Here is a 176029-nt window from a genome sequence, read left to right on the forward strand (position 1 = left end):
TGCTGTATCCGGGTTTCCAGTTCGACGGGGACACCGGGCAGGTTCTCCCCCTGATCGGCCAGGTCGCGTCGATAGGGCTCAAGGGGGGCTGGAAGGACCGCGCACTGCTTCACTGGTTCTGCCTGGCGAACGTGCATCTCGGCGGGGCACGGCCGGTGGACAGGATGGCGAATCCCGAGCAGGTGCTGACTGCCGCACGCCGGGACCTCGGACGGTGACGGGTCCGTCCGATCGTCTCCCGCCACGCCGTAACATGATACCGGCACATTCTGCGGAACCCAGGAGAAACGGCAGCAGTGAACAACCCCATCCCGCTCGATCCGGCTGACCCCGGCGAGCTGACCATCCGTCCTGTCCGGCCCGAGGACTACGAGGACGTCCGGCGCATCACCCGCGGGGCCTACCTCGAGGCGGGCTACTTCGACGACGAGGCCCACCCCTACATGGCGATCCTTTCCGACGTCGAGCACCGCGTGGCGCACGCCGAGGTGTGGGTCGCCGAGCGCAACCGCGCGGTGGTGGGCTCGGTCGCGCTCACCTTCGAGGGCCAGCGCTACACCGACATCGCCGTCGCCGGTGAGCTCGAGTTCCGGATGCTCGCCGTGGATCCCGTCGTGCAGCGTGCGGGAATCGGGCGCCGAATGGTGGAGCGGATCATCGAGCATGCCCGCACCCTGCCCGACATCGAGGCGGTGAGCCTCACGAGCGGCTCGGACATGGTCCGGGCCCATCGTCTCTACGAGTCGATGGGTTTTGCCCGGGTACCCGAGCGGGACTGGTGGGTTCCGAACGAGGACATCCTCCTCTGGGTCTTCCGCCTGCAGCTGTAGTTCGTGGAACGGGGTGCGGGCGCTGCCCGAAGGCTGCCGATGCGGCCCTGCAGTGCGCGCCCGTGAGCCCACGCCCGTAGACTGGGGACAGCTACCCACCACCACTTCCAGGGGAGATCCATGGCCGAGATCAACCGGGACGACGTCGCGCACCTCGCACGTCTTGCCCACATCGACATGACCGACGACGAACTCGACCGCATGGCCGGCGAGCTCGCCGTGATCGTCGATTCCATCAAGTCCGTCAGCGAGGTCGCCGGCGCCGACGTTCCGGCCACGAGCCACCCCATCCCGCTGAGCAACGTGTTCCGCGACGACGTCGTGGGGGACACCCTGACCAACGAGGAAGCCCTGCTGGGTGCGCCTGACAACGCCGACGGCCGTTTCAAGGTCCCGGCAATCCTGGACGGAGAATAACCCATGACGGACCTGATCCATCTCAGCGCTGATACGCTGTCCCGCAAGCTGCGCTCCGGTGAGGTATCCGCCGTCGAAGTGACACAGGCGCACCTGGACCGGATCGCCGCCGTCGACGGCAGCATCAATGCCTTCCTGCACGTCAACACCGAGGAGGCGCTGCTCGTGGCCGCGGAGGTCGACAAGGCCCGGGCCGACGGCGACGTCCTGCACGCGCTCGCGGGTGTCCCCATCGCGGTCAAGGACCTCATCGTCACCAAGGGCCAGCCCACCACCGCGGGTTCGAAGATCCTCGAGGGCTGGCAGAGCCCGTACGACGCCACCGTGGTTCAGAAGCTCCGGGCGGCGCGCATGCCGATCCTCGGGAAGACCAACCTGGACGAGTTCGCGATGGGCTCGTCGACCGAGCACTCCGCCTACGGCCCCACGCGCAATCCCTGGGACCTCGACCGCATCCCCGGCGGTTCCGGTGGCGGTTCGGCGGCCGCCGTCGCCGCCTTCGAGGCCCCGCTGGCCCTCGGCACCGACACGGGCGGCTCGATCCGCCAGCCCGGAGCCGTCACGGGCACCGTCGGCATGAAGCCCACCTACGGCGGTGTCTCGCGCTACGGCGCGATTGCCATGGCGTCATCGCTCGACCAGATCGGGCCCGTCTCACGCACAGTCCTGGACTCGGCGCTGCTGCACGAGGTGATCGGTGGACACGATCCGCGCGATTCGACGTCGCTCACCGACCCCGTGGGCGCGCTCGTCGAGGCCGCCCGCCTGGGCCAGGTCGAGGGCATGCGGATCGGCGTCATCCGGGAACTGTCGGGGGAGGGCTACCAGACCGGCGTCCTGACGCGCTTCTCCGAATCGCTCGAGCTCCTGCGCGGTGCGGGCGCCGAGATCGTCGAGGTGTCCTGCCCCAACTTCCGGTACGCGCTCGGCGCCTACTACCTGATCATGCCGTCCGAGGCTTCGAGCAACCTCGCCAAGTACGACGGCGTGCGGTTCGGGCTGCGCGTGGTGCCCGAGGGAACCCCGACCATCGAACGCGTCATGGGAGCCACCCGGGAGGCCGGATTCGGTGACGAGGTCAAGCGCCGCATCATCCTCGGCACCTATGCGCTGAGTGCCGGCTACTACGACGCCTACTACGGTTCGGCGCAGAAGGTCCGCACGCTCATCCAGCGCGACTTCACCGCGGCGTTCGAGCAGGCCGACGTCCTGATCTCACCCACCTGCCCCACCACCGCGTTCCGGCTGGGAGAGAAACTCGACGACCCGCTGGCCATGTACCTCAACGACGTCGCCACCATCCCCGCGAACCTGGCCGGCATTCCCGGGCTGACCCTTCCCGGTGGCCTTGCCGACGAGGACGGCCTGCCCGTGGGCATCCAGCTCCTCGCGCCTGCGCGCCAGGACTCACGACTGTACCGGGTGGGCGCGGTGCTCGAATCACTGCTCGAAACGACGTGGGGCGGGCCCCTCCTGGCCCAGGCTCCCGCGCTTGCCGGAGGAAAGTAAATGACTGCTGGAACGGAAGAGATCCTCTCCTTCGAGGACGCCATGGAGAAGTACGACCCGGTGCTCGGTTTCGAGGTGCACGTCGAGCTGAACACCCGGACGAAGATGTTCTCGTCGGCGCCCAACGCGTTCGGTGACGTGCCGAACACCAACGTCACGCCCGTGGACCTCGGCCTCCCCGGTGTCCTCCCGGTCGTGAACCGGGTAGCCGTGGAGTCGGCCATCAAGATCGGGCTCGCACTCGGCTGCAAGATCGCCGAGAAGTGCTACTTCGCGCGGAAGAACTACTTCTACCCGGACACCCCGAAGAATTTCCAGACCTCCCAGTACGAGGATCCCATCGCCTACGACGGGTCCATCGACATCGAACTCGAGGACGGCACGGTGTTCACCGTGGCGATCGAGCGCGCCCACATGGAGGAGGACGCGGGAAAGCTGACCCACATGGGCGGCTCGACGGGCCGCATCCAGGGCGCGGAATTCTCGCTGGTGGACTACAACCGGGCCGGTGTTCCCCTCATCGAGATCGTCACGAAGCCCATCGAGGGCGTCGGATCCCGCGCCCCCGAGCTCGCCAAGGCCTATGTCGCGGCGATCCGGGAGATCGTGAAGAACCTCGGAGTCTCGGACGCGCGGATGGAGCGCGGCAACGTGCGCTGCGACGCCAACGTGTCACTGCGCCCGTACGGCCAGGAGAAGTTCGGGACGCGCACCGAGACCAAGAACGTCAACTCGCTGCGCGCCGTCGAGCACGCGGTCCGGTACGAGATCCAGCGGCACGCCGCCGTCCTCGATTCGGGTACGCCGATCGTCCAGGAGACGCGCCACTGGCACGAGGACACGCGGTCGACGACATCTGGCCGTCCCAAGTCCGACGCCGACGACTACCGTTACTTCCCCGAGCCGGACCTCGTCCCCGTGGTCACGAACGACGCATGGATCGAGAAGCTGCGCTCCGAACTGCCCGAGCCGCCCGCCGAGCGCCGGAAACGACTGCAGGCCGACTGGGGCTACTCCGACGCCGAGTTCCGTGACGTCGTCAACGCCGGCGTGATGTCCTCGGTCGAGGACACGATCGCCGCCGGGGTGAGCGCCGCCGTCGCGCGCAAATGGTGGATGGGCGAGATCTCGCGCCGCGCCAAGATCGCCGACGTCGAACCCGCCGAGCTGGGGGTGACCCCCGAGCTGATCGTGGAGCTGAACTCGCTCATCGAGTCGGGCAAGATCAACGACAAGCTCTCACGCGACGTGCTCGACGGCGTCCTCGCCGGTGAGGGCACGCCGACCGAGGTGGTGGAGAAGCGCGGCCTCGCGGTCGTGTCCGACGACGGACCCCTGCTGGAAGCGATCGACGGCGCCCTCGCGGCGCAGCCCGACGTCGCGGAGAAGATCCGCGGCGGCAAGGTGCAGGCGGTCGGTGCGATCGTGGGCGGGGTCATGAAGGCCACCCGCGGACAGGCCGACGCCGGCCGGGTGCGCGAACTCATCCTGCAGCGCTTGGGCGTCGAGGGTTAGGTTCGCTGTCCGGGCCTGCCGGGGCAGCTGTCGGCGGGCCGGGCGGCACGAACGAGGGGATGCGCATGCCGGCCACGCCCGCTGCTGACTACATCGTGACCGCCGCCCTGGTGCGCGGGCTGCTCGAGGAGCAGCATCCGGACCTGGCCTCGCTCGGCCTCCGGTTCGCGGGCAGCGGGTGGGACAATGTGCTGTTCCGGCTCGGGGACGAGCTGGTGGTCCGGTTGCCGCGCCGCAGCATGGGAGCCGACCTCATCCGCAGCGAGCAGCGCTGGCTCCCGGAACTGGGCGGACACCTGCCGGTGGCAATCTCGTCCCCGGTGCGGGTGGGCGTGCCGTCGTCGTCGTACCCGTGCTCCTGGAGCATTGCCCGGTGGATCGAGGGGCGGGTCGGGTCCACTGTTCCGCCGGCGGGGAGGAACGGGGCCGCGCGGCAGGTGGCCGAGTTCCTCCTGGCTTTCCAGCAGCCGGCGCCAGGGGATGCGCCGGTCTCCCCGGTGGGACGTGGTGGCCCGCTGGCCGCGCGCGATGCAGCGGTGCGGGCGCGGCTCGATGCCGGACTCCCTGCGGCAGCGCCGCCCGCCGGCGAGCTGCTCGCACTGTGGGGTGAGCTCGCCGGCGTCCCGGCGTGGTCGGGCCGCCCACTCTGGCTGCACGGCGACCTCCATGCGGGGAACCTGGTGCTGGGTCCCGCCGGTAACCTGCGCGGCGTCGTCGACTTCGGCGACCTGTGCTCCGGGGATCCGGCGACGGATCTCGCGGCGGCGTGGCTGGTGTTCGATGCCGCGGGGCGCCGCGTCTTCCGGGACATCCTGGAGGGCGCCCGGCCCACCGATGCGGCCACCTGGCAGCGCGCCCGCGGCTGGGCCTTGAGCATGGGCAGTGCCCTAGCGGCAGGCTCCGATGACAATCCCGAATTCCGTGCCCTGGGCATTGCAACCCTGGAGGGTGTCCTCGAGGGCTGAGGGCTTCTTCGGCAGTGCACTGTGGAAAGGCCGTCCGCACAGGACGTTTCCCTCGGCCGGCTCTTTCGCTATCCGCAAGGACGCCGCTGATATCGTGGCAGGGGGCACATCCAGCCCCCACGACGAACGCCGATCGTGAGCAGCACACTCCCGCTGCGCGCACCGGTGAAAGGACTGTCAGTGAAGGCGCTGTACAAATCCGGGGCCCATCCCGGCTTCGAACTGGTCGACCGGCCCGAGCCGGCCGCCGGCCTCGGCGAAGTCAAGATCCGTGTGATGACCACCGGGATCTGCGGGACGGACCTCCATATCGAATCCTGGGATCCCTGGGCCCAGGGCATGATCAACGCACCCCTGATCCCGGGTCACGAGTTCTACGGTGAGGTGGTGGAGCTGGGGGAGGGCGTCCGCGATGTGCGGGTGGGCGACCGCGTGTCAGGTGAAGGGCACATCGTCTGTGGGATCTGCCGCAACTGCCGGGCGGGCCGCCGGCAGATGTGCATCCGGACCTCGAGCGTCGGCGTGCAACGGGACGGCGCCTTCGCGGAATACGTCGTGATCCCGGAGACCAACGCCTGGGTACACCAGGCCGGGATCACTCCCGAACTCGGCGCCATCTTCGATCCGTTCGGCAACGCCGTCCACACGGCCCTCAGCTTCCCTCTTGTCGGCGAGGACGTCCTGATCACCGGGGCCGGGCCGATCGGCCTGATGGCCATCGCCGTCGCCCGCCATGCGGGTGCGCGGAAGATCGCGATCACCGATGTGTCCGCTCCACGCCTCGAACTGGCACGCGCCGTGGGTGCGGACGTCGCCGTCGACGTCAGCCGGACCCGTATCCGGGATGCACAGCACGAACTCGGCATGAAGGAGGGCTTCGACATCGGCCTCGAGATGTCCGGCCATGCGACTGCCCTGCCCGAGATGATCGACAACATGAACCACGGCGGGCGGATCGCCATGCTCGGCCTGCCGTCGGGTCCCATCTCGATCGACTGGGGCAAGGTGGTCACGCACATGCTCACCCTCAAGGGCATCTACGGTCGCGAGATGTTCGAGACCTGGTACGCCATGAGTGCCATGCTGCAGTCGAATGCGGGGCTGCGAAGCGCCGTGGCCAGCGTGGTCACGGACTGCCTGCCCGCCGCCGAATGGCAGCGCGGCTTCACCACCGCGCGCGACGGCAAGAGCGGCAAAGTAGTCCTCGACTGGACTGCTCTCTGAATTCCCTGTTTCTATTCTTCCTGGATTTCCGGCACACCGAAGGAGCACCATGTACTCGTCCGTCCAAGACCAGCTCGCAGGCGAACTCGAAGAGATCCGCGAAGCGGGCCTGTTCAAGTACGAGCGCCGCATTTCCTCCCCGCAGTCCAGCCGCATCCTGGCCGGAACGTCCGACGGCGGATCCGCGAGTGTGCTCAACTTCTGCGCCAACAACTACCTCGGCCTGGCCGACCATCCCGACATCATCGCGGCGGCGAAGGACGCCCTCGACGAACGCGGTTTCGGCATGGCCTCAGTGCGGTTCATCTGCGGCACCCAGGACCTGCACGTCGAACTGGAGCGCCGGGTCTCGCAGTTCCTCGGAACTGAGGACACCATCCTGTTCTCCTCCTGCTTCGACGCCAACGGAGGGGTCTTCGAATCGCTGCTCGGCGCCGAGGACGCCGTCATCTCGGATGCCCTGAACCACGCCTCCATCATCGACGGCATCCGGCTCAGCAAGGCACAGCGGTTCCGCTACGCCAACCGGGACATGGCCGAACTCGAGGCCCGACTGCAGGAGGCCTCCTCGGCGCGGAGGCGCCTGGTTGTCACCGACGGTGTCTTCTCCATGGACGGTTACCTCGCGCCACTGGAGGCCATCTGCGACCTCGCCGAGAAGTACGACGCAATGGTGATGGTCGACGACAGCCACGCCGTCGGGTTCATGGGTGACACCGGGGCAGGCACCCCCGAGCACGCGGGGGTGGGACACCGTGTGGACATCTTCACCGGGACGTTCGGGAAGGCCCTGGGCGGAGCCTCAGGCGGTTACGTGGCCGCACGCCGCGAGATCGTCGCGATGCTGCGCCAGCGCGCCCGTCCCTACCTCTTCTCGAACTCGCTCGCGCCGTCGATCGTCGCAGCGACGCTGAAGGCCCTCGACCTGGTGCAGGACAGTGCGGACCTCCGGGCCGCCCTGACCGCCAATGCCGCCTCCTTCCGCCGCCGCATGACCGAGGAGGGCTTCGAGCTGCTGGAGGGCGAGCACGCCATCATCCCGGTGATGTTCGGCGACGCCGTCCTGGCGGGCAGGACCGCCGACGCCCTGCTGGAGCACGGCGTCTTCGTGACGGCGTTCAGTTTCCCGGTGGTTCCCCGGGGTGCTGCACGCATCCGGGTCCAGCTCTCGGCGGCCCACACGGGAGAAGACATCGAGGCCTGCGTGAGAGCGTTCGTCGCAGCCCGGGCGGAAGTCGCCTGAACACAGTTGCCATAGCAGGGTATCGGGGCTCCGGCGCCTAGGATGACGGCATGAGCCTCGAGTGCGACGTACTGATAGTGGGTGGTGGGATAGCAGGGCTGTCCCTTGCCTCGGAACTCGCGCCGCACCGGAGCATCGTGCTGGTCGAGGCCGAGCCGACGCTCGGCTACCACACGTCGTCGCGCTCGGCCCGGCAGCTCATTCCGAGCTACGGACCGCCCGCGGTGCAGGAGCTCACGCGCCGGACGCTCGGGATCCTGGCCAACCTGCAGGTCGACACGGGGCTGGCCCTGACCACACCGCGCTCCTTTCTGCTCGTCGGCACGGAACACGACGTCGCCGGAAAGGCCAGCGGCTCGATGCACCCGATCGGCCACGCGGAGGCGCTCGAGCTGTGCCCGCAGTTGCAGCCGGATTCCTTCGAGGCGGCCGGGATCGACACCACCTGCGTGGGGATGGACACCGACCTGCTGCTCGAATACCACCGGCGCACCGCCGAGGACGCCGGGGCGATGGTGCTGCCGCGGTCCCGGGTGACGGACGCCCGGTACGACGACGGCGCCTGGCTCGTCCGCGCGGGCAGTCGGACCGTCCGGGCCGGTGTCGTGGTGAACGCGGCCGGCGCCTGGGCGGACATCCTGGCCGGCCTCTGCGGTGCAGCTCCCCAGGGGCTCGTCCCGTTCCGGCGCACTGCGGCGATCGTTGCCGTCGATCGAGGGCCCGGCGCCCGCATGCCCATGGTGGCAGCGGCGGATGATTCCTTCTACTTCCGCGCCGATGGCAGTGGACTCCTGATCTCGCCGTGTGAGAGTGTTCCCGGCATCGCCGGGGACGCCCAGCCGAAACCCGGCGATATCGAGGCGCTCATCGAGCGTCTCAATGACCTCACGACGTTCGGCATCACCTCGGCCACGCGGTCCTGGACCGGTCTGAGGACCGAGACTGCGGCCGGCCTGCCGGTCGTCGGGTTCGACCCGGTGCTTCCCGGTTTCTTCTGGCTGGCGGGACAGGGCGGCTACGGGTTCCAGACGTCGTCGGGCATCGCCAAACTTGCCACGGAGTTGCTCACGGACACGAGGGCGGAGCCCTCGGGGCCCGCCGCGCTGCTCCAGCCACGCACCGCCGCAGCGGGTTCCGGGGACGCGGCGCGGGAAACCTCCTGAAGGAAGGCGGGAGCTGGCGAGTCGCGGTCGGAAAGACCGACGGCGTTCGTGGCGTATCGGCGACGCCCACAGCGAACAGCAGCGACCGTGCGGACGGATCCGCAGGAGAGACCATCCGGCAGGCCTAGGATTGAGGTATGAACGTCATCGAAACACGCCTGCCGGGCATCGGGGTGCGGCGCGAGATCATCACCAATTCCGGCCGCAGGGTGGGTATCGTCGCCCAGCGCGACGGCGATCTCGACCTCATCATCTCCAAGGCGAGCGACCCCGACGCGTGCGTCGCCTCCATCCGCCTCACCACGGACGAGGCGGCCGCGATCGGCAACCTCTTCGGTTCGCCGCAACTCGTCGGACAACTGAGGGACGAACACCGGGACCTGCCGGGTGTCAGTACCCGGCAGTTCCTGATCACTCCCGGGTCACCCTTCGACGGACGTTCCCTGGGTGAGACCCGCATGCGCTCGCGGTCGGGTGCTTCCCTCGTGGCCGTGCTGCGTTCAGGGCAGGTGCAGGCGTCCCCAGGGCCCGAATTCCAACTCGCCGCCGGTGATCTGCTGGTGGTGGTGGGTACCTCGGAGGGCCTCGACGCCGCGGCGGACATTCTGCAGCACGGCTAGCCGGGCGTGCACACCACCGCTCTGACCCTTATCGAGCTCGGCGGCGTCCTCCTGTTCCTGGGAATCCTCGGCCGGCTCGCAGGCCTCATCGGGCTCTCGCCCATTCCCCTGTACCTGATCGGCGGTCTCTTCTTCGGTTCCGGCGGCTTGCTCGAGCTCGAGGGCGTGGTGAACTTCAGCGAGGTGGCCAGTGAGATCGGCGTGGTGCTCCTGCTGCTGATGCTCGGCCTCGAGTACTCGGCGAAGGAGCTCGTGACCGGTCTCCGGCAGTCCTGGATGGCCGGCGTCGTCGACTTCGTGCTGAACTTCACGCCCGGCGTCCTGGTTGGCTTCATCCTCGGGTGGGGGCCGGTAGGTGCTCTCGTCATGGGCGGCGTCACCTACATCTCGTCCTCGGGCATCGCGGCGAAGGTCCTGAGTGACCTCGGGCGCCTCGGTAACCGTGAGACGCCCACCGTGCTGGCGATCCTCGTTTTCGAGGACCTCGCCATGGCGGTCTACCTGCCCATCCTCACCGCTGTGCTCGCGGGCCTGAGTTTTGCGGGCGGCCTCGGTACCGTCGGCGTCTCACTCCTTGTCGTCACGCTCGTCCTCGTGGTTGCCCTGCGCTGGGGCAATGTGGTGTCCGCCGTCGTCGACAGCAAGGACCGCGAGGTCTTCCTGCTCACGCTGATCGGCGCAGCGCTCCTGGTCGCGGGGCTCGCCTCGGCGCTGCAGGTCTCGGCCGCCGTCGGCGCGTTCCTGCTCGGTATCGCCATCTCGGGGGCGACGGCGGAGAATGCCGCGCGAGTGCTGGAGCCGCTCCGGGACCTTTTCGCGGCCATCTTCTTCGTGGTGTTCGGGCTGAACACGGATCCGGCGTCCATCCCACCGGTGCTGGGCGTCGCACTGGTCCTCGCGCTCGTCACCTCCGCGACGAAGATCGGCACCGGGTGGTGGGCGGCGTCCCGCCAGGGCATCGGGCGGCTGGGCCGGGCGCGTGCAGGAACGGCCCTGGTGGCGCGGGGCGAGTTCTCCATCGTCATTGCGGGTCTGGCGGTCGCCTCCGGGGCCGTCGACGGGGAGCTCGCAGCCCTCGCCACCACGTACGTGCTGCTCATGGCCGTGTTGGGACCGGTGATGGCCCGGCTCGCCGAACCGGCGATGGAGCTGCTTGCCCGCAGGCCGCGGGAGGATCCCCGCGCAGTGCCCGTTCCGTAACCCCTCCTTCTCGAGCGGGCAGTCCGGTCCGACGTGAATTCCTCCACCGGGAGCGGTACTCAGTCCTCGAGGATCCTTCCGATCGGCTCGCGCTTCTCGGCCTGGAATCGGTCCTCCGCCCGGCCGTAGGCCCAGTAGCCGGACAGCGAGACCTGTCCGCGTTCCAGTCCGCGTTGCGTGAACAGGACGTCGCGCAGTGCCTTCATCGCACCCCGTTCGCCGTGGACGAAGGCGTCCACACGACCGAGCGGCCACGTCGCTGCCGCGACGGCGTCCGGCAGGAGCCGTGTGGTCCCGGGGACGGCGCCGTTCCGCAGCAGCCAGGTGACCTGGACTCCCTCCGGCCTGGCAAGGTCCTGGACGTCGGCGTCGCTGTCCACCTCGATGAAGGCCAGACCCCGGGCCGTGGCGTCGAGCGCCTCGAGTCCCGCGCCGATGGCCGGAAGCGCTGAATCGTCGCCTGCGAAGAGGTACCAGTCGGCCGTCGGGTCGGGGGACCACTTGCCCGAGGGCCCCATCAGGACCAGGGGGTCGCCCGGGCGGGCCTGCGCAGCCCAGGGGCCGGCCACGCCCTCGTCGCCGTGCACCACGAAGTCGATGGCCAGGCGCTGCGCTTGGCGGTCCATCCAGCGGATGGTGTACGTGCGCTTGACCGGCACCTCGTCGGGGGAGCGTTCCGCGGCCAGCGCCTCGAGGTCATAGGGCGGGACGAGCCCGAGTTCCGGGCGGGCGAAGAGCAGCTTGGCGTACATGTCGGTGGCGTCGTTGTCCTTCAACTCGGAGAACCCCGGCCCGCCCGCCACCACCCGTACCAGGTGCGGTGAGAGCCAGGACGTCTCCTGGACGGTCAGGACGGCCTGCGGTCGGGGCTTCGGGAGGGAGGGAGTGGTCATGGGGGTACGTAGCTCATTTCACGTGGAAGTACGGTGTCCTATCGGCCGGTCAACGCCCCAGCCACCCTAGCAAGACTCAGCAGAGTGGCATTCCCAGCGCGTTCTCCACGGCCGAGATCAGGGTGCCGTCGTGCACCAGGACGCGTGCCGCCTCGATTTCGGGCGCCAGGTAGCGGTCCGTGCCGGGCCCCTCGACGACTTCCCGCACTCCTACCCGCGCCGCATGGATGGCGCCCGAGCTGCGGGAGGCGGCCAGTCCACCGTCACGCATGTCCAGGGCCCGCGCCGCCGTGAGGATCTCGATGGCGAGGACACGTGTGAGCCCGTCGAGGGCACGCCGCAGCTTCAGCCCCGCGGCCCAGCCCATGGAGACGTGGTCCTCCTGCATCGCCGAGGACGGGATGGAGTCCACCGAGGCTGGATTGGCGAGGCGCTTGAGTTCCGAGACGATGCCGGCCTGCGTGTACTGCGCGATCATGTGGCCGGAGTCCACCCCGGGATCGGAGGCGAGGAAGGCATTGAGGCCGTGGTTCCGTGCCTTATCGAGGAAGCGGTCGGTGCGGCGTTCGCTCATCGAGGCGACGTCAGCTACGGCGATGGCGAGGAAGTCGAGGACGTATCCCACCGGGGCGCCGTGGAAATTGCCGTTGGATTCGATGCGGCCGTCCACGGTGACCACCGGGTTGTCGATCGCCGAGCCGAGCTCGATGACCGCAACACTGCGCGCATGTGTAAGGGTGGCCCGCGCGGCCCCGTGCACCTGCGGCGCACAGCGGAGGGAATACGCATCCTGGACGCGCGTGAAGCGGTGGCGGCCGGTCTCCGACGTCAGTTCCTGGGCGATGAGCGGCGAGTCTTGGAGGAGGGATCTGATGTTCGCCGCAGAGTCCTGCTGTCCGGGGTGCGGGCGGAGCGCGTGCAGGTCGGCGGCGAAGACGGCGTCGGTGCCGAGCAGCCCCTCCACGCTCATGGCCGCTGCAAGGTCCGCCGTTTTCAGGAGCAGGTGCAGGTCGGCCGAGGCGAGGACCAGCATGCCGAGCATTCCGTCCGTGCCGTTGATGAGCGCAAGCCCTTCCTTCTCCCGCAGTTCGACGGGGGAGATACCTGCCCGCTCCAGCGCCTCGGCGGCGGGTACGAGCTCACCGTCGCTGGTTCGGACGGAGCCCTCGCCCATCAGTGCCAGTGCCACGTGGGAGAGTGGCGCCAGGTCGCCGGAACAGCCGAGTGAGCCGTACTCGCCGATGACCGGCGTGATGCCCGCGTTCAGCATTGCGGCATACGTCTTGGCGACCACGGGCCGGACCCCGGTCCGACCGGTGGCCAGCGTGGAGAGCCGGCCGAGCATGAGGCCGCGCACCACTTCGCGGTCGACGTCGGCGCCGGAGGATGCCGCGTGGCTGCGGATCAGGCTCCGCTGCAGCTGGGTGCGCTGGTCGAGCGGAATGTGTTTCGTGGCCAACGCGCCGAATCCTGTGGACACGCCGTAGTGCGGCGTGGCGTCGTCGACCAGGGCATCGATGATCAGGCGGGACGACGCCATCGCCTCGAGGGCATCGGCAGTGAGCGCAACCCGGTGTCCGTGGCGCGCGATGGCCACCACCTGTTCGGGGCTGACGGGTCCGGTGCCCAGGGGAATCGGGGTAAGGGTCATGGAGTGCCTCAATGTCTGCTCTTGCCATTGGCTGAAAATACGGTTTCAATAAGTGAAATACAAAAGGCGTTCCAACGCAAGGGGAGGAGTAGCGTGGCCGAATCATCAACCCGTACGGTCGAACGCGCACTGGTGCTGCTGGGCGCTGTGTGCGACGGCGGTTCACTCACGCTGGCGGATGCCTCCCGAAAGGCGGGGCTTTCCGCCTCGACCGCCCTGCGGCTGCTGCGCACGCTGGAAACGACGGGATTCGTGCGCAGAGACCCTGCCGGAAGCTTCCGCCCCGGACTGCGCGTGGTCCAGCTCGGCGCGCTGGCCCTCAGCTCGGAATCCCTCGTCTCGCTGGCGGAGGAATCACTCGAGCGACTCGTGGGCCTCACGGGGGAATCGGCCTACCTCAGCGTTCCCTCCCACGACGGCGCAAGCGTCTATCTCGCCATGCGCGAGGGTACGCACTCGGTGCGCCACGCCAGCTGGGTGGGCCGCAGTATCCCGCTCACGGGAACCGCCGTGGGAGCTGTCCTGACGCAGGCTGCACCTCCGGAGGGCTTCGTGGTGGTGCGTAACGGCGTCGAAGCCGACGTCACCGCGATCGCGGCCCCGGTGTCACCCGGCGGCCGCACTGTCGCCGCACTCAGCGTCGTGGTCCCGAGCTATCGCATCAGCGAGGCCGAAGCACGGGAAGTCGGCGCACTTGTGGCTCGCGAAGCTGCCGGACTGCTCCGTGCGTCGACCGGTTCCACCGCCGCCACCGGTCCCGTGGACGTGGTCGGTCCCGTGGACGTGGCCGATCCCGACCCCGCCCCTCCACCCGAGGCTGCCGTTCCCATCCGCCGAAGCATAGGAAGACCAGTATGAGTGCTCCCATCCCCACCACTTTCACCACCTCCGATCCGTCGCGTTCCATCCGGGCGGCGCGGGGCACCACGCTCCGCGCCAGGAGCTGGCAGACGGAGGCGCCCCTGCGGATGCTCATGAACAACCTGGACCCGGAGGTCGCAGAGCGGCCCGGGGACCTCGTCGTGTACGGCGGGACGGGGCGCGCGGCCCGGAGCTGGGAGGCCTACGACGCCATCGTGCGTTCACTGGAATCCCTCGACGACGACGAGACGCTCCTCGTCCAGTCGGGAAAACCCGTGGGCATCTTCCGCACGAACCCCTGGGCACCGCGGGTCCTGATCGCGAATTCCAACCTCGTCGGGGACTGGGCCACCTGGCCCGAGTTCCGCCGCCTCGAGGCCGAAGGCCTGATGATGTACGGCCAGATGACGGCCGGATCATGGATCTACATCGGGACGCAGGGCATCCTGCAGGGCACGTTCGAGACCTTCGCCGCGATCGCCGAGAAGCGGTTCGGCGGGACGCTCGCCGGAACCCTCACCGTCACCGCGGGTTGCGGCGGCATGGGCGGCGCGCAGCCCCTGGCCGTGACCCTCAACGGGGGCGCGGTGCTGATCATCGACGTCGACGAGGCCCGGCTGCGTCGCCGCGTGGCCAAGCGGTACCTCGACGTCGTCGCCGGATCCCTCGACGACGCCGTGGCGCAGGTGCTGGCGGCACGGGACGACAAGCGTGCACTGTCCGTGGGAGTCGTGGGTAACGCCGCCGTCGTCCTGCCCGAACTGCTCCGCCGGGGGCTCGACGCGGACATCGTGACAGACCAGACGTCGGCGCACGATCCGCTGAGCTACCTGCCCGCCGACATCGGCCTGGACGAGTGGAACCGCGAGGCGAAAGCCGATCCGGAGGGCTTCACCCGCAGGGCGCAGGCCTCGATGGCCCTCCACGTCGAGGCGATGGTGGGCTTCCTGGACGCGGGAGCCGAGGTGTTCGACTACGGGAACTCCATCCGGGACGAGGCCCGCCAGGGCGGCTATGCGCGGGCGTTCGACTTCCCGGGCTTCGTTCCCGCCTACATCCGCCCGCTGTTCTGCGAGGGGCTCGGCCCGTTCCGGTGGGTAGCGCTGTCCGGGGATCCTGCCGACATCGCCGTCACCGACGCCGCCCTGAAGGACCTGTTCCCGGACAACGCACATCTGCACCGCTGGCTCGATGCCGCCGCCGAGCACGTGGAATTCGAGGGGCTTCCCGCGAGGATCTGCTGGCTCGGATACGGCGACCGGGCGAAGGCGGGGCTTCTGTTCAACCGGCTCGTCGCGGAGGGCAGGGTGTCGGCGCCGATCGTCATCGGCCGCGACCACCTGGACTCCGGGTCGGTGGCCTCGCCATACCGCGAAACCGAGGCCATGGCGGACGGCTCCGACGCCGTCGCGGACTGGCCGCTGCTCAATGCGCTGCTGAATGCGTCCTCGGGTGCCACCTGGGTCTCCATCCACCACGGCGGGGGCGTCGGAATCGGCCGGTCCATCCATGCGGGTCAGGTCTCCGTGGCCGACGGCACCGACCTGGCGGCGCAGAAGCTTGAGAGGCTGCTGACCAACGACCCCGGGATGGGCGTCATCCGCCATGTCGACGCGGGCTACCCGCGCGCTGTCGATGTCGCAGGAGAGCGCGGTGTCCGGATTCCGATGCAGCAGTGACGATCCCGCCCGGTGTTCCCGTCCAACCATCGAAAGGCTCCCATGGATTCCGTTTCAGCACTGCTCGACTCCATCGCGGACGTCGGGCGTGATGCCACCCGCGGCGGATACTCCCGCGGGGTGTATACCAGCGCCGAGCTGACCCTGCGGACCTGGTTCGAGGAAGAGGCACGACGTCGGGGGCTGGCCTTCGAGACGGACCGCAACGGCATCCTGTGGGGCTGGTGGGACGCAGGCAGCGGTGGTCGCACGGGCTCCCTGGTCACGGGGAGCCACGTCGACTCCGTTCCCGGGGGAGGAGCCTACGACGGGCCGCTCGGCGTCGCGTCCGCCTTCGCCGCCGTCGACATCCTCCGAGAGCGTGGCATCCGGCCGAATCGTGCCCTCGCCGTCGCCGTCTTTCCCGAGGAGGAGGGCTCCCGGTTCGGTGTTCCCTGTCTCGGCTCGCGCCTCCTCACCGGTGCCATCGATGCCGACGCCGCCCGCAACCTGACGGACGCCGACGGCCTCACCTTCGCCGAGGCCTCCCGGGCAGCAGGCATCGATCCGGCCCACCTCGGCCGGGATGACGACACCTTGCGGACCATCGGCGATTTCGTCGAGCTCCATGTGGAGCAGGGCCGCGGACTGATCGACCTCGATTCCGCCGTCGCCGTCGGATCGACGATCCTCGGCCACGGCCGCTGGCGGCTGTCGGTGTCCGGGCAGGGCAACCATGCCGGCACCACCCTCATGGCGGACCGGGCGGACCCGATGATCGCCGCCGCGCAGATCGTGCTCGCCATCCGGAATGCCGCACGGGCCGAGGACGGCGCGCGCGCCACGGTGGGCAGGCTCCAGCCCGTGCCGGGAGGCACGAACGTGATCGCCTCCAGGGTGGACCTGTGGCTCGATGTGCGCCACGCGGACGACGCCGTTACCGCCGCCCTTGTGGAGAGGATCCACGGTCAGGCCCAGAAGGCCGCGGCTTTCGAGGGCTGTTCGGTGAGCCTCACGATGGAGTCGCAGAGCGGCACCGTCTCCTTCGATCCTGCCCTTCAGCGCACGCTCCGCAATTCCCTGAAGGGTGCGCCGCTCCTGCCCACCGGTGCCGGGCACGACGCCGGAGTGCTGGCGGGTGTTCTGCCCACGGCGATGCTCTTCATCCGGAACCCCACCGGCGTCAGCCATTCGCCGGAGGAGTTCGTGGAACGCGACGACGCGGATGCCGGAGCAACTGCCCTGGCCGACGTCCTGGAGGATCTCCTGTGACCCCTGCAGGTGGCACCGTCTGGTGCGAGTACGCCTGGCTCGGCACCGAAGGTGTTCGGGATTCGGTCCGCATCGGGGTGGACGGCTCCGGGAGGATCGCCTCTGTACAGCAGGGAAGCCCGGCGGAACCGGATGACCTCCTGCTCGACGGCGTCGTCTTCCCTGCGGCTGCCAACGCCCACTCGCATGCCTTCCACCGGGTCCTGCGGGGGCGCACGCACGACGGCGGCCTCGGGAGCTTCTGGTCGTGGCGCGAGGAGATGTACCGAGCAGCGGGCGCACTGACGCCGGCCGGCTACGAGGAGCTTGCCACCGCCGTCTACGCGGAGATGGTGACGACAGGCTGGTCGAGCGTCGCCGAATTCCATTACGTCCACCACCAGCCGGACGGCACGCCCTATGAGGGGGATCGCCATGCCATGGAACTTGCGCTGGGCAGGGCCGCGGTCCGTGCAGGAATCCGGCTCACCCTGCTGGACACCTGCTATCTCACCGGTGGTTTCGGACAGCCACCCGGCCCCGGCCAGCACCGCTTCACCGACGACGACGCTCCGGCCTGGCTGGCGCGCCTCGCCGATCTGCGGCGCACCGTCGCCTCCACGTTCGATCCGGACCAGGTCAGCGTCGGCGCTGCAATTCATTCAGTGCGGGCGGTGCCGGACGAGGCACTGGCCGTCATCGCCCGCGAACTGCCCGCCGACCTTCCACTGCACATCCACCTCTCCGAGCAACCGGCTGAGAACGAGGACTGCAGGAGATCGACAGGCCTCACTCCCACCGGACTCCTCGCCCGCCACGGCCTCCTGACCGAACGGCTCTCGGTGGTCCATGCGACACACCTGACGCCTGAGGACATCCGCCTGCTCGGCAACGCACGGGTGGGCGCTGTCCTCTGCCCCACCACGGAGGCGGACCTCGCTGACGGCATCGGACCGGCGCGTGAGCTGGTCACCGCCGGTTGTGTACTCGCGCTCGGGACGGACCAGCACGCGGTGATCGACCCCTTGCTCGAGATGCGGGCGCTCGAATACGGCGAACGGCTGGGAAGCGGCCACCGGGGTTTCTTCTCCCCCGGGGCATTGCACTCGATCGCAGCGGAGGGCGGGGCCTCCTCGCAGGGCAGGACTGCCGCCGCAATCGAGAAGGGCTCCGTCTGCGACCTCATGGCCGTCGATCCGCTGAGTACCCGTACGGCCGGCTCACGCCGGGAGCAACTCGCCTTCTCCGCGACCGCCCAGGACGTGACCGCCGTCGTCGTCGGCGGGAAGCTGTTGGCCCGGAACGGGGTCCACGAAACCCTCGGGAACCCGGCCGATTCCCTCCGTGCAGCCATCGCCGGCCTCGACGCCGCAGCCGCCACAGCCGCCGCAGCCGCCCCGGATACCGGCGATGGGCCGCGCCGGCGGTATCCCCCCGCGGAGCGTCACTGATGTCACTGCTCATCACCAACATCGGCGAACTGATGACCCAGGACGCCGAACACCGCGTCCTGCGCTCCGCCGCCGTCGTTCTCGAGGGCGAGCGCATCAGCTGGGTGGGGCAGGCAGGGAAGGCACCGGCCGCGGATCTCCTGTACGACGCCGGCGGTCGGGCGGCCCTGCCGGGATGGGTGGACAGCCATACCCACCTGGTCTTCGCGGGCGACCGCACCGCTGAGTTCGAAGCGCGGATGGCGGGAGCCGATTACACCGCGGGCGGGATCGCGGTCACCGCCGGCGCCACCCGGGAGGCCACCGACTACGAGCTCACCCGGTTGCTGCTCGGACGGGTTGCGGAGGCGCACGCGGGTGGAACAACGTACCTGGAGACGAAGACCGGGTACGGCCTCGACGTGGAGCACGAGGCCCGCAGCGCCCGGATCGCCGCATCCGTCGTGGACGAGGTGACCTTCCTCGGAGCACACCTCGTCCCGCACGGCATCGACCCGGACGCCTACACCGCGCTCGTCTGCGGGCCCATGCTCGACGCCGTCCGACCCTACGTCCGGTGGGCCGACGTGTTCTGCGAGCGGGGCGCCTTCACTCCGGAGCAGAGCCGCGCGGTGCTCGCCGCCTGCCGCAATGCGGGCCTGGGCCTGAGGGTCCATGGGAACCAGCTCGGCTCCGGGGAAGGCGTAGCGCTCGCCGTGGAGTTCGGAGCGGCAAGCGTGGACCACGTGAACCACCTGGTCCCCGCGGACATCGACGCGCTCGCCGGGTCCTGGGCTGCCTGGGAAGCGACATCCGGAACCCGCCGGGGAACCGTCGCCACCTGCCTGCCGGCATGCGACCTCTCGACCCGCCAGCCGCTCGCCCCGGCACGGGCACTGCTCGACGCCGGGGTGCCGGTGGCGCTCGCCAGCAACTGCAATCCGGGCTCGTCCTTCACCAGTTCCATGGCGTTCTGCATCACCACCGCCGTCCTCCAGATGGGGCTCAGTGTTCACGAGGCGGTGCGGGCAGCCACCTACGGGGGAGCGCTGGCCCTCCGCCGGGAGTCCGGACAGGACCTCGACGGCGCCCGCGCGGTCGGTTCGGTCGCCGTCGGACACCGCGCGGACGTCCAGCTCCTCGACGCGCCGTCGGCCACGCATCTGGCCTACCGGCCGGGCATGCCGCTCTCCGGAGCGGTCTGGAAGGCCGGACGCCGGGTCGACCGGCAGGCGGTGCGCCGGGGGGCCGTTGGGAATCCGCAGGAACCACTGGAAGGATAGCCGCATGCCTGCGCCGCTCCCCGCCCCCCGAGACACCCCCAGCAACGCCCCCGGCACTGTGGAGGAGAGCGGATCTCCGCAGCCGGCGCGGCGTATCAAGGCCGAGATCCTCGTCGTGCTCGGCCTGTCGCTCGGCCAGTCCGGGGTGTACGCGGCGGTGAACCTGCTGGAGAAACTGACCCGGGGCCCGCTGTCCGGTCAGACCACCACCCTCAACCCCGTCCTCAACGACCGCCAGTATTTCGACCTCACGTATCAGCTGCTCAGTATCTTCTTCGCGCTCGTGCCGGTGGCGCTCGTGTTGTTCCTGCTGAGCGGGCCCGGCGTCTCGGCGTTCCGCCGTCTCGGTTTCACCTTCGCGAAACCCGGCACCGATTTCGGGCTGGGCCTGGGGCTGGCCGCCGTCATCGGGGTCGGCACGCTGGGCGTCTATGCCGGCGGCCGTGCGCTGGGGCTGACGACAGCGATCGTCCCGGCTGCCCTCGACGCGTACTGGTGGACCGTGCCCGTCCTGATCCTTTCGGCCCTCCGCCATGCAGTGCTCGAGGAGGTCATCGTGGTGGGGTACCTGTTCGAGCGGTTCGGCGAGCTCCGGTGGTCGGTGCCGGTCATCATCGTCACCAGCGCACTGATCCGGGGAAGCTATCACCTGTACCAGGGTTTCGGACCGTTCATCGGTAACGTCCTGATGGGGCTGTTGTTCGGCTACGTCTACGCGAAACGGCGCAGGGTGATGCCACTCGTCATTGCCCACGCAGCAATCGACATCACCGGCTTCGTGGGGTTTGCGCTGATCGGTCCGGCGATCGGCATCGGCGGCTGAGAGCGGCAGGGTTCTCCCGACTCCTTTGGGCCACGAAAATGTGACTAAATTACCGCGAAGTTCGGTGCTAATTTGAAGGAGTCGCGGCTCATCCACAGGCCGCCAAGGAGGAACAATGACAGTCATCACGAACGTCTCAGAATGCAGCGTCGGGAATTGTTCGTTCAACCATGACGGCTGTACGGCGATCGCCATCACCGTCTCCGGGAGCACCGACCACGCGTCGTGCGCCACGTTCATCGACACCTCGGTCAGTGGTGGCCTGCCGAAGATGCTCGCACAGGTGGGAGCTTGCCAGCGGGCGGAGTGCAACTACAACCACGACCTCATGTGCACGGCGTCCGCCGTCAAGGTCGGCCCCGGTGCCGAGGACGCTGACTGCCTCACCTATACACACGCCTAGGTCGGCATTTCGGCCGAAGAGAGCAGGAGCCGCACTGGTTCCAGTCCGGCTCCTGCTCCCTGCCCGAAATTTTGAGCGTCGGTAGCGTTAGATCTCCACGCGGCCGTTCGCGGTCTCGAACGTCACCGACATGATTCCTGGGGTTCCGTTGGGCGCCACCCAGTGGACGTCGACGCCGTCGAGCGTTTCCTCGACCTGCGTGCCGAGCCATTCGGTGACGCGCTCCGAGGAACCGGCGATCGTGAGGCAGTCGAGTTTCACCGTGGCGGGGCGGGCCTGTGACGGATGCAGGGCTTCGAGCCCGTCATCCCATCGCAGGAGGTAGGGGACCTGCGGATCGGCGATCAGACCCTTGATGCCGATCTGCTGCCACGAGAGTTCCTGGCCATCCGGGAATTTCCGGTTGCCCGGAACCGCACTGCGGCCGAGGCGCTCCTCGAAGGGTTCGAGGTTCTCGACTGCGACGCACCAGCCCATCCAGCCTCCACCGGCCTCGGAGCGCGCGCGCACGGCCTGCCCGAAGGGTGCCTTGTCGGACGCTGGGTGCGAGAGCACCTCGACAACTTCCAGGTACTGCCCGTTGACCAGGGGAAAAATCATGTTCCGTGTGCCGAAGCGGGGGTGCACACCGCCCTTCACGGGTTCCATGCCGAGGGCGGTTGCAATCCGCTCGGCGGTGGCAGCCAGTCCATCGGGTTCGCAGGCGTAAGAGACGTGATCCAGGCGCATGGCTACATTTTGGCACTTTGTGATGGGCGTCTCGACTTAGGCCGCCCTTACTTCACGGGGCGTCATCTCGGGCCTTCCGGAGTTGCCTGCACCGCCGGTTTGGGCTTTCATTGACTGCAGGTCATGAGTGCCAGCGGAAAGCCCCGGCTCGCTGGCCGGCAACCCTCCAACCGCGGTGGGGTGCCCCGGGTGAAGACCAGGCGGAGCCCGCACGGGTGCTGCGCAAGCGCGGGCCGACAAGCCCTGGCCGGTCTTCCCCGGCGACGGCGAATGGGCCCCCATCGAGAGGGGACACCATGTCCAACGATTGGTCATTCGAAACACGGCAGATCCACGCCGGGCAGACACCCGACTCCGCCACGGGGGCGCGTGCGCTGCCGATCTACCAGACGTCCTCATTCGTCTTTCCCAGCGCGCAGAGCGCTGCCGACCGTTTCGCGCTGACCGAGCTTGCCCCGATCTATACGCGGATCGGCAATCCGACGCAGGAAGCCGTCGAGGTCCGCATCGCGAGCCTCGAGGGCGGTGCCGGCGCCCTGCTGCTGGCATCGGGACAGGCAGCCGAGACGTTCGCGGTGCTGAACGTCGCGGAGGTGGGGGACCACATCGTCGCGAGTCCCAGCCTTTACGGCGGCACGTTCAACCTCTTCCGGCACACGCTGAAGAAGTTCGGCATCGACTGCACCTTCGTGGAGGACCCGGACAACCTCGAGCAGTGGCGTGCGGCGGTTCGCCCCAACACCAAACTGTTCTTCGGTGAGGTGGTCTCGAATCCCCGCCAGGACGTCCTCGACATCGAAGGCATCAGCGCCGTGGCGCACGAGCACGGCATCCCACTGATCGTCGACAACACGCTGTCCACGCCCTACCTCATCCGGCCCATCGAGTGGGGCGCCGACATCGTGGTCCATTCCGCCACCAAGTACCTCGGCGGCCACGGTAACGCCATCGCGGGAGTGATCGTCGATTCCGGAAAGTTCGACTTCGCCAAGGATCCGGAGAAGTTTCCCGGCTTCAACACTCCTGACGAGAGCTACCACGGACTGGTCTACGCCAGGGACCTCGGAGTCGGCAGCGCTCTCGGCGCAAACCTCGCCTACATCCTCAAGGCACGAGTCCAGCTGTTGCGGGACCTCGGTTCCTCGGTGTCACCTTTCAATGCCTTCCTGATCGCCCAGGGCATCGAGACCCTCAGCCTGCGGATGGAGCGGCACGTCGAGAACGCCCGGGCCGTGGCTGAATGGCTTGAACAGCACGACGACGTCGAATCAGTCGCCTATGCGGGGCTGCCCTCGAGCCCCTGGTACGAACGTGGCCGCACCTACGGACCGCGCGGCACCGGTGCCATCGTGTCGTTCGACATCGAAGGGGGGATCGAGGCCGGCAAACGGTTCGTCGACGGTCTCGAGCTCCACTCCCATGTGGCGAACGTGGGTGATGTCCGTTCGCTCGTGATCCACCCGGCGTCGACCACCCACAGCCAGCTGGGCGCGGAAGCGCAACTGACGGCCGGGGTGCGTCCCGGGCTCGTGCGGCTGTCGGTGGGACTCGAGAACCTCCAGGACATCCTCGCCGACCTGGATGCAAGCTTCCGAGCGGCGAAGGGGGCGTAGGCAAACCGGTGACCACCTATTTTCCTGCGCCGTCGTCCCGCCTGCCCCGAACAGTTTCGGGGAGCGACGGCTTGCTTCGAACTGCGTTGCTGGGCCCGGTGGTGCTTGACGCCGGTGGTGAACTCCCCGACGTGCAGCTGGCCTTCGAGACCTGGGGCACCCTCAACGGGGATGCGACGAATGCGGTGCTGGTGCATCATGCACTGACCGGCAGTTCCCATGTCGCCCGAGGGGCGTCCGAGGAGGACGGGTGGTGGGATTCACTGGTCGGCCCCGGCCGCACGGTGGACACGGACAGGTACTTCGTCGTGTCCATCAACATGATCGGCGGTTGCTACGGCTCGACCGGACCGGCGAGCCTCGACCCCCAGGGATCGCCGTGGGGGTCGAGGTTCCCGTTCGTCACCATCCGGGATTCGGTCCGCACCGAGGCGCTGCTGATGGACCGCCTGGGGATCCGGCGCTGGCATTCGGTCCTGGGAGGATCGATGGGCGGGGCGCGCGCCCTGGAATGGGCACTGATGTACCCGGAGCGGGTGGAACGGTGTGCGGTCATCGCCTGCACCGCCGCAAGCTCGGCCGAGCAGATCGCGTTCGCCCAGGCGCAGCTCCAGGCGATCCGCCTCGATCCGGCGTACGCGGGAGGCGACTACTACGGGACGGACCCTCCTGTTGCCGGACTGGGCCTCGCGCGACGGATCGCCCACATTACCTACCGGTCCGAGGCGGAGCTCGGTGACCGTTTCGGGAGGGCCGCCCAGGACGTGGAGCAGCCGTTCGGCGGCGTGCTCCCCGCGGAGCGCGGACGCTACCAGGTGGAAAGCTACCTCGACCACCAGGCGGAGAAACTGGTCCACCGCTTCGACGCCAACAGCTACGTGATACTCACCGAGGCGCTCATGAGCCACGATGCCGCGCGGGACCGTGGAAGCCTTGCACAGGCGCTGAGCGGAGCCACTGCACGGTTCTTCATCGCAGCGGTGGACACCGACCGCCTGTATTTCCCCGGGCAGTCGGCAGTCCTGGCGGAGTCACTTCCGGGACACGTACCGGTGCACACGATCCGGTCCCCGATCGGGCACGATGCATTCCTGACACAGATCCATCAACTCGACCGGGAGCTGACGGAGGCGTTCTTCAGCGATTAGGACCGAATCCTGGGTACCGGACCGGAATGCAAAGGTTGGGTTTGGCGGACATCGGGCCTAGGGTTGGAGCTAAGCCTGCTTAGTATGTAGCGCAGCTGTGTTTATGCATGCCAGGCAGGCTCTACCGCAGTCCAACGCCGTCGAAGGAGCTGTTCATGGAACTCAGTACTATCGGTTGGAACGAAGAAGCACGTCAGAAGATCCTGCTCGACGCGGACCGCGCGCTTCAGTCAGCGGTGCGTGAGGCGGCGCAGACCCTCAAGGGCAGCAGCCGCGACGAGATCTACGAATTCCTGTTCCAGAAACTGCAGCCCCAGTTCGTCGACTTCAAGCCCGGCCCCGATCTCGGGAAATGCGCCGACGCCGTCGCGAACGGTGAGGTGTCGCTGAACGGCTGACGCGGTCGGGCGATCAGCTTCCGTCCGCCAGCGCCGCCGGTCCCTTCCCGGAAGGGACCGGCGGCGTTTTTCATCCTCCGGTGGGTCCGCCGTTCCCGGTCCGCCGTTCCTAGTCGGCTGATCCGGGCGGCATTCCGGGGCCGAAGATGGTGCCGGGCTCCGGGCGCTTGGCGGTCACGCCGTCGCCCGAGGACTGGTGCCGGAGCCGCCGGAGAACCCAGGGGACGAAGAATTCACGTGCCCACACGAAATCCTCGGAGCGCGCCATGCGCCAGCTTTTCGCCGGGAGTTCCTTGGGGCGCAGGGGCTCCAGGGTGTGCTCGACAGCGAGGGTGTCCAGGACCATCGCGGCGATGGTGTGGTGGCCCAGCGGCGAGAAGTGGAGGCGGTCGGCGGCCCACATCTGCGGATTCAGCAGCAGCCGCAGCGCCCACATGTCGGCTACGACGGCGTCGTGGCGCGCGGCGATGGTCCGAAGATTCTCGTTGTAGATCGCGGTCTTGGCCCGGATGCTCCCGAGTACCGTGTCCCGGACGTCGGGGCCGGTCAGCATCACCACCGTGGCTCCGTTGGTGCCGAGGATCTGCACCAGCGCATCGAGGCGTTCGGCGATCCGGTCCGGATCCCCGCCCGGACGGAGAAGATCATTGCCGCCTGCCGAAATAGTGATGAGATCCGGTTTCAGGGCGAGGGCCGGGCCCACCTGCTGGTCCGCGATCTGCTGCAGGAGCCGGCCGCGGACGGCGAGGTTCGCGTAGGCGAAGCTCGGGTGGTTACGGCTGAGCTCCTCGGCAACGCGGTCGGCCCAGCCCCGGTTGCCGCCGACGCTTTCAGGATTGGGATCACCGATTCCCTCGGTGAACGAATCGCCCAGGGCCACGTAGCGGCTCCAGGGGTGAGGCTGGGGGTAGGGGACTTCCTCGACCTGCGGTGCGGGCTGGTTGGCTGTCACGTTTTCATTCTTTCAGGCCGAGCGGTGGTTGCGCGAACACCGGCACACGGGTCGCCTCCCGAGCCATGTGCCGCCCGCCGGGCGGCGCGTGCCAGAATATTTTCATGACCGACGCTGACGAAAGCCCCTTCCCGCCCGACGCCGCCGCCTGGAATCCGACCGTGCTGTGGTCACGGCCGGAAGCCGAGCGGCAGGGAACGCCGCTGCTGGTGCTGCTCCACGGGTACCTGGCCAACGAGGAAGACCTGATGGGGCTGGTTGCCTACCTTCCCGATGAGTTCACCGTCGTATCGGTGCGGGCGCCCCTGCCCGGCGGACCGGGCTACTCCTGGTTCCCGCTCTCGCGCGAGGCCGATTACTCGGTGGACAAGGTTGCCGCTTCGGTGGGCCGGCTCGCGGCCTGGCTCGGGACTGTTCGGAGCGCCCACACCAGCGTCAGCCTCCTCGGGTTCTCCCAGGGCATGGCCGTTGCCACGAGCCTGTTGCGGCACACGCCGGAGGACTTCGCCTGCGTCGTCGGGCTGTCGGGTTTTGCCGTACCCGCGGACGGTTCCTCCTTCTTCCAGGACGACGACCACGTCGCAGCGGCCAGAGTGCCGTTCTTCTGGGGTCGGGACCAGGCGGACGAGGTGATCTCCGCCGGGATGATCGACTTCACGCACGCCTGGCTGACGTCCAACACCAAACTCACCAAGGTCCTGTATTCCAACATGCTGCACAGCATCAGCGAGCAGGAACTCGCGCACGTGCGCGAGTTCCTGACACTGACGGTGCTGGGACGGCGCTAGCTCCTCGTGATCCGTATGCTCTGGCCGTTGACGCTCACCGTGTCGCCCGGGTGGAGCTGCCTCCCACGGCGTTCCTCGATCTCCCCGTTGACCTGGACCAGACCGTTGTCGACCAGCGCTTTCGCCTCGACGCCGTCCTCGGCCAGGGAGGCGAGTTTCAGCAGCTGGCCCAGCCGGATCATGTCGTCGCGGATGGGAATCTCGTTGCTGTCGCCTGCGCTCTGCGCGGTGTCTTCGCCGGTCATGATTCCATTCTGACGTAGTTATCGCGGAAGCTGTGCCGTCGGCCCTCGGGCGGTTGCGCGGCTACGCCTACGCTTGACCGGTGGCTATACCCCCCTCGCTGTCCCCGGTCATCGGGCTTCCGCTCGCAATTGCCGTCGGCATCGCCATTCCGTTGCAGGGACGGATCAACGGAGCACTCGGTACGCGGCTCGATGACAGCCTCGCTGCTGCCCTGGTCAGTTTCGGTACGGGACTCGTGCTGATGATCGTCATCTCGCTGACGCTCCCCACCGCCCGGGCCGGGGCACGCCAGGTGATTCCTGCAGTCCGCGAGGGGCGCTTTCCGCCGTACTACCTCGGAGCCGGCGCCATCGGCGCGCTCTTCGTGTTCTCCCAGTCCCTGACCATAGCGGTGCTCGGAGTGGCCCTGTTCACGGTGGTCGCCGTCATGGGCCAGTCCCTCAGTGGCCTCCTGGTGGACCGGGCCGGCATCGGACCGGCTGGTAGACGCTCCGCAACCCCCATGCGCGTTATCGGCGTGGTCCTCACCGTGGTCTCGGTGATGTGGGCGCTGTCCCCGAGGTTCGGGGTTGTCGGGGACCCTGCGTCATCGCTCCTGCCCGTCCTGCTGCCGGTCGCAGCAGGGATCCTTCTGAGCTTCCAGCAGGCCATGAACGGGACCGCCGCCGTCCACTATGGAACACCGCTCACCGCCACACTCCTGAATTTCGTGGCAGGGAGCACGGTGCTCCTCGCGGCCTGGCTGGTCAAGCTGCTCGTCACCGGTCCTGGGAATCCGCTGCCCACCGAGTGGTGGTACTACCTCGGCGGCCCCCTGGGGTGCGTGTTCATCGCGCTCGGCGCGCTGCTGGTGCGCAGCCTGGGCGTCCTGCTGACCGGTCTCAGCATGACCGGCGGGCAGTTGGTGGGATCCCTGGTACTGGACCTCGTGTTTCCAGCCCCTGGAACGATCATCGCCGTCGCCACCGTCGCGGGAACCGTGCTGACGCTGATCGCCATCGTCCTGACGACCCTGCCCTGGCCGCGGAGAGCCACGGGCATCGCGTAACCACACCGCGCTGCAGCGCGGCCGCAAAGACGGACGCGTGGGGCGGAACCGGAAGGTTCCGCCCCACGCGTCGATGTCATGATCCACCGGCTACCGGCTACCGGCTACCGGCTACCGGCTACCGGCGGTGCAAGCTGTCGGCTAACGGCTAACGGCTACCGGCTACCGGCGGTGCAAGCTGTCGGCTAACGGTCCGCCAGTTCGGAGTCGTGGTCGTGCTCCGGGTGGAGTCCGCCGCCGCTCTCCGTGCCGCCACCCAGGGGGTTGCCCTCGAAGCTCTCCTTCTGCTTGAAGTTGCCCTTCGCCGTCCCTGCGCCGTTCACACCCACCGTGTTCATGGCGTAGGTGAGGGTGAGGTGGGCAACGGCGTCGCTCATCTGGTCCAGAGCCTCGATGCTCAGGTTCGTGTCGTCGTCGCAGGCGATGTGGTAGCAGGCATCGTAGGGCTTGCCGGCTGTTCCGCCGAAGAGTGCCGCCTGCTCGTCCGTCTTGATGCCCTCGGCTCCGGTGAAGAGGCCGCCGGCAGGGACTCCTTCGGCAATGAAGGGTCCGTAGTCGCTGCGTCCGCTGAACGCCGTTTCGCCCGAGGCGAGACCGGCCGACGCGAAGTAGTCGTGGAAGTCCTGTTCGATCTGGCCCGAGCCCTCGGGGCCTTCGGCGGCGTTCGGCCCTACCGGGAAGGCGGAGTTGTCGCCGTCGTACACGAACCGACCGAAGTTCGTCGAGCCGATCATGTCGAAGTTCAGGTAAAGCCCCACCTTGTCGAGACCGCCATTCTCCACGAGGTCTGCCACGTAGTGTTCGGCTCCGAGCAGGCCCAGTTCCTCCGCACCCCACCAGGCGAAGCGCACCTGATTTGCCGTCGTCACCTTCTGCATGCTCTCGGCGACGGCGAGGATCGCCGCGCTTCCGCTTCCGTTGTCGTTGATGCCCGGTCCTGCGACCACGCTGTCCAGGTGGGCGCCGACCATGACCACGTTGTCGGGATTGCCCGAGGCAGTCTCGGCGAGAACATTGTAGGTCTCCCGGAATTCGGAGATGGTGTCTGCTGTCACCTGTCCGGTCACGTCGTCGCCGATCAGCGAATTTCCCGCTTCGAAGCTTGCGCCGAGCACGGGGATCGTGACCACATCGGGTGCGCCGAGCGTTCCGGCGATCGGACCGGTGTTGCCTCCGACGCCGGTGTTGAAGATGATGACAGCCGTGGCTCCTGCGGCCTCGGCATTGGCGGCCTTCTGCGAGAACGCACAGCTGCCGCGCTGCACCAGTGCGATCGAGCCCGACGCAAAGCCGGCGAAGTCCGAGGCTTCGCAGCCGCTGGTGTTCGCGGCGCTCGCCGCTCCGGTGGTGTCGACCGTGGTGATGGTGCCTGAAGCCTCTCCCGCGCCGGAGTAGGTCATGGTGGCGAAGTCACCGGGCCCATACGATCTGGTCACCGGGCTTGTCTGAGTGAGGACGGGATCACTCAGCTGGGCATAGAAGGGGAACTGGAAGGTCTGGATGGTGGGGGAGTAGCCCGCGGCCTCCAGCTTGCCGACGATGTAGTCGACCGAGTCCGCGTACCCCTTCGTACCGGATGCCCGGGTGCTGCCGTTCGCCTCGGCGATGGTGTCGAGCGCGTCGAGGTGCCCGACGACGTTCTCTACGGACACCGCTGTCCGTAGCTTCTGGGTGGTGTTGTTGTTGCTGTTCTCATGGGTCGGACCTGCGTTGGCCGCAAGTCCGCCCGATGCAACGAGGGCCAGGCCACCGGCAAGTGCCAGGCCCGCCCTTGCGATGCGTGCACGCGGGTGAAGATCGTTTGGGGTCACGATTCGTTCCTTTGGTCGCGAGGAGGTCTGCTGTTGCAGACACAGAAAACGCCTGTGATGTAGGTCACGTCACGGCGCCCCCCAACCATAGGAAGCAGCAGTGCGGCGGTCAAGGGCGCGAAGGGGTTTTCGGTGGAAAACCGCGGTAATACTTGGTCCCTCTTGCGGAAACGAACCCGTACCACTAGGGTCCTGCGCTCGGCCGGCCCGTGCCGCTGGCGGTAGGCTGGCGATGTATGTTCTTCCCCGCGTGGATATCCGAAGGAATTCCCGCACACCCAACCAGCACACCCAACCAGCGGACCGCACCCAGCGGCCTGCGGAAGCCGGAGCAGTAACCCGATGGCAGCAGCGAAATCAGCGCTCGATCCGATCATTTCCCTCGCCAAGCGCAGGGGCTTCGTCTTCCAGTCGGGGGAGATCTACGGTGGATCGCGCTCGGCCTGGGACTACGGGCCGCTCGGTGCCGAGCTCAAGGAGAACATCAAGCGGCAGTGGTGGCAGTCCGTGGTGCGCGGGCGTGACGACGTCGTCGGACTGGATTCCGCGGTGATCCTTCCCCGCCAGGTCTGGGAGGCGTCGGGCCACGTCGAGGTCTTCAGTGACCCGCTCGTCGAGTGCCTGAGCTGTCACAAGCGCTACCGGGCCGACCACCTCGAGGAGGAGTTCGAGGAGAAGAAGGGCCGGGCACCGGAGAACGGCCTCAAGGACATCGCGTGCGCCAACTGCGGCACCAAAGGCCAGTGGACCGAGCCGCAGGAGTTCTCGGGCCTTCTGAAGACCTACCTCGGCCCCGTCGCGAGCGAGGAGGGCATGCACTACCTGCGGCCCGAGACCGCGCAGGGCATCTTCACCAACTTCAACAACGTCCTCACCACTGCCCGCAAGAAGCCGCCGTTCGGGATCGGCCAGATCGGCAAGAGCTTCCGCAACGAGATCACCCCGGGGAACTTCATCTTCCGCACGCGTGAGTTCGAGCAGATGGAGATGGAGTTCTTCGTCGAGCCGGGGACGGACGAAGAGTGGCATGAATACTGGATCAAGGCCCGCTTCGAGTGGTACACGGAGCTCGGTATGAACCCCGACAACCTCCGCCTCTTCGTGCACCCCCTCGAGAAGCTCAGCCACTACTCCAAGGGCACCACGGACATCGAGTACCGGTTCGGCTTCCAGGGCTCCGAGTGGGGCGAACTGGAGGGCATTGCCAACCGCACCGACTTCGACCTCTCGACCCACTCCAAGCACTCCGGAACCGACCTCGGGTACTTCAACCAGGCCACGAACGAGCGCTACACCCCGTACGTCATCGAACCGGCCGCCGGCCTGACGCGCTCCTTCATGGCGTTCCTCGTCGACGCCTACACCGAGGACGAGGCCCCGAACTCGAAGGGCGGCGTGGACAAGCGCACGGTGCTGCGGCTCGATCCGCGCCTTGCCCCGGTGAAGGCGGCAGTGCTGCCCCTCAGCCGCAACGAGGACCTGTCGCCCAAGGCGAAGGACCTCGCGGCAGAGCTGCGGCGGAACTGGAACATCGACTTCGACGACGCCGGCGCCATCGGCCGCAGGTACCGGCGGCAGGACGAGATCGGCACGCCGTTCTGCATCACCGTGGACTTCGACACCCTTGAGGACCAGGCGGTGACCATCCGCGAACGTGACAGCATGGCGCAGGAACGCGTTGCCCTCGATCAGGTGCAGGGTTACCTCGCGGCACGGTTGATCGGCTCCTGATGGCCCTCGAATACCGGGCCTGGCAGGACGGCGACGACCTCGAGCTCCTCCAGCTGTGGGGCGGAGCGGAATCGGCGCCGTCCGAGCAGTTCAGGGGTTCATTCCGCCCCCCGGCCGAGTCGCCCTGGAACCGCTGCATCACGGCGCTGGACCAGGGGATCCCGGTCGCGGCCGGATTCGTCTACGAGACCGCGCTGCATCCCGACCGCCTCTGGTGCTATGTCGAAGTCGCTGCCGACCACCGTCGCGCGGGCATCGGCTCCACCCTGCTGACGATGCTGCGCTCCGAGGCCGCGGCGTCGCCGTCGGGCATCACCGCGCTCCGCAGCAAGGTGCAGCCGGGCACCACCGGCGCCCGATTCGCGGAGGCCGTGGGTTTCTCGACGATCCAGCGTTCGCGCGTGGTCGTGGTCAGCCCGGGAGCGCTTGCCGCTCCCGGGTTCGACGACGCCTCCGGTCCCCAGCTCGAGGAAGCGGCGACGGGGTCGGTGGAACTCACCCGCGCCGTCGCCGACTTCTATACTGCAGTCCACGGCTGGGACCGCGCTGATCTGACTCTCGGCCGTGCCCAGCAGCTGCTGCTCTCCGATACCAGCGGCGCGGCCGGCGCGATCGTGCTGCGCGACCGGCCCCGGGCCGACGGCGGCACCATCGCCGCTTTCGCGGTCAGCTACACGCAGGCCCGCACCGACGGTCCGGCCGATGTCCTCCTGGGCTACGACGCCACGCTGAAGCCGTCCGAGCAGGAAGCCGCGGTGGCCACGATGATCGCGATGCTCGTGCATCAGTTCCCCGTGCAGCTCGAGGTCGACGACTCGATGGCGGCACTGGCGCGGGTCGTCGAGCCGCTGCTGGCCGGAGGCGCTGCGACGGCTGACGCCGAGGCGCACGTCATCGCCCTGGAATAGCTGCACGACACGCGCCTCGGTGATCCGGTGATCCGGCGTCGTGGCCGGCCCGGGAAGCACCCGCCCGGTGGTGCCAGGTTTAGTGGTGCCAGGTTCAGCGGATCCGGCTCGGGCGAATCGGACGACGTAACGGGCGCGGCGGGAGTGCCGGACCCGGTGCCGGAAACGTCAGCTCAACCCCGGCTGTGGCGGCCCGTGCTGAGGTCGTATGCGTCGGCCGCGACGCGTTCTTCCTCGGTCATGGCGCCGCCGCCGAGGTGGGCCGGCTGCCACCAGGCTCCCGGCTCGGGAACCACCGGAAAGTCGCCGATGCACCGGTCGATGCCCTCCTGGAGCGCTGCGCGCAGCTTCTCGGTCTCGATCGCGACGTCGATGCCCTCGCTGTGCCGGATCGGCTCGCCGACATGCACCCTTACAGGTGTGCGCCACGCTTTCCGGACCGAGAATCCGTGGCCGCGGGTGAGCAGCCGGTGTGCTCCCCACACGGACACAGGGATCACGGGAACGCCGGCCTCTGCCGCAAGGCGCACCGGACCGGTCTTGAGCCCGCGGACGGTGTAGCTGCGTGAGACGCCGGCCTCGGGGAGGATCGCTACGTACTCGCCGGCCTTCAGTTTCTCCAGCGCATCGGCGTAGGCGTCGGCGCCTGCCCGCCGGTCGGTGACCACGTGGCCGAGGCCGTAGACGAAGGGGCCCACGAACCACAGGGACGCCACCCGCTTGGTGATCAGGTACCGGGCCTGGATGCGGGCATGGTGCCACAGGGCCAACTCCGCGAAGGCGAAATCGAGGTACCCGAAGTGGGTGATCGCCACTACCGCGCCCTTCCCGGGGACCGCGCGCCGTGAGCGGCCGTTCAGCGGATCGGGTGCCGGCAGGTTTTCCGTGCCGGTGGTCCGGATCCGCAGCTGCAGCAACCACCGGATCAGCAGCCCAGTGCCGACCACGAAACGGTACAGGCGGTCGTTCTGCTTCGGCTTCCACGCCATGTCCACGCACCCTGATGCTCGGGCCGGGGGAGATCCGCCGGCGCTTGATCCTCACTCATATCACGACTTCCCGTCCACCGGATGCGCGGGAGCGATGCGCGGAAACTTTCCGGCTCGTCGCCGCACCACATTCCCGGAGAGCGAACAGCCGCCGTCGATTTGCCCGGCCTTGCGACAATGGAGGGGTGACTGCTGTATCGACACGGCCCGCGCCGGCCACCGCTCCCTCCATTGCTCCACCTTCCGCTCCCGAGGGCGGAGAGCCTGCGCTCAGGCTCGACCTCCCGCCCCTGAAGCTCGGCGCCATCACGGTGGACACCCCGGTGATCCTCGCACCCATGGCCGGCATCACCAACCGTGCGTTCCGCCGGTTGTGCCGCGAGTACGGTGGCGGGCTGTACGTGTCGGAAATGGTGACATCACGCGCACTCGTGGAGCGCAGCCCGGAATCGCTGCGCATCATCTCCCACGACGACGACGAACGGGTGCGCTCGGTGCAGCTCTACGGCGTCGACCCCGTCACCGTAGGTGCGGCGGTGCGCATCCTGGTGGAGGAGGACCACGCCGACCACATCGACCTCAATTTCGGCTGTCCGGTCCCCAAGGTCACGCGGAAAGGCGGGGGAGCGGCCCTCCCCTGGAAGCTCGACCTCTTCACCGGCATCGTCCAGACCGCCGTCCGCGAAGCGTCGAAGGGCGGCATCCCGCTCACCATCAAGATGCGCAAGGGCATCGACGAGGACCACCTGACCTTCCGGGAGGCAGGCAAGATCGCCCGTGACAGCGGTGTTGCCGCCGTCGCACTCCATGGCCGCACGGCCTCGCAGTTCTACTCGGGCAAGGCCGACTGGAACGCCATCGCGGAACTGCGGAACGCCCTCCCGGACATCCCGGTTTTGGGCAACGGCGACATCTGGAGTGCCGAGGACGCCGTGCGCATGGTCCAGCAGACCGGAGTGGACGGCGTGGTGATCGGGCGCGGGTGCCAGGGCCGGCCCTGGCTGTTCGGCGACCTGGTCAATGCGTTCGAGGGGAAGACCGAGCGCCACCGGCCGGGTCTCGGCCAGGTGGCCGAAACTGTGTACCGGCACGCCGAGCTCCTCGTGGAGACCTTCGACAGCGAGATGATGGGCCTGCGCGATATCCGCAAGCACATGGCCTGGTACTTCAAGGGCTACGTAGTGGGCGGCGAACTCCGCGCGAAGCTCGCGTCCGTCCCGACGCTCGAGGTGCTGCGCGGCCTCCTCGACGAGCTGGACGGGGATTCGCCCTATCCCGGCCCCGACGCCGAGGGACCGCGCGGGCGTGCCGGTTCACCGAAGAAGACCTCGCTGCCCGAGCACTGGCTGGACGGCCGGGTGCTGAACGCGGTGCAGCAGGCCGACATCGCGGCAGCTGAACTGGACGTCTCAGGTGGCTGAACACGCGCCGCACCCGACGCTTCAAGGCAGGAAGCAGCCATGAGTTTTCCGCACCCGCTCCCGACGGCGGGCTACCTCGCTGAGGACATGCAGCGGTGGGTCCGCGAGCCCCCCAAGAGCTCGCACCGCTCTGATTTCGAGCGCGACCGAGCGCGGGTCCTGCACTCGTCGGCGCTCCGCCGGCTCGGCGCCAAGACGCAGGTCGTGGCTCCGGATACGGACGACTTCGTGCGCACCCGGCTCACCCACTCCCTCGAAGTGGCCCAGGTGGGCCGGGAGCTGGGGCGGGCGCTGGGATGCGATCCGGACATCGTCGACGCCGCGTGCCTGGCTCACGACCTCGGCCACCCTCCGTTCGGCCATAACGGCGAGTCAGCCCTGAACGACATCGCCCACGGGATCGGGGGCTTCGAGGGCAACGCCCAGACCCTGCGCCTGCTGACGCGCCTCGAACCGAAGATCATCGGTGACGACGGCACTCCGGCCGGGCTGAACCTGACCCGGGCAAGCCTCGACGCCGCCTGCAAATATCCGTGGACGGCCGCCTCCGCTCCCGTCATCAACGCCCACCGGACATCGAAGTTCGGGGCCTACGAGGACGACCTCCCGGTCTTCGACTGGCTGCGCACCGGTGCGCCCGAGGGCCGCTCCTGCCTCGAGGCGCAGGTCATGGACCTTGCCGACGACATCTCCTACTCGGTGCACGACGTCGAGGACGCCATCGTCGCCGGTCACCTCCAGCTGAAGTGGATGGACAGCCCGGACGCGAGGGCGCGCGTGGTCGGGTACACGCAGCAGTGGTACCTCCCCGGAAGCGACCCCGCCGCCGTCGACGCGGCCCTTGCCCGCCTCGAGAAGACCCCGGTCTGGGTGAGGGAAGCGGACGGTGCGCGGCGGTCCATGGCCGCCCTGAAGAACATGACGAGCCAGCTGATCGGCCGGTTCTGCCTCAGCGCACTCGAGGCCACCCGCGGCATCTACGGGACCGATCCGCTGACCCGCTATTCCGCCGAGATGGTGGTGCCGGAGGACACCGCCCTCGAGATCGCCGTCATGAAAGGCCTGGCCACCACCTACGTGATGACCACGGATCAGCGGCAGCCCCTGTACGAACGCCAACGTGAGATCCTGATCTCCCTCGTGGCCCAGATGCACGCAGAAGGCGACCGCTACCTCGAGCCGGCCTTCGCCGAAGACTGGCGCGACGCAGCCGACGACGACGCCCGGCTGCGCGTCATCGTGGACCAGGTGGCCTCGCTGACCGACGGCTCGGCACTGGGCCTCCATGAGCGCATCGTGGGCCCGGTTCCCGCGCTCTGGTAGGGCGCCGCCGTTCGCCGGCCTGTGGCTGTGGCTCTATTATTGTCCACACGCCCAAGGAGGGCGGTCAGGCGCCGTGGCAGGGGAAGCATAGACTGTTTTCATGGCCGGACTCATCAAGCGCGAAGACATCGATGAGGTCCGCCAGCGCACCGATATCAAGGAAGTCGTCGACGGTTACGTCACGCTCAAGTCGGCCGGGGTGGGCTCCTACAAGGGTCTCTGCCCGTTCCACGACGAGCGTTCGCCGTCCTTCCACGTGCGCCCGCAGATGGGCTCCTACCACTGCTTCGGGTGCGGCGAGGGCGGCGATGTCATCTCGTTCGTCCAGAAGCTCGACCACACCTCCTTCACCGAGACCGTCGAGAAGCTCGCCGCCCGGCTCGGCTTCGAACTGCACTACGAGGACGGCGGTTCCGGGCCGAGACGCGAGGACGTCGGCAAGCGCCAGCGCCTGCTTGACGCCCATAAGATCGCCGCCGAGTTCTATCGGGACCAGCTGGTCACCCAGGGTGCCGCTGCCGGCAGGCAATTCCTCGAGGAGCGCGGTTTCGACCGCGACGCCGCGGCCTCCTTCGGTGTGGGCTACGCGCCGCAGGGCTGGGACGGACTCCTCACCCACCTCACCGGCCGCGGCTTCACCCTCGACGAATTGAAGCTCACCGGCATGTTCAGCGTCGCCTCGAACAACGCCTCCCGCCTCTACGACCGTTTCCGGGGGCGTCTCATCTGGCCGATCCGCGACATCACCGGTGACACCGTCGGATTCGGCGCCCGGAAGCTGTACGAGGAGGACCAGGGGCCGAAGTACCTCAACACTCCCGAAACGCAGCTCTACAAGAAGTCGCAGGTGCTGTACGGCATCGACCTCGCCAAGCGGGAGATCGCGAAGACGCGCCAGCTCGTAGTGGTGGAGGGCTATACCGACGTCATGGCCTGTCATCTGGCGGGAGTCGGCACCGCCGTCGCGACCTGCGGCACCGCATTCGGCGCGGACCACATCAAGATCGCACGCCGGCTGCTGTCCGACGACGGCACGGGAGGCGAGGTGGTGTTCACGTTCGACGGCGACGCCGCCGGCCAGAAAGCCGCCCTGCGGGCCTTCGAGGAGGACCAGCGGTTCGTCGCGCAGACCTACGTCGCGGTGGAACCCGGGGGCGCCGATCCGTGCGACCTGCGCCAGACCAAGGGCGACGACGCCGTCCGTTCCCTCATCGCGGATCGGCGGCCGCTGTTCGAGTTCGCGATCAAGGCTTCCTTCGGAAACTTCGACCTCTCCACCGGTGAAGGCCAGGTCAAGGCGCTCCGACATGCGGCGCCGATCGTGGCGCAGATCCGCGACGTGTCGCTGCGGTCCACGTATACCCGTGAACTCTCGCGCTGGCTCGGCATGCAGTTCGTAGGGGAGGACCAGGTGGCACGGGCAGTGTCGGCGGCGGCCCGGCGCGATGGAGCCGGGACCCCGGGACGCCGGGGAGCAGCCCGGACAGAGGACCACCGCGGTGACCAGCCGGACGGGCAGGGAGGTGACACGCTCTCGGGTCCTCAGTTCTCCCGCCCCGATCCACGGGATCCCATCGGGCGCATGGAACGTGAGGCATTGGAGGTCGCGCTCCAATATCCGAACCTCCTCGAGCCCGTCCACTGGGAGCGGCTGGCCGGGGCGAACTTCTCCGCTCCTGTGCACGCGACGCTTCGGGATGCGGTGCAGGCAGCAGGCAGCAGCGGAACGGATCCGGCCCAATGGGTCGAACGGGTTCGGCAGGAGGTGCCGGAAGTACTGCGGGGTTTCGTCACGGAACTGGCGGTTACCCCCCTACCCTCCAAGGCCGAGGACGCGCTCGCACTGTATTGCCGCGACATCGTGAACAGGCTCTTCGAGCTTCGCATCACCCAGCAGAAGGCCGAGAAGCTGGGGCAGCTGCAGCGGATGGATCCTGCCGCTGATCCTGTCCTCTACAACCAGTTGCAGCGGGACCTGATGGAACTCGAAACCCAGCGGCGGCTGCTCCGCTCCGACTAGGAAATCCCGGGTGGAGCGGCAGGAGCCGATCAGGCGCCGGGGCGCTGGTACCTGACCTGGCCGGCCTGGCGCATGGCATCCATCGCTTCATCGACGGTCAGGAGCACTGTCGTCTCGAGCGAACCCAGCGCGCCGCCACCGCTGATCGCGAGTACGACCGCCGCCATCGACACGTTGTCGGGAGCCTCCCACAGGGTGAAGCCGTCGTGGGTACCGAAGGCGTACCAGAAGCCGTGGAGCTTCCCGCCGACGGATTCGATGTAGGACTGGGCGGCCTTGCCGCGGTCCTCGGGATTGCTGATCAACCGAGCCCATGTCTCCGGCGTGTAGCTGAACCTCGAGAGATAGAGCGGCATCGACTTCCCCTTTCCCGACTGTTCCAGCGCAGGCCCCGGTTAAAGTCTAGATCCGCCCGGAAGAAAAAGACCCTGCAGCACCGGCTGCAACGGGACGCTCGCGCTGCTTCCGGGGCTGCGGTCGAAGGCATCCCCTGTCCAGCCTGAAGCGGTCGGCCGGCCAATTTCACAACGCCGCGGATCGTATGTAGAGTTGATCCTGCCGCTTTCCTCCGTAGCTCAATTGGCAGAGCATTCGACTGTTAATCGAAGGGTTACTGGTTCAAGTCCAGTCGGAGGAGCAACGAAAGCCCCTGACCAGCGTTTCCGCTGGTCAGGGGCTTTTTTCTGCGTACCCGTCATGGACAGCCGGTACTGTCGGAGGGCGGGCGTAGGCTGGGGCCATGAAAAATGACGGCGCGCTCATCCTTGTCACCGGTGCCACTGGCTACCTCGGCGGCAGGCTCGTGACGAAGCTGGTGGCCGAGGGCCACAGCGTGCGCGTCGTGGTCCGCTCACCGCAAAAACTCAAGGATGTTCCGTGGGCGGACCAGGTCGACCTCATCGAGGGAGACCTGCAGGATCGTGGGACCATGCACCGCGCCTGCGAGGGTGTGGAAACCCTCTACTATCTCGTGCACTCAATGGGTTCGGGGAAGAACTTCGACGTGCGCGAGAGCGAGATCGCCGTCACCGTGTCGGAGGCGGCCGCCGAGGCCGGGGTCTCCCGGATCGTGTACCTCGGTGGGCTCCACCCCGAAGGCGTGACCCTGTCGACACACATGCGCTCCCGTACCCAGGTTGGCCGGATCCTGCTCGATTCCGGCACACCCACCATCGCCTACCAGGCCGGGGTGGTGATCGGCTCGGGGTCGGCGTCCTTCGAGATGATCCGGCATCTCTCCGACGTCCTGCCCGTCATGCCCGCACCCAGGTGGGTCCTCAACCGCATCGAGCCGATCGCGGTCCGCGACGTCATCCACTACCTCGTAGGAGCCCTCGACCTGCCGCCCGACCTCAATCGGACCTTCGACCTCGGCTCCCGTGAGGTGCTCACCTATGCGGAGATGATGAACCAGTACGCGGAGGCAGCGGGACTGCCGAGACGCAGGATCCTCGCACTGCCGGTTCTCACGCCTCGGCTGGCGGGCCACTGGGTCAACCTGGTGACGCCCATTCCGCGCGCCATGGCGATGCCGTTGATCGAGTCACTGCAGCACGACGCCATCACCGCCGAAAACGACATCGACGCCTACCTGCCCCTTCCGGAAGGTGGTCCCACCGGCTACCGCCGGGCCGTGGACCTCGCCCTGGGCAAAATGCGGGGCGGGGAGGTCGAGACGAGTTGGGCGGGAGCCTCCCAGCTCGACGCCGCCGCCGATCCACTGCCCTCCGATCCCCAGTGGGCGGGGCATACAGTTTTCACCGACCTGCAGACCTACAGCTCGTCGGCGCCGCCCGAGAAGCTGTGGAGCGTCGTCGAGGGCATCGGCGGCGAGAACGGCTGGTACTCCTGGCCGGTGGGCTGGGCCGCGCGGGGCTGGATGGACAAGCTCGCCGGGGGAGTAGGGCTGCGACGAGGCAGGCGGGACGCCCGGGAACTACTCACGGGCGAGGCCCTGGACTTCTGGCGCGTCGAGGAGATCGTCCGCGGGGAACGCCTGCGACTGCGCGCCGAGATGAAGGTGCCCGGCCGGGCATGGCTCGAGTTCTCGGTGGACCCCGACGGCTCAGGGAGCGCCTACCGCCAGCGCGCCGTCTTCTTCCCCCAGGGGCTCTCCGGGCGGCTGTACTGGCTCGCCGTGCTGCCGTTCCACGGCTTCATCTTCAAATCGATGGCGCGCAACATCGCGAAGACTGCGGAGGCAATGCCCTAGGGACGAATCGCGCGACTGCTGGATGAGTGGAACCAGCCGCTACTGCAGGGGAGGCACGCTTTTCGGCCGGATGACGGTCCACAGGAAAACGACGGCCAGGGCGACGCAGCCTGCCATGACGGCGGCCATCGGTGTGGCGGATCTGATGCCCAGTACTCCTACCAACGGCGACACCACTCCTGCGAGGCCGAAGGTCACAGCACCGAGCAGGGATGCTGCGGTTCCCGCCTGGGCGCCGTGGTTGATCAGCGCGAGTACCTGGACGCACGGGAACATGAAGCCTGCGGCGAAAATGTAGAACCACAGCGGGATGGCGGTTCCGAGAATGCCCAACCCGAGCTGGTCGAACACGATGATCAGTGTCGACATCGCCAGCATGGCTGCCGTCGCGTAGGCCATGACCCACTGAGGCCCGATGCGCCGAAGCACCCGCGAGCTGATCTGCAGTCCGCTGACCACCCCGAGGGAGTTCACGGCGAAGAGGAGCCCGTATTGCTGTTCGTTCAACCCGTACAGGTCCTGGAAGAGGAACGGCGATGCCGAGAGGTAGGAGAACAGTCCGGAAAAGTTCATGCCGCCCACCAGCAGCACGCCGATGAAGACGCGGTCGCTGAGGACCGCCCGGTAGCGCTGGAGCGCAGTGGAACCGGAACTCCTGCGTCGCTCCGCAGGAAGCGTCTCGATGATGAACACCGACACGGCAACGATGACCAGTACCCCATATCCGGCGAGGAACCAGAAGATGCCGGGCCAGGCCGTCACCAGCAGCAGCTGCGACCCGATCACCGGGGCGAAAATGGGTGCCATGCCGTTCACAAGCGCCATGTAGGAGAGATTCCGCACCAGGGCATGCCCGCTGAAGAGGTCGCGCACCATGGCCATGGCCACTACTCCGCCGCCGGCCGCACCCACGCCCTGGAGGACGCGGAAGATCATGAGCGCCGTGATGTCATCGGCGGAAGCGGCGCCGATCGAGGCCGCCACATGGAGCGACGTCGCAAGGATCAGTGGAACACGCCGTCCGATCTTGTCGCTGAGCGGTCCGACGACCAGCTGGCCGGCAGCGAATCCGACGATCGTCCCGGTCAGCGTCAGCTGGGTGGCGGCCTCGGATATTCCGAGGTCGCTCTGGAGCGCCGGAAACGCCGGCAGGTACAGATCGATGGTGAAGGGACCCAGTGCTGTCAGCGCACCGAGGGTCGCGATGTAGATCATCTTCTCGCGCCGCGTGAGTGCATCGCCTGGGTGGGAGAGGGGGGTCAAAAGTCTGCCTATCGAAACAAGGTGGTGGGGCGGAGCGCGCGCTAGTTGCCGGAGCGAATCAACGCACCCTCCATCTTAGGGCCGATCCCGAACCCACCCGGCGGCATCCGGCCGTCACCGCATTCGCCGTGCTGTCGTTCTTCTTCGTGAAGAAGAAGCTCGAGGAGTACAGCGGCCACGATCTCGAAGACAACACCGACCTCATTGCCCGCTGAGGGATGCACTTCGGCCGGGGAGTTCCGCGAAACCGCCCATAGCGTAGAAATGAACGAACTCCGCGGGAAAGCACGGGCAACGGGCGAGGGGCGCACCGGTGGTAATTTTAGGGTCAGTGTCATAACGGTTACTTCAAACAGGAATGGAGGCGGGGCGCATGAGCAGCTCGGCTAGCACACGCGGCAGGCGGTCCACGGGATCGCTTTCCCTCTTTGGGCTCATCAAGATACTCGCGCGGCTCACCCCGCGGCAGATCAGCGACGAATTCTCGCTGGCCCTGGAGCAGATGAAGCAGAAGGGGATCAAAGCGGGCGTCGCCGCCGCCTTCCTCGTCGTGGCGCTGATCTTTGTCCTCTTCTTCGCCGTCGCACTCATCGTGGCGGCGATCCTGGGGCTCGCAGAGGTTCTGCCGCCGTGGCTCGCCGCGCTCGTGGTCGCTGCCGCCTTCCTCGTTCTCGCCGCCATCATCGGGCTCATCGGCGTTTCGCGGTTCAAGAAGGCTCTGCCTCTGCTTCCGGAAGAGGCGATCCGCGGCGTCCGCTACGACCTCGGCGTGCTGAAGGAAGGTCGGAGCTTCAACCCGGCGGTGCTCGACATCAAGAAGCCGAAGGAAGATCCGAAGGACGACGACGCCCGGGACTCCGCACCGAAGGAACCCACGCCGTCGTACGAAGAGCTGCGTGGACGTTCCGGCGAGCGCCGGACGCACATCGCGGATGCGAGGGACTCCCTCGGGAGTCGGGTGGACATCAAGTCCCGCTTCGAGAAGGTCAAGAACGATGCGAAGGCCAAGAAGGAAGCAAAAGCGGTCGACGCTGCAAGTCGCACCGGCGGAGACGCCGGCAGCGGCAGGGTTGCCGCCGTCGCCGTGGAGAAGGAAGTTCCCCACAACATCTCCCTTGCCGATCGCTGGAAGCCGCTGAGCGTGCTCGCCGGCTCGGTGGCCACCCTGGTGGTCCTGCTGAGGCGCCTGCTTTCCAGATAGCAGCCGGCCCGGTGCCTGCATAATGGGAAGGGGAGGCATTGGTGATCAGATTTATCGGCGCCGGAACGCGGCCCGGGGCGCAGAACAGGGTCCTGACGACGGCATGGACCCTGCCCAACATCGTGACGATCGTCCGTTTCCTCGGCGTGCCGTTGTTCGTGTGGTTCATCGTGCGCCAGGAGTATGGCCCGGCCGTTGGAACACTCGTGATCCTCGGCTCGACCGATTGGATCGACGGGTATCTTGCTCGACGGTTCGATCAGATTTCAACGGTCGGCAAGTGGCTGGATCCCGTAGCGGACCGGACGGCCCTGATCGTGGTAGCCGTCACTTTCGTGGTGAACGGAATCGCACCCGCGTGGCTCGTCTGGATCATCGTCGTTCCCGACGTGATCCTGATCCTGAACATGCTCATCCTCTTCCGGGGCCCGAATCATCTGCCGGTGTCGAACATCGGCAAGATCCGTACGGCGCTGCTGCTCGTCGGCCTGCCGCTGCTCCTGCTGCACCGCGTGCCCGGCTACGATCAGCCCTGGATCTTCCTGTCCGCGCATGCCCTCCTCATTCTGGGATGCATCGGGCACCTCCTCGCCTTCTACGGTTATTTCACCGCGGCCCATAGGCAATACCGTCGTCAGGAGCGCCGCCAGGGGCCCATTGACGGTATCGCCGGCTGAATGGCTTTCCTTGCGATCGTGCTGGCGCTGGCAGGTGCGGTTTTCCTCGCCTTCGGCGCCCAGCGGCAAGGCAGCGCCGTTCGGGCGCATACCGGCGGCCTCGACCTCAATACCGCCGGCTTCCTGCGGCTCCTGCGGAACCCCCGGTGGATTCTCGGTCTCGTCCTGTTGGGCACAGGCACAGCACTGAACGTGGTGGCGCTGGCGTTGGCGCCGCTGACGGTGGTGCAGCCCATCGGTGCGATTGCGCTGGTGATCACCACCGTCGTGAATTCGAGGGATCAGGGCATCCGCATCAACCGGGCAACGATCGCCGCGATCACGGCCTGCGTCTTCGGCAGCGCCCTGTTCGTCCTCCTCGCGGTCAATGTCACCCAGCAGAACCATTCGGTCGCCGTCGGGCAGGAACTCTCGGTGGTCCTGCTGCTGGTGGTCGCCGTCGTCGTTTTCGGCACCCTTGCCGTCCTCGGGAAGCGCAGGCTCAACGCCTTCGCCTATATCCTCGGGGCGGGTGTGCTCTTCGGATTCGTCGCGGTGCTCACGAAGGTCATCATGACGCACCTGTTGGATCCGAACGGCCGGTTCCTGCTGAACGTCCCGCTGTACACGGCGGTCGCGTTCCTCGCCGCTGTGGGCCTCGGGATCTGGTTCGTCCAGAGCTCCTACGCCACAGGCCCTCCCGACCTGGTGATTGCCGGACTCACTGTGATCGATCCGCTCGTCGGCATTGCCGTGGGGATCACCATCCTGGGCGAACTGCAGCCCGACGTGCAGACGATTGCCGCCGTGGGCATGGCCACGGCGGCATTGATTGCTATCGTTGGAGTCATCGCGTTGTCGCGGCACCACCCCGATGTGGTGAGACGGCAGCACTAGGAATACCGACGCCGGCACCTGCCCGCCACTCCGAACAGACCTACGTAGGGGATCCCCGAGTGAACCACCCGGCTGGAAACAAGCCACTGACCATCCTGATCGCGGCCGACACCTATCCGCCGAACGTCAATGGGGCGGCGCAGTTCGGCTACCGGCTGGCCAAGGGCATGACCCGGCGCGGCCATGACGTGCACGTTCTTGCGCCGAATACCGAGAACGGCAGGAGTCACACCGAACCAGGCGGCGAGTGGGCCGTTCACCGCCTGCGCTCCCACAGCACCCCCACGCATGAGTACTGGCGGATCTGCCTGCCGTGGGAGATCCGGCGCGACGTGAGCATGTTGTTCGACCGGATCCAACCGGACGTGGTGCACATCCAGTGCCACTACATGGTGGGTGAGTACACGCTGTACGAGGCTGCGAAGCGCGGCATCCGTGTGGTGGCGACGAATCACTTCATGCCCGAGAACCTCAACCCGTTCCTTCCCTTTCCCGCATGGTTCAAGGAGATCGTCGCGAAGAACTCCTGGCGGGACATGGGCAGGGTCATGGGAAAGGCCGATGCCGTGACCACCCCCACGCCGCTCGCGGCGAAGGCGATGCACGATCACGCTTTCCTGCGGAAGGTGCTGCCCGTGTCCAACGGGATCGATTCCTCAGCGTACGAGTTGAAGCCCGGCGAGGAGATCGAGCCCCATCCGCACCCCACTGTGCTGTTCGTGGGCAGGCTCGCGGAGGAAAAGCACATCGACGTCCTCATCGACGCGATCGCGAAGACGCCGGTGGAGCTGAACGTGCACTGCGAAATCGTGGGTGGGGGAGAAGTGAAGCCCGCTCTCCAGGCGCAGGCCGCGCGGCTGGGCCTCGGCGGACGGGTCAGATTCCTTGGTCTGGCCAGCGATGAGGAGTTGCGGATCGCCTACCTGCGGGCCACTGTGTTCTGTCAGCCGGGTACGGCTGAGCTGCAGTCGCTCGTCACCCTGGAGGCGATGTCGGCCTACACGCCGGTGTTGCTGGCTGACGCCATGGCGTTGCCTCACCTCGTGGACGACGGCGAGAACGGTTACCTCTTCCCGCCCAATGACAGCGATCAGCTCGCGGCGCGCATCACCGAACTGGTCAGCCTCCCCTCCGCGGATCGTGAGCGGATGGGCAAGGCAAGCCGCTCCATGGCAGAAAAGCACGACATCAACACCTCACTCGCCACGTTCGAGGCCCTGTACTACGGGGCACCGACCGATGGCACTGCGATCTAGCGCATCCCGGCCGTCGCCAACGGCTACAATGAACGAGCAGTCGGGCCGTTCTGCCTCACCGGGCAGGCGCAACTGCGGCAGGGGGCTGTAGCTCAGCTGGTTAGAGCAGCGGACTCATAATCCGTTTGTCCTGGGTTCAAGCCCCAGCAGCCCTACCCTGGAAAGCTCCGGAATCCGGAAGGTGAACCTTCAGGATTTCGGGGCTTCTTCTTTCTCAACGGCTCTGCACTGGCGGGCTAAGTTACTCGCGGGTAACATCTTGATCATGGGTGTCGGCCATCAGGGCGCCCGGAAATCTCCAATCAGCGCCAGGTGAAGTACCGGTCGCCGGTGATCAGAGTGAAGGAATATCCATGAGCAAGCCAGCCATCGACCCCGACAACCTGCCGTACGCGGACGGAGACTTCTTCTCATTCGAAGAATTGCTTTCCGACAAGGAGCGCTCACGGCTCGCCGAGGTGCGCGCGTGGCTGACTGCGGAGGTGCGGCCCAACGCGGTGGCGTGGTGGAACGAGGGCTCCTTTCCCAAAAGCCTTATCCCCCGTCTCGCAGAGCTGGATTCGATGAGCCCCGTCCACCGGCAGGGCTACTCGAACCTTTTCGCCGGCATGATGCACGCCGAGTTCACCAGGGCAGACACATCGATCGCCACTTTCATCGGCGTCCACGACGGGCTGTTCACGGGCTCGATCGAGCTTCTGGCCTCCAAGGAGCAGCAGGACGAGTGGCTGCCGGACATCTATTCGTTCCGGAAGATCGGCGCCTTCGGGCTGACCGAGCCCCTCGGCGGGTCCGATGTTGCGGGCGGCACGCGGACCACTGCCCGGCGCGACGGCGCCAACTGGGTCCTGAACGGCGCAAAGCGGTGGATCGGCAATGCCACGTTCTCGGACTGGGTGGTCATCTACGCCCGTGACGTCGAGGACAACCAGGTCAAGGGCTTCCTGGTGGACACATCGCTTCCCGGCTACGCGGCCACGAAGATCGAGAACAAAATCGCCTTGCGCACGGTGGAGAACGCCGACATCACCCTCCAGAACGTGGTGGTCGCAGATGACTTCCACCTCAAGGGTGCCAACAGCTTCCATGACACGAACAAGGTATTGAAGGTTACGCGGCTCTCGGTGGGCTGGCAGGCGGTGGGGCAGCAGTTGGCCGCCTTCGACGTCGCCCGCCGCTACGCGGTGGAACGCCAGCAGTTCGGCAGGCCCATTGCCTCCTTCCAGCTCGTGCAGCAGCAACTCGTGCAGATTCTGGGCAACGCCATGAGTTCGATGGGGATGATGGTCCGCCTGTCCCAGCTCGAGGACGCTGGAACCGCGAAGGATGAACAGTCCGCCCTCGCGAAGGCGTTCACGACGGCGCGGATGCGTGAAAGTGTGGCCGCCGGACGCAACATCCTCGGGGGGAACGGGATCGTTACGGATTACGAGATGGCGAAGATCTTCTCCGACGCTGAAGCCATCTACACCTACGAAGGCACCCAGGAAATGAACACCCTGGTCACCGGCCGTGCAGTCACCGGAATTTCGGCTTTCGTCTAGGTCAAGCCAAGGGCCGGATGCCCGTGGGCGTCAGCGGCGGAGCGGAAGCAGGACCGAAGGGCGGCGGTCCGAGACGTAGGCAAGCGGGTCGACATATTCGCCCTGGAGACGGACGCCCCAGTGAACGCACAGCACGGGGCAGTGGGCCGGCCCCTTGATGGTCCCGACGGCGTCCCCTGCGCCAACCCGATCGCCTTTCCTCAGAGTTGTTGCAACCGGCTCGAAGCTGCTGACCAGGCCGTCGCCGTGGTCGATCGAGAGTACCGGGCGGTCGACCACGGTGCCGGCGAAGGAGACGAAACCGTCGGCGGGACTGAGGACCGGCGCGGCCGCTCCGGCTCCGGTCGACCGCGCGGCCGAGAGATCCACGCCACGGTGGCCCGCCTTCCACCGTTCGGGTGGGGGTTGGAAGTGCCGGAGGACACCCGGTTCGGGGGCCAGCGGCCATGACCAGGGAGCGGTGAACGAACCGGGCGCCGTCGTGGTGGACGGCGCGGTTCCGCCGGTGGCAAGCGCCAGCGCGAGGACGGCGGCCTCCACCATCCGCCGCGGCCGGGGACGGACAGCAGGCCTTCGCATCCGCCGAAGGCGTCGGGGGAGATTTCCGGTCATGACGGCACTCTTCCCGATCCAGCAGGTTCGAACGCAGGACGTTCTCCTCATGTGGACATCAGGGGGACGTCGACCGGCTCGGCTGACCCGCACGTCAACCACCCCTGGGCCCTGTAGTACACTGGGCAGAGCAGTTTGCTGCATTCCCATCCCCTCCAGCCGCAAGGCTCACCCGGGTCGGTTTGAGCCGAACTGACTACGCGTGCCTGCGACCCGCCTCCGTCAAGGAGATTCGGGGTGTTCGTCCAACGGTCCGGGAAAACCGGGTAGGGCGGATGCGTTGTCCAACGGACAGGCACCAGGAGTTCCGCCCACCCCGGGCGGAATGCTGATAACCGTCAACAAGCAGAGGCAGCGCGCTGAGCCGCGCAGGAGCCCTGCTGAAAGAAAGGCAGAACATGCCAGTAGTAACAATGCGCCAGCTTCTCGACAGCGGCGTCCACTTCGGTCACCAGACCCGCCGCTGGAACCCGAAGATGAAGCGCTTCATCTTCACCGAGCGCAACGGCATCTACATCATCGACCTCCAGCAGTCGCTGTCCTATATCGACCGCGCTTACGAGTTCGTCAAGGCCACCGTCGCCCACGGCGGCACCGTACTCTTCGTGGGTACCAAGAAGCAGGCCCAGGAAGCCATCGCCGACCAGGCCACCCGCGTGGGCCAGCCCTACGTCAACCAGCGCTGGCTCGGTGGCATGCTCACCAACTTCCAGACTGTTTCCAAGCGCATCCAGCGCATGAAGGAACTCGAAGAGATCGACTTCGACGACGTCGCCGGTTCGGGTCACACCAAGAAGGAGCTCCTGCTCCTTCGTCGTGAGCTCACCAAGCTCCAGAGCAACCTCGGCGGTATCCGCAACCTGACCAAGGCTCCGTCCGTGGTCTGGATCGTCGATACCAAGAAGGAGCACCTCGCCATCGACGAGGCGAAGAAGCTCAACATCCCCGTTGTCGCGATCCTCGACACCAACTGCGATCCCGATGAGGTCGACTTCCCGATCCCGGGCAATGATGACGCCATCCGTGCAGTGAACCTGCTGACCCGCGTGGTAGCGGATGCCGTCGCCGAGGGCCTGATCGCCCGCCACAACCGCTCGGGCAACAACGATTCGGCTGCCGCCGATGAGCCCATGGCCGAGTGGGAGCGCGAGTTGCTCCAGGGCAACTCCGAGGCTCCTGCTGCTGAAGCAGCAGAAGCCCCTGCCGCTGAAGCGCCTGCAGCTGCTGAGGCCGCCGCGCCCGAGGCTGCAGCTGATGCCGCCCCCGCTGCCGAAGAGGCTCCTGCCGGCCTGCAGGCTCCCATCGCCGAGGAAGTCCCCGAAGCAGTAGCTCCCGCCACGGAAGCCGCAGCCGACGACACCAAGTAGTTCCAGCTGCGGAAGGGGTGCGGGTAAATCCGCGCCCCTTCCGCATGCTCCGCCGGTCCTTCCTTTCGAAAGCGGGCCGGTGTTTCGCTCTTCCTTCAGCAGATCAATCCCAACCTAGGAGTTCGTATGGCAAACTACACTGCCGCTGACATCAAAGCCCTCCGTGAGCGCACCGGCGCCGGCATGATGGACGTGAAGAAGGCACTCGACGAAGCCGATGGCAACGCCGAGAAGGCCATGGAACTGATTCGTATCAAGGGACTCAAGGGCGCCACCAAGCGCGAAGGCCGCTCCACGGCCGAGGGCCTCGTCGCCGCGCGCGTCGAGGGCAATGTCGGCGTCATGGTCGAGGTCAACTGTGAGACCGATTTCGTCGCCAAGGCCGGACCGTTCATCGATTTCTCCCAGAAGGTACTGGGAGCCGCGATCGACTCCGGAGCCACGGACGTCGAGTCCCTCCTGGCCTTCGACCTGGACGGCAGGCCCGTTTCGGAGCACGTCATCGAAGCCGGTGCGCTGCTCGGCGAAAAGGTCGATGTCCGTCGGGTTGCCCGCGTCGAAGGCAATATCGTCGACGCCTACATGCACAAGACGTCGAAGGACCTGCCCGCGCAGGTCGGCGTCCTGTTCGCCGTCGAGGGTGAGGGCGACTCCGCCGCTGTCGCTGCTCACGACGTCGCCGTCCACATTGCTGCCTACTCGCCGACCTACCTGACGCGCGATGAGGTTCCTGCCGAGCTCGTCGAGTCGGAGCGGCGCATTGCTGACGAGACTGCCCGCGCCGAGGGCAAGCCGGAGCAGGCCCTCACCAAGATCGTGGAAGGCCGCCTGACCGGATTCTTCAAGGAGGGGGTCCTGGTGGACCAGGCCTTCGCGAAGGATGCCAAGAAGTCCGTTGCCCAGGTGCTCAGCGAAGCCGGGGTCAAGGCAACCGCCTTCGCCCGCTTCCGCGTAGGAGCATAGCGGGTCCGAGGCAACAGGCCGTTGTACCGATGAAGGGTGGCCGCAATAGGCGGCCACCCTTTTTCGCGCCCGGTGGACGCACCGTATTCTGTTACAGGTTTCATTCTGCACGTCAAGATTCACCCGCTCGATGCCCGGGAGGCACCATGAACATCCTTGAAACGGCGACACACAGCGGGACAAAGGGCCGACGACGCGTGCTGCTGAAGCTCTCCGGTGAGGTTTTCGGCGGCGGGAAACTCGGGGTGGATCCTGAGACTGTGCGCTCCGTCGCCAAGCAGATCGCCGCCACCATCGACGAGGTGGAAGTCGCTATCGTCGTCGGCGGAGGAAACTTCTTCCGGGGCGCGGAACTATCGCAGAGTGGAATGGATCGCTCGAGGGCCGACTACATGGGCATGCTCGGTACTGTCATGAACTGCCTCGCACTGCAGGACTTCCTGGAGCAGGCGGGGGTGGAGACCCGGGTTCAGAGTGCGATCACCATGGGGCAGGTTGCCGAGGCCTACATCCCGCGGAGGGCCATCCGCCACCTGGAAAAGGGCCGCGTGGTCATTTTCGGTGCCGGCGCTGGACTGCCCTATTTCTCCACCGACACCGTCGCGGCCCAGCGCGCGCTCGAGGTCCATGCGGACGAAGTCCTGATGGCGAAGAGCGGGGTGGACGGTGTCTACACCGCCGATCCCCATAAGGACCCCACAGCAAGAAAGCTCGACACCCTGTCCTACGATGAAGCACTGAGGCGGGACATCCGGGTCATGGACCAGACGGCCATGACCATGTGCAAGGACAACGACCTGACCATGGTGGTCTTCGGCATGGAGGGTGAGGGAAACGTGACCCGTGCCATTCGCGGTGAGGCGCTGGGAACAGTCGTGACGACCTAGTACCCCCGCAGGTCGCCCGATGGATATTGGGCTGAGTAACGGGGCGTGTGAACTAGGATTGAAAACCGGACCGGTTGCCGTGCAACTGAATGCAGAGCTAAGGAGACGTCGTGATCGAAGAGACATTGCTAGAGGCCAGCGAAAAAATGGACAAGGCCGTGGACGTAGCAAAGGACGATTTCGCGACGGTCCGCACCGGCCGTGCAAATGCTTCGATGTTCTCCAAAGTCGTGGTGATGTACTACGGCTCGCCGACGCCCCTGCAGCAGCTGGCCTCGTTCCAGAACCCGGAGGCGCGCACGCTGCTGATCACGCCGTTCGACAGGTCGTCGCTCAACGACATCGAACGCGCGCTGCGCGACTCTGATCTGGGAGCGAACCCGTCCAACGACGGCAACGTCATCCGGGTGGTCCTCCCCGAACTGACCCAGGAGCGGCGCAAGGAGTACGTCAAGCTCGTGCGCACGAAGGCCGAGGATGCGAAGATCTCGATCCGCAACATCCGGCGGAAAGCGAAGGACGGCATCGACAAGGCCGTCAAGGACGGCGACGCCGGTGAGGACGAGGGTTCGCGGGCGGAGAAGGAACTCGACTCCCGCACGAAGTCGCATACCGACACCATCGATGAGCTGTTGAAGCGCAAGGAAACCGAGCTCCTAGAAGTCTGATGACCCACCTCCAGCCTCCCGAGCGCACGGGCGCATTCCCGGGTTACGGCAGGGGTGGTACCCGGTGAGTCGGCGGTCCGTCCGCGCGGGTCGTCCGCAAAAGCGAGGGTTCTCTCTCTTCCCGCGGAGGAAGGCCGGCACGCCCGGGCAGCAGTCCCGCGCCGGCCGCAATCTGCCTGCGGCGATCGGCGTCGGTGCTGCCCTCCTGATCCCTATACTCGCGGGCCTGATGTTCCTGCCCCTTGCGTTCGTCTTCACCGTTGCCGTCCTCGGTGCGGTCGGTGTGTGGGAAACGTCCCGTGCCCTCGAGGTGCGGCGCATTCGGGTTCCGCTGGCGCCGTCCCTCGCCGCAAGCATCGCCATGCCGCTCGCTGCCTACTTCGGGGGGGCGGAAAGCCTGGCCTTCGCATCCGTGGCGTCGGTATTCGTACTCCTGGTGTGGCGTTCCCTGGACCCGGCACCCGACGCGACGCGCAGCATCATGGCAGGCACCTTCACGCTGCTGTGGGTTCCCTTCCTGCTCAGCTTCGCCATGCTGCTGGTTCGGGCGGACGGCGGTCCGCTCGTCATCGCGACGCTGCTTCTCCTGGTGGTTGCCAACGACACGTTCGGCTACATCATCGGAGCCACTTTCGGAAAGCATGCCATGGCTCCGAAGATCAGTCCGAAGAAATCGTGGGAGGGTTTCGGCGGATCCATCGGCGGGGCAGTCCTCGTGGGTGTACTCTGCTCGCTCTTCCTGCTGGGCCAGCCGGTGTGGGTGGGGCTGATCCTCGCCGTCGCTACCGTGGCTTCGGCAACAGCCGGGGACCTCGCTGAGTCGATGATCAAGCGGGAGCTCGGGGTCAAGGACATGGGAACGATCCTCCCCGGCCACGGGGGTGTCATGGACCGGCTCGACTCGATCGTGTTCGCTTCACCGATGGCGTACCTTCTGTCGGCTACATTGGTTCCGGGCCTGCTGTAACCGCCCGGGCGCACCTCCCGATCCCGGATCCCGGCAGGCCGGTCTCAGTAGAAGGACACTCCATGGATTCCGCTCGACAGGGCACCCCCTTCGCTCGTGTTGCACACCAGGCGTACGGCTACAACGTCCGTCAGGTGGACAGGTTCCTGACCCGGGCGCAGCAGCATTACACGGTCGGGGGTTCGCAGGGCGATTCAGTCACGAGCGCGGTAGTCCGTTCCAAGATCTTCGCCCCGGCCAGGGGAGGCTACGAGCCGCGGGCCGTCGATGCGGCCCTGGACCGGCTGGAGGACGCCTTCGCCCTTCGCGAGCGGGACGACCTGATCGAGTCGAAGGGCCAGGACGCATGGCTTCGGCAGATCGGCCGTCAGGCGGCCGTCCTCAAGGGACGGCTGAACCGTGCTCCAGGAGAGCGGTTCCGCCGCCCGACGGGCAGGAAAGCGTCCGCCTACAACGTGGAGGACGTCGACGCCCTCTGCGGAAAGCTCCTCGGCTACCTCGACAACTCCCTACCGCTGAGCGTCGATGTGGTGCGCCGTTCGGTCTTCCGGGGAACAGCAGGTTCGGAAGGATACGAGGAAGCGCAGGTGGATGCATTCCTTGACCGGGTGGTCGAGCTCATGACTGCGATCGACTAGCAGCGATCGGTTGGCGTTAATTGGCTGGCGATAACTGGTTTGCGTTAATTGGTTGGCGGCGATCGGCTGGCGGTAAACGGCCTGCGGCGATCGGCTGGTCGGTTGGCCTACCGCCTACGGCGTTTCGGGGCTGTGCAGCCGCGCAAGGATCCGGGATGTACCTGGGGGCCTGCGGTTTCGGGTCGCCTTCGATGCCAGGATGGTCACGAGGAACGCTGCAGGAACCGTCCACAGCGCCGGTTGCTGTAGCCAGGCAAAATCCGGTGCCGCTTCAGCCCCGAGAAGTGCGGCGGAGAGGATCGCCCCGCCGCACAGCACCCCGCCGGTCAGCATGCCCGCCACCGCGCCGACGTCGGTGAGTCCGGTCCACCAGATGCCGAGCAGCAGGAGCGGACAGATCGTCGAGGCAGTGAAAGCGAAGACGGACCCTACGCTTCCCGCCAACGCCTGCGTGTCGGTCAGCAGCGCGAACACCAGGGGAATCACTGCAGAGAGGACTGCTGCCCTCCGGAACCCCCGAACACTTCCGGAGAAGAATTCCTGGCTCACCACTCCGGCAAGGGAAACCACCAGTCCGCTTGTCGTCGACAGGAAGGCGGCGAAGGCTCCTGCTGTCACGAGGGCGGAGAGCAGGTCTCCGGCGACGCCGTCGAAGATCCGGCCGGGTAGCAGGAGCACCGTGGAGTCCGCGCTGCCGGCCCCGGCGAGCTCAGGGGTGTAGATGCGGCCCAGGATCCCGTACGCCGTGGGGAGGAGGTAGAACACCGAGAGCAACCCCAACACGATCAGGGTGGTGCGCCTGGCGGAGGCGCCGTCGGGATTCGTATAGAACCTCACAAGGATGTGTGGGAGGCCCAGCGTCCCGAACAGCAGGGCGATCACCAGTGAGATGGTGCTGTAGAGGGAGGCCTGTCCGGTGATGTCCAGGTCAGTGGTGAACGCGGCGCCCTGCGCGGTGATGGGCATGCCCGCCGATCCAAGACGGAGGAGGATGAACACCAGCGGAACTGCCAGCGCGGTGAGTTTGAGCCAGTATTGGAACGCCTGGACGAAGGTGATGGATCGCATTCCGCCCGTCACGACGCTGAGGGCAACGACCACGACGACGGCGACTGGGCCCACCCAGGAGGGCAGACCCGTGGTGATTCGGACCGTGAGGGCCGCGCCGTGCAGCTGCGGAACGATGTAGAGCCACCCCACCACGATGACCAGCAGACTGGTGACGCGGCGCACCAGCAGCGAATCGAGTCGCGCCTGGGCGAAGTCGGGGATGGTGTAGGCGCCGGAGCGGCGCAGGGGGGCAGCGACGAACAGCAGCAGCATCAGGTAGCCGGCGGTGTAGCCGATCGGAAACCAGAGCGCGTCGACCCCGGAGATGAGAATCAGGCCGGCCACGCCGAGGAAGCTCGCCGCCGAGAGGTACTCACCACCGATTGCGGAAGCGTTCCACCAGGGTCGCACGGTGCGGGAGGCGACGTAGAAGTCGCCCGTGGTGCGGGAGATCCGCAGGCCGTAGATGCCGATCAGTACCGTACTCAGCGCCACCAGCACCAGGGCTGCGTAGCCCACCACGGGGTTCATGCCGATAGCGGTCGACGGGAGGAGTTCAGAATTCATCGATCAGGTCCTGGAAGCGCTTCTCGTTGCGCGAGGCGCTGCGGACATAGAGCGCCGCGCAGCCGATCACCAGCGGATAGATGCAAAACCCCAGCAGGAGCCAGGGCACGGGGACGGTGAACACCGTCACTCCACTGATCGCGGGAAAGATGGTCAACAGCACCGGGATGCCGATGAGGATGATGAGGAACCCGCCCGCCACCACGAGGGCGAGGCGCAGCTGGGACCGGATCAGTGAGGTGACGAAGAGCTGGCCCACCTCCGATTCCTCTGCCACCTCCCTCATCACGGGATAGGAGCTGCTGGTGGGCCGTGCGCTGGTACGCGGGGCGGTGACGCGGACGCGCTGGGGCGCCGAAACGGGTGGTGCAGCGGCCGGAGAGTCCGGTGCGACATCCAGCGCGCGATCCGCTCGATTCCTCCGAGGGGGGACCAGCGGGGTTTCAGGCGAGCCGTCGGTCGGGTCGTCCGAGAGGGTTGTCGGCGGGGACTCCGGCACGGACATCGGGGTCGACGGCTCCCCGGGAAGACTCATCCGCGCCCTTACTGGCCGGGCCGGAGGCGGGTGGCTTCGAGTTTCTCCCGCACATCGGGGAGGTGCCGGCGGCTGACCGGCAGTTCGGCGTCGCCCACCAGCAGGCTGGCCCGTCCGGCACTGATGCGGACCTGCCGAACCTGATCCATGGCGACGAGGTACGAGCGGTGGGTGCGGAGGAAGCCGGCGTCGGCCCACTGGCGTTCGAGGTCGTTGAGCGGGATACGGATCAAATAGCTTGCCTCCGCGGTGTGGAGCCGCGCGTAGTCGCCCTGTGCCTGCACGTAGCGGATCTCGTCGCGGCGGATCATCCGGCTGATACCGCCCTGGTCCACGGTGATGACTTCCGGAGCAGCGGTAACACCCTCCATCAGCTCACAGATGCGCCGCACGGATTCGGCGAGCCGCTCCACGCGCACGGGTTTGAGGAGGTAGTCCACCGCGCGCAGTTCGAACGCCTCCAGCGCGCGGTCCTCATCAGCCGTGACGAAGACGACGGCGGGCGGCCGGCTGAAGCGTGAGATCACCCGGGCGATGTCGAGGCCGGAGAGGGAGGGCATGTGGATATCGAGGAACAGGGCGTCGACGTCGTGCATCTCGAGCGCCCGCAGGGCCTCAGCTCCGCTCGAGGCGCGGTGGATCGTTCTGATGCGGGGATCCCGGGAAAGCAGGAAAGCCAGTTCCTCCACTGCGGGGAGCTCATCATCGGCGATGACAACATTGACCATGACTACTAGGTTACGTCCCTCAGGCCTGGTGGTCCGGCTGCGACTTGGGCACACGCATGGTGATCAGCGTTCCCGCCCCGGGCGCTGTGTCGATGATCAGCCCGTGGTCGTCACCGTAGACCTGGCGCAGGCGTGAATCGACGTTCCGCAGTCCCACATGTACGCCCTCCGTGTGGCCCGCCAGGACCAGGCGGAGATGCTCAGGGTCGATGCCGACGCCGTCGTCCTCGATGGTCACCTCGGCGAAGGCACCGGCGTCGTGCGCGGTGATCGTGATGTGCCCGGTGCCGTCCTTCGAATCCAGCCCGTGGCGCACCGCGTTCTCGACGAGGGGTTGGAGGCTCAGGAACGGGATCACCGTACTCAGTACCTCGGGTCCGATCTCGAGCTTCACCTTGAGCCGCTCGCCGAAGCGGGCCCGCTCGAGCAGCAGGTAGCGGTCGATGCTCTTCAGTTCCTCGGCAACGGTGGTGAAGTCGCCGTGCCTGCGGAACGAATAGCGCGTGAAGTCGGCGAATTCGACAACGAGCTCCCGGGCCCGTGCCGGATCGGTGTTGATGAACGAAGCGATGGCGTTCAGCGAGTTGTAGATGAAGTGCGGGCTGATCTGTGCGCGCAGGGCACGAACTTCGGCCTCGGCGAGGAGGCGCCTTGATGAGGCCAGTTCGGCCAGTTCAATTTGGGTGGACACCCAGCCGGCGAGTTCGTTGGTGGCCCGGACAAGGCCCGCATTGACGTCCGGTGCGAAGGCGCCGACCGTCCCGATGATCCGCTGGTCCACGCGCACCGGAGCGACGACGAGTTCGCCGCCGCCGGGAACGCCCGCCTCGTCGAGCTGTGTGCTGCGGAAGATCTGGGTGCGTCCGCTGTCCAGCACCCGCTGGATCAGCAGCATGACGGCGGAGGGCAGGGAGCGGCTCCCGTCCGAGGCGAGCATGGCGGCATCGTCGGTCATGACCAGTGTGTCGCACCGCAGCAGGCCCCTCAGGTGGCGGCTGGCCTTCGCGGCGCCCGACGCAGTCAGTCCCTCCCTCAGATGCTCGGAAGCAAGCGCCGCGGTGTGGAGCGTGGCGTAGGTGGCGCGGTCGGCGTCCGAGCCGAGGTCACGGGAGGAGCGTGACAAACGGAACCCGAGGGCGGCAACGATGGCGATGGTGACAACGACGACGGCGCATACCAGGGCGGTGTCGACGGCGGCGCTGAACATTCCCCAAGACTAGCGGCCGGCCGGACAAGCGCTTTCAATGTCGTGGTGATCCGCAAGAACCCCGGCAAGTCCTGATAACCGCCGGCTACCTCCGCCGTTCATGCCGCGGGCGTGGTCCATCCGGGCGACTGCTGCTCCGGACCTGACGACTGCCGCTGTCGACTCGCCGGTCACCCTGGTGTCGTCGCCGGAATGCGTCGGTCATCCGTTCGGCGCAGCGGCCGACCGTTCACCGCACTTCGGGATGCTTTCGGCGATCCGTCCTGCGGCGGAACTGGGAAACACGAGCCGGAGGCAGCACAGTGATGGGAGTCACACCAACGTGCCGACACCTGCCTGGCGACGAAAGCCGGCTGCGGTGAGGGGGAAGCGCCTAATTGGAGGAGGAACAATGGGTTCGCACCCAGTTGAACCGGCTGCTGGATCACCAGCTGCCGTGGACTTCACGGAAGTCCAGCAAACCGAGCAGTTCAGGGAACTGCGCAAACGCCACCGGAGTTTCGTCTTTCCCATGGCAGTGGTTTTCCTGCTCTGGTACTTCGCCTACGTGCTCCTGGCTGATTATGCCCACGAGTTCATGGCCACCCCCGTGTGGGGCAACATCAATATCGGAATCGTCCTGGGTCTGCTGCAGTTCGTCAGCACCTTCGGCATCACCATGTGGTACGTCAGCTACGCCAACAAGCGGCTCGACCCGATCGCAGCGAACATCCGGCACGAACTCGAAGAAGCGGCCCCCGAGGCTTTCAGTGACACACCAGGCGGAAAGAAATGATCAATACCGTAAGTGCGGGCATGCGTCTGCCGATGCAGACCGCCGAATCGACGCAGGTCGGCGAGCCGTGGCTGAACATCCTCATCTTCGGCCTGTTCGTGGCGATCACGCTGGTGATCGTGCTTCGGGCCAGCCGCAACAACAAGACTGCGGCCGACTACTACGCTGCGGGGCGGTCCTTCACCGGACCGCAGAACGGCACCGCAATTGCCGGTGACTATCTTTCGGCGGCTTCCTTCCTCGGAATCGTCGGTGCCATCGCCATCAACGGCTACGACGGCTTCCTCTACTCCATCGGGTTCCTCGTGGCATGGCTCGTCGCCCTGCTGCTGGTCGCCGAACTCCTGAGGAACACCGGGAAGTTCACGATGGCCGATGTGCTCTCCTTCCGACTGAAGCAGCGCCCGGTGCGTATTGCGGCCGCTATCACCACACTTGCCGTCTGCTTTTTCTACCTTCTGGCGCAGATGGCCGGTGCCGGCGGACTCGTTTCACTCCTGCTCGGTATCAATGACCGTGTGGGCCAGTCCGTGGTCATCACCGTGGTCGGTGTGCTGATGATCATGTACGTGCTGATCGGCGGAATGAAGGGCACCACCTGGGTGCAGATCATCAAGGCCTGCCTGCTCATTGCCGGTGCCTTCATCATGACCGTCTGGGTGCTGGCCCTCCACGGCTTCAACCTCTCCACCCTGCTGGGTGCGGCGATCGAGACCTCCGGTAATGCGGCCATCACCAGCCCGGGCCTGCAGTACGGCGTCAGTGCGATCACCAGGCTGGACTTCCTGTCCCTCGCCCTGGCGCTGGTCCTCGGAACCGCAGCTCTTCCCCACGTGCTCATGCGCTTCTACACGGTTCCCACAGCGAAGGAAGCGCGACGCTCAGTGGTGTGGGCCATCTGGCTCATCGGCGCGTTCTACCTGTTCACCCTGGTTCTCGGCTATGGCGCCAGCGCGCTGATCGGCGCGGACCGCATCACTGCGGCTCCGGGCGGCGTCAACTCCGCGGCACCGTTGCTCGCGTTCGAACTGGGTGGATCGCTGCTTCTCGGCCTGATCTCCGCGGTGGCGTTCGCCACCATCCTCGCGGTGGTGGCCGGTCTGACCATCACGGCTGCGGCGTCCTTCGCCCACGACATCTACGCCAATGTGATCCGCCGCGGCAAGGTGGATCCCGACGGGGAGGTCAAGGTTGCACGGCGCACTGTCGTCGTGATCGGCCTGCTGTCGATTGTCGGCGGCATCGGTGCGCAGGGCCAGAACGTCGCCTTCCTGGTGGCGCTTGCGTTCGCCGTAGCAGCGAGTGCCAACCTGCCCACTATCCTCTACTCCCTGTTCTGGAAGAGGTTCAACACCCAGGGCGCAGTGTGGAGCATGTATGGCGGTCTCGGATCGGCGATCCTGCTCATCGCGCTGTCACCGGTGGTGTCCGGCGGTGAGAAATCGATGATCCAGAGCGTTGACTTCTCGATCTTCCCGCTCGCTAACCCCGGTATCGTGTCGATTCCCCTGGCCTTCTTCCTCGGCTGGCTCGGCTCCACGCTGTCGAAGACCACAGAGGACCCGATGAAGCAGGCGGAAATGGAAGTGCGGTCGCTGACCGGCGTCGGTGCCGAAAAGGCTACCGACCACTAGGTCACGTACTTCAGCAGCACTGCAGCACGAAAGGCCCGGCTCCCGCTTTCGGGGGCCGGGCCTTTCGCTGTCGCGGAAGGGTCTGGCACGGAAGGGTCTGGCATGGAAGGGTCTGGCATGGAAGGGTCTGGCATGGAAGGGTCTGGCATGGAAGGGTCTGGCACGGAACTGCTGTCTGCGGAGCAGCGCTCCGGTGGGGCAGAAAACGCCCGTAGCGGCACACCGCGTGCGCTTCACGATGCCGGGCGGGGACCCCGGGCCAGCAGCGGCGCCACGCGGAAGGGAACCAGTTCCCCCATGGCGAGTGAGGTGTCGCAGCGTTCCACTCCCTCGCAGGCAAGGATCTTTCCGTTGATTCGGAAGAGGTCCTCAGCGTCAGCGGACACTACCCGGACCAGGATGTCTGCCTGACCGGTGATGCCGAATGCTTCGATGACCTCCGGAATTTCGCTGATTCTCTCGGTGATGGCGGTCAGTTTCTGCTGCTGGACGTGCACGTGGATGAAGGCCGTCAGGGGGTAACCGAGTGATGCCGTGTTGATCCGCCGCTCGAAGGAGAGGAACACCGACTTCTTCTCGAGCTGCGCCATGCGTGCCTGCACGGTATTTCGGGAAAGTCCGAGCTTCTCGGCGAGGGCCACCACCGTCCGCCGAGGGTCTTTGGCCAGGGCCAGAAGTAGGCGGGTGTCAGTACTGTCGAGGGGTTGCATACTGCACAACGCTAGCACGGCTCATGCCACTCAAATAGAGCATATTGCTCAACGAATCAAGAAACGGTTGTGCTGACTGTCTTCTGTGAGTAGGGTCACACTAACTTCAGGTAAAGGTGCCTGACGTTCTTTCGGGACGCGTCGTGCTGGCCGGAAGAGAAGCTGCAGTGGAAGGTGCGTGCGATTGTGGCCCTGAGTGAAACGAGCGATACCAGTGCCCGGCAGGGCACCGCGGACAGTGTGGACGGCACCGACCTGATCCAGCTCATCGACGCCCTGGGAACCCGGCACCCGAACCCCCATTACGATCCCCTGGTGGCCGACGTCGACGGCGCGGCACTGCAGGCGCTGTATGAGGACATGGTGGTGGTGCGGCGCATCGATGCCGAGGCCACCGCCCTGCAGCGTCAGGGCGAGTTGGCCCTGTGGCCGCCGCTCCTCGGCCAGGAAGCTGCGCAGATCGGTTCCGGCCGGGCGCTGCGCCAGGACGATTTCGTCTTCTCGAGCTACCGCGAGAATGCGGTGGCGTATTGCAGGGGAGTGGACCTCACCGATCTGCTCCGGGTATGGCGGGGCAATGCGTCGTCGGGCTGGGACCCCTATGCCATCAACATGGCCACACCCCAGGTGATCATCGGAGCCCAGACGCTGCATGCGACCGGCTATGCGATGGGCATCCTGAACGACGGCGCCGATTCGGTGGCCGTCACCTACTTCGGTGACGGGGCCACGAGCCAGGGCGATGTGAATGAAGCCCTGGTCTTCGCCGCCAGTTACCAGGCCCCTGTGGTGTTCTTCTGCCAGAACAACCACTGGGCTATCTCCGAGCCGGTGGGCCTCCAGGCCCACGTTCCGATCGCCAATCGGGCCCCGGGCTTCGGCATCCCTTCCGTCAGGGTGGACGGCAACGACGTCCTGGCGTGCCTCGCCGTCACCCGTGAAGCCCTGATCCGGGCGCGCTCGGGCGGAGGGCCCACCTTCATCGAGGCCGTCACCTACCGGATGGGCCCGCACACCACAGCCGACGATCCGTCCCGCTACCGGGATCCGAACGAGCTCGAGGACTGGGCGGCGAAGGATCCCCTGGCACGGATCGCGGCGCTGCTCGATTCGATGGACCTCCTGGACGCCGCCTACGCCGACACGGTGAAGGCGAAGGCCGACGGCGTCGCCGCGGAGCTGCGGGCGGGGTGCCTCGGCATGGCGGAGCCGGCGCCCACCGATGTCTTCCAACATGTCTACAGTGCGCCGAACTCCTGGCTCGACCGGCAGCAGGACCACTATGAGCGGTACCTCCTCTCATTCGGCAACGGAACCACCACGGAAGGGGCCTCCTGATGCCCATGATGACTTTCGGCCGCGCAATCAACGCGGGGCTGCGCCGCGCCATGGACAACGATCCCAAGGTCATCCTGATGGGGGAGGACATCGGGAAGCTGGGAGGTGTCTTCCGGATCACCGACGGACTCCAGAAGGACTTCGGTCCGCACCGAGTGCTCGACAGCCCCCTGGCGGAAGCCGGCATCATGGGCACCGCAGTGGGCATGGCGTACCGGGGCTATCGTCCCGTGGTCGAGATCCAGTTCGACGGCTTCATCTACCCGGCTTTCGACCAGATCGTCTGCCAGGTGGCGAAGATCCACTACCGCACGCAGGGTGCGGTCAAAATGCCCATCACCATCCGGGTGCCGTTCGGCGGCGGTATTGGGTCGCCGGAGCACCACTCGGAATCACCGGAAGCATACTTCACCCACACGTCGGGACTTCGGGTGGTCAGCGTCTCGAATCCGCAGGACGCCTACACCATGATCCAGCAGGCGATCGCGAGCGACGACCCGGTGCTCTACTTCGAGCCGAAGCGCCGCTACCACACCAAGGGCGAGGTGGACGAGGGCGCGGATCCGTCGTCGTCGGACATGGGTGCGGCCCGCGTGGTGACCGAGGGGAGCGACGTCACCCTGGTCACCTACGGCCCGCTGGTGCCGACGGCGCGTGACGCGGCGATCGCAGCCTCCGACGACGGCGTGTCGGTGGAAGTCATCGACCTGCGCTCACTCGCGCCGATCGACTTCGCAACCGTGGAGGCCTCCGTCCGGAAGACCGGACGCCTGGTGGTCACCCATGAAGCAGCGCAGTCCGGGGGACTGGGCGCTGAAATTGCTGCGAGCATCACCGAGCGCTGCTTCTACCACCTTGAGCATGCGCCGGTGCGGGTGACGGGATTCGACATCCCCTACCCGTATTCGAAGCTCGAATTCCACCACCTGCCCGACCTCGACCGGATCCTCGATGGCGTGGACCGCGTTCTGGGGCGGCGCAACTCACTGAGCGGACTTGAAAGGTAGTGCCCGGCATGATCAAGGAGTTCCGCCTTCCCGACCTCGGCGAGGGCCTCACCGAGTCGGAGATCGTCAGCTGGCACGTTGCCGTCGGCGACACCGTCGAACTGAACCAGGTGATCGCCGACGTCGAGACCGCCAAAGCCGTGGTGGAACTACCATCACCCTATGCCGGCGTCATCGCCCGGCTTCATGAGCAGCCGGGCACCGTGGTGGAGGTCGGGTCCACGATCGTGTCCTTCGACATTCCGGCAACCGGGGAAGCAACCGATCCTCCCGAGCGGCGCGAGCCGAACCTGGTGGGTTATGGTGCGGCCGTCGAGAAGGGTGGCAGGCCGCAGCGCAGGACGCGGAGCTTCGCGGAGGAAGGTATCAGCGCTGCGGCGCTGCAGGCCGACCAGCCGGTTCAGGTAGCTCAGCCGCCACAGCCGCCACAGCCGCTACAGCCGACGCCCGCGGTGTCGGTAGCTCACCTGCCGGCGAGCGTGGATCCTGCGACCGATCCGTCCGTGCAACCGATGCCCGCGACGGGAACTTCGGAAAATCCCGCGGCCGCCACGCGGGCCGCCAGCCGGGGGGAGAGGCCCCGATCCACGCCTCCCGTCCGGAAGCTGGCCCGCGACTTCGGCATCGCCCTTGATTCGGTGGACGGTACAGGACCCGGACAACTGATCACCCGTGAGGATGTCCTCAACGCTGTTGCGGCACGGGACGGATCGGCAGCGGGAACCGTCGGCCCTGAAGCGGGTGCGTCGGGAGGCGTCGTCGCCGTAGCCGAACGGAACTCCCCAACTGGAAGCAATCCGGCGCAGGTGAGCGGAGAGACGCGGATCCCGATCAAGGGCGTCCGGAAGCATACGGCGGCTGCGATGGTGGCCAGTGCCTTCACCGCCCCGCACGTGACGGAGTTCCTGACCGTCGACGTCACGCCCACCATGGAGCTGATCGGCAGGCTGAAGGCTTCGCGCGTCTTTGCGGATGCACGGATCACACCCCTGACGATCGTTGCGAAGGCCGTGTGTATCGCGGTCGGCCGCCAACCGTCACTCAATTCGTCCTGGGACGAGGCTGCGAACGAGATCGTGCAGTACTCCGCGGTGAACCTCGGTATCGCGGCGGCCACACCCCGTGGGCTGCTGGTACCCAACATCAAGGACGCCGGAGCGCTCAACCTGCACGACCTGTCCAGCGCGCTGAAGTCCCTGACGGATACCGCACGTTCCGGGAAGACGAGTCCGGCTGACCTGTCCGGCGGCACCCTGTCCATCACCAACATCGGGGTGTTCGGCATCGATGCGGGAACGCCGATCCTCAACCCCGGCGAAGCGGCAATCCTCGCTGTCGGCGCGGTGCGTCGTACGCCGTGGGAGTACGAGGGGCAGGTTGCCCTGCGGTCGGTGATGACGCTGAGCCTGTCCTTCGACCACCGCCTGGTCGACGGGGAACAGGGTTCGCGTTTCCTCGCGGACGTCGGCACCATCCTGTCCGATCCCGGAATGGTTCTCACGATGGTCTGATGCACCCCTGAATCGCCATCTCTGGCCAACGCAGGAGGAGCGAAGCGATAACCCGCTTCGCTCCTCCTGCGTTGCTGTTGCTGGTCGAGCGTCCCCGCCTACTGCAGCTCGAGGATCAGCTCCCTCACGACGGCGCCCCGAGCGCTGGCGAAGCCCTGGGTCTCACCCACATGCTTGAAGCCCCACCGCTCGAGGATGCGGATGGAGTTCACATTGTCCACCACAGCGCGCGCGCGCAGCGGGCGGTCCGTCACTTCCTCCAGGAACTGGCCCACTGCCGCCGTCGTGATGCCCTGCCCCCAGCTGGCCTTGTCGATCCAGTAGCTGATCTCCGGAATGTCGCCGTCGTGGTAGGCAAGGATACTGCCCACCACACGGCCGTCGGAGAGGATGGTGCGCACCGTGATCTTCGGGTCGTTCAGGATGTCCTGCCAGTGGTGGTCGAAGACACCGCGGTCGGCCGGGTTCTTTGCGGCGAAAGCCGCCATATGGTTTGCGCTGGGATCCAGCTGGTGGGAGAAGAATTCATCAAGGTCGGCAGATTCGACGGGGCGAAGCTCAATCACGGCGGAACTCAATTCGGTAATGGTCACGGTCTAGGGGAACAGCGTACTAGGTCGGGACAGCAGGGCATGGACCTGATCATCCTCAGATTCTCACTGCGGCCCACGCCATGTCCTCCAGCAGCCCGCGCAGGCCGGCGAGGTCGGGGACTGCCCTGCCGCCATGGGTGGTATGGGGTGTCGAGTTGATGAGGCCGAACACGGCGTGTGCCTTCCTTCTCAACCGGACGCGCTCGGCGTCGGGAGACAGCTCGGCAAGGGTGTCCACCCAGACTTCGAGGTAACGGCGCTGGAGGGACCGCACCAGCTGCTCATCCTCGCGCTGGAGGCTGCTGAGATCGCGGTCCTGGACCCGGATCACATTGGCCTTCGAAAGGGCGAAGTCCACCTGGAACCGGATCAGGTCCTTGAGTGCCGCTTCGGGATCCGTCGATGCTGCCACCACTGCAAGACTGCCGTCCAGGAGGTCCTCACTGACCCCGGTGAGGAGCGCGGACAACACAGCGGGTTTGCCGCTGAAGTGCCGGTACACGGCGGGTCCGCTCACCCCGGCAGCCGAACCGAGGTCTTCGATGGAAACCCCGTTGTAGCCGCGCTCGGCGAACAGCTGCGCCGCAGCGTCGAGGAGCGCCGCCCGACGGGAGGCCTTGGCGATGCTGCGGCCGGTCAGACGGTCCTCGACGGGCAGAACTTCCATGGGGATCCTTCGCTTCTTGCACTGGAATGCTCCCATTGTGGTGGACACCACGGTTAATAGCCACTAACCTAAATTCGGTTAGCGTCTGCTAACTGAAGCTATCGCGAGGATATTGGTCGATGGAGACACTGACGTCGAAGGTCGATACCACCTCGCCGGAATTCGTGGAGAACGATCGGGCCCAGCAGGGCCTGGTGGGCGAGCTGCGTGCACGGTTGGCAGAGGCGGCGCTCGGTGGCCCGGAGCGCTCGCGGGAGCGTCATGTCGCCCGCGGCAAGCTCCTGCCGCGCGAGCGGATCGACCAGCTGCTCGACGACGGCAGCCCGTTCCTCGAGATCGCGCCGCTCGCCGCCTACGAACTGTACGACGGCGAATGCCCCGGCGCGGGAGTCATCGCGGGAATCGGCCTGGTTCACAACCGGCATGTCCTCGTGATCTCGAACGATGCGACGGTGAAGGGCGGTACCTACTACCCGCTGACGGTGAAGAAGCATCTCAGGGCGCAGGAGATCGCGCTGGAGAACAATCTGCCGTGCATCTACCTGGTGGACTCGGGTGGTGCCTACCTGCCGAAACAGGACGAGGTGTTCCCCGACCGCGACCACTTCGGCCGTATCTTCTTCAACCAGGCGCAGCTCTCCGCACGGAAGATTCCCCAGCTTGCGGCGGTAATGGGATCCTGCACCGCTGGTGGAGCCTACGTTCCGGCCATGAGCGACGAGACCGTGATCGTCCGGAACCAGGGCACCATCTTCCTCGGGGGACCGCCGTTGGTGAAGGCGGCCATCGGGGAAATCGTGACTGCGGAGGAGCTCGGGGGCGGCGACGTCCACGCCCGGATCTCGGGTGTGACCGACCACCTCGCGGAGAACGACCAGCACGCACTGGAAATCATCCGGGACATCGTCTCCACCCTGCCGGAGCCCCAGCCTGCCTGGCAGTCCAAGGCCTCGGTGGCGCCGGCGCAGGACCCCGCTGAGCTGTACGGTGCTGTTCCGGTCGATGTCAACGCCTCCTACGACGTTCGTGAAGTCATCGCCCGGCTGGTCGACGGGAGCCTCTTCCACGAGTTCAAGCGGGAATACGGCACCACCCTCGTCACCGGCTTCGCGACACTCCACGGTCACCAGGTCGGTATCGTCGCCAACAACGGAGTCCTGTTCAGTGAATCGGCACTCAAGGGTGCCCACTTCGTGGAGCTGTGCGATCAGCGAGGGATCCCGCTGATCTTCCTCCAGAACCTGTCCGGTTTCATGGTGGGCAAGGACTACGAGGCTGGCGGTATTGCCAAGAACGGCGCGAAGATGGTCACCGCCGTGGCGACATGCCGGGTGCCCAAGCTGACCGTCGTGATCGGTGGTTCATTCGGGGCCGGCAACTATTCGATGTGCGGACGTGCGTATTCGCCGCGGTTCCTGTGGATGTGGCCGGCGAGCAGGATCTCGGTGATGGGCGGAAATCAGGCTTCTGCCGTGCTGAGCACAGTCAAGCGGGACCAGCTCGAGGCCCGGGGCGAAGCATGGGGTGCTGACGAAGAGGAAGCGTTCAAAGCACCCATCCGCGACCAGTACGAAGCCCAGGGAAGCCCCTACTACTCGACGGCCCGCCTCTGGGACGACGGCATCATCGATCCGGCGGATACCCGCACGGTGCTCGGGCTGGCGCTCGATGTCTGCGCCAATTCACCCCTGCCCGAAACCTCCTTCGGCCTCTTTCGGATGTGACCCAATGCACCCTGTATCCATGACCGGCAGTATTCCTTCCAGTGTTCCTTCCAGTACGACGCCGACGGGTACGACGGTGCCCGGCACGACGCCGGCGGGCACGATGGAGACGGATACGACGGTGCCCGGCACGACGCCGGCGGCGTCGCCGGATGCGCACCCGTCAGCGCCGTCAGCCCTTTTCGGAACGGTCCTGGTGGCCAACCGCGGTGAGATCGCGTGCCGCATCATCCGCACGCTGAGGAGCCTCGGCATCCGGTCGGTCGCCGTCTACAGTGATGCCGACGCCGGGGCACGCCATGTCAGCGAGGCCGACATCGCTGTCCGCATCGGCCCTGCTGCCCCCTCGGAAAGCTATCTCGACGGCGAAGCCATTCTTCGCGCGTGCCGCAGAACCGGTGCGACGGCGGTGCACCCCGGCTACGGTTTCCTCAGCGAGAACGCCGCCTTCGCGGAGAGCCTCGCCGCCGCCGGCATCATCTTCATCGGCCCGCCGGTGCACGCCCTCAACGTGATGGGCGACAAGATCCGATCGAAGAACCACGTCGCCGGCCACGGCGTCCCCGTGGTGCCGGGCATCGCCGAGCCCGGACAGAGCGACGAGCAGCTCATCCGCCAGGCTGCGCAGGTCGGATTTCCGCTGCTGATCAAACCGTCAGCCGGGGGCGGCGGCAAGGGAATGCATGCTGTGCACCATCCTGAGGAGCTGCCCGGAGCACTCGTCACTGCGCGGCGTGTCGCAGCTTCCGCTTTTGGGGATGACACGCTGTTCCTCGAACGGCTCATCCTGACGCCGCGCCACATCGAGGTCCAGGTCCTGGCGGATACCTCCGGCAACGTCGTCCACCTGGGCGAACGCGAGTGTTCACTCCAGCGGCGCCACCAGAAGGTGATCGAGGAGGCGCCGTCCGTCCTTCTCGACGACGCCACGCGGAGCCGCATCGGCGAAGCTGCCTGCAACGCCGCCCGCAGCGTCGATTATGTTGGTGCGGGAACCGTCGAATTCCTGGTTTCGGACACCGCACCTGACGAATTCTTCTTCATGGAGATGAACACCCGGCTGCAGGTGGAGCACCCTGTTACCGAAATGGTGACCGGGGTAGACCTCGTCGAATGGCAGATCCGCATCGCTGCGGGGGAGGAACTGGCTCTCCGGCAGGAGGATGTGAGGCTCAGCGGGCATGCTGTCGAGGCGCGGGTGTATGCGGAAAACCCGGAAGCCGGGTTCCTGCCGTCCACCGGGACCGTGCACCGGCTGGCAGATCCGGCAGGGGAGGGCGTCCGCGTCGACAGCGCACTCGTTGAAGGACTCGTTGTACCGGCGGCCTATGACCCCATGATCGCCAAGGTCATCGCCTGGGGACAGGACCGGACCGAGGCGCTCGACCGGCTCGACGCTGCGCTCGCGGGATCGGTGGTGCTGGGAGTCAACACCAACATCGAGTATCTCCGCCTGCTCATCAATGACCCGGATGTGCGGGCCGGACAGCTGGACACTACGCTGATCGAGCGCAAGATGCCCGGCCTCTCGTTCCGGGGAATCACTGACGCCGAACTGGCCGTCGTCGCCGTTGCCCTTGCCGACGACGGCTTCACCGATCAGGGCTTCACCGAGCAGGTCCCAGCTGACGGAGGCGCTGCTCGGGGGGACAGGACGCGCGGTTCCGCTGACCACGCTTCCGACGGAGGCAACGGGGTAGTCCGCGCTTCCGAGGTGTCCCCCTGGCAACGCCGCGACGGATTCCGGGCGGGAGTTAATCGCCCGAGGACGTTGAGCCTCGAGGTGTCTGCGGGCGATGTTCGGGAGATCGCGCTCCGACCCATGAACTCGGGCCCTACAGGGCAGAGGGTTTCCGGTGTATCCCTGGACGGACGATCCAACTACGGAGTGACGCCGGAAGCAGGACAGGAACACCAGGTGAGCCTCGACGGCACGGGTGGTGCAGTCGTCGACGGTGTGCGTACCCCGATCACCCTGATCCGACGTGGCGACACGGTATGGCTCGGTGCCGACGGCTGGTCCGTTGCCGTGAGGAAGCGGAGTCGCCGTGAGCGGCTCGACGCCCAGCTCGCCCTCATCGCGCGGGCCGACGGCGGAGTGGACCCTCAGGTCCGCAGCCCGATGCCGGGCACCGTGGTGTCGGTGTCGGTTCAGGACGGCGAAACCGTCGAGGCGGGAACAGTTCTCCTCGCCGTCGAGGCCATGAAGATGGAACACCAGCTCGCCGCCGCAGTTGCCGGCGTCGTTTCCATCAACCTCAAGCCGGGCGACCTCGTCAAAGCCGACCAGGTGGTTGCCACCATCCACGTTCCGGATGCCCTGCCGGCGGATGGGCCAGATATGTCAACATCAACAGCTAAGGAAGTGCCTGCACCATGAATTTCGAACTCAGCGAGGAATACCAGGACCTGGTGGACACTGTCCGCGAGTTCGCGGACGAAGTGGTGGCTCCGGTCTCGGCACGCCACGACGAGGAACACAGCTTCCCCTACGAAGTGGTCAAGCAGATGGCGTCCATGGGACTGTTCGGACTGCCGTTCCCCGAGGAATACGGCGGAATGGGCGGAGACTACTTCGCGCTGTGCCTCGCGCTCGAACAGCTGGCCCGAGTGGACCAGTCCGTCGCAATCACGCTGGAGGCGGGAGTGTCGCTCGGTGCGATGCCCGTGTACCGCTTCGGTACCGAAGCCCAGAAACAGGAGTGGCTCCCGTCCCTGGCAGCAGGCACCGCTCTGGGTGCCTTCGGGCTCACGGAGTCCGAAGCGGGATCCGATGCCTCGGGCACCAAGACCACAGCGGTACTCCAGGACGGCGCCGGCGGCAGTGAATGGGTTCTCAACGGAACCAAGGAATTCATCACCAACTCAGGAACCGACATCACCTCCCTCGTTACGGTCACCGCCGTGACCGGGACGTCCGAGCGCCCGGACGGAAGCGTCAAGAAGGAAATCTCGACAATCCTCGTTCCCTCGGACACTCCCGGCTTCAGGGCGGAGAAGGCGTACAACAAGGTGGGCTGGAACGCCTCGGATACCCATCCCCTCACGCTCAAGGATGTCCGCGTGCCCGAGGCCAATCTGTTGGGTGTGCGCGGCCGCGGTTATGCCAACTTCCTCCAGATCCTCGACGAGGGCCGCATCGCAATTGCCGCGCTCGCAACGGGAGCTGCGCAGGGCTGTGTCGAACAGTCATTGAAGTATGCCAAGGAACGCCAGGCGTTCGGCAACAGCATCGGGACCTACCAATCCATCCAGTTCAAGATCGCGCGCATGCAGGCCCGAGCCCACACTGCGCGGCTTGCCTACTACGACGCCGCGTCGCGCATGCTCGCCGGCAAGCCGTTCAAGACCGAGGCATCCATCGCTAAGCTGGTCGCAGGTGAGGCAGCCATGGACAATGCGCGGGATGCGACGCAGATTTTCGGTGGGTACGGCTTCATCAACGAATTCACAGTGGCACGGCACTACCGTGACTCGAAGATCCTCGAGATCGGCGAAGGCACCACCGAGGTGCAACTGATGCTGATCGCCCGCGAACTGGGCTTGTAGGGTCGGTACAGCTGACGCAGACGATTTACCCGAGTTTAAGGAGAAGCAGTGATCAACAAGGTGGTTGACAGCGCGGCCGAGGCTGTTGCAGATATCCAGGACGGGGCGTCCCTCGCCGTGGGAGGCTTCGGATTGTGCGGCGTTCCAGCTGCGCTCATCGAAGCGCTCCACGAGCAGGGCACGTCCGGGCTCGAAACGATCAGCAACAACTGCGGGGTGGACGGCTGGGGACTGGGAGTGCTTCTCTCCGCCGGGCGAATCCGCCGGACCATCAGCTCCTATGTGGGTGAGAACAAGGAGTTCGCGCGGCAGTACCTGTCGGGCGAACTCGAGGTGGAATTGACGCCGCAGGGGACGCTTGCCGAGAAGCTGCGGGCGGGCGGTGCCGGAATCCCCGCATTCTTCACGACGGCGGGGGTGGGCACGCAGGTGAGTGAGGGCGGTCTGCCCCAGAGGTACGACGACGCGGGAAATGTGGTGCTCGCCTCCCAGCCGAAGGAAGTCCGCAACTTCGACGGCGTCGACTATGTCCTCGAGGAGTCGGTGACCCCTGATTTCGCGCTCGTCCACGCCTGGAAGGGTGACCGGCACGGAAACCTCGTCTTCCATGCGACGGCCATGAACTTCAACCCCCTGTGCGCGCAGGCCGGTCGGGTGACGATTGCTGAAGTGGAGGAACTGGTGGAGCCCGGGGAGCTCGATCCCGAGCACGTGCACATCCCGGGAATCTTCGTCCAGCGGGTGGTGCTGGCGCCGTTCGTCGAGAAGCGGATCGAGAAGCGCACGGTGTCGCTCTCAGCTGCGGACGGATCCGATCCGGAAGCCTCGGCCTCCGGATCGCCGTCGAACCCAACTGCACCAACTCTCGCTGCGAAGGCGGTCTAGATCATGGCACTCACCCGGAACGAACTTGCGGCACGCGTAGCGCGCGAACTGGAGAACGGCCAGTACGTCAACCTCGGGATCGGTATGCCGACCCTGATTCCCAACTACATCGCGGATTCTGTCGAGGTGGTTCTCCACTCCGAGAACGGGATCCTCGGCGTCGGGCCCTACCCCACTGAGGACCAGCTCGACCCGGACCTGATCAATGCCGGCAAGGAAACCGTCACCGCCAACAAGGGCGCCTCCTACTTCGACTCGGCGGCGTCCTTCGGCATGATTCGCGGGGGACACGTTGACGTGGCCGTCCTCGGAGCAATGGAGGTCGCGGCGAACGGCGACCTGGCGAACTGGATGATCCCGGGGAAGATGGTCAAGGGCATGGGCGGAGCCATGGACCTGGTGTTCGGGGCGAAGCGCGTGATTGTCATGATGGAGCACGTGGACCGATCGGGGAAGCCCAAGATCGTGGAGCGGTGCTCCCTGCCGCTGACGGGAAAGGGATGCGTCGACAGGATCATCACCGACCTCGCGGTCATCGACGTGGATCCCTCGCGGGACGGCGGTGTGCTGATCCTCCGGGAAACGGCACCGGGCGTGAGCGTCGAGGAGGTTCTTGCCGCAACCGGGGCGCGGCTCGAGGTGCAGCCTGACGGGCAACCCGATGCGCAGCTCGAGGTGCAGCTTGGCTTCTGAGCAGGCCGATGCGGTGGCAGTGCCGGGCGGAGCGGAAGTGCGGACAGGGCACACGGCTGCACAGCCCGTCTCCGGGACGTCAGGGACAGCCGAGGGAGTTGCGCGGTCCCTGGACCGGACGGAAGATTTCTCCGACGGCACCGGTCGGCCGGTTATCGAACAGCGTGGCCGGTACGTCGATGAGCTCGTGGCCGGAACGGTCTACGCGCATCGACCGGGCAGGACGCTCACCGAAGCCGACAACGTCCTGTTCACCACGCTGACCATGAACACGCAGGCACTTCACCTCGACGCCGCCTGGGCGTCCCGGCAGCCGTTCGGCCAGCGGCTGATCAACTCCATGATGACGCTCGCCGTCATGGTGGGGCAGTCGGTGTCGCAGTTGACACAGGGCACGATCGTGGCGCAACTCGGTTTGACCGACGTCGCCTTTCCCCACCCGCTGTTCCAGGGCGACACCCTGTACACCGAGACGGAGATCGTCGAGGTCCGCTCTTCGGCCTCACGGCCTGGCCAAGGAATCGTGAAGATGATGCATGTCGGCCGGAACCAGCACGGCGAGGTCGTCGCCCGGGCGAGCCGGTCGGTACTCATGTGGTCCAGGGAGGGCCATGCGGCCCAGGAAAAAGAGGCAACTGATGAATGAATTCCTGCTCGGACCGTCGCTGCTGTTTTGTCCAGGGGATCGTCCGGAGCGCTTCAGCAAGGCCGAGCAGCGGGCCGATTCGGTCATCATCGATCTCGAGGACGCCGTGGCACCTGCGCAGAAAACCGCGGCGCGGGTAGCGCTCGTGGCCAGCAGTCTTGATCCAGCCCGGACTGTCATCCGGATCAACCCAGCGGGCAGCCCCGAATTCGCCGCCGACTGCGACGCCGTGAACCGGACCCGCTACCGGACAGTGATGCTCGCCAAGGTGGAATCGCCATCCGACGTGCGGCAGGTCGTCGCGCGGATTGAGGGGTGCACGGTGATCGCCCTGTGTGAAACCGCAGCGGGTGTGATCAATGCTGGTGAGATCGCCCGCGAGCCCGGCGTCCTCGGGCTGATGTGGGGGGCGGAAGACCTAGTTGCTTCCCTGGGCGGTACGTCGAGCCGAAACGAAGCCGGTGGGTACCGTGCCGTTGCCATGCATGCAAGATCGCAGGTGCTCCTCGCCGCCGGTGCCGCCGGGATCGGATCGATCGATGCTGTCTATGTCGCCATCGGCGATCTCGCAGGCCTCTCCGTCGAGGCCGACGACGCCGCAGCGTCAGGATTCAGCGCGAAGGCCTGTATCCATCCGAGCCAGGCCGACGTCGTGCGGAGGGCCTATGCTCCGAGCGCCGCCGACGTGGAATATGCCCGCGATCTCCTGCAGGAAGCTGAAAGCCAGGGCGGTGTATTCCAGTTCCGGGGCCGGATGATCGACGAGCCGATCCTGCGGCATGCGCGGCGAATGGTGGAGCGAGCCGAAAACTAGCATTGTCTACCGGTGATGCGGTGATGCGGTGATGCGGTGATGCGGTGATGCGGTGATGCGGTGATGCGGTGATGCGGTGATGCGGTGATGCGGTGATGCGGTGACGCGGTGACGCGGATGGTGAAGCGAGCCGAAAGATAGCGCCATCGACCGGTGATCCGGTGGCCGATACAGGCGCCGACCAGGCTGGCTAAGGGCAAACTGACCGCAGATGCGTTCCGAGGAAGTACCTGCCTAGAATGGCGCCGGATCGGGATCGAGAGCTTCCGCTGCATCCTTGGTCGGATGTTTCGGTTCGTTCTTCAGCCGAAACGCCGTCGGAGGCGCCGTCGAATCATGCTTCAGCGCATTGGCGGGATGCGTGGTGTACGTGCGGTGGGCGGGCGACGTCCAGGAGAGAACGCCCGCCGAATTGTCTGTGAGGTTCCATGAGGTGACTGACTTGAACCGGTGGTGCTTGCGGCACAAACGGGACAAGTTTCGGTGATCTGTGGTGCCGCCCGCTGACCAAGGAACACTGCGGTCCACTTCGCAGCGTGGAGCCGCACGGCTGCAACCGGGAAATCTGCAGGTTTCGTCCCGGAATCGAACCCAGCGTCTAAGGAGTGCCGACGGTAGTCGTGCCTTCCGTCCCATGGCCAGCACATTCTGCTCGTTGTCCACAAGCAGGGGAATGAAGTGCTTACTGACGGCAGCGAGTTCCCTCGCCGAGACCGGGCTGATGGGTCCGTAGCCCTCCAGTTGCGCGGGGTTTCCGGCGAGCCCCAGTAGTGTCTGCACGTCCATCGTCACGAGGACCTCAACGCCCGCGCTCCTCCGCGCGGACGGCAGGGGACTGCCGTCCGCGCTGCCCTGCGAGCGTGACTCGCGACCCGCCCGCGCTTCAGGTTCGGAGCCGGTGAGCAGGTCCACCAGGACGTCGGCCCGCAACTGGGTGAGGGTGCGGTGTTCATCAGGGCCCTGCACCGATCTCGCCAGACCTGTCACCATCCCGAAGACTCCGAGTGCTGCTTCGGCAGGAAGGAAGGCCGAAAGCCAACACATTCCGTCCCTGTCAGGAGCCAGCTCAACACGACGGTCGGCAGCAGCCTTTCCCTGGCGCGCCACGATCGACTCCGGATGATGCCCCTCCCGTTCACGCCGTCCGACCCGTGAGAGCTGAGCCCGGGTCCGTCCGGGAGCCGAGGCCAGCAGGCAGTCCTCGAAGTCCTTCCGCGCCGAAGGCGGAACGCCGTCCGCTTGTTCCAGAATTGCCGAGGCGTGGTGATAGGTGATGTCGCCATTGCGGAGGGCAAGCAGGGTGCTGGGGAAGTCCCTGCACAGTGCATGGCTCTCCCGGAGAAGAGCCAGAGCGGTGCGTTCCGAAAGCGAGAGGGCACACGCGATCTCGGTAGCAGTGAGACTTTCGGCCAATTCCTCGTCGGCCCGCCTCAACCGACGCAGGTAGGCCGCATCGCACACCCACGCGCCCGGTCCTGGCTCCGCAGGTACTGAATCACCTGCCGCACCACCCGGAGTCTTCGTGAGCGGGTCCGCCGCAACTCCCGCCGCCAGATCCTCCACTGCTCGGGCTGGTGAACCGGATACTCGCCGGCCGCGGCGCTCCGCCTTCGCCTCGAGGCCGTTGTGCCGCATGTCATCCTGGAAACGTTCCTCCAGAAGGTGCATGACCTCGGCCTGTTCGGCCTGTGCCCAAGAGACCAAAGTGCCGAGTTTGGCGAGAGCGGCGGTCAATTCAGGGGCATCGAGGGACTCGACGGAAAGAAGTGCAATGGCGCCACTCAGCCCGGGCATGACCGTGTGAGCGGACGCACCGGCAGGGTTGGTGGTCGGCTCTCCTACTCGGCTTGTCATACAGTCAGCCTCTCACCCGCCTCCGACATTCTTCCCGTGACTGTCGACCAGAGGATGCGGCTGATACTGAACACCAGCACCACGCAAGCCAATGGCAACAACGGTCATCCTTCCGGCGACAGGAGCGGTATGCGGGGCGAAAAGCGCAGCCCGTCGAAGCCGCGAAGAGGCCGTGATCACCAACCGACACTCGCCCGCCTCCCACCCTGCAGCGCGTTTTCAGCCCTGTGGACCGTGCGGGATACTTGGGCCATGGACTTCAGCGCCCCCTCCCGAGAGCACCGCCGTGTCGTCATCCTTGGCTCGACCGGTTCCATCGGCACCCAGGCTCTCGAGGTGATCGCGGAGGCGCCCGACCGGTTCAGCGTCGCGGCGGTCGCCGCCGGTGGCGGAAATCTCGACCTGCTCGCCCAGCAGGCGGTGTCCACCCGCGCTGCGGCAGTCGGTGCCGCCGGTGGCACTGAAGCGGATCTCGAGCGCGCCATCGCGACAGCGGCCGACGACGCCGGCGTCCGGGGCTACGCGCCCGCCCTCCTTGCCGGGCCCGACGCCGTCTCCCGTCTTGCCGCATGGCCGGACGCCGACGTCGTGCTCAACGGCATCACCGGTTCGATCGGACTGGCGCCGACACTGGCCGCCCTCGCAGCAGGGCACCTGCTCGCCCTCGCCAACAAGGAATCCCTCATCGTCGGTGGCGAATTGGTGCGCAAGGCGGCAGCGCCCGGTCAGCTGGTGCCGGTGGATTCCGAGCACTCCGCCATCGCGCAGGCGCTGAGGTCGGGCAGGGCCGACGAGGTGGACCGCCTCGTGCTCACCGCGTCGGGCGGCCCGTTCCGCGGCATGGCCCGTAACGAGCTGGTAGGTGTGACCCCGGCACAGGCCCTGGCCCATCCCACCTGGGCCATGGGCAAGGTCATCACCACCAACTCGGCCACGATGGTCAACAAGGCCCTCGAAGTCATCGAGGCGCATCTGCTGTTCGACATCCCGCTCGACCGCATCGACGTCGTCGTCCACCCGCAGTCCGTGGTGCACTCGATGGTGCAGTTCGTCGACGGGTCCACGATCGCCCAGGCATCACCACCGGACATGCGGTTGCCGATCGCCCTCGGGATCGGGTGGCCCTTCCGGGTGCCGGGGTCGGCCACGCCCTGCGACTGGTCGACCGCGTCTTCCTGGACCTTCGAACCGCTCGATGAAAACGCCTTCCCCGCCATCCGGCTGGCGAAAGCCGCAGCATTGAGGGGCGGCACGGCCATGGCCGTGTACAACGCCGCCAATGAGGAGGCCGTAGAGGCTTTTCACAGCGGAATCATCGGATTCAATGACATCGTCGACACCGTCGCTGCAGTGGTCGAGGAGCTGGCAGGCAGTCCGGCCGGGCTCCAGCCCGGCACGCCGACACTGCACGACGTACTCGACGCCGAACAGCGGGCACGCGCCTCGGCGCGCCTTCGTTGTGGACTGCAGGAACACCCGCGCAATACGAACGCCGAATAGAAGGAACCGCTTTGACCATTCTGCTTTTCGTCGGAGGGGTGCTGTTCGTGGCCGTGGGCATCGCGGCGTCGATAGCGCTCCACGAGGTGGGCCACCTCCTGCCCGCCAAGCTGTTCAAGGTGCGCGTGACGCAGTACATGGTGGGGTTCGGGCCCACCTTCTTCTCCCGCAGGAGGGGCGAGACGGAGTACGGGCTGAAAGCGATTCCGCTGGGCGGCTATGTCTCGATGGTAGGGATGTTCCCTCCCGCGAGAACGGGCGACGACGGTGCCGTGCGGCAGTCCAGCACCGGCATGTTCCAGCAGCTGACCAATGATGCCCGCCGGGCCGCCGCCGAGCAGCTACGGCCCGGTGACGAGGACCGGGTGTTCTATAAGCTGCCCATCCATAAGCGGATCATCATCATGCTGGGCGGACCGCTCATGAACCTGCTCATCGGGATCCTGCTGTTCGCCGTGCTGATCATGGGGTTCGGCTCCGCGCAGGCCACCACCACGGTTTCCGAAGTCTATGAGTGCGTTGTTCCGGCGAGCCAGCAGGCCGAAACCGGTCAGACCGACTGCTCCGAGGGGGATCCCACCGCACCTGCCTTCGAGGCCGGGCTCCAGCCGGGAGACCGCGTCACGTCCTTCGACGGCAGGGAAGTCACCAGCTGGGACGAGTTGTCCAGCTGGATCCGGGACGCCGCGGGGCGCGAGGTTCCAATCACCTATGAGCGGAACGGGTCCTCCGTCGATTCCACCATCACGCCGCTCCTGACCGAGCGGCCGGTCGCAGGCGACGACGGCGCCGCGCAGCTCGACGCCAACGGTAACCAGGTGACGCAGGAGGTGGGTTTCATCGGGGTCGGATCCACCCAGGAGCTGGTTCCGCAGCCTGCCGGTGAGGTGATGCCGGCGGTATGGGATTCCCTGGTAAGGGTTTCAGGTGTTGTGGTGAACCTGCCGCAGCGTGTGGTCGAGGTGGGGCAGGCCGCATTCTCGGATGCTCCCCGCGATCCCGAGGGGCCCATCAGCGTAGTGGGGGTCGGCCGTATCGCCGGCGAAGTGTCGGCGATGGAGGAGGTTCCGTTCGACGCCCGGGTGGCAACCCTGGTGGGGCTCGTGGGCGGCGTGAACCTTGCGCTGTTCGTCTTCAACCTGATTCCCCTTCTTCCCCTCGATGGGGGCCACATCGCCGGGGCGCTCTGGGAGGGGCTCCGCCGCACCGTGGCCCGCGTCTTCAAGCGCCCGGATCCCGGTCCGTTCGATATGGCGAAGCTGCTGCCCCTCACCTATGCGGTGGCGGTGCTGCTGCTCGGGATGGGGGTTCTGCTGATCTATGCGGACATCGTCAAACCGGTGAACCTGTTCGGGTAGTTGAGTTTCACAAGTAAAGCGAAATCGATTGAAAATCTATTATCAGCCGTTTATGGTTGATGAATGTTCGTTCTTACCATCGACCAGGCCGCGAGCCGAAGCAACCCCGACCTGATCCCAGAGCTCCTGCGCCTCCTGCGGCAGGTGCCCGCCACGGTGGGTTTCGAACGCTCGGTCGGAGACGAGGCACAGGGCGTCCTCGAGTCGCCCGACGCCGTCGTGGAAGCGGCCCTGCTCTGCCTGCGTCAGGGCCACTGGTACGTCGGCATCGGCGTCGGCGACGTCGAGCGGCCCTACCCTGTCAGCCCGCGGGAAGCGCGTGGCGGCGCCTTCGTGCTGGCCCGCACCGCCGTCGAGCGGGCGAAGAAAACGGGGGAGCGCGCGCCTGTGGCCGTCGAGGGACCTCCTGGATCCGCTGAAGCCGAGGCCGTCCTTGCACTGCTGGGACGCTCCGTCCTGAGCCGCTCCACGGCCGAGTGGCGCATCCTCGACCGGCTGGAACCCGGCAAGCGTGGGAGCCAGACCGCCGTCGCCCGGGAGCTGGGGATCACGCCCCAGGCCGTCAGCAAGGCCGTTGCACGTTCCGCCTGGGTGGAGGAATGGGCAGCGAGGCCGGTAGCCGCACTACTGTTGTCCTGGGCCGACTCAACGACGTCGGGCCGGAAGCCCGCGCCGCCCCAGGAGGACTGATGGACATATTCTGGATCTTCATCACCCTCGTCGTCGCAGGGGGAGCCGGGTGGCCGGTCACCACCTTCGTTCTTCGTCTTGCGCGCACAGTCGACGCCCAGGAGGCGCTCCGTGAAGAACCGCTTGATCCTGCGGACCAACCCCAGCGCGAATTCCCCGTTCCGGATCCGGAGGAGGTCGCCAGGCTCGTGCCGCCCCTGCCCGTCGGCGTCCTGCGGGGCGGCCTGGTGATCGGTGTCCTCGAACGGCTCGCCGTCGCGACGGCCGTCCTGACGGGTGAGCCCGTGGCGATCGCCTACGTGGTGGCCATCAAAGGCCTGGGGCGCTACGCCGAGTTGAAGGAGACTCCAGCTGCAGCGGAACGCTTCATCATCGGCACCCTTACCTCCATGCTGTGGGGAGCGGGCACGGCCATTGTTGCGTCAACTTACCTGCTCTGATCACGTAGGCTGACCCCATGAGTGTTTTCGCAGTTGAATACGTGTACAGCCCCGACCAGAACGATGTACGGGAGGAGCACCGCCCCTCGCACCGGGAATGGCTGGGCACCCTCGTGGACCAGGGCACGGTGCTCGCCTCAGGGCCGTTCGCCGACGGAACGGGAGCGCTCCTCATCTTCGCCGCGGACACCGAGAATGATCTCCATCAACTGGTCAGCCAGGACCCGTTCGCCGTGGCCGGTGTCATCTCGGCGGTCAAGACCACCGAGTGGAAGCCTGTTATGGGAGCTTTCAACCACCTCGTGTAAGACCTCACCTGCTGGTGGATAATGACAAAGAGGAAATGTACTCACGTGCGGCATAGGCCGCCACCATGGAGGATGCTTTGACTTCGGTCAACCTAGGAATGCCTGCCGCACCGCCGCCCGTCCTTGCACCACGGCGCAAGACCCGCCAGATCAAGGTCGGCTCGGTAGGAGTTGGGTCTGACTTCCCCGTCAGCATCCAGTCGATGACCACCACGCCCACCACCGACATCAACGCGACCCTCCAGCAGATTGCCGAACTCACGGCCACCGGCTGTGACATCGTACGGGTGGCGTGCCCCTCGGCCGATGATGCGGCGGCACTCCCGATCATCGCGAAGAAGTCACAGATCCCGGTGATCGCCGACATCCACTTCCAGCCCAAGTATGTCTTCGCGGCGATCGACGCCGGATGCGCAGCCGTCCGCGTCAACCCCGGGAACATCCGCAAGTTCGACGACCAGGTCAAGCAGATCGCCGCAGCAGCGAAGGCTGCCGGAACCTCGATCCGGATCGGCGTCAACGCCGGCTCACTCGACCCTCGACTCATGGAGAAGTACGGCAAGGCCACTCCCGAGGCCCTGGTCGAATCCGCCGTCTGGGAAGCCTCGCTCTTCGAAGAGCACGACTTCCACGATTTCAAGATCTCGGTCAAGCACAATGACCCAGTGATCATGGTGCGGGCCTACGAACTGCTTGCGGAGCAGGGTGACTGGCCCCTGCACCTCGGCGTCACCGAGGCCGGTCCGGCTTTCCAGGGCACCATCAAATCGGCCACTGCGTTCGGTGCCCTCCTGTCGAAGGGAATCGGCGATACGATCCGGGTTTCCCTCTCGGCGCCACCGGTCGAGGAGATCAAGGTCGGCAACCAGATCCTCCAGTCGCTGAACCTGCGCCCGCGCAAACTCGAGATCGTGTCCTGCCCGTCCTGCGGCCGCGCCCAGGTCGACGTGTACACCCTCGCCGAAGAGGTCACCGCCGGCCTCGAAGGAATGGAAGTTCCTCTGCGTGTCGCCGTCATGGGGTGTGTGGTCAATGGACCGGGCGAAGCGAGGGAAGCCGACCTCGGTGTTGCGTCGGGCAACGGCAAGGGACAGATTTTCGTCCGAGGTGAAGTCATCAAGACTGTGCCTGAAGATCAGATTGTGGAGACACTCATCGAAGAAGCAATGAGACTCGCCGAGGAGATGGGGGAGGCTGATGGCGAAACTGCTGGCCAGGGTGGCCCCATGGTTACCGTTAGCTAAAGCGCCCGCGGACCTCCCCGGGCGGTGGAACTTCCGCGTGCTCGGCAAGGATGATACCGCCGCGCTATGGGCGCTGGTCAACCGGGACGCCGTCGCGAACGTGTTCGTCGCGGCGCACCTCGAGACCATGGGCAATGCCGCGGCATCCTTCTCCGGCGGGGAGATTGTCGGGATGTTCGACGGCGACGCCTCCGACGGTGAGCTGGTGGCCGCGTGCTGGGCGGGCGTCAATCTGGTGCCCGTCGGGGTGACTGAGGAAACAGCCCCCGTTTTCGGTCATCACCTCGGACGTGCAGGGAGGACCTTCTCCTCGATCTTCGGTCCCTCGACCGGCGTGATGGGCATCTGGTCCACGTTCGAGGACTACAGTGCGGAGCCCTTCGACATCCGGCCCAACCAGCCGCTGCTCACCATCGACACCGAGCCGCTTCTGGTGCCGGCAGCCGATCTCCGCTTCACCCGGCCGGACGAACTGGATGCCCTCCTGCCGGCCTGCGCCGCAATGTTCGAGGAAGAGGTCGGCTATTCTCCCTACCTCGGCGGGTCCGAGCATTACCGGCGCCGGATCGCCTCCCTCATCACGCGCAAGCACTCGCTTGCGGCGTTCGACGACGACGGCTCGGTGATCTTCAAGGCCGAGCTCGGTACCGTTTCCTCGCAGGCGGTCCAGGTGCAGGGCGTCTGGATGAACCCCGACCGGCGCGGAAAGGGCCTGAGCGCCGGGTACATGGCCGGCGTCGTGGCTGCCGCGAGGTCCCTCGCCCCCACCGTCAGCCTGTACGTCAACTCCTACAACGCGAAAGCCCTTGCTTCCTACCGGAATGTCGGCTTCACCCAGGCAGGAACGTTCTCGACCGTCCTGTTCTAGGGGCCGCAGAGACGGTCGTGCGCCGGTCGTCCGCCTTTGATCGGTAGCGATGCCTCGCTGGACGGGACGCGGTTCCGCCCCTGTCATCCGGCTGTCAGCCATGCGACATCCGAACCGATAGATTGGTAGATGTTGTTTCCTGCCCCTGCTTGTTTCCTGCCCCTGACGGGTAGGACGGTTCGAACGAAACGGATGCCCTGCGTGGTCTTACGACTCTCCACCCTGTTCCTGCGCACCCTGCGCGAAGACCCCGCCGATGCGGAAGTGGCAAGCCACCGCCTCCTCGTCCGCGCCGGTTACATCCGCCGGGCGGCGCCGGGGATCTACAGCTGGCTCCCGCTGGGGCTCCGCGTCCTCGCGAAGGTCGAGGCGATCATCCGCGAGGAGATGGCAGCGATCGGCGCGCAGGAAGTACACTTTCCGGCACTGCTCCCCAAGGAACCCTACGAGGCCACCAATCGCTGGACCGAGTACGGTGACGGGATCTTTCGGCTCAAGGACCGCAAGGGGGCCGACTACCTCCTCGCGCCGACCCACGAGGAAATGTTCACCCTCCTGGTCAAGGACCTGTACAACTCGTACAAGGACCTTCCCGTGAGCCTGTACCAGATCCAGAACAAGTACCGGGACGAGGCGCGTCCGCGCGCGGGCCTGCTGCGCGGACGCGAGTTCATCATGAAGGACTCATATTCCTTCGACATCGACGACGACGGCCTCGAGACCAGCTATCAGCTCCACCGCTCGGCGTACCTGCGCATCTTCGAACGCCTCGGCCTCGACGTCGTTCCCGTGGCCGCGACGGCCGGCGCGATGGGCGGCTCCAAGAGTGAGGAATTCCTCCACCCCACGGAGATCGGCGAGGACACCTTCGTCCGCTCGGAGGGCGGTTACACCGCGAACGTCGAGGCCGTCACCACGGTGGTCCCGGCCGCGATCGACTACGCCGATGCGCCCGCCGCCGAGGTTCGGGACACGCCGGACACGCCGACGATCGACACTTTGGTGGAGCGCGCCAATGCGGGTGCTCCTCGCGAGGACCGGCAGTGGACAGCGGCCGACACCCTGAAGAACGTGGTGCTCGCCGCGGTCCTGCCGACGGGTGGCCGCGAACTCGTGGTGATCGGCCTGCCCGGGGACCGCACCGTTGACCTCAAGAGGATCGAGGCCAACATCGCCGGACACCTCGACGTCGGAGGAGAGGTCGCCGTCGAGGCAGCCAATGAGGACGACCTCCGGAAGCACCCCGGCCTGGTCAAGGGTTACATCGGCCCCGGCATCTCGCTCACGGCTCCGGTACTCGGCGCCGACGGATCCACCGGCATCCGCTACCTCGTGGATCCCCGCGTGGTGACGGGTACCAGCTGGATCACGGGCGCCAATATCGCCGGCGCGCACGTCTTCGGCCTGGTTGCCGGCCGTGATTTCGGCTGGGACGGAGTCATCGAAGCGGTCGAGGTGCGCGAGGGGGACGAGGCACCGGACGGATCCGGACCGCTCATCGCGGCACGCGGTATCGAGATGGGTCACATTTTCCAGCTGGGACGCAAGTACGCGGAGGCGCTGGGACTGAAGGTGCTCGACCGGAACGGCAAGCTCGCCACTGTGACCATGGGTTCGTACGGCGTGGGCGTCACCCGAGCCATCGCCGCCCTCGCCGAGTCGAACCGCGACGAGAAGGGCATCGTCTGGCCCCGCAATGTCGCTCCTGCCGATGTTCACCTCATCGCCACCGGCAAGGGGACCGAGGTGTTCGAGGCGGCTGAGACGCTGGTCGGGCAACTCGAGGGTTCCGGACTCGACGTGATGTACGACGACCGCCCGAAGGTCTCACCGGGCGTCAAGTTCGGTGACGCCGAGCTGATCGGCGTTCCCACGATAGTCGTCGTCGGGCGGGGACTGGCGGAAGGCGTGCTCGAGGTCAAGGACCGCCGCACCGGGGTGGCGCAGAACGTCCCTGTCGAAGAGGCTGCCGGGTTCATCCGCGCTCTCGTCCGGGGCTAAAGGCGGTGGTGTCGGGCCTCGAGGAGATCCGGCTCGCCACGATTCTCCTGGTGGTGGTCGCAGGGTTCGCGGCAGGCTGGGTTGACGCGGTGGTGGGCGGCGGCGGGCTGCTGCAGTTGCCCGCCATGCTGCTGGTACCCGGCATCACGCCGGTGGAGGCCCTGGCGACCAACAAGATGGGGTCGATCTTCGGTACCACGACCAGCGCGGTCACCTACTATCGCCGTGCGCATCCGGACCTCCGGACTGCCGTTCCCATGGCGCTGATCGCGCTGGCAGGAAGCTTCGCCGGGGCGGTCGTCGCATCGTCGTTGCCGTCGTCGGTCTTCAAGCCCATCATCGTCGTCGCGCTCATCGTCGTCGCGGTCTTCACGGCGCTCCGGCCGACGGTGGGAACCCTGACCCGGTTGAAGTACACCGGCCGCAGGCACCACGGCACGGCCGGGGCCATCGGAATCGTCATCGGTTTCTATGACGGCCTCATCGGTCCGGGCACCGGGTCCTTCCTCATCATCGCGATGGTGACGATGCTCGGCTACAGCTTCCTCGGGGCCAGCGCGAAGGCGAAGATCGTGAACATGGCCACCAATTTCGGCGCGCTGATGTTCTTCCTTCCCACCGGCTCGCTCCTGTGGGGGCTGGGACTCGTGCTGGGCCTGGCCAATATGGGAGGCGGCTACCTCGGTTCCCGCATGGCGATCTCCCAGGGAAGTCGCTTCATCCGCACCGTGTTCCTGTGCGTGGTGGGTGCGCTGATCCTCAAACTCGGCTACGACGTCTGGGTCGAGAACATCCGTCCCCTCGATGAGTGACACTTCCCGAACAGCCCGTCAGAATTCCGCCAGCTCAGCCGCGGGTGGCAGGCCGGGAAGGGTGCGTGCCAGCAGGGAGCTTGCCACCCAGAGGGATCGTTCGGCCTGATCCTTGTTGCCCTCTCCCAGGTAGTGCAGCGCATTACGCACCTCGCGGACCACGCTCCAGTCGCGCGCGAGCTCCGGATCCAATCCCGCGGCGTCGGCCAGGGCGGCGCACCGGAGCCGCAGCTGGGCCGTGGGGTCCGCGGCATCCAGCTCGGCGATCCTGTTCCACAGCATCGGCGCCACGGCGTATTCGGCGTCGCCGAGGACGGGTTTCGGATCGATCGCCTTCCACGCGCCGTCGTCCTGGAACGCCTCCGGCCCCGCATGCGAACGGAGGATGTTGAAGTAGTGCAGGTCCGTGTGGACCAGCACGTCGGCCTCGGCCCGTCGACCCACGATGCCGCGCTGCTGACAGGTGATCAGGGCGTGCTCCAGCAGCCACCGCGGGAAGGGTCGGTCCAGTCCTTCCCAGTCTGCGGGCAGGGTGTCGGTCCAGGTCTCGGCTTCCGCTGCGAGCAGCGGCACTGCCGCCCAGGACGCCCGGTCGTCCGGAACGAGGGCGAGGCGCCGCACCAGCGCACCCCATACGCTCACGGTCTCGTCCAGCGACAGGGAGGCAAGGGAAGTGTTGCCATCAAGCCTCTCCAGCAGCAGCGTGTAGGCCGAGCGATCCGCCCGGAGCAGGCGCACCGCACCCTCCCCTTCCCACAGTTCGAGTGCGTCGGGCTCCGGCAACGCCTCGTCGTGCGGCAGCGTGATCTTCAGGACGGCCTTGCCGCCTGAGTGCTCCAGCACCGGAACGACGACGCCGCACTGCCCGGCCCAGGGCTGTCCGCCGGATGGGAGGTCGAGGGTGAGATCCCACAGCGTGAGGTGTTCGGTGAGAATCGAACTCCAGTCCCCGAGCCACTGCCGTCCCCCGGGGAGCCTGAGCGCCGAGCGGATCAGTGCGGCTGGGAGTTCGAGGCGGGAGGAATCGATGGCTACACCACGCCTGTCGCGCCGAGGAGGTTGCCGATGAGGAAGGTGGCGAGGAGGGCAACGAACCCACCGACGACGACGCGCGCCGCAGCGCGGCGCTTCGGACTTCCTCCGACCCGGGCACCCATGCTTCCGGTGACGGCGAGGGCGAGCAGAACTGCGACGAACGTGACCGGCACCCGCGCACCGGGCGGGGGCAGCAGGATGGCAAGGAGCGGGAGGATGCCGCCGACCGTGAAAGCGGCGGCCGATGCGAACGCGGCATGCCACGGGCTGACGACGTCGTTCTCGGTGATGCCCAGTTCGGCGTCGAGATGCGCGCCGAGGGCATCGTTGCGGGTGAGCTCAACCGCCACGGTCATCGCCGTCTCGGCGCTCAGGCCCTTCGCCTCGTACAGGCCTGCCAACTCCTGCAGTTCTTCCTCAGGTTCATCCAGCAGTTCCTGCCGTTCCTTCTCGATCAGTGCCCGCTGGCTGTCGCTCTGGCTGCTGACCGACACATACTCACCCAGTGCCATCGACACTGCGCCGCCCACCAGCGCGGCGACGCCGGCCGTGAGGATCGGACCCTGCAGGGTGGTCACCCCGGCCACCCCCACGACGATGGCTGCAACCGACACGATGCCGTCATTGGCTCCGAGGACGGCTGCGCGGAGCCAGTTCAGCCGCTGGGCGAAGTCGCCGCGATGGGGTTCGTCGGCGTGGAACGTGTCGCTGGAGCTCATGGGGTGTCCTCGGGCAACGCGGTCGGCTGGTGTCGGGGAAGGGCTGCCGAACTGTCCTGGGGAAGGGCCGTTTCGTCGGCAGTGGGATCGATGGTCAGCCCGGGGAAGGCTTCGGCCAGCCCGTCCGCGGCGTGGCTGCGCTGCACCGCGGCGTTGAGCTGGGCGATGGCCCACGCACGGGTAACGCCCCCGCTCAAGCCCACCAGGTCTCCGTACATCCCGGACAGTTCCTGCTCGAGGACCGCCGTTCCGCGGGCGGGGTCGGCAAGCAGGACGGGGTCGAGGTGGAAGGCGGCAGGAACGGGAGGCACTGTCCCACACAGTCGTGCCAGGAGCACCGCGGCGGAAGCGGCCGCCTCGGCGTGCCGGCCCGACAGCTGGAGCGCCACAGCCGGGTCGGGGAGTCGTGCAGCGGCCACCTCGTAGGCATATTCCGCGCCGAGCTCGGCGCGAAGGGCCGCGGAGACCAGGGTGGTCGCGGCGACTGTCGGGGTCGCAGAGGTAGCAGGTGAGTTGGTCGCGGTAGTGGCCGGAGTGGCGGTGGTGTCGGGGGTGGCCGGTTCGGCCGGGTCGACGTCGGCACCGGCGGTCTCCGCGTCGTCGGGCCGGCCGTTGGCACAGTCGTCCCGCTGTGGGTCGGCATCGGCTGCCGGCCACGCAGCTCCAGCCGGTTGATCGAGGGTCGGCAGGCCTGATGCCACCCCCGTCCTGGCGGAGAGTTCCGCAGCGTACTGCCACTGACCGGCGGCGGCGGTGGCAAGGAGACGGGCAGGTCCCGGTTGCATCCGTGCTGCGTCCTGCAGCCCGGCCTGGGCGCAATTCGCGAGGGAAGCCGTGAAGGTCTCGACGGACGGCGGTTCCAGAGCGCCGACGGTGGCATCCGGCGTCCGTGATCGGGCCGGGTCGCCGTCGCCCTCGGCTGGAATCCTGCCAGTACCGTCGGTCGTGCTGTCAGCACTACCGTCGCCGGTACCGTCGGCGGGGGTGCTGGTAGCAGCCGCCGCACTGGCGGCCGGAGCAGGAAGGGCGAGCGCCCCGGCCTGCTGCTCCAGCATGTCGGCCGTCTGAAGGATTCGGGCCGAAAGTACCGTTTCAGGCACGACGGCGGCAAGATCCCGAGCTTGAGCGGCAAGAGCCGACGCCCGCCGAACGGCCTCGAGCTGCGCCTGTTCGGTGTCCGTATAGTCCTTTCCGACCGGATCCTTACCCGCAGTGACACCCAGGCCAAGACCTGCAACCAGGAGGAACACCGTCACCAGAGCCAGCCCTTCTGCCAGCCGGTAGCCGGCGCGGCGAAAAGAGCTGCGCCCGTGCGGTGGCTGGCTGGTCTTCACAACAATCGATGATGTCACGACCGGGTCCGATTGCCCGGGTAATACAACCGGGAGGGGTGAAAGTCGGTACTCTTGATCTACAACATCATCGAGTGGGAGGCAGCCATGGCGGTTCAGCCCGGCAACGAAAATCGGGCGGCGCCCCGCAAGACGGCGCTCGACGCTGAACTCCAGGCGGAGGCACAAAGACTCCGGACGCGGCTCCAGCCCCTGGTGGAGCAGCATGGTCTCTACCTTGAAGAGATCGATATCAAGATCGCCGGCGCCCACCGCACCGTGCACGTCGTCGTGGACCTCCCCGAGGACCGCCAGGGAAACGTCGGGCTCGACATCATCTCCGACATCTCGCTTGAGCTGTCCCAGGCGATGGACAACGACCCTGACGACGACGGACGGCCGTACAGCCTCGAAATCTCCTCGCCGGGCGTCTCCCGGCCCCTCACCGAGCCGCGTCACTGGCGCCGCAATGTGGGGCGCATGATCCTGGTCAAGCCAGTGCAGGGCGACGAGGTTCTTGGCCGGCTCCAGGAGGTCAGCGCCACCGGGATTCGGCTGGTACCGCAGTTGCCCGTCAAGAAGGGGATGAAGCCCAAGCAGGGCGAGCCCACGGGAATCGAGTTTTCCAGAATCCGCAAAGGGACCGTGCAGGTCGAATTCGCGCATGCTGACGAAGAACAACAGACAGAAGACGGTGCGGGCGATCCGGAGAACTCCGGCGCCCGGCACCCGGCATAAGGAGCCCTAGATGGACATTGATATGAGTGCGTTGAGGCTCCTGGAGCGGGAACGCGAAATTCCGCTGGACCTTTTGATCCCCACGATCGAACAGGCATTGCTCGTGGCCTACCACCGCACGCCCGGCGCGCAGGACACGGCGCGGGCCGAACTGGACCGCAAGAACGGCCACGTCACCATCTGGGCCACCGAAGTCGACGATGACGGCGAGGCCGTAGGTGAGTTCGACGACACCCCCGGCGGATTCGGACGCATCGCCGCGAGCACTGCGCGCCAGATCATCCTCCAGCGCCTGCGCGACGCCGAGGATGACAACATCCTCGGCGAGTTCCGCGGCAAGGAGGGCGAACTGGTCGCCGGAATGATCCAGCAGGGGACCAACCCGCACATGATCCAGGTCCATCTGGGATCGGTGGAGGCTGTACTGCCGCCCTCCGAACAGGTGCCGGGGGAGAAGTATCTTCACGGTTCCCGCCTGCGAGCCTTCGTGACCGACGTGCACCGGGGGATGAAGGGACCGTCCATCACCCTTTCCCGCTCCCACCCGGGCCTCGTCCGGAAACTCTTCGAACTCGAAGTACCCGAGATCGCCGACAAGACGGTGGAGATCGTGGCCATGGCCCGGGAAGCCGGCCACCGCACCAAGATCGCGGTCAAGGCGAACGTGCCGGGCGTCAATGCGAAGGGTGCCTGCATCGGAGAAATGGGCTCACGCGTGCGCGCAGTCATGAACGAACTGAATGACGAGAAGATCGACATCGTCGACTACAGCGACGACGCCGCCACCTTCATCGCCAGCTCGCTCTCGCCGTCGCGCGTGAATTCCGTCTCCATCACCGATGAGGCAACGAGGTCGGCACGCGTGGTGGTACCCGATTACCAGCTGTCGCTGGCCATCGGCAAGGAGGGCCAGAACGCCCGTCTCGCGGCCAAGCTCACGGGGTGGCGCATCGATATCGTGTCCGACGCCGCGCAGCCCGCGAAGGCCTGAAGCGGGCTTTGGGGCACCTCGTCAGCACCACCGGCGTGGAAGCGGTAGAATGGTAAGGACTGAGTCGGTGACCCACTCTGGCAGATCCACAGGTTCGACGGCGGATTCCCGCCCTGTTCGAACCTGTGTCGGATGCCGGAAGCGAGCGGGCCAGTCGCATCTGGTGCGGGTGGTGGCCCAGGAAATCGACGGCAACCTTGCTGTCGTGATCGATGAACACCGCCGGCTTTCCGGTCGGGGCGCTTGGCTGCACCCTGATCCGGCGTGTATGGAAACGGCAATCAAGAGGAAAGCGTTCAACCGCGCCTTCCGGGGCGCCGTGGAGACGAAGTTTTTGGCCTCCCAGTTCCACGCACATCCTGAAGCCTCCGATGGAGCCTTCAGCAACACACCGTCCTTCCCTGAAAGCGGGTCAGAAAACTGATGGAAACCCGATGAGTACCCAGCGATGAGTGCTCAACGATGATTTTTTCGTTGAGTTCTGCAATCAACTTCCCGGCTGCTCCGGCAGTCCGGTTCTGCAGTAGGAAATAGACGGTTCGTGCCTGGCTCGGTGCGGACCGAGACAGGAGAAATGTGGCCAAGGTCCGCGTACACGAGCTCGCCAAAGAGCTCGGCATTACCTCGAAAGATGCAGTGGCAAAACTGCAGGAACTGGGCGAATTCGTCCGTTCCGCCTCATCGACAATCGAAGCACCCGTCGTGAAGAAACTTCGCGGCGCCTTCCCCAACGCCGGTGCTTCCAAGCCGGCCGCTGCGGCTCCTGCCGAACCGACGGCGCCTTCAACACCGTCATCCCCGGCGCCCGCAGCATCAACACCTTCATCCGCAACCCCCTCGGCGCCCAAACCCCCAGCTTCCCAGGCGGCAGCACCCACGGGGCCCGAGCAGGTTTCACCATCGGTTGCCGAGGCTCCGAAGGCTGAAGCACCGAAGGCCGACGCACCGAAGGCCGAAGCATCGAAGGCCGAAGCACCCGCTCCGGCGCCCCGGAGCGCCGTTCCCGCGCCGGCCGGACAGGAGACTCCGTTCTCCAGTCCTGCGTCGTCGGATCCAGTGCCTGCGGAAACTCCTGCAGGTGACGGTTCAGCGGCAATCAAGCCAGGAGCGCGCCCGGCGCCTCGTCCGGTCACCCCTCCTGCAGCTCCGGCTGCTTCATCCCGCCCCGGCAGTGCGCGTCCCGGTGGCGCTCCGCGTCCGGGCAACAATCCCTTTGCGCCCTCCCAGGGTATGGGTTCACGTCGCGGCGACACCGACCGTCCTGGCGAGCGGTCGAACGACCGTGCCGGCGGACCCCGTCCCGGGAACAATCCCTTCGCTCCATCGCAGGGCATGCCCCGCCCGGGCCGCCGTGACGACGAGCGTGGAGCCCGTCCCGCAGCTGGTGCCGGCGGACCCCGTCCCGCGGCAGGTGCCGGCGGTCCCCGTCCCGCAGCTGGTGCCGGCGGTCCCCGTCCCGCAGCTGGTGCCGGCGGTCCCCGTCCAGGCGCGCCTCGCCCGGCCGGTCCCGGCGGGTCACGTCCGACGCCGGGCATGATGCCCAACCGCACCGAGCGCCCCGCAGCCCCCGGCCGCGGTGCACCCGGAGCAGGCGCCGGACCACGGCGCGGCCCGGGTGGCGCCCCGGCAAGCCCCAGCGGGGCTCCAGCCGGCGGCGGCTTCGGCAAGGGCGGCCGCGGACGCGGCGGCACTGCCGGAGCGTTCGGCAAGGGCGGAGCAGGGCGCGGCAAGCAGCGGAAGTCGAAGCGCGCGAAGCGCCAGGAACTCGAGCAGATGTCAGCTCCGTCGCTGGGCGGCGTCAGCGTACCCCGCGGCGACGGCAATGCCATTGTCCGCCTGAGGCGCGGCTCGTCGATCACCGACTTCGCCGACAAGATCGAGGCGAACCCGGCAGCACTGGTCACGGTGCTCTTCCACCTCGGCGAGATGGCGACCGCCACGCAGTCCCTCGACGAGGACACCTTCGACGTCCTCGGAACGGAACTGGGCTACAAGATCCAGGTCGTCTCCCCCGAGGACGAAGAGCGCGAACTGCTCAGCAGCTTCGACATCGACTTCGATGCCGAGCTCGAGGCAGAAGGTGACGAGCAGCTGGAGGCACGTCCTCCGGTAGTGACCGTCATGGGCCACGTCGACCACGGTAAGACGCGACTGCTCGACGCCGTCCGTAACACCAAGGTCGTGGAGGGCGAGCACGGCGGCATCACTCAGCACATCGGTGCGTACCAGATCCAGCACCAGCATGAGGATGCCGAGCGCGCCATCACCTTCATCGACACCCCCGGTCACGAGGCGTTCACCGCCATGCGAGCCCGTGGTGCGAAGGTCACCGATATCGCGGTACTGGTTGTCGCAGCGGACGACGGCGTCATGCCGCAGACCGTTGAGGCACTGAACCACGCGCAGGCGGCGAATGTCCCGATCGTGGTTGCCGTCAACAAGATCGACAAGGAAGGCGCCAACCCCGACAAGGTCAAGGGCCAGCTCACCGAGTACGGTCTGGTCCCCGAGGAATACGGTGGCGACACCATGTTCGTCCACGTCTCGGCCCTGAAGGGCGAAGGCATCGACGAGCTTCTCGAAGCCGTCCTGCTGACCGCTGATGCAGCCCTCGACATGCGTGCCAACCCGAACAAGGACGCACGCGGTATCGCCATCGAGGCGAACCTCGACAAGGGCCGCGGCGCGGTTGCGACAGTCCTGGTCCAGTCGGGAACGCTGAAGGTCGGCGACACGATCGTGGCCGGTACGGCACACGGCCGCGTTCGCGCCATGTTCGACGAGAACGGCGACATCATCACCGAGGCCGGGCCATCGCGTCCGGTGCAGGTGCTGGGTCTGTCGAACGTTCCCCGCGCCGGTGACACGTTCTTCGTCACCGACGACGAGCGCACCGGACGCCAGATCGCTGGAAAGCGTGAAGCGGCCGACCGCAACGCGGCCCTGGCGAAGCGCCGCAAGCGCATCAGCCTCGAGGACTTCGACCAGGCAGTGGCCGAGGGCAAGGTCGATACCCTCAACCTCATCCTCAAGGGTGACGTGTCCGGTGCCGTCGAGGCACTCGAGGACTCGCTGCTCAAGATCGATGTGGGCGAGGGCGTCCAGCTCCGCGTGATCCACCGCGGTGTCGGTGCCATCACGCAGAACGACGTCAACCTGGCGACGGTCGACAACGCGATCATCATCGGGTTCAACGTCAAGCCGGCTGAACGTGTGGCCGACCTCGCCGAGCGTGAAGGCGTGGACATGCGCTTCTACTCGGTCATCTATGGAGCCATCGATGACATCGAGCTCGCCCTCAAGGGCATGCTCAAGCCGGAGTACGAGGAAATCCAGCTCGGCACGGCAGAGGTCCGCGAAGTGTTCCGATCCTCGAAGTTCGGAAACATCGCCGGGTCGATCGTGCGCTCGGGCATCATCCGCCGCAACACGAAGGCACGTGTCACACGTGGCGGCAAGGTGATCGGCGAGGGCCTGACCGTCGACTCGCTGAAGCGGTTCAAGGACGACGCCACCGAGGTCCGTACGGACTTCGAGTGTGGTATCGGTCTCGGCTCGTTCAACGACGTCAAGGAAGGCGACTTCATCGAAACCTTCGAGATGCGGGAGAAGCCCCGCGTCTAGCAGGGAAGTGCAGGCGGGCGCCCCGGATTCCCGGGGCGCCCGCCTCGTCTCCTGCCCTGCACCCTTCGTGCAGGTCTCATTCATTCCAGTCCCAGTAGGAGAGAACAGTTATGGCAGATCCGGCCCGCGCCGCACGCCTGGCGCAACGCATCAAGGTCATAGTTGCCGAAGCCCTTCGCCGGAGGGTCAAGGACCCCCGGCTCGAGGCAGTGACCATCACCGACTCCCGGGTCACCAACGACCTCCAGCACGCAACGCTGTACTACACGGTGCTGGGTGATCCGGAAGAGCAGCAGGCCACCCGGATGGCCCTTGAATCGGCGCGGGGAGTGCTGCGGGCCGAGGTGGGCAGGAACATCACCGCCCGCCTGACCCCCACGCTCGAGTTCGTGCCCGACGAGGTGCCGGTGAACGCGAGCCACCTCGAGGAGCTGCTGCAGAAGGCCCGCGAACGCGACGCCGAAGTGGCAGCGATCGCGCAGGGTGCCGACTTCGCGGGGGACGCTGATCCCTACCGCACCTCGGAGGAAAGCGACGACGACGCCCGCTAGCGTACGCTGCGGGAGTTGACGGGAAGGCAGCCGATCCGTCGGCTGCCTTTTCCGTGGGTGGGACCTGCCCGCAGGGGCAGGCGTCGCCTCAGTCGCCGTCCCTCACGGGAAGCCGCGAGAGGCCTGTGGTGAGCGCGTCGGTCTCCCCGCACAGCGCGATCCGGACCCAGTCCTCGCCGATCGACCCGAACGCCGTTCCTGGAGCGAGCGCCACCCCCTGTTCCTCGAGAAACGCACCCACCCACCGCCGGACATCACCGTGCGCTGCGTGGGACACATCGGCCCACAGGTAGAACGCCCCCTCAGCGTCGAGGAAGGGAATGTTCAGCTTTCGCAGGACCTGCGTTGCGGCGTCGCGGTTGGTCCGGTAGTGGTCGAGGCTCGCCGCGATATAGTCCTGCGGACCCGTCAGGGCCGCCAGGGCCGCGTACTGCGAGGGTCCCGAAACGCACGAGACGCTCGCCTCCATGACGTTGTTCAGCAGGACCTCCAGGTCCGGCGGGGTCACCAGGGCGCCGACGCGAAGGCCGGTCAGCCCGTAGGTCTTCGAAAGGGTCAGCGACGTGAAGACCCGGTGCTGCGTCGCTTCCGGAAGCGCTTCGGGCCCTCCGGCGTCGAAGCGTGCCGGGCTGACGTGGGGCACATCGTAGGTGAAGGCCTCGTAGCATTCGTCGGAAACCACCCAGAGGTTCCTGCGGTGTGCCAGCCGTACGAGTTCCCGCGTGAGTTCGTGGCTGAACACTGCGCCGAGGGGGTTCGACGGTGAGTTGAGGATGAGCACCTTCGTGCGATCGGTGATCAATGCCTCAAGGTCCTCGATCCGTGGCTGGAAGCCGTGCTCGGGGCGGAGCGGATACGGCACAGGAACGGCGTGCAGCAGGGCAACCGTCATGGGATACGTCGGATACCCGGGATTGGGGACGAGGACCTCGTCGCCGGGATCCAGAAGGGTACTCAGGGCAAGGTGCAGGCCCTGCTGTGCCCCGGCGGTCACATAGGCCCGGGAAGGATCCACGTCCACTCCGTTGGAGTCGCGGAAACGGACGGCGAAAGCGCTCCGGAGCGGAGCAAGGCCCGCATTGGGCGTGTAGTTCGTGTCGTCCCGGTCCAGGGCGGCCATGGAGGCCTCGAGGATGTGGCGTGCCACGGGAGAACCCGGCTCTCCGATGCTCAGCACGATCGAGTCGGGGCGGGACCAGGCGGACTGCGTGATCTCACGGATCTGGTTGATGGGCACGCTGAGGACGTGGCGCGCTGCGGGAATCATATGCCGAATAATAGCGTCCGCGGAGCTGACCCTGCCCGGCTGCTATCCCGGTCGCGGGCCCGTCGGCCGCCGTCCGCTCCGGTGCGGCTCGCCGCGGTGCGGCTTATATACTGGGGAGCGTGACTGATGGGCAGGTCCACTCCGGGCTGATAATTGTGGACAAGCCTCAGGGCTGGACGAGCCATGACGTCGTCGGGCGCATGCGACGCCTTGCCGGTACCCGCAAGGTGGGCCATGCCGGCACCCTTGACCCGATGGCCACCGGCGTCCTGGTGATCGGCATCAACCGGGCGACCCGGCTCCTCACCTACATCGTCGGTACGTCCAAGACCTACGACGCCACGATCCGGCTCGGCCAGTCGACGCTGACTGACGACGCCGAGGGTGAAGTGATCGGAGGCAGTATCGCGGCGGCGGTGGAACCGGCGGACATCCGTGCCGGGGTCGCTGCCCTGACCGGGGACATCGAGCAGGTGCCGAGCAGCGTCAGCGCGATCAAGGTCAAAGGCCAGCGCGCCTACACCCGGGTGCGTTCGGGTGAGGACGTCCAGCTGGCAGCCCGCCCGGTAACCATTTCCCGGTTCGACGTCCACGACATCCGCCGGGTCAACTCCGGAAAGCACCAGGACGTCGATGTGACGGTCGAGTGCAGTTCGGGCACCTATATCAGGGCCCTTGCGCGCGACCTCGGTGCCGATCTCGGAGTGGGTGGGCATCTGACTGCCCTCCGACGCACCCGGGTGGGGCCCTACCAGCTGGACCAGGCGGCCACCCTCGAAGAGCTGGCGCAGGACCTGCGGCTCCTGAAGCTCGACGATGCCGCACGCGCCCTCTTCCCGGCCCGGGAGCTTTCGCCGGACGAGGCCACCGCTATCTCCCATGGCCGGAGGATCGAGCCCGGCCCGGAGACGGAGCCGGTGGCTGCGTTCGCGCCTGATGGGACATTGGTTGCCCTCCTTGAGAACCGGCCCGGTGACTCCCGTGCGCTCCTGGTGTTCGCGCCCGGCGGGGGGAACTAGGGGTGGACCCGTTCCTTCTTGCCGGGGCAGTCGTGTGCCTGCTGTCCGCCGTGCTGTGCGTCGGCGCCGCCGTCCTTCGACAACCCCCCAACGACATCACCATCCTCTCGGTCGCCGCGGTGGAACTTCTGCTGGTGGCCTATGGGGGGAGCGCGGCAGTCCGACAGCTCAGCGGGGAGCCGGTGGTGGGGGAGGCCTGGGAGTTCTGGGGGTACCTGCTGACCGCCCTGGTCGTGCCCGTGGGCGCGTTCTGGTGGGCCATCCTCGAGCGCAGCCGGTGGAGCAACCTCGTCCTCGGGGCGGTGGGGCCGACCATCTTCGTCATGCTCTACCGGATGGAGCAGATCTGGGACGGAGTGGCCGGATTATGAGACGGAAGACCCAGGAGTCCTCGCACACGGCAGCAGGCCCGTCGAAGGACCGCCGGTCGTCAGGTCCGGGCCGCCTGCTGATAGCCGTTTACGGGGTGTTCGCGTTGTCCGCCACGGCCCGCGCGGCCTTCCAGATCCTGACCAAATTCGATGAAGCCCCACTTGCCTATTCGCTGACGGCGTTCGCTGCGGCGGTCTACCTGCTGGCCACCGTCTCACTCGCACGGGCGGGCCGAAAGTGGTACCGGGTGTCGGTCGCGGCGGTGAGTGTGGAGCTCGTGGGCGTCCTCGGCGTCGGTTTCGTCGGCGTCCTCGACGATGCGGCGTTCCCCAATGAGACCATGTGGTCCGGCTTCGGCAGTGGCTACGCCTACATCCCGCTCATCCTGCCGCTCCTCGGGCTCGGCTGGCTGTACCGGAACCGGCCCGGCAACGGCTAGTTTCTGCTTTGAGCCCGGTGTGGCGCGTGAGAGTATGACGAAAGAAGCAACTCCCCGCACCGAACCCTGGAGAATCACCATGTCGGCCGTCAGCCCTGATCCCACCAACTCACCCAAGCAGCCACAGCAGCAGACCAGCCAGGCAGGCACCCCCGGCAACATCTCCGGCAGCGACCCGGGCAGGAAGCCGAGTTCACAGCCGGACGTCGGCAAGAAGGCTGCCAAAAAGGCGTCGAAGAAGGGGACGGGCGACAACGACTGGAACGTCTTCCGGACCGTCGTGGTCCTGGTCGGCCTCGTCCTCGCCGGTTTCGGGGCGTACTACCTCATCCTGGGAACTGCCGGACTGCCGGACACCGAGGGGCAACCCGTCAATCCCACCCTGGAGAACCAGTTCCGGTTCTTCTCCGCCATGATGGTGGGCGTCGGAGCGGCCTTCGTGACCATTGCGATCAAGTTCGAATGGGCCAACATGCTGTGGCTCGTGTGCCTCATGGTCTTCGCCGGGGGGATCGGTCGGGTGTTGTCCTGGGCGTTCTCCGGCACCCCGCACTACCTGATGATCATCCTGATGGTCATCGAGCTCGCCTTCCCGGCCGCGCTGCTGGTGTGGCACAAGTACATCGCCAAGACCACCCAGATGCGCAAGGACTACGACGCCCGCAGCTGACCCGCCCGCCGCAGCCCGCACGACGGCGTCCTCCTCCGATCGGCGAGCGGGCTGTTGCACCGGACGGCATGCCGCCGCCGCCCGCGCCGCCGCCGCCCGCGGATGCCTCCGCCCCGTCCGCAGTCGGCCATAATGGACAGGGCGCCGCGCATGATGAATTTTCGTGCCCGCCGAACCGGCAGCAAGCACAGTCCACAGCTTTGAAGGAGATGCGTGTTCTATTGGAGAGACCTGGCAAGCGTGCCGGAGGGATTCGGTCCGTCAGTGCTCACCCTCGGCAACTTCGACGGCGTCCACCGCGGCCATCAGCGGGTCCTCCAGCAGCTCGTTGAAGCAGCCCGGGAGCGGAACGCCGCCGCCGTCGTCGTCTCGTTCGATCCGCACCCCGCCCAGGTCCATCGACCCGAGACGGCGCCCGAACTCATCATGGGTCTCGAGGACCGCGTGGAAACGCTGGCCGAGGCCGGGATCGACGGCGTCCTGATGATGCACTACACCCTCGACCTCGCCGCGAACACCCCGGAGCAATTCGTCGGAGAAGTCTTCGTTCGCACCCTCGGCGCCAAGGCAGTGGTCGTGGGCCACGACGTCCGGTTCGGCCGCGGGAACAGCGGCGACCTCGACACCATGCGCGGACTGGGGGAGAAGCTGGGGTTCGAGGTCTTGGCGATCGACGATTTCGGCGCCAGCTTCCCCGCGGACGCCACCGACGACGACGGCGACCGCCGCTGCTCCTCCACCTGGGTCCGGGAGGCCCTGGAGAACGGCGACGTCGCGACGGCGGCACGCATTCTCGGGCGACGCCACCGGATGCGCGGTGAAGTGGTGCATGGAGCAGCCCGGGGGAGGGACCTCGGGTATCCCACCGCCAACCTCGAGCCCGATGCCCAGGGCTACATTCCGGCCGACGGCATCTACGCCGGCTGGCTGACCGATGCCTCCCGGACCAGATGGCCCGCCGCCATTTCGGTCGGCTCGAATCCCACCTTCGACGGCATCACTCGTCAGGTCGAGGCGCACGTCATCAACCGCCCTCCCGAGCAGGTCCAGGACTTCGACCTGTACGGCCAGCGGGTCATCGTCGAGTTCGTCGAGCGGCTCCGCGGCCAGGTGACGTACACCGGCGCGGAGGCGCTGATCGAGCAGATGAAGCTCGACGTCGCGCGCGCGCGAGACCTGCTTTCGACAGATCAACCGGCCAGCAGGTAAAGTTGGGACAGGATCCGGCTGCAGTCCGTGGTGGCTGGATTTTTCCGTGTCGAAAGACACTCATCTGATCACGGTACAACTCTAGGAGTTATTCGTGGCCCTTGACGCCGCTATCAAGCAGGAAATCATCCAGCAGTATGCAACCTCCGAAGGGGACACCGGTTCCCCCGAGGTGCAGATCGCGATGCTTTCCCGCCGCATTCTCGACCTGACCGAACACCTGAAGGTGCACAAGCATGACCACCACACACGTCGTGGCCTGCTGCTTCTCGTGGGACGTCGCCGTCGCCTGCTGGACTACCTGCGGGACACCGACATCAGCCGCTACCGTACGCTCCTCGAGCGCCTCGGCCTGCGTCGCTAGCTGAATTGGACGGCGGCACCTTCTTCGAGAGGAGAGGGAGCCGCCTTTCCATTTCCCCCGGCCGGTAGGCCGTCGGAACAAGAAAACAAGTAAATACCAGAGGCAACCGGCATTTCGCATTCGCGGTCCTCGGTAGTGATTCCCGGGCAGGGAACAGCAGTAGGCCCGCCCCGTGGATCTCGATCGAAGACCGGGTGCTGAACAGGTCCACGAGGGACCTGCCATCGGTGCCGTTTGCATCCCACAACAGGAAACGGAGGTGACTCTTCTATGGAGGGTCCCGAAATTCAATTTGCTGAGGCCGTTATCGACAACGGCCGGTTCGGCACACGCACAGTCCGCTTCGAAACAGGCCGTCTCGCCCAGCAGGCAGCCGGCGCCGCCATGGTCTACATCGACGAGGACACGGCACTGCTGTCCGCCACCACGGCAGGCAAGCACCCCCGCGAGGGCTTCGACTTCTTCCCCCTGACCGTCGACGTCGAAGAGCGCATGTATGCTGCGGGCCGCATCCCGGGTTCGTTCTTCCGCCGTGAAGGCCGCCCGTCGACGGAGGCCATCCTGGCCTGCCGCCTGATGGACCGCCCGCTGCGCCCGGCCTTCGTCAAGGGCCTGCGCAACGAGGTGCAGATCGTCGTCACGGTACTCGCGATCAACCCCGACGTGCGGTACGACGTCGTCGCGATCAACGCCGCCTCGATGTCAACCCAGCTGTCCGGCCTGCCGTTCTCCGGTCCGATCGGCGGCGTCCGCGTTGCCCTCGTATCCGACGGCAGCGGCAACGACCAGTGGATCGCCTTCCCGAAGCACTCCGAGCTCGAGAACTCCGTGTTCGACATGGTGGTTGCCGGCCGTGTGGCCGGCGATGACGTCGCGATCATGATGGTCGAAGCCGAGGCCACCGACAACTCGTGGAACCTCATCAAGGAAAACGGCGCCACGGCTCCCACCGAGGAGATCGTCGCCGACGGCCTCGAAGCCGCCAAGCCCTACATCCGGGCACTGTGCGATGCGCAGGCCGACCTCGCGGGACGGGCCGCGAAGCCCACCGTCGAGTTCCCCGTCTTCCTCGACTACCAGGACGACGTCTACGCGGCTGTCGAAGCCGCCGGTTCGGACAAGCTCGCGCAGGTTTTCCAGATCGCCGACAAGCAGGAGCGCAACGACGCGTCGGACGCACTCAAGGACGAGGTGACAGGCTCACTCTCCGGACAGTTCGAAGGCCGCGAGAAGGAAATTTCGGCAGCGTTCCGATCGCTGACGAAGGCAGTGGTGCGCCAGCGCATCCTCAAGGACCAGGTTCGGATCGACGGCCGTGGGCTCTCCGACATCCGCAAGCTCACCGCCGAGGTCGAGGTGCTGCCCCGCGTTCACGGTTCAGCGATCTTCGAGCGCGGCGAGACGCAGATCCTGGGCGTCACCACGCTGAACATGCTGAAGATGGAACAGCAGATCGACTCGCTGTCGCCCGTCACGCGCAAGCGGTACATGCACAACTACAACTTCCCGCCGTACTCCACCGGCGAGACCGGCCGCGTGGGCTCACCCAAGCGCCGCGAAATCGGCCACGGTGCCCTCGCGGAGCGCGCACTGATGCCGGTACTTCCGAGCCGCGAGGAGTTCCCCTACGCGATCCGCCAGGTCTCCGAGGCGCTGAGCTCCAACGGTTCGACGTCGATGGGTTCGGTCTGTGCCTCCACGCTGTCGCTCCTCAACGCCGGCGTGCCCCTGAGGGCGCTTGTCGCGGGTATCGCGATGGGCCTCGTGTCCGACGAGGTCGACGGTCAGACCCGCTACGCGGCACTGACCGACATCCTCGGTGCCGAAGACGCTTTCGGTGACATGGACTTCAAGGTGGCCGGCACATCGGAATTCGTGACGGCGATCCAGCTCGACACCAAGCTCGACGGCATTCCCGCCTCAGTGCTCGCAGCCGCCCTCAAGCAGGCCCGCGAAGCGCGCCTGCACATCCTGGGTGTCCTCGAAGCCGCGATCGACACCCCGGACGAGCTGTCCGAGTTCGCTCCGCGGATCATCTCGGTCAAGATCCCCGTTGACAAGATCGGCGAGGTGATCGGCCCCAAGGGCAAGATGATCAACCAGATCCAGGAAGACACGGGCGCGGACATCTCGATCGAGGATGACGGCACTGTGCTGATCGGCGCGACCAACGGCGAGTCGGCCGAGGCCGCTCGCGCTGCGGTCAACGCCATCGCGAACCCCCAGGTTCCCGAGATCGGCGAGCGCTACCTCGGCACCGTCGTCAAGACGACCACCTTCGGTGCGTTCGTGTCACTGACGCCGGGCAAGGACGGCCTGCTGCACATCTCGGAGCTGCGGAAGCTGTCCGGAGGCAAGCGGGTCGACAACGTCGACGAGGTGGTGTCCGTCGGCCAGAAAGTCCAGGTCGAAATCACCAAGATCGACGACCGCGGAAAGCTTTCCCTCTCCCCGGTCGTCGCTGACGAGCCAACAGAGGACGCCGGCATCGAACTGCCGGAGGTCGCCGTCGAGGACGCCGTCAGCTAGCTCCACCAGCATTCCTGTCCCAACGGCTTCGCCGGGAACTTCCGAGTTCCCTGCGGAGCCGTTGGGCTTTGCCGTACCAGCCTCAGCCACTCCCCACTGAACCGAAGGACCCGGATGACCCTGTCTGTCGTTCCACTCCCGCTTATACCCACATCCCGCCTCGATGGCGGCGCCGACCCCACCTTCATCTCCGGCGAGCCCGGAGGCGCGGTCGTCCGCAGGTCGGTGCTGCCGGGCGGAGTTCGCGTGCTCACCGAAGCAATGCCCGGCCAGCGCTCGGCGACCATCGGCTTCTGGGTGGGTGTGGGCTCGCGGGACGAGGCCGATGGTGAACACGGTTCCACCCACTTCCTCGAGCATCTCCTGTTCAAGGGCACCACGAAGCGAACAGCCATGGAGATCGCTTCGGCCTTCGACGAGGTGGGCGGCGAATCGAATGCGGCGACGGCGAAGGAGAACACCTGCTACTACGCCAGGGTCCTCGACTCCGACCTCCCCATGGCCATCGACGTCATCGCCGACATGGTGACCTCCGCCGTCCTCGACCCCGAGGAGCTCGAACAGGAGCGCGATGTCATCCTCGAGGAGATCGCGATGGACAGCGACGATCCCGCGGATGTTGCCCACGAGCAGTTCGTGGAGGCCGTCCTCGGGAACCATCCGCTCGGACGCCCGATCGGCGGGACACCGCAAGCCATTCGGGATGTGCCGAGGGAATCGGTGCTGGCGCACTATCGGCGCTATTACCAGCCGGGTGAGCTCGTGGTGACGGCAGCGGGCGGTCTCGATCACGACGTCGTCTGCACCCTCGTGCAGGAAGCACTCGAAGGTGCGGGCTGGGATCTGGTCGAGGGAGCGCTTCCGGTACCGCGTCGGTCCGCCGAACCGGTCCCGGTCGAAGGCAAGGCCGGAGTGCATGTGATCCGCCGGGCGGTCGAGCAGGCGAACATCCTTATCGGGTGTCCTTCGCTGGTGGCCACCGACGAGCGGCGCTTCGTGATGAGCGTGCTGAACGCGGTCCTGGGCGGCGGGATGTCGTCGCGGCTCTTCCAGGAGGTCCGCGAGAAGCGGGGACTCGTCTACTCCACCTATTCCTTCTCGGCGTCCTACGCCGACGCGGGGTACTTCGCGATGTACGCGGGGTGCTCGCCCGCGAAAACGGGCCAGGTGATCGAACTCCTGGGTGCCGAGCTGGACCGGTTGGCGTCCGGGGGAATCACGGACGAGGAACTGCGGAAGGCCGTGGGGCAGCTGTCCGGTGGCCTGGTCATGGCCCTTGAGGACAGCAGCTCGAGGATGTCCCGCCTGGGGAGATCAGAACTGGTCTCAGGCGAGTTCTTCGACGTCGACGAGTCGCTGGCACGTATCCGGGCCGTCACGGCCCGGGAGGTCAAGGATCTCGCGGCCGAACTCGCTGCGGCGCCGCGGACCACCGTGGTGGTCGGGCCGTTCGATCGGGAAGCCGACTTCGCCGCATAGCGGTGGTGCGCCTCCCGGTCGAGCGGACAGGTGCAACGCGGCGGGGCGCCGACGTCCCGCCGGCTCCCTGCTATGCGTCAGAGACGCCTCCCCGCGGGCCGCCGGTGTCAGCCGCCGGCGAAGGGCGGCAGGATGTCCAGCACATCGGAGGACGCGAGGGTGCGCTTCCGGTCGCGAAGTGCCACCTCGTTGAGGAGGAAACTGCTGCGCGCGAGAACTTTTCCCATGGCGGCCGGAGCGGCGCCATATTTCTGCTGAAGCACGGCAACGACGTCGTCGAGGGTGGCCCCGTCACAATCGAGCTGCTCCTCAGCTGTGCCGGCGGCGGCCTGCGCCGCGCCGAAATACCGAACCAGCATTCAGCCGCCGATCGCGCTCATGGAGCGGTCGGGCTGTACGAAGTCCGCAGCACCCAGCCCGGTATGGTCCATTCCATGGGCCTTGGGCTTGGCCCACATGGCCTCCTGCCAGCGGCGCGCCACGGCGGCGTCGTCGGCGTCTGTGCGAAGCAGGTCCCTGAGATCGGTTTCCTCGCGGGAGAACAGGCAGCTCATGATCTTCCCCTCAGCGGTTACCCGCGTCCGCCGGCAGTCCGCGCAGAACGGTTCGGTCACCGAGGCGATGATCCCCACGGTGCCGACGACAACATCGGGGGCCGACCGCCTGCGGACCTCCCACCGCTCGGCGGGTGCGCCGTCCCGGTTACGCGGGTCCGGGGTCAGCACGAACTGTGTCTCGACGAGCGTCCGCATCTCCGCGGCGGTGATCATGCCGTCCCGCGTCCAGCCGTGATCCGCGTCCAGGGGCATCTGCTCGATGAAGCGAAGTTCGAAGCCGCGTGACACGGCCCACTCCACGAGATCGGGTGCCTCGTGGTCATTGATGCCGCGCATCAGGACGGCGTTGATCTTGACGAGCCCCAGACCCGCTTCCGCGGCGGCCTCGATGCCCTTCAGGACCCGGTCCAGGAAGGGCCTGCGCGTCAGCTGGGCGAACGTGTCAGGGTGCAGTGAATCCATCGACACGTTGATGCGCGTCAGGCCGGCCTCCTTGAGCGCCGCCGCCCTGCGGTCGAGTCCCAGCGCGTTCGTCGTCATCGAGATGGGCAGGTCGGCATGGTTGGCGCGGATGTCGCGGATGATGTCGAGGAGGTCCGCGCGAACGAGGGGTTCTCCGCCGGTGAGGCGGAGTTCCCGGATGCCGAGCAGGTCGACGCCGATCCGGACCAGCCGGACGATCTCGGTACGCGACAGCACCTGGTCCTTCTGCAGCCAGTTGAGCCCTTCCGCAGGCATGCAGTAGGTGCACCGCAAATTGCACTTGTCCGTGAGGGAGAGGCGCATGTCGGTTGCTTGCCGGCCGTGGGTGTCCATCAGGCCGGTTCCAGCCGAAGCAGGCAGACGCGCAGGCATGCCGAGTTGGATTCCCATACTGATGAGGTTACGCCTTCCGGTTGTGCTTGCCCTATTCCACGATCATCGTCCATCCCGGGTTCCCGCACACCATGCACCGCCTACGGCGATTGCTCTGGCGCTCCTCCCGGCCGTGCGGTACGGAACCTCGGGAGTTGGGCGATCGTGTACTCAGGAGACATCAGCAGCAGACATCGCGGAGCTCATGGAGCACCCCGGAATTCGAAAGGTTCTCGATGAGGCGGCACCAGGCGTGGGGTGCGGTGGCCGGAGTGCTGGCCGTCGGTATCGGTGTCATCTCCGGAGAGCTCATCGCTGCCGCGCTGAGCCCCTCAGTGACGCCCGTGAGCGCGGTGGGGTCGGTGGTGATCGACGTCGTTCCGCCCGGCGTGAAGGACTGGGCTATCGCGCAGTTCGGCACAGCGGACAAGGTGGTCCTGCTGATCGCCATGGCGTCGATCATCGCGTTGGCGGCTGCGGGTGCCGGGGCCCTCGGGTCCACCCGCAGGCTCGCGGGGAGCTCCATCGTCGCAGTCTTCGGATTGCTGGGCATCGCGGCCGTGGCGTCGCGATCGCAATCCACACTGGTCTCGTACACCGCACCCGTCCTCGCGCTCTTCCTGGCCGTTGTCCTGCTCACGAAACTCCTGGCCGCGCTGCGGGTCTGGGGCGATGCCGAAGCGTCAGCCGGACCTCCGATCGGACCTCCCATCGAACCTCCCATCGAACCCGCGAGAGAGGAACAGCCCGTCACCGTCGCCGCCGCACGACGGCGGTTCCTGCAGGGCGCCGGCGGAGGAGCGATCGTCGCTGTTGCAGCCGGTGCCGCCGCCGTCCAGGTCCGCTCCACCCAGGCGGTCGTGACCGGGCAGCGGGCCGCAATCCGGCTGCCCGGGACAACAGCGTCCGTACCTCGGCCGGCCGGATCGGTGATTCCCGCCGGAGCCGACCTCGGGGTGGCAGGAATAGAACCACTGGTCACTCCGGTGCAGGATTTCTACCGCATCGACACCGCTCTCGTGGTGCCCGTGGTGGATCCGTCCACCTGGTCCCTCCGGGTCACCGGGCTCGTGGACCGCGAGGTCGAGATGTCCTTCGATGAACTTCTCGCACAGCCGTTGATCGAGCGCTATGTCACCCTTGCCTGCGTCTCCAACCCCGTCGGGGGAGACCTGATCGGCAATGCGCTGTGGCTCGGCTGGCCCATTCGAAACCTCCTGGCCCGCGCGGGCGTGCAGCCGGGGGCGGACATGGTCCTCTCCCGCAGTGTCGACGGGTTCACTGCTGGAACGCCGCTCGAGGCCCTCACCGACGACCGGGACGCCCTGCTCGTGGTCGGCATGAACGGCGAGGCACTTCCCCTGGAACACGGTTTTCCCGTCCGCCTCGTGGTGCCGGGCCTGTTCGGCTTCGTGTCGGCCACGAAATGGGTCACCGAGCTCAAGGTCACGCGCTTCGCCGATGACGCTGCCTACTGGTCCACGCGCGGGTGGTCGGAGCGCGGACCCGTCAAGACGTCGTCGCGGGTGGACGTTCCGCGCTCCGGCGCCAGTGTCCCGGCGGGGCCCGTGACGGTGGGCGGCTCCGCGTGGGCGCAGCACCGGGGGATCGAAGGCGTCGACGTGCGCGTGGACGGGGGCCCTTGGCAGCGGGCCGAACTCGGAACTCCCATCTCGGTCGACACCTGGTGCCAGTACTCGATGCAGCTCGAGTTGGCGGCAGGGTCCCACACCGTGCAGTGCCGAGCGACGGACAACACCGGTGAGGTCCAGTCCGAAAGCGTCCTCGCCCCGGCCCCGAACGGCTCGGAGGGCCTTTCCACGGTAACGTTTCAGGTGACGGAAGCCGGGTAGCATCATCGGGGCGGTCCTGCCGGCAGCTTGGTTCCCACCCCACACCTTCCCCGTGAAAGGCAGAGATGATCAGGAGCGTCGCCGATCACCAGCAGGCGGTTGAAGCCCTGCTGCGGGAGAGCAGCAGCTACGCCGCAGCTTCCGAGGACCTCGCTCTGGCCGATGCGCGGCTTCGGGTCCTCGCCGCGGACGTCTCCGCTCCTGTCAGCCTTCCGCCCTTCGACAACTCCCAGATGGATGGCTACGCGGTTCACACGGCGGATCTCGGCGGCGCCCCGCTCCGACTGCGCGTCGCAGCACCGGTTCCCGCCGGCATCGAGCCGCCGGCACTCGAACCCGGAACAGCGGCACCCATCATGACCGGAGCCATGATTCCCCAGGGCACGGGCACGGTGGTCCCGATCGAAAGGGCCGTCCCTGCCCGATTTCATACAGCCGCTGAGCACGCAGCCGGCCGGGACCTCCTGGTCGAGCTTCCCGCGGGCACCGCGCCCGGCAGCTATATCCGGGCACGCGGGAGCGACATCGCCGAAGGCAGCCTCGCACTCCCCGCAGGAACCCTGCTCTCCGCCCCGCAACTCGGCCTGCTCGCCGCCTGCGGCGTCGGGTCCGTCCCGGTCCGGCAGCGCTTCACTGTCCTGCTCCTGTCCACCGGCGACGAGGTGGCCGAACCCGGAACCGTACTGGGGCCGGGCCGGATCTACGACGCCAATACCACGCTCCTCGAGGCGGCTCTGCAGGAGGCCGGAGCCGCCGTCGTCCGCCACCGCGTGATGGGCGATGATGCGCGCCTGCTGCGGGAAGCGCTGGAGGGACTGGAGGGCGAGGGCATCAACCTCATCCTCAGCACGGGCGGAATCAGCCAGGGAGCGTACGAGGTGGTGAAGCAGGCGCTCGTGGACAGCAGCGTCGAGTTCCACTCCGTCGCGATGCAGCCGGGCGGACCGCAGGCCATCGGGAGCATCGGTGGTGTCCCCTTCCTGGGCTTCCCCGGAAATCCGGTGAGCGCGCTCATCTCCTTCGAGATGTTCCTGCGTCCGGCACTGACCAGGCTCACCGGCGCACCGGCTCCCCGCGTTGCACTGCAGGCGCGCCTGACCTCCCCTCTGGAATCGCCCGAAGCGAAACACCAGGTGCGCCGCGGATCCTATTCCGACGGCACGGTGTCGCTGGTGGGAGGACCCGCATCACATCTACTGCATGCCCTGGCCGGGTCCAATGCCCTCGTCCATGTGCCGGCCGGGCAGGCGAGCGCAGCTGCAGGGGATACCGTCACCGTCTGGCTCATCGATCCGGCAGCAGGAACAGGCATTCCGATTGCATCGTCCACACCACGCCCGAAGGAGAAGCAGTGACGGCTGACATTCCGCCGAACGAAAGCCCGCTGAGCGGGAACCCGCTGAGTGAAAGTCAGGTGAGCGGAAATCAGGTGCCGCCGGCCCTGTCCCACGTCCGGAAGGACGGCACCGCCCACATGGTCGACGTCTCGGGCAAGGCCGTCACCAAGCGCGAAGCGCGCGCGCAGGCGATCCTGCGTACCAGGCCCGACGTCGTCGCGATGATCACCGACGGCGCGCTGCCGAAGGGCGATGCCCTCGCCGTCGCCCGCGTGGCGGGCATCCTGGCCGCCAAGCAGACGTCGTCGCTCATACCCCTGTGCCACCCCCTGCCGATCAGCCGCGTCACTGTGGACTTCGGGACCGTGGAGTCCGACGGCGGCGCCGTCCTGGTGACCGCCGTGGTGGCCACGACGGCCGTGACCGGCGTGGAGATGGAAGCGCTGACCGCGGCTTCCATCGCCGCACTCACGCTGTACGACATGATCAAGGCCGTCGACCACACCGCCGCCATCGACGGCATCCGGGTGTTGGCCAAATCCGGTGGAAAGAGCGGAGACTGGAGCATATGACGTCCCTTCGGAACGCGGCCGTGGTCATTGCGTCGACCCGGGCCGCGGCGGGTACCTACCAGGACGAGTGCGCGCCGCTGATCGCGGCATGGCTCCTCGAGCACGGCTTCGCCGTCCAGGAGGCGGTGGTGGTGCCCGACGGCGCCCCGGTGGGCCAGGCGATCGGCAGGCTCCTCGAGGGTGGTCCGGCGGTGCTCATCACCAGTGGTGGCACCGGGCTCAGTCCCGACGACGCCACCCCCGAGCAGACAGCGCCGTACCTCACACGCCACCTGCCGGGCATCATGGAGGCCCTCCGCCGGGCGGGCGAGCAGCAGGTGCCCACCTCCGTGCTGAGCCGCGGGCTCGCCGGGACCGCGGGACGCACCTTCCTCCTCAACCTCCCCGGCTCCCCAGGGGGAGTGCGCGACGGCCTGGCCGTCCTTTCGCCCCTGATCGGCCACATCTGCTCGCAACTCGAAGGATCCAATGACCATGGGTGAAGTAGTACACGCGGCAGTCTCGGACCTTCCCATCAACCCCGACGCCGCGCTGGCCGCCGTCGACTCGGCAGCGTGCGGCGCGGTCGTCGGCTTCAGTGGGGTCGTCCGCGACCACGACGGCGGGAAGGGTGTCGCCTCGCTGAGCTACTCCGCGCATCCGAGTGCCGAGCGGATCATCCGGGAAGTCGCGGAGGAGATCTCAGCCCAGCACGACGGCGTGCGGATCTGGGTTGCGCACCGGACGGGGCCGCTCGAGATCGGCGACAACGCGCTCGTTGCCGCCGTCGCGGCCGGACACCGGGGCGAGGCCTTCACCGCGTGCTCCGACCTGGTGGACACCGTCAAGGAACGGGTACCCATCTGGAAGGAACAGTTCTTCTCGGACGGATCCGTCGAATGGGTCGGGGCCGGCGCGTGACGGTCCCGGTCGGCGCGGAACAGTAGTGTGGGACGCATGAACCAGGAGATACCCGTAGCAGTGCTGGGCGCCCGGGGCCGCATGGGCGCCGAGGCTGTCCGGGCCGTCGAAGCCGCCGACGGGCTGTCGCTCGTCGCCGCGCTGGGCAGGGATGACTCCCTCGACATCCTCGTCTCCGCAGGCGTGCGGGTGATGGTGGACCTCACCGTCCCCGAGGCGACGTACCGCAACGTCGCCTTCGCCGTCGACCACGGAATCCATGCGGTGGTGGGGACCACCGGTTGGACGAACGAGCGCCTTGCGGACCTCGGGGAACTTCTGGAAGGGAACCCGGCCACCGGGGTCCTGATCGCTCCCAACTTCGCGCTGGGGTCGGTCCTCGCCACGGCCTTCGCAGCAAGCGCCGCCCGCTATTTCGAATCGGTGGAGATCGTCGAACTTCATCACCCCGACAAGGTGGACGCCCCCTCCGGTACCGCAGCCCGCACGGCGCAACTCGTCAGCCGGGCACGCAGCGCCGCGGGGATTTCCCGGAGCCCGGATGCCACCAACTCCGATCCGGGAGGTGCCCGGGGAGCGGACGTCGACGGCGTCCGGGTGCACTCGGTGCGCCTGCGGGGACTGACGGCGCACCAGGAAGTACTTCTCGGCAGCCCGGGGGAGCAGCTGACCATCCGCCATGACTCCTTCGACCGGGCGTCCTTCATGCCCGGGGTCCTCCTGGGAATCCGCAGTGTGGCCGCCCATCCCGGGCTCACTGTCGGACTCGACGGTTACCTCGACCTGCAGTCCCCGGACTCCTGAGGTGAGGGCTTTGATCGACGTGGTCAGCAGGAACCGCGTGAAGATCGGCGTGGTCCTCGTGACCCTGCTGCTGGTGTTCTGGCTCGTCGTGTCCTTCCAGCGCAGCTTCCTGCTCCTGACGGATCCCGATCCGATCGCGAAAGCCCTCGGGCTCGGTTACCTGCTCCTGCCGTTGATCGGCGCCTGGGCGCTGGTGCGTGAGCTGACGTTCGGTGCGCAGACCCAACGGATGGCGCGCATCCTCGAGCACGAAGGCGGGCTGCCGGTCGATGACCTTCCGCGGACGCCGGCCGGACGCATCGTCCGCGCGGCTGCGGATGAGAGTTTCCCGCAGTACCAGGCCGAAGCCGAACGCGAGCCCGGCAACTGGCGGAGCTGGTTCCGGCTCTCCTGCGCCTACGACGCCGCCGGTGACCGCAAGCGCGCGCGCCGTGCGATGCGTGACGCTGCGAAGCTCTTTACCGGCCCCGACAGCGCTGGTCCGGGGAGCAGCTGACCGCTGGCGGCGCGCTGGTCAGAGAAAGCTGAAGACGGGCGGGAAAACGACGACGACGACGGCGGCCCAGGCGCCGTAGACCGGCAGATACCGCGTCTGCCAGTGCTCGAGCGCAGCGAAGGTGCGTCGGCCGCGCAGGAATCCGGCCGTGAGCCAGGCCGCCCGGACCAGATGGACCAGGAGCAGGAGGTTCAGGCCGAGCGCGGCGATCTTGTTGGGGCTGAAACCGAACTCGGCGATGCGGGTCAGCATCGCGGTCAGCATCACCGCGTCGACTGCGAGGGCCGCAAGGACGAGGACCAGCTGCAGGGCATCGAACAGGCCGGGTGCGGCGAGCGGGTCGCGGGCGGAGATCGAGTAGAGCAGCAGGCACAGGACGAGCACGAGGATCGCGTCCATGAGGATGAGCAGTTCGCGGTCGATGGCGGCGAGCCCGCCGGCGGTCGTGAGGACGGCCAGCAGGGCCAGCAGCATGATGATCGTCAGGGGCGTGAAGACACGGGTGAGGACGGGGGCGATGTTCTCGACGACGTTCTGCTTGGCCTCGACGAGCCATGCCGCGACCACGAGCGCCCCCGGTACGGCGAACGGCAGGATCCAGTCCTCCAGGACAGGTTCGAAATCGATGCCCATGAGTTGGAGCGTCGCGAGGGTGAGGCCGATCAGGACGGCACCGCCCAGGGCGAGGAGCGTGTAGTAGATTGCGAGTTCGCCGGTGAACCGTACGAAGTCCATGCGCCGCCGATCGGAGCGCAACCTTCCTCCGACGTACGCCACTCCGGCCAGCAGCCACAGGACCACCGGCGCGTGCAGCACGGCGAGTAATTCGGTGGAGCCGCCGGAGGCGAAGGGGTAGACATTGAGCACGACGGCCAGGGCGGCGAACGGAACGAGCAGCGTCGCCACCACGTGCACGGTGAGCCGGCGTTTCCATCCGAAGTACGCGGCGAGGAACGGAAAGACGAACAGGCCCAGATTACGCCCCAGCGCGGCTCCGTCGTCGAGCCAGGACAGGCCGGCCTTGACCGCGATGCCCGCACCGACGGCGAGGACGAGGACGAGTGCCAGTTCGCGCCATGGCGGCGCGCCGGCGTCGTCGGCCTCGTCCGGCACGAGCAGGAGCTGCTTCCACAGCCGGTCGGAGTGCTCGCGGGCGAACTCACGGGAGACGGCGTCGAGGCTGCCGAGTCGCTTGATCGCGACGAGGAAGGCCTCCTCGTCGTCGAGCCCGGTGGCCTGCCGGTCGGCGATCTGCCCGCGCAGGTGGTCCTCGAGTTCGTCGACGTCGGCGGGGGAGATCGCCTGGCGCCGCTGGACGTAGCCGCGCCACCGGTCGATCTGGGCCTCCAGGTCAGCGTGGAGTTCCATCATGCCCAGCCCTCGGCGGCGGGCGGGCGCTGCGCGGTCTGCCACACCTGGCGCAGCGCACCGGCGACAACGCTCCACTGCTCCTGCCGGTCGGCGAGGGAATCCCGGCCCGCCGGCGTGATCGCGTAGTGCTTGCGCCGGCGTCCGGCCTCGGACACACCCCACGACGACGAGACGTAGCCGAGCCGCTCCAGCCGGTGGAGCAGCGGGTAGAGCATCCCGTCGGTCCACTGCATTCCGCCGCCCGAGAGTTCGGCGACCCGTTTGAGGATCGCGTACCCGTACAGGTCGCCGTCCGACAGGATCCCCAGAACGAGCGGGGTTGCCGAAGCGGCGACCAGGTCCTTGTCGATGCGCACCGAGCCTCCAATACCTAGATCTGTAGGGTATGTAACCATAGCAGTTCTAGGTATGTTAGATGGTCCTCAAGTATTAGGTGCACCGATGAAGATTCGGAAAGGGATTCGGGAACTCAGTCACTCAGGACCTGCGAGGCTTCACCAGAGAATCCTCGAACGGCGCAGTCCCACCGTGGCTCCGGGGTCCGCGCAGGGCAGGAGTTCCTCCCACCGGACCTGCCGGTTCCCGCCCTGCGCAGCGGCAGAACGGCTAGCTGTTTGCCCGGCCGGCGCCACTGCCCGCTTCCGGCGCGAGTCCGGTGCGCGCGGCGCGTGATGCGCCCGAGGTCAGCAGTTCGAGCGGACCGCGGGCATTCAGGCGGTGGAAGACGATGCCGAGGGCAACGAACGCCAGGACCTGGAACCAGAAGACGGCCGACGGCTCGGGCAGGGGAACCAACTGGTCGGTCCAGCTCATGATCGTGATGTGCAGGGCGTAGAGCGTCAGGGTCATCGCCCCGGGACCCGACAGCGGCAGCAAAGCGCGTGGGCTCCGCCGGGTGAGCAGCAGGCAGATACCGACGACCACCGCTGCCGACCCCGCGGTGTGAACGAGGTCGAGTGTCGTCCCGGAGTGAGGGCTGATGATGGCCAGCCACCACCAGGAGGCACCCTGGTCGATCGATCCCACACCCACGTCGAGCATGGCTTCGAGCGGATAACCCGCAGCCTCCGGCGTCTGCAGCAGTGCGGCGAGGCCGCCGGCCGGTCCCAGCAGGTAGGAGCCCACCAGCTTCGCGCCGATCGCCGCCGCAAGCCCCGCGGCCACCAGCGCACCCTGCACCTTGAGGTCGGGGAGCCGAAGACGGCCGATCACCATGCCGAGGAGCACGTAGCTCAGCCACTGCAGAGCCGGGTAGTAGCCGGTGACGAGGATGTCGGCCAGAAGGGTGGCGGGCACGAGGAGGTGCTCGAACATCGGATTGCCGCCGACGTCGGCCGGGACCACCGTGGTCTCGACCCAGGGGCGCACCAGGAAGGCCACGACGGGTGAGAGCAGTGTCCACCCCAGCGCCCACGCCGCGAGCGCGGGCAGGCGCAGTCCGGTGAAGGGCAGCGCGAGCAGGAACAGGACGCCGTAGTGGAACAGGATGACGGCGATGTTCGTCTCGACCCCGCCCAGCACCAGGCCGACCATCGCGATGAGAACGGCCCGCACCGCGATGCCGCGGCGATCCATCCTCAGCACGCGCCCAGAGCGGGGTGCGTTGCCCCCGGTGAGCAGTGCAAGGCCGATTCCCGCCACCACCGCGAACAAGGCCGATGCGCGCCCTGAGAAAAGGAGGGCCACCTCCGTGGCTTCGGCAGTGCCGGGGACGTAGAGCGGAAAAATATGGGTACTCATCATCCCGAACAGTGCAATCCCGCGTGCTGCGTCGATACCGCTGAGGCGCCGGAAGGCGGGCTGGGAGGACATGGTCCGATGTTCTCACAGCCCTCTGGCAGTACCCGGCGGGACGGCAGTTCCGGACCCCGGCACCGCTGGACGCCGTGCCGGTCCTGCCCGCCGCCGCCAAAACGGGTAACGTTTTACCCATGCCTGAATCCGCGCCCAGAAACCTTCCGTTCGGCACCCTGGTCACCGCCATGGTCACGCCCTTCACTGCCGACGGCGCGGTGGATTACGACGCGACGGCGGCCCTCGCATCCCGGCTGGTGGACGACGGTTGCGACGGCCTCGTGGTGTCCGGCACCACCGGCGAGACCTCCACGCTCGAGGACTCCGAGAAGGAAGAGCTGTTCCGCGTGGTGGCGGGGGCCGTGGGCGGCCGCGCCAAGGTCATTGCCGGCACCGGCACCAACCACACCTCGCACTCGGTGGAGATGGCGCAGCGCGCCGCCCGGGCCGGCGCCGACGCCCAGCTAGTGGTCACGCCCTATTACAACAAGCCCACCCAGGCCGGCGTGCTGGCACACTTCCATGCCGTCGCAGCAGCGAGCGACCTGCCCATCATGATCTACGACATCCCCGGCCGGTCCGGCATCCCCATCACCACCGAGACGATGATCCGGCTCGCCGATCATCCGTCCATCCAAGCCCTCAAGGACGCCAAGGCCGATTACGCAGCGGTCACCCGCGTGCTGGCCAACACCAGCCTCGACGTCTACTCCGGCGACGACGGCCTGACGCTGCCGTGGATGGCAGCGGGAGCGGTCGGAGTGGTGAGCGTCAGCGCGCACGTAGCCACCGCTGCCTTCCGGGCCCTGGTGGACGCTGCCGCCGCCGGCAACTATGCGGAAGCCCGCCGCATCCACTTCGAGCTCGATCCCGTGGTGCGAGCCGTGATGACGCATATCCCGGGAGCGGTGTCGGCGAAGCAGATCCTGAAGCTCCAGGGCGTGCTGTCCAACGCCGTCGTGCGGCTTCCGCTCGTGGAGCCGACCGCCGTCGAGATGGAAGAGGTGTTCGCGGATCTCGCCGAGGCAGGCTGGGATCTCGAGCGGGGAGCAGCTGACCGGCCCGCCACGCGGTCGGAAGCATGACCGCAGGCACGGCCGCAGCCGCAGGTACAGCGGCCGGCCGGCCGGCAGCAGGGTCAGTAGCGCTGCGCCCACCGCCGGCACTGGAGCCGGGCACGCTGCGGATCGTGCCCCTGGGAGGGCTCGGGGAGATCGGCCGGAACATGGCCGTGTTCGAGATCGACGGAAAGCTCCTGATCGTCGACTGCGGGGTCCTCTTCCCGGAGGAGAACCAGCCCGGCGTCGATCTGATCCTGCCCGATTTCTCCTACCTGGAGGACCGGCTCGACGACGTCGTCGGGCTGGTGCTGACGCACGGCCACGAGGACCACATCGGTGCCGTCCCCTACCTCCTCCGGCTGAAGGCCGACATCCCGCTCATCGGATCCCAGCTGACGCTCGCCCTGATCGAGGCGAAACTGCAGGAACACCGCATCCGGCCGTACACGCTGACCGTGTCGGAGGGACAGATCGAGCAGTTCGGTCCGTTCGAATGTGAGTTCGTGGCCGTCAACCACTCCATTCCCGACGCCCTCGCCGTCTTCCTCCGCACCTCGGCCGGCAACGTGCTGCACACCGGCGACTTCAAGATGGACCAGCTTCCGCTCGATGGCAGGATCACCGACCTCCGGGCCTTCGCGCGGCTCGGTGAGGAGGGCGTCGACCTGCTCATGGTCGACTCCACCAACGCCGACGTTCCCGGTTTCACCACCGCCGAGCGCGAGATCGGTGCGGTCCTCGAGAACCTTTTCTCGCACGTCGCGAAGCGCATCATCGTCGCCTCGTTCTCCTCCCACATCCACCGCGTGCAGCAGGTCATCGACGCCGCGGAAATGCACGGGCGGTTCGTCTGTTTCGCGGGCAGGTCGATGGTGCGCAACATGGGCATCGCTGCGTCGCTCGGCTACCTCCGGGTGCCCGAGGGCATCCTGGTGGATATCAAGAATGTCGACGACCTGCCTGACGACCGCGTGGTGCTGATGTCCACGGGTTCCCAGGGGGAGCCGATGGCGGCCCTCTCCCGCATGGCCAACGGCGATCACCGGATCACGGTAGGAAAGGGTGACACCGTGATCCTGGCGTCGTCGCTCATTCCGGGGAACGAGAACGCCGTCTTCCGGGTCATCAACGGCCTGCTCAAGCTGGGCGCGGACGTCGTCCACAAAGGCAATGCGAAGGTGCATGTGTCCGGTCACGCAGCGGCCGGGGAACTCCTGTACTGCTACAACATCCTCCGGCCCCGCAACGTGATGCCGGTGCACGGTGAAACCCGGCACCTCATCGCGAACGGCAGGCTCGCCGAGCAGACGGGGGTGCCTGCAGCGAACGTCCTGCTCACTGACGACGGCTCGGTGGTGGACCTCGTCGATGGCACTGCGCGGATCGTCGGCGCTGTCGAGTGCGGCTACATCTACGTGGACGGCGCGAGCATCGGCGAGATCACCGACGCCGATCTGAAGGACCGGCGCATCCTCGGCGAAGAGGGCTTCATCTCCATCATCACCGTGGTGAACCGCACCACCGGCAAGATCGTCTCGGGGCCCGACATCCATGCCCGGGGATTCGCCGAGGACGACTCGGTCTTCGATGAGATCATGCCGCAGCTCAGCAAAGCCCTCGAGGAAGCGGTCCGCAACAACAAGGACCACACCACCCATCAGCTGCAGCAGGTAGTGCGTCGCGTGATCGGCACCTGGGTGAACCGCCGGTACCGCCGCCGTCCCATGATCATTCCCGTGGTCCTCGAGGCGTAGCTCCCCGGAAGCCGGAGCCGGATCCGGTACCGTGGAGGTATGGCCACCCGTACTTCCCCTGCCCCCCGGGGGCCCCAGCAGTCGCGCAAGAAGACTCCAGCTGCTGCGCGCCCCGCGCCGGCCAGGAGCATTCCCAAGACCAAGCAGAGCCCCAGGCAGAGCCAACGGCAGAGCCAACGGCAGAGCGCCGCACAGGGTGGCGCGCAGAATACTGCGGCCGTCCCGGAACACCCCGAGGAGAAGCCGTCGCTGCCCCTCCGTGCCGTTCGCGGTGCGTGGATGGGCCTCGCCCACGTCGCCGGGTCCGGGGTGCGCAAGTTCGGGCACGACGTCGATCCGGAACGGGACACGCGCCGGGACGGAACCGGATTCTTCCTCCTGCTGCTGGCGATGGCCGTCGCTGCGGTCGAGTGGTGGGCCCTGGCCGGACTGCTCGCGCGGGGCATCCACGCGGTGGCCGGCGGCACCTTCGGATGGATGGCGCTGCTGGTTCCCTTTCTGCTGCTGATCGGCGCCGTCCGGCTGTTCCGATACCCGGAACAGCATCGCGCCAACAACCGCATCGCCATCGGGCAGCTGGTCATCCTGGTTGCCGGATCCGGCATCGCACACCTGGTGGGCGGCAGGCCGAGCCTCTCCGAAGGTCTTGATCCACTCTGGCGCGCCGGGGGAGTGGTGGGATTCCTCACCGCCGGGCCCCTGACCGAGATCCTCACCCCGTGGCCGGTGGGCCTCCTCCTCGGCCTCGCCGTCTTCCTGGGGATCCTCATCGTCACCGCAACGCCCCTGCGACACATCCCGCGGCGCCTGAGGGCCCTCTACGAGCACCTCATGGGGCAGGACCTGATCGACGGCGACCGCGACTCCACCAACGGCCACAACGGCAGCGACAACGATCCTGACCACGACCAGAGCTACCTCTACGAGGCGCATGGCGCCACGGCGAAGCCCGCACCGAAGAAGAAGAAACGTCTTTTCGGCAAGAACCGGACCGAACAGCCCTACGACGGCGACGCCGACGCCGACGGTTACGTGGGCGATGAAGCCTTCGAACGCGCCGTGATCGAGGACGAGGAGCGGAAGGCGCGCGAAGCCGAAGCGCAGATACCGGCAGGCACGCGCCGGCCCACGCAGCAGGAGCTCGCCGCCGAGAAGATCAAGCAGGCACAGGGAATCGGATCGACCGCGGCCCGTGCTCCCGAAAGAACGCCGGAGCGGATTCCGGAGGGCGCCACCGAGGCCATCGACGTCGTGCCCTCAGCGAAGGCCCTGATCGTGCCGTCCACGCCGGTCCAGCCACAGGTCCCTCCGACCCCGATCCCCCAGCGGACCGAACAGCTCCAGCTCGCCGGGGACGTCACCTACACGCTGCCGCCGTCGGACTACCTTCCTGCCGGCACGCCGCCGAAGGAGCGTTCGGAAGCCAACGATGCCGTCGTCGCGGCGCTGACCCACACCATGGACCAGTTCAACGTCGACGCGAAGGTCACCGGCTTCTCCCGGGGACCGACCGTGACGCGCTACGAGATCGAGCTCGCGCCCGGCACCAAGGTGGAACGCGTCACGGCGCTGTCGAAGAACATCTCCTACGCCGTCGCCAGTTCGGATGTCCGCATCCTGTCGCCCATCCCCGGCAAATCGGCGATCGGCATCGAGATCCCGAACACCGACCGCGAGACGGTGTCGCTGGGGGACGTGCTCCGCTCGGGCAACGCCCGCAAGACCGACCATCCGATGGTCATGGGCGTGGGCAAGGACGTCGAGGGTGGTTTCGTGGTGGCGAACCTCGCAAAGATGCCGCACCTCCTGGTTGCGGGAGCGACCGGGGCCGGAAAGTCGTCCTTCGTGAACTCGATGATCACGTCGATCCTCATGCGGTCGACGCCCGACGAGGTCCGCATGGTCATGGTCGACCCCAAGCGCGTCGAGCTCACCGCGTATGAGGGCGTGCCGCACCTCATCACCCCCATCATCACCAGCCCGAAAAAGGCCGCCGAGGCCCTGCAGTGGGTGGTCCGCGAAATGGACACGCGCTACGACGACCTCGCGAACTACGGCTACAAGCACATCGACGACTTCAACAAGGCCGTCCGCAACGGCAAGATCGTTCCGCCCGAGGGATCCAAGCGCGTGGTCCGGCCGTACCCGTACCTCCTGGTCATCGTGGACGAACTCGCCGACCTGATGATGGTCGCACCGCGCGACGTCGAGGATTCCATCGTGAGGATCACCCAGCTTGCACGTGCCGCGGGCATCCACCTCGTGCTGGCGACGCAGCGTCCGTCGGTCGACGTCGTCACGGGACTGATCAAGGCGAACGTCCCGTCCCGCATGGCGTTCGCGACGTCGTCGGTCACCGATTCCCGCGTCGTCCTCGACCAGCCCGGAGCCGAGAAGCTCATCGGACAGGGCGACGCACTGTTCCTGCCCATGGGCGCCTCCAAACCGATGCGCGTCCAGGGCGCGTGGGTCACCGAGTCGGAAATTCACCGCGTCGTGGAGCACGTCAAGGGACAGCTGTCGGCGGTCTATCGCCAGGACGTCGCCGTCGAAGCGCCGAAGAAGCAGGTCGAGGACGACATCGGGGACGATCTCGACGTCCTGCTGCAGGCCACCGAACTCGTGGTCACCACCCAGTTCGGCTCGACGTCGATGCTCCAGCGCAAGCTCCGCGTCGGCTTCGCCAAGGCCGGCCGCCTCATGGACCTCCTCGAATCCCGGGGAGTGGTGGGACCGTCCGAAGGGTCCAAGGCACGCGACGTGCTCGTCAAGCCGGACGACCTCGCACCGGTCCTCGCCGCCATGCGTGGCGACGAACCCGCTGCCGCCGCCCCTGCAGCAGCCCCACGACCTGCGGCCCCGGTGGACCTCGTGGCCGACGACCTCGCAGCGCGTACCCAGGCGATCGACTACTCCGACGGAAGCTCCGCGAGCGACGACGACGGAGACGAGGACGCCTGGAACCTCACCGGCAGGTAGCCTAGTCGTGTGACGAACACTCCAGCCCCGGCGGTACCGGTTCTGAACATCGCGAACGTCCTCACCGTCGTGCGGATTCTCCTGGTTCCCTTCTTCGTCTGGTTCCTGCTCGCCGACAACAGCGAGGGTGGGCTGTTCCGCTGGCTGGCGGTCGCGACGTTCGTCGTCGCCATCTATACGGACAAGCTCGACGGCGACCTCGCCCGGAGCCGTGGCCTGATCACCGACTTCGGAAAGATCGCGGACCCCATTGCCGACAAGCTCCTGATCGGATCTGCGCTGATTCTCCTGTCGGTCCTCGGTGAACTGTGGTGGTGGGTGACCCTCGTGATCCTCGGTCGGGAGCTGGGCGTCACCCTCCTGAGGTTCGCGGTGATCCGTTACGGAGTGATGCCGGCTTCGCGTGGTGGGAAGTTGAAGACGGTGATCCAGACCGTCGCCATCCTCCTGTTCCTCCTGCCGCTCCAGTCGAGCCTCGGCAGTTGGGCCTGGTGGCCTGCAGCAGTCGTCATGGGCGCGGCACTCGTCGTGACTGTGGTCACGGGAGTCGATTACGTCCTCCAGGCCGCCCGGCTGCGCTCGGCAGCGAAATCGTCTCCTCCCTCTCCCGCATGAAGCCCGCCGACGTCGTCGGAAAGGCCCTGGCGGCAGGCCTCACGGTTGCAACAGCCGAATCGTTGACGGCCGGACAGGTGGCAGCTTCCCTCGCCGACGTGCCGGGCGCCTCCGGAATGCTGAAGGGCGGGGTGATCGCTTACGCCAACGACATCAAGATGAAGGTGCTCGGAGTCGAGCCGACGCTTCTGGTCCAGGCCGGGTCGGTGGACGCGGCCGTAGCCCGCCAGATGGCAGAGGGGGCCCGGACCCTGATGAACACTGATCTCGCCGTCTCGACGACCGGAGTTGCAGGGCCTGAGCCGCACGACGGAAAATCCGTGGGAACCGTTTTCATCGCAGTGGCCTCCGCTTCGGGCACCCGGGTGGTGGAATACCGGTTTTCGGGGGGCCGCGGGCAGATCCGGCAGCAATCCTGCAGCGCTGCATTGGAACTGCTGGGGAGCGGGTTGTCCATGGGAACAAAAGATCCCGCGGGTTAGTTATGAATAGTGTCGGCCGTTGATAGGGTTGACGACTAAGGCTCAAGAAAACCGGGCCGGTCATCATCTTCGCGGCATCCGCCCACCGGGCGGGGCCGCACTTATGAGGGAGCAAGGCATACCGATGGTAAAGCAACCCGTATCCGTAAACGGCGTGATCCGTTGGCGTGATGTGGGGCTGGCAGATGATGCACAACGCAAGCCCAAGGAGCGCAAAATGGTGGTACTACGCCATGAAATCGGGGACGTCCTCCGCGACGTCCGCCAGCGCCAGGGCAGGACGCTCCGGGAGGTGTCCCACAGTGCAAGGGTCTCCCTCGGATACCTCAGCGAAGTGGAACGCGGCCAAAAGGAAGCGTCATCTGAACTCCTCTCATCAATCTGCGGCGCACTGGATGTTCCACTGTCCTCGATGCTGCGGGAAGTCAGCGATCGGCTCGCAGAGGCGGAGGGTGTCTCGATCCCGGACACCATTCCGCAGGAATTCTCACGCGAATTCGAAGACAACCTACCCGATGACCTCACCAACGACTTCCGCAGGGGACTTGCAACCACCAACCGGTAGACGCTGCCCCGCGTCAGAAAGCCCGCCCCGACAGGAGGCGGGCTTTCTGCTTTGCGCAGCAGCAGTGGGCTCCTACCAGTTGTCCTTGGTGTACGTGGAGTTGAGCTGGGCGATGAGGTTTCCGAGCTGCGTGAGGTCCGACACGTCCCAATCCTCCATCAGTTGATGGAAAGCCTGCTTGCGCGCTGACTGTGCAGTGACGAGCTGATGCGTTCCCGCCGGCGTCAATGAAATCGCCTGCGCCCGGCCGTCCAGCGGATCCGCTTCCTTCTGGACCAGACCGAGTTGCTCAAGCATTGCGATCTGCCTGCTCACTGACGGTTTGCCGACGCCGATGCTGGCCGCGATGTCCGTCAACCGCATGGAACCTTCGCGCTGCAGGATCACGAGCAGACCGTAGGCAGCCGGTTCCATGTCCGGGTGCACGCGACGTGCCACCTTGTAGGAGTTGGAGCGGGCGCGCCTCCAGAGCATGCTGAGCTGCTGCTCGAGCGCCTCGATCGCGGAATCTACATCGGAGTCGGTACTTGCGGGCTTGGCTTCCATGTCGCTTATTCTAGGGTTCCGGCTGCCGCATTCCGCTACGGGGGTTGGGGGAAGCCGTCCGGGGGGCATGCAACCATCATCACCGGGGGTCCGGCAGGACATTGTGAAAGGACTCATGCCAGCGGAATCGCCCGGCAGAACCGTCCGACGGGACCTTCCGACAGGATTTTCCGGCGGGATTTCCGACAGGATTTTCCGGCGGGACCGAGACGAGACGCTTGCTCGATACGAAGGAATTCCGATTTCTGGTTTCCGGGCCGTGGCGCCCGTCGGCAGAATGACGCAGTGGAGAAGGAGAGGGACATGCGGCTGAGTGACTTCTGGCGGCTGATGGATGACGAGTTCGGAAGCCGATACTCGCGCAGCCTGGCGGGGGATCTGGTCCTTGCCGAGCTGGGGGACCGGACCGCGCTTGCCGCGTTGTCCGGCGGGGTCGATCCCCGCCGGGTATGGACCGCTGTCTGTGATGCGCAGGACATTCCGCACGAGCGGCGGCTGGGCCGGGATGTCGCGCCCCGGCGGTAACCCTGCTGCGATGAGTTGGCAGGCGCGGCCCGCCGATACCGAACCGATGGCCGGCCGGACACGCCGAGAAATTATTCGAATCTTTGTTCGGTCGGCGGTAGGATGGAAGCATCCCGCCGCGTCGGAATGTCCACATAGAAACGGCATTCCCGAAACTGTCAGTGCCGGCCGATAGGGTCGGAACGAACATGCAAACGGCCTTCGGGCCACAACAAACCGAGGTGAATAATGGCCGCACCAGCCGACCGCGAGAAAGCACTTGAAGCTGCACTTGCACAGATCGACAAGCAGTATGGCAAAGGCTCGATCATGCGTCTTGGTGACGAGGTTCGTGCCCCCCGTGAAACTATCTCCACAAGTTCCATTGCACTGGATGCGGCCCTCGGCATAGGAGGGCTTCCCCGTGGCAGGGTCGTCGAGATCTACGGGCCGGAATCATCGGGTAAGACCACTGTTGCACTTCACGCCGTCGCCAGCGTCCAGCGTAATGGTGGTATCGCCGCGTTCATCGACGCCGAGCACGCCCTGGATCCCGAGTACGCAAAGAGGCTGGGTGTGGATACCGATGCGCTCCTGGTGTCCCAGCCTGACACGGGTGAGCAGGCCCTGGAAATCATGGACATGCTGATCGGGTCCGGCTCGATCGACCTCGTGGTGATCGACTCCGTGGCAGCGCTGGTGCCCCGCGCGGAGATCGAAGGCGACATGGGAGACAGCCATGTGGGCCTTCAGGCCAGGCTCATGAGCCAGGCCTTGCGAAAGATCGCGGGGCGGTTGAGCCAGACCAACACGACCGCGATCTTCATCAACCAGCTTCGCGAGAAGATCGGTGTGTTCTTCGGCAGCCCGGAGACGACCACGGGTGGCAAGGCCCTGAAGTTCTATGCGTCGGTGCGCATCGACGTCCGACGCATCGAAACCCTCAAGGAGGGTGTCAATCCGGTGGGTAACCGCACCAGGGCCAAGATCGTCAAGAACAAGATGGCGCCGCCGTTCAAGCAGGCGGAATTCGATATCCTTTACGGTTACGGAATCTCGCGTGAGGGCGGGCTCATCGATGTGGGTGTGGAGAACGGGCTTGTCAAGAAATCGGGTGCGTGGTTCACCTACGACGGTGATCAGCTGGGCCAAGGCAAGGAGAACGCCCGGAAGTTCCTGATCGACAATCCGGACCTGGCTGATGAGCTCGAGCAGAAGATCCGGACCAAGCTCGGGATCGGTGTCCAGCCTGAAGAAGCTGAAGGCACACCGAAGCTCAAGGCCGTCAGCGGGGAGTAGCGGGATGTCCGCCGACGGTGCTTTCGGTTCCAGCGGAACATCAGAGCCTTCGCGCAAACCCTTTGGCAGGAGCAGGAGCAGGGGATCCAGGGCAGGGAGCAGTGGTTCCGCAGCACAGGCAGCTTCCGGTTCCCGCACCCGGAAGCTGCGCCCCGCGCAGGAATCGCCCTATGGCCCGGTGGTGGGCAGCTCGGCCGACTCCGGCTCCGGCTTCTCCCAGGATTCCCAGGGTGAGTCGAGCAAGCCACCGGGCTACCCGGACGCAGTTCCGCCCGTCGTTTCCCCCGAGGAGGGCAGCAAGGTCCCTGAAGACCCGGCCGGGCTTGCCCGGTCACTAGTTCTCAGGCACCTCGCCATGGCACCCAAAAGCAGGCACCAACTCGCCCAGAAGCTCAAGGAACGAGACATCCCTGATGACGTCGCCGGCGCCGTGCTGGACCGCTTCGAAGAGGTTCAACTCATCGACGATGCCGAATTCGCCGGAATGTGGGTACGTAGCCGTGCCCAAACACGTTCCCTGGCCCGGTCGGTCCTGAAGCGGGAGCTTGCTGACAGGGGCATTGACCCGGATCTCGCCGAGGAAGCCCTCGCCCAGATCAGCGACGAGGACGAGCGCGCCTCAGCCGAACAGGTGATTCGCAGGAAAATGCGTGGCGGCATCGACCTGGCGGACCGGAAGGTCCGCGACAGGGAAACGCGGAAGCTCGTCGGCGTACTGGCACGCAAGGGCTACAACCCGGGCCTCGCGTTCTCCCTCGTTCGGGATCTCCTGGACGAGGGGCGGGGTAACGACGATTGTGGACTCGCGGCCGGCCCACCGTACGCTTAACAGCGTGAGTATCACAGCGCCCGCGCCGTCGTCAGCCCCGGTCCAGCGGAACATGATCGGCAGTCCACGCACCTATGAAGTCAGGACATTCGGCTGCCAGATGAACGTCCATGATTCCGAACGCATCACCGGGCTGCTCGAGGGCGCCGGTTATGCTGCGGCGTCGGGCGGCCAGGCCGACGTCGTCGTCTTCAATACCTGCGCGGTCCGCGAGAATGCCGACAACAAGCTCTACGGAAACCTCGGGATGCTTGCCTCGGTGAAGGAAACCCATCCCGGCATGCAGATCGCGGTGGGCGGATGCCTCGCGCAGAAGGACCGCGACACGATCCTGCGGAAAGCTCCGTGGGTGGACGCAGTCTTCGGAACCCACAATATCGGGGCCCTTCCGGCCCTGCTCGAGCGGGCACGCCACAACAACGAGGCCCAACTCGAGATCCTCGAATCCCTGGACGTGTTCCCCTCCACCCTTCCCACGAAGCGCGACTCGGTATACGCGGGCTGGGTGTCGATCTCCGTGGGCTGCAACAACACGTGCACCTTCTGCATCGTTCCAGCGCTGCGGGGCAAGGAGCGTGACCGCCGGCCCGGGGAGATCCTCGCCGAAATAGAGGCTCTGGTGGCCGACGGCGCCATCGAGGTCACCCTCCTCGGCCAGAACGTGAATTCCTACGGCGTGGAGTTCGGCGACCGCGGTGCGTTCGCCAAGCTGCTGCGCGCTTGTGGGGCGATCGAGGGCCTGGAACGGGTCCGGTTCACCAGCCCGCACCCCGCAGCATTCACTGACGATGTCATCGAAGCGATGGCCGGGACGCCCAACGTGATGCCGCAGTTGCACATGCCACTGCAGTCCGGTTCCGACCGCGTGTTGAAGGACATGCGGCGTTCCTACCGCTCCACGAAGTTTCTCGGGATCCTCGACCGGGTACGCGAGCGCATGCCGCACGCGGCCATCTCCACCGACATCATCGTCGGGTTCCCCGGAGAGACGGAGGAGGACTTCCAGGCGACGCTCGACGTCGTCGAAAGGTCCCGGTTCGCGACGGCTTTCACCTTCCAGTACTCCAAACGCCCCGGAACTCCCGCTGCCGACCTTGCCGGCCAATTGCCCAAGCACGTTGTGCAGGAGCGTTACGAGCGGCTGACTGCGCTGCAGGACCGCATCAGCGAGGAGGAGAATGCGCTGCAGGTGGGCAGGCAGGTGGAAGTCCTCGTCACCGCCCACCAGGGGCGGAAGAGCGCTGAGACCCACCGGCTGTCGGGGCGCTCGAGGGACCAGAGGCTCGTCCACTTCTCAGTGCCCGACGGCGGGCAGGTGCCGCGGCCTGGGGACCTCGTCACCGTTTCCGTGACCCGGGCCGCACCGTTCCACCTCATCGCCGACCCGGCGTCGCCCGCCGAATACAGCGTGCGCCGATCCCGTGCCGGTGACGCGTGGGACCGCGCGCAGGCGGATTCGTGCGCTGCGCCCTCCACCGGAGCCGGCGGCGCAGGGACGCGCGGAGTCTCACTCGGAATGCCCACGCTCCCGGTCCGCGGGCGAGCCGACTGACGACGGGAATCTCCTGATGTCGGCAACCAGCCGCATGCCGCCAGCCCCTCAGCCGTCGCCCGACCCGGCGCCGCCAGCCCCGTCGGCGCCGGCCGACCGGCCCAGGTCGACCGATGGACGGACGTCCGTCACCGGTCCGGTCCCGGGCGTGCGGAAGGTCTCGCCCGCGCCGTCCCTCGCCGGAACGGTTGTCGCCGTCGTCGGTCCCACCGGTTCCGGAAAATCGGACCTCGCCGTCCAGCTGGCGCTTGCGCTCGACGGTGAGATCATCAATGCCGATGCGATGCAGTTCTATCGCGGCATGGACATCGGCACCGCGAAGCTCCCGATGGAGGAGCGCGGGGGCATCCCCCATCACCTTCTCGACACCCTCTCCATTCAGGAGGAGGCCAGCGTTGCCGCTTACCAGTTCGCGGCGCGGGTGGCCATCGCGGAGGTCCGGAAGCGCGGGAAGGCGCCGATCCTCGTAGGAGGTTCAGGGCTGTACGTGCGCGCTGTCCTCGACTGCCTCGAGTTTCCGGGTACCGACTCTGCAGTGAGGCAGCGCCTCGAGGAGGAGCTCGAGGACAAGGGGGCAGCGGCGTTGCGGGACCGGTTGGCGAAGGTCGACCCGGCGTCGGCCGCGAGAGTTGCCGACAACCGCCGGCTCGTCCGGGCGCTCGAAGTCACGGAGCTGACCGGACGCCCTTTCAGCTCCTTCATGCCCGAGCGCCGGTATTACCAGTCCGCCGTCCAGGTGGGGTTGGAGGTGGACCGGGAAAGGCTCCGTTCGCGTCTCGCGACACGTGTCCACACGATGGTGGAGGACGGCCTGCGTTCCGAGGTGGAGCAGCTGGTGGACCAGGGGCTGAGGGAGGGACGGACGGCGTCCCGGGCGCTGGGCTATGCTCAGTTCCTGAAGGTGCTCGACGGAGCAATGCCGGAGGAAGCCGCCGTCGAGGACACGATCGTCGCGACCCGGCGCTTCGCCAAGCGTCAACTCACCTGGTTCCGTGGAGACCCGCGCGTGGACTGGCTGGACGGTGAGGATCCGCGCCTGCTCGAGAGGTGTCTCGATCTCCTACAGGGCGGGTCGGATGCCCGACAAGATCCGGATCAGTCAGTTCCAACCCAGGAGGGTGACCGTGCCAGTTCGAACGCAGCAGAACTCCACTAGTCCGCTGGCCGGTGTTCCCTTCACCAAAGGGCACGGGACCGGCAATGACTTCGTCCTGATTCTCGATCCCGAGGGGCGGCTCGACCTGGACAGCAGGAGTGTCGCCGCCGTGTGCGATCGACATCGGGGTATCGGAGCGGACGGATTGATCCGCGCAGTCCGGTCGGAACGGATCCCTGAAGGCAGGGCACTGCTGCAGAGCGCTCCCGACGCCGTGTGGTTCATGGACTATTGGAACGGTGACGGAACAACCTCCGAGATGTGCGGGAACGGCGTGCGGGTGTTCGTCCACTTCCTGGCCGTCAAGGGGTTCGTATCGCTCGACGGCGGAGCAACCGTTTCCGTCGCCACCCGCGGCGGCGTCAAAGTCGTCGCGGCGTCCGCCGACGGTTACTCGGTGGACATGGGCCCCTGGGAATTCATCCACCCGGACACCGCGGTGGCCCGCGGCACGGACTCCCTGGTGGAAATCCAGGGACTCGAAGTTGCCCGCCCCGCCCTGTCCGTCAGCATGGGAAACCCGCACACCGTCGTCGCACTGGCAAGTCTCGGGGAGTTGACCGCCGCGGCCCTGCACACCGCCCCGGCCGTGGAACCGTTCCCTCCCCAGGGCACCAACGTCGAGTTGGTCGTGCCCAACGACCCGTTGGTCGAAGACGGCGTCGGTGTGGTCACCATGCGCGTGCATGAGCGCGGTGTGGGAGAGACGCAGTCCTGCGGCACGGGAGCCTGCGCGGCGGCCGTTGCAATCCGGTACTGGGCGGGGGATTCGGCGCCCTCCCGTTGGGCCGTCGGCGTGCCGGGAGGCGTCGTCGGCGTCGTCTTCCACGTGGGCGTGGACGGACTGGAGCACGTTGAACTGAGCGGACCGGCTGAACTGGTCGCCGAGGGCGTACTTTTTCCGGCGTCGTTGCAGGCCCTTTCCTCCTGACCGCACGCGTCCCTGCATCGGAGATCGGGGTGAGGCAGGGTTTCCGCAGGATCGTCCGAGGTGCACCGGCGCTGACGTGCCGCGCGTCGACAGAAGCGTCCAGACCTCTTGGCCTGGGTCCGTGCAGCCCGGAGTGACGTCACCTAGCGTTGAACTGCGCTGACACCGGAGAGGGCATGTGCCACGGTGCGGCAAGGCTCGGGACGCCCCCGACATTCACTCTGTTCGATTCCACCCTCGGAGGAGTGTGATGCGGGCACGGACGGGAGGCGGGCAGGTTCGACCCCATGTCCGTGACCCCAGGTCCGTGACCCCGCGGCAGACGCGTTACCCGGGGCTCTGCCACGGTATCGGGTAGATTCCCCGGACCCGAAAACACAAAGCGCAAGGTTTACGCAGGTTGGACGAAAACAATGATTTTCCCGCCGGGATACACGTAGCATTCGGAGGTGCCCTCCACTCATTACCCTTCAGCCGGCGACGGGCTCCCGGATGACCGGACGGGTTTCGGCTGCGGGCAGGTTCACTCCGGATCCTCCTCAGCGTGCAGCGAGTGCGAGCCGTTGGTGGACCGGAACGTGCTTCGTGAACTGGAGAAGGATTTCGACAGCCCGACGGTGGTGCATGCGTTCGCCCGGGACTTCGCGCAGTCCTGGGACGGGAAATATCGGCGCCTGGCCCGCTTCGTGGAGGACCGGGACAAAGCGGGGGCGAAAGAGGCGGCGCTGAGTGTGAAGGTCACCTCGACGATGGTCGGAGCGGCGCGGCTTGCCTATCTCGCTGCCTGGTTCGAGAAGCTCATCGAGGCCAATGACATGGATACTGCCGCCCGGACCCTCGCATACGTCGAGGTTTGCGGCTCCGACACCACCTCGGAACTCCTCGACACCTACATACCGCCGGACCTGTGAGGGTTGCGCCCCTACGGAACCGACCGCTGCCCGGGTAGGGGGACGAGCCGGTACCCGATTCCCCGAACCGTGGTGATGAGGTCGGGAGAGCGCGCGTTGGAGGAAAGCTTCCGGCGCAGATTCCCGATATGCACTTCGATTGCGCGCTGATCCGCGTCGCTGACATACGAATATCCCCGGTAATCCTCGCCCCGGACGACCCCGACCAGTGCGGACCTCGTCCGGACGGCTCCGTTGCTTCGCAGCAGGTCGTGCAGCAGATCGAATTCACTCCTCGTCAGGAGCAGTTCCTCGTCGGCCAGCTTCGCCGTCCTGGCTTCCCGATCAAGAACCAGATCACCGTGCTGAAGCACTGCAGAATTCCCCAGGACAGCGGCAAGGGCGGGTGTAGCGGCGGGAGCGGGCGCAGGAGTGCTGGGTGGAACGGGCGGACAAGTCGTCTGGATTCGTGGCCGGCGCAACATCGCATCGATCCTCGCCCTCAGTTCCCGTGGACGGAAGGGCTTGATCAGGTAGTCGTCAGCTCCGGCCTGCAGGGCGGTGAGGGTATCCAGTTCATCGGCTCGGGCGCTGAGCATGATGACGTAGCAGTCACTGATGTTCCGGATGCGCCGGAGCACCTCGTAGCCGTCGATGTCGGGCAGACCGACGTCGAGTGTCACGACCGTCGGGGTGTTCCTGCGTACCACTTCCACTCCGTCCCGTCCCGTCGCTTCGGAGTGGACGTCGAAACCTGCCTGCCGCAGCACAGCGACAACGATGTTCCGGATATCGAGGTCATCCTCGATGACGACGGCCGATCCCTGCTCAGGACTTCTGGCGGCGGTTTCGGTGCTCATGCCAACGCCTCGGTCGCAGTTCTTCGGACGGGTGCGCCCGATCCGCCCGGTCTGCAGGGGACCCGAAGGGAAGCGGAGGGCAGGTTCGCCCGTGTTCCGGGGGCAGCAGTGCCCTGGAAGCCAACAAATACCGACGCTTCAACTAAGCACGTGTCCGGCATGGTTGAGACCTTTGCTGTTCGGTAGCCCGGCTGACCGCGTGGGTCCCGTGGCTTTGCGTCCCTGGCTCGCACCAGGTTTGCCCTTATCGATGGGCGTATGCCCATACATGTTCACGGACTTTATCAGGGTGCATCGCTTGTCGACTACCGACTCGATGACGTCTTACGGGCCGTACCGACGGCATTCGCAGGACCGACCGTCGCCTGGACCGGCCGCGCTTCTTCAGACGGGCGAGTTGCCCCGCTTCACGTGGAGCACCCGGAACGACTTCGAGGTGTCCGCGCGTTGCACGGCGAAGCCTTCCGGCAACGACTCCGCCAGCCACCGCTGCAGTGAGTCGGCGCCGAGGTTCTTCTGCACCACCAGCCAGGCATCGCCGTCGGGCGCGAGCCTCGGGAGCCAGGCCAGCAGGAGCGCGTGGAGCTCCTGCTTGCCGATGCGGATGGGAGGGTTCGACCACACCGTGTCGAATTCGAGGGCGGGGTCGACGCCGTCGGGCGTGCTGACGTAGACGTTCGGCAGCCCGAGCCTCGCGGCATTGTCGCGGGTGAGTGCGAGGCATCGCTCATTGACGTCCACCGCGTAGACATCTGCCGCCGGCGCTTTGAGAGCCATGCTCAGCGCGAGCGCGCCCCAGCCGCAACCGATGTCCAGGAGCCGGGCTCCCGACGGCCGAGGTACGGCAGCCAACAGGATGGCCGTACCCTTGTCGACGCCGTCGGGGCTGAACAAACCGGATGATGTCACCAGGTCCCTGCGCTGTCCGTCAAGGACGACGGAGAGTGGGCGGCGCACCTCGGGTCCTGCGGGCTTGGCGGTGAAGTAATGCTGGGAGTCCATGGCAAGAGCCTAGTGCCGACAGCCTCTCCTTCCCGGCGTGGGGGGTGAAAGCGCTCGCCCCCCACGGAAGAAGATGCTGCGGTTCCGCGCAGAGTGAAGTGCTGGAACGGATCGGCGGAAGGGAACTAGGATTGGAGTCCACTGTTACAAGGGAGAATATGACCACGAATTCCGGAGGATCCACCGGTGCCGACATGGGCCCGGAAGAGATCCAGGCCGTCATCGACCGCATCCTCGCACATGACGAGGCAGCTTCGGCAAAGTTTCCGGGCGGGCAGGGACAGGAAACCGCCTCGCCTCCTCCCGAGCGCACGTGGCGCTCACGGGCCCAGGCGATTTCGGCGGAGGCCGATGAGCAGTTCTCCTTCGACGGCGACCAGCAGGATCTCGCGGAGCGGCGTGCGCTTCGCCGGGTGGCCGGGCTCTCGACGGAGCTCGAGGACGTCACCGAGGTCGAATACCGACAGCTGCGGCTGGAACGGGTGGTGCTTGCCGGCCTGTGGACGGAGGGGACGGCGCAGGACGCTGAAAACTCCCTGCAGGAGCTTGCGGCCCTTGCTGAGACCGCAGGCTCGGAGGTCCTTGATGGAATGGTGCAGCGCAGGCTCAAGCCGGACCCCGCAACCTTCCTCGGCTCGGGAAAAGCACAGGAACTGAAGGACATCGTCACGGCGACGGGTGCCGACACGGTCATCGTGGACAGCGAACTGTCCCCCTCCCAGCGGCGCGGCCTCGAGGACATCGTGAAGGTCAAGGTCATCGACCGGACCGCCCTGATCCTCGACATCTTCGCCCAGCATGCGAAGTCCCGGGAGGGCAAGGCCCAGGTGGAGCTTGCCCAGCTCGAGTACCTCCTTCCTCGCCTTCGCGGCTGGGGTGAGTCCATGTCCCGTCAGGCCGGCGGCCAGGTCGGCAGTGCAAGCGCGGGCATGGGTTCGCGTGGCCCGGGCGAGACGAAGATCGAGCTCGATAGGCGGAAGATCCGCACGCGCATGGCGAAACTCCGCCGGGAGATCGCGGGGATGAAGCCTGCACGGGACACCAAGCGATCGAACCGCCGGCGGAACCAGGTTCCCTCGGTGGCCATCGCCGGCTACACCAACGCCGGAAAGTCATCGCTGCTCAATCGGCTCACCGATGCGGGCGTCCTCGTGGAGAACGCGCTTTTTGCAACCCTCGATCCCACAGTGCGGAGGGCCGAGACGGCCGACGGCATCGGTTACACACTGGCCGACACCGTGGGATTCGTGCGGTCGCTTCCGACCCAGCTCGTCGAGGCGTTCCGTTCCACGCTGGAGGAAGTTGCCGATTCCGATCTCATCCTTCATGTAGTCGATGCCTCCCATCCCGACCCCGAAGGCCAGATCGCAGCGGTCCGCGCCGTGATGACCGAGGTCGAGGCGCGTGACATCCCCGAGATCATCGTGCTCAACAAGGCCGATGCGGCCGACCCCTTCGTCATCGAACGCCTGCGCCAGCGTGAACCCCGCAATGTCGTGGTTTCCGCCCGGACAGGCACCGGACTCGACGAGCTTCGCCAGCTGATCAGCGAGGCTATTCCCCGTCCGGGGGTCCGGATGGAACTCCTGGTGCCCTACGAGCACGGCGAAGTTCTCAGCAGGCTCCATCAGGAGGACGCCGAGATCCTCGAGTTGGAGCACGTCGGCGAGGGCACCCGGCTCGACGTGATGGTCCGCGAGGCCCTCGCAGTGGAACTGGAACCGTATCTCCGGCATGAGTGAGGGGTCCGGGCCCGACGCCCTGACGCTACTCGATGCTGCCGTCGTGGCCATGGGTGGCGAAAGCCGTACCGGACAGCAGAAGATGGTGCGCCAGGTCAGTGAGGCCATCGCCACCGGAAGCCATCTTCTGGTGCAGGCCGGAACGGGAACCGGTAAGTCACTGGCCTACCTCGTACCGCTCATCGCCCATGCCATGGAGAGCGAGCGGCCGTCTGTGGTGTCCACAGCGACGCTCGCCCTCCAGGCGCAGATCGTCGGCCGGGACCTTCCGCGCCTTCTCGAATCGGTCGGTGAGCACCTGCCGCGGCCTGTGGACGTCGCCCTCCTCAAGGGAAGGGCGAACTACCTCTGCAAACACAAGGTCGGCGGCGGATTCCCCGAGGACGACGTCCCGGATGCCCTCTTCAGCCTCGGGGAGGATGCCGCTCCGCACCCGGCACCCGGCTCCTTCGCCGCGTCGCCTTCCAGCGCGCTCGGGAAGGAAGTGGTCCGCGTGCGGGAATGGGCCGAGGAAACTGATACCGGTGACCGGGACGAACTCCTTCCCGGTGTCAGCGACCGTACGTGGCGCCAGGTCTCCGTCAGCAGCATGGAGTGCCTCGGCGCCCAGCGCTGTCCCGTCGCGGAGGAGTGCTTCAGTGAGAAGGCACGGGGAGCCGCGGCGGACGCGGACATCGTCATCACCAACCATGCGATGCTGGCGATCAGTGCGTTCGAGGGCCTCGCCGTCCTCCCGGAGTACGACGTCGTCGTCATCGACGAAGCGCACGAGCTTCACGACCGCGTGACGGGCGCCGTGTCCGGGCAGCTCGCGCCGGCGATGATCAGTGCGGCGTCGACCGCGCTGCGGCGGCACGCCTCCATCGGAACAGGTGTACTGGACAGTGCGGGGAGTGCTTTCGAGGCTGCCGCCGAGCTTCTTCCCTCGGGTCTGTTGCCTGGAGGGCTGCCGGAGGCTGTCGAACAGTCTTTGGACCAGGTGCGGAGTGCCTGCCGCGCTGCCCTGTCGGACACGAAGACCGACGGAAAAGCCGGCGACGCCGACGGCGGCCGGCAAATGGCGCGCGCACGATTGACCCTCATCTTCGACCTGTGCGAGCGGATCCTGGCGGCCCCTACGTCGAACGAGGTGGTGTGGGCTTCGCGCGCCAGTTCCTTCACTCCGGGTTCCGGCTATGGAATTCCCGACGACAGTGCCCCGGCTACCCTGAACGTGGCTCCGCTCTCCGTGGCCGGCAGGCTGCGTGAGGGTCTGTTCGCGGATCATACAGTGATCCTCACGTCGGCCACCCTTGCGATCGGCGCGGAGTTCGGCCCCGTCGCCGGGTCGCTCGGCCTTGCTGGTGACGGCGCGCCGGCCTGGTCCGGAGTGGACGTCGGCAGCCCCTTCGACTACCCCCGCCAGGGGGTGCTGTATGTAGCGAAGGATCTCCCGAAACCGGAGCGCGGCACCTCGGGTGCCCAGTTGGCGGAACTCGAGGCCCTTCTCACTGCCTCGCGGGGAGGCGCGCTGGGGCTCTTCTCCTCGAAGCGTGCAGCCGAAGAGGCAGCCGAGGCGCTGAGGCCGAAGGTGGGTTTCGAGATCCTCTGTCAGGGCGAATCATCCCTGTCATCCCTCGTTCGGCAATTCTCGGAGGAACCGGACACCTGCCTGTTCGGCACCCTGTCCCTGTGGCAGGGCGTCGATGTGCCGGGCAATGCCTGCCGGCTCGTGGTGATCGACCGCATTCCATTCCCGCGTCCTGACGACCCGCTGATGACGGCGAGGACCCGCGCCGTCGCGCGTGCGGGTGGCAATGGCTTCATGAGCGTGTCAGCGACCCATGCCGCTGTCCGGCTCGCTCAGGGCGCGGGGCGCCTGATCCGGGCGTCGGGCGACAGGGGTGTTGTAGCGGTGCTCGATTCACGGCTCGCGAATGCTCGCTACGGGGGATTCCTTCGCGCAGCGCTGCCGCCCTTCTGGTCGACGACGGACAGGGCGGTCGCTCTCGGAATCCTTGAGCGGCTCGCTGCTCCCGCGCCGGACGTCCGGGTGGGCTAGAGGGCCCTCAGCACCGAGACGACTTTGCCCATGATGCTCGCGTGGTCGCCGAGGATGGGTTCGTAGCGGGTGTTCTGCGGCAGCAGCCAGGTGTGTCCGTCACGCTGGCGGAACGTCTTGACCGTCGCCTCGTCATCGAGCAGCGCGGCGACGATGTCGCCGTTGAGGGCGCTCTGCTGCCTGCGGACCACCACCCAGTCGCCATCACAGATGGCGGCATCGATCATCGAGTCACCCGAGACCTTCAGCATGAACAGTTCGCCGTGGCCCACCAGTTGGCGGGGGAGGGGCAGGATCTCTTCGACCACCTGGTCGGCGAGGATGGGCCCACCGGCTGCGATGCGGCCGACGAGCGGCACCATCGCGGTGTCGACGGCGCCCCGATGCAGGCCCCCCGTCCCTGCCGGGAAATCCGGGTTCTCGGACTCGGCGGCGTCGGTCAACGTCAGTGGGAGGAGGATCTCCATGGCCCTCGGGCGCTTTGGATCACGGCGGATATAGCCAAGGCGCTCGAGTTGGGCCAACTGGTGCGTGACGCTCGACAGGCTCGCCAGGCCGACGACGTCGCCGATCTCTCGCATCGACGGCGGATACCCGTTCGAACCGATCGACCGCTGGATCGTCTCGAGAATCGTCTTCTGCCGGTCGGTCAGTCCCTTGCCGACCGCACGGCCCCGCGGGCGCCCCCGCCCCGCGCTGACAGCGCCAGCCTCTGCTGCCGGAACCTCCTCCAGCGTGGGGCCGGAAACTCCCTGCTCTGCCGCCTCGTGCTCTGCCACCGGTCGTCCTCTCCTTGGTGCCCCGCGTCCGGTTCATCAGTCGCCGCTGGACTGTTTTGTCGGTGGCGGGTGGTGATGTGGAAAGCAGCAAGTCCACCGGGATGGTCACTCTGCATCCTGCTTCTGGGTCAACGCTAGAACACCCGCTGCGTGATTTCAAACATATGTTCGAGTGAGTCTCGACAAAGTTCGTCCGCAGGTGCTAAAAATAAGCAGGAAGAAAATCGAAGACGTGTTCTAATTCGCTATCCTGGGCCGTCCGACCGATTCGAAGATCCGAAAGAGGTACAGCCATGGCAGCACTCACCATCGTCAGGACCAGCACTCCGCCCGTCGACGGCAATCGTTCGAACAGCGCCTCCCATGGAGTGGTGGCGCACCGTTCTTCGCCGAGCACGAAATCAGCCCCGATTCAGCTGACACGGCGCGGGCGGCTCGTGCTGGTGGGCCTTCCCACGGTGCTCCTCGTGGCATTGGTTCTGATGTTGGGAGTCTCGCTCACTTCCCAGGCCAAGGCGACGGTGAACGAGCCGGCACCTACTGAAACCATCAACATCAGTGTGGGTCAGGGGGAAACCCTGTGGGGGCTTGCCGGAGAGTTCGCGCCGGACCGCGATCCCCGCGAATTCGTGGCCGAGCTGGTTGAACTCAACGACCTCGGATCCTCAGTGGTCCAGGCAGGCCAGTCGCTCGCGGTGCCGGTTGGTGGCTGATAGCCGGTTCCCTGGAGAACACCGGTTGGTCGGTGAGTGTACTCCTCGCGCCTGGTCGGATGGTCCGATTCTCCGGACGGCCCGCCCATCGCTTAAACTCGCAGGGTGACGGACCGTGAAGAGGCACTCGCCCATCTCCCGCTGAGGAACAATCTCGTAGGGCTCCTTCCTTACGGGGCGCCGCAGATCGATGTGCCGATCCTGCTCAATGTGAACGAGAACACCCACGGCGTTCCGGCAGACGTTTCCTCAGCGATCGTCGCGGCCGTGGAAGTTGCTACCCGCGGGCTCAACCGGTACCCGGACCGGGAGTTCACGGAGCTGCGCACCAATCTTGCGGCCTATCTCGGCCATGGCATCACCCCGGACCAGATCTGGGCAGCCAACGGTTCGAACGAGGTGCTGCAGCAGATCCTCCAGGCGTTCGGCGGCCCAGGGCGGACAGCCCTCGGGTTCCCTCCGACGTACTCCATGTACCCGCTCCTGGCCAGCAGCACGGACACCCGGTACGTCACGGCCGGACGGCGCGCGGCGTTCGAGATGACCGCATCCGACACCGCCCGGCACATCCGCGAGTCGCAGGCGAACATCGTCTTCCTCTGCTCACCCAACAACCCCACCGGTACGGCGCTCGGCCTCGACGTCGTCGAGGCAGCCTACGAGGCGGGGGAGAAGGAACGGGCCATTATCATCGTCGATGAGGCCTACGGCGAATTCGCGACGTCCGGCACCCGCAGCGCGCTGACGCTCCTGCCCGGCAGGGAGCGCCTCATCGTGTCCCGCACCATGAGCAAGGCCTTCGCGCTGGCCGGAGCGCGGCTGGGCTACCTCGCGGCTGCCCCCGAGATCGCCGATGCGCTCCGCCTGGTTCGGCTTCCGTACCACCTTTCTGCCATCACCCAGGCGGCAGCCAACGCCGCCCTGACCCACTCCGACACTCTGCTGGCCAACGTCGAGGCCATCAAGGAACAGCGCGACCGCATCGTGGCCGAATTGCGGCAACTGGGACTGTCACCGGCGCCGTCGGATGCGAACTTCGTCTTCTTCGGCGGCCTGGACGATCCCCGTGCTGTGTGGAGCGGGCTTCTCGAGGCAGGGGTCCTGATCCGCGACGTCGGCATCGAAGGCCACCTCCGGGTGACGGCCGGCACTGAGTCGGAGACCACAGTGTTCCTCGATACCCTCCGCACCCTCCTGTGAGGACTGTCTCCTAGACTGGTATCAACGAGGGCGGCCCGATCGCCCCTGACCGGGGTTCAGCACCCAACCTACCGAAGGACCGCCATGACCGTGGAGATTTCCGCCGGCCGCACTGCGCGGATCGAACGCACCACCAGTGAATCCAGCGTGCTCGTCGAAATCAACCTTGACGGCACGGGCGAGTCGGAGATCAGTACCACGGTGCCGTTCTACGACCACATGCTGACCGCACTGGCGAAGCACTCACTCATCGACATGACGGTGAGATCCACCGGAGACACCCACATCGATGTCCACCACACCGTCGAGGACACCGCAATCGCCCTCGGCGAAGCGTTGCGGAAAGCGTTGGGAACCAAGGCCGGCATCCGCCGGTTCGGTGAGGCGACCGTTCCACTCGACGAGGCGCTGGCGAACGCCGTCGTCGATATCTCGGGCAGGCCCTTCCTCGTGCACGGCGGGGAACCCGCCGGCCAGGAATACCACCTGATCGGCGGGCATTTCACCGGTTCGCTGACCCGGCACGTGTTCGAGGCCATTGCGCTGCACGCGCAGATCTGCCTCCACGTGACACTGGTGGCCGGCCGCGACCCGCACCACATCGTCGAAGCCCAGTTCAAGGCCCTGGCACGGGCCCTCCGGGCGGCAGTAGAACCGGATCCGCGGGTTACGGGTATTCCCTCCACCAAGGGAGCGCTGTGAGCGCGCGCCGCGTCACGGTGCTCGACTACGGGTCGGGCAACGTCCGATCAGTCGTGCGGGCACTGGAGCATGTCGGCGCAGAGGTGACCCTCAGTGCCAAGCCGGCAGACGTGCTCGAGGCCGACGGTCTCCTCGTCCCGGGTGTGGGCGCGTTCGAAACCGTCATGAAGGGGCTGAAAGAGGTCGATGCCCTGCGCATGATCGGCCGGCGGGTGGCCGGCGGTCGCGCGGTCCTCGGAATCTGCGTTGGGCTGCAGGTCCTGTTCGAGGACAGCGTCGAACACGATACAAGGGTTCCGGGCATGGGGGAATGGCCCGGCACCGTGGAGCGGCTGAAGGCCGACATCGTGCCGCACATGGGATGGAACACCGTATCGGCTCCAGAAGGATCCGTCCTGTTCGACGGCATCGCGGATGAGCGCTTCTACTTCGTGCACTCCTACGGCGTACAGGACTGGAAGTTCGACGTCACCCAGCCCGCCATGAAGCCTCCGCAGGTCACCTGGTCCTCCCACGGGGGGCCCTTCATCGCGGCTGTCGAGAACGGTCCGCTGAGCGCAACCCAGTTCCACCCTGAGAAGTCGGGGGATGCCGGGGCGCAGTTGCTGAGGAACTGGATCGGCGGTCTGCGGTAGCAATGTGGAGCATCGTGATGATGGGCCTGGCCGGACTCCTGATCGGCGGGGCACTGTCCTTCCGCAGCCAGGGTCTCCCGAAACTCCTGATCATCAGCTTCTGGGTTCTCGCGGCGATGTCGCTCGTGGCCGCCTACCTGCTCACCCTTCCTTGAATCTGACGCGTTTCCCTTCACACCGCAGTGCTACCCGATCACCATTCGCCAAGTTGAAAGTAGAGCATGAGCCCGTTCACCGAGACCCCCATCCTGGAACTTCTTCCCGCCGTCGACGTGGCGGACGGCCAGGCCGTGCGCCTCGTGCAGGGGGAGGCCGGCAGTGAGACCGACTACGGCGATCCGCTCGACGCGGCGCTGGCCTGGCAGAAGGACGGCGCCGAGTGGGTGCATCTCGTGGACCTCGACGCCGCGTTCGGTCGCGGATCGAACCGCGACCTCCTGGAGAAGGTTGTTCGGAAGCTCGACATCAAGGTGGAGCTGTCCGGCGGGATCCGGGATGATGCCTCCCTGGAAGCGGCCCTCGAACTCGGCGCCGAGCGGGTCAACCTCGGAACGGCGGCACTCGAGAACCCCGAGTGGACGGCACGCGCGATCGCCCGCTACGGCGACGCGATCGCCGTCGGACTCGACGTCCGCGGAACCACGCTCGCCGCCCGCGGCTGGACCGAAGACGGCGGCGACCTGTGGGAGGTCCTGCAGCGACTCGAGGACGCCGGATGCGCCCGGTATGTGGTGACGGATGTCACCAAGGACGGCACCCTGCGCGGCCCCAACATCGAACTCCTGGAGCAGGTCCTCGCCAGGACCTCACGGCCCGTCGTCGCATCCGGCGGTATCTCCAGCCTTGATGACCTGGCAGCGCTCCGCCGACTGGTTCCCCGGGGACTGGAGGGTGCCATCGTCGGCAAGGCCCTCTACGCCGGGGCTTTCACCCTCCCGGAGGCGCTCGACGTCGCGGGCCATCCGGAATCCCTGGGGTGACAGCACGGAAGCTCCCGGCCCATATAGAGGCCGCGCTGGCCGGTAATCTGGCGGACTCCGCCGGACGTCCGTGGGCCGGTCGGGACCTCGCCGGCCAGGGAAACCCGCTGCACAACTTCGAAGACGACGTCGGGCGGGCCGACGCCGGCTACACCACCGCCATCGAGGGGTTGTTCGACCGGAGTTCCGGCACGGTGCCGCAGGAGGAATCCGTGGTCAGCGCGCTGGCGTCGGCACGGGTGTTCATTCCCATCGTCGCCGAGGTGACGCAGGCGATCGAGGGGATGCGCGGGGGCCTGGCGGACAAGAAGTCCGACATGGCCCTGGTGACACTCAAGGCGCCGGATGGCCGAACGGCGCTCCCTGTTTTCAGCACTGCGGCAGGCCTGGTCGCCTGGCACCCGGGTGCGCGGCCCGTGGCGGCGTATACGCCCCGTGCGGCACTGGCCGCAGTCGCCGAGAAGGCCGAGCTCCTGGTGATCGACCCGGGGTCCTCGTTCACCTTCGTGGTGCGCAGACCCGCTGTGTGGGCGCTGGCACAGCAGCTTGCCTGGGTCCCGTCCTACCGGGACGAACGGCTGGTGGAGATCGTCGCGGCCATCAGCGGACAGGAGGACGGCATCCTCGAGGTGCGCCTGGGGCTGGGGTCGGGCGTCCCGACGCTCTCCGCGGACGGTAGGCTTGCCCTCGGCGGCGGAGCCGGACCGGAGCTTCGCATGGACCTGAGGCTCGTGCCGGATCTCTCCGCTGGTGAGGTCGACGCGCTCGTCCGTCGGTTCCGATCAGCGCTCCAGGCGGACCGCGGGTTTGTGGAGGGTGTCGACTCACTCGAGGTAAAACTCACCCGCTGACCTTCCCGATCCGCCCAGAAAGAATAACCAGTGAATTTCGCCGTCTACCGCGAGCTCCTGCGGATCGTGCCCGTGCGCAGGCTGCTGATCGTCGGCATGATCGCACGTTTCCCCCACTCCGCGGCCGGCGTCCTCCTGACACTCCACGTGGTTCAGACCCTCGACCGCGGCTACGCCGCCGCCGGGGCCGTCGCCGCACTGGTGACGATCGGCATCGCGATCGGAGCTCCCTGGCGGGGCCGACGGATCGACAGCGCTGGTCTGAGGAAAGCGCTGGTCCCCTCGATCATCGCCGAGGCCCTCATCTGGTCCATCGCACCGCGGCTACCGTACGAATGGCTGCTGGTCGCCGCGCTGGTGGGCGGGCTCTTCACCCTTCCCGCATTCTCGGTGGTGCGCCAGTCCCTCGGCGTGCTCGTCAGCGGCGACTCCCGGCGGACCGCCTTCACACTGGATGCAATCAGCACCGAGGTGATCTTCATGGTGGGACCGGCCGTGGGCGTGGTGCTGGCAACGCAGGTATCGACGGTGTTCGGGCTCACCCTGATCGGGTTCGCCACTGCGCTGGCCGGACTCTTCCTGATGTGGTTCAATCCACCCACCCGGAGTGGCCAGCCCGGAGCACTGCCTGCACCCACGCCATCGGAGGACGGCGTCCTAGCGGCAGAGGCCGTCGTCGCGTCCGCACCGGGAGGAGTGGCCGAGGCCGGAGCCGAACTGGTGGCCGGGCGCGTGCCGGGTCAGCGGCGTGCCCGAAGGTTCCCGCTCGCCGTCGGTGGAAAGCTGCGCAGCTCCTTTGCCTGGCTCACCGTGCCGGTCGCGGTGGTCATGATGGTGGCCGCAGGGGCGGGGCTTGTCCTGGCGGGTACGGAGGTGGGCATCGTGGCCACTCTGGAGCAGGGCGGCAAGGCGGGGGAGTTGGGACTGGTCTTCTTCGCATGGTGCGCCGCATCGGTCGTCGGCGGACTCGTCTACGGTGCCCTCCGCCGGCCCGTATCGCCCCTGCTCCTGCTGCTGGGAATGGGCGTGCTGACCGTTCCCATGGGTTTTGCCCAGGACACCCTGGCGCTGAGCCTGCTCTCGATCCTGCCCGGTCTGTTGTGCGCTCCGGTACTCTCCGCAGCGTCCGAGAAAGTCGCCGACCTGGTCACGGAGGACCGCCGGGGAGAAGCGATGGGCTGGTACGGATCCGCACTGACCTCCGGCGTCGCAATGGGCGCACCGCTCGCCGGCGTCCTCATCGACGTCACCGGGCCGTGGGGCGGCTTCACCGCAGTGGGAGTGGTTGCCGGAGTTCTCGGCGTGGGCGGTATCGCTGCCCAGAAAGTGCGGCGCCGGCGGGTCCTGAACTCCCGCTGACGCCGCCCCGTACTTCCAGCCGGTGTCAGCGGGAGTCAGTTCACCGGCCCGGTGTACTTCTCACCCGGACCCTGGCCAGGGGCGTCGGGGATGATCGATGCTTCACGGAAGGCCAGCTGCAGGGAACGGAGGCCATCGCGCAATGGACCCGCGTGCTGGCTGCCGATCTCCGGGGCGGCAGCGGTGACGAAACCGGCAAGTGCAGTGATGAGCTTGCGGGCCTCATCCAGGTCCTTCAACTCTTCGGCGTCCTCCCCGGCAGCAAGACCGCACTTCACTGCGGCCGCGCTCATCAGATGGACGGCGGAGGTGGTGATCACCTCGACGGCGGCAACTTCGGAGATGTCGCGCATATGCCGTCGCACGCCCTCCTCGGGATCCTCGACCGGGCCGGCCTCGTCCGCGAAACTGCGGCGGGTGGGAGAGATGTCGCTCGGGCCGGGGTGGTCTCCGGTGGCGGGTTGCGGGGGATTGCTGTCTGCGGGACTCATACTGGTAAGCTTGTCACAGACCGACTGGTCACCGTTACTCTCATGCCTGATGGAGCTTCCAAGGAAACGCCGGAGGGAATGAATTCTCGCGGCCAGTATGCAAGCGGAGTCCTCTCCCACCCGCGATTTTCCTGGTGCTTCCCCAAGCATTGCAGGTAGCCGGGTCAGGTCGGTGCGGTTGTAAGTGAAAATGCCGGTTGCACTCGTCGGCGAACACCTACTGCCGCACTGATTCTCGAGGCCTTCGATTGCGCATGCAATTGGAGGCCTTCTTCATTTTCAGGCGGTTATCAGTTTCAGGACCAACAGGAGTTACACATTAGCGAGCCAAGAATCAATGATCGTATCCGCGTTTCAGAGGTGCGGTTGGTCGGACCTGCCGGCGAACAGGTAGGAATTGTCCGTATCGAGGACGCACTCCGACTTGCCGCCGAGTCCGACCTGGATCTTGTCGAGGTAGCACCGCAGGCCAAGCCTCCGGTGGCAAAACTCATGGATTTTGGTAAGTACAAGTACGAAGCCGCGGTGAAGGCCCGTGAGGCCAGGAAGAACCAGACCAACACGATCCTCAAGGAAATCCGTTTCCGCCTCAAGATCGACACCCATGACTACGAGACGAAGCGCGGACACGCTCTCCGCTTCCTGGGAGCCGGCGACAAGGTCAAGGCCATGATCCAGTTCCGCGGCCGCGAGCAGCAGCGCCCTGAAATGGGTATCCGCCTGCTCCAGCGGTTCGCTGAAGATGTAGCCGAAGTCGGAGTGGTCGAGTCATCTCCCCGGATCGACGGCCGCAACATGGTGATGGTGATCGGTCCGGTCAAGAACAAGGCGGAGGCGAAGGCCGAAGCCCGCCGTGCCACGCAGCGAGCGGACGCGAAGGCAGCGAATGAGGCTGCCAAGTCGGGTACGGGACGCGTGGATCTGTCCGGTGACAGTGGAGCTCCGCTGACCCAGAGCCTCGCCGACCTCCTCCCCGAGGGTTACTCCATCACGGGCAGTGAGACGGCGGCCGAGGAAACGACCGTCGCGACCCCGGTGGATGCCGAATCGGTGAACGACGCCGACAGGCAGGTTGCAGCTTCGGCGAATGCCGGACAGGACGAATCGGCCTCCGGGCCGGAAGCGCCGTCCGAAGAGCCGACCCTCTCCTCGGAACCTGCTCCCGCGCAGGCCGACGAGAAGCCCGCAGCATCTGCGCCGACGACACCTGCTGTACGGACTGCGCCGTCAGCACCCGTTGCATCGGCACCGAAGGCACCCGCAACCCGGACCGCGCCGGTGCGGCCTGCTGCCTTCAGGCCGGTTGCGGCCTCGAAGCCGGCGGCCGTGAAGCCCGCCGTAGCTGCAGCCGCAGCTGCACCGGCAAAGCCGGTGGCGGCACCGAAGCCTGTTGCCGCTCCAAAACCGGGCGCAGCCCCCAAACCCGGGTCGGCCGGCAAGCCGGTTGCGACCCCAAGACCTGCCGGCAGGACGGCTCCGACAAAGAGCGAGTCAAGCGGGCCCAAGCCAGGAAGCACCGAGTAGGCGCTCAGTACCTCTCGGTACTCCCGGCAAGCAAGAAAAACAGCAGGCGCCCCCGGGTGCCGCCCGTAGGTAATTACCCACGGCTATCAAAAGGAGATCGGTTCCCATGCCGAAGATGAAGACCCACAGTGGCGTCAAGAAGCGCTTCAAGCTGACCGGCAGCGGAAAGCTCAAGCGCCAGCAGGCCAACCGCCGTCACTACCTGGAGCACAAGTCCTCCACGCTGACGCGCCGACTGGCCAGCGACAAGATCGTTTCGAAGGCCGACACCAAGGTCATCAAGAAGATGCTGGGCATCTAACACTCAACCAACCACTCCGGAGAAGCTCCGCACCCGTTCGCGGGCGGGAGCTGCAGCCGTCAGGGCTGTGCCGGAAGATCTACTGAAGGAGTACGCACGTGGCACGTGTGAAAAGGGCGGTCAACGCCCACAAGAAGCGCCGGGTTATCCTCGAGCGCGCCAAGGGCTACCGCGGACAGCGGTCACGCCTGTACCGCAAGGCGAAAGAGCAGCTGCTGCACTCGTTCGTGTACAGCTACGGCGATCGCCGCAAGCGCAAGGGCGACTTCCGCCGCCTGTGGATCCAGCGCATCAACGCTGCGTCCCGCGCCAACGGACTCACCTACAACCGCCTCATCCAGGGCCTGAAGGCCGCTGAGATCCAGGTCGATCGCCGTATGCTTGCCGACCTGGCAGTGACCGACGGTGCCGCTTTCGCTGCGCTCGTGCAGATCGCCAGGAACGCGCTGCCCGCGGACACCTCCGCGCCTGTCGCTACCGAAGCCGCCGCCATCAAGGCGCCCCGTGCTTCGAAGGCTCCGGCGAAGGCCTAGGTTGACGGCCGGTTCCGACCGGCAGCAGCCTCGAGATTCATGAATACCGACGGACGCCCCCAGGCGCTGATGTCCAACCCCCGAGCCGATCGGGTGAAGGAGGTTGCGCGCCTTGCGGGGCGTCCGTCGCGTTCAAGGCAGGGCCGCTTCCTCGCGGAGGGCCCGCAAGCCGTCCGCGAGGCCCTGGCGCTGCACAGGGAGCGGATGGCTGCGGGCGGACCACCCGTGGTGGAGGACCTGTTCGTCACCACGGACTGCCTCGAGAGGCATCCGGAATTCGCGGGTAAACCGGACCCGCGGATGGTCACCGATGAGGTCCTCGCGGCCATGTCCTCGACCGTGACGCCGCAGGGTGTGATCGCGGTCTGTTCCTTCATCGACGTTCCTCTCGAACAGATGCTCGCCGGCAGGCCCCGGCTGGTCGCCGTGATGGTCGAGGTGAGGGATCCCGGCAACGCCGGGACGATACTGCGCGCGGCCGATTCGGCCGGTGCTGACGCCGTCGTGCTCACGTCCTCCAGCGTGGACCTGTACAACCCCAAAACCGTCCGCTCCACGGTCGGTTCGCTGTTCCACCTACCGGTGGTGCTCGGAGCCGAACTGGACACCCTGCTGGCCGAATTGAAGAGGCAGGGCATTGCGGTGCTTGCCGCTGACGGCCACGGCGACGTCGACCTCGATACGCTGCAGGACGCGGGTGCGCGTCGGCGGCTCGGCGCGCGGTCGTCCTCCGGTGCTGATGGCGAGGCGGACGCCGGTGCGCGCCTCGAAGCACCCACGGCGTGGCTGTTCGGCAATGAGGCGCAGGGACTCCCCGACGCCGTCCTACAGGGAGCCGACCACCGCGTGGCGGTCCCCATCTACGGGCGGGCCGAAAGCCTCAATGTCGGCACTGCAGCGACGGTGTGCCTGTATGCCTCGGCGCGGGCGCAACGGATCAACTGAGCCCGAAGCACTAGGCTGAAACCACGCCCTAGTCCGCTGACCGAAAGGACGCCATGTCCCTCGATGTTGAGAGCCTCCGTTCCCAGTTCCCCTCATTGTCCTCGGGGATCGCACACTTCGACGGGCCGGGGGGTACCCAGACACCCCGCGTCGTGGGGCAGGCCATAGCCGATACGCTGACCGGCCCGCTGTCGAACCGCGGCGCCAGCGTAGCGTCGGAAAGGAACGCCGACCGGACGGTGCGGGAGTTTCGTGCGGCTCTGGCCGACTTCCTCAACGCTGACCCGCTCGGCATCGTCTACGGCCGCAGCGCCACCCAGCTCACCTACGATTTCGCCCGCGTCCTCGCCGCTGAATGGGGCCCCGGGGATGAGGTGGTGGTAACCCGACTCGATCACGACAGCAACATCCGACCCTGGGTCCAGGCAGCCGAACGGCGGGGAGCAGGCGTGCGCTGGGTCGGTTTCGACCCGGACACCGCCGAACTGAGCATGGACGACCTCCGCGCCGCACTCGGGAACCGGACCCGGCTGGTGGCCGTGACGGCGGCGTCGAACCTCCTCGGCACCATGCCCGACATCCCCACGATCGCCCACCTCGTGCACGACGCCGGCGCCCTCCTCTATGTGGACGGCGTCCACTACGCGGCCCACGCCAGTGTCGACCTGCCCGCGCTGGGCGCTGATTTCTTCGTCTGCTCGCCGTACAAGTTCCTGGGCCCGCACTGCGGTGTCCTTGCCGCGGCGCCCGCACTGCTGGAGACCCTTCACCCGGACAAACTGCTACCGTCCACCGACATGGTTCCGGAGCGCTTCGAATTCGGGACACTGCCCTACGAGATGATGGCGGGGACGACGGCGGCGGTCGACTTCCTCGCCTCGCTCATGGGAACCGTGGGGTCGCGTCGGGAGCGGCTCGTTTCAGCGAACGCCGGCATCGAGCGGCATGAAGAGCACCTCCTTACCCTGCTCGAGGACGCACTGGCGGCCCTTCCCGGGGTGACGGTCCATTCACGGGCTCGTGCCCGCACCACGACGCTGCTGCTGACCTTCGCCGGGCGTGATGCAGCCGAGGCCAGTAAATTCCTCGCCGAGCGGGACGTCCTCGCCCCGTCCAGCAATTTCTACGCACTCGAGGCGAGCCGGGTGCTGGGCCTGGGGAGCGAGGGTGGGCTGCGCATCGGCCTGGCCCCTTATACCTCCGAAGACGACGTTCGGCGCCTGATCGACGGACTGACCGCGTACCTCGGTTGAACCACGCAGCCTGCAGGGCGGGCTCAGGGCGAGGGCTCAGGCCACGTGCTCCGGCACCGGCTGCGCCGACAGCTGCGTCCTGGCGTCCATCCGTCCGCTGATCAGCGCGATGACGAGGCCGAGGACCGCCAGCCCCGCCCCGACCAGTGCCGGAGCGGTGAAACCCCAGCCGAGGGCGATGACCACCCCACCGACGGTTGCACCCAGTCCGTTGGCGATATTCAGTGCTGCGTGGTTCATCGACGAGGCGAGCGACGGTGCGCCAGGCGCCACATCGAGGAGCCTGGCCTGCAGCGGCGGGATCAGGGTCGAGCCGCTCGCCCCGACCAGGAAGGCGAAGAAGAACGCGGTGGGAGCGAACTGCATGGCCAGGGGGAAGAGGAGCAGGACCACGACCACCACGCCCATGACGCCGTAGATGCTGCCCATCACCGAACGGTCCGCGATGCGTCCGCCCACGATATTTCCCACGACCATTCCGACGCCGTAGAGCGCCACCACGATCGGCAGCACGCTGGACGGTAGACCGGTGACCTCAGTGATCGTCGGGGAGATGTAGGAGTACACGGCGAAGAACCCGCCGAAGCCGACCGTGCCGATGAGGAGCGTCATCCACATCTGCGGACGGCGCAGGGCCCCCAGTTCACGGCGGATGCTGGCGTCAGGATGCGGCTCCTGGAACGGCACATAGCGCAGGATCAGCGCCACGGTGACGAGCCCGACGACGCCGACCAGGAGGAAGAGGCTTCGCCAGCCCACCTGCTGCCCCAGCCAGGTCGCGAACGGGACGCCCACGACATTGGCGATGCTGAGGCCGAGCATGACCATGGAGATCGCCCGGGCGCGGTGCGTGGGATTGGCCAGCGACGCCGCGATCACCGCCGCGACACCGAAGTACGCACCGTGAGGTAGTCCGGAAAGGAAGCGGGACACCAGCATCCACCCGTAGCTCGCGGCGAAGTAGGAGGAAAAGTTGGCCACCACGAAGGCCACCATCAACCAGACAGCCATGGAGCGCTGGGGTCGCTTCGCCCCGAGCATCGCCAGGACAGGCGCACCGACCACCACACCCAGCGCATAGGCCGAGATGACGTGACCACCCTGGGTGTAGGTGACCCCGAGTTCGTCCACCATTTCCTGGAGCAGGCCCATGATGGCGAATTCGGTGGTGCCGATGGCGAACCCGCCCATGGCGAGGGCGGTGATGGCGAAGACCAGCTGCCGCGGGCTGAGGACGGGGCGTGGGGCGTAGGGCATGGATCTCTTTCGACGCGGTGGTGACGGGGGCGCCGTCCGCACCTCCGGGGAGGCACGGAGCCGTGCAGTGAGTAGTGCTCGATCTGCAGACTGTTACCAAGGGCGCGACGCCCTTGTCAGGGTCCAGTCTAATTGGTGCGCAGTGCAGGTGGTTATGGACTCCCGGTCGGGTTCCTGGAGACAACCAGAAAGTGCTGGCCATTCCGGCGCCCCTTTGATTGGCTTGGGGAATGAGTTGGACACCGCACGCATCCGAAATGCCCTCCAGCGACCACCTGCGTGAGGACATCAACCTTCCCGAGCCGGAGCAGGAGTCGGCGGCGGAGTTCTCCGAGGAGGCATATACCTCAACGGAGCTGAACGCCGGCCAGCAGGTACCGGGCGTGAGCCCGGCAGGGGAGTACCGCCGAGAATTGAACCCGGAACACCAGGCGGGTCAGGACGGCGGAGGCCTCGACCCGGAGGAGAGCTGAACACCCGTTCACTCGGGCCGGGGCTGGGTACACTCGACGGGTGATTCCAACGAACAATCCCCTCCGGATCCGTCAGATCGTGGGAGCCGCCGTGGTCGATTCCCTCGCACGGCCCACGGCCCTGCTCGCTGCCCGACGCACTGCGCCCGAACAGTTCGCGGGGATGTGGGAGTTTCCGGGCGGCAAGGTCGAGGACGGTGAGACCTGCACCGAAGCCCTCCAGCGTGAGCTGGCGGAGGAGCTGGGCATCACCGTTGAACTCGGGGCCGAGATCGAAGGCCCGGGCGACTCCGGGTGGCCCCTCCATGCGACGGCGTCCATGCGGGTCTGGGCCGTCGAGGTTTCATCGGGGGTGCCGGCGCCATTGCAGGACCATGATGCCCTGCAGTGGGTGTCGCTGGATGAGGGCCCGGCGTTACGCGGACTGTCGTGGATCCCTGCCGACCGGCCGATCGTCGACGCACTCCTGGAGTGGGCAGGCCGCATCAACCGCCCGGATTCGTCCCTGAGCTAGAAAAGGGTCGGCTCCGTCGATCCCGCCGCCGTCGGCAAAGCCGTAGCCGGAGCCGCAGCGCCGGATTCCCCGGGTTGGGGGAAGCCATTCCGGAAGAAGGCAGCTTTTCCGGGAAGGTCATGCAACCTCCGGAAGTAGCGGATCTTCTCGGCGAGCCAGTCCAGGTATTCCTTCGAGGCATAGCTCCCCCCGCGGTACAGCCCCTGGTACTTGGCGACGAGGTGTGGGTGCTGGGCGCCCAGCCACTGCAGGAACCATTCGCGAGCCCCGAGCCGGAGGTGCAGTGCGCCGGCCGAGACCCCCGTGGCTCCCGCCGCCGCGAGAGCTCCGAAAAGTTCATCGAGGGCGTCGTCGCTGTCCGTGAGCCACGGAAGAATCGGCATCGCCATCACCCCGCACGGCAGACCGGCCTCCCGGAGCTTGCTGATCAGGGCAAGGCGCGCCTTCGGCGCAGGCGTGCCCGGCTCCACGGCTTCCGCCAGCGCCGGGTCCATCAGCGCCAGCGAGATGCCCATCCCGATCTCCACCGACTGTGCGGCCCGGGCAAGCAGGGGAAGATCCCGGGCCAGGAGGGTGCCCTTGGTGAGGATCGAGAAGGGAGTACCGGACTCGGCGAGTGCCCCGATGATACCGGGCATGAGCCGGTACCTGCCCTCGGCCCGCTGGTACGGGTCGGTATTCGTGCCCATGGCCACCGAATCGCGTCTCCACGAGGGTTTGGCGAGTTCCTTCCGCAGCACCTCGACGGCGTTGATCTTCACCACCAGCTGCGAATCGAAATCGAGCCCGGTATCAAGATTGAGGTAGCTGTGGGTCTTTCGCGCGAAGCAGTACACGCAGGCGTGGGAGCATCCGCGGTAGGGATTGATGGTCCAGCTGAAGGGCATCCCCGAGCTGCCCGACACCCGGTTGAGCACCGACTTCGCCGTCACCTCATGGAAGGTGATGCCGGCGAATTCCGGAGTCCGAACCGTCCGTACCAGGCCTGCCAGGGACAGCAGGGCGTCCCCGCCGGCGGCAGCGTCGTCGGTCCCGATCTTCTGGCCATCCCATCGCATGCCTCAATTGAACCAGAGATCAGTGCAGAAATAGAACACTTGTACTATTCGTCAGAGTCGGGCGATACGCTCGATGTCCTCGCGGAAGTCCTGGGCGACCTCCGCTGAGACGGTCGTGCGTGTTTCGGCGATCGCAGCCAGGTAGTCGCTGGTCGACGGACCTGCCGCAACCGGTGGCTGCTGTCCATCTGCGCCGCTGTACGCGGGGCTGTACACGGCTTTTTCCAGCGCCTGCTGTGAGGCCTTCCGCGCCGCATATTCGACGTCGGCGGGTGAGAAGCCGTCCGTCGCTCGAACCAGGGACCCGACGTCGACGTCGGCAGCGACCTCCTGCGGGATGTAGCGCGCCCAGATGGCGTGACGCGCCTCCTCGTCCGGCAGGCCGATGGGGATGACGTAGTCGAAGCGTCCGTGCCGGAGGAAAGCCGTGTCGAGGGCCCGGATGAAGTTGGTGGCGCAGACGAGCAGCCTCCCCGGCTGTTCGCGGAAGGCGGGAATGATCTTCAGGAGTTCATTCGTGACTCCCTGGAGCGGTGACGGCGGTTCGCCCTGGCGCTGCGCAGCGATCTCCTCGACCTCGTCGATGAAGACCACGGCGTGTTCGAGTTCGGAGATGTTGAGGAACGTCTCGCGAAGCGCGCCGGCGAGCCCGCGCGGATCGGAGGCGAGCCGTGAGGGGAACACCTCGACGAAGGGCCATTCGAGGCGGGACGCGATGGCCTTGGCGAAGGTGGTCTTCCCGGTGCCGGGCGGTCCGAACAGCACCACGGCACGCGGTGGAACGACGCCGTACTGGTCGGCGAGGTCGGGATTGGCCAACGGCAGCACCAGGCGGCGTTCGAGCAGTTCCTTCTCGCGCTGCATCCCGCCGACGGCGTTCCAGAGGTTCCGGGCCATCAGCCGGCCACCCAGTTCCCCCAGCAGCCCCATTTCCTGCCGGTGCACGGGGATTTCCCGTTCGAAGTACCGCAGGTGCTTCCGGTCGATGAACCCGGAGTTCAGGAGCGCCCCGACGCGCTGCTCGGTCTCCGGCACCAGCGTGGACAGCTTGGTGAGCCCGAGGGGCGCCATCCGGTTCTCGATCGACGCGAGCATCCCGCTGCCGATGCCCCGATTCCGCCAGTTCTCCTCGATGGCGAAGAACACGATCCAGCCCTGGTCGTGAGCGGCCCGAGCCACAGCCGCTCCGACCACGGTCTCGCCATGCACCGCGACCACCGCGTGGTCCTTCTGGCAGGAGGCGATCACCTCGGCGAGAGCGTAGACAGGCTCGACGCCGGCCTTGTGTGCCTGCTCCCACAGATGCAGGATGGCGTCCATATCTGCCGCGTGAAAGTCCCGGATCCGCCAGCCGGTCATGGAGTGTCCTTACCTAGGAGGGTCGTCATCGACTGCTAGACAGCATGGCATAGGCGACGGATCCGACGAGCCTTTGTGACACGCCGGCCGGCCGGACCGGTCGCATAGGCTTGACGCATGATCCTTCTGACCGGCTTCGAACCCTTCGGCGGCGAAACCGTCAACCCGTCCTGGACCGCAGCGCAGCTCGCTGCCACGGCGTTGCAGGCCGCGGGCCGGAACGCGGCCGCCGTCGAGCTGCCGTGTGTCTTCGGGAAGAGCGCAGAGCTGCTCCGGGACGCCATCGGGCGGCTGGAGCCCATGCTGGTGCTGTGCGTGGGCCAGGCCGGCGGACGGTCGAGAGTATCCATCGAGCGTGTGGCCATCAATGTGGACGACGCCCGGATCCCCGACAATGCCGGTAACGCCCCGGTCGACCAGCCGGTGCGGCTCGGCGGTCCGGCCGCCTATTTCAGCACCCTGCCGATCAAGGCGGGCAGGGCCGCGGTGGCCGCTGCGGGTCTTCCGGTGGAGGTCTCGCAGACGGCAGGCACCTACGTCTGCAACCACGTCTTCTATGCGTTGATGGATGCCCTGGCCGGGCTCGACGGCGTGAGGGGCGGATTCATCCATGTGCCCTTCTCCGAGGAGCAGGGCCTGCACCACGGGCAGCCCGGCCTTGCCGTCGAGGACATGGCGGCGGCCCTCACGCTGGTGGCGACCGCTGCCCTGACTGCCGACGGCGATCTGGTCGACGGCGACCTGCGTGTGGCGGCCGGCGCGGAACACTAGCGCCACCATGCAGAACAGCGCTGCCATGGAAGCGGAGGCCCACGCAGCTGCGCCGGAGCCGGGCGTCGGAGACAAGGCCGGGCGTCGGAGGCAAGGCCGGTGCCCAGCCCGTCCCTTCCGCAGGGGCGGCCGGGCGGCCCGCCGAAGCCGGCCTACGCCGGAAGAGGGCGGAGGCGGACTAATCACGCTTCCGCCGCCGGCTCCGTAGGAACGCAAGACTCCGGGGCGGGCGCTCGCGGTAGCCGCCGTCGGCAAGGCCGGCCGTTCGTTCGAAGACATTGCGCGACGCCGGATCCCCGGTGCGCAGCAGCGACCAGGCTGCGGCGGTGAAGTAGAGCGGAAGGAACGGCAGACCTAGGCATAGTGCGTACTGGCGTGCGTGCCGGGATTCGTGGTTCAGCAGTGCCCCGGTGGCCTGCGCGCGGCTCCCGCGGAGGAACACCACGCTGCCCACGGTGAAGGCCCGGGCCCTTGGAAGTGATCCGGTGAACCCTTCGGCCAGCAGGAGCCCGTGTGGTCCGCGCGAGACGGCGCACCCCTTGGAACGGGCGAGGAGCAGTCCGCAGGGGGTGGAGAGGTTCAGCCAGTTGAGTGCGTGGATCAGCGACGGGGTGCCCATGCGGCCATCGTAGCGGCGCGTCAATTAGACTTGCCCTGCCGGAGCGCTTCGAGCGCGCCGGCTTCCCATGAGCGGCACGCGCAGGTCAGCTGTGCTGCCGGACACGCGAACGAAAGTGCCAGGTAGGCCATCCGAATGTCGAATTCCCCAGAGCAGGACGGCGCCGTCAGCGCCGCCGCTGAAATCCCCGATCCGCTGGATGCCGCTGCGGTGGCTGCCGCCGTGGAGCGCGCGCTTGCCGACATCGCCTCCGCGGCCGACCTCGAGGGGCTGAAGGCCGCCCGGATCGCCCACACCGGCGAGAAATCGGCCCTGAGCCTGGCGAACCGGGGCATCGGTGCCCTCGCCAAGGAGCAGAAGGCCGCGGCCGGCAAGAATATCGGCCCCGCACGCGGTCGTATCAGCCAGGCACTCGCGGCACGCGGGGTCGAACTGGAGGCCGAGCGCGATGCCCGCATCCTCGTCGAGGAGGCCGTGGACGTCACCGCCGCACCGCGACGACGCCGCGCGGGTGCGCGCCACCCGCTCTCGACCCTGCAGGAGCGCGTATCGGACGTGTTCGTCGGCATGGGCTGGGAGATCGCCGAAGGGCCGGAGCTGGAATCCGAGTGGTTCAACTTCGACGCCCTGAACTTCGCACCCGACCACCCGGCGCGGGAGATGCAGGACACCTTCTTCGTGGAGCCCCCCGGCGCCCACCTGGTGCTGCGGACGCACACCTCGCCCGTGCAGGTCCGTTCGATGCTTGAGCGCGAGCTCCCCATCTACGTCCTGTGCCCGGGCAAGGTCTTCCGCACTGACGAACTGGACGCCACGCACACCCCGGTGTTCCACCAGTTCGAGGGCCTCGCCATCGACAAGGGACTCACCATGGCGGACCTCGTGGGAACGCTCGACCATTTCACGCAGCAGCTGTTCGGCGCGGAAGCCAAGGTGCGCCTGCGCCCCAACTACTTCCCGTTTACCGAGCCGAGTGCCGAACTCGACGTCTGGCATCCCGGCGCGAAGGGCGGTCCGCAGTGGATCGAGTGGGGTGGCTGCGGCATGGTCAACCCCAACGTGCTGCGGGCCGCGGGCATCGACCCGGAGATCTACTCCGGCTTCGCCTTCGGCATGGGGATCGAGCGGGCCCTCATGTTCCGCAATGAGGTCAGCGACATGCGGGACATCATCGAGGGCGACATACGTTTCAGCGAACACTTCGGGATGGAGATCTAAGTGAGAATCCCCCTTTCATGGCTGCGTGAATACGCCGCAGTACCGGCCGACGCGACGGCCGAGGACGTCATGGCCCACCTGGTCCGGGTGGGGCTCGAGGAAGAGGCCGTCCACCGCCCCACCGACGAGCTGCAGGGCCCCATCGTGGTGGGACAGGTGCTCAGCGTCGTCAAGGAGCCGCAGACCAACGGCAAGACCATCAACTGGTGCTCGGTCCGCGTCGTCCCGGAGGGCGCGTCCCAGGAGCTCGACGGCGACGGCATCGATCCGAGCGGCGTGCAGGGCATCGTGTGCGGCGCCCACAACTTCCAGGAGGGCGACAAGGTGGTGGTCACGCTGCCCGGCGCCGTCCTGCCCGGGGACTTCCGCATCAGCCCGCGGAAGACCTACGGCCATGTGTCGGCGGGCATGATCGCCTCCGTGAAGGAGCTCGGCATCGGGGAGGACCACGACGGCATCCTCGTGCTTTCCACGCTGGGACTCGACCCTGAACCGGGCACCGACGCGATGGAGCTGCTCGGCCTGTATGACGAGGCCGCCGAAATCAATGTCACCCCCGACCGGGGCTACTGCTTCTCGATCCGAGGTGTCGCCCGCGAGTACGCCCACGCCACGGGGACCTCGTTCACCGACCCGGCCGGCGCCGTCGTCGTGCCTGAATCGACCGGGAACGGTTACCCGGTGCGGCTCGAGGACTCGGCTCCCATCTACGGTCGGCCCGGCTGCGACCGTTTCGTGGCACGCACCGTCCGCGGCGTCGATCCCACCCGTCCCACACCGGTCTGGCTGTCCGCGCGCCTGCGCCTGGCCGGGATCCGGTCCATTTCGCTGGTGGTCGATGTGTCGAACTACGTGATGCTCGAGCTCGGCCAGCCGCTGCACTTCTACGATCTCGACCGGCTCTCGGGGGACATCGTGGTGCGCCGTGCGCTTCCGGGAGAGAAGCTGACCACGCTCGATGACAAGGTGCGAGCACTCGACACCGGTGATCTCCTCATCACCGACGATTCGGGCCCCATCGGCATCGCCGGCGTCATGGGTGGCGCGGCGACCGAGGTCTCGGGAAGTACCGTCAATGTCCTGATCGAGTCGGCACACTTCGAGGAGGTGGGCATCGGGCGCTCGCGCCGCCGCCACAAACTACCCTCCGAGGCCTCCAAGCGCTTCGAGCGCGGAGTGGACTGGGACGTCGCGGACGTCGCGGCACAGCGCGCCGTAGAGCTCATCACGAGCCTGGCCGGCGGCACCGCGGATCCCACGGCGACCGACGAGGGCCACGCCCCCGCGCCGCGCGTCATCGACCTCGCCGGAGATTTTCCGTCCCGGCTGATCGGGCGGGAATTCACGCGGGAGCAGATCATCGGAACCCTCGAGGACCTCGGAGCCTCGGTCACCGCGCACGACGGCGGTTACTCGGTGACGCCGCCGAGCTGGCGCCCCGACCTCGAGACCCGTGAGGACCTGACCGAGGAGATCATCCGCCTGGAGGGCTACGACACCATTCCGTCCACCCTTCCCGTGGCCCCACCCGGACGGGGACTCACACGGGTCCAGCAGCAGCGGCGTCGCCTGATGAACGCACTGGCAGCCTCCGGGCTGACTGAAGTGCTGTCCTACCCCTTCGTCAGTGAACGCAGCAACGCCGTCTTCGGGAACGCGGACGAGGGCGCGACGGTAGCCGCGGTGAAGCTCGCCAATCCGTTGAGCGCCGAACTGGGTTACCTGCGAACCTCGGTGCTGCCGGGGCTCATCGAGGTGGCGAAACGGAACCATTCCCGGAGCTTCCGCGATCTGGCACTCTTCGAGGCCGGACTGGTCTTCCAGCCCGCCGGATCCATGGGCACCGGATCCATCCCGCCACTGGGTGAGAAGCCGGCGGAGGAGGTCCTCGACGCACTGTATGAGGGCATTCCCTACCAGCCGCTCACCATCGCCGCTGTCTTCACCGGCAATGACGCGCCGGCCTCGGCCGGTTCAGTTCCCCGGGCCTGGGACTGGGCCGATGCCCTTGACACGGTGCGGTTGATGGGCGACGTGGCGGGGGTCGACGTCATCATCGGACGAGGCACCCACCAGGCGTTCCATCCCGGACGGACCGCCCGGGTGGGACTGCGCGGTGGCGAGGTGCTGGGTTACGCAGGGGAGCTGCATCCGAAGCTGATCGCCGCGCTCGACCTGCCCGCCCGGACCGTGGCGCTCGAAATCAACGCCGATCTCCTCTTCGAGGCTGCGGCGGACGTCATCGTGGCCCGCCCGCTGTCCTCGTTCCCCGCCACCACGCAGGATGTGGCGCTTGTGGTGGCCGACGGCGTGGTGTCCTCGGAAGTCCTGGAGACGCTCCGGGAAGGCGCGGGGGAGCTGCTGGAGGACGTTCACCTCTTCGATGTCTATGCGGGCGAGGGAATTCCCGAGGGCAGCAAGTCCCTCGCTTTCGCGCTGCGCTTCCGGGCTCCCGATCGCACCCTCACCGCGGATGAAGCGAGCGCGGCTCGGGATGCCGCCGTCGCACTCGCGTCGACCCGTTTCGGGGCGGTCCAGCGCCGCTGATCCCGGCGTCGTGGATCAGGTCCGGCGGCCGGCGGCGTATTGGAAGTGCCGTTATTCATCGTCTGTGCTGGTGATACGCGGCGTGTCCCCACGGGACACGCCGCGTCGATGCTCAAACACGGCATTTCCGATACGGGTCGGGCGGCCGCGCCAGTCCACCCGGTCAGGGAATGAGCAGAAGCTTTCCCGTGGTCCGCCGCGCCTGGAGGTCCTCGTGAGCCCGCGCTGCCTCCGCCAGGGGATAGCGTGCACCGATGCGGACGTCCAGCTGACCGGCGGCGATGGCGCCGAACAGTTCCTCCGACCGCCAGCGCCGTTCCTCGGGGGTGCGCAGGTGGTGCACCAGGGAGGGCCTGGTGATGTAGAGGGAGCCGCCGCTGTTGAGCCGCTGGGGGTCGAACGGGGCCGGGGCGCCGGAGGCCGCCCCGTACAGCACCATGGTGCCGCGGACGCGCAGGCTCTTCAGCGAATCGTCGAACGTGGACTTCCCGACGCCGTCGTACACCACGTCGACGCCGGTACCGTCGGTCAGGGCGCGCACCGCGTCGGCGAAGCCCTCGTAGGGCAGCACCTCGTTGGCACCAGCCCCGCGGGCCAGTTCCTCCTTCTCCGGCGTGGAGACCGTCGTGAAGACCCGTGCACCCTTCGTCTTCAGGAGTTGGATCAGGAGAAGGCCCACGCCGCCGGCGCCGGCGTGCGCCAGCACCGTGCTGCCGGTCTCCACCGGATAGGTCGAGTTGATGAGGTAGTGCGCCGTCATGCCCTGAAGCGGAACGGCTGCCGCGGTTTCCAGGTCGATACCCTCGGGTACCGGCAGGGCGCGGTCGGCGTCGACGAGCGCGTACTCGGCGTAGGTCCCGATCCCCTCGGCGAACGCCACCCGGTGCCCCGGAGCGAAGCCCGCGACATCCTGACCCACTTCCTCCACCACACCGGCAGCTTCGGCCCCGGGCGTGAAGGGGTGCGACATGGGGTAGGCCCCGCTGCGCTGATACGTCTCGATGAAGTTGACCCCGGCCGCGGCGACCCGGACGAGCAGTTGGTTCCTTCCCGGCACGGGCCTCGCGGCGTCCTGCGGCTTCAGCACTTCCGGGCCGCCCGGCTGTTCAACGACGATGGCTGTGGGCATGATCGACTCTCCGTTCCTGGTTCGCAAAGGGCTGTGGCCCATGCTATTCCCTCGATCCACCTGGCCGGGGATCACCTCCAGCAGTGAATATTTATGTGTCAGCGTGTATATATGTGGGGTAGGCTGATTGCATGCCTTTTTCTGTAGCGGTGTCAGGTGCCAGCGGTTATGCCGGTGGGGAGCTCCTCCGCCTGCTCGCGGCCCACCCCGACGTCTCCATCGGCGCCATCACCGCGAACAGCAATGCGGGGGCGAAGCTCGGAACGCTCCAGCCGCACCTCCACGCGCTGTCCGACCGGATCCTCGAGGACACGACGGTCGAGGTGCTGTCCGGCCACGACGTCGTGTTCCTCGCCCTGCCGCACGGCGCCAGCGCCGATATCGCGGCGCAACTGCCGGCTGAGACCCTGGTGATCGACGCCGGCGCGGATCACCGTCTGGAGGATCCGCAAGCCTGGGTGAAGTTCTACGGCTCCGCGCATGCCGGCACCTGGCCCTACGGGCTCCCCGAACTCGCCGGCAACCGTGCCGAGCTGCGCGGTGCCCGTCGCATCGCGGTGCCCGGCTGCTACCCCACGAGCGTCCTGCTGGCGCTCGCCCCCGGTTTCGCGGCCGGGCTGCTCGAGCCGACCGACGTCGTCGTGGTGTCCGCCTCCGGCACCTCCGGGGCAGGCAAGGCAGCGAAGGCGCACCTGCTCGGCTCCGAAGTAATGGGCGGCATGAGCCCCTATGGAGTGGGCGGCGGCCACCGGCACACGCCCGAGATCGAGCAGGGACTCAGCGGCGCTGCGGGCGAACCCGTGACCGTCTCGTTCACACCGACCCTTGCTCCCATGGCGCGCGGCATCCTCACCACCGCGACGGCGCGCGTGAAGCCCGGCACGACGGCGGAGCAGTTGCGCCGCGCGTGGGAGGACGCCTACGGGAACGAGCCGTTCGTGAAGCTGCTTCCCGAAGGCCAGTGGCCGGCGACCAAGGCGGTGCTGGGATCGAATTACGCGAACCTGCAGCTCGCCTCGGACGGGCATGCAGGGCGTGTCATCGTCAGCTGCGCCATCGACAACCTCACCAAGGGCACCGCCGGCGGAGCCATCCAGTCCATGAACATCGCCCTCGGCCTCGACGAGACCGCGGGCCTGACCATCCAGGGAACCGCACCATGAGCATCACCTACCCCGGCGGGTTCCGCGCATCGGGCGTGACCGCAGGGCTCAAGGCTTCCGGCAAGCCCGACGTCGCCCTGGTGGCCAACGATGGTCCGCTGCACTCTGCCGCAGCCGTCTTCACCTCCAACCGGGTGGCCGCAGCCCCTGTGCACTGGTCGCGGCAAGTGGTGTCGGACGGCCGCGTGGACGCCGTCGTCCTGAACTCGGGGGGCGCGAATGCCTGCACCGGGCACGAGGGCTTCCAGAACACGCATCGCACGGCCGAGGCGGTGGCGGACCTGCTTGCAATCTCGGCCACCGACGTCCTCGTCTGCTCGACGGGCCTGATCGGCGAACAGCTGCCGATGGACAGGCTCCTGCCGGGAGTCGAGGCCGCGGCCGGGGGGCTGAGTACTGCCGGTGGTGCGTCGGCGGCCGAGGCGATCCGGACCACGGACACCGTGTCGAAGGAGGCCCGCTACCCGGCGTCCGCCGACTCCCCGAGCGAGGGCTACTCGATGGGCGGCATGGCCAAGGGTGCAGGCATGCTCGCCCCGGGCCTGGCCACCATGCTCGTGGTGCTCACCACCGACGCCGTCCTGCGTCCGGAGCAGCTGGACACGGCACTGCGTGCCGCCACGCGGGTCAGCTTCGATCGCACTGATGCCGACGGCTGCATGTCGACCAATGACACCGTGGTGCTGCTCGCCTCGGGCGCCAGCGGCGTGACACCCGACGAGGCGCACTTCACCGAGGCCCTGACCGGCGTCTGCCTCGACCTCGCGGCCCAGCTCATCGCCGACGCCGAGGGTGCGAGCCACACCATCGCGATCACCACGGTTCGTGCGGCGAGCGAGCACGACGCCGAGACGGTGGGCCGCGCCGTCGCCCGCTCCAACCTCTTCAAGACCGCGATCTTCGGCAATGATCCCAACTGGGGACGTGTGCTGTCGGCCGTCGGGACCACGGATGCCGTGTTCGAGCCGGAGGAGCTGAACGTGTCGATGAACGGCATCCAGATCTGCCGGAACGGCGGGATCGGGGATTCCCGCGACCTGGTGGATCTTCGCGGGAGGGATGTCACTGTGGAGATAGACCTGCAGGCCGGTTCTGCCGCCGCGACCATCTGGACCAACGACCTCACGCACGACTACGTGCATGAGAACTCGGCCTACTCGAGCTGATGGGAATCCGCACCGTGACACCGACAGCACTCCCGGCGAGCACCCTGCTGGCCCAGGACAAGGCCTCCACACTCATCGAGGCCCTGCCCTGGATCCAGCGCTTCGCCGGAACCACCATGGTCATCAAGTACGGCGGCAACGCCATGGTCAACGAAGAGATGCGCCGCGCCTTCGCCGAGGACATCGTGTTCCTGCACCACGTGGGCATCCGGCCGGTGGTGGTTCACGGCGGAGGGCCGCAGATCAACCACCTCCTTGAACGTCTCGGTATCACCCCTGAGTTCAAGGGCGGGCTGCGTGTCACCACTCCCGAAACCATGGACGTGGTCCGCATGGTCCTCACCGGGCAGGTGGGGCGTGAACTCGTGGGACTCATCAATTCGCACGGACCCTACGCTGTGGGGCTCTCCGGCGAGGACGGCGGCCTGCTGCAGGCCGTCCGCACCGGCACGGTGGTGGACGGGGAGGACGTGGATCTCGGCCTCGTGGGCGAGGTCACCCGAGTGAACCCCGGTGCCATCCTCGACATCCTCGAGGCCGGGCGCATCCCCGTCATCTCGACCGTCGCTCCGGAGATCGACGCCGACGGAGCAGCCACGCAGCAAGTGCTGAACGTGAACGCGGACACGGCCGCCGCAGCGCTCGCCGAAGCCCTCGGCGCGTCGAAGCTCGTGATCCTGACCGACGTCGAGGGCCTGTACGCCGACTGGCCGGACCGGGGCTCGCTCCTCTCCTCCGTCACCACCACACAGCTCCGGGGCATGCTGCCGTCGCTCGAATCGGGCATGATCCCCAAGATGACTGCGTGCCTTCGCGCCGTGGAGAACGGCGTCGAGCGTGCGCACATCGTCGACGGGCGCCTTGCGCACTCCATGCTGCTCGAGACGTTCACCACCGCGGGAATCGGAACCCAGGTGGTACCCGACGACGCCGCGCCAGTAGTCGCACCTGCCCTTCCGCTGCGGGAGACCGCGCTACCGTCGGGCCCGCGCGCACTAGCGCACACCGGGTTGGGCGCCGCAGCGTCCAGGGGTGGAGAGCCCGCGGAGCGGGCCGCCGGGGATGGCTCGTCCGGTGCGGAGTGGCTCTCGCGGTACACCGACTCGCTGATGGGCGTCTTCGGTACGCCGCAGCGCGTCCTCGTGCGCGGTGACGGCTGCTACGTCTGGGACGCCGACGGAAACCGGTACCTCGATCTCCTCGGCGGGATCGCCGTGAATGCCCTCGGCCACGCCCACCCTGCCCTCACCTCGGCCGTGTCAGCCCAGTCCGCGACCCTCGGCCACGTCTCGAACTTCTTCACGAGCCCTCCCCAGATCGCCCTCGCGGAGAAGCTTCTTGCCCTCGCGGAGGCACCCGCCGGCTCGAAGGTGTTCTTCACCAACTCCGGCACCGAGGCGCTCGAAGCTGCTTTCAAGCTGGCACGGCGCAACAGCTCGCCCACCCGCAGGAGGATCCTGGCGCTCGACGGCGCTTTCCACGGCCGCACCATGGGGGCCCTCGCGCTGACCTCGAAGCAGGCCTACCGGGAACCCTTCGAACCGTTGCCCGGGGGTGTCGAGCACCTTCCGTTCGGCGATGTCGACGCACTGATCGCGGCCGTGGATGACACAGTGGCCGCCGTCGTCCTCGAGCCGGTCCAGGGCGAGGCGGGCGTGCGTCCGCTCCCCGCGGGCTACCTCCGGACCGCGCGCGAGGTGACGAGCCGCCACGGCGCGCTCCTGATCCTCGACGAGGTTCAGTCCGGGATGGGCCGCACCGGGAAGTGGTTCGCGCACCAGTCCGACGGCGAAGCAGATGCAGTGCTTCCCGACGCCATGACGCTGGCCAAGGGCCTGGGGGGAGGCTTCCCGATCGGTGCCCTCGTGACCTTCGGCGCCACGGTGTCGTCCCTGATCACCGCGGGCCAGCACGGCACCACGTTCGGGGGGAACCCGGTGGCGACGGCGGCCGGCCTCGCCACCATCGACGCACTCGAAACGGACGGTCTACTGCAGCACGCCGCCGCCATCGGCGACTATCTGCGGAACGGCCTGACGCAGGTACCCGGCGTCCGGGAGATCCGGGGCAGCGGGCTGCTGCTCGGGTTCGACGTCGACGGCGGCTACGCGCCCGCCGCCGTGAGCGCAGCCCTGGCGGCAGGCTTCATCGTCAACAGCACGGGCCCGCACACCATCCGGCTGGCACCGCCACTGATCCTGACCGAGGACCAGGCCGAATCCTTCCTCGCAGCCCTCCCGACGGTGCTGGACACCGCCAGGACCGTCTCTTCCGCAGCCTTCGCCAAGGGAGCCTCATCATGACCCGGCACTTCCTCGTCGATACCGACCTCACCCCGGCCGAACAGGCGGAGGTCCTCGACCTTGCGCTCGAGCTGAAGGCGAACCCGTACGCGGAGGCCGTCTACGCGGGGGAGGGCGCGGGCCGCCGCACCGTCGCGCTGATCTTCGACAAGACCTCGACGCGGACACGGGTGTCCTTCGCCGCAGGAATCGCGGATCTCGGCGGTGTGCCGCTGGTGATCGGTGCGGGCGAATCGCAGCTCGGCCACAAGGAGTCGATCACCGATACGGCGCGGGTGCTCGAGCGGATGGTGGCGTCCATCGTGTGGCGGACCTATGCGCAGGCAGGGCTCGAGGAAATGGCTGCGGCGTCGCGGGTACCCGTCGTGAATGCACTCTCCGACGACTACCACCCGTGCCAGCTCCTGGCCGACCTGCTGACCATCCGGGAGCACAAGGGACCGCTCGCCGGGCTCACCCTCGCCTATCTCGGCGATGCCGCGAACAATATGGCGAACTCCTACCTGCTCGCGGGGGTGACGGCGGGGATGCACGTACGCATCGCCGGGCCGCAGGGCTTCCTGCCGGCCGGACCGGTGGTCGACGCCGCACGCCTCCGGGCTGTGGAGACCGGCGGCTCGGTGCTCGTCACCACGGACGCTGCCGAGGCGCTCGCCGGGGCGGATGTCGTCGCGACCGACACCTGGGTCTCCATGGGCCAGGAGGACGAGAAGGCCGCGCGCGCCGAACTCTTCCGTTCCTATGCCGTGGATGCCGCCGCCATGGCACGCGCGGCACCGGACGCCGTCGTCCTGCACTGCCTGCCCGCCTACCGCGGCTACGAGATCTCGGCCGACGTGATCGACGGACCGCAGTCCGTGGTGTGGGACGAGGCCGAGAACCGCCTGCACGCCCAGAAGGCGCTTCTGGTGTGGTTGATGAAGGCGTCCCAGGCAGCCCAGGCGGACGGGGAATGACGACCATGGCAGCGCAGCGGGATCCTGTCCATCCGACCACGAAGATCGCACGCCACGCGCAGATCCGGGCGCTGCTCACCAGCCAGTCGGTGCGCTCGCAGGCCGAACTGGCCGCCCTGCTCGGTGCCGGCGGCGTCCTCGTCACGCAGGCCACGCTGTCCCGGGACCTCGTTGAACTCGGCGCCGTGCGCGTCCGGGGGAAGGAGGGAACGCTGGTCTACGCGGTGCCCGCCGAGGGTGGCGGCCGCGCTCCGCAGAGCGGGATCACCCAGGAAATCCTCGACGCCCGCCTCACCCGGCTGTGCGGTGAGCTGCTGGTCACCGCGGAGGGGTCCGGCAACCTCGTGATCCTGCGGACGCCTCCCGGGGCCGCCAATTTCCTCGCCCTGGCCATCGACCACTCGGTGATGCCGTCGATTCTTGGCAGTATTGCCGGTGACGACACCGTCATGCTGGTGACACGCAAGGCCGACGGCGGTGCGGAGGTCGCCGAGCGCTTCCTGGGCCTCGCGCAGGAAACCTGACGTCCTGATTTTTTCCACAACCATCGGCCGGTACCCACATCGGCCCCACAAGAGGAGCATATTTCCGTGACCGAACGCATTGTTCTCGCCTATTCCGGCGGACTCGACACCTCAGTAGCCATCGGCTGGATCGCCGAAGCCACCGGCGCCGAAGTGATCGCCGTCGCCGTCGATGTCGGGCAGGGCGGCGAATCGCTCGAAACCATCCGCCAGCGTGCGCTGAGCTGCGGCGCCGTGGAGGCGTACGTTGCCGACGCCCGCGACGAGTTCGCCAACGAGTACTGCATGCCGGCACTCAAGGCCAACGCCCTGTACATGGACGCCTACCCGCTGGTGTCCGCGATCTCGCGCCCGGTGATCGTCAAGCACCTCGTGGCGGCGGCCCGGAAGTTCGGGGCCACCACCGTCTCCCACGGCTGCACCGGCAAGGGCAACGACCAGGTGCGCTTCGAGGTGGGCATCCAGACCCTCGGCCCCGACCTCAAGTGCGTCGCGCCCGTGCGCGACCTCGCGCTGACCCGTGACAAGGCGATCGCCTTCGCGGAGGCCAAGGGCCTGCCGATCGAGACCACCAAGAAGAACCCGTTCTCCATCGACCAGAACGTCTGGGGACGTGCCGTCGAAACCGGGTTCCTCGAGGACATCTGGAACGGACCCACCAAGGACGTCTACGATTACACGGCGTCACCCGAATTCCCGCCCGCCGCGGACGAGGTGACCATCAGCTTCCGGGAGGGCATTCCCGTCGCGATCGACGGCCACGCGGTCACGCCGCTCCAGGCCATCGAGGAGCTCAACCGCCGTGCCGGCGCGCAGGGCGTGGGCCGCATCGACATCGTCGAGGACCGCCTCGTGGGCATCAAGAGCCGCGAGATCTACGAGGCCCCCGGTGCGATGGCACTGATCGCCGCACACCGCGAACTCGAGAACGTCACCGTGGAGCGCGAACAGTCCCGCTTCAAGAAGACCGTCGATCAGCGCTGGACCGAACTGGTCTACGACGGCCAGTGGTTCTCCCCGCTCAAGCGCTCGCTGGAGACCTTCATCGACGACACCCAGAAGTACGTCACCGGCGACATCCGCATGGACCTCCACGGCGGCCGCGCCACGGTCACCGGGCGCCGCTCCGACGTCGCGCTCTACGACTTCAATCTCGCCACCTACGATTCCGGTGACACCTTCGACCAGTCCATGGCCCGCGGCTTCATCGAGATCTTCGGCCTGTCCTCCAAGGTGGCGTCGAGCCGCGACCAGCGGGCAGGCGCCTGATGGTTCCAACCTCCGACGGCGGTGGAACGAACACAGGGTCGCTCTGGGGTGGCCGGTTCGCCGGCGGCCCCGCGGATGCCCTCGCGGCACTGAGCAAGTCGACGCACTTCGACTGGCGCCTGGCGGTCTACGACATCGAGGGCTCCCGCGCGCATGCTCGAGTCCTGAACCGCGCCGGTCTGCTCGACGACGCGGAACTGGCCGGCATGATCGATGCCCTGGACAGACTCGATGCCGACGTCCGCTCCGGTGCGTACGTTCCCGCGGACTCCGATGAGGACGTCCACGGATCCCTCGAGCGCGGGCTGATCGAGCGCGCCGGGCCGGAGCTCGGGGGAAGGCTCCGAGCAGGGCGCTCCCGCAACGACCAGGTGGCCACGCTCGGGCGGATGTACCTCCGGGACCACGCGCGGATCATCGCGCGCGGCACCCTGTCGACGATCGAGGCGCTGATCACCCAGGCACGGACGCATGCCGGTGTGCCCATGCCGGGGCGCACCCACCTCCAGCATGCCCAGCCGGTACTGCTCAGCCACCATCTGCTGGCGCATGCCTGGGCGCTGCTGCGCGATGTCCAGCGGCTGCAGGACTGGGACCGGCGGGCCGGGGTTTCGCCCTACGGCTCGGGTGCCCTCGCCGGATCCTCCCTCGGGCTCGACCCCGAAGCTGTTGCCGCTGACCTCGGATTCTTCTCTGCCACCCACAACTCGATCGACGGCACCGCATCCCGGGACGTCTACGCGGAGTTCGCGTGGGTTTCCGCGATGATCGGCGTCGATCTTTCCCGCATCAGCGAGGAGATCATCATCTGGGCCACCAAGGAGTTCTCCTTCGTGACCCTCGATGATGCCTTTTCCACCGGGTCCTCGATCATGCCGCAGAAGAAGAACCCCGATGTCGCGGAGTTGGCCCGTGGCAAGGCCGGGCGCCTGATCGGAAATCTGACCGGGCTTCTGGCCACTTTGAAGGGGCTTCCCCTTGCCTACAACCGGGACCTGCAGGAGGACAAGGAACCCGTGTTCGACGCCGTGGACACCCTCGAGGTGCTGCTGCCCGCGGTGTCCGGAATGATCGCGACGCTGACGTTCAACACCGAACGGCTGGCGGCGCTCGCTCCGCAGGGCTTCGCGCTGGCCACGGACATCGCCGAGTGGCTGGTGAGGCAAGGCGTGCCCTTCCGTGAAGCGCACGAACTGTCGGGTACCGCAGTGCGCGTGGCCGAGGCACGCGGCGTCGAACTGTGGAACCTGACCGACGCGGAGTTCGCCGCCATCTCGGACCATCTCACGCCTGCCGTCCGGGAGGTCCTGACCGTCGAGGGGTCACTGGCCAGCCGCGACGCGCAGGGCGGGACGGCACCGGCAGCGGTGGCGCGCCAGCTCGAGGCACTCGAGGAGGAGCTGGCCACGGTGGCGGAATATGCCGAAGTACGTTAGTCCGCCCGCGTAGCCCGTCCCCGGGCAACCGACCTCGAATCGGGTGCGCAGGAAAGAACGAATTCCCGGAAGGAGTGCCGTTCTTCCCGCGCACCCGAGATGGCGGCCGCGCTCCCACTACGCCTGCCGCGAAGCGCATTGACACAGTGGGGACGCCCCAGCACATTGGAAGCATGCAGCCCTCCAGCGAGCGCGCCACACTGAGTGAATTCTGGCCCTACCTCCGGGGCCATGGCGGTGTCCTCGGCGCAGCCGCCGTCGTATCCGTGGTGGCGACAGGCCTGTCCGTAGTGCAGCCGCTGATGGTCCAGCAGCTGGTCAACGCGGTTTCGGCGGGCAATCCGGGCGGCCGTTTCGTCTGGCTGCTCGTCGTGATCACCCTCGCGGGGGCCGTGTTCAACGCCGGACAGTCCTACCTCCTCCAGCGCACCGCCGAATCGGTGGTCCTGGGGCTCCGGCGCTCGCTCGTCGGGCACCTGCTCAGTCTGCCGATCCGCGAGTTCGACAAGCGCCGCGTCGGCGACCTCATGTCCCGCGTCGGCTCCGACACCACCCTCCTGCGCAGCGTCATCACGTCCGGACTTTTCGACATCGTGTCCTCGGTGCTGATGTTCGTCGCCGCCGTCGTGCTCATGATCCTCCTCGACCCGTTCCTGTTCGGCATCACCCTCGGCGCCGTGGTGCTCGGGACGGGCGGCGTGCTGATGCTGGGCACCCTCATCCGCCAGCGGAGCAAGGATGTGCAGGACGCGGTCGGCGCGATGTCCGCCGCCGTGGAGCGGGGCCTGTCCGGAATCCGCACCATCAAGGCTTCCGTCGCCGAACACCGTGAAGCCGCCGTGATCGACGCCGAGGCGGTCAGCGCGTTCCGCGCCGGAATCGCCATGGCGAAGCTGCAGGCCGCCGTGCAGCCCATCATGTCCGTCTGCATCCAGGGCGCCTTCATCGTGGTGCTCGCGGTCGGTGGCCTCCGCGTGGCCAGCGGCGCCCTCCAGCTGGGCGACCTCCTGGCCTTCATCCTGTACCTGTTCCTGCTCGTCCTGCCGATCGGTTCGGCGATGAGCGCTTTCGTCCAGATCCAGTCGGGGCTCGCCGCCCTCGACCGGATTCAGGAGATTGCACGGCTCGAGCCGGAAAACCAGGACGAGCACGAGTACGCGAACGGCGGAGGTGCAGGCGCGGGGAACGACGGCGGTAGGCGCGACGGTGCCAGCGCCACCGGAAATCGGGCCGCTGTCGCTGCGCCAGAACGCGGCGTCGTGGTCGAGGAAAACCGCGGCGCACAGGCCCCATTGCTGGAGCTGCGGAACGTACGGTTCCGGTACGACCATGACGAGCCGTCCGGGCAGTTCCCTGGATCACCGGAGGACGAAGCAGCGCAGGAGGCAAGTGCCGACACCGCTGCGCCCGACGCCCCCTGGATCCTCGACGACGTTTCCTTCACTGTTCCCGCCGGGAGCCGTACCGCCCTCGTCGGGCCGTCAGGGGCAGGCAAATCGACGGTACTGGCCCTCCTCGAGCGCTTCTACGAACCCGCCTCGGGGAGCATCTCCTACGACGGGGCGCCGATCGGCGGCATGCCTCGTTCAGCACTCCGGCAGCGCATGGGCCTCGTCGAGCAGGAAGCTCCGGTGCTCAGCGGCACCCTTGCCGACAACCTCCGCCTTGCCGCCCCGCTGGCAAGCGATCCCGAGCTCGAGGCCGCGCTCGACGCCGTCGAGCTGACCGCGCTCATCGGCCGATCGGAGGACGGGCTGCAGCTCAACCTCGGCGAGGACGGCGTGCGCCTGTCGGGCGGGCAGCGCCAGCGCCTCGCGTGGGCACGCACCATCCTCGCGGATCGGCCGGTGCTCCTGCTGGACGAACCGACGTCGTCGGTGGATTCGCGGACCGAACAGCTGCTGCAGCAGACCCTGGGCATGGCGGCGCGGAACCGCACCGTCATCGTGGTGGCCCACCGGCTCTCGACGGTCGCCGACTTCGACCAGATCCTTGTGCTCGATGGCGGCCGGGTGGTGGCGGGCGGCACGCATGCCGAACTCCTGGCGGGCAACGAACTGTATCGCGACATGGCGGCACGGCAGCGGCTCACCGCGGACGTTCTGGAGAACTGACCGGCGCTCGCAGGAGCTGGTCGGCGTGTTGAAGGCTAGAAGAGCACGGTCGGGGCGCCCTGCTCCCGGTCGAGGAGGCGCTGCTTGATCTCCAGCCCCCATCGGAAGCCGCCCAGCGAGCCATCCGTTCGGACCACCCGGTGACACGGCACGAAGAGGGCTGCGGCGTTCCGGGCACAGGCTCCCGCTGCGGCGCGCACCGCTCCGGCGCTTCCGGCGAGTTCCGCATACTGCGTGTAGGTGACGGGTGCCCCGGGCCGGACGCTGCGGAGGACATCCCAGGCGTGGCTGCGGAACGGCCCGGAGACCTGGCGCACTGCAATGCCGTCGATCGCGGCGAGGTCGCCGTCGTAGTAGGCGCGCACGGCTTCGGTCATCGACGTCAACCCGGGAGATTCCCGCCCGGCGATCGGGTGCCTCAGGCTCGGGTGGATCTGGCCGGTGAGCTCGTCCACCGAGGCGGTCCAGCCCGAGGAGAGCACAGCGCCGCCGGCTTCGATGATGGTGAACGGTCCATCGGGGGTGGGAATGGTCGCCACGGACGCTGGGGAGAGGAGTGCGCTGGTCATGAAGTTGCTCTCTCGGCTGGGATCGATCGGGGATTGGTTGCGGTTCGTGCGGACGCGGAGCGCCACAGGTGCATCGTGGCGTAGGACCGCCACGGGCTCACTCCGCTGAGGGCGCCGGCCACGTCGCGGTCGGTCCGGGTTCGGGGCACGGCAGGGGAGCCCCGGCCTGTCAGTGCTACCCACGCGTTACAGACGGCGGCGTCGTTGCCGAGCAGGACGTCGGTTGCCCCGAGCACGCGCATGGCCACGTAATCCGCCGTCCAGGGGCCGATGCCTGCCAGCGGGAGAAGCTTCCCGCGGAGGCTCTGGAGGTCGTCGCCGACGCCGATGTCGAGGGTTCCGTCGGACAACGCCTCCGCCGTGGCGCGGATGGCCTCGATACGCCGGGCCGGGCCGCGGAGGAGCTCCACCGCGGAGGCCGCGATGTCCGCGGCCGAGGGGAAAAGCCGGGTGAAACCGTCGACGGCGAGGCGCGGTTCACTGCCCGAAGCGGCGAGAACGGTCAGGGCACCGGTCGCCGCCTTGACCGTCACCTGCTGCCCGATCAGGGCACGCATCAGGATCTCGTGCGGGTCCACGCCGCCCGGCAGCCGGATCCCCGGAACACTCCGGACCAGTGGAGCGAGGTCGGGTTGCTGTGCCAGCACCGTGTCGATGGCCGCGGGGTCGGCGTCGAGATCGAAGAGGCGCCGGATCCGCGTGAGCAGCACGGGAAGATCGGCGAGTTTCTCGAGGACGATCGAGACCTTCATCCCCGCCCTGGCCGCTGACACGGCGACCGCCTCGGCGCGGAACCAGCCGTGGCCGCCGGGCAGACGAACCAGCCGTGCGTACCCGTGGGCGGACGCCTCCTCGACACCGCGGACCGCACGGGCCTGGAGAAAGGTGAAGATCCCATTGTCGTAGGGAGGCCGAACCGGAAGGGTAAGGGTTAGCGTGGTGCGCCCCCCGTCGACGGGAGATCCACGGTGTGCACTCGCTCCCCGGAGTTGCGAGGGAGTGAGTGCATATACCTCGGCCACTGTGTCGTTGAACTGGCGGATACTGCTGAAACCGGCTGCGAATGCGACGTCGGAGAACAGCAGATCCGTCCCCGTGAGCAGGGTGCGTGCTGTTTGCGCGCGTGCCGCACGCGCTAGTGCGAGCGGACCGGCACCGAGTTCCTCCCGCAGGATCCGGTTCAGCTGGCGGGTCGAGTACCCGAGCCGGAGGGCAAGGCCGCTGACTCCGGAGCGGTCCACTTCGCCGTCGGCAATGAGGCGCATGGCGCGACCCGCGGCATCGTTGCGGAGGTTCCACTCCGGCGTGCCGGGCACTGCCTCGGGCAGGCACCGCTTGCAGGCCCGAAAACCCGCTTCATGGGCGGCGGCCGACGTCCGGTAGAACGTCACATTTGCAGGTTTCGGGGTGCGCGCAGGGCACGACGGCCGGCAGTAGATACCCGTCGAGGACACTGCGGTGACGAACTGACCGTCGAAGCGCGTGTCCCGCGAATCGATCGCCCGGTACCGCTGCCAGAAGTCCATTGCTCCATCCTGACAGTGCGGCGAACCACAAGCTAGCGGGAATCGGACATCACTGTGGCGTCCGGTTCCCCTCCCCACCGCGGATCTTGCTAGCGTTCATCCAGTGGTGCCCCCTACCCCGCCTCCTCCTTCCGCCGCCCCCGCCGGGACGCGTGACCGGCTCTCGGTCAGCGCGCTCGAGGCGGCGCCGCTGCTTCTGGGAGCAACGCTGACGCACTTCGACGACGACGGTCCGGTCAGCGTGCGCATCACCGAGGTGGAGGCCTACCTCGGGCCCGTGGACCCCGGTTCGCATGCCTTCCGGGGCCGGACAGCCCGGAACGACTCGATGTTCGGTCCGGCCGGGCACCTCTACGTCTACTTCACCTACGGCATGCACTACTGCGTGAATGTCGTCTGCGGGACGGACGGCTGGGCCACCGGTCTGCTTCTTCGCGCGGGAGAGATCACCGGCGGGCTCGACCTGGCCCGCCACCGCCGGAATACTCCGAAGACGGATCTCGACCTCGCGCGCGGGCCGGCCCGGCTCGCGCAGGCCCTCGGGCTGGATCGGCGTTACGACGGGGCTGATGCGCTGGCTCCACCCTTCGGCCTTGCGCTGCCACCCGAGTCGGTTCCGGCGTCGGGCTACTCCACCGGGCCGCGGGTCGGAGTGAGCGGCCCGGGGGGCTCCACCGACTACCCCTGGCGGTTCTGGCTGCCAGGGGAACCCACCGTGTCGCGCTATCGGCCGGGCAAGTCCCCGAAGGACCGTAAAGAGGCGGGGTGACCGACAGCCCGGCTGATCCTCCCAGCGGCACGGTGTTCCCCGACGACGTCATCCCCGGAACCCGCGTCATCCTCGCCCACCGCGTCCGCGCGACCTGTGGCACTCTCGCAGCCGGCCGGTAGGGAATCCAGGCGTCGTCGTCGGCCGTGCGGTGATCCTGGAGCCCGCCGTTTCCGGAGGCCGCGGACTGCCGGTCGGGCACGGGGTCCACGCGTTGTCGACGGGGTAGGAGTTCCGCACGCTAGAATTGACGGTCTGTCTTTTTCGGGAGGGAACCCCCAATGCATGAAACATCCCAGGCGAATGCCGAACTGGAGCACGAGCGCGGGTACGTCGACGGCCTGTACCGGCGGTTGGACGACCTCCGGGCCGAGAAAGCGCAGCAGCTGGCCGAGGTTCGCCGCAGCGCCTCCGCGGGGTCGCACCAGAACCGCTCGGAACGCGATGCCTTCGCCACGATGTACGAGGACCGCCTCGCGCAGCTGAACGCGGTCGACGACCGGCTCGTGTTCGGGCGTCTCGACCTCGACGACGGCGACAAGCGCTACATCGGCCGCATCGGGCTGTCCGACGACGAACTGCGCCAGCTCATGGTCGACTGGCGTGCACCGGAGGCCGGAACCTTCTACCAGGCCACGGCTTTCGAACGCATGGGCGTGCGGCGGCGGCGCCACCTGATTCTTGCCAGGCGCGACGTCGTCGCCATTGAGGACGACGTGCTCGACGCCGGCATGCTCGGCGACGACGATTCCCTGCAGGGCGAGGGCGCCCTCCTTGCGGCACTGAATACCCGTAGGACCGGCCAGATGTCCGACATCGTGGGAACCATCCAGGCCGAACAGGACCGCATCATCCGCGCCCCGCTGCCCGGCATCACCGTGGTTCAAGGCGGGCCTGGAACCGGAAAGACCGCCGTGGCACTGCACCGCGCAGCCTACCTGCTGTACACGCACCGTGAACGCCTCAAATCGGCCGGCGTGCTGCTCGTCGGACCGACCGACGCCTTCATGCGCTACATCGAACGCGTGCTGCCCTCGCTGGGGGAGACCGGCGTGGTCATGGCCGGCATCGGCACCCTGATGCCCGGGATCACCACGATCCCCGAGCCGGACGAGGAAGCCGCCGCACTTAAGGGAACCCTCGACATGGCGCGCGTCGTCAAGCAAGCCGTCGCCAACCGGCAGCGGGTTCCAGCGGAGGACAAGCGGCTCGACGTCGAGGGAACCCGGCTCACGCTGACGCCCCGGCAGGTGGCGCGCGCCCGCGAACGCGCGCGGGCCACCGGCAAGCCGCACAACGAGGCCCGGGTGACCTTCGTCCGGATCCTCCTGCGGGAGCTGACCGAGCAGCTGCTCGAAACCCTCGAGGCGTCGTCGGGCGCCGGTAACAACGCCGACCGCTCCTATCTGGCGGAGGATGTGCGGAGCTCTCGGGACGTGCGGATCGCGCTGAACCTCGCCTGGATGCCGCTTACTCCCCAGAAGCTGGTTTCGGAACTGCTCAGCCGCCCCGATCAGCTGGCTGCCGCTGCACCCCAGCTCAGCGACGCCGAGCGCTCGCTGCTCCTGAGGGCGTCCGACGCACCCTGGACCGAGGCCGATGTTCCACTGCTCGATGAGGCTGCGGAGCTTCTCGGCGAGTTCGACGTCTCGGCCGGGCGAAGCGCCGCCGCACGCGAACAGGAGCACCGCCGCGATCTCGCCAATGCCGAGCGCACGCTGGAGAACGTGAATGAGTCGCTTGCGGACTCGGGCGTCGACGGCGTGGTCACGGCAGAGGCCCTGGCGCTGCACAACACGGTAACCGTCACAAGGGCGACGGCGGCAGAACGCGCAGCCGGCGACCGCACCTGGGCCTTCGGGCACATCGTGGTGGACGAGGCGCAGGAACTCTCTCCCATGCAGTGGCGCCTGCTCATGCGACGGTGCCCGCTGAAATCCTTCACCATCGTGGGTGACATCGCGCAGACCAGTTCCGCCGCAGGATCACGGTCCTGGCAGCAGGCACTCGAACCGTTCGTGGGTGAGCGGTGGCGGCTCGAGGAGCTGACCGTGAACTACCGGACGCCGTCGCAGATCGCCGAGGCGGCTGTTCGCATGGCCAACGCGGCAGGCCTTGTGGTCTCAGCACCCAAGGCGGTGCGTGAGGGTCGGTATGCGCCCGTCGTCGATGTCGTGCAGGACCTGATCCCGGCGCTCGTTGCCGCGCTTCCCGAGGAGCTCGAGGCGATCGACGGCGGGCTCCTGGCCGTGATCGCACCGGAGGACCGCCTGGCCGAGGTCCGCTCGACGCTCGAGCCGGAGTACGGCTCACGTGTCGGCACCGGCGCGGGCGGGCCGGGCCAGGACATCGTAGTCATCTCCCCGCGCGGTTCCAAGGGCCTCGAGTTCGACGGCGTCACCATCCTCGAGCCGCAACTCATGCTCGATTCCGCCACGGCCCGCGTCGGCGACCTGTACGTCGCGATGACGCGTCCAACGCAGCGGCTGAGGCTGATTTCCACGGGCAGGATCCCGGAGGGCATCGAGGGCTGATAATTTGGATGCTGTGCCGCAGCAACCAGAATCCCCAGTCCGGAACAAAACCGCCCAGCAGAACGATCCCTCCTTCGCGAACGTCTGGCAGGAGCTCCGCTGGCGCGGCCTCGTGCAGGTGTCGACCGACGAGACCGAACTCGAGGCGCTCCTTGCGGGGGACCCCATCGTGTTCTACTGCGGCTTCGACCCAACGGCACCAAGCCTCCATCTCGGGAACCTGGTCCAACTCCTGACCATGCGGCGGCTCCAGCTCGCCGGTCACCGGCCCCTCGCGCTGGTCGGTGGATCCACCGGGTTGGTCGGGGATCCACGCCCTACGGCGGAGCGCACCATGAACACCAAGGAAACCGTGGCGGAGTGGGTCGGCTACCTGCAGGGACAGGTGCAGCGCTTTCTCAGTTTCGAGGGTGCCAACGGGGCCCGTATGGTGAACAACCTCGACTGGACGGCGCCGATGAGCGCCATCGATTTCCTGCGCGAGGTCGGCAAGTACTTCCGCGTCGGCACGATGATCAAGAAGGACATCGTGGCAACCCGCCTCAACTCGGACGAGGGCATCAGCTACGCCGAATTCAGCTACCAGATCCTTCAGGGCATGGACTACCTCCAACTGTTCCGGGAGTACGGCTGTGTTCTCCAGACCGGCGGCTCTGACCAGTGGGGCAACCTGACCAGCGGTACCGACCTGGTTCGGAAGGCGGAGGGTGCCGGCGTCCACGCCATCGGCACCCCGCTCATCACCAATTCCGATGGAACCAAATTCGGGAAAAGCGAGGGCAATGCCGTGTGGCTGGATCCGGCCATGACAAGTCCCTACGCGATGTACCAGTTCTGGCTTAACACCTCCGACGCCGACGTCGTCGACCGCCTCAGGATCTTCACCTTCCGCTCCCGCGAGGAGATTGCCGCCCTCGGGGTTGCGACCGAGCAGCAGCCCCACCGGCGCGAAGCGCAGCGGATGCTCGCCTACGACGTGACCTCGCTGGTGCACGGTGTCGACGCCACCGAGAAGGTGATTGCCGCATCGGCCGCGTTGTTCGGGCAGGGAGAGCTGGGGGACCTCGATGAATCGACGCTCACGGCCGCAACGGCCGAGCTCGATTCCGTGACCGTTTCTCCCTCTGCGCTGGGAATAGTGGATCTGCTGGTGGCTACCGGCCTGTCCGCAAGCAACTCCGCCGCGCGACGCACCGTCGCCGAAGGTGGCGCCTACGTCAACAATCTCAAGATCACCGACGCCGAGCACGTGGTGGGGGAGGAAGCCCTCCTTCACCACCGATACCTGCTGGTGCGCCGTGGCAAGCGGAACCTGGCAATGGCCGACATCGGCGCGGCTGGTTAGTCCAGCTCAACCAGTCCCGGACGCGGTCGGCCTCGGTGGAGAGGCAGGTGCAGCCAGCCTTCCAACGTAGCGCTCCGGTGATCCCTTGGCCGAGTGTCGGCCGTACCGGACTTGACAGTCTCTCTGATCGTGCCGGCGGCTCGGGTTCGTCGGGTTCGGGGGTGTGTGTTGGTTTGTTGGTTGGTGGGGGTTGGTGTAGTGTTTCTTGGGTTGCCCCGGTGTGGGTGGCGACCTCCTCCTTTTTTGTTGCTGTTCCGGCGTGTGGTTTTTTGGTGTCGGGGTGGTGGTTTTTTGTGGTGGGTGGGGGTTTTCTGGTGGGTTGGTGGGGTCGCGGTTCGCGGGTTCGGCTGATTTGACAGGGAATCGGAGCATGGAATAGGTTAGTAACACATCGCAGCGAAGAAATAAAGAGTCTGAACGAAAATTTTTGAGGAAGTTTTTGGGGCTTGGGAGTATTCGGTTGTGTCTGTTGTTTGAGAACTCAATAGTGTGCCAAGTTTGTTGATACCGATTGTTTTTTGATTGGTTGAATTGGCTGGTTGTCGCGCATTTTGTGT

General features: G+C 67.0%; 164 protein-coding genes, 2 tRNA genes, 2 pseudogenes and 2 riboswitches (1 of these 170 running past the window's edge). Of the genes and pseudogenes, 129 read left to right on the plus strand and 39 right to left on the minus strand.

The features are described 5' to 3' along the window. The 11 genes from IWX75_RS08860 to IWX75_RS08910 form a co-directional block, all read left to right on the plus strand. A protein-coding gene (locus IWX75_RS08860) for a hypothetical protein (protein WP_196821903.1) crosses the window boundary here: on the plus strand, positions 1 to 218 show its 3' portion. Its footprint begins 205 nt before the window's first position; 218 of the gene's 423 nt are visible here — the last part of the coding sequence; its start codon lies off the left edge, out of view; its stop codon occupies positions 216 to 218. Between the two features lie 78 nt (positions 219 to 296). Next, entirely contained in the window at positions 297 to 830 is a 534-nt protein-coding gene (locus tag IWX75_RS08865) for a GNAT family N-acetyltransferase (protein WP_334684216.1), read from the plus strand. A 120-nt stretch (positions 831 to 950) separates the two neighbouring features. Next, on the plus strand, positions 951 to 1247 hold the full coding sequence (gatC, locus tag IWX75_RS08870; RefSeq protein WP_196821904.1) for an Asp-tRNA(Asn)/Glu-tRNA(Gln) amidotransferase subunit GatC: 297 nt from the start codon (positions 951 to 953) through the stop codon (positions 1245 to 1247). Positions 1248 to 1250: 3 nt separating this feature from the next. Then, positions 1251 to 2756 carry an Asp-tRNA(Asn)/Glu-tRNA(Gln) amidotransferase subunit GatA gene (gatA, locus tag IWX75_RS08875; protein WP_196821905.1) on the plus strand — a complete coding sequence of 502 codons (1506 nt, stop codon included), beginning with the start codon at positions 1251 to 1253 and terminating at the stop codon, positions 2754 to 2756. Then, a complete protein-coding gene (gatB, locus tag IWX75_RS08880; RefSeq protein WP_196821906.1) occupies positions 2757 to 4271 on the plus strand; it encodes an Asp-tRNA(Asn)/Glu-tRNA(Gln) amidotransferase subunit GatB in 1515 nt (504 codons plus the stop codon). Positions 4272 to 4336: 65 nt separating this feature from the next. After that, on the plus strand, positions 4337 to 5236 hold the full coding sequence (locus IWX75_RS08885; protein ID WP_196821907.1) for an aminoglycoside phosphotransferase family protein: 900 nt from the start codon (positions 4337 to 4339) through the stop codon (positions 5234 to 5236). Between the two features lie 180 nt (positions 5237 to 5416). After that, complete coding sequence (gene tdh, locus IWX75_RS08890) at positions 5417 to 6460, plus strand: L-threonine 3-dehydrogenase (RefSeq protein ID WP_196822040.1); 1044 nt, start codon at positions 5417 to 5419, stop codon at positions 6458 to 6460. A gap of 49 nt (positions 6461 to 6509) precedes the next feature. After that, on the plus strand, positions 6510 to 7703 hold the full coding sequence (locus IWX75_RS08895; protein WP_196821908.1) for a glycine C-acetyltransferase: 1194 nt from the start codon (positions 6510 to 6512) through the stop codon (positions 7701 to 7703). 50 nt (positions 7704 to 7753) lie between these two features. Continuing rightward, complete coding sequence (locus tag IWX75_RS08900; protein ID WP_196821909.1) at positions 7754 to 8866, plus strand: NAD(P)/FAD-dependent oxidoreductase; 1113 nt, start codon at positions 7754 to 7756, stop codon at positions 8864 to 8866. 137 nt (positions 8867 to 9003) lie between these two features. Next, complete coding sequence (locus tag IWX75_RS08905) at positions 9004 to 9486, plus strand: cation:proton antiporter regulatory subunit (RefSeq protein ID WP_196821910.1); 483 nt, start codon at positions 9004 to 9006, stop codon at positions 9484 to 9486. A gap of 6 nt (positions 9487 to 9492) precedes the next feature. Continuing rightward, positions 9493 to 10686: a cation:proton antiporter gene (locus tag IWX75_RS08910; RefSeq protein ID WP_196821911.1), complete on the plus strand. Its 1194-nt coding sequence runs from the start codon at positions 9493 to 9495 to the stop codon at positions 10684 to 10686. A gap of 59 nt (positions 10687 to 10745) precedes the next feature. Here the strand turns inward: IWX75_RS08910 and IWX75_RS08915 are convergent, their stop codons facing one another. Next, complete coding sequence (locus IWX75_RS08915) at positions 10746 to 11579, minus strand: siderophore-interacting protein (protein ID WP_196821912.1); 834 nt, start codon at positions 11577 to 11579, stop codon at positions 10746 to 10748. A gap of 76 nt (positions 11580 to 11655) precedes the next feature. Then, a complete protein-coding gene (gene hutH / locus IWX75_RS08920; protein ID WP_196821913.1) occupies positions 11656 to 13230 on the minus strand; it encodes a histidine ammonia-lyase in 1575 nt (524 codons plus the stop codon). Between the two features lie 93 nt (positions 13231 to 13323). Between hutH and IWX75_RS08925 the strand changes: the two genes are divergently transcribed. The 7 genes from IWX75_RS08925 to IWX75_RS08955 all read left to right on the plus strand — a co-directional run bounded on the left by IWX75_RS08925 (position 13324) and on the right by IWX75_RS08955 (position 20939). Beyond that, complete coding sequence (locus IWX75_RS08925; protein WP_196821914.1) at positions 13324 to 14088, plus strand: IclR family transcriptional regulator; 765 nt, start codon at positions 13324 to 13326, stop codon at positions 14086 to 14088. Beyond that, the gene (hutU, locus tag IWX75_RS08930; protein WP_196821915.1) at positions 14085 to 15770 is read left to right on the plus strand and encodes a urocanate hydratase; all 1686 of its coding nucleotides are present in this window, start codon (positions 14085 to 14087) and stop codon (positions 15768 to 15770) included. The genes IWX75_RS08925 and hutU overlap by 4 nt, the downstream gene beginning before the upstream one ends. Before the next feature lie 42 nt (positions 15771 to 15812). After that, positions 15813 to 17021 (plus strand): allantoate amidohydrolase, encoded by a 1209-nt coding sequence (locus IWX75_RS08935; RefSeq protein ID WP_196821916.1) that lies wholly within the window; start codon positions 15813 to 15815, stop codon positions 17019 to 17021. Further along, positions 17018 to 18451 carry a formimidoylglutamate deiminase gene (locus IWX75_RS08940; protein ID WP_196821917.1) on the plus strand — a complete coding sequence of 478 codons (1434 nt, stop codon included), beginning with the start codon at positions 17018 to 17020 and terminating at the stop codon, positions 18449 to 18451. The genes IWX75_RS08935 and IWX75_RS08940 overlap by 4 nt, the downstream gene beginning before the upstream one ends. Further along, on the plus strand, positions 18451 to 19713 hold the full coding sequence (locus tag IWX75_RS08945; protein ID WP_196821918.1) for an amidohydrolase family protein: 1263 nt from the start codon (positions 18451 to 18453) through the stop codon (positions 19711 to 19713). The genes IWX75_RS08940 and IWX75_RS08945 overlap by 1 nt, the downstream gene beginning before the upstream one ends. A gap of 4 nt (positions 19714 to 19717) precedes the next feature. Further along, positions 19718 to 20536 carry a CPBP family intramembrane glutamic endopeptidase gene (locus IWX75_RS08950; protein ID WP_196821919.1) on the plus strand — a complete coding sequence of 273 codons (819 nt, stop codon included), beginning with the start codon at positions 19718 to 19720 and terminating at the stop codon, positions 20534 to 20536. A gap of 115 nt (positions 20537 to 20651) precedes the next feature. Next, complete coding sequence (locus IWX75_RS08955; protein ID WP_196821920.1) at positions 20652 to 20939, plus strand: DUF1540 domain-containing protein; 288 nt, start codon at positions 20652 to 20654, stop codon at positions 20937 to 20939. Between the two features lie 87 nt (positions 20940 to 21026). Here the strand turns inward: IWX75_RS08955 and IWX75_RS08960 are convergent, their stop codons facing one another. Further along, positions 21027 to 21668 carry a VOC family protein gene (locus IWX75_RS08960; protein ID WP_196821921.1) on the minus strand — a complete coding sequence of 214 codons (642 nt, stop codon included), beginning with the start codon at positions 21666 to 21668 and terminating at the stop codon, positions 21027 to 21029. A 119-nt stretch (positions 21669 to 21787) separates the two neighbouring features. Further along, positions 21788 to 21903: riboswitch (SAM riboswitch) on the plus strand. Positions 21904 to 21964: 61 nt separating this feature from the next. Here IWX75_RS08960 and IWX75_RS08965 point away from each other — a divergent pair. The 3 genes from IWX75_RS08965 (at position 21965) to IWX75_RS08975 (ending at position 24827) form a co-directional block, all read left to right on the plus strand. Continuing rightward, positions 21965 to 23281, plus strand: a complete 1317-nt coding sequence (locus IWX75_RS08965; RefSeq protein WP_196821922.1) for a bifunctional o-acetylhomoserine/o-acetylserine sulfhydrylase — start codon at positions 21965 to 21967, stop codon at positions 23279 to 23281. 8 nt (positions 23282 to 23289) lie between these two features. Beyond that, complete coding sequence (gene metX, locus IWX75_RS08970) at positions 23290 to 24429, plus strand: homoserine O-acetyltransferase MetX (protein ID WP_196821923.1); 1140 nt, start codon at positions 23290 to 23292, stop codon at positions 24427 to 24429. A 155-nt stretch (positions 24430 to 24584) separates the two neighbouring features. Continuing rightward, positions 24585 to 24827, plus strand: a complete 243-nt coding sequence (locus IWX75_RS08975) for a hypothetical protein (protein ID WP_196821924.1) — start codon at positions 24585 to 24587, stop codon at positions 24825 to 24827. Between the two features lie 109 nt (positions 24828 to 24936). Here the strand turns inward: IWX75_RS08975 and IWX75_RS08980 are convergent, their stop codons facing one another. Continuing rightward, positions 24937 to 25779 (minus strand): SGNH/GDSL hydrolase family protein, encoded by an 843-nt coding sequence (locus IWX75_RS08980; protein ID WP_196821925.1) that lies wholly within the window; start codon positions 25777 to 25779, stop codon positions 24937 to 24939. A gap of 104 nt (positions 25780 to 25883) precedes the next feature. Between IWX75_RS08980 and IWX75_RS08985 the strand changes: the two genes are divergently transcribed. Then, the gene (locus IWX75_RS08985) at positions 25884 to 26567 is read left to right on the plus strand and encodes an alpha/beta hydrolase (RefSeq protein WP_196821926.1); all 684 of its coding nucleotides are present in this window, start codon (positions 25884 to 25886) and stop codon (positions 26565 to 26567) included. Here IWX75_RS08985 and IWX75_RS08990 read toward each other — a convergent pair. Next, positions 26564 to 26812 (minus strand): RNA-binding S4 domain-containing protein, encoded by a 249-nt coding sequence (locus tag IWX75_RS08990; RefSeq protein WP_196821927.1) that lies wholly within the window; start codon positions 26810 to 26812, stop codon positions 26564 to 26566. The genes IWX75_RS08985 and IWX75_RS08990 overlap by 4 nt on opposite strands. Before the next feature lie 80 nt (positions 26813 to 26892). On the opposite strand from IWX75_RS08990, the gene IWX75_RS08995 reads away from it, so the two are divergent. Further along, on the plus strand, positions 26893 to 27861 hold the full coding sequence (locus IWX75_RS08995) for a DMT family transporter (protein ID WP_196821928.1): 969 nt from the start codon (positions 26893 to 26895) through the stop codon (positions 27859 to 27861). A gap of 185 nt (positions 27862 to 28046) precedes the next feature. Here IWX75_RS08995 and IWX75_RS09000 read toward each other — a convergent pair whose 3' ends face one another. Next, complete coding sequence (locus IWX75_RS09000) at positions 28047 to 29672, minus strand: M28 family peptidase (RefSeq protein ID WP_334684217.1); 1626 nt, start codon at positions 29670 to 29672, stop codon at positions 28047 to 28049. Between the two features lie 342 nt (positions 29673 to 30014). On the opposite strand from IWX75_RS09000, the gene IWX75_RS09005 reads away from it, so the two are divergent. Both IWX75_RS09005 and IWX75_RS09010 read left to right on the plus strand, forming a co-directional pair. Continuing rightward, positions 30015 to 31403 (plus strand): glycine--tRNA ligase, encoded by a 1389-nt coding sequence (locus IWX75_RS09005; RefSeq protein WP_196821929.1) that lies wholly within the window; start codon positions 30015 to 30017, stop codon positions 31401 to 31403. Next, complete coding sequence (locus tag IWX75_RS09010) at positions 31403 to 32311, plus strand: GNAT family N-acetyltransferase (RefSeq protein ID WP_196821930.1); 909 nt, start codon at positions 31403 to 31405, stop codon at positions 32309 to 32311. The genes IWX75_RS09005 and IWX75_RS09010 overlap by 1 nt, the downstream gene beginning before the upstream one ends. 173 nt (positions 32312 to 32484) lie before the next feature. Here IWX75_RS09010 and IWX75_RS09015 read toward each other — a convergent pair whose 3' ends face one another. Next, positions 32485 to 33300: a lysophospholipid acyltransferase family protein gene (locus IWX75_RS09015; protein WP_196821931.1), complete on the minus strand. Its 816-nt coding sequence runs from the start codon at positions 33298 to 33300 to the stop codon at positions 32485 to 32487. A gap of 230 nt (positions 33301 to 33530) precedes the next feature. Here IWX75_RS09015 and dusB point away from each other — a divergent pair, with 230 nt between their 5' ends. The 3 genes from dusB (at position 33531) to dnaG (ending at position 38064) form a co-directional block, all read left to right on the plus strand. Continuing rightward, positions 33531 to 34721, plus strand: coding sequence for a tRNA dihydrouridine synthase DusB (dusB, locus tag IWX75_RS09020; RefSeq protein ID WP_196822042.1), 1191 nt, complete (start codon positions 33531 to 33533; stop codon positions 34719 to 34721). A 39-nt stretch (positions 34722 to 34760) separates the two neighbouring features. After that, positions 34761 to 36044: a deoxyguanosinetriphosphate triphosphohydrolase gene (locus IWX75_RS09025; protein WP_196821932.1), complete on the plus strand. Its 1284-nt coding sequence runs from the start codon at positions 34761 to 34763 to the stop codon at positions 36042 to 36044. A gap of 100 nt (positions 36045 to 36144) precedes the next feature. Continuing rightward, positions 36145 to 38064, plus strand: a complete 1920-nt coding sequence (gene dnaG, locus IWX75_RS09030) for a DNA primase (RefSeq protein WP_196821933.1) — start codon at positions 36145 to 36147, stop codon at positions 38062 to 38064. 29 nt (positions 38065 to 38093) lie between these two features. Here the strand turns inward: dnaG and IWX75_RS09035 are convergent, their stop codons facing one another. Further along, positions 38094 to 38420: a GYD domain-containing protein gene (locus IWX75_RS09035; protein ID WP_196821934.1), complete on the minus strand. Its 327-nt coding sequence runs from the start codon at positions 38418 to 38420 to the stop codon at positions 38094 to 38096. Positions 38421 to 38628: 208 nt separating this feature from the next. Between IWX75_RS09035 and IWX75_RS09040 the strand changes: the two genes are divergently transcribed. Together IWX75_RS09040 and IWX75_RS09045 are read left to right on the plus strand one after the other, a co-directional pair. After that, positions 38629 to 38701: transfer RNA gene (locus IWX75_RS09040), tRNA-Asn, on the plus strand. Positions 38702 to 38803: 102 nt separating this feature from the next. Then, complete coding sequence (locus IWX75_RS09045; protein WP_196821935.1) at positions 38804 to 40276, plus strand: SDR family oxidoreductase; 1473 nt, start codon at positions 38804 to 38806, stop codon at positions 40274 to 40276. 39 nt (positions 40277 to 40315) lie between these two features. Here IWX75_RS09045 and IWX75_RS09050 read toward each other — a convergent pair whose 3' ends face one another. Next, the gene (locus IWX75_RS09050; RefSeq protein WP_196822043.1) at positions 40316 to 41491 is read right to left on the minus strand and encodes a multidrug effflux MFS transporter; all 1176 of its coding nucleotides are present in this window, start codon (positions 41489 to 41491) and stop codon (positions 40316 to 40318) included. A 421-nt stretch (positions 41492 to 41912) separates the two neighbouring features. Between IWX75_RS09050 and IWX75_RS09055 the strand changes: the two genes are divergently transcribed. From IWX75_RS09055 to IWX75_RS09080, 6 genes are all read left to right on the plus strand, one after another. Further along, the gene (locus IWX75_RS09055) at positions 41913 to 42740 is read left to right on the plus strand and encodes a phage holin family protein (protein ID WP_196821936.1); all 828 of its coding nucleotides are present in this window, start codon (positions 41913 to 41915) and stop codon (positions 42738 to 42740) included. A 41-nt stretch (positions 42741 to 42781) separates the two neighbouring features. Further along, a complete protein-coding gene (locus IWX75_RS09060) occupies positions 42782 to 43417 on the plus strand; it encodes a CDP-alcohol phosphatidyltransferase family protein (protein ID WP_334684218.1) in 636 nt (211 codons plus the stop codon). Next, complete coding sequence (locus IWX75_RS09065; protein ID WP_196821937.1) at positions 43418 to 44293, plus strand: DMT family transporter; 876 nt, start codon at positions 43418 to 43420, stop codon at positions 44291 to 44293. It begins immediately after the preceding gene. A 59-nt stretch (positions 44294 to 44352) separates the two neighbouring features. Next, positions 44353 to 45549, plus strand: a complete 1197-nt coding sequence (locus IWX75_RS09070) for a glycosyltransferase (RefSeq protein WP_196821938.1) — start codon at positions 44353 to 44355, stop codon at positions 45547 to 45549. An 81-nt stretch (positions 45550 to 45630) separates the two neighbouring features. Then, positions 45631 to 45704: transfer RNA gene (locus tag IWX75_RS09075), tRNA-Ile, on the plus strand. Positions 45705 to 45902: 198 nt separating this feature from the next. Further along, positions 45903 to 47093 carry an acyl-CoA dehydrogenase family protein gene (locus IWX75_RS09080; protein ID WP_196821939.1) on the plus strand — a complete coding sequence of 397 codons (1191 nt, stop codon included), beginning with the start codon at positions 45903 to 45905 and terminating at the stop codon, positions 47091 to 47093. Positions 47094 to 47123: 30 nt separating this feature from the next. On the opposite strand, the gene IWX75_RS09085 is transcribed toward IWX75_RS09080, so the two are convergent. Continuing rightward, positions 47124 to 47705, minus strand: coding sequence for a murein hydrolase activator EnvC family protein (locus IWX75_RS09085; RefSeq protein WP_334684219.1), 582 nt, complete (start codon positions 47703 to 47705; stop codon positions 47124 to 47126). A 398-nt stretch (positions 47706 to 48103) separates the two neighbouring features. Between IWX75_RS09085 and rpsB the strand changes: the two genes are divergently transcribed. From rpsB to IWX75_RS09115, 6 genes are all read left to right on the plus strand, one after another. Then, positions 48104 to 49072, plus strand: a complete 969-nt coding sequence (gene rpsB / locus IWX75_RS09090; protein ID WP_196821940.1) for a 30S ribosomal protein S2 — start codon at positions 48104 to 48106, stop codon at positions 49070 to 49072. 126 nt (positions 49073 to 49198) lie between these two features. Continuing rightward, positions 49199 to 50035, plus strand: a complete 837-nt coding sequence (gene tsf / locus IWX75_RS09095) for a translation elongation factor Ts (protein WP_196821941.1) — start codon at positions 49199 to 49201, stop codon at positions 50033 to 50035. A 146-nt stretch (positions 50036 to 50181) separates the two neighbouring features. After that, positions 50182 to 50922: a UMP kinase gene (gene pyrH / locus IWX75_RS09100; protein ID WP_196821942.1), complete on the plus strand. Its 741-nt coding sequence runs from the start codon at positions 50182 to 50184 to the stop codon at positions 50920 to 50922. Between the two features lie 110 nt (positions 50923 to 51032). Then, on the plus strand, positions 51033 to 51590 hold the full coding sequence (gene frr / locus IWX75_RS09105) for a ribosome recycling factor (RefSeq protein ID WP_196821943.1): 558 nt from the start codon (positions 51033 to 51035) through the stop codon (positions 51588 to 51590). A 64-nt stretch (positions 51591 to 51654) separates the two neighbouring features. Then, on the plus strand, positions 51655 to 52557 hold the full coding sequence (locus IWX75_RS09110) for a phosphatidate cytidylyltransferase (RefSeq protein WP_334684220.1): 903 nt from the start codon (positions 51655 to 51657) through the stop codon (positions 52555 to 52557). Positions 52558 to 52619: 62 nt separating this feature from the next. Then, on the plus strand, positions 52620 to 53195 hold the full coding sequence (locus IWX75_RS09115) for a DivIVA domain-containing protein (RefSeq protein WP_196821944.1): 576 nt from the start codon (positions 52620 to 52622) through the stop codon (positions 53193 to 53195). A 114-nt stretch (positions 53196 to 53309) separates the two neighbouring features. Here IWX75_RS09115 and IWX75_RS09120 read toward each other — a convergent pair whose 3' ends face one another. The 4 genes from IWX75_RS09120 to IWX75_RS09135 are packed head-to-tail and all read right to left on the minus strand — an operon-like array spanning position 53310 to position 57282. Beyond that, positions 53310 to 54776 carry a sodium/solute symporter gene (locus IWX75_RS09120; protein ID WP_196822047.1) on the minus strand — a complete coding sequence of 489 codons (1467 nt, stop codon included), beginning with the start codon at positions 54774 to 54776 and terminating at the stop codon, positions 53310 to 53312. Positions 54777 to 54801: 25 nt separating this feature from the next. Beyond that, the gene (locus IWX75_RS09125; protein ID WP_334684221.1) at positions 54802 to 55347 is read right to left on the minus strand and encodes a hypothetical protein; all 546 of its coding nucleotides are present in this window, start codon (positions 55345 to 55347) and stop codon (positions 54802 to 54804) included. Between the two features lie 8 nt (positions 55348 to 55355). Then, positions 55356 to 56075 (minus strand): LytR/AlgR family response regulator transcription factor, encoded by a 720-nt coding sequence (locus IWX75_RS09130; RefSeq protein WP_026532090.1) that lies wholly within the window; start codon positions 56073 to 56075, stop codon positions 55356 to 55358. A gap of 19 nt (positions 56076 to 56094) precedes the next feature. Then, the gene (locus IWX75_RS09135) at positions 56095 to 57282 is read right to left on the minus strand and encodes a sensor histidine kinase (RefSeq protein WP_196821945.1); all 1188 of its coding nucleotides are present in this window, start codon (positions 57280 to 57282) and stop codon (positions 56095 to 56097) included. Between the two features lie 391 nt (positions 57283 to 57673). Between IWX75_RS09135 and IWX75_RS09140 the strand changes: the two genes are divergently transcribed. Both IWX75_RS09140 and IWX75_RS09145 read left to right on the plus strand, forming a co-directional pair. Further along, positions 57674 to 58057: a DUF485 domain-containing protein gene (locus tag IWX75_RS09140; protein ID WP_196821946.1), complete on the plus strand. Its 384-nt coding sequence runs from the start codon at positions 57674 to 57676 to the stop codon at positions 58055 to 58057. 20 nt (positions 58058 to 58077) lie between these two features. Further along, a complete protein-coding gene (locus IWX75_RS09145; RefSeq protein ID WP_196822049.1) occupies positions 58078 to 59691 on the plus strand; it encodes a solute symporter family protein in 1614 nt (537 codons plus the stop codon). 233 nt (positions 59692 to 59924) lie between these two features. Here IWX75_RS09145 and IWX75_RS09150 read toward each other — a convergent pair whose 3' ends face one another. Then, positions 59925 to 60401: an Lrp/AsnC family transcriptional regulator gene (locus IWX75_RS09150; protein ID WP_196821947.1), complete on the minus strand. Its 477-nt coding sequence runs from the start codon at positions 60399 to 60401 to the stop codon at positions 59925 to 59927. A gap of 192 nt (positions 60402 to 60593) precedes the next feature. Between IWX75_RS09150 and pdhA the strand changes: the two genes are divergently transcribed. Genes pdhA through IWX75_RS09165 form a run of 3 tightly spaced genes read left to right on the plus strand, consistent with a single transcriptional unit; the run spans position 60594 to position 64257 of the window. Beyond that, entirely contained in the window at positions 60594 to 61739 is a 1146-nt protein-coding gene (pdhA, locus tag IWX75_RS09155; RefSeq protein WP_334684237.1) for a pyruvate dehydrogenase (acetyl-transferring) E1 component subunit alpha, read from the plus strand. Beyond that, complete coding sequence (locus IWX75_RS09160; RefSeq protein ID WP_196821948.1) at positions 61739 to 62746, plus strand: alpha-ketoacid dehydrogenase subunit beta; 1008 nt, start codon at positions 61739 to 61741, stop codon at positions 62744 to 62746. Before pdhA ends, IWX75_RS09160 begins: the two co-directional genes overlap by 1 nt. Before the next feature lie 8 nt (positions 62747 to 62754). Beyond that, entirely contained in the window at positions 62755 to 64257 is a 1503-nt protein-coding gene (locus tag IWX75_RS09165; RefSeq protein ID WP_196821949.1) for a dihydrolipoamide acetyltransferase family protein, read from the plus strand. A gap of 98 nt (positions 64258 to 64355) precedes the next feature. On the opposite strand, the gene IWX75_RS09170 is transcribed toward IWX75_RS09165, so the two are convergent. Together IWX75_RS09170 and IWX75_RS09175 are read right to left on the minus strand one after the other, a co-directional pair. Beyond that, positions 64356 to 64823 carry a GNAT family N-acetyltransferase gene (locus IWX75_RS09170; RefSeq protein WP_196821950.1) on the minus strand — a complete coding sequence of 156 codons (468 nt, stop codon included), beginning with the start codon at positions 64821 to 64823 and terminating at the stop codon, positions 64356 to 64358. An 82-nt stretch (positions 64824 to 64905) separates the two neighbouring features. After that, the gene (locus IWX75_RS09175; protein WP_196821951.1) at positions 64906 to 65517 is read right to left on the minus strand and encodes a TetR/AcrR family transcriptional regulator; all 612 of its coding nucleotides are present in this window, start codon (positions 65515 to 65517) and stop codon (positions 64906 to 64908) included. Between the two features lie 119 nt (positions 65518 to 65636). Between IWX75_RS09175 and IWX75_RS09180 the strand changes: the two genes are divergently transcribed. From IWX75_RS09180 to IWX75_RS09210, 7 genes are all read left to right on the plus strand, one after another. Then, positions 65637 to 67241, plus strand: a complete 1605-nt coding sequence (locus tag IWX75_RS09180) for a carboxyl transferase domain-containing protein (protein WP_196821952.1) — start codon at positions 65637 to 65639, stop codon at positions 67239 to 67241. 103 nt (positions 67242 to 67344) lie between these two features. Then, on the plus strand, positions 67345 to 69621 hold the full coding sequence (locus IWX75_RS09185; protein ID WP_196822051.1) for an ATP-binding protein: 2277 nt from the start codon (positions 67345 to 67347) through the stop codon (positions 69619 to 69621). Then, a complete protein-coding gene (locus IWX75_RS09190) occupies positions 69618 to 70790 on the plus strand; it encodes an acyl-CoA dehydrogenase family protein (RefSeq protein WP_196821953.1) in 1173 nt (390 codons plus the stop codon). The genes IWX75_RS09185 and IWX75_RS09190 overlap by 4 nt, the downstream gene beginning before the upstream one ends. 48 nt (positions 70791 to 70838) lie before the next feature. Continuing rightward, positions 70839 to 71675, plus strand: a complete 837-nt coding sequence (locus IWX75_RS09195) for a CoA transferase subunit A (protein WP_196821954.1) — start codon at positions 70839 to 70841, stop codon at positions 71673 to 71675. Between the two features lie 3 nt (positions 71676 to 71678). Further along, positions 71679 to 72368 carry a CoA transferase subunit B gene (locus IWX75_RS09200; RefSeq protein ID WP_196821955.1) on the plus strand — a complete coding sequence of 230 codons (690 nt, stop codon included), beginning with the start codon at positions 71679 to 71681 and terminating at the stop codon, positions 72366 to 72368. 109 nt (positions 72369 to 72477) lie between these two features. Then, entirely contained in the window at positions 72478 to 73014 is a 537-nt protein-coding gene (locus IWX75_RS09205) for a MaoC family dehydratase (RefSeq protein ID WP_334684238.1), read from the plus strand. Then, a complete protein-coding gene (locus tag IWX75_RS09210; protein ID WP_196821957.1) occupies positions 73007 to 73828 on the plus strand; it encodes an HpcH/HpaI aldolase/citrate lyase family protein in 822 nt (273 codons plus the stop codon). The genes IWX75_RS09205 and IWX75_RS09210 overlap by 8 nt, the downstream gene beginning before the upstream one ends. 234 nt (positions 73829 to 74062) lie before the next feature. On the opposite strand, the gene IWX75_RS09215 is transcribed toward IWX75_RS09210, so the two are convergent. Further along, on the minus strand, positions 74063 to 75682 hold the full coding sequence (locus IWX75_RS09215) for an HNH endonuclease signature motif containing protein (protein ID WP_196821958.1): 1620 nt from the start codon (positions 75680 to 75682) through the stop codon (positions 74063 to 74065). A 252-nt stretch (positions 75683 to 75934) separates the two neighbouring features. Here IWX75_RS09215 and dxr point away from each other — a divergent pair, with 252 nt between their 5' ends. The 9 genes from dxr to IWX75_RS09260 all read left to right on the plus strand — a co-directional run bounded on the left by dxr (position 75935) and on the right by IWX75_RS09260 (position 84903). Further along, the gene (gene dxr / locus IWX75_RS09220) at positions 75935 to 77182 is read left to right on the plus strand and encodes a 1-deoxy-D-xylulose-5-phosphate reductoisomerase (RefSeq protein WP_196821959.1); all 1248 of its coding nucleotides are present in this window, start codon (positions 75935 to 75937) and stop codon (positions 77180 to 77182) included. 11 nt (positions 77183 to 77193) lie between these two features. Then, positions 77194 to 78540 carry a M50 family metallopeptidase gene (locus tag IWX75_RS09225; RefSeq protein ID WP_196821960.1) on the plus strand — a complete coding sequence of 449 codons (1347 nt, stop codon included), beginning with the start codon at positions 77194 to 77196 and terminating at the stop codon, positions 78538 to 78540. Between the two features lie 63 nt (positions 78541 to 78603). Continuing rightward, positions 78604 to 79230: a MarR family transcriptional regulator gene (locus tag IWX75_RS09230; protein ID WP_196821961.1), complete on the plus strand. Its 627-nt coding sequence runs from the start codon at positions 78604 to 78606 to the stop codon at positions 79228 to 79230. After that, positions 79230 to 79670 carry a hypothetical protein gene (locus IWX75_RS09235; RefSeq protein ID WP_196821962.1) on the plus strand — a complete coding sequence of 147 codons (441 nt, stop codon included), beginning with the start codon at positions 79230 to 79232 and terminating at the stop codon, positions 79668 to 79670. The genes IWX75_RS09230 and IWX75_RS09235 overlap by 1 nt, the downstream gene beginning before the upstream one ends. Positions 79671 to 79687: 17 nt before the next feature. Continuing rightward, the gene (locus tag IWX75_RS09240) at positions 79688 to 79978 is read left to right on the plus strand and encodes a YciI family protein (protein ID WP_196821963.1); all 291 of its coding nucleotides are present in this window, start codon (positions 79688 to 79690) and stop codon (positions 79976 to 79978) included. A 77-nt stretch (positions 79979 to 80055) separates the two neighbouring features. Next, positions 80056 to 81222: a flavodoxin-dependent (E)-4-hydroxy-3-methylbut-2-enyl-diphosphate synthase gene (ispG, locus tag IWX75_RS09245; protein WP_196821964.1), complete on the plus strand. Its 1167-nt coding sequence runs from the start codon at positions 80056 to 80058 to the stop codon at positions 81220 to 81222. Positions 81223 to 81259: 37 nt separating this feature from the next. Then, positions 81260 to 82090: a GNAT family N-acetyltransferase gene (locus IWX75_RS09250; RefSeq protein ID WP_334684223.1), complete on the plus strand. Its 831-nt coding sequence runs from the start codon at positions 81260 to 81262 to the stop codon at positions 82088 to 82090. A 201-nt stretch (positions 82091 to 82291) separates the two neighbouring features. Further along, complete coding sequence (locus IWX75_RS09255) at positions 82292 to 84091, plus strand: proline--tRNA ligase (protein WP_196821966.1); 1800 nt, start codon at positions 82292 to 82294, stop codon at positions 84089 to 84091. Between the two features lie 5 nt (positions 84092 to 84096). Then, positions 84097 to 84903, plus strand: coding sequence for a sulfite exporter TauE/SafE family protein (locus IWX75_RS09260; RefSeq protein WP_196821967.1), 807 nt, complete (start codon positions 84097 to 84099; stop codon positions 84901 to 84903). Positions 84904 to 84921: 18 nt separating this feature from the next. Here the strand turns inward: IWX75_RS09260 and IWX75_RS09265 are convergent, their stop codons facing one another. From IWX75_RS09265 to IWX75_RS09275, 3 genes are read right to left on the minus strand one after another with little or no spacing between them, the layout of a single operon-like run. After that, a complete protein-coding gene (locus tag IWX75_RS09265; RefSeq protein ID WP_196822052.1) occupies positions 84922 to 85932 on the minus strand; it encodes an aminoglycoside phosphotransferase family protein in 1011 nt (336 codons plus the stop codon). Positions 85933 to 85934: 2 nt separating this feature from the next. Beyond that, entirely contained in the window at positions 85935 to 86657 is a 723-nt protein-coding gene (locus IWX75_RS09270) for a VIT1/CCC1 transporter family protein (protein WP_196821968.1), read from the minus strand. Continuing rightward, positions 86654 to 88009, minus strand: coding sequence for a DUF4439 domain-containing protein (locus IWX75_RS09275; RefSeq protein ID WP_196821969.1), 1356 nt, complete (start codon positions 88007 to 88009; stop codon positions 86654 to 86656). Before IWX75_RS09275 ends, IWX75_RS09270 begins: the two co-directional genes overlap by 4 nt. A 54-nt stretch (positions 88010 to 88063) precedes the next feature. Between IWX75_RS09275 and rimP the strand changes: the two genes are divergently transcribed. The 5 genes from rimP (at position 88064) to rbfA (ending at position 93892) form a co-directional block, all read left to right on the plus strand. After that, on the plus strand, positions 88064 to 88726 hold the full coding sequence (rimP, locus tag IWX75_RS09280) for a ribosome maturation factor RimP (RefSeq protein ID WP_334684224.1): 663 nt from the start codon (positions 88064 to 88066) through the stop codon (positions 88724 to 88726). Between the two features lie 10 nt (positions 88727 to 88736). Continuing rightward, positions 88737 to 89717, plus strand: coding sequence for a transcription termination factor NusA (gene nusA / locus IWX75_RS09285; protein ID WP_196821970.1), 981 nt, complete (start codon positions 88737 to 88739; stop codon positions 89715 to 89717). 49 nt (positions 89718 to 89766) lie between these two features. Further along, on the plus strand, positions 89767 to 90141 hold the full coding sequence (locus IWX75_RS09290; RefSeq protein WP_196821971.1) for a YlxR family protein: 375 nt from the start codon (positions 89767 to 89769) through the stop codon (positions 90139 to 90141). Between the two features lie 152 nt (positions 90142 to 90293). Beyond that, positions 90294 to 93341, plus strand: coding sequence for a translation initiation factor IF-2 (gene infB, locus IWX75_RS09295; protein ID WP_196821972.1), 3048 nt, complete (start codon positions 90294 to 90296; stop codon positions 93339 to 93341). Positions 93342 to 93451: 110 nt separating this feature from the next. Beyond that, positions 93452 to 93892, plus strand: coding sequence for a 30S ribosome-binding factor RbfA (gene rbfA / locus IWX75_RS09300; RefSeq protein WP_196821973.1), 441 nt, complete (start codon positions 93452 to 93454; stop codon positions 93890 to 93892). Between the two features lie 88 nt (positions 93893 to 93980). Here rbfA and IWX75_RS09305 read toward each other — a convergent pair whose 3' ends face one another. Then, positions 93981 to 95159, minus strand: a complete 1179-nt coding sequence (locus IWX75_RS09305; protein WP_196821974.1) for a pyridoxal phosphate-dependent aminotransferase — start codon at positions 95157 to 95159, stop codon at positions 93981 to 93983. Positions 95160 to 95278: 119 nt separating this feature from the next. On the opposite strand from IWX75_RS09305, the gene truB reads away from it, so the two are divergent. From truB to IWX75_RS09345, 8 genes are all read left to right on the plus strand, one after another. After that, entirely contained in the window at positions 95279 to 96178 is a 900-nt protein-coding gene (gene truB / locus IWX75_RS09310) for a tRNA pseudouridine(55) synthase TruB (RefSeq protein ID WP_196821975.1), read from the plus strand. Between the two features lie 2 nt (positions 96179 to 96180). After that, the gene (locus IWX75_RS09315) at positions 96181 to 96549 is read left to right on the plus strand and encodes a hypothetical protein (protein WP_196821976.1); all 369 of its coding nucleotides are present in this window, start codon (positions 96181 to 96183) and stop codon (positions 96547 to 96549) included. Continuing rightward, the gene (locus IWX75_RS09320; RefSeq protein WP_196821977.1) at positions 96546 to 96989 is read left to right on the plus strand and encodes a hypothetical protein; all 444 of its coding nucleotides are present in this window, start codon (positions 96546 to 96548) and stop codon (positions 96987 to 96989) included. The genes IWX75_RS09315 and IWX75_RS09320 overlap by 4 nt, the downstream gene beginning before the upstream one ends. 34 nt (positions 96990 to 97023) lie before the next feature. Next, positions 97024 to 97659: a DUF4345 domain-containing protein gene (locus IWX75_RS09325; RefSeq protein ID WP_196821978.1), complete on the plus strand. Its 636-nt coding sequence runs from the start codon at positions 97024 to 97026 to the stop codon at positions 97657 to 97659. 213 nt (positions 97660 to 97872) lie between these two features. After that, positions 97873 to 98868 (plus strand): bifunctional riboflavin kinase/FAD synthetase, encoded by a 996-nt coding sequence (locus IWX75_RS09330; RefSeq protein ID WP_196821979.1) that lies wholly within the window; start codon positions 97873 to 97875, stop codon positions 98866 to 98868. A gap of 94 nt (positions 98869 to 98962) precedes the next feature. Beyond that, the gene (gene rpsO / locus IWX75_RS09335) at positions 98963 to 99232 is read left to right on the plus strand and encodes a 30S ribosomal protein S15 (RefSeq protein WP_196821980.1); all 270 of its coding nucleotides are present in this window, start codon (positions 98963 to 98965) and stop codon (positions 99230 to 99232) included. Positions 99233 to 99502: 270 nt separating this feature from the next. After that, positions 99503 to 101761: a polyribonucleotide nucleotidyltransferase gene (locus IWX75_RS09340; protein ID WP_196821981.1), complete on the plus strand. Its 2259-nt coding sequence runs from the start codon at positions 99503 to 99505 to the stop codon at positions 101759 to 101761. Between the two features lie 120 nt (positions 101762 to 101881). Then, positions 101882 to 103240, plus strand: a complete 1359-nt coding sequence (locus IWX75_RS09345) for a M16 family metallopeptidase (protein WP_196822054.1) — start codon at positions 101882 to 101884, stop codon at positions 103238 to 103240. Positions 103241 to 103347: 107 nt separating this feature from the next. Here IWX75_RS09345 and IWX75_RS09350 read toward each other — a convergent pair whose 3' ends face one another. After that, entirely contained in the window at positions 103348 to 103599 is a 252-nt protein-coding gene (locus IWX75_RS09350) for a MoaD/ThiS family protein (protein ID WP_196821982.1), read from the minus strand. Continuing rightward, positions 103600 to 104670 carry a GTP 3',8-cyclase MoaA gene (moaA, locus tag IWX75_RS09355; protein WP_196821983.1) on the minus strand — a complete coding sequence of 357 codons (1071 nt, stop codon included), beginning with the start codon at positions 104668 to 104670 and terminating at the stop codon, positions 103600 to 103602. A 218-nt stretch (positions 104671 to 104888) separates the two neighbouring features. Here moaA and IWX75_RS09360 point away from each other — a divergent pair, with 218 nt between their 5' ends. From IWX75_RS09360 to IWX75_RS09390, 7 genes are all read left to right on the plus strand, one after another. Next, positions 104889 to 106505, plus strand: a complete 1617-nt coding sequence (locus IWX75_RS09360; protein WP_196821984.1) for a molybdopterin-dependent oxidoreductase — start codon at positions 104889 to 104891, stop codon at positions 106503 to 106505. Between the two features lie 65 nt (positions 106506 to 106570). Then, positions 106571 to 107860 (plus strand): molybdopterin molybdotransferase MoeA, encoded by a 1290-nt coding sequence (locus tag IWX75_RS09365; RefSeq protein WP_196821985.1) that lies wholly within the window; start codon positions 106571 to 106573, stop codon positions 107858 to 107860. Between the two features lie 59 nt (positions 107861 to 107919). Continuing rightward, positions 107920 to 108414 (plus strand): cyclic pyranopterin monophosphate synthase MoaC, encoded by a 495-nt coding sequence (gene moaC, locus IWX75_RS09370; protein WP_196822055.1) that lies wholly within the window; start codon positions 107920 to 107922, stop codon positions 108412 to 108414. Beyond that, positions 108411 to 108896 carry a MogA/MoaB family molybdenum cofactor biosynthesis protein gene (locus IWX75_RS09375; protein ID WP_196821986.1) on the plus strand — a complete coding sequence of 162 codons (486 nt, stop codon included), beginning with the start codon at positions 108411 to 108413 and terminating at the stop codon, positions 108894 to 108896. Before moaC ends, IWX75_RS09375 begins: the two co-directional genes overlap by 4 nt. Then, a complete protein-coding gene (locus tag IWX75_RS09380) occupies positions 108883 to 109314 on the plus strand; it encodes a molybdenum cofactor biosynthesis protein MoaE (RefSeq protein WP_196821987.1) in 432 nt (143 codons plus the stop codon). Before IWX75_RS09375 ends, IWX75_RS09380 begins: the two co-directional genes overlap by 14 nt. Before the next feature lie 36 nt (positions 109315 to 109350). Then, the gene (dapB, locus tag IWX75_RS09385; RefSeq protein ID WP_196821988.1) at positions 109351 to 110118 is read left to right on the plus strand and encodes a 4-hydroxy-tetrahydrodipicolinate reductase; all 768 of its coding nucleotides are present in this window, start codon (positions 109351 to 109353) and stop codon (positions 110116 to 110118) included. 1 nt (position 110119) lies between these two features. Further along, positions 110120 to 110614, plus strand: a complete 495-nt coding sequence (locus IWX75_RS09390) for a hypothetical protein (RefSeq protein WP_196821989.1) — start codon at positions 110120 to 110122, stop codon at positions 110612 to 110614. Positions 110615 to 110632: 18 nt separating this feature from the next. Here IWX75_RS09390 and IWX75_RS09395 read toward each other — a convergent pair whose 3' ends face one another. The 3 genes from IWX75_RS09395 to IWX75_RS09405 all read right to left on the minus strand — a co-directional run bounded on the left by IWX75_RS09395 (position 110633) and on the right by IWX75_RS09405 (position 113797). Then, positions 110633 to 111985: a permease prefix domain 1-containing protein gene (locus IWX75_RS09395; protein WP_334684226.1), complete on the minus strand. Its 1353-nt coding sequence runs from the start codon at positions 111983 to 111985 to the stop codon at positions 110633 to 110635. Then, positions 111982 to 112341 carry a PadR family transcriptional regulator gene (locus IWX75_RS09400; RefSeq protein WP_196821990.1) on the minus strand — a complete coding sequence of 120 codons (360 nt, stop codon included), beginning with the start codon at positions 112339 to 112341 and terminating at the stop codon, positions 111982 to 111984. Before IWX75_RS09400 ends, IWX75_RS09395 begins: the two co-directional genes overlap by 4 nt. Before the next feature lie 250 nt (positions 112342 to 112591). Further along, a complete protein-coding gene (locus IWX75_RS09405) occupies positions 112592 to 113797 on the minus strand; it encodes a heparan-alpha-glucosaminide N-acetyltransferase domain-containing protein (RefSeq protein WP_196821991.1) in 1206 nt (401 codons plus the stop codon). 119 nt (positions 113798 to 113916) lie between these two features. On the opposite strand from IWX75_RS09405, the gene dapA reads away from it, so the two are divergent. The 6 genes from dapA to IWX75_RS17680 all read left to right on the plus strand — a co-directional run bounded on the left by dapA (position 113917) and on the right by IWX75_RS17680 (position 121235). Next, entirely contained in the window at positions 113917 to 114864 is a 948-nt protein-coding gene (dapA, locus tag IWX75_RS09410) for a 4-hydroxy-tetrahydrodipicolinate synthase (RefSeq protein WP_196821992.1), read from the plus strand. Next, positions 114861 to 116594, plus strand: coding sequence for a ribonuclease J (locus IWX75_RS09415; RefSeq protein WP_334684227.1), 1734 nt, complete (start codon positions 114861 to 114863; stop codon positions 116592 to 116594). The genes dapA and IWX75_RS09415 overlap by 4 nt, the downstream gene beginning before the upstream one ends. Positions 116595 to 116633: 39 nt before the next feature. Continuing rightward, on the plus strand, positions 116634 to 119573 hold the full coding sequence (locus IWX75_RS09420) for an FtsK/SpoIIIE family DNA translocase (RefSeq protein WP_196821993.1): 2940 nt from the start codon (positions 116634 to 116636) through the stop codon (positions 119571 to 119573). Between the two features lie 9 nt (positions 119574 to 119582). Then, positions 119583 to 120188: a CDP-diacylglycerol--glycerol-3-phosphate 3-phosphatidyltransferase gene (gene pgsA, locus IWX75_RS09425; protein WP_196821994.1), complete on the plus strand. Its 606-nt coding sequence runs from the start codon at positions 119583 to 119585 to the stop codon at positions 120186 to 120188. After that, complete coding sequence (locus IWX75_RS09430; RefSeq protein ID WP_196821995.1) at positions 120185 to 120670, plus strand: CinA family protein; 486 nt, start codon at positions 120185 to 120187, stop codon at positions 120668 to 120670. The genes pgsA and IWX75_RS09430 overlap by 4 nt, the downstream gene beginning before the upstream one ends. A gap of 124 nt (positions 120671 to 120794) precedes the next feature. After that, entirely contained in the window at positions 120795 to 121235 is a 441-nt protein-coding gene (locus IWX75_RS17680) for a helix-turn-helix domain-containing protein (protein WP_196882027.1), read from the plus strand. 72 nt (positions 121236 to 121307) lie between these two features. On the opposite strand, the gene IWX75_RS09440 is transcribed toward IWX75_RS17680, so the two are convergent. Continuing rightward, positions 121308 to 121781 carry a MarR family winged helix-turn-helix transcriptional regulator gene (locus tag IWX75_RS09440; protein ID WP_196821996.1) on the minus strand — a complete coding sequence of 158 codons (474 nt, stop codon included), beginning with the start codon at positions 121779 to 121781 and terminating at the stop codon, positions 121308 to 121310. Positions 121782 to 122084: 303 nt separating this feature from the next. Between IWX75_RS09440 and IWX75_RS09445 the strand changes: the two genes are divergently transcribed. From IWX75_RS09445 to IWX75_RS09475, 7 genes are all read left to right on the plus strand, one after another. Then, positions 122085 to 122306, plus strand: a complete 222-nt coding sequence (locus IWX75_RS09445; RefSeq protein ID WP_196822058.1) for a DUF3046 domain-containing protein — start codon at positions 122085 to 122087, stop codon at positions 122304 to 122306. 228 nt (positions 122307 to 122534) lie between these two features. Beyond that, on the plus strand, positions 122535 to 123584 hold the full coding sequence (recA, locus tag IWX75_RS09450) for a recombinase RecA (protein ID WP_026531977.1): 1050 nt from the start codon (positions 122535 to 122537) through the stop codon (positions 123582 to 123584). A gap of 4 nt (positions 123585 to 123588) precedes the next feature. Beyond that, positions 123589 to 124413, plus strand: a complete 825-nt coding sequence (locus IWX75_RS17685; protein WP_334684228.1) for a regulatory protein RecX — start codon at positions 123589 to 123591, stop codon at positions 124411 to 124413. 52 nt (positions 124414 to 124465) lie between these two features. Next, complete coding sequence (miaB, locus tag IWX75_RS09460) at positions 124466 to 125965, plus strand: tRNA (N6-isopentenyl adenosine(37)-C2)-methylthiotransferase MiaB (RefSeq protein ID WP_196822060.1); 1500 nt, start codon at positions 124466 to 124468, stop codon at positions 125963 to 125965. 16 nt (positions 125966 to 125981) lie between these two features. Further along, on the plus strand, positions 125982 to 127121 hold the full coding sequence (miaA, locus tag IWX75_RS09465; RefSeq protein ID WP_334684229.1) for a tRNA (adenosine(37)-N6)-dimethylallyltransferase MiaA: 1140 nt from the start codon (positions 125982 to 125984) through the stop codon (positions 127119 to 127121). Next, positions 127090 to 128052: a diaminopimelate epimerase gene (dapF, locus tag IWX75_RS09470; protein ID WP_334684230.1), complete on the plus strand. Its 963-nt coding sequence runs from the start codon at positions 127090 to 127092 to the stop codon at positions 128050 to 128052. Before miaA ends, dapF begins: the two co-directional genes overlap by 32 nt. Positions 128053 to 128501: 449 nt before the next feature. Beyond that, a complete protein-coding gene (locus tag IWX75_RS09475; protein ID WP_196821998.1) occupies positions 128502 to 128963 on the plus strand; it encodes an Hpt domain-containing protein in 462 nt (153 codons plus the stop codon). Positions 128964 to 128974: 11 nt separating this feature from the next. On the opposite strand, the gene IWX75_RS09480 is transcribed toward IWX75_RS09475, so the two are convergent. Both IWX75_RS09480 and IWX75_RS09485 read right to left on the minus strand, forming a co-directional pair. After that, a complete protein-coding gene (locus IWX75_RS09480) occupies positions 128975 to 129802 on the minus strand; it encodes a response regulator transcription factor (RefSeq protein ID WP_196821999.1) in 828 nt (275 codons plus the stop codon). 178 nt (positions 129803 to 129980) lie between these two features. Beyond that, positions 129981 to 130055, minus strand: a riboswitch (cyclic di-GMP riboswitch). A gap of 131 nt (positions 130056 to 130186) precedes the next feature. Then, positions 130187 to 130804: a class I SAM-dependent methyltransferase gene (locus IWX75_RS09485; RefSeq protein WP_196822000.1), complete on the minus strand. Its 618-nt coding sequence runs from the start codon at positions 130802 to 130804 to the stop codon at positions 130187 to 130189. 158 nt (positions 130805 to 130962) lie between these two features. On the opposite strand from IWX75_RS09485, the gene hflX reads away from it, so the two are divergent. Both hflX and IWX75_RS09495 read left to right on the plus strand, forming a co-directional pair. Beyond that, positions 130963 to 132546, plus strand: a complete 1584-nt coding sequence (gene hflX, locus IWX75_RS09490; protein WP_196822001.1) for a GTPase HflX — start codon at positions 130963 to 130965, stop codon at positions 132544 to 132546. Next, on the plus strand, positions 132539 to 134587 hold the full coding sequence (locus IWX75_RS09495; protein ID WP_196822002.1) for an ATP-dependent DNA helicase: 2049 nt from the start codon (positions 132539 to 132541) through the stop codon (positions 134585 to 134587). The genes hflX and IWX75_RS09495 overlap by 8 nt, the downstream gene beginning before the upstream one ends. Here the strand turns inward: IWX75_RS09495 and lexA are convergent. Continuing rightward, positions 134584 to 135246 (minus strand): annotated as a pseudogene (gene lexA / locus IWX75_RS09500) (transcriptional repressor LexA); the annotation flags it as partial. The gene IWX75_RS09495 and the pseudogene lexA overlap by 4 nt on opposite strands. A gap of 413 nt (positions 135247 to 135659) precedes the next feature. On the opposite strand from lexA, the gene IWX75_RS09505 reads away from it, so the two are divergent. The 8 genes from IWX75_RS09505 (at position 135660) to IWX75_RS09540 (ending at position 141806) form a co-directional block, all read left to right on the plus strand. Next, positions 135660 to 136079 (plus strand): LysM peptidoglycan-binding domain-containing protein, encoded by a 420-nt coding sequence (locus IWX75_RS09505; protein WP_196822003.1) that lies wholly within the window; start codon positions 135660 to 135662, stop codon positions 136077 to 136079. A gap of 105 nt (positions 136080 to 136184) precedes the next feature. Beyond that, positions 136185 to 137279 carry a histidinol-phosphate transaminase gene (locus IWX75_RS09510; RefSeq protein ID WP_196822004.1) on the plus strand — a complete coding sequence of 365 codons (1095 nt, stop codon included), beginning with the start codon at positions 136185 to 136187 and terminating at the stop codon, positions 137277 to 137279. Between the two features lie 84 nt (positions 137280 to 137363). Continuing rightward, positions 137364 to 137981, plus strand: coding sequence for an imidazoleglycerol-phosphate dehydratase HisB (gene hisB, locus IWX75_RS09515; protein ID WP_196822005.1), 618 nt, complete (start codon positions 137364 to 137366; stop codon positions 137979 to 137981). After that, complete coding sequence (gene hisH / locus IWX75_RS09520) at positions 137978 to 138616, plus strand: imidazole glycerol phosphate synthase subunit HisH (protein WP_196822006.1); 639 nt, start codon at positions 137978 to 137980, stop codon at positions 138614 to 138616. The genes hisB and hisH overlap by 4 nt, the downstream gene beginning before the upstream one ends. A 14-nt stretch (positions 138617 to 138630) precedes the next feature. After that, the gene (locus IWX75_RS09525) at positions 138631 to 138771 is read left to right on the plus strand and encodes a hypothetical protein (protein WP_216698743.1); all 141 of its coding nucleotides are present in this window, start codon (positions 138631 to 138633) and stop codon (positions 138769 to 138771) included. Between the two features lie 66 nt (positions 138772 to 138837). Further along, positions 138838 to 139596: a bifunctional 1-(5-phosphoribosyl)-5-((5-phosphoribosylamino)methylideneamino)imidazole-4-carboxamide isomerase/phosphoribosylanthranilate isomerase PriA gene (gene priA / locus IWX75_RS09530; RefSeq protein WP_196822008.1), complete on the plus strand. Its 759-nt coding sequence runs from the start codon at positions 138838 to 138840 to the stop codon at positions 139594 to 139596. Next, positions 139593 to 140447, plus strand: coding sequence for an SseB family protein (locus IWX75_RS09535; protein WP_334684231.1), 855 nt, complete (start codon positions 139593 to 139595; stop codon positions 140445 to 140447). The genes priA and IWX75_RS09535 overlap by 4 nt, the downstream gene beginning before the upstream one ends. A gap of 30 nt (positions 140448 to 140477) precedes the next feature. After that, on the plus strand, positions 140478 to 141806 hold the full coding sequence (locus IWX75_RS09540; RefSeq protein WP_196822009.1) for an MFS transporter: 1329 nt from the start codon (positions 140478 to 140480) through the stop codon (positions 141804 to 141806). Between the two features lie 35 nt (positions 141807 to 141841). On the opposite strand, the gene IWX75_RS09545 is transcribed toward IWX75_RS09540, so the two are convergent. Beyond that, positions 141842 to 142297 carry a DUF1844 domain-containing protein gene (locus IWX75_RS09545; RefSeq protein ID WP_196822010.1) on the minus strand — a complete coding sequence of 152 codons (456 nt, stop codon included), beginning with the start codon at positions 142295 to 142297 and terminating at the stop codon, positions 141842 to 141844. A gap of 360 nt (positions 142298 to 142657) precedes the next feature. Between IWX75_RS09545 and infC the strand changes: the two genes are divergently transcribed. The 5 genes from infC (at position 142658) to IWX75_RS09570 (ending at position 146853) form a co-directional block, all read left to right on the plus strand. Beyond that, the gene (gene infC / locus IWX75_RS09550) at positions 142658 to 143821 is read left to right on the plus strand and encodes a translation initiation factor IF-3 (RefSeq protein WP_442858964.1); all 1164 of its coding nucleotides are present in this window, start codon (positions 142658 to 142660) and stop codon (positions 143819 to 143821) included. Positions 143822 to 143927: 106 nt separating this feature from the next. Further along, on the plus strand, positions 143928 to 144122 hold the full coding sequence (gene rpmI / locus IWX75_RS09555; protein WP_026531962.1) for a 50S ribosomal protein L35: 195 nt from the start codon (positions 143928 to 143930) through the stop codon (positions 144120 to 144122). Between the two features lie 98 nt (positions 144123 to 144220). Next, positions 144221 to 144655, plus strand: a complete 435-nt coding sequence (rplT, locus tag IWX75_RS09560; protein WP_196822011.1) for a 50S ribosomal protein L20 — start codon at positions 144221 to 144223, stop codon at positions 144653 to 144655. 39 nt (positions 144656 to 144694) lie between these two features. Continuing rightward, the gene (locus tag IWX75_RS09565) at positions 144695 to 145600 is read left to right on the plus strand and encodes a TrmH family RNA methyltransferase (protein ID WP_196822012.1); all 906 of its coding nucleotides are present in this window, start codon (positions 144695 to 144697) and stop codon (positions 145598 to 145600) included. Between the two features lie 53 nt (positions 145601 to 145653). Further along, the gene (locus IWX75_RS09570; RefSeq protein ID WP_196822013.1) at positions 145654 to 146853 is read left to right on the plus strand and encodes a cysteine desulfurase-like protein; all 1200 of its coding nucleotides are present in this window, start codon (positions 145654 to 145656) and stop codon (positions 146851 to 146853) included. A 36-nt stretch (positions 146854 to 146889) separates the two neighbouring features. Here IWX75_RS09570 and IWX75_RS09575 read toward each other — a convergent pair whose 3' ends face one another. Beyond that, positions 146890 to 148110: an MFS transporter gene (locus IWX75_RS09575; RefSeq protein ID WP_196822014.1), complete on the minus strand. Its 1221-nt coding sequence runs from the start codon at positions 148108 to 148110 to the stop codon at positions 146890 to 146892. 230 nt (positions 148111 to 148340) lie between these two features. Between IWX75_RS09575 and IWX75_RS09580 the strand changes: the two genes are divergently transcribed. Then, a complete protein-coding gene (locus IWX75_RS09580; protein ID WP_196822015.1) occupies positions 148341 to 148583 on the plus strand; it encodes a hypothetical protein in 243 nt (80 codons plus the stop codon). A 40-nt stretch (positions 148584 to 148623) separates the two neighbouring features. After that, positions 148624 to 149097 carry a (deoxy)nucleoside triphosphate pyrophosphohydrolase gene (locus IWX75_RS09585; protein ID WP_334684232.1) on the plus strand — a complete coding sequence of 158 codons (474 nt, stop codon included), beginning with the start codon at positions 148624 to 148626 and terminating at the stop codon, positions 149095 to 149097. Here IWX75_RS09585 and IWX75_RS09590 read toward each other — a convergent pair. Both IWX75_RS09590 and IWX75_RS09595 read right to left on the minus strand, forming a co-directional pair. Further along, a complete protein-coding gene (locus IWX75_RS09590; protein ID WP_196822016.1) occupies positions 149094 to 150155 on the minus strand; it encodes an Rv2578c family radical SAM protein in 1062 nt (353 codons plus the stop codon). The two genes, IWX75_RS09585 and IWX75_RS09590, sit on opposite strands and share 4 nt — an antisense overlap. Before the next feature lie 51 nt (positions 150156 to 150206). Beyond that, complete coding sequence (locus IWX75_RS09595; RefSeq protein ID WP_196822017.1) at positions 150207 to 151514, minus strand: ATP-binding protein; 1308 nt, start codon at positions 151512 to 151514, stop codon at positions 150207 to 150209. Between the two features lie 117 nt (positions 151515 to 151631). On the opposite strand from IWX75_RS09595, the gene pcp reads away from it, so the two are divergent. Next, positions 151632 to 152285, plus strand: a complete 654-nt coding sequence (gene pcp, locus IWX75_RS09600; protein ID WP_196822018.1) for a pyroglutamyl-peptidase I — start codon at positions 151632 to 151634, stop codon at positions 152283 to 152285. A 178-nt stretch (positions 152286 to 152463) separates the two neighbouring features. Here pcp and IWX75_RS09605 read toward each other — a convergent pair whose 3' ends face one another. Continuing rightward, positions 152464 to 152904 (minus strand): DUF4157 domain-containing protein, encoded by a 441-nt coding sequence (locus IWX75_RS09605; RefSeq protein WP_196822019.1) that lies wholly within the window; start codon positions 152902 to 152904, stop codon positions 152464 to 152466. Between the two features lie 135 nt (positions 152905 to 153039). On the opposite strand from IWX75_RS09605, the gene pheS reads away from it, so the two are divergent. After that, the gene (pheS, locus tag IWX75_RS09610; RefSeq protein ID WP_196822020.1) at positions 153040 to 154122 is read left to right on the plus strand and encodes a phenylalanine--tRNA ligase subunit alpha; all 1083 of its coding nucleotides are present in this window, start codon (positions 153040 to 153042) and stop codon (positions 154120 to 154122) included. After that, a complete protein-coding gene (pheT, locus tag IWX75_RS09615) occupies positions 154123 to 156669 on the plus strand; it encodes a phenylalanine--tRNA ligase subunit beta (protein ID WP_196822021.1) in 2547 nt (848 codons plus the stop codon). A gap of 163 nt (positions 156670 to 156832) precedes the next feature. Here pheT and IWX75_RS09620 read toward each other — a convergent pair whose 3' ends face one another. Then, positions 156833 to 157798 (minus strand): quinone oxidoreductase family protein, encoded by a 966-nt coding sequence (locus IWX75_RS09620; RefSeq protein ID WP_196822022.1) that lies wholly within the window; start codon positions 157796 to 157798, stop codon positions 156833 to 156835. Between the two features lie 131 nt (positions 157799 to 157929). On the opposite strand from IWX75_RS09620, the gene argC reads away from it, so the two are divergent. The 9 genes and pseudogenes from argC (at position 157930) to IWX75_RS09660 (ending at position 168729) form a co-directional block, all read left to right on the plus strand. Further along, positions 157930 to 158961 carry an N-acetyl-gamma-glutamyl-phosphate reductase gene (gene argC, locus IWX75_RS09625; protein ID WP_196822023.1) on the plus strand — a complete coding sequence of 344 codons (1032 nt, stop codon included), beginning with the start codon at positions 157930 to 157932 and terminating at the stop codon, positions 158959 to 158961. Next, on the plus strand, positions 158958 to 160127 hold the full coding sequence (gene argJ / locus IWX75_RS09630) for a bifunctional glutamate N-acetyltransferase/amino-acid acetyltransferase ArgJ (RefSeq protein WP_196822024.1): 1170 nt from the start codon (positions 158958 to 158960) through the stop codon (positions 160125 to 160127). The genes argC and argJ overlap by 4 nt, the downstream gene beginning before the upstream one ends. Then, positions 160127 to 161056 (plus strand): annotated as a pseudogene (gene argB, locus IWX75_RS17690) (acetylglutamate kinase); the annotation flags it as partial. The gene argJ and the pseudogene argB, both read left to right, overlap by 1 nt. An 81-nt stretch (positions 161057 to 161137) precedes the next feature. Continuing rightward, positions 161138 to 162430, plus strand: a complete 1293-nt coding sequence (locus IWX75_RS09635) for an acetylornithine transaminase (protein ID WP_334684240.1) — start codon at positions 161138 to 161140, stop codon at positions 162428 to 162430. Beyond that, positions 162427 to 163386 (plus strand): ornithine carbamoyltransferase, encoded by a 960-nt coding sequence (gene argF / locus IWX75_RS09640; RefSeq protein ID WP_196822025.1) that lies wholly within the window; start codon positions 162427 to 162429, stop codon positions 163384 to 163386. Before IWX75_RS09635 ends, argF begins: the two co-directional genes overlap by 4 nt. A gap of 5 nt (positions 163387 to 163391) precedes the next feature. Further along, positions 163392 to 163910 carry an arginine repressor gene (locus IWX75_RS09645; protein WP_196822067.1) on the plus strand — a complete coding sequence of 173 codons (519 nt, stop codon included), beginning with the start codon at positions 163392 to 163394 and terminating at the stop codon, positions 163908 to 163910. A gap of 66 nt (positions 163911 to 163976) precedes the next feature. Next, positions 163977 to 165179 carry an argininosuccinate synthase gene (locus IWX75_RS09650; RefSeq protein WP_196822026.1) on the plus strand — a complete coding sequence of 401 codons (1203 nt, stop codon included), beginning with the start codon at positions 163977 to 163979 and terminating at the stop codon, positions 165177 to 165179. Beyond that, positions 165179 to 166615 (plus strand): argininosuccinate lyase, encoded by a 1437-nt coding sequence (gene argH / locus IWX75_RS09655; RefSeq protein ID WP_196822027.1) that lies wholly within the window; start codon positions 165179 to 165181, stop codon positions 166613 to 166615. The genes IWX75_RS09650 and argH overlap by 1 nt, the downstream gene beginning before the upstream one ends. A gap of 173 nt (positions 166616 to 166788) precedes the next feature. Then, positions 166789 to 168729, plus strand: a complete 1941-nt coding sequence (locus IWX75_RS09660) for an ABC transporter ATP-binding protein (RefSeq protein ID WP_196822028.1) — start codon at positions 166789 to 166791, stop codon at positions 168727 to 168729. Positions 168730 to 168764: 35 nt separating this feature from the next. On the opposite strand, the gene IWX75_RS09665 is transcribed toward IWX75_RS09660, so the two are convergent. Next, a complete protein-coding gene (locus tag IWX75_RS09665) occupies positions 168765 to 169298 on the minus strand; it encodes a methylated-DNA--[protein]-cysteine S-methyltransferase (protein WP_196822029.1) in 534 nt (177 codons plus the stop codon). After that, positions 169295 to 170824, minus strand: a complete 1530-nt coding sequence (locus IWX75_RS09670; protein WP_196822030.1) for an AlkA N-terminal domain-containing protein — start codon at positions 170822 to 170824, stop codon at positions 169295 to 169297. The genes IWX75_RS09665 and IWX75_RS09670 overlap by 4 nt, the downstream gene beginning before the upstream one ends. 106 nt (positions 170825 to 170930) lie before the next feature. Between IWX75_RS09670 and IWX75_RS09675 the strand changes: the two genes are divergently transcribed. From IWX75_RS09675 to tyrS, 4 genes are all read left to right on the plus strand, one after another. After that, complete coding sequence (locus IWX75_RS09675) at positions 170931 to 171593, plus strand: DNA-3-methyladenine glycosylase (RefSeq protein WP_196822068.1); 663 nt, start codon at positions 170931 to 170933, stop codon at positions 171591 to 171593. Further along, positions 171590 to 171715: a hypothetical protein gene (locus IWX75_RS17695; RefSeq protein WP_334684234.1), complete on the plus strand. Its 126-nt coding sequence runs from the start codon at positions 171590 to 171592 to the stop codon at positions 171713 to 171715. The genes IWX75_RS09675 and IWX75_RS17695 overlap by 4 nt, the downstream gene beginning before the upstream one ends. 159 nt (positions 171716 to 171874) lie before the next feature. After that, positions 171875 to 174127 carry a HelD family protein gene (locus IWX75_RS09680; RefSeq protein ID WP_196822031.1) on the plus strand — a complete coding sequence of 751 codons (2253 nt, stop codon included), beginning with the start codon at positions 171875 to 171877 and terminating at the stop codon, positions 174125 to 174127. 13 nt (positions 174128 to 174140) lie between these two features. Further along, positions 174141 to 175472 (plus strand): tyrosine--tRNA ligase, encoded by a 1332-nt coding sequence (gene tyrS, locus IWX75_RS09685; RefSeq protein WP_196822032.1) that lies wholly within the window; start codon positions 174141 to 174143, stop codon positions 175470 to 175472. The last annotated feature ends 557 nt before the right edge of the window (positions 175473 to 176029 follow it).

This window comes from Arthrobacter sp. CAN_A6 (genome assembly GCF_015751715.1).
In the GTDB taxonomy this organism is placed as follows: Bacteria; Actinomycetota; Actinomycetes; order Actinomycetales; family Micrococcaceae; genus Arthrobacter_D.

Excerpts from the sequence above, each read along its gene's own strand:
- IWX75_RS09185 (WP_196822051.1), top strand. The coding sequence starts at position 67,345 with ATGGAGACGGATACGACGGTGCCCGGCACGACGCCGGCGGCGTCGCCG.
- IWX75_RS09580 (WP_196822015.1), top strand. The coding sequence starts at position 148,341 with ATGAGTTGGACACCGCACGCATCCGAAATGCCCTCCAGCGACCACCTG.
- IWX75_RS09005 (WP_196821929.1), top strand. The coding sequence starts at position 30,015 with ATGGCAGCAGCGAAATCAGCGCTCGATCCGATCATTTCCCTCGCCAAG.
- IWX75_RS09235 (WP_196821962.1), top strand. The coding sequence starts at position 79,230 with ATGGACATATTCTGGATCTTCATCACCCTCGTCGTCGCAGGGGGAGCC.
- recA (WP_026531977.1), top strand. The coding sequence starts at position 122,535 with ATGGCCGCACCAGCCGACCGCGAGAAAGCACTTGAAGCTGCACTTGCA.
- IWX75_RS09045 (WP_196821935.1), top strand. The coding sequence starts at position 38,804 with ATGAAAAATGACGGCGCGCTCATCCTTGTCACCGGTGCCACTGGCTAC.
- IWX75_RS08935 (WP_196821916.1), top strand. The coding sequence starts at position 15,813 with ATGGATTCCGTTTCAGCACTGCTCGACTCCATCGCGGACGTCGGGCGT.
- IWX75_RS09120 (WP_196822047.1), bottom strand. The coding sequence starts at position 54,776 with ATGAACCCCGTGGTGGGCTACGCAGCCCTGGTGCTGGTGGCGCTGAGT.
- IWX75_RS09270 (WP_196821968.1), bottom strand. The coding sequence starts at position 86,657 with ATGAGCTCCAGCGACACGTTCCACGCCGACGAACCCCATCGCGGCGAC.
- nusA (WP_196821970.1), top strand. The coding sequence starts at position 88,737 with ATGGACATTGATATGAGTGCGTTGAGGCTCCTGGAGCGGGAACGCGAA.
- pheS (WP_196822020.1), top strand. The coding sequence starts at position 153,040 with ATGTCGAATTCCCCAGAGCAGGACGGCGCCGTCAGCGCCGCCGCTGAA.
- IWX75_RS09420 (WP_196821993.1), top strand. The coding sequence starts at position 116,634 with ATGGCCACCCGTACTTCCCCTGCCCCCCGGGGGCCCCAGCAGTCGCGC.
- IWX75_RS09505 (WP_196822003.1), top strand. The coding sequence starts at position 135,660 with ATGGCAGCACTCACCATCGTCAGGACCAGCACTCCGCCCGTCGACGGC.
- IWX75_RS09035 (WP_196821934.1), bottom strand. The coding sequence starts at position 38,420 with ATGCCGCTCTATCTCTCGAGGTTCAGCTACACGCCGGAGACATGGGCT.
- IWX75_RS09480 (WP_196821999.1), bottom strand. The coding sequence starts at position 129,802 with ATGAGCACCGAAACCGCCGCCAGAAGTCCTGAGCAGGGATCGGCCGTC.
- IWX75_RS09680 (WP_196822031.1), top strand. The coding sequence starts at position 171,875 with ATGCATGAAACATCCCAGGCGAATGCCGAACTGGAGCACGAGCGCGGG.
- IWX75_RS09160 (WP_196821948.1), top strand. The coding sequence starts at position 61,739 with ATGCCCATGATGACTTTCGGCCGCGCAATCAACGCGGGGCTGCGCCGC.
- IWX75_RS09050 (WP_196822043.1), bottom strand. The coding sequence starts at position 41,491 with ATGATCTACATCGCGACCCTCGGTGCGCTGACAGCACTGGGTCCCTTC.
- IWX75_RS09125 (WP_334684221.1), bottom strand. The coding sequence starts at position 55,347 with ATGAGTCTTCCCGGGGAGCCGTCGACCCCGATGTCCGTGCCGGAGTCC.
- IWX75_RS09395 (WP_334684226.1), bottom strand. The coding sequence starts at position 111,985 with ATGATGGAACTCCACGCTGACCTGGAGGCCCAGATCGACCGGTGGCGC.
- IWX75_RS09290 (WP_196821971.1), top strand. The coding sequence starts at position 89,767 with ATGGTAAGGACTGAGTCGGTGACCCACTCTGGCAGATCCACAGGTTCG.
- argJ (WP_196822024.1), top strand. The coding sequence starts at position 158,958 with ATGAGCATCACCTACCCCGGCGGGTTCCGCGCATCGGGCGTGACCGCA.
- IWX75_RS09215 (WP_196821958.1), bottom strand. The coding sequence starts at position 75,682 with ATGACAAGCCGAGTAGGAGAGCCGACCACCAACCCTGCCGGTGCGTCC.
- IWX75_RS09545 (WP_196822010.1), bottom strand. The coding sequence starts at position 142,297 with ATGAGTCCCGCAGACAGCAATCCCCCGCAACCCGCCACCGGAGACCAC.
- IWX75_RS09605 (WP_196822019.1), bottom strand. The coding sequence starts at position 152,904 with ATGGGCACCCCGTCGCTGATCCACGCACTCAACTGGCTGAACCTCTCC.
- IWX75_RS09145 (WP_196822049.1), top strand. The coding sequence starts at position 58,078 with ATGCGTCTGCCGATGCAGACCGCCGAATCGACGCAGGTCGGCGAGCCG.
- IWX75_RS09065 (WP_196821937.1), top strand. The coding sequence starts at position 43,418 with ATGGCTTTCCTTGCGATCGTGCTGGCGCTGGCAGGTGCGGTTTTCCTC.
- IWX75_RS09360 (WP_196821984.1), top strand. The coding sequence starts at position 104,889 with ATGAGGCGGCACCAGGCGTGGGGTGCGGTGGCCGGAGTGCTGGCCGTC.
- IWX75_RS09570 (WP_196822013.1), top strand. The coding sequence starts at position 145,654 with ATGTCCCTCGATGTTGAGAGCCTCCGTTCCCAGTTCCCCTCATTGTCC.
- hutU (WP_196821915.1), top strand. The coding sequence starts at position 14,085 with ATGAGTGCTCCCATCCCCACCACTTTCACCACCTCCGATCCGTCGCGT.
- IWX75_RS09085 (WP_334684219.1), bottom strand. The coding sequence starts at position 47,705 with ATGACCGGAAATCTCCCCCGACGCCTTCGGCGGATGCGAAGGCCTGCT.
- rbfA (WP_196821973.1), top strand. The coding sequence starts at position 93,452 with ATGGCAGATCCGGCCCGCGCCGCACGCCTGGCGCAACGCATCAAGGTC.
- argH (WP_196822027.1), top strand. The coding sequence starts at position 165,179 with ATGGTTCCAACCTCCGACGGCGGTGGAACGAACACAGGGTCGCTCTGG.
- IWX75_RS09305 (WP_196821974.1), bottom strand. The coding sequence starts at position 95,159 with ATGATTCCCGCAGCGCGCCACGTCCTCAGCGTGCCCATCAACCAGATC.
- IWX75_RS09575 (WP_196822014.1), bottom strand. The coding sequence starts at position 148,110 with ATGCCCTACGCCCCACGCCCCGTCCTCAGCCCGCGGCAGCTGGTCTTC.
- IWX75_RS09200 (WP_196821955.1), top strand. The coding sequence starts at position 71,679 with ATGGCACTCACCCGGAACGAACTTGCGGCACGCGTAGCGCGCGAACTG.
- IWX75_RS09375 (WP_196821986.1), top strand. The coding sequence starts at position 108,411 with ATGACGTCCCTTCGGAACGCGGCCGTGGTCATTGCGTCGACCCGGGCC.
- IWX75_RS09565 (WP_196822012.1), top strand. The coding sequence starts at position 144,695 with ATGAATACCGACGGACGCCCCCAGGCGCTGATGTCCAACCCCCGAGCC.
- IWX75_RS09180 (WP_196821952.1), top strand. The coding sequence starts at position 65,637 with ATGGAGACACTGACGTCGAAGGTCGATACCACCTCGCCGGAATTCGTG.
- IWX75_RS09240 (WP_196821963.1), top strand. The coding sequence starts at position 79,688 with ATGAGTGTTTTCGCAGTTGAATACGTGTACAGCCCCGACCAGAACGAT.
- IWX75_RS09365 (WP_196821985.1), top strand. The coding sequence starts at position 106,571 with ATGATCAGGAGCGTCGCCGATCACCAGCAGGCGGTTGAAGCCCTGCTG.
- gatC (WP_196821904.1), top strand. The coding sequence starts at position 951 with ATGGCCGAGATCAACCGGGACGACGTCGCGCACCTCGCACGTCTTGCC.
- IWX75_RS09190 (WP_196821953.1), top strand. The coding sequence starts at position 69,618 with ATGAATTTCGAACTCAGCGAGGAATACCAGGACCTGGTGGACACTGTC.
- IWX75_RS09485 (WP_196822000.1), bottom strand. The coding sequence starts at position 130,804 with ATGGACTCCCAGCATTACTTCACCGCCAAGCCCGCAGGACCCGAGGTG.
- IWX75_RS09405 (WP_196821991.1), bottom strand. The coding sequence starts at position 113,797 with ATGTCCTCCCAGCCCGCCTTCCGGCGCCTCAGCGGTATCGACGCAGCA.
- IWX75_RS09670 (WP_196822030.1), bottom strand. The coding sequence starts at position 170,824 with ATGGACTTCTGGCAGCGGTACCGGGCGATCGATTCGCGGGACACGCGC.
- IWX75_RS08990 (WP_196821927.1), bottom strand. The coding sequence starts at position 26,812 with ATGACCGGCGAAGACACCGCGCAGAGCGCAGGCGACAGCAACGAGATT.
- IWX75_RS08900 (WP_196821909.1), top strand. The coding sequence starts at position 7,754 with ATGAGCCTCGAGTGCGACGTACTGATAGTGGGTGGTGGGATAGCAGGG.
- priA (WP_196822008.1), top strand. The coding sequence starts at position 138,838 with ATGAGCCCGTTCACCGAGACCCCCATCCTGGAACTTCTTCCCGCCGTC.
- tsf (WP_196821941.1), top strand. The coding sequence starts at position 49,199 with ATGGCAAACTACACTGCCGCTGACATCAAAGCCCTCCGTGAGCGCACC.
- IWX75_RS09645 (WP_196822067.1), top strand. The coding sequence starts at position 163,392 with ATGGCAGCGCAGCGGGATCCTGTCCATCCGACCACGAAGATCGCACGC.
- hutH (WP_196821913.1), bottom strand. The coding sequence starts at position 13,230 with ATGACCCTTACCCCGATTCCCCTGGGCACCGGACCCGTCAGCCCCGAA.
- miaA (WP_334684229.1), top strand. The coding sequence starts at position 125,982 with ATGTCGGCAACCAGCCGCATGCCGCCAGCCCCTCAGCCGTCGCCCGAC.
- dxr (WP_196821959.1), top strand. The coding sequence starts at position 75,935 with ATGGACTTCAGCGCCCCCTCCCGAGAGCACCGCCGTGTCGTCATCCTT.
- dapB (WP_196821988.1), top strand. The coding sequence starts at position 109,351 with ATGAACCAGGAGATACCCGTAGCAGTGCTGGGCGCCCGGGGCCGCATG.
- IWX75_RS08955 (WP_196821920.1), top strand. The coding sequence starts at position 20,652 with ATGACAGTCATCACGAACGTCTCAGAATGCAGCGTCGGGAATTGTTCG.
- IWX75_RS09380 (WP_196821987.1), top strand. The coding sequence starts at position 108,883 with ATGACCATGGGTGAAGTAGTACACGCGGCAGTCTCGGACCTTCCCATC.
- IWX75_RS09165 (WP_196821949.1), top strand. The coding sequence starts at position 62,755 with ATGATCAAGGAGTTCCGCCTTCCCGACCTCGGCGAGGGCCTCACCGAG.
- gatB (WP_196821906.1), top strand. The coding sequence starts at position 2,757 with ATGACTGCTGGAACGGAAGAGATCCTCTCCTTCGAGGACGCCATGGAG.
- IWX75_RS08960 (WP_196821921.1), bottom strand. The coding sequence starts at position 21,668 with ATGCGCCTGGATCACGTCTCTTACGCCTGCGAACCCGATGGACTGGCT.
- argC (WP_196822023.1), top strand. The coding sequence starts at position 157,930 with ATGCCTTTTTCTGTAGCGGTGTCAGGTGCCAGCGGTTATGCCGGTGGG.
- IWX75_RS09230 (WP_196821961.1), top strand. The coding sequence starts at position 78,604 with ATGTTCGTTCTTACCATCGACCAGGCCGCGAGCCGAAGCAACCCCGAC.
- IWX75_RS09320 (WP_196821977.1), top strand. The coding sequence starts at position 96,546 with ATGAGACGGAAGACCCAGGAGTCCTCGCACACGGCAGCAGGCCCGTCG.
- pcp (WP_196822018.1), top strand. The coding sequence starts at position 151,632 with ATGATCCTTCTGACCGGCTTCGAACCCTTCGGCGGCGAAACCGTCAAC.
- IWX75_RS09660 (WP_196822028.1), top strand. The coding sequence starts at position 166,789 with ATGCAGCCCTCCAGCGAGCGCGCCACACTGAGTGAATTCTGGCCCTAC.
- IWX75_RS08965 (WP_196821922.1), top strand. The coding sequence starts at position 21,965 with ATGTCCAACGATTGGTCATTCGAAACACGGCAGATCCACGCCGGGCAG.
- IWX75_RS09055 (WP_196821936.1), top strand. The coding sequence starts at position 41,913 with ATGAGCAGCTCGGCTAGCACACGCGGCAGGCGGTCCACGGGATCGCTT.
- IWX75_RS09340 (WP_196821981.1), top strand. The coding sequence starts at position 99,503 with ATGGAGGGTCCCGAAATTCAATTTGCTGAGGCCGTTATCGACAACGGC.
- IWX75_RS09115 (WP_196821944.1), top strand. The coding sequence starts at position 52,620 with ATGGATTCCGCTCGACAGGGCACCCCCTTCGCTCGTGTTGCACACCAG.
- IWX75_RS09210 (WP_196821957.1), top strand. The coding sequence starts at position 73,007 with ATGAATGAATTCCTGCTCGGACCGTCGCTGCTGTTTTGTCCAGGGGAT.
- IWX75_RS09130 (WP_026532090.1), bottom strand. The coding sequence starts at position 56,075 with ATGGTCAATGTTGTCATCGCCGATGATGAGCTCCCCGCAGTGGAGGAA.
- IWX75_RS09595 (WP_196822017.1), bottom strand. The coding sequence starts at position 151,514 with ATGACCGGCTGGCGGATCCGGGACTTTCACGCGGCAGATATGGACGCC.
- IWX75_RS09665 (WP_196822029.1), bottom strand. The coding sequence starts at position 169,298 with ATGACCAGCGCACTCCTCTCCCCAGCGTCCGTGGCGACCATTCCCACC.
- IWX75_RS08905 (WP_196821910.1), top strand. The coding sequence starts at position 9,004 with ATGAACGTCATCGAAACACGCCTGCCGGGCATCGGGGTGCGGCGCGAG.
- gatA (WP_196821905.1), top strand. The coding sequence starts at position 1,251 with ATGACGGACCTGATCCATCTCAGCGCTGATACGCTGTCCCGCAAGCTG.
- moaA (WP_196821983.1), bottom strand. The coding sequence starts at position 104,670 with ATGGGAATCCAACTCGGCATGCCTGCGCGTCTGCCTGCTTCGGCTGGA.
- IWX75_RS09495 (WP_196822002.1), top strand. The coding sequence starts at position 132,539 with ATGAGTGAGGGGTCCGGGCCCGACGCCCTGACGCTACTCGATGCTGCC.
- IWX75_RS08895 (WP_196821908.1), top strand. The coding sequence starts at position 6,510 with ATGTACTCGTCCGTCCAAGACCAGCTCGCAGGCGAACTCGAAGAGATC.
- IWX75_RS08985 (WP_196821926.1), top strand. The coding sequence starts at position 25,884 with ATGACCGACGCTGACGAAAGCCCCTTCCCGCCCGACGCCGCCGCCTGG.
- IWX75_RS08945 (WP_196821918.1), top strand. The coding sequence starts at position 18,451 with ATGTCACTGCTCATCACCAACATCGGCGAACTGATGACCCAGGACGCC.
- rpmI (WP_026531962.1), top strand. The coding sequence starts at position 143,928 with ATGCCGAAGATGAAGACCCACAGTGGCGTCAAGAAGCGCTTCAAGCTG.
- IWX75_RS09325 (WP_196821978.1), top strand. The coding sequence starts at position 97,024 with ATGACGAAAGAAGCAACTCCCCGCACCGAACCCTGGAGAATCACCATG.
- IWX75_RS09430 (WP_196821995.1), top strand. The coding sequence starts at position 120,185 with ATGAAGCCCGCCGACGTCGTCGGAAAGGCCCTGGCGGCAGGCCTCACG.
- IWX75_RS09175 (WP_196821951.1), bottom strand. The coding sequence starts at position 65,517 with ATGGAAGTTCTGCCCGTCGAGGACCGTCTGACCGGCCGCAGCATCGCC.
- IWX75_RS08885 (WP_196821907.1), top strand. The coding sequence starts at position 4,337 with ATGCCGGCCACGCCCGCTGCTGACTACATCGTGACCGCCGCCCTGGTG.
- miaB (WP_196822060.1), top strand. The coding sequence starts at position 124,466 with ATGATCGGCAGTCCACGCACCTATGAAGTCAGGACATTCGGCTGCCAG.
- IWX75_RS09025 (WP_196821932.1), top strand. The coding sequence starts at position 34,761 with ATGAGTTTTCCGCACCCGCTCCCGACGGCGGGCTACCTCGCTGAGGAC.
- IWX75_RS09440 (WP_196821996.1), bottom strand. The coding sequence starts at position 121,781 with ATGGAAGCCAAGCCCGCAAGTACCGACTCCGATGTAGATTCCGCGATC.
- IWX75_RS09445 (WP_196822058.1), top strand. The coding sequence starts at position 122,085 with ATGCGGCTGAGTGACTTCTGGCGGCTGATGGATGACGAGTTCGGAAGC.
- IWX75_RS08975 (WP_196821924.1), top strand. The coding sequence starts at position 24,585 with ATGGAACTCAGTACTATCGGTTGGAACGAAGAAGCACGTCAGAAGATC.
- IWX75_RS08915 (WP_196821912.1), bottom strand. The coding sequence starts at position 11,579 with ATGACCACTCCCTCCCTCCCGAAGCCCCGACCGCAGGCCGTCCTGACC.
- argF (WP_196822025.1), top strand. The coding sequence starts at position 162,427 with ATGACCCGGCACTTCCTCGTCGATACCGACCTCACCCCGGCCGAACAG.
- IWX75_RS09080 (WP_196821939.1), top strand. The coding sequence starts at position 45,903 with ATGAGCAAGCCAGCCATCGACCCCGACAACCTGCCGTACGCGGACGGA.
- IWX75_RS09135 (WP_196821945.1), bottom strand. The coding sequence starts at position 57,282 with ATGTTCAGCGCCGCCGTCGACACCGCCCTGGTATGCGCCGTCGTCGTT.
- dnaG (WP_196821933.1), top strand. The coding sequence starts at position 36,145 with ATGGCCGGACTCATCAAGCGCGAAGACATCGATGAGGTCCGCCAGCGC.
- pyrH (WP_196821942.1), top strand. The coding sequence starts at position 50,182 with ATGAACATCCTTGAAACGGCGACACACAGCGGGACAAAGGGCCGACGA.
- IWX75_RS09590 (WP_196822016.1), bottom strand. The coding sequence starts at position 150,155 with ATGCGATGGGATGGCCAGAAGATCGGGACCGACGACGCTGCCGCCGGC.
- IWX75_RS17680 (WP_196882027.1), top strand. The coding sequence starts at position 120,795 with ATGGTAAAGCAACCCGTATCCGTAAACGGCGTGATCCGTTGGCGTGAT.
- IWX75_RS09010 (WP_196821930.1), top strand. The coding sequence starts at position 31,403 with ATGGCCCTCGAATACCGGGCCTGGCAGGACGGCGACGACCTCGAGCTC.
- IWX75_RS09150 (WP_196821947.1), bottom strand. The coding sequence starts at position 60,401 with ATGCAACCCCTCGACAGTACTGACACCCGCCTACTTCTGGCCCTGGCC.
- IWX75_RS09140 (WP_196821946.1), top strand. The coding sequence starts at position 57,674 with ATGGGTTCGCACCCAGTTGAACCGGCTGCTGGATCACCAGCTGCCGTG.
- hisB (WP_196822005.1), top strand. The coding sequence starts at position 137,364 with ATGACCGTGGAGATTTCCGCCGGCCGCACTGCGCGGATCGAACGCACC.
- IWX75_RS09015 (WP_196821931.1), bottom strand. The coding sequence starts at position 33,300 with ATGGCGTGGAAGCCGAAGCAGAACGACCGCCTGTACCGTTTCGTGGTC.
- IWX75_RS09415 (WP_334684227.1), top strand. The coding sequence starts at position 114,861 with ATGACCGCAGGCACGGCCGCAGCCGCAGGTACAGCGGCCGGCCGGCCG.
- rpsB (WP_196821940.1), top strand. The coding sequence starts at position 48,104 with ATGCCAGTAGTAACAATGCGCCAGCTTCTCGACAGCGGCGTCCACTTC.
- IWX75_RS17685 (WP_334684228.1), top strand. The coding sequence starts at position 123,589 with ATGTCCGCCGACGGTGCTTTCGGTTCCAGCGGAACATCAGAGCCTTCG.
- IWX75_RS08950 (WP_196821919.1), top strand. The coding sequence starts at position 19,718 with ATGCCTGCGCCGCTCCCCGCCCCCCGAGACACCCCCAGCAACGCCCCC.
- hflX (WP_196822001.1), top strand. The coding sequence starts at position 130,963 with ATGACCACGAATTCCGGAGGATCCACCGGTGCCGACATGGGCCCGGAA.
- IWX75_RS09350 (WP_196821982.1), bottom strand. The coding sequence starts at position 103,599 with ATGCTGGTTCGGTATTTCGGCGCGGCGCAGGCCGCCGCCGGCACAGCT.
- dapA (WP_196821992.1), top strand. The coding sequence starts at position 113,917 with ATGCCTGAATCCGCGCCCAGAAACCTTCCGTTCGGCACCCTGGTCACC.
- IWX75_RS09620 (WP_196822022.1), bottom strand. The coding sequence starts at position 157,798 with ATGCCCACAGCCATCGTCGTTGAACAGCCGGGCGGCCCGGAAGTGCTG.